The organism is Nonomuraea sp. NPDC052265, from assembly GCF_044547985.1.
Classification (GTDB): domain Bacteria; phylum Actinomycetota; class Actinomycetes; order Streptosporangiales; family Streptosporangiaceae; genus Nonomuraea.
The window spans coordinates 110741-335459 of sequence record NZ_JBIUBJ010000007.1 but is presented as its reverse complement, the minus strand read 5'-3'; the positions used below and the strand labels follow the sequence as shown (position 1 = coordinate 335459).

Here is a 224719-nt window from a genome sequence, read left to right as displayed (position 1 = left end):
TCCACGACCTTCCTGACCGTGGCCAGGTCCACGCCCAGGTCGCGCAGGGTGCGGACGAGGTCGAGGCGGGCCGCGGCGGCGGCGTCGTAGAGGCGGTAGCCGGCCGGGCTGCGTTCCACCGGCGGCACGATCCCGCGGTCGGAGTAGAACCTGATGGTCTTGACCGGGAGCCCGGTCCGCCGGGCCAGGTCGCCGATCGTGTAGAGGGTGCCGCCGTCCATGCCTCCACCTTCGCGTCTCCCCCTGGTGGAGGCTCAAGCGCCTCCCTCGTTGCGCGGCTCCGGCCGATGACCGTAGTGTCAAGCCTCGGATCGTGACTGGCGTGATCGTAAGGTGGGACTCACCACCGGGGAGCGGTCCTGCACATCGCCGCGCGCCTGGGTGCCCTCACTTCGACGACTCGGGAGAAGTCATGGCTGAAGAGCACCCCCATTCCTACGGCGACCACGACGCGGCCACCGTGTCGGCCGCCTACCGCAACGCGCTCGACGTGATCGCCGCCGTGGAGCCGGGCGTGGCCGGGGCGATCCGCGCCGAGCTGGCCGACCAGCGCGCGTCCCTGAAGCTCATCGCGAGCGAGAACTACGCCTCCCCGGCCGTCCTGCTCACGATGGGCACGTGGCTGTCCGACAAGTACGCGGAAGGCACGATCGGCCACCGCTTCTACGCCGGCTGCCAGAACATCGACACCGTCGAGCGGCTCGCGGCCGACCACGCCAAGGCCCTGTTCGGCGCCGAGCACGCCTACGTCCAGCCCCACTCGGGCATCGACGCCAACCTGGTGGCCTTCTGGGGCATCCTGGCCCACCGGGTGGAGGCCCCGGCATTGGCCGCCGCCGGCGCCCGGCACGTCAACGACCTGTCGGAGGACGACTGGGAGACGCTGCGCAAGGCCCTGGGCGACCAGCGGGCCCTCGGCATGTCGCTGGACGCGGGCGGTCACCTGACCCACGGCTTCCGTCCCAACATCTCGGGCAAGATGTTCCACCAGCGCTCCTACGGCACCGACCCGGAGAGCGGCCTGCTCGACTACGACGCGCTGCGCGAGACCGCCCGCGAGTTCCGGCCGCTGGTGCTGATCGCCGGGTACTCGGCCTACCCGCGGCGCATCGACTTCGCCCGCATGCGGGAGATCGCCGACGAGGTGGGCGCCGTCCTGATGGTGGACATGGCGCACTTCGCCGGGCTGGTCGCGGGCAAGGTGTTCACCGGCGTGCACAACCCGGTGCCGTACGCGCACGTCACGACGACCACCACGCACAAGTCGCTGCGCGGCCCGCGCGGCGGTCTGGTGCTGTGCCAGCGGGAGTACGCCGACTCGATCGACCGGGGCTGCCCGATGGTCCTGGGCGGCCCGCTCGGCAACGTGATGGCGGCCAAGGCCGTCGCCCTGGCCGAGGCCCGGCAGAGCGCGTTCGCCGACTACGCGCGGGCGGTGGCCGCCAACGCGGTCGCCCTGGCCGAGGGCCTGGTGCGCCGGGGCGTACGCCTGGTCACCGGCGGCACCGACAACCATCTGGTCCTGCTCGACGTGTCCACGTACGGGCTGACCGGCCGGCAGGCCGAGTCGGCGCTGCTCGACGCCGGGATCGTCACCAACCGCAACGCGATCCCGCGCGACCCCAACGGCGCCTGGTACACCTCGGGCATCCGCGTCGGCACCCCGGCGCTCACCTCGCGCGGGTTCGGGACGCAGGAGTTCGACCAGGTCGCCGAGCTGATCGTCGGCGTGCTGACCGACACCACGCCGTCGGCCACCTCCAAGGCCAGGTACGACCTGCCGCAGAGCACCGCCGAGAAGACCCGCGCCGCGGCGGCCGAACTGCTCGCCGCCCACCCGCTCTACCCGGGCCTCGACCTGAGCTGAGCCCTCCGGCCGCCTGCCCGCTCCGGCCTCGGCCGGAGTGGAGACGTCACCGCGGTCGGCGACGGGCCTGCCGCGCGAAGTAGGCGGCCGCCATCCGCGTGTGGGCAGGGAACGCCAGCTCGGCGGGCCCGTCGATGACCAGCCACTCGCTCGTCTCGTCCGTGGCCTCCATCGGCGGCAGCCCGGACGCCGTGACGCGCGGGCCCAGACCGAAGATCAGCACGGTCCCGTCCGGGGCGCTGACCACGTCGAAGAGCGTGACGTCGACGGCCTCGGCCACCACGCCGGTCTCCTCGCGCAGCTCGCGCACCGCCGCCTGCTGCCAGGACTCCCCCACGTCGATGAACCCGCCGGGCAGGGCGAGCTCGCCGCGACGCGGCTCGACGTCCCGGCGTACCACGAGCAGGCCGTCGTCGACGGGCAGCAGCGTCACGGCGACCGGCAGGGGGTTGAGGTAGCTCGTGTTCCCGCAGGTCGCGCAGGTGCGGGGCCAGGGCTGGGCGGGGGCGAAGGCGGCGCCGCAGAAGGAGCAGTACGCGTTCCTGATCACGCCGCGATCCTAGAGGCAGGCCGGAACCCCACGCAGGCCCCGCCCGGCCGCCTGTCCCCGCACCACCCGGGCCGGCCTTGCTGTGGGGGTCAGCCTGTTACCGCGTGGTCGGCGCGGCTGACCAGCGGGTTGCCGCGGTGTGGTTGCCAGGCGGCGCGCAGGCCGCGCAGCTCCTCCCGTACCCGGGCCGAGGAGATCCGCCGGAGGTCGTCGCTCAGGTCGAGGACGGTGGCCGCGGCCTGGTCCACCTCGCCCGCGCGCAGGAAGGAGTGAGCCGCCCGCAACCCGATCAGGGCACGGGTGCGCAGCTCGACCGGCCGCCTGGCCCGCATGGACGCGGAGAAGTGGCGGGCGGCGGTGGCGTGGTCGCCGAGCTGGGTGAGGGTCAGGCCGATCTGGTGTTCCAGGGACTCGCGCCGGTAGTTGCCCGTCCACTCCGACTCGGGCGCGGAGTCGGCGCGTTCGAGCTGGACCTCGGTACGGCTGAGCAGCCGGAGCGCGTCCCAGCGGGTCCCGGCGGCGGCGTGGGTCTCGGCGCGCATGCCGGTGATCCACGCCTGGGTGCGGGCGGGTCCGTGCCCGGCCAGCGCGGACGCGGCGGCCTCGGCCAGGGCCAGCGCGTCGCCGTCGTGGCCCAGCTCGGCCGCCTGGACGGCCATGCTGCGCAGGGCGGTGGCCCGCAGCAGCAGGTCGGCGGCCTCGTCGGCGAGGCGTACGCTGCTGATGTAGTAGCGCTGGGCCAGGGCGTGGGCGCCGTCGTCCATGGCCATGTAGGCGGCCAGGTAGCTCAGCTCGGCGGCGGCGCCGAACAGGTCGGGCCTGCGGCGGCCGGTCGTACCGTGCAGCAGGGGCGTGACCTCGCGGGACAGGTAGGCGGCGACCGCGGCGCGGCCGTGGCCGCCGCCGTAGAGGTCGTCCAGGTCGGCGAAGGCGCGGGTGGTGGCGCGGATCCGTTCGACGTCGCCCGCGCCGGCCCGGCGGGCACCCGCGCGGCCTGCCGGGCGATGCGCGGACAGGACGGATAATCCGGATAAGCCGGATAAGGCGGCCAGGGTGAACGTGCGCCGGTTGAGCAGGTCGTCCTCGCCCAGCACGGCCAGCCGGGCGACGGGGTCGCCGCGCCAGGGGTCGTCGGCCGACGGCGGCCCGTCCGGCTCCGGCCACCCCAGATGCGCCGGGCGCAGGTCGGGCCTGCCCAGGCGGCGGCGGAACGCCTCGACCGCCGCGCGCACCGCCTCGGGCCGCGGGATCGTGCCGGTCAGCCAGTGGCCGACCGCCGAGCGGTCGTAGTGCACGCGCTCGCCACTCTCGGCGGCGACGGCGTTGACGTGCCGCGCGGTGGCCGCGTGCGTCCAGCCCGCCTGCTCGATCAACACCGCCAGCGTCCGGTTGACGACGGGGAGGGTACGCCGGGGCGGCATCTCGTCTTCACATCGCTTCACATCGCGGTGGCCTCGACGGTCCGCCGGACATGGCTCATCGTCAAGGGTGCGGACCGTGGCCCCCGGGTGACGGTCCTGAGCCGGGTGCGACGAGGGAGGGCTGATGGACGGGCTGCACGGCGAGGGGCGGCGCGAGGCCGGGCTGGAAGAGGCGGCGCACGAGGAGCTGACGGCCGCGCTGGCGGGCCGCCCGCTGGTCTGCGTCGAACGGTTCAGCACCGCGCTGCGCACCGGCTACACAGGCCCGGCCCCGATCGGGGCCCTGCGCCCGGCTCTGAGCATCGGCTGCTACTCGGCATGGGACCCGGCGCTGCCCGGCATGGTCGTCGCCGCCGAGGACCGCACCAGGACCCGCTCGGTCGCCGAGCGGCGTGCCTGGTTGCCCCGCGTCCGGCACGAGGCCGCCCGGCACCTGCTCAAGCTGGACCGCCCGCCGGTCGTCTTCACCTGGTACGACAACGCCCGGCTGCGCGAGCTGGCCGGCCCCGGCGGGGTCGTCGCGGCCATCGACGCCGACGTGCGGGCCGCGATCGAGGCCAAGCACCTGCTGGACGACCTGCTGCGGGCGGCCGGCGTGCCGGCGGTGGCCCGCGTCCCCTGCGTGCACGTGGAGCGGCTGCCCGGACTGGCCGAGCTGCGGCGCGCGGTCGGCACCGAGCGGGTCGTGGTGCAGGCGGGGCGGAGGGCGGACCGGCACGGCACCGTCGTCGTCTCCGGCGAGAAGGACATGCCACGGGCGGCCCGGCTGCTGGGGCCGTACCGGGTGGCGGCGTACGTGCCGGGCTGGCCGTGCACGATCGCGGTGCTCAGCGTCCCCGACAGCGAGGGCGGCGTCCGGGTGTACGCCGACCGTCCCGCCCACACCTCGGCCGGGATCGCCGAGCTGGGCGCGGGGCCGATGCGCAGCACGGGCGACGACTGGTCGCGCCCGTGGCCGACGCCCGCCGCCGCGCTGCTCATCGAGTGCGCCGAGCGCATCGCGTTCTGGGCCTGGCGCAGGTACGGCGCGGCCGGTTTGTTCAGCGTGGAGGCCATCCTCACGCCGGGCGAACGGGTCCACCTGTCGGCGATCAAGTGGCGGCACCAGGAGGGCACCGAGGTGTCGTCGGTCAACCAGCAGGCCGCCGGGCTGCCCCCGTTCGTACTGGCCCACCTGTCGGTGATGCTCGGCGGGCGGGTGACCTGGCTGGGGGACCCGCAGGAGTTCAACCAGCGCACGCTGCTGCGCGCGGCCCGGCCGGGCGGCCCCTTCCACGTCAGGGTCCGCCTGGACGGCGACGCCCCCGTACGCGTGGCCGCCGCCCAGGGCCCCGGCGTCTACCGCCTGGACCGGTCGGGTCACCTGCGGTGGGTGCGGCGGGGGGCGCACCCGTCCGACGCGCGGGCGAGCCAGGGCGAGTTCCTGCTGGCCAACCTGCCCGAGCCGGACGTCGTCTGCCATCCGGGGGCCGACCTGGCCACCGTCGAGGGGGTCGCCGAGGGCGCGGCGCACCCGTTCGACGGCCCGGACGCCGTCTCCCCGGCCACCCGGCGGATCGTCGCGGCCGTCGAGAACCTGTTCGACGAGGTCAAGGAGCCCTGATCGGCGCATTCCGACGGGGAGCCCGCGGACCGATGAGTTCGCGCGTCCGCGGGAGTCCAACCCGGTGTCACCCCGATTCCGAGGAAGGACCCACACCGATGAGCACCACGCACACTCTCGCCGTACCGGGCGGCCGCCTGCGCTACCAGGTCCGCGGCAGCGGCCCACTGCTGCTGCTCGTGGGCGCGCCGATGGACGCCGAACCCTTCGCCCCGCTGGCCGAGGAGCTGGCCGGCGAGCACACCGTCGTCACCCACGACCCGCGCGGCGTGTCCGGCAGCACGCTCGACGACCCCGACCAGGACTCCACCCCTGACCTGCGGGCCGACGACGCGGTCGCGATCCTCGACGCGCTCGGCGCGGAGTCCGCCGACGTGCTCGGCAGCAGCGGCGGCGCGGTGACCGGCCTGGCCCTCGTCACCCGCCACCCCAGCCGCGTGCGCACGCTCGTCGCGCACGAGCCGCCCGTGCTGGAGCTGCTGCCCGACGCGGCCGAGCGGCGCGCCGAGGTGGACGACATCATCGAGACGTTCCGCCGGGAGGGCCCGGGGGCGGCGTTCGGGAAGTTCATGGCCACCGCGGGCTTCCAGACCGGCGAGGACGCCCCGGCCCCGCCGCCGAGCGAGTCGCCCGACCAGGACCTGGCCGACGCCGCCCACTTCTTCCTGCACGAACTGCGCGGCACCACCCGTTACGTCCCCGACGTCGCGGCGCTGAAGGCCGGACCGGCCCGGGTCGTCGTGGGCATCGGGGCCGAGTCCGGCGGCCTCCTCACCTACCGCACCTCGCAGGCGCTGGCCGACCTGCTCGGCGTGCCGCCGGTCGTGTTCCCCGGCGAGCACGGCGGCTTCGTCGACCGTCCGAAGGAGTTCGCCGACGTGCTGCGCGAGGTGCTGGCCCGCTGACGAGGGCCGGCCCCTGGCGGCGCGCTCAGCCGCCGGGGGTCAGGTTCGCCGGGAAGCCGCCGGTCGCGATCGGCCCCCAGCGGTCGATCGTGATCCGGATCAGCGACTTGTTCTGGCGGCGCATGGCCTCCCGGTACTCCGCCCAGTCGGGGTGCTCGCCGGCGATGCACCGGTAGTAGTCCACCAGGGCGTCGAGGGCCTCGGGCATGTCCAGGACCTCGCCCCGTCCGTCCACCTGGACGTACGGGCCGTCCCAGTCGTCGGACAGCACGCACATCGAGACCCGCTCGTCGCGCCGCACGTTCCCGGCCTTGGCGCGCTCGGGGTAGGTGGAGACCACGATCCGGCCCTCGCCGTCGAGGCCGCACGAGACCGGCGAGAGCTGGGGACGCCCGTCGGCGCGGGTCGTCGAGAGCAGGCCGTGATGTCGGGGGCGGAGGAAGTCGAGAAGTACGGGCAGGTCGACGCGGCGGGCGGTCGCGATCCTCGGAGCCATCTGGGACGCCTTTCCTGTGCGGTGCCGGCTTCGATCCTGCCATCCGGCGCGGGCCCGGCTTCCCGGGCCCGGCCGGGCGGCCCTATGGTGTGGTTCGCCGACATGTCCCCGTACGTGCCCGAGGAAAGGAACGGAATGCCGGAAGTCCGTCCGCTCCGGCCGGGAGATCCCGAGAGGATCGGCGACCATCGGCTGCTCGGCGTGCTCGGCTCCGGCGGGCAGGGAGTCGTCTACAAGGGCGTCGACGACGCGGGCCGCGAGGTCGCGGTCAAGCTGCTGCACAGCCACCTGACCCAGGACGACGCCGTCACCCGGGGCCTCCTGCGCGAGGCCGAGGCGGCGCGCCGGGTCGCCGCCTTCTGCACCGCCGCCGTGCTGGACGTGGGGGTGGCAGACGGGCGGCCCTACATCGTGAGCGAGTACGTCGCGGGCGACACCCTGCAGAGGCTCGTCCGGGAGTCGGGGCCGCGTACGGGGGGCGCGCTGGACCGGCTGGCGATCTCCACGCTGACCGCGCTGGCCGCCATCCACGAGGCCGGGATCGTGCACCGCGACTTCAAGCCGGGCAACGTGCTCATGGGGCCCGAGGGGCCGATCGTGATCGACTTCGGCATCGCCAAGGCGCTGGGGGCGACGACGCAGGCCTCCGCGCCGATGGGGACGCCGGCGTACATGTCGCCTGAGCAGTTCGGGGGTGAGCGGGTCGGGCCGGCGTCCGACGTGTTCAGCTGGGCGGGGACGATGGTGTTCGCGGCCACCGGCCGGCCGCCGTACGCCGGGGAGACGGTCGCCGCCATCCTGCACAAGGTCATGAGCGGCGTGCCGGATCTCACGGGCGTACCGGCCCACCTGGTGGGGCCGATCCGGTCCTGCCTCGCCAAGGACCCCGCCGCCCGCCCCACGCCCGCCGCCCTCCTCCGCCACCTCATCAGCACCCCCGGCTCCCCCCACCCGGCCTCCCTCCATGGCTCCCCGCCACCTGTGGCCCAGCCCGGCTCGCCGCGTCCGCCCGCCACCCCGGGCCCGGCGCCCTCCCCGGCGCCAATGGGCTCGGCGTCCTCGGCCGGGGGGCCGGACGCGCGTAACGGGAGCCCGGCGACGGGGCCCGGGACGGTTCCGCCGTCGGGGGCCGGGGCGACCGGGCCGGCGTTTCGGGGGGAGACGACCAGGCCGGGCACCGATCGGCGGGTGAGCCGGCGGGCCGTGGTGGTCGGCGGTGCGGCGGCCGCGGCGGCAGCGGCGGCGTCCGCCTTCCTTCTCCTGCGCCCCGCGAACGGCCTCACCGACGATCCGTCCCCCGGCCCCACCGGCGACCCGACCGGCCCCCCGGCGACGGGCACGCCGACAGCGCCCACGACAGCGCCCACGACGGGGCCCACGACGGGGCCCACGACGGCCGCGACGAGCCCCGCACCCAGCACGTCCCCCACCGGGGATCCCACGGCCTCCCCCGCGGTCGAGCCGTTCGGCGCGCCGGTCAGGGAGCCCGTTCCGCTGCCCGCCGGCAGTGGCGAGCCGGCCGTCCTGGCCGCCGCCGGCTCCACCGTCGTCTGCGGCACGTCCAAGGGCACGGTGCTCGCCTGGGACCTGGCGGCGAGGCCCGCGACCGTCCTCAGGCTCGGCGACGGAGGCGCCGCCGCGACCGCCGTGGCCTGCGGCGACGGCAGGGCCGCCTCAGGGCACGGCGACGGCCGGATGCGGCTGTGGAACCCGGCGGGCGGCGGCCTCGGCACGTCCAGGGCGGCCGATCCCGTCATCGCCGTCACCACCGCCGGACGCGCGGTCGCGGTCACCCAGAAGTACGACAGCCTCAAGGACCTGCACAGCGTCGTACGCCTGTGGGACATCGCCACCGGCCGCCAGATCGGCCCCGCCGTCACCGACCACTTCCAGGGCGTCAGCGGCCTGGCCTTCGGCCGCCTCGGCGGCGACGACGTGCTCGTCACCGGCGACGGCGCCAACCGCGTCCGGGTACGCCGCCTGTCAGACGGAAAGGTGACGCACACGTACAAGACCGGCGAGATCGGCGGCATCGAGCTGCTGGCCTGCGGCGAGCTGGACGGCCGGCCCGTCCTGGTCTCCACCCACCTGGACGCCACCCTGCGCGTCCACGACCTGGCCACCGGCAGGCGCAGGAAGAAGTGGACGTTCAGCCGCCGCAGCCCCGACGACCGTGGGGCGTCCTGCCTGGTCGTGGGCGCGCTCGGCGGCAGGCCCGTCGCGGTCGTCGCGCACGCGCCGGGCGGCGGCGAGGCGGTCGTCCGCGTCTGGAGCCTGGCCGACGGCAAGATCCTCGGGGAGCTGGGCCCAGGGCCGGGCGCCGAGATCCGCACCCTGGCGCTGGCCGAGCTGGAAGGTCGTCCCGTCGTCGTGGGGGCCGGGGGCGACGCCCTGCTGAGCGCGTGGAGCCTCGGTCCCGCCTGACGCTCATCTGCGTTTAAGAATCGCGGCCTAGGGTTCGGGCTGTGCTGACGGACGAAGTGGTGAAGCCCGTGCGGACGCGTCCGCGCCGGGTCTGGAGGCGGCGGCTGGCGACGGCGGTCGCGGTGCTGTTCGCGGCGGGGACGGCGGTCCGGCTCGGCGGCCTGGAGTCGGGTGTCCTGCTGGTCCCGCTGGTGTCCTTCACGCCCTACTTCGGGGTGGCGGCGCTGCTGATGCTGGGGGTGGCGGCGCTGGTCCGCAGCAGGGCGGCGGTCGCGGTCATGCTGGCGGTGTGCGTGTGCCTGGCCTGGCTGGTGCTCCCCCGCGCCCTGCCCGGCGGTACGGACGCCGCGACCGGCCGCCCGTTGCGCGTGCTGACCGCCAACCTCAACGGCGGCCGCGGCGACGCCGGCACGATCGTCGACCTGGTGCGCACGCTGAACGTGGACGTGCTCAGCCTCCAGGAGCTGACCTGGTCGGAACGCGACCGGCTGGTGGCGGCCGGGCTGGAGACTCTGCTGCCGTACCAGGTCACCAAGCCGGAGACGTGGGGGCCGGTGGGCAGCGGCGTGTACGCGCGGTACCCGCTGAACGAGCGTACGGGCGTGTTCCAGCCGGTCGGGCACCACATGCCGGTCGTGGAGGCGGCGTTGCCCGGCGGTTCGGTGGAGGTGGTGGTCGTGCATCCGGTGGCGCCGGTGCCCTCGACGGTGCCGGAGTGGGAGGCGGGGGTCGGGACGCTGCCGCCCGCGCCGTCCACGGGCGCGCCGCGGATCCTGGCCGGGGACTTCAACGCCACGCTGGACCACGCCGTGTTCCGGCGGCTGCTGGGCACCGGCTACACCGACGCGGCGGCGGCCACCGGCCACGGGCTGGTGCCCACCTGGCCGATGCGCCGGCTCCCGCCGCTGGTCGCCATCGACCACGTGCTCACGGACGGGCGCGCGCGGGCGGTGGACGTGCGCATCCTCGACCTGCCCGGCTCGGACCACCGCGCCCTCTTCGCCGACCTGCGCGTCCAGAGCTGACCCGGCCGGGGAGCCCCGCGCCCGGGGGAGGCCGGGCGCGAGGCAGGCCCGGCGCCGGGGGCAGGCACCCCCAGGCGGGCCGGGGGAGGTCAGGCCAGCCAGGCCGCCGTGTCGGCGGGCAGGCGGTCGCCGTCCAGGGTGCCGCTGGCCAGCAGGACCGTGTCGTGGGCGGGCAGCGGCACCGGGTCGGCGCCCAGGTTGACCACGCAGGTCAGGCCGGAGTCCCGGGTGAAGGCGAGCACGTCGGACCCCAGGTCGAGCCAGGTGAGCGTGCCGTCGCCGAGCCGCTCGGCCCGGATGCGCAGCCCGTTCCTGTAGAGGTTGAGCATCGAGCCCAGGTCGGCGGTCTGGGCCTCGACGGTGAGCTTGTTCCAGGCGTCCGGCTGCGGCAGCCACGGCGTGGCCGTGCCGAAGCCGAACGGCGGCTCGTCGCCCGACCACGGCAGCGGCACCCGGCAGCCGTCGCGGCCCTTCACGGTGTGGTTCGAGCGCCGCCACATCGGGTCCTGGCGCAGCTCGTCGGGGATGTCGTCCACCTCCGGCAGGCCCAGCTCCTCGCCCTGGTAGATGTAGATGCCGCCGGGCAGCGCCATGGCGAGCAGCGCCGCCGCACGTGCCCGGCGGTAGCCGAGCTCCAGGTCGGAGGGGGCGCCGTCCCTGCGGTCGGCGTGGTCCCAGGAGGTGTCGGCGCGGCCGTACCGGGTGACGACGCGGGCGACGTCGTGGTTGGACAGCACCCAGGTGGGCGGGGCGCCGAGCGGGGCGTGGGTGGCGAGGGTCTGCTCGATCACCTGGCGCAGGCCGGCGGGCTCCCAGGGGCAGGCCAGGAACGGGAAGTTGAAGACGGTGTGCAGCTCGTCGGGGCGCAGGTAGCGGGCCAGGCGCTCCTGGTCGGGCAGCCACACCTCGCCGACCAGGACGCGGTCGTCGTACTCGTCGTTGATCAGGCGCCAGCTCCGGTAGACGTCGTGGACCTCGTCCAGGTCCTCGTACGAGCCGGTCAGGCCGTCGGGCTTGGTGAGCAGGGCGGCGGAGTCGATGCGGATGCCGTCCACGCCGCGGTCGTACCAGAAGCGCAGGACGTCGTGGAACTCGCGGTGGACCTCCGGGTTGGTCCAGTTGAGGTCGGGCTGGCCGGGGTCGAACAGGTGCAGGTACCACTGGCCGTCGGGCACCTGGGTCCAGGCGGGGCCGCCGAAGATCGACTGCCACTCGCCGGGCTCGTCCCGGAACCAGAAGCGGTCGCGCACGGACGGGTCGCGCAGCGCCTCCCGGAACCACTCGCTCGCGGTCGAGCCGTGGTTCGGCACCACGTCGATGATGATCCTGATGTTCAGCTCGTGCGCCTCGGCGATGAACTCCTCCGCCTCGGCCAGGGTGCCGAACACGGGATCGATGTCCCGGTAGTCGGCCACGTCGTACCCGCCGTCGGCCAGCGGCGACGGGTACCAGGGGTTGAGCCAGATCGCGTTCACCCCGAGCGCCGACAGGTACGGCAAACGTGCCCGCAGCCCCGCCAGGTCGCCCACGCCGTCACCGTTGCCGTCGGCGAAGCTGCGCAGGTAGACCTGATAGATCGCGGCTCCCCGCCACCACGTTTCGGACATGCTGAAGACAACTCCTTGCCATAGGTGGAGGCACTCAGCCCTTGAGGCTGCCGGCGGTGAGTCCCGCCATGATGTGCCGCTGGAAGATGAAGAAGACGATGACGGTCGGGATGCTGGCGATCACCAGGCCGCCCATGACCTGGTCCTGCGACACGGCCCCGGCGGTCTGGGCCAGGCCCACGCTGAGCGTCATCTTCTCGCTGTCGCTCATGACGAGCAGCGGCCAGATGAAGTCCTTGAACGAGGTGACGATCGTGAAGATCGACGTCACGCCGAGGATCGGGCGGGAGACCGGCAGGACGACCGACCACAGGATGCGGAACGGGCCGCCGCCGTCGATCTGGGCGGCTTCGAGCAGTTCGCGGGGGATGGAGTCGAAGAACCTCTTGAGCAGGAAGATGTTGAAGCCGTTGGCCGCGGCGGGCAACCACAGGCCCCACGGGTTGTTCAGCAGGTCCCAGCCGAAGATCGGCACGTCGTGGATGGCGAGATAGGTGGGGATGAGCACGACCATCGGCGGGATCATCAGGGTGGCCAGCATGGCGCCGAGGATGACGTTGCCGAGCGCCGGGCGCAGCTTGGACAGCGCGTACGCGGCGGTGACGTCGACCGCCATGGTGATCAGCCAGCCGCCGCCGGCGTACAGGACGGTGTTCCGCAGCAGCGTGCCGATGTCGAACAGCTCCCACGCCTCCAGGAACTTCCCGAAGTTCAGCTCCTTCGGGAAGAGCGTGGGCGGCACCCGGGCGAACTCCTCGGCCGACTTCAGCGCGCCGGTGATCATCCAGTACATCGGCAGGAGGAACACGACGGTGAACGTGACGACCGTCGCGACCAGGACCGTCCAGTAGACGCGCCGCCCCCACCGGCTGTTGAGCTGGTGCGGGGAGATGATCGTGCGGAACTGCACCTCGATGCGCCTGGGCTGCCGCCTCCTCGTCCCGCGGCGGGTCGAGGGCGGCGCGGCGGGGCGTCGCAGGGTGGCGTTCGACATGGTCAGCTCTTCTCCTCGCGGGTCAGCCGGAGCTGCACGGCGGCGAAGGCGAGCAGGACGACCATGAGCATCATCCCGAGCGCGCCGCCCGCGCCGTAGTTGCTGTAGGTGAACGCCTGCTGGAACATCAGGAAGGCGACGGTGGCGGTGGCGTTCTCGGGGCCGCCGCCCGTGAGCAGGTACGGCTCGATGAAGACCTGCATGGTCGCGACGATCTGCAGCATCAGCATGAGCAGCAGGATCAGCCGGGTCTGCGGGATCGTGATGTGCCGGATCCGCTTCCACACCCCGGCGCCGTCGAGCTCGGCGGCCTCGTAGAGGTCGGGCGGGATGTTCTGCAGCGCGGCCAGGTAGATCAGGGTCGCCGAGCCCATGTTCATCCAGGTCGAGACGAGCACCAGGCACAGCAGCGCGGTGTCGGTCGAGTAGATCCAGTTGAGGCCGGGCAGCGAGAAGAAGCCGAGGATCTGGTTGAACAGGCCGACGTCGGGGTCGTAGAACCAGCGGAAGAGCAGCACCGCGACGGCCGGGGGCAGCATGACCGGCAGGTACACCACGAACCGCAGGTAGGCCCGGCAGTGGCGGAGCTCGTTGAGCAGGATCGCCACCGCGAACGGCAGCCCGTAGCCGAGCACCAGCGCGAGGACGGTGAACGTGAGCGTGTTCAGCCACGCGGGCCCGAAGGCCGGGTCGGCGAAGGCGGTCCTGAAGTTCTCCAGGCCGACCCACTCGGGCTCGTTGACCAGGTCGGTCTTCTGGAAGCTGAGGATGAACTCCTGGACGATGGGATACCAGGAGAACAGTACGAAGCAGAACAGCGCCCCGACCATGAACCCGTAGGCCGTCAGGTTCCTCCGCAACGCCCGGCGCAGCGGCGAGGGCGGCCTCGGTCGTCGCACGGTTCCGGCGGTGGCAATGCTCATGGGGTGTCTCCGATCACCGACTCGACGTACCGGGGCGCCGGCGGACGCGGCGCCCCGGTCTCACGTTCCGCTCAGCCCTTGCTGGCCAGCATGGCGTTCGCCTTGGTCTCGGCGTCCGCGAGGAGCTGGTCGACGTCGGCGTCCTCGCGGCTCAGCACGGCCGACATGGCCACGTCGAGGATGGCGTAGAGCTCCTGGGCGTGCGGCGGCTCCATCTTGGGCGGGATGGTGGCCGAGGCGTCCACGTACGGCTGGTAGTTCTCCACCGGCAGGGTGGCGTTGGCCTTGCGGGCGTCCTGGAGGGCCTTGCCGGTGGGCGAGGCGCCGTAGACGTCGTTGTCGGGCACGCCGACCGGGTTGCCGAGCGACTTGCCGCGGGCGAAGTCGAAGCGGCCCTTGTCGACGGTGTTGAACCGGAAGTCCACCCAGGCCAGGCCGGCCTTGGCCTGCTCGGGCGTGGCCTTGGGGTTGACGAAGAACGCCTCGCCGCCGCTCAGCGACGCCTTGGCCTCGGGGAAGCCGGTGATGCCGTAGTCGGTGGCGGCGCCCTTGAACTTGTTGACCACGTCGGTGACGACGTCGGGGGCGCCGAGCATCATGCCGACCTTGCCCGAGCCCATGGCCTGCATGAGGGGTTCCCAGGCGTTGAAGAGCTTGGCGCCGGTGCTCTTGTCCACCCAGCGCAGGTCCTTCAGGAACTGCAGCACGGCCTTGCCCTCGGGCGAGTTGAACGCGGCGGTCTTGCCGTCGGCCGAGACCATGTCGCCGCCGCGGCCGTACAGGGCCTGGTTGAAGTGCCAGCCGCCGGTGTTGCCGCCGGAGTACTCGCCGTAGCCGATGACGCCGCCGCCGAGCGCGGCGATCTTCTTGGCGGCCTCGCGGACCTCGGCCCAGGTCTTGGGCGGGGCGCTGGGGTCGAGCCCGGCCTTGGTGAACAGCGCCCGGTTGTAGACCAGGCCGACGCTGTAGTGGACGTTGGGGACGCCGTAGACCTTGCCGTCCTTGGTGACCAGGTCGCGGACGTCCTGGCGCAGGTCGTTCCAGTTCTTGATCTCACCGGTGTACGGCGTGATGTCGAGGCCCTGGCCCTTACTGATCACGTCGCCGTAGTTGGTGACCGGCACCACGAACACGGTCTCCATCTGGCCGCCGGCCAGCTTCGGCCCGAAGGTCTTGGGATCGAAGCAGGGCTGCTGGTCGGTGCTCTTGACCGTCACGCCGGGGTGCGCCTTCTGGAACGCGGCCACGTCGTCGTCCCAGGCCTGCCGCTCCTTGGGGGCGGACTTCGCGGGCTGGCAGGCGACGGTGATGCTCACCTGCGCGGCACCCGAGGCGCTGCCCTGCGCCCCGGGCTTGGTGTCGTCGCCACTGCCGCAGGCCACGGCGCTCATGCTCAGGCCTGCCGCCAGGAGCAGCCCCACAGTCCTGCGATAGTCCGATCTCTTCATCGATCTGACCCTTCCGAAGCTTGACGTAGCCGGGGGACGGTGAGGCGCCCCGCTGTGCGCTCACAATGGCAGATCCCTCAGATGTCCGCAATGTTTCGACATGGGGTTGCAAGATAACGACTAGGTCACCGGAAGCCGCCTTCAGAGGGAGCCGCGCACCCGTCCCGTCGAGGCCCTGACCACCAGCTCCGGGTCGAACAGCAGCTCGTCGGCGGGCACCACGTGCTTGTCGATCTGCGCGATCAGCAGGTCGACGGCCGCCCGGCCCATGGCGTCGATCGGCTGGCGGACGGTGGTCAGCGGCGGGTCGGTGCAGTTCATCAGGGCCGAGTCGTCGAACCCGACCACCGAGACGTCGTCCGGCACCGACAGGCCGGCCCGGCGCACGGCCCGCACCGCGCCGAGCGCGAGCACGTCGCTGGCGCACACGATGCCGGTCACGCCCTTGGCGACCAGGCGGGCGGCGGCGGCGTGGCCGCCCTCCAGCGAGTACATGCTGTGCTCGACCAGCGCGGGATCGACCTGGTCGGCCACGGCGGCGAGCTTGCGCCGCGACGGCATGTGGTCGCGCGGCCCGAGCACCAGGCCCACCCGCTCGTGGCCGAGGCTGCGCAGGTGGCCGAGCGCGATCTCGGCGGCCACCACGTCGTCGGCCGACACCTGGGGGAACCCCAGGTGCTCGACGGCGGCGTTGACCAGGACGGTGGGCAACCCGCGCTCGGAGAGCAGCTCGTAGTGCCCGTGGGAGGCGTCGGCCTGGGCGTAGTGCCCGCCGGCGAAGACGACGCCGGAGACCTGCTGGGAGAGCAGGAGGCTCACGTAGTCGGCCTCGCTGACCCCGCCGACCGTGCGCGTGCACAGCACGGAGGTGAACCCCTGCTGGGCCAGCGCGCCGCCGACGACCTCGGCGAACGCGGGGAAGATCGGGTTCTGCAGCTCGGGGAGCACCAGGCCGACCAGCCGGGCGCGGTCGCCGCGGAGCTGGGTCGGGCGCTCGTACCCGAGGACGTCGAGCGCCGTGAGCACGGCCTCCCTGGTGGCCTCCGACACGCCGGGCTTGCCGTTGAGCACCCGGCTCACGGTCGCCTCACTCATGCCGACCTTCTTGGCCACGTCTCCGAGTCGTCGGGTCATGCGCAAACTATACGACCAAATCCGCAAACACTTGCAACAGCTTGCGCGCGACCTTGCAGCCGATGTCCACGAGATGCGCGACTCGTGCAGGACTCATGACCTGGCTCCTTCACGACAGGCGGGATACCGCGCTGTAGTCGGTTATTTGCGAAACGAAGTAGAAACATTGCGCATTTCTATGGGTCAACTTAAGGTGCGGGCAACCCTCCCAGCCCGACGAGAGGTGACACCCCCCATGAAGCGCAAGCCATCCCTCTTACGACCGCTCGCGGCGGCCGTGGCCGTCGCCCTGGCCCTGATCGGCTCGGCGGCACCGCCGGCCGCGGCCGCGGGCCCGAACCTGGCGGCCGGGAAGCCCGTCACGGTCAGCAGCACCACCGACGTGTACGGCGGCGGCAACGCCACCGACGGCGACCAGGCCACCTACTGGGAGAGCGCCAACAACGCCTTCCCCCAGTGGATCCAGGTGGACCTCGGCTCGGCCGTCAGCGTGAACCAGGTGGTCCTGAAGCTGCCCTCCACGTGGGAGTCCAGGACGCAGACGCTGACGGTGCAGGGCGGCACCGACGGCTCGCCGCTCACCACGCTGTCGGCCTCGGCCGTCCGCACGTTCGACCCGGCGGCGACGATCACGTTCACCGCGGCGACGGTCCGGTACGTCCGGGTGACCGTCACCGCCAACACCGGCTGGCCCGCGGCCCAGGTCTCGGAGTTCGAGGTGTACGGCCCCGGATCGGGCGACACCCAGGCTCCGACCGCGCCCGGCAACCTGGCCTACACCGAGCCCGCCACCGGCCAGATCAAGCTGACCTGGACCGCCGCCACCGACAACGTGGGCGTGACCGGCTACGACGTCTACGCCGACAATGCGCTGCGCGGCAGCGTCGCCGGGAACGTGCTGACCTACACCGACAACCAGCCCGGCACGCTCACCGTGTCCTACCACGTCAAGGCCAGGGACGCGGCGGGCAACCAGTCGCCGGCGAGCAACACCGTCACCCGCACCGGCAGCGGCGGCAACGGTTCCAACCTGGCCGCCGGCAAGCCGATCACCGCCTCCTCCTACGTGCACACCTACGTCGCCGCCAACGCCAACGACAACAGCGTGACGACGTACTGGGAGGGCGCGGGCGGCGGCTACCCGAACACGCTGACCGTGCAGCTCGGCGCGAACGCCGATGTGTCCTCGGTCGTGGTCAGGCTCGACCCGGCGGCCGTGTGGAGCACGCGTACCCAGACCTTCCAGGTGCTCGGCCGGGAGCAGGGCGCCTCGGGGTTCACGAGCCTGGTCTCCTCGGCGTCGTACACGTTCAACCCGGCCTCGGGGAACACGGTGACGGTCCCGGTCGGCGCGCGGGTGGCCGACGTGCGGCTGTCGTTCACGGCCAACACCGGGGCCCCGGCGGGGCAGGTGGCCGAGCTGCAGGTCGTCGGCGTGCCCGCGCCGAACCCCGACCTGACCGTGACCTCGCTGTCCTGGTCGCCGCAGGCGCCGGTGGAGACCGACGCCGTCACGCTGTCGGCCGTGGTGAAGAACGCCGGCAACGCGCCGTCGGCCGCGACCGACGTCGCCTTCTCCCTCGGCGCCGCCAAGGTCGCCACCGCGAACGTGGGCGCGCTGGCCGCCGGCGCCTCCGCGACCGTGACCGCGAACATCGGCGCCCGGGACGCCGGTAGCCACCCCGTCACCGCCAAGGCCGACGACGCCGGGACCGTCATCGAGCAGAACGAGTCCAACAACGCCCTCACCGGCCCGTCCCCGCTGGTCGTCAAGCCGGTGGACACCTCGGACCTGGTCGCCTCGCCGGTCTCCTGGACGCCGGGCAACCCGGCCGGCGGCAGCACGGTCACGTTCTCGGTCGCGATCAGGAACCAGGGCACGGTCGCCTCCGCGGCCGGCGCGCACGGCGTCACGCTGACCGTCACGAACGAGGCGGGCACGGTGGTCAAAACCCTGACCGGCTCCCACAGCGGCGCGATCGCCGCCGGCGCCACCACCGCCCCCGTCACCCTGGGCACCTGGACGGCCGCCAACGGCAGGTACACCGTGAAGACCGTCATCGCCAACGACGCCAACGAGCTGCCGGTCAAGCAGGCCAACAACACCGGCACCCAGCAGCTCTTCGTGGGCCGCGGCGCGAACATGCCGTACGACACCTACGAGGCCGAGGACGGCGTGACCGGCGGCGGCGCGCAGGTCGTCGGCCCGAGCAGGGACATCGGCACGGTGGCCGGCGAGGCGTCGGGCCGCCGCGCGGTGACGCTGAACCAGAACGGCTCCTACGTCGAGTGGACCACCAAGGCCGACACCAACACCCTGGTCACCCGCTTCTCCATCCCCGACGCCCCGGGCGGCGGCGGGACGAACGCGACCCTGAACATCTACGTCGACGGCGCCCTCCACAAGGCCATCGATCTGACCTCGAAGTACGCCTGGCTGTACGGCGCGGAGGCGTCCCCCGGCAACTCGCCCGGCGCCGGCCCGGCCCGGCACATCTACGACGAGGCCAACGTCATGCTGAACACCACCGTCCCCAAGGGCAGCAGGATCAGGCTGCAGAAGGACCCGGCCAACACCACCACCTACGCCATCGACTTCGTCAGCCTGGAGCAGGTCTCGCCGGTCGCCAACCCCGACCCCGCGCACTACGCCGTACCGGCCGGGTTCTCCCAGCAGGACGTGCAGAACGCCCTGGACAAGGCGCGCCAGGACACCAACCTGACCGGCGTCTACCTGCCCGCGGGCACGTACCAGACGACGGGCAAGTTCCAGGTGTACGGCAAGGCCGTCAAGGTGGTCGGCGCGGGCCCCTGGTACACCAGGTTCGTCTCGCCCTCCGGCCAGGACGGCACCGACGTCGGCTGGCGCACCGAGGCGTCGTCGAACGGCTCGACGTTCGCCGGGTTCGCCCACTTCGGCAACTACACCTCGCGCATCGACGGCCCCGGCAAGATCTTCGACCTGTCGAAGGTCTCGAACATGACGATCGACAACATCTGGGTCGAGCACCAGATCTGCATGTTCTGGGGCACGAACGTCGACCACGTCACGATCAGGAACTCGCGCATCAGGAACACCTTCGCCGACGGCGCGAACTTCACCAACGGCAGCACGAACAACCTGATCACCAACGTCGAGACCCGCGCCACCGGCGACGACAGCTTCGCGCTGTTCGCGGCGATCGACAACGTCAACGCCGACCAGTCGGGCAACGTCTTCGAGAACATCAGCTCGCTGCTGACCTGGCGGGCCGCGGGCGTCGCGGTGTACGGCGGCCAGAACAACATCGTCCGCAACGCCTACATCGCCGACACCCTGGTCTACTCGGGCATCACGATCAGCTCGCTCGACTTCGGCATCCCGATGCGGGACTTCGGCCCGGGGCAGACGAAGTTCGAGAACATCTCGATCGTGCGCTCCGGCGGGCACTTCTGGGGGCAGCAGACGTTCCCGGCGATGTGGATCTTCTCCTCCTCCAAGAAGTTCACCGCGATCCGGGTGACCGACGTGGACATCGTGGACCCGACCTACAGCGGGATCATGTTCCAGACCGGCTACTCCGGCCCGAGCACGCCGCTGAACCCGGTCACCGACACGGTGTTCACGAACGTGTCGATCTCGGGGGCGCACCGCAGCGGCGACGCCTTCGACGCCAAGTCCGGCTTCGGCATCTGGGTCAACGAGCTGCCCGAACCGGGGCAGGGTCCGGCGGTCGGCTCGGCCACGTTCAGCAATCTGCGGCTGAGCGGCAACGCGACCGACATCCGCAACACGACGAGCACGTTCACGCTCAACGTGAACTGAGCGCGTCCCGACGTGCCGTCCGGGTCCGCGGGGCCCGGACGGCACGTCGGCGGTATGACCCAAATGGTATGCAAGCTCCGTGGACAACTTTAAAGTTTCTTTACATAATCCGATGAACCCGCTGGTCGCGGGCCTCGCGCTCGGACGACGAAAGGGTTGTCCACCATGAAGCGAACGCGCCATCTCCTCGTCGTGCTGCTGGCCTCCGTCCTGGCGGCACTGGGCGTCCTCGTCGTCCAGACCTCCGCCCAGGCCGCCAACCTCCTCACCAATCCGGACTTCGAGACCGGGTCCCTGTCGCCGTGGTCGTGCACCGGCGGGCTGGGGTCCGTGGTCTCCACGCCGGTCCACTCCGGCACCAAGGCGCTGGCCGCGGCGGCCGGCGGGTCCGACACCGCGCAGTGCACCCAGTCGGTGTCGGTGCGGCCGAGCACGACGTACACGCTGAGCGCGTGGGTGCGCGGCAGCTACGTCTACCTCGGCGTCACCGGCGGCTCCTCCACGTGGACGTCGTCGGCGGCGGCGTACACGCAGCTCAGCGTGTCGTTCACGACGGCGGCGAACCAGAGCACCGCCGTCATCTTCCTGCACGGCTGGTACGGGCAGGGCACCTACTACGCCGACGACGTGAACTTCGACGGCCCCGGCGGCACCGCCACCCCCACGGTCACCCCGACCGTGACGCCGACGGTGACCCCGACGGTCACGCCCACGGTCACCCCCACCGTGACCCCGACGGTCACGCCCACCGTGACGCCCACGGTCACGCCCACCGACACCACCTGCCCGACCAAGCCGCGCCCGGCCGGCAAGGTGATCCAGGGCTACTGGGAGAACTGGGACGGCGCGATCAACGGCGTGCACCCGCCGCTCGGCTGGATCCCGATCACCGACCCGCGTATCAAGCAGCACGGCTACAACGTGATCAACGCCGCGTTCCCCGTCATCCGCTCCGACGGCACCGTGCTGTGGGAGGACGGCATGGACGCCACCGTCAAGGTCGCCACCCCGGCCGAGATGTGCCAGGCCAAGGCCGCGGGCGCGACGATCCTCATGTCCATCGGCGGCGCGGCGGCCGGCATCGACCTCGGCTCCAGCACCGTCGCCGACCGCTTCGTGGCGACCGTCGTGCCGATCCTGAAGAAGTACAACTTCGACGGCATCGACATCGACATCGAGACCGGCCTGACCGGCGGCGGGAGCCTCACCCAGCTCTCGGCCTCGCAGTCGAACCTCATCCGGATCATCGACGGCGTGCTCGCCCAGATGCCCGCCGGGTTCGGCCTGACCATGGCGCCGGAGACGGCGTACGTGACGGGCGGCAGCGTGACGTACGGGTCGATCTGGGGCGCGTACCTGCCGATCATCAAGAAGTACGCCGACAACGGCCGCCTGTGGTGGCTGAACATGCAGTACTACAACGGCAGCATGTACGGCTGCTCCGGCGACTCCTACTCCGCCGGCACCGTGCAGGGCTTCACCGTGCAGACCACCTGCCTGAACAACGGCCTGACCATCCAGGGCACGACGATCACCGTGCCCTACGACAAGCAGGTGCCCGGCCTGCCCGCGCAGCCGGGAGCGGGCGGCGGCTACATGGCGCCCTCGCTGGTGTCGCAGGGCTGGAACGCCTTCGGCGGTAACCTGAAGGGCCTGATGACCTGGTCGATCAACTGGGACGGCTCGAAGGGCTGGACGTTCGGCGACAACGTCAGGGGCCTGCAGGGCCGTTAGGGACGGGACGCGGCGGCCTTCCGGCGCCAGGGGCGCCGGGAGCGCCGCCGCGTCCGCCAGGTAACGCTTGGCTGTGAATCCGGCCCGCTGGTTTGCCGCGTTTGCGGGTGCATGGAACGCTCTAGGCAAAAAGCGCCGAGGACCGGGTGGGGATTCAGGTGTCAACAGTAAGCGGGGGAACGGCGTCGCGGCGTTCTGGCCGGTTGGCCGCCTGCGTGATGGGGTTCGCCGCCATGGCGGTGCTCGCGGCGGGATGCTCCCTCGGCGCCACCGCCGACCAGGAGACCACCGGCGCCCAGCCGCCGCAGGCGTCCACGCCCACCGCCACCACGAAGATCCAGAAGCCGCCGCCCGTGGACGCGGACTGGCCGCGCTGGGGGCTGACCCACACCGGCGTCAGCGCCAACAACATCACCCCGCGCCTGGAGCAGGACGTCGCCCGCGCGCTGTCCGAGACGCCGATGTTGCAGAACCAGCACATCATGGGCTTCGGCGCGCTCAACCCCGAGCCGCGGCGGGGCGACTACTTCTGGGAGGACCTCGACAGCCGGACGAACTTCATGCGGGAGTCCGGCGGCACCGGGATCATCACGCTGTGCTGCGCCCCCGACTGGATGAAGGGCGGCCCCGAGGGCCCGACCGAGGAGTCGGCCTGGAAGGAGCACCTGGAGGACGCGCCGTACCCGGAGCACTTCGACGACTTCGCCAAGCTGGCGGCGACCGTGGCCGAGCGCTACCGGGACGTGAAGTACTTCATGGTCTGGAACGAGTTCAAGGGCTTCTGGCGTGACCACAAGAAGCCCGCGGACTACAAGGGCTACACCGAGCTGTACAACAAGGTGTACGACGCGGTGAAGGCGGTCCGCCCCGACGCCAAGATCGGCGGCCCGTACCTGGGCTTCGACAGCGACAGCAAGGGCGACACCGAGCTGCGCGGCCCGTGGGGGGCGGTCAACCAGCACGCCCTCGACGCCTTCGAGTACTGGTTCAAGAACAAGAAGGGCGCCGACTTCATCGTCGTGGACGGCGCCTCGCCCACCGAGACCCACGAGCTGCTGCCGGACGCGTTCGGCGCCCTGGCCAAGTTCAGCGCGGTCACCAAGTGGCTGCGCGAGAAGACCGGCGACCTGCCGGTGTGGTGGTCGGAGTGGTACTTCGTGCCCGAGGACGGCACCGTCTGGGACGAGCCCATGCGACTGGCCGTGCAGGCCGCCTCGATGATGGAGTTCGCCAAGAGCGGCGCGAGCACGGCCCTGTACTGGAACCCGCAGGCCAAGGACGGCGCGTGCAAGGCCTGCATGTGGGAGCCGCGCACGGGCGCGCTGCTGCCGACCGGGAAGCTGGTGAGCGACTTCACCCGGTGGTTCCCGGCGGGGGCCGAGCTCGACCCGGTCACCTCCTCCGACCCGCGGGTGCGGGTGCTGGCCCAGCCCCGGCAGCTCCTCGCGGTCAACACGGCGGGCAAGCAGGTCACCACGACGGTGGACGGCAAGGAGCTGACGCTCAAGCCGTACGAGATCAAGTGGAGCGACCGCTAGCCGCGCGCTGATCACACGGGCGTGATGGCGGTCCGATATGACGGCCGCCATTGATCCGGCTGACTCGCCTTGACACGATGCGCAAGATCCCGAGTAAATCTGCTGAGCGAACTTGCGCATGTTGAAGCTCCGACCCTGTACGTCGGCACCGGCCAGAACTACACCGGCAGCGCCGGCCACTACGACTCGGTGCTGGCGCTGGACATCGACACCGGCCGGCCGCGCTGGACGCGGCGGATGACCGACGTGGACACCTGGCGGCTGGAGTGCTCGCTGCCCACCCCCGAGGACCGCGAGTACTGCCCCAACTTCCCCGACGGCACCGCGCTCGACTTCGACCTCGGGGCCGCGCCCAACGTGTTCAGGGCGGGCGCACCCTGTTCGCCCTCGACCCGGCGACCGGGCACCTGCCCTGGGAGACGCCCAACCCGGCCGACGGCTGCGCCACCGGCGGCGCGGCCCAGTACCCGGACGTCTGCCGCCTCGGCCACACCCCGGCCGTCTCCAGCACGCCCGGCCTGGTGTGGGAGGGCAGCATGGACGGCAAGATGCGGGCCTACTCGGCGCGCACCGGCGAGGTGGTGTGGGCCTACGACACCATGCGGGAGGTGGGGGGCGTCAACGGGCTGACCGGGCGCGGCGGGGCCGGGCGGCGGCGGGGCCGTGGTGTCGCACGGCATGCTGTTCGTCCAGTCCGGGTACTCCTTCACGCCGTACCCGAACCCGTACGAGTCGGTGTTCCTGGCCTTCAGCCTTCCGTAGGGGCCGCCGGGGCGGTGGAGCCGCGTACCACCAGCTCGGTCGCCAGCTCCACGTGGTGGGAGTCGATCCGCTCGCCGGCCGCCAGCCGCAGCGCGGTGCGCAGGGCCGCCCGGCCCATCTCGCGCAGCGGCTGACGCACGGTGGTCAGCTGCGGGGAGGCCATCCGCGCGATCTGGGTGTCGTCGAAGCCGACGATGCTCAGGTCCTCCGGGATGCGCAGGCCGCGCGACCTGGCGGCCTCCATGACCCCGAGCGCGATCTCGTCGCAGCCGGCGAAGATCGCGGTCGGGGGCCGCGGCAGGTCGAGCACGCTCGCGCCGTTGACCAGGCCGTCCTGGTAGTGGAAGTGGGCGGTGCGGACGTAGCCGGGCGGCTCGGGCGCTCCCGCGGCCTCCATCGCCGCGCGGTAGCCGTGCAGGCGGGCCTGGTTGCAGGCCGAGGTCGGGGGGCCGCCGATGTAGGCGATGCGGCGGTGGCCGAGGGAGAGCAGGTGCTGGGTCGCGGTCAGGCCGCCGGCGAAGTTCGTCGAGCCGACGCTGGTCACGCTCGTGGTCGGCAGGTTGAGCGGGTCGATCACGACCAGCGGCAGCCGGGCCCGCGACAGCGCCCCGAGCTGCGCGCCGGTCAGCTCGCTGGTCACCACGATGAGCGCCCGCCGCCCGGCGGCGACCAGGTCGCGCGCCCAGCCGCCGGTGCGCTGGTGGCTCTTCCTGATGCTGACGACGACCGACGTCTCCAGCTCGTCGCCCGCCTCGATCGCGCCGTGGATGATCTCGGTGGAGTAGGCGTTGAGGTCGTCGTCGAACTGCACCTCGATCGTGGCGGGGCCGCCCACCTCGCCGCGGCGCGGCGTGGCGGGCACGTAGTCGTGCTGCTGGAGCAGCGACTGCACCAGCGAACGGGTCGCCGGGGCCACGTCGCTGCGGCCGTTGAGCACCTTGGAGACGGTGGCGACGGAGACGCCGGCCGAGGCCGCGACGGTGGCCAGCGTGGCGCGCCTAGGAGCCGGCATCTGTTCCTCCTCGGATCTCCACGGGGGTGACCAGCCGCCTGCCGCCACCGGCCGGCCGCGCCGGCCCGGTCAGCCGGACCACGCCGCGGCACGGCAGGTCTGCGGCGGACGTGCCGACGAGCACCTCGACGTCTCCCGGCTCCACGACGCGCCGCAGGTCGCGCCCGGTGAAGGCGGTCCTGTCGGTGTGCACGAGGAAGGAGACCCGCCTGCTGCCGCCCGGTTCGAGGCGGACCCTGACGAAGCCGGTGAGCTGCTTCACCGGCCTGGTGACCTGGGCGAGGACGTCGTGCAGGTAGAGCTGCACGACCTCGTCGCCGGCCCGGTCGCCGGTGTTGGCGACGGTGACCGAGACGGTGAACTCGCCGTCGGCCGGGACCTCGTCGGCGCTGAGGCGCAGGTCGCCGACCTCGAAGGAGGTGTAGGAGCGGCCGTGCCCGAAGGGGAACAGCGGGGTGGGATCGAGGTTGCTGATGCCCTTGCTGTCGGCTCCGAGCGGGGGCTGCAGGTAGGTGCCCGGCTGCCCGCCAGGATGGCGGGGTATCTGCACGGGAAGCTTGCCTCCAGGCTGGACACGACCGGTCAGTATACCGGCGATCGCCCCGCCGCCCTCCTCCCCGGGCATGAACGCCTGGACCAGCCCGGCGGCTCCGGCGTGCACCTCGCCCAGCGCGTACGGGCGGCCGGAGACGACCACCACGACGACCGGCGTGCCCGTCGCGAACAGCTCGGCCAGCAGGTCGGCCTGGAGGCCGGGCAGCCGCAGGTCCTCGGCGTCGCAGCCCTCGCCCGACGTGCCCTGGCCGAACAGTCCGGCCAGGTCGCCCACGACCGCGACGCACAGGTCGGCCTGGCGGGCGGCGGCGCTCGCCGCGGCGAAGCCGGACCGGTCGCAGCCCTGCACCGCGCATCCCCGCTCGTGCGTGATCTCGGCGCCGGGCAGCTCGGCGCGCAGCGCGTCGAGCACGGTCGGGGCCTCGACGCCGAGCCCGAGACCGGGATAGCGGGGCAGGACGTGGTTGGGGAAGGCGTAGCAGCCCATGAACGTGCGCGGGTCGTCGGCGCACGGCCCGACGACGGCGATCCGGCCGAGGCCGGCGGGCAGCGGCAGCGCGGTCCCGGCGTCGAGCAGGACGATCGAGCGTTCGGCCAGCTCGCGGGCCAGGGCGCGGTTGGCGGCCGAGTCCAGCTCGACGTCCTGCGCCCCGGCGGCCGAGCCCTCGGGCGTCCAGCCGGGGTCGAGCAGGCCGAGCTGCACCTTCTGGGTGAGCAGCCGGCGCGCGGCGCGGTCGATCAGCGACTCGGGGAGCTCGCCCCGGCGCACCCGCTCGACCAGGTCGGCGCCGAAGCCGAGGGTGTCGGGCAGCTCGACGTCCACGCCCGCGGCGAGCGCCTGCGCCCCCGCGTCGCCGGGGTCGGCGGCCACCTGGTGCATGGTCGCCAGGAACGGGACCGCCCAGTAGTCGGACACGACGGTGCCGGTGAAGCCCCACTCCTCGCGCAGCAGCTCGGTCAGCAGCCAGGAGTCGACGGCGGCGGGCACGCCGTCCACGTCGGAGTAGGAGTTCATCACCGAACGGGCGCCGCCCAGGGTGACGGCCGCCTCGAACGGCGGCAGGATCATGTCCATCAGCTCGCGGCGGCCCATCGGCACCGGGCCGTGGTTGCGGGCGGCCCGCGAGGCCGAGTACCCGGCGAAGTGCTTGAGCGTGGCGATCACGCCGGCGCTCTCCAGGCCGCGCACGTACGCCGCGCCGAGCATCGAGACCAGGTACGGGTCCTCGCCCATCGTCTCCTCGACCCGGCCCCACCGGTAGTCGCGCACCACGTCGAGCACCGGGGAAAGGCCCTGGTGGACGCCCACGGCCCGCATGTCCCGCCCGATGGCCGCGGCCATGCGCTCGACCAGGTCCGGGTCGAAGGTGGCGGCCCACGCGATGGCCGCCGGGTAGACGGTGGCGCCGTAGGTGGTGAAACCGGTCAGGCATTCCTCGTGCACGAGGGCGGGGATGCCGAGCCTGGACAGGCCGACGACCTCGCGCTGGAGGCGTACCACCTCGGCGGCGCCCTCGGCCACCGTCACCGGGACGCTGCCGAACACGCGGGTCAGGTGGCCGAGCCCGTGCCGGGCGGCCTCTCCCAAGGGGACGGTGCCCGAGGCGGCGAAAACGTCCTGCATCGGGGCCACGTTGTGGGTGCCGGTGCCGTCCGGGTCGGGGGCGGGGGCCTCCTCCTCGTGCGCCATGTCGTTGCCCACCCACCGGCTGCCGAGCTGGGCGACCTTCTCCTCCAGCGTCAGCTCCTGAAGGAGGGCCTCGACCCGCTCGGCCACGGGAAGCGCCGGGTCCAGCCACGGGCCGAGGACCCGATCCGCCGGGGTGCGATCTAGAGCCGTCATGAACTGCACTCCTTCAAGAGTTACTGCCGCAAATTTTCGAAACATTTCGAGCCAGGCCCGCCACCTGCACAATGCCGCAACTGGGGCAGAATAGCCAGCTAGATGCCTGCGCGAGATTACTACACCGTCCTGGCCCCCGCCCAGGGCCGGTTCCCCGGTAAGGGTCTTGACACGGTAATGGTCGAAATCTAGATTGACGTGCCGCGCGGTCATGTCGCAAATGTTTCGACTGGTTCACTCAAGGGCGAGCGGACGAGCGGCATTGGGGGGTTTGCCGATCCGACCGCCGGCCAACGCGTCCCAAGGACAACCGAGCCGCGGCCAGGCCACGGCATTCGAGTACGGAGATCAGCGTGGAGACCAGGACAACCTCTCGCCGCACCTTCCTCAGCCTCTCCATGGGGCTGCCCCTGGGAGCCGCGCTCGCCGCCTGCGGCACGTCCGGCCCCACCCGCGCGGGTGGCGGCAGCGCGACCGGAGGTGGCGGCGGCGGCGCCAAGGCCACCTACTGGTACCTGTCGGTCGAGCCGCAGGAAGGCGTGCGCCGCCGGGCGATCGAGCGCTTCAACAAGGCGAACCCCACCACCCAGATCGAGGGCACGGCGTTCCAGAACGACGCCTACAAGACCAAGATCAAGACGGCCATCGGCGCCGGCCAGGCCCCCACGCTGATCTGGGGCTGGGGCGGCGGCACGCTGCGCAGCTACGTCCAGGCCGGCCAGGTCGAGGACCTCACGTCCTGGTTCTCCGAGAACGCCGCCGTCAAGGACCGGCTGTTCCCCTCCTCCTTCGGCGCGGCCACGGTGGACGGCAAGATCTACGCGATGCCGTGCGAGACCGTGCAGCCGATCGTCCTGTACTACAACAAGGAGGTCCTGGAGAAGGTCGGCGTGCAGCCGCCGACGACCTGGGGCGAGATCATGGACATCGTGCCCAAGATCAACGCCAAGGGCATCGCGCCGTTCGCGCTCGGCGGCCAGTCGCGCTGGACCAACATGATGTGGCTGGAGTTCCTGTTCGACCGGATCGGCGGCCCCGAGGTGTTCCAGGCGGTGTTCGACGGCCAGAAGGACGCCTGGTCCAACCCCGCCGCCCTCGACGCCCTGACCAAGATGCAGGACCTGATCAAGGCGAACGGCTTCATCAAGGGCTTCTCCTCCATCACCGCCGACTCCAACGCCGACCAGGCGCTGCTGTACACCGGCAAGGCGGCCATGATGCTGCACGGCGCGTGGACGTACGGCGGCATGAAGAACGACGGCGGCGACTTCGTCCCCGGCGGCCACCTCGGCTACATGAACTTCCCGCCCGTGGACGGCGGCAAGGGCGACCCGAGCAACACCGTCGGCAACCCCGGCCAGTACCTGTCGATCTCCGCCAAGGCCACCCCCGAGCAGAAGGAGATCGCCAAGAAGTTCTTCACCACCGGCGTGCTCGACCAGACCGAGGTCAAGGAGTGGGCGAGCACGGGCGGCGTGCCGATCGCCAAGGGCGCCGACTCCGCCTTCGCCTCCTCCCCCGACGCCGAGTTCCTGAAGTTCGTCTACGACATCGCCGGCAACGCCAAGACCTTCGCCCAGTCCTGGGACCAGGCGCTCAGCCCGACCGCGGCCGAGGTGCTGCTGGACAACATCGCCAAGCTGTTCCAGCTGTCCATCTCGCCGCAGCAGTTCCAGTCGAACATGAACGCGGTCATCGGCAAGTGAGCGTGATCCCGATCCCCGCCGGGCGGGGGGCGCCGGCCGCCGCCGGGCGAGGGGGCCGCGGCTCCCTCGCCTGGCTGGCCGTGCCGGCGCTGCTGTTCTTCGTCGGCTTCGGCGTGATCCCGCTGATCGGGGTGCTCGTCCTCAGCTTCACCTCCTGGGACGGGCTCGGCGACATCGGCTTCACCGGCCTGTCGAGCTGGCGGGCCGTGCTCTCCGACCCAGGGCTGCCGCACGCGTTGTGGGTGACGTTCCTGGTGATGGCCGCGTCCTGGGCGGTGCAGACGCCGGCCAGCATCCTGTTCGGGGTGTTCCTGGCCGGTCAGCAGCGCTACCGGGCCGTGCTGTCGGTGTTCTCCTTCATCCCGCTGCTGCTCAGCTCGGCCGCCATCGCCATCACCTACAAGGCGCTGCTGGACCCGAACTTCGGGCTCGGCGCCGGGCTCGGCCTCGACCTGCTGGCCCAGGACTGGCTGGGCGAGCCCGTCCTCGCCTTCAGCGTGGTGATCTTCGTGGTGTCGTGGCAGTTCATCCCGTTCCACTCGCTGATCTACCAGGGCGGCGTGCGGCAGATCCCGCGCTCGATGTACGAGGCCGCCCAGCTCGACGGCGCGGGCCGGGTGCGCACGTTCTTCAGCATCACGCTGCCGCAGCTCAAGTACACGATCATCACGTCCTCGACGCTGATGGTGGTCGGGTCGCTGACCTTCTTCGACCTGATCTTCGTGCTGACCGCGGGCGGCCCCGGCGACGCCACCCGGGTGCTCGCCCTGGACATGTACAAGCGGGGGTTCCAGGCCAACCTGATGGGCCCGGCCAGCGCGATCGCGGTCATCCTGGTCCTCGTGGGCCTGGCCCTGGCGCTGCTGCTGCGCCGTCTGGGCGGCCGGGACGCCTCGGCGAGCCAGCTGGAAGGGGCCTGACATGGCGACGACGCTGACGAAACCGGCGCGCCGGGCCGGCGGCGCGGCCCGGGGGACGGGCGGCCCGGCCGCCGCCCGCCGCAACTGGGTGGCCGGGGTGGCCGGGTGGGTCTGGCTGGCGATCGTGGTGGTCCCGATCTACTGGATCGTCATCACCAGCTTCAAGGCGCAGAGCTCCTACTACGCCTCCAACCCGCTCGCGCCGCCGTCGGAGCCGACGCTGGGGGCGTACAAGCTGGTGCTGGAGTCGGACTTCGCGCTGTACTTCCTCAACAGCCTCGTCGTCACCCTCGGCGCGGTGATCCCGGCCGTCGGGGTGTCGTTCATGGCGGCGTACGCGATCGTGCGGGGCGGCGACGGGCGGTTCCTGCGCGGGGTGAACTCGCTGTTCCTCATGGGGCTGGCGATCCCGCTCCAGGCCACGATCATCCCGATCTACCTGATCATCATCCGGCTGCACCTGTACGACTCGCTGCTGGGCATGATCCTGCCCTCCATCGCGTTCGCGATCCCGCTGTCGGTGCTGGTGCTGTCGAACTTCATCAGGGACGTGCCCAAGGAGCTGTTCGAGTCGATGCGGCTGGACGGCGCCACCGACTGGGGCATGCTCTGGCGGCTGACCTTCCCGCTGACCCGCCCGGCCGTGGTGACGGTGTCGATCTACAACGCGCTGACGATCTGGAACGGCTTCCTGCTGCCGCTGATCCTGACCCAGAGCCCGGACAAGCGCACGCTGCCGCTGGCGTTGTGGACGTTCCAGGGCCAGTACAGCGTGAACGTGCCCGCCGTGCTCGCCTCGGTCGTCCTGACCACGTTGCCCATCCTGATCCTCTACGTGGTGGGCCGCCGTCAGCTCCTCAGCGGGCTGACCGCGGGCTTCGGCAAGTGAGCGACGGCCCTCCCCCGCCCGGGAGGGCCGTCCATCGCGGCGCGTACCAGGGCCTCGGCGTTCCTGGCCAGGGCGGCGCGCGCCTCGGGCCGGTGGGACGACGGCTCGGCGCGCTTCCTGATGGGGGCGAGAGCGCGCAGGTCGAACTCGGTGTCGGAGTAGAGCCGGTCGGCCCGCCCCGGCGGCAGCAGCCGGTACGTGCCCACCACCCGCCGCCCCTCCCGTACCAGGAGGTGGTCGCAGTAGGCGTCGAACCTGTCCACGTCGAGGCCGGAGACCGGGCTGTCGAGCCGCGCCCCCATCTCCTCGGCGAAGACCTCGTACCGCAGCCGCTGGGCCGCCTGGAGGTCGGCGGGGCTCGTGGCCATGCCGACCGTGTACCGGCTCGTGTCAAGAGAGATCGTCATGGGCGCGGGGTCCTTCCCTGAAGCGTCTCGCGACCATGTCGTCATGCCGACATGACGGCCGGCTCTCTCATCGGGGGCACCCAGGCGTCGGAGTGGTGAACCTAGCTCGCGGCCTCCCGCTCGCGGTCGCGGCGGTTGGCGTACAGGCTGGTCAGGGTGACCGTGGTCAGGACGACGACGATCACGCCGAGCGAGGCGAGCGTCGGGATCTGCGGCATCCAGTCCCAGACGCCGTGCGCCCAGTGCAGGATGAGCTTGACCCCGATGAAGGCCAGGATGACGCTCAGCCCGTGGTTGAGGTGGCGCAGCTTGGTCAGGACGCCCTGGAGCACGAAGTACAGCGCCCGCAGGCCCATCAGCGCGAACGCGTTGGTGGCGAAGACCAGGAACGGGTCCTCGGTCACGCCGTACACGGCCGGCACGGAGTCCACGGCGAAGACGATGTCCGTGCCCAGGACGGCGAGGGCGGCCAGGGCCAGCGGCGTCAGGGCCAGCCGGCCGCCCTCGCGCACGGCCAACCGGGAGCCGCGGTAGTCGTCGGTGACCGGCACGAAGCGGCGCACCAGCCGGACGCTGCGCATGGAGGAGATGTCCACCTGCTGCTCGTGGCCGCCGAGCACGTCCTTGAGGATCTTGCCGGCGGTGACGATGAGGATCGCGCCGAACAGCAGGAACGCCCACGTGCCGCTCTGCAGCGCGGCGGCGCCGAGCCAGATGAAGATGCCGCGCAGGACGAGCGCGCCGACGATGCCGTACAGCAGGACCTGCCGGGCCAGCGCGGGCGGGACCGCGAAGGCGGCCAGCAGCAGCATGAACACGAACAGGTTGTCCACCGACAGCGACTTCTCCACCACGAAACCGGTGAAGAACTCCACGGCGACGCCGCCGCCGTGCGCCGCCCACAGGTAGAAGCCGAAGATCACCGGCAGGATCAGGTAGAAGACCGACCAGCCGGCCGCCTCACGCATGCCGACCTCGTGCGGGCGCCTGGTCAGCAGGAGATCCAGCGCCAGCAGCAGCACGAGCCCGGCGATCGCGACCAGCCAGAGGGTGGGCGTGGCGATGGTGGTCAGGGCGGGGGCAGCCAGGGATATGCCCGCGGGCATGGGTCCTCCTCGAACGCGCGTCATCGTTCGAGGTCTCCTTCGCCCGTGCGCCGATCGCGCGGGCGGCCGCCCGGGGACGTCAGGGACGTCCGTACTGACCGGGCCGGCGCTTGCGAAGTACTCCCCTCGGCGACCTCAGCCTAGGCGATGTCACGACATGTCACCACCTGTGGGCTCTCGCGATCTGCGCCGCCCCCCCACCTCGGGCCGCGCTCCCCGCTCCGGAGGAGGCGGGACGGCCAGCGGCCGTCACCGCGGCGACCACCTGACTCCAGGGCGGAAAACCGCTGACTGCGCCATTTACCGTTAGGAAACTTTCCTTTATATTTGGGAGCATCCCCCAGCATGAAGGAACGGTGACATGCGCAGAGTATGGACCTTCTTAGCCATGGCGGCGGTCTCCGTCGCCACCGTCGTCGCCCTCTCGCCCCCGGCCTCGGCGCACGGCTACATCTCCGACCCGCCGAGCCGCCAGGCCAACTGCGCGGCCGGCAAGGTCAAGAACTGCGGCCAGATCATCTGGGAGCCGCAGAGCGTCGAGGGCCCGAAGGGCCTGTACAACTGCAGCGGCGGCGACGCCCGGTGGGCCCCGCTGGACGACGACAGCAAGGCCTGGCCCGCCGCGACCGTGGGCGACACGGTCAACTTCAAGTGGCTCATCGAGGCCCGGCACGCGACCAGCACGTGGGAGTACTACGTCGGCGGCACCCGGATCGCCCTGTTCAACGACCACGGCAGGGAACCGGGCGCGACGGTGACGCACTCGGTCAGCCTGGGCGGCCGTACCGGGCGCATCAAGCTGCTGGCCATCTGGAACATCGCCGACACCGAGAACGCCTTCTACAACTGCGTCGACCTCCAGGTGGGCCCCGGCGGTCCGACGCCGACCCCCACGGCCACGCCCACCCCCACGCCCACGCCGACGCCGACGCCGACGCCCACGGTGACCCCGACCCAGGGCCCGGCCGGCAACTGGACCGCGGGGACCGCGTACAAGTCGGGTGACCAGGTGGTCTACAACAACGTCACCTACCGCTGCGTCCAGCCGCACACGGCGCTGCCGGGCTGGGAGCCGCCGAACGTGCCCGCCCTATGGCAGCGGGTGTGATCGTCTGACTCCGGTGCACGAAAGGGGTGCGGTCGGCCAGAATCGGGCCGACCGCACCTTGTCTTGTAGAAGGCACCGATGAAGCGACTTCTCCTCGTCCTCGGCGTCGTCATGGTGGCGGCGGCCGTGTGGGGCGGCGTCCTGCTGCTGTCGGCCACCTGACCGTCGGCGACGCCGGTACGACTTCGTTGACGGCGCCACCGTCCCCGGCCCGATCTGGCGGGCCTCGATTACCGAGGCGCTGCGCGACGTGCCGGGGGTGCGCTTCCCCGAGCCGGACCGGGCCCGCTTCGGCGGCTGCCGCCTGGCCTGCCCGCGGTAGGGCCTCAGCGGGCTTTCAGCAGCTCGGCGAGGCGGTCCATGGAGTGGACGCCGCCCTTGGGTCCGTCGGCGCGGACGATGGCGTCGCGCGCCTCGACTGACGGGTGCACCGACTGGGCCACGTACCGGGTGCGGCCGCCGGTCTCCTCCAGCCGGACGGTCTCCAGGGCCACCTCGCCCGGCGTGCCCTCGAACTCCCACGTGCGCACGTACCGCTCCGGCGGCACGACCGCGTGGTAGACGCCGCCGAAGGCGTACTCTCTGCCGCGGGCGTCGGTGTTGACGAAGCGCCACCGGCCGCCCGGCGCGACCTCCATGGCGTCCACCCGGGTGTCCAGCCAGTGGGGGCCCCACCAGCGCGGGATCAGCGCCGGGTCGGTCACGGCCCGGAACACCACGCCCCTGGGGGCGTCGAAGGCCCGGATCATGATGATGTCCTGGCGGCCGGGTTCGATGACGAATTCGGTCTCACCCATGGTCACGTCCTTCCTCGCTGCGCCGGAGCTTCGCGATCTCCTGGTCGAGCCGGTCGAAGCTGCCGGTCCAGCGTTCGCGGTAGCGGTCGATCCACGCGGAGGCGCCCTCCAGCGGCGCCGTCTCCAGGCGGCACGGCCGCCACTGCGCGTCGCGTCCGCGGCTGATCAGCCCGGCCCGTTCCAGCACCTTCAGATGCTTGGACACGGCCTGAAGGCTCATGTCGAAGGGCTCGGCCAGCTCGTTGACCGTCGCCTCGCCGTCGGCTAGCCGGGCGAGGATGGCCCGCCGGGTGGGGTCGGCCAGGGCGGCGAAGGTGAGGCTGAGCTGGTCGTCGGGCATCGGTGCGTACGTTCCTTCCTGGGCGGTGCTGACCCTAATGGTCCACGATCGCGCCGCAGGAGACGTTCACGGTCGCCGACGTCATGGTCCGGGCCCGGTCGGAGGCGACGAACGCCGCCACGTCGCCCACGTCGGCGAGGGTGGCGAGCCGTCCGAGCAGGGTGGGCTCGCGGAGCTCCGCCTCCAGCGCGGCCTTGCCCGGGAACGAGCCGGGGATGCTCTCCGGCACGCCGCCGGTGATCAGGGTGACCACGCGCACGCCCTGCCGCCCGGCCTCGCACGCCCACTGGCGGCGGATTCCCTCCATGGTGTCCAGCGACACCTTGAACCCGCCCAGCCCCGGCTGCGTCTGCGGTCCGCCGCCGCCGAACAGCAGGACGACCCCCGAACCGGCCATGTGCCGCACGGCCGCCCTGATGGTGAGGAACTGGGTGCGCGCGGCGACCTGGATCGGCCGCAGGAAGTCCTCGACGGAGATCTCGGCCAGCGGACGCTGCACGTCCTGGACGGAGATGGCGTTGAAGGAGACGTCGATGCGGCCCTCGCGGGCGGCCACCGAGCCGGTGAACGCGTCCACGGCCCGCTCGTCCAGCGCGTCCACGAGCGCGGTCTCCGCCGTGCCGCCGGCCGCGCGGACGTCGTCGGCGACCTTGTCGAGCGGGGCCCGGGTGCGGCCGGCCAGGAAGACGCGGGCGCCCTCGCGGGCGAAGGCGCGGGCCACCGCGCCGCCGATCGAGCCGCCGCCGCCGTAGACCACCGCGACCTTTTCTCGGAGAAGCATCTCTTCCTCCTTGTTCAACCTATTGGTTTATCAACCTACAGGTTGAGTAAGCGCCGGTGTCAAGAACTGGACAGTTCTGGAGGCTTTACCCGATCTTGTCAGGACTCCGGGGCGGTGTTACCTCTTGCGGGACGGGCGTCAATCGCGCGTCTTCTGTACCCAGGAGGAACTGAGTCCACTAGACCCTGGTTACGCAGCGCCGGCGGACGCGTTCGACGCCACGCTGCCCCGGCCGCGCGGCGCGGACCTGCTGGTGCGCTCCTTCCGGGTGCCGCCGACCAGCGCCACCCACCTGATGCTGCGGGTGGTCAGCAGCCAGTGCACCGGCAACCCGCGCTACGCGGGCGAGCAGGACGCCGACCCCAACTCCGCGACCGACTGCGCCACGGCGAGCCCGGCGCGGGAGCAGGTGCGGGCCGCGGAGTTCCAGGCGTACGCGCACTGACCGTTGCGGCGGGCCGGCCGAACGACCGGCCCGCCGCTCGCGGGAACAGGACGGTCGGTCAGAACGGGTAGTGGGCCTGTTCGGTCGCCAGGGTGATCCAGCGGGTGTTGCTGAACGCCTCCAGGCCCCACCGGCCGCCGAACCGGCCGTACCCGGAGGAGCCGGCTCCGCCGAACGGCGCCTGCGGCTCGTCGCCCACGGACTGGTCGTTGACGTGCACGATGCCGGTCCGCAGGCGGCGGGCCACGCGCAGGCCGTGAGTGCCGTTCTCGGTGATGATCCCGGCGGTCAGGCCGTGCTCGGTGTCGTTGGCCAGGGCCACGGCCTCGTCGTCGGTGGCGAAGGTGTCGACCACGCACACCGGGCCGAACGCCTCGCCGTAGTACAGCCTGGCGTGCCTGGGCACGCCGGTCAGCACCGTGGCCGGGTGCACCGCGCCCTCGGGCTCGCCGCCCCCGGCCAGCACCGTCGCGCCCTTGGCGACCGCGTCGGCGACCAGGTCGGCCACCCGCCGCGCGGCGTCCGCGCTGACCAGGGGCCCGATCACGGTCTCCGGCCGGGACGGGTCGCCGGCGGGCAGCGCGCGCACCTTGTCCGCGAACCTGCGGCCGAACTCCCCGGCCAGCGACTCGTGCACCAGCACGCGGTCGCCCGACATGCAGATCTGGCCCGCGTTCATGTAGACGCCGAAGGCGGCGGCGTCCACGGCGTGGCCGAGGTCGGCGTCGTCCAGGACGATGATGGCGTTCTTGCCGCCCAGTTCCAGCAGGGCGGGCTTGAGGTGGCGGGCGGCGTGGGTGCCGATGATCCGGCCGACCTCGGTGGAGCCGGTGAAGTTGACCGCCCGTACGCGTGGGTCGGCGATGAGCGCCTCGGCGATCACGGCGGCGTCGGCCGGGTCGTTGGTGACCACGTTGAGCACGCCCGCGGGCAGCCCGGCCTCGTGCAGCAGGTCGGCGACGAACAGGCCGCACGCGATCGGCGCGTCCTCGCTGGGCTTCATGACGACGGTGTTGCCCGCGGCCAGGGCGGCGGCCACCGAGCGCACGCCGAGGATGACCGGCGCGTTCCACGGCGAGAAGGCGGCGACCACGCCGAGCGGCTCGCGTACGGCCAGGCCGAGCACGCCCTCCTCCTGCGCGGTGAGCACCTCGCCGCGCGGCGCGGTGATCGCGGCCGCGGCCTCGCGCAGCATGTTCGCGGCCAGCCCGACGTTGAACAGGGCCCACGGGCGCGTGCCGCCGACCTCGGCGGCCATCAGCGCCACGGCCTGCTCGCCGCGCTCCTGGAGCAGGTCGGCGGCCCTGAGGAAGATCGCCCGGCGGGCGAACGGGCTGGTGGCGGCCCAGCCGTCGAAGGCGGCCTGCGCCGCGTCCACCGCCGACGTGACGTCCTCGACGCCCGCGGCGGCCACGGTCGCGTACACCTCGCCGGTGTACGGGGCCAGGTCGGGCGTCGTACGGCCGCCCTGCGCGGGGACGTTCTTGCCGCCGATCAGCAGGTCACGGGTGATGGTCATGCGGTCTCCCCTGATATCTCGGTAAGGACGCGCTGGGCCACGGCGAACGCCGCGTTGGCGGCGGGCACTCCGCAGTAGATCGCGCTCTGCAGCAGCACCTCGCCGATCTCGTCGGCCGTCAGGCCGTTGCGCACGGCGGCGCGGACGTGCATGGCCAGCTCGTCGAGGTGCCCGTGCGCGACCAGCGCGGTGAGGGTGACGCAGCTTCTGGTGCGCCGGTCGAGGCCGGGCCTGGTCCAGATCTCTCCCCAGGCGTAACGGGTGATGAGGTCCTGGAAGTCCCTGGTGAAGCCGGTGGTACGGGCGACGGCCCGGTCGACGTGGGCGTCCCCGAGCACTTCCCGGCGCACCCGCATGCCGGGGGTGGCGGGCAGGTGGGCGAGCAGCGCCGCGGTGACCCGTTCCGGCTGGTCGACGCCGGCCAGGTGGGCCGCGCCCGGGACCTCCACGAGCGTCGCGCCGGGGATGCCGTCGGCCAGCTCCCTGGCGTGCGCGGGCGGCGTGGCGGGGTCGTCCCGGCCGCCCAGCACCAGCGTGGGGACGGCGATGCCGGGCAGCTCGGCGCGCAGGTCGTAACCGGCCAGCGCGTCGCAGCAGGCGGCGTAGCCGGCGGGGTCGGCGGCGGCGAGGTCGTCCAGGAGCGCCTGGTCGGCGGGCCCGGCGAACCAGCGCTCGGCCGTGGCCTCCAGCAGCGGCGCGGTGCCCCGCTCGCGCACCAGCGCCGCCCGCTCGCGCCAGCCGCCGGGCTCGCCGAAGCGGGCCGAGGAGCAGATCATCGCCAGGGACAGCAGGCGTCCCGGGTGGCGCAGGGCGAGGGTGGCGCCGATCGCGCCGCCGATGGAGACGCCGGCGTAGTGGAAGGCGTCCAGGCCCAGGTCGTCGGCCAGTTCCAGGACGAGCCCGGCCAGGCCGTCGATCGTGGACACGCCGAGGGACGGCGAGCCGCCGTGTCCCGGCAGGTCGAAGCGGACCACGCGGAACCGGCGGGCCAGCGCGGCGACCTGCGGCTCCCACACCCGGGCCGAGGTGCCGACCGACGGGCCGAGGATGATCGGCTCTCCGTGTTCCGGGCCGTCCACCCGGTGCTGCAACAACGTCACTTCTCCTCCAGCGCCCGCTCGACCAGGGCGGCGGCGGCGCCGGGCGGTCCGGCGACGGTCAGGGCGGCGCGCATGCGCCCGGGATGCACCCGCAGGTCGGCGACCAGTTCCGCGGCGTCGCGGGCCGAGCCGGCGACCAGGCGCAGCGCCTCGCGCAGCGGCTGCCATTCGGCGTGCCAGGCGCCGGGCGGGCGCTCGTCCTCGGCGGCCAGGCAGGCGTACAGGACGGCGGCCTGGGCGGGCACCTGGCGGGCCGCCGCGGCGATCATCGTGGCCCGTACGGGGTTGTGCTTGTGCGGCATCGACGACGAGCCGCCGCCGACGCCCTCGGACACCTCGCCGATCTCGGTACGCGACAACACCAGCACGTCGGCGGCCAGCTTGCCCAGCGCCCCCGCCGTGAACGCCAGCGCCCCGGCCAGGTCGGCGACGGGGGTGCGCAGCACGTGCCAGGGCAGCGTGGGCGCGGCCAACCCCAGCTCGACGGCGAACCGCCGCACCACCTCCAACGCCTCACCCCCTCCGTCACCACCGGCGACGCCGGGAGCGGTGTCGGGGGCCGTGTCGGGAGCGGTGTCGGGAGCGGTGTCGGGGGCGGTGTCGGGGGCCGTGAAGCGGTCGAGGGTGCCGGCGGGGCCGCCGAGCTGGGCCGGGAGGGCTTCGCGGGCGGCGCGCAGGCGGTCGCGGGCGTCGATGGCCAGCTTCCGCCAGCCCGCCGCCTTGAGCCCGAACGTGGTGGGCACGGCCTGCTGGGTGAGCGTACGCGCGGCCATGAGGGTGTCGCGGTGGGCCCGCGCCAGCGTGGCGAGCCCGGCGATCACCCGGTCGAGGTCGGCCAGGACCGGCCCGAGCGTCCGGTACGCGAGCAGCATGAGCGCGGTGTCGAGAACGTCCTGGCTGGTCGCGCCCGCGTGCACGTGCTCCCCGTACGGCCCGGCGGCGGCGCGCAGGTCGGCCACCAGCGGGATGACCGGGTTGCCGCCCGAACGGGCCCGTGCGGCCAGCCCGGCCGGGTCGTACAGCTCGGCGCGGGCCGCGGCGGTCACGGCGTCGGCCGCCTCCCGGGGCGCGCGCCCGAGCCCGGCCAGGACCCGGGTCAGCGCGGCCTCGGCGTCCAGCATGGCCTGGAGGACCGCCACGTCACCGGTCGCCTCCACCCCGCCACGCATGGGCGCGAGCAACCCGAAGTCCCCGGAACCGGCCACGGACGGCGCGCCCGCGTTCCCCCGGACGGCGTCGGCGGAGGGCGCGTCCGGGTTCCTTCCGGCGTGGTCAGCCGAAGTCAAGGAAGACCGTCTCCTTCTCGCCCTGCAGGTGGATGTCGAAGCGGTGGACGCCCTCCCGCTCCTCCACCGCGACCAGCGTGCGCGCCCGCTCGGGCGGCAGCGAGTCGAGGAAGGCGTCGGGCCGCAGGTAGATGCGGGTGAACAGGTGGTGGAGCAGGCCGCGGGCGAACACGCACACGCTGATGTACCCGTTGCCCGGCTCGACCGTGCGCAGGGTCCAGTGGCCGTCGGCGTCGGTGGGGACGCGGCCGAACCCGGTGAAGTCGACGCCGTGCCGGCCGATGACCGCGCCGTTGACCGGGTCGCGGCGCAGCGAGCCCGGCGCGCCGGACAGGTCGCCGGTGGGGTCGGCCTGCCAGAACTCCAGCAGCGCGTCGGGGATCGGGGCGCCGGCGCCATCATAGACGCGGCCGTGCACGGTGATGCCGCCGGTGGCGAGGTCGCCGCCGCCGGGGAAGGGCAGCGCGTAGCCGTAGAACGGGCCGACCGTCTGCGAGGGGGTGGGGTTCATCGGCCTTCCTCCATCCAGGTCGCGGCGGGCCCGTCGAGCACGATGTCCCACCGGTAGCCGAGCGACCACTCGGGCTTGGACAGGTCGTGCGCGTAGGTGGAGACCAGCCGCTGCCGGGCGCCGTCGTCGGTGACCGACTGCAGGATCGGGTCGTAGGGGAACAGCGGGTCGCCGGGGAAGTACATCTGGGTCACCAGCCGCTGGGCGAAGGCCGTGCCGAACAGCGAGAAGTGGATGTGCGCGGGCCGCCAGGCGTTGACGTGGTTGCGCCAGGGGTAGGGGCCCGGCTTGATCGTGGTGAAGTGGTAGCCGCCGTCGTCGTCGGTCAGGCAGCGGCCCACGCCGGAGAAGTTGGGGTCGAGCGGCGCCGGGTGGTCGTCACGCTGGTGCAGGTAGCGGCCCGCGGAGTTGGCCTGCCAGATCTCCACGAGCTGGCCGCGTACGGGACGGCCCTGGCGGTCGAGCACGCGGCCGGTCACGGTGATCCGCTCGCCCAGCGGCTCGCCGAGGTGCTGCCGGGTCAGGTCGGAGTCGAGCGCGGTCACGTCCGTGACGCCGAACACCGGGCCGGACAGCTCGCTCGCCTCCGGGTCCTTCAGCGCGACCAGCGGCTGCTTGGGGTGGCGCAGCAGGGTGCTGCGGTAGGGGGCGTAGTCGCGCGCCGGGTGGTCGGCCGGACGGTCGCCGCGGGCCTCGCTCAGCGCGGCGATCTCGCGGTCGATGTCGGCCTGCGTGAGAGGTTCGGACATGAACGCTACCTTTCGAGTACGACGGCCAGCCCCTGGCCGACGCCGATGCAGAGGGAGGCGAGCCCGACGCCCGAGCCGGCCGCGGCCAGCCGGTGGGCCACGGCGCCGGTGACGCGGGCCCCGGAGGCGCCGAGCGGGTGGCCGATCGCGATCGCGCCGCCGTCGGGGTTGACGAGGGCGGGGTCGAGCTCGGGCAGCTCGGCCAGGCAGCCGAGCACCTGCGCGGCGAACGCCTCGTTCAGCTCCACGGTCGACAGGTCGCCGAAGCCCTTGCCCGCCTTGGCCAGCGCCTTGCGCACGGCCTCGACCGGGCCGAGCCCGAAGTAGCGCGGCTCCAGCGCGCTCGCGGCGCTGGCGGTGACGCGGGCCAGCGGCTCGCGTCCGCGCAGCCCCTCCTCGTCGGTCAGCAGCAGCGCCGCCGCGCCGTCGTTGAGCGGCGAGGAGTTGCCGGCGGTGACCGTGCCGCCGTCCTTCCTGAACACCGGCCGCAGCCGGGCCAGGGCCTCGGCCGAGGTGTCGTCGCGGATGCCCTCGTCCCTGGTCAGTCCGGCGATCGGGACGATCTCGCGGTCGAGGGCCGCCTTGGCCGCCTTGCGGTGGCTGCCCAGCGCGTACGCGTCCTGCTCCTCGCGGGTGATGCCGTGCTTGTCGGCGATCAGCTCCGCGCCCTCACCGAGCGCGACCGTGTGCTCGGCGGGCATCCTCGGGTTGACCAGCCGCCAGCCGAGCGTCGTGGAGACCAGCTCCTGGCCGCCCGCTGGGAAGGCGCGGTCGGGCTTGGGCAGCACCCACGGCGCGCGGGTCATCGACTCCACGCCGCCCGCGATCACCGCCGAGGCGTCGCCGACCGCGATGGCCCGGTACGCCTGGATGACGGCCTCCATGCCCGAGCCGCACAGCCGGTTGACGGTCGCGCCCGGCGTGGTGACCGGCAGCCCGGCCAGCAGCGCGGCCATGCGCGCGACGTTGCGGTTCTCCTCGCCCGCGCCGTTGGCGTTGCCGAGGATCACCTCGTCGGCGCTCTCCTGGCCGGTGCGCTCGACCAGCGCCGCGACGACGTGCGCTGCCAGGTCGTCGGGGCGCACCCCGGCCAGCGCGCCGCCGTGGCGGCCGAACGGCGTGCGCACGGCGTCGAGGATGTAGACGTCCTTCATGCGATGACCTCCGCGTCGGTACGGTTGCGCAGCTCGTCCAGGCTGACCCCTGGCGCGCTCTCGACCAGGGCCAGCCCCTGCCCGGTGACGTCGAGGACGCCGAGGTCGGTGATGATCCGGTGCACGCACTCCTTGCCGGTCAGCGGCAGCGAGCACTCCTGGACGATCTTCGGTGAGCCGTCCTTGGCGTTGTGCTCCATGATCACGATGACCCTGCGCGCGCCGTGCACCAGGTCCATGGCCCCGCCCATGCCCTTGACCAGCTTGCCGGGGACCATCCAGTTGGCCAGGTCGCCGCGGGCCGAGACCTGCATCGCGCCGAGCACGGCCACGTCGATGTGACCCCCTCGGATCATGCCGAACGACAACGAGGAGTCGAAGAACGACGCGCCGGGGAGCACGGTGACCGTCTCCTTGCCCGCGTTGATCAGGTCGGGGTCGACGTCGGCGGGCGCGGGGTAGGGGCCGACGCCGAGGACGCCGTTCTCGGAGTGGAGGACCACGTCGACGCCCGGGGGCAGGAACGAGGGGATGCGGGTGGGCAGGCCGATGCCGAGGTTGACGTAGTCGCCGTCGCGCAGCTCGGCCGCCGCCCGCGCGACCATCTGGTCACGGGTCCAGCTCATTCGGTGACCGTCCCTCCTGCCGGGGGCGGGGTAGTCGTACGCCTCTCGATGCCCTTGTCGGCGGCCTGCTGCGGGGTGAGCGGGAGCACGCGCTGCACGAACACGCCCGGCAGGTGGACCTCGTCGGGGTCGATGTGCTCGGCCAGCTCCTCGACCTCGGCGACGGTGACCCGCCCGGCCATGGCGGCCAGCGGGTTGAAGTTCCTGGCGGCGCGGTGGAAGACCAGGTTGCCGGACCGGTCGCCCCTGGCCGCCCGGACCAGCGCGAAGTCGGTGCGGATGCCGTGCTCCAGGACGTACTCCCGGCCGTCGAACTCGCGCACCTCCTTCGGCGGCGAGGCGACGGCGACCGTGCCGTCGGGGTGGTGGCGCAGCGGCAGGCCGCCGTCGGCGACGGGGGTGCCGACCCCGGCCGGGGTGTAGAAGGCGGGGATGCCGCTGCCGCCGGCCCGCAGCCGCTCGGCCAGGCTGCCCTGCGGGGTCAGCTCGACCTCGATGTCGCCGCCCAGGTACTGCCGGGCGAACTCCTTGTTGTCGCCGATGTAGGAGGCGGTCACGCGGGTGATGCGCCCGGCGGCCAGCAGGATGCCGAGACCGCCGCCGTCGACGCCGCAGTTGTTGGACACGACGCCGAGGCCGGTCACGCCGGTGTCGTAGAGGGCCTGGATCAGGACGTTGGGGATGCCGCTGAGCCCGAAGCCGCCGACCGCGAACGACGCGCCGTCCCGCACGCCGGCCAGCGCCTCCGCGGCCGTCGCGACCACCTTGTCTCTCCGCACGACGCTCCGTTCAGCCGAGGAAGTCCGCCCGAGGTGTTCGCTCTGCGAACTTTAGTTCACTATTATGTGTTCGAGTATCTGTAACGGGAGCGTTCCTGTCAAAGCCCCCACCTGGACGAGGAGCCGCCGATGGAACCGGCCGGGACCCTGGAGCGCGGCCTCGCCGTGCTGCGCGTGCTGGCCGCCGACCCCGGGCGGCGCATGCGCGCGACCGACCTCGTACGCGCCACCGGGCTGGCCAGGTCCACGGTCGACCGCGTGCTGGCCACGCTCGTGCACCTGGGTCACCTGCGGGCCGAGGGCCGCGACGTACTGCTCGCGCCGCCGCTGATGGAGCTGGGCGCGGCCTACCTGGCCTGCGACGGCCTCCAGGAGAGCCTGTCGCCCCTGGCCGAGCGGCTGGCCGCCGAGCTGGAGGAGTCCGTCTCGCTGGCCGTGCGCGACGGCGACGGCGTGCGCTTCGTCGGCCAGTTCACCCGGCGGCGCACGATGTCGGTGGCCTTCCGGGTGGGCGACCTGCTGCCCGCCGGGCGGTGCGCGGCGGGGCTGGCCCTGCTCGACCCCGGCGCGCCCTGGGCCGAGGACGACCAGCTCATCGAGCCGGGGCTGATCGCGGTCGCGCTGCCCGTACGCGGCCCAGGCGGCAAGGCGGTCTGCGCGGTCAGCGTGGTCAGCCACACCAGCAGGCACACGGTGGCGGGGCTGCGCGAGCACGCCCTGCCCCGGCTGCGGGCCACGGTGGCGGACATGGAGGCCGCCCTGGCCGTCCAGGCCCGCGAGCCGGACCGCGCGCCCGCCGGCTTCGACGGTTCGCGGGCCGTCAAGGAGGAGCTGGGCATGGGATACCTCCAGTCGCTCGCCCGCGGCCTGGCCGTGCTGGTCTCGCTCGGGTCGGCGCGCGGCGGCAGCACCCTGGCCCGGTCCGCCAGGGTGACCGGCCTGCCCCGGGCCACGGTCCGGCGCGCGGTGCAGGCCCTGGAGGGCCTCGGCTACGCGGCCGCCGAGGGCGACCGCCACGTGCTGCTGCCCAAGGTGCTCGAACTGGGCTACGCCCACCTGTCCGGGCGTACGTTCGGCGAGGTGGTCCAGCCGCACCTGGCCGACCTAGTGGCCCGCGTACGGGAGTCGGCGTCGGTCGCGGTGCTCTCCGGCGACGACGTACTCTACGTGGCCCGGGTGCCCACGGTCAGCATCATGAGCGTGGACATCACGGTCGGCACCCGCTTCCCCGCGTACGCCACCTCCATGGGCCGGGTGCTGCTGGCCGGGCTGCCCGCCGGACGGGTGGCCGCCATCGAGCCGAAGCCGCTGTCCCGGCACACGATCACCTCGCCCGAAGGGCTGGCCGCGGCCGTGCGGCAGGCCGCCGCGGACGGATACGCGCTGGTCGACCAGGAGCTGGAGGAGGGCGTGCGGTCGATCGCCGTCCCCGTGCGCGGGCCGGACGGCCGCGTGGTGGCGGCGGTCAACGTGGCCACGCACGCCGGCAGGGCCAGCCGCGACCACCTGCTGCGCGACGTGCTGCCCGAGCTCAGGGCGACGGCCGCGCGCATGGAGGCCGACCTCGCCCACACCGGCCGGCTCCCCTAGAGCCTGTACGGAGTTCGGATCTCTGGGCTGGCCGGAGGCTTCGGATCCATAGGACCGCCCCGCGTAGGTACAGGCCGGCCAGATAGCTGTCGGGTGTCTTGTCGAACCGGAAAGCCAGCCCACGCCATTGTTTGATCCGGTTGATGCAGCGTTCGGCCGGGTGCGCGGACGGCCGATCGGTAGTCGGATCTTGATGCGCTCCAGAACGGCGTGAAACTGCGGGCTGTCTCCGGCCTGGCCGGCGGTCAGGACGAAGGACAGCGGACGGCGTCGACCATCGGCCGCCAGATGCACCTTGCTGGTCAACCCGCCCAGGGAGCGGCCCGGCTTGGCGGCCTTCAGCCGGAACCGGTATCGGCGTCGCAGCCGTCGCCGTTCGTTCCTCTCGTCGTCCCCGTCGTCGTTGTCCCTGCTCTCTTCGTCGCCGGGGTTGCCGTCGGGGGCGTTTTGCCCCTTTGGCGTAGCCCCCTTTCCTGCTCGCCGGCTTCTTCCAGGGCTGCGCTCAGCTCACCGTCCAAGACCATCCCGGCGGCATGGTGGTGGGCGCGGGCGGTGGTGGAGTCGACGCCGACCAGGTCGAGGTCGGCCTGTCCCCGGGCTGCGGCCTCGCTGATCACGGCTTGCATCAGCTGCTCGAACACGCCGTCCCGCGCCCAGGAGCGGAACCGGTCGTAGGCGGTGGACCATGGCCCGTACTCCTCCGGCAGGTCACGCCAGGGGCTGCCGGTACGAAACCGCCACATCACCGCGTTGAACGGCCGTCGCAGATCCGGGATCGGGCCCCGCTCGCCCAGCGGGAAGTGATGCTCGATCAAGGACCGTTCTTCGTCGGTGAGATCTCCACGCGCCATGTTCGATGGCCTACCAGGGCCACCGGCCGTACCGCAGGCAATCCCTCTGATCTCAACTCAGTACAGGCTCTAGGTCAGGAGCCGTCGCGCCTCTCGACGTACAGATAGCGATGGAGCGAGGTCTTGTGGATACCTGCCGGAGATCGTGTACGACAACACCTCGTGCGGGTGGTGGTGCCGGTTGACCAGCCCCGCCTCCTTGGCCCGCAGGATGTCGGCCCAGCTGTTGTCCTTGACGTTGATCCACAGCGGCCGGGAGCCGACGGTCTCGGTGAACGGCACGTAGTACCGGTCGTCGTCGGTGGCCACCTCGGACAGGTGCACCTCGGGCAGCGCGTCCGGGCGGAAGGAGTTCTCGATCGGCCGCAGGTCCTTCCAGAACTCGCCGGTGGGGTTGTCGGGCATGTGAACGGCCCCTTTCGTGTCCGTGTTCCCCGGAAGTGAGTCCCGGCCGGACCGGCGCCGTCTTCCGCCTGGTGGACATGGCGGTTTGCAGATTCAGGACATGCCGCCGCGACTGCGGCGGGCCGGGCTCAGGCGCCCAGGTCGCGCACCACGTTGTCGAGCCGTACGGCGAGGTCGTCGAGGGCCTGCTCGCTCGTCGCCGCGCCGTCGGGGAGCTGGGACACGACGTCCTCGCGGCTGGCGATCACGAGCCCCTTGTGGGCGTCGTCGATCTCCGCGGCCCGCAGCACGACGCAGTCGCCCCGGACGAACACGAGCGTCGCGTCGGCGTGCTCGGACTCCAGCAGCTTGCGCACACAATCACGATCGATGAGAGACATCACGGCTCCTCTTCCCCTCAGCGGGCGTGTACCCCCAGATACGACCCGAAACCCCGGGCCGTCGCCTCGGCCGCAGGCCGGTGGGCCGCCGTCGTCGCGCTAGCCGAAGGTGGGCGGGCCGCCGTCGTCGCGGACGCGGCGCCGCGCGAACACCACCAGGTAGACGGCGGCGGCCACGGCCAGGATCGCGGGCGGCAGTGCCAGCGGCAGCCGTCCGGCCAGCACCGCGAGCACCGCCAGCACGACCCCGGCCAGCAGCAGCAGGGCGGCGGCCAGCAGGCGCACGCCGAGCGCGCTCGACGGCGGCGGGTGCTGGGACCAGCGTCCCTCGCCGCCGCCGTGCACGCCGGGCACGCCGGTGTCGCTCACCACGCCGGACGGGCTGATCTCGTCCGGGGGCGGCGGCTCGCGCAGCACGGGAGCGAAGAACTCGTCCTCGGGATCGTCGTTCTGCCGGTTCATGAGGGTGACCCCTACCCAGGATTCCGGCCGCTGCCACGAGTGAACGGCGGGGCACCGGGAAGGGCTGTTGCTGGCGGTAACGAGCCGCCTACCTGCGTGAACAAGGACTGAGGACATGACGACGACGCCGAATCCAGCTTCCGGGGACGAGCAGCGGGAGCACGACCTGCGCGATGCCGTTCGGACGGACATCGAACGCGTCGAGGAGCCCGCGCGCCTGCTCCGCGTGAGCGCGATGGCCCGCAGCCTGCTGGAGGAGGCCAAGGGGGTGCACCTGGAGGAGCGCGCCCGGGAGCGCATGCACCGCATCTACGAGCAGGCCATCAAGGAGGTCGCGGGGGCGGTCGCGCCGGAGCTGCGCGACGAGCTGGAGCGCCTGCGGCCCACGCCGAACGGCGGGACGCCGACGGAGATGGAGATCCGGGTCATGCAGGGGCAGCTCGTGGGCTGGCTGGAGGGCGTGTTCCAGGGCATCCAGGCCGGGCTCCAGCTCCAGCAGGCCGCCGCCCGCCAGCAGCAGCTCGGTTTGCACGCGGGCCGCGCCCTGCCCCACCCAGACGGCGTCCGCGCCCAGGGCGAGGGCAACTACCTCTAGCCACCGCCGCGACCGCCGCGGAGACCGGGGCCGGGGACCGGGGCGGTCAGCGGCAGCCGACCGGCGCGGGGGCCGGGGCCGGGGCGGTCAGCGGGAGGGGCTCCATTCGGGGCGCCAGCCCGGGCGCAGGCGGTAGCCGTAGGCGAGGTGACGCAGCGTCTGGCAGGCGGATCCGGCGGCCTCGCCGCACAGCGGGCAGGCGGCCTCCCCCGTGTCCCCTGTGGACAGGGGCCGGGTGTGCTCGTTCAGCAGCGCCAGCTCCGCGCCGCAGCGGGCGATCGCGTCGGCCGGGTCGTGCAGGGCGATGTGGATCGCCTCGACCGGGTGCAGCAGGTCGTCGTCGTGGAAGCCGACGTGGGTGACCGCCCGCCCTCCGCCGAACTCCAGCCGCCGCGCGCCGCCCGCGCCCTGGCGTACGGGGGCGGCGGCGGAGCCGGAGGCGGTGAGGTAGCGCCAGGGCCCGGCGCCGGCCGCCTCGGCGGTGGCCTTGTCGGCCTCGATCTGCGTGCGCAGCCACTGGACCAGCGTGGCGCCGTCGGTGTCCAGGACGCCCTCGGCGCCGTCCAGCTCGCGCAGGAACGGGGTGACCGCCGCGTTCAGCTCGGCCACGAACGCCTCCAGCGACGCCTGGGCGTCGTCCAGGTTGGGCAGGCCCTCGGCGCGCGGCCGGGTGGGCGTCGGCAGCCGGTCGCCGGTCAGCGGGATGCGCAGTTCCAGCGTGCTCAGCACGGTCGGCGTGCCCTCCGCGCCGGCCGCGTACGGCTGCTCGCCCATGTGCCGCCAGCTCGACCAGCCGTCCGGCAGCGGGACGGGCGGCGGCGCGGCGAGCTCGACCACGGCCAGCGGGTCGCGGCCGTCCTCGGCGCGGTGGACGGTCGCGTCCAGGACGCGGGGATGGGTGCGCACGTACGGGAGGTCGGCGACCGGCCGCGTGGCGACCTCCCAGGCGGCCAGCGCGAAGTGCAGCGGGTCCCGCGTGACGCCGCTCGCGCCCCGCTCACCGCCCGTGGCCGCGAACGCGTGCCGCCACCTGCGTAGCTGCTCGCCGTAGTGCTCCTGCGTCCCGCCGTGCCCCGCGTCGATCCAGAACGCCTGCGTCGCGGTGCGAACCGTGCTTTTCATGGCAAAACTCCCTTAAATCCCCGCTTATACCCTTCTGCCCGCTATCGGGGGCGACCAACGCCTTCTCAGGGCCGCTCGTTAGCGCTGTGACCTGCGGGGTAGGCCACGGCCAGCGGGAAGTGCGAGCGAGGGGGATTGTGGTCATGCGCACGACTGCTTTTCGGGGCATCAGCTCCTTCAACGGGGAATCGCGGCCATCGGCTCCGCGGCGCATTCAGATCGTCCACACGGAGTCGCGAAGGCGGTCCCGTCCGGTCGTCGCGGCCGTGCTCGGCGCGTGCGCCGGGGCCGCGGTGACGTACCTGCTGGATCCGGACCGCGGCCGGACGCGCCGCGCCCGCGTACGGGACAAGGGCTCGCACGCCACGCACGAGATGCGCGACGGCCTGGGCGTGCTCGGCCGCGACCTGTCCAACCGGGGACGCGGCTCGGCCGCGGCGGCCAGGTACCGCCTGACCGGCGGCTCCGCCGACGACCGCGTCCTGCACGAGCGCGTACGCGCCGAACTGGGCCGCCACATCAGCCACCCGCACGCCGTGGAGGTCGACGTGCGCGAGCGCGTCGTGACGCTCTCCGGCGACGTGCTCGCGGGCGAGGACGAGCGCGCCCGCCAGAAGGTGCGCCGCATCCCGGGCGTCAAGCACGTGGAGACCAACTGGCACGTGCACAGGGACGGCACCGACGCGCCCCGGCTGCAGGGCCAGGGCCGGCGGCGCAAGGCGGTGCCCGAGCTGATGCAGCAGCACTGGTCGCCCACGGCCAGGCTGGTCGCGGGCGGGGCCGCGGCGTCGATCTGGGCGATGACCGGGAAGCTGCCGAGGCCGCTGTCCTGGCTGACCCGCTGCGCCGCGTCCGCGCTGGCCGTCCGGGCGGCGACGAACCTGCCGCTGAGCCGCCTCACCGGCGTCAACGCCGGCCGCGAGGCGATCGACGTCAACGCGGCCGTCTCGATCGCGGCGCCGCTGGAGGCCGTGTGGCCGCTGGTGAGCGACTACTCGCTGTTCCCGCGCTTCATGCCGGACGTGGAGGAGGTGCGGCTGTCGGCCGACGAGCTGCGCTCCCACTGGGTGATCAGGGGCCCGGCCGGGACGCGCATCCGCTTCACGGCCACCGAGACCAAGCGCGAGGAGGGCGCGGAGATCGCCTGGAAGTCCACCGAGGGCGAACTCATCGCCCACACCGGCGTGCTGCGCGTGGACGCCCAGTCCGACGGCAGGACACGCGTCCAGGTCCACCTGTGCTACAACCCCATCGCCGGGGCGGCCGGGCACGCCATCGCGGGCCTGCTCGGCGCGAACCCCGCGCGCAAGCTGCGGCAGGATCTGATGCGGCTGAAGGAACACGTCGAGAGCCAGGTGCAGCCGGTTGCGCCGACGCTGATCTGAGTGACGGGCGGCCACGCGCGCCGGGGGCTCGCGCGTGGCCCGTACGCTGCCGCGATATCGACTCCGATATCACCGGAAGGTTGATATCGGTCTTGGACATCGGCCTTCGTCCTGTGCTGTCATGTCCGGGCTCACCCACGTTTCCGCCCGGAGGTGCCCCCGCATGCCCACTCGCCTGTCGAACGTCGCCCGGCTCACGGTCGCGGCGGTGTCGGCCGGGCTGCTGACGGCGGCGATCACGCTGCCCGCCGTCGGCGGCACCGGCACGCTGTTCGTCTCCGCCACCGAGGAGCTGAACCTCAAGCCGGTGGCGCTCGCGGAGCCGCCCCTCTCCCAGACCTCCACCGTGTACGACGCCCGCGGCAACGTGATCGCCCGCTTCTACGACCAGAACCGCGAGATCGTCCGGCTGGACCAGATCGCCGAGGTGATGCGCACGGCGGTCGTCGCCATCGAGGACGACCGGTTCTACGAGCACGGCGCGATCGACGTGGAGGGCACGCTGCGCGCCCTGGTCAAGAACCTCAGCTCCGACCGGCTCAGCCAGGGCGGTTCGAGCATCACCCAGCAGTACGTCAAGCAGGTGCTGCTCAACGCGGCCGACACCGAGCAGGACAAGGACAAGGCCCTGGAGGCCAGCTACGCCCGCAAGCTCAAGGAGCTGCGCTACGCGATGGGCGTCGAGCAGAAGTACGGCAAGGACGAGATCCTGCGCCGCTACCTCAACATCGCCTACTTCGGCGCGGGGGCCAACGGCGTGCAGGCGGCGGCCAGGCGCTTCTTCGGCGTCCCGGCCGCCCGGCTGGACCTGGCCCAGGCCGCCACGCTGGCGGGAGCGGTGCAGGACCCGAACAGGACCGACCCGAGCCGCGGCAAGCAGGCCCGCGAGGCGCTGCTCGCCCGGCGGAACGTGGTGCTCGACCGGATGGCCGAGCTCGGCAGGATCACGCCGGAGCAGGCGTCCGCGGCCAAGGCGAAGAAGCTGGGGTTCAAGGACGTCCGGCTGCCCAACGGCTGCGGCGACAGCGACCATCCGTACTTCTGCGAGTACGTCCGGCACGAGCTGCTGGCCAACCCGGCCTTCGGCGGCACGCGGCGGGCCAGGGAGCGCGCCTTCGCGCAGGGCGGGCTGAAGATCTACACGACGCTGGACCCCAAGGCCCAGGCCGCCGCCGACCGGGGGATCAGGAAGCACGTCAACGCCACCGACAACGCCCTGGCCGCCCAGGCGCTGGTCGAGCCCGGCACCGGCGCGATCAGGGCCATGGCCGCCAGCCGCGGCTACGGCTCCTCGGCCGGGAAGAAGCAGATCTCCTACAACGCGGTGGCCGACGCGCGGCACGGCGGGCTGATCGGCTTCCAGGCGGGCTCGACGTTCAAGACGTTCACCCTGATCGCGGCGCTCCAGCAGGGCATGAAGGTGGACGACGGCATCACCGTGGGCAACGGCTACAACGCCCCCTCCAGCGCGTCCTTCAAGAACTGCGACGGCGCCGGCGTCGGCGACCCGTCCTGGACGGTCACCAACGACGAGGGCTCACCCGGTTTCAAGACGCTCCGCACCGGCACGTGGGGGTCGGTGAACACGTTCTTCATGGCGCTGGAGCAGCGGGTGGGGCTGTGCCGGACGGTGGAGACGGCCAAGTCGCTCGGTGCCGTCCGGGCCGACGGGCGCAGGCTCCAGGAGTTCGAGACGTTCACGCTCGGCATCAACGAGATGGACCCGGTGACGGTGGCCAACGCGTACGCCGCCATCGCCGCCCGGGGCAGGTACTGCGCGCCGATGGCGATCACCAAGATCACCGACGCCGCCACCGGCCGTCCGGTCTCGTACCGGCCGTCGTGCCGGCAGGCGCTCGATCCGGGGGTCGCCGACGCGACCGCGCACGTCCTGTCGGGCGTGTTCACCAAGGGCACGATGCGCGGCGTCGGCGGCATCGGCCGTCCGGCGGCGGGCAAGACCGGCACGACCGACGGGTACGCCTCGGCCTGGTTCGCCGGGTTCACCCCGGATCTGGCGGGCGCGGTCAGCATCGGCGACCCGCGCGGCTCGCAGCGCCACAAGCTGGTGAACACCACGATCGGCGGCCGGTACTTCGCCCTGGTGGCGGGGGCCTCGCTGCCGGGGCCGATCTGGAAGGACACGATGACGGCGGCGCTGAAGGGCGTGCCCGCCACGGGGTTCACACCGATCGACACCGGGCGGTTCGGCGGTTGCGACGCCGCCTGCGCCCCCGCCCGTCCCAGCGGGGACGGGGACCGTCCCGACGCGGGAGAGCCAGACCTCGGCGAGCCCGGCACGGAGGAGATTGGGTGACCTGCTGCCCCCGCACCCTGAGCCGAGCGCCGGCGGCCTCGTGATCGCCGCCCCTGCCCCATAACTCCGACCGGCGACTCAAGAGCTATACGACAGGCGGCGCGGCCCGCCCATACCCTCGATGAGTCCGCACATCTCCGCCTCACGAGGGACGGTTCCGCCATGCCCAAGGCACGGACGTTCAGCCGGACACATCTGGCGCTCTGCCTCGCGCTCGCCGCCGGGGTCGCCGCGATCGGCGCGGGAGCGGTGGCCGACGCCACCGCCTCGCGGCCGGGCGACCCGCGGCCCGTGGTCATCCGCGACACGCGCGGCGTCGCGGTCGGCAGGCTCGGCATCCTGCGCGAGGGGTTCGGGACGGCGCGCGTCTCGGTCTCGGTCAAGGGGCTGACGCCCGGCTTCCACGGCTTCCACATCCACACGACGGGCCTGTGCGACCCGCAGGCCGTCGATCCGGCGACCGGCCAGGTCTCCCCCTTCTTCACCGCCGGTGGCCACCTCGACCTGGCCGGCGGCGGCCACGCCGGGCACGCGGGCGACCTGCCGCCGCTGCTGGTCGGCAAGGACGGGTCGGGCACCGCGTCGGTCGTCACCGACCGGTTCGGGCTGCGCGAGCTGACCGACGCCGACGGCAGCGCGATCGTCGTGCACGCGCTCCCCGACAACCTGGCCAACATCCCCGCCCGCTACGCCCCGACCGGCCCCGACGAGGCCACCCTCAGGACGGGCGACGCGGGCGGCCGTACGGCCTGCGGCGTGATCAGGTGACGCGGCGCGCGTGACGCCCGTCGCGGCCGGGCGGCGGTCTGCGGCTAGTCTCGTGCCGTAACGCCGCCGACCTCGGGAGTTCCCGTCATGATCTTCATCACCGCCAAGTTCCGCGTCCTGCCGCAGCACGCCGCCCGCTGGCCGGAGATCTCGGCCGAGTTCACCGAGGCCACCCGCGCCGAACCGGGCTGCCTGTGGTTCGACTGGTCGCGCAGCCTCGACGACCCGGCCGAGTACGTCCTCGTCGAGGCCTTCCGCGACGACGCGGCCGGGACGGCGCACGTGACGTCGGCGCACTTCAAGCAGGCCCAGCAGGTGCTGCCCGGCTACCTGGCCGAGACGCCGCGCATCGTCAACGCGAACATCCCGCAGGACGACTGGTCGCCGCTCGGCGAGATGGCCGTCCCCGAGCGGGGCTGACCGCCGTCCGGTCCCGGGCGGCCGGTCAGCCGTGCGGGTGGAAGGCGGCGGCGTGGTCGGCGGCCCAGGTGGCGAAGGTGCGGGGCGGGCGGCCGAGCGCCGCGGCCGTGTCCCCGGTGACCGGGTGCTGCGGGCGCGTCGCGTACCGGGCGTACCGGGCCAGCAGGGCGTGGACGAACGGCTCGGGCAGGCCCCCGGCGACCAGGTGCCGTTCGGCGGCCTCCGGCGGGATCTCCTCCAAGCGCAGCGGCCGGCCGATCGCCTCGCCGATCACCGCCACCATCGCGGCGTGGGTCAGCGACTCGGGCCCGGTCAGTTCCAGCCGGCCCCCGGTGTGCCCGCCGAGCAGCGCCTTGGCCGCCACCTCGACCAGGTCGCGTTCGTCGATCGGCACCTCCTGGAAGCCGGCGTGCACGTACCGGACGACGTCCCCGGCGCGGATCTGCGGGGCCCACGCCTGGAGGGCGTTCCCGGCGAAGGAGGCGGCGCGCAGGCTGGTCCACTCCAGGCCGCTGTCCACGGCGGCCTGCTCGGCCTCCTTGTTCCGGTCGCCGCGGAAGCGGGAGGGCTGCTCGTCGAGGGGGTCGTCGGCGTTCATCGCGGACAGGGCCACCACCCGCCGCGCGCCGCGTTCGGCGGCGCGGGCGAGCAGGCCGGGGGCGCCGTCGCCGATGGCGCGCGGGTGCAGGAAGACGGCGGTGACGCCGTCCAGGTGACCGGCGAGGGTCTCGGGGCGGGCCGGGTCGCCCTCGACGACCTCGGTGCCGGCGGGCAGGAGCGCCGGGTCCGCCGACCGGGTGACGGCGCGTACCTTGGCCCCTTGGGCGGTGAGCAGTTCGACCAGCGGACGTCCGAGCGCCCCGGTGGCGCCGGTGACGAGGATCATGTCGTTCATGCCCCCTGAGAGGACTCCGGGGCGGGAAGTGTGACATCGGGGCTTCGGCCGTCCCGATGGAGACCCGCCGACAAGGGGTGCTTTATCCGGATCGGAGCGATGGGCGGCTACTCTGCGGCCCATGCACACCCAGTCACTCGCACCCGCTCCGGCCCTCGGCCCCAGGCTCATCAGAGCCGAGATCCTCGTCGTGCTGTCGGTCTCGCTCGGCGCCAGCGCGGTGCTGGCGCTGGTCCGGCTGATCGGCGCGCTGACCGCGCCCAAGGAGCTGAAGGGGCAGCACGCCGTGCTCGTCGGCTCGCTGGCTCCCGGACGTCCGTGGCTGGACCTGACGTTGCAGCTCGTGGACATCGCGATCTCGGTGGCGCCGGTCGCGCTGGTGGCGTACCTGCTGGTCAGGTCGGGCGAGTCGCTGCGGACGATCGGGGTGGACCTGCGCGAGCCCGGCCGCGACACGCTGCGCGGCGCGCTGCTCGCCGCCGCGATCGGCGGCACGGGGCTGGCCTTCTACCTGGTGGTCTACGCGCTGGGCGTCAACCTGACGGTGGTGCCGGGGCAGTTGCCGGAGGTGTGGTGGCGGGTGCCGGTGCTGCTGCTGGCCGCCGCGCAGAACGGGGTGCTGGAGGAGGTGCTGGTGAGCGGCTACCTGTTGCACCGGCTGGGCCAGGCGGGCTGGGGGCCGTGGCGGGCGGTGGCCGTGTCGTCGGTGTTGCGGGGCTCGTACCACCTGTATCAGGGATTCGGGGGGTTCGTCGGGAACGTGGTGATGGGGCTGGTGTTCGGGCGGCTGTACCAGCGGTGGGGGCGCGCGATGCCGCTGGTGATCGCGCACATGCTGATCGACGTGGTGGCCTTCGTCGGGTACGCGGCGCTGCACGGCCGGGTGAGCTGGCTCCCCTGACGGCCGCTTGCAAGCCATTTGCGTAAGTGCCGCAAGAAATCGATAGTCATTCGGAGCTCATCAACAGTGTTACGAAACTCCTTCGCAGAAGCCTTGTGTCCCGGGGTCGTGGGGTCCTACTGTCACCTCACCCCCCGAGAGAATCGAGCTTCGGATGTCACCCACGAGCACATCCCGGAGAGTCGTGGCGGTGCTGGCCGCGGCTCTCGGCCTCCCCCTCGCCTGGCTCGCCGTCCCCGCGCAGGCCGCCGCCACGGCACAGCGGCCCGTGGTGACGCGGGCCGCCCTCGACCCGGCGCTGGTCGCCGGCCGGGGCGCGCGCGTCGGCTTCGCCGAGCAGGAGGCCGAGAACGCCGCGACGGACGGCACGGTCATCGGCCCCGACCGCGACGCGTACACGCTGCCCGCCGAGGCGTCCGGACGGCGGGCCGTCAGGCTGACCCCCGGACGGCACGTCGAGTTCACCCTCCCGGCCGCGGCCAACGCGATCACGGTGCGCTACAGCATCCCCGACGCGCCCTCGGGCGGCGGCATCACCGCGCCGCTGGACGTGGCGGTCAACGGCCGCCACCGGGCCACCATGACGCTGACCTCGCAGTACTCGTGGCTGTACAACCAGTACCCCTTCAGCGACGACCCCGGCGCCGACCTGCTGCACCCGGACTGGTGGATCACCGAGTGCTCCTGCGTGCCCAGCGCCACCGCCCCGGCCCCGGCGATCGCCAAGCCGTTCCGGCCCAGCCACTTCTACGACGAGCAGCGCCTGCCGCTCGGGCGCACGTACCGGGCCGGCGACCGGATCCGGCTGACGGCGGGCGCCGGCGCCGCCTGGACGGTCATCGACCTGCTGGACTCCGAACTCGTCGCCCCGCCGCGGATCGAGCCGGTCGCGGCCAACGTGCTGGCCTTCGGCGCGGACCCGTCCGGCCGCCGCGAGTCCTCGGCCGCCTTCGACCGGGCCGTCGCCTTCGCCAGGCGCACCCACCTGAAGGTATACGTCCCGCCCGGCACGTACCAGGTGAACCGGCACATCGTCGTGGACGACGTGACGATCACCGGCGCGGGAAGCTGGTACACGATCATCAAGGGCCGCCAGGTCGCCCTGGACGCCCCGGCGCCCGACGGGTCCGTCCACACCGGCGTCGGCTTCTACGGCAAGGACGCCGAGGACGGCGGCAGCCGGAACGTGCGCCTGTCCGGGTTCGCCATCGAGGGCGACGTCCGCGAGCGGATCGACACCGACCAGGTCAACGGCGTCGGCGGCGCCATGAGCGACTCCACGATCGAGGGCCTGTACATCCACCACACCAAGGTCGGCCTCTGGTTCGACGGGCCCATGAGCGGCGTCCGCGTCACCGGCAACGTGATCGCCGACCAGATCGCCGACGGGCTCAACCTGCACACCGGCGTCACCGGCTCGGTCGTGTCGGACAACTTCGTCCGCAACTCCGGCGACGACGGCCTGGCGATGTGGTCGGAGAAGACGGCGAACGCGCGCAACACGTTCGACCACAACACCGTCCAGACGCCGGTGCTGGCCAACGGCATCGCGATCTACGGCGGCACGGACAACACGGTCTCGGCCAACCTGGTCGCCGACCCCGTCCGCGAGGGCAGCGCGCTGCAGGTCGGCTCCCGCTTCGGCGCCGAGCCGTTCACCGGCCGCCTGGACATCACCGGCAACACCACCGTGCGGGCGGGCACGTACGAGCTGAACTGGAACATCGGCCTCGGCGCCATCTGGTTCTACGCCCTGGAGCGGAACATCGAGGCCGACGTCCGGGTGACCGGCGACCACTACCTGGACAACACCTACAACGCCCTCATGCTGGTCGCCGACTGGCCCGTCAAGGACCTCTACTCCATCACGAACCTGCACTTCAAGGACGTCCGGGTGGACGGCACCGGCACCTCGGTGCTCAGCGCCCGCGCCGCCGGCTCGGCCACCTTCGAGAACGTGGACGCCCGCAACGTGGGCGCGGTCCCCGTCAACAACTGCGGCACCTTCCACTTCACCCCGGCCGGCTCGGAGTTCTCGCTGGCGGACGGGGGCGGCAACGACGGCTGGCTCGCCCCCTGGCTCCTCCCCAACACCCTCACCTGCGCCGACCGCCCCCCGGTAACCCCACCCCCGGCCCCCTCCCCCTGGTAAAGCGGGCGCGTCAGGGGGCGGGGGTGGGGCAGGGGGACGGCATGACCGACAGCTACGACCGGGTCGCCGTCGTCACGGGCGCCGACTCCGGCATCGGCAAGGCAACCGCCGTGCTGCTCGCCGAGCACGGGTTCGACGTGGGGATCACCTACCACGAGGACGAGGAGGGCGCGCGGGAGACCGCCGCGCTGGTACGGGACGCGGGCAAGGCGGCCGCCGTACGCCGCCACGACCTGACCGACCCGGTACGGGCCGCGCACGCCGTCGACGAACTGGCCGGGGATCTGGGCGGGCTCGGCGTGCTGGTCAACAACGCCGGCACCGGGTCCTCGGAGCCGTTGCTGGACATGGACTACGAGCGCTGGCGTTCGGTGTTGTCGGTGGACCTGGACGGGCCGTTCCTGTGCGCGCAGCGGGCGGCCCGGCGGATGGTGGCCGAGGGGCGCGGCGGCCGGATCGTGAACGTCACCAGCGTGCACGAGGAGTACCCGAGGGTGGGGGCCGGGCCGTACTGCGCGGCCAAGGGCGGGCTGAAGCTGCTCAGCCGGGTGCTGGCGCTGGAGCTGGCCGCGCACGGCATCACGGTCAACACCGTCGCGCCCGGCGAGATCGCCACCCCGATGACCGGGCAGGAGGACCAGGTGCCGCGGGCCGGGAGCCGTCCGGGCTACCCGATCCCGCGGCCGGGCGACGCCCGCGAGGTCGCCGCGGTCATCGCCTTCCTCGCCTCGCCGGCCGCCTCGTACATGACCGGCTCGTCGGTGTTCGTGGACGGCGGGCTGGTGACGATGGGACCGCAGGCGGCGGGGGCGCTCCAGTCCGGCGACTGGCGTTGACCCCGCGCCCCCGCCCGCTCTCAGGAAGGCCCGCTCTGAGGAAGGCCCGCTCCCGGGGAGGCCCGCTCCCAGGACGAGCCGCCCGCTCTCAGGCGGTGGCCGGGTGGCCGACCGCGAGGGCCGCGGCCACCTGCGGCGCGACGCGGTCCGCCCAGCGGCTCAGGATGTCCTCCAGCGCGGGCAGCTGGGACTCCGGCACGGCGAGCCCCGGCGTCGGCACGGTCGCGCCCAGCTCCACCAGCAGGGGCCGCAGGTGCACCTCGACGGCCAGCGCGTGCTTCGGGTCGCCCATGACCAGCAGCGGCAGCGCCACCACCCCGGCCAGCGCCTCCGGCCGCAACCGGTCGAGGAACGCCTTCAGCAGCCCGGTGTACGTCCCCTTGTAGGTGGGACTGGCCACCACCAGCACCCTCGCCTCGGCCACCAGCTCCAGCGCCACCTCGACGCCGGGCGTCGGCCCGGGGGCGAGCAGGTGCGGCCCGAGCGCCGACAGGTCGACCACGTCGTGCGCGCCCGGGAGGCCGAGCCGCCGCGCGACGGCCTCGGCCGCCCCGGCGGCCACGGTCCTCGTCCTGGAGCCCTCGCGGGGGTTGCCGACCAGCGTCACGACGCTCATCCGGCCACCGCCGTCGCCAGCCTGGCGGCGTACCGGGAGGCGGGCCGGGTCAGGCCGTAGTTGTCGCGGAGGGTACGGCCCTCGTACTCGTACCGGAACAGGCCCCTGATCTGCAGCTCCGGCACGACGTGGTCCACGAAGTCGGACAGGCCCGACGGGAGCAGCGGCGGCATGATGTTGAAGCCGTCGGCGGCCCCGGTGAAGAACCATTCCTGGAGCTGGTCGGCGATCTGCTCGGGCGTCCCGGCGACCACGCGGTGGCCACGGCCCCCGGCCAGCCGGTTGAGCAGTTGCCTGACCGTCAGGCTCTCCCGCCTGGCCAGGTCGATGACGAGCTTGCGCCGGCTCTGCGCGCCCTCGGTCTCGACGGGCACGTCCGGCAGCGGCAGGTCGAGGTCGTCCTCTGTGAGCTCGATGCCGGTCAGGTGGGAGAGCTGGGCCAGGCCGTAGGCGGGGATGATCAGGTCTTCGAGCTCCTTCTCCAGGTGCAGCGCCTCCCGTTCGGTCGAGCCGATGATCGGCGAGATGCCGGGCAGGACCAGCAGGTCATCGGGCTGTCTGCCGTGGGCGGCCGCCCGCCGCTTGATGTCGGTGGAGAACTCCTGGCCCTCCTCCAGGGTCTGCTGGGCGGTGAAGACGGCCTCGGCGTGCCGGGCGGCGAACTCCTTGCCGTCCTCCGACGACCCGGCCTGCACCAGCAGCGGGCGGCCCTGCGGCGAGCGCGAGGTGTTCAGCGGTCCCCGGACGGCGAAGTGGCGGCCGATGTGCTCGATGGGATGGATCTTGCCGGTGTCGGCGTAGAGGCCGCCGGCGCGGTCGCCCAGGATGGCGTCGTCCTCCCAACTGTCCCAGAGCTTGCCGACGACCTCCAGGAACTCGTCCGCCCTGGCGTAACGGGCGGAGTGCGCGGGGCGTTCGACGCCGAAGTTGAGCGCCTCGGCCTCGCCGGCGGAGGTGACGATGTTCCAGCCGGCCCGGCCGCCGCTGATGTGGTCGAGGGAGGCGAACTTGCGCGCCACGTGGAAGGGCTCGTTGTACGTCGTGGAGACGGTCGCGATCAGGCCGATGTGGTCGGTCACCGAGGCGAGGGCGGCCAGCAACGTGAGCGGTTCCAGCCCGCCGAGCGCGTTGTGCCGGACGTCGCCCTGCAGCGCCACGCCGTCGGCGAGGAAGAGCGAGTCGAGCTTGCCGCGCTCGGCGATCCTGGCCAGCTCCTGGTAGTGGCGGACGTCGGTCAGGCGGCTGGGCTCGGTCCGCGGGTGCCGCCAGGCCGCCTCGTGGTGGCCGACGCCCATGAGGAAGGCGTTCAGGTGGAGCTTTCTCGTCACGTGGTCCTCCAGGTGGAGAAGCGGCGCTCGACGCCGATCAGGAGCAGGTTGAACAGCAGGCCGACCACGGAGATCGTGATGATGCCGGCGTACATGTCGGGGATGCGGAAGCTGGACTGGGCGTCGAGGATGAGGTAACCGAGCCCGGCCTTGGCTCCGACCATCTCGGCGAACAGCAGGACGAGGATCGAGTACGCGCCCGCCAGGCGTACGCCCGTGAAGATGGTGGGGACGGCGGCCGGCAGGATCACCTTCTGGAACAGCCGCACCGGGCCGAGCCCCATCGACCGGGCCGACTTGATCAGCAGGGGCTCGACGGTCTTCACGCCGCTGATGGTGTTGAGCAGGATGGGCCAGGAGCAGGCGTACAGGACGAACGCCACCTTCGTCGTCTCGCCGATGCCGAGGATGAGCGTGAAGACCGGCAGCAGCGCGACCGCCGAGGTGTTGCGGAACACCTCCAGCAGCGGGGTCAGGAGGTCGGCGACGGGCTTGTACCAGCCGATCAGCAGCCCGAGCGGGATGGCCAGCACGATCGCCAGCCCGAACCCGGACAACGAGCGGGCCAGCGACGCCTCCAGGTGCTCGGGTAGCCGGCCCGTCAGCAGCAGGTCCGCGCCGGCGGCAACGCTCTCGGAGAGCGGGGGCACGAACACGGGGTCCACCACGCCGAGGCGGGGCAGCACCTCCCAGGCGGCCAGGAGCAGCAGGATCGCGGCCGAGTTCCGCCCGGCCCGCCGCGCCAGCCCGCCCGCCCGCCTCCTCGCCCCCGAGAGGGACGCCGCCTTCCGGTTCTCCCCCGCCAGGGTCGGGTTCCGGCTCTCCCCCTCGGCGGGCCGGACCGGGTTGGCGGGCTCCTTCCCGGTGGCGGGAACGGCCTCGGCGGCGGGAACGGGGTCGGTGGCGGGAACGGGGTCGGTGGCGGGAACGGGGTCGGTGGCGGGAACGGGGTCGGTGGCGGGAACGGGATCGTCGTCGGGGAGGTCGTACCAGTGGACGTCGCCCCCGGGGCGCGTCCGCTCGTCGGCGCGCGCGTCAGTCATGCCGGATCGCCGCCTTCCGCTCCTGCACCTGCGCCGCGGCGACCTCGTCGCGCAGCAGCCCCCACACGTGGTGCCGGTACTCGCCGAAGCGCGGGTCGGCCCGCAGGTCGCCCTCGCGCGAGTCGAACTCCACCTCGGTGATCTCCTTGATCCGGCCGGGCCTGGAGGTCATCACGGCGACCCGTTGCCCCAGGTAGACGGCCTCGTCGATGCCGTGCGTGATGAAGATGACGGTCTTGCGGGTGTGCTGCCAGATGCGCAGCAGCTCCTCCTGCAGCGACTCGCGGGTCTGCGCGTCGAGCGCGGCGAACGGCTCGTCCATCAGCAGGACGTCGGGGTCGAAGGCCAGGCTGCGGGCGATGGCGACGCGCTGGCGCATGCCGCCGGACAGCTCGTGCGGGTAGCGGTCCTCGAAGCCGGACAGGCCGACCAGTTCGAGGTGCCGCCGCGCCCGTTCCGTACGTTCGGCCCTTGGCACGCCCTTGGCCTCCAGCCCGAACGCGACGTTGGCCAGCGCGGTCCGCCACGGGAACAGCGCGTACTGCTGGAAGACGATCCCCCGGTCGAGGCCGGGGCCGGTGACCGGCGCGCCGTTGACCACGATCTCGCCCGACGTCGGCTCGGTCAGCCCGGCGACCAGGTCGAGGAGCGTGGACTTGCCGCAGCCGCTCGGCCCGACGAGCGTGAGGAACTCCCCTTCGCGGACGTCGAGGTCGATCCCGGACAGGGCGGTGAACGGCTCGCCCGCGTCCCTGACCGTGAACTCCTTGCCGACATTCCGGATGCCGATCTTCGTACGGACGCCGGTCTCGCTGATCGTGGCGGTCATGAGCCGCTCCCGTTCGCGTAGGGGTTGAACTCGTTGGTGTAGAGGTCGGCGGCCTTGACCTGGCCCGGACGGATCTCGCCCTCGCGCTGGAGCCAGTCGATCCACCGCTGGAACTCCGCGCTGTCGATCACGCCGCCCTCGCCCGCGATGCCGGTGCTCTTCCAGAGCTTGACGACGTCGGTGCTCTCGTTGCGCCCGCGCTTGGCGATGATCTGCTCGAACCTGGCGACGACCTCCTCGCGCGGCCGGGTCTGCGCCCAGGCGACGGCCTTGGCGAATCCGGCGACGAAGGTCTTGACGGTGCCGGGGTTCCTGGCGATGAAGTCCTCGCGCAGCACGACGGACCCGGCCGTGAACGGGCCGAACAGCTCGACGTCGGTGAACAGCGGACGCAGCCCGCCGCGTTCGAGCGCCTTGTCCTTGAGCACGCCGCCGAGCGTGCCGACGTCGAGCTGCCCCTGCCGCAGCGCCTGCTCGGTGTTGACCGGCGGGATCACCACGAGCTGGACCTGCTCGATCTCGGCCGGGGTCAGCCCCTGGCGCTTGAGGTACTCCTTGATGACGGCCTCGTGGTGGGCGCCGAGGGTGTTGACGCCGATCTTCTTGCCGATGAGGTCGCGGGCGGTCCTGACGGGGCTGTCGTCCTTGACGTAGTAGCCGTTGAACGACTTCTCGTCCGAGCCGTAGTAGCCGATCACCGCCTTGATCGGGGCCTTGGCCGCCTTGAGCTTGATGACGGCGCCGTCGAAGGCGCCGCCGAAGTCGGTCTGGCCGGTGGCCGCGGACTGGATGTCCTGCGGTCCGGAGGTGGTGTTGCCCACCCATGTGAGCTTGACGTCGCCGAGGTAGCCGAGCTCCGCGGCCAGTTCGGGGAAGGTGACGTTGCCCGCGCTGCCCTGGTAGCGGAGCTCCTTCACCTCCGGTTCGCCGGGTTTCGCCGAGCCCTCGGCCGCGCCGCAGCCGACCGTCACGGTCGCGAGCAGCACGGCGAGGAGTGCACGTCTGATGTTGATCACGATGAGTTCCTCTGGGGAGAACTGCGCAGGGGGCGGGGAGATCTGCCGGAGGTGCGTGATCAGCGACACTGCGCGCTGGCGACGTGGCCGTGGTCCACGTGCGGGCGCCGGGTCAGGTAGGGGCCCTGGCTCATGCGTACGAAGCTACGGAACCCGGGAAGCTAAGTCAACATTTCCTACTGGATTTACATGAAAAGCATCGCGTCCAGGCCCTTGACCACCGTGCTGGTCAGCGTTCCGAGACCGTGTAACCGGCGATCTCGCCGGCCGCGTTGAGCACCAGGCCCAGCTCGGGCTCGGGCACGTCGATCCCCGAGTCGGCGCGTACCGCGATCCGGCCGCCGTCCCCGGAGACCTTCCAGGCCACGGACTTGAAGAACAGCTCGGGGCGTTCGGCGTCGTAGACGAGCTCGTACACGTCGGCCGCCCGCTCGCTCTCGGTCACCCGGGCCTCCCGCGACCGCCTGTACGTGACCCCGGCGGCCCACACCTCCATCCGCCCGTCCACGGGGGCCAGCGGGCGCACGTCCGCCGACGGGTGCCGGGGACCGCCGGGCGCGGCACACCGTTCCCGCAGCTCGGCGACGGGCAACCGCAACAGCTCCCCCACCCCGCCCACACCGTCGAGCTCCGCCACCTGCTCGCCGTCGTCCACGCCGACCACGTCCAGATGGGTCACCGGGCTGCTGAACCGCACGATACGCATGATCCGCTCCTGCTCTCGTCCGTCGGGACACGATCACCCTACGAGAGCCGCGATCACCGGATCGGCGGCCGGTGATCACGGCACCGGTCCGCCCGTAGGGGGCGGCGGTTCCCGGTCACGCTGACCGGGAACGCACCACGCGAACGCCGCCCCCGGCCCTTCTCCGCCGTCCGGGGTCAGGCGCACGGGGGTCAGGCGAAGCGTTCGATGGTCACGGGGATCAGGCCCTGGCCGCGGATCGCCTGCCGGTGGTGGTGGAGCAGGGCGCCGATGGCGGCGAGCGGGCCGGCGCTCAGGCGTACGGTGACGTCCAGGCACCAGGCGATGCCGGGGCCGATGCGCCGCAGCTCCCAGGTGAAGGTGTGTCCCGCGGCGGTCGCCGTGGCGGTGCCCGCGATCCTGGCCCTCGGGTTCGCCTCCGGCGGCTCCAGGCGCAGGACGGTGCGCACGTTCGCCAGCCCGCGCTCGCCGAGCTCGCCCGCGAACAGGATGCGGTAGCGCCGGGTCTGCGCCGAGCGGGAGCCGCCCAGGTCGAGCGGGGCCGCGGCGGGAAGCGCCTGCCGGTACTGGAAGAAGGCCCGCAGCTCGGCCTCCTCCGGCAGCGCGCCCCCGCCGAGCATCGAGTAGGTGTCGCGGGCGTCGCGCCGGGTCACGGGCAACACCCGCTCGCGCAGCGCGGGATCGGCGCGGATGGCCCGGCTGGATCCGGGCGACTCGCGCCACTCGCCGCACTCGGAGGCCCATTCCGCGCAGTCGATGCCCGCGGCGGTGTAGTCGTCGCAGAGCACGAACTCCTCGACCAGGATGCCCAGGGGAAGTGTTCCGCGGCCGCGGTCTTCGGGGGCGGCGTAGATCAGGTAGTAGTCCAGGGGTACGTCGGCGTCCATTGGCGACATGATCGTGGGACGGGCCCGCGCGGGCAAGGCGACATTCTGATGTTCTCGCAGGTCTCGCCGTTAGATGCGGGTCTAGCCGGTAACGGGCTTGCCGGTTGCGCCGCCGGCGAGCCATTCGTCCCAGGACTTCGCCCAGGGCGTGGGGCCGTTCCCGAACCGCAACTTGCGCGAGGTGCCCTTGACCTGGATGACGTCGCCGCGCTGGGTGAAGTCGTAGAACCAGCGCGCGTCGGCGGGACTGGCGTTGACGCAGCCGTGGCTGACGTTGGAGTTGCCCTGCGCGCCGGTGGACCAGGGCGCGGCGTGGAAGAAGGTGCCGCTGTAGGTCATCCGGACGTTCCACTTGGTCTTGATCCGGTACTCGCCCGGTTCGCCGATGGTGGCCGAGTCCATGACGGTCTCCGCGGCCTTCTCCTGGGCGATCATGGTGCCGGAGTAACTGTCGTCGCCGGGTTTGCCCAGGCTGACGGGGATCGTCCGGACGACCTTGCCGTCCGCGGTGACGACGGCCCGGTGGCGGTCGGCGTCCACCTTGGTGACGTGCCTGGGGCCGACGGTGAAGGACAGGCTGCGGTCCTTGGTCCCCCACAGGCCCTCGCCCGCGCGCAGCCCGGCCAGGTGGGCGACGACCTTGACCTTCTCGCCGACCGGCCAGTACTCGCGCGGCCTGAACTGCACCTCGCGGTCGCTCACCCAGCTCCACGCACCCTCGACCGGCTCGGACATCTCCACGACCAGCGAACGCTCGACCGCCGCCCTGGCCTGTCTGGAGGTGACCGGGTGGGACAACAGGAGCTGGACCGGCATCCCGACGCCGACCTTCTCGCCGTCCAGCGGCGACATGCCGCTCTGCAGGGCCCGCACGGGCTTGAGCGTGGTGAAGGACGACTGCCCGGTGACGGCCTTTCCGTCGGTGCCCGTGGCCCGCGCGCTCACCGTGTACGACGTCGCGGGCCGCAGCGGCCACCGTGGCCGCCAGGTGCCGTCGGCCGCCGTCGAGCCGGTCACCTGGCGTCCCTTGGCGTCGGCGACGGTCACCTTGGTGACCTTGCCGCCGGTGACCTTGACGCTGATCCCGGTGTCGGGGGCGACCTTCTTCGTGCCGTCGGCGGGGGTGATCGCGAGCCTGGCCACCGGGCCCTGGGGCTGTCCGGGGCCGCCCGGCGGCTGCGCGCCGCCTCCGCCGGAGGTGCATCCGGCGATCAGGAGCGCCGCGAGGGCGAGCGTCGTGCTGGTCCGGCCGTTCCGCATCTCCGATGCCTCCCGTGCCTGACAAGGCGTCGATTTCACTTTAAGCGGTCGGTGCTGTCACTTCTGCCCGTAGGGAATGGGAGAAACCTTCATCCGTAGATGGGCGCTCTTGCGAACCTTGCGGGCGGATCTGGTGTCCAACTCTCTGGAACGGTCCTTGTGGGCCGATCTCAGTGGATGACGCACCGGGGGCGGTGCATGAGGGGGAACGTCATGAACAGCGCCATGAGGCCGGGCCTGTCCGGAATCGGGATGGCCGCGGCGATGCTGGCCGTCACGACCGCGCTCACGGGAGCCACCCCGGCCCACCCCACGCCCTCCCCCACCCATCCGGCTCCCACCCATCCGGCCCCGTCGCCCTCCCCCGAGCCGAAGCCCGAACACAAGCCCGACCACAAGCCGGACCACAAGCCTGATCACGAGCCCGACCAGACCGGGCCGACCCCCGACCCGGCGGAGAAGGCCGACTGCCTCAAGGTCAAGTGCGTGGCGCTCACCTTCGACGACGGCCCCGGGCCCTACACCGGGACGCTGCTGCGGCACCTGGCGAAGTACCAGGCCCGCGCCACGTTCTTCGTCGTCGGCCGGAACGTCGCCGCCAACCCCGACGTGGTCCGGCGCACGGTCGAGGCCGGGCACGAGCTCGGCAACCACACCTGGTCGCACCCCGACCTGACCAGGCTGTCCCCGGCCGCGATCAAGTCCCAGCTCGCCCGCACCGACCGGGCCGTGGAGTCCGCCGCGGGCGTCGTGCCCGGCCTGGTACGCCCCCCGTACGGCGCGATGGACCGGGACGTGCGGCGGCTGGCGCACCGGCCGCTGGTGTTGTGGAGCGTGGACACCCTCGACTGGCGCTACCGCGACAGCGCCAGGGTGGCCCGCGTCTCGCTCAAGCGGGTCCGCCCCGGCAGCGTCATCCTGTTCCACGACATCCACCCGACCACGGTCAAGGCCCTCCCGCGGGTGCTGAAGGGCCTGTCCGCCCGCGGCTACCGCTTCGTCACGGTCGGCGAGCTGTTCGGCGGCCGGCCGCCGAAGGTCGTTCACAACGCCCGGCGGCTCTCCGGCGGTGCCAAGTAGCTGGGCAGGCGCCCGCCGGTGTCCACCACGAGCCGCTGCAGGACGACGGTCGGGTCCACCATCCAGAACTTCAGCACGTGCGTGCCGGAAGCCGTGACGGTGTGCACGGTCGTGGTCTCGTTGACGTTCGGACGACGAGCAGGACGCCTTCGACCTGGCCCTGGCCCGCCACGCGCTGGCCGCCGGGCTGCCCACGCTGGCGGTCTGCCGCGGCCTCCAGGTCGTCAACGTGGCCCTCGGCGGCACCCTGGAGCAGGACATGGACGGCCACCGGCACGTCGTGCACCCGGTGTCGCTGCGTCCGGGCAGCCTGCTGGAACGCGCGGCCGGGACGCGGAAGGTGGAGGCGTCCTGCTTCCACCACCAGCGCGTCGAACGCCTCGGCGACGGCCTGTCCCCCGCCGCCCACGCCGCCGACGGCACGGTGGAGGCCCTTGAGCACGAGGGCCTGCCCGGCTGGTTCACCGCCGTGCAGTGGCATCCCGAGGACACCGCCCATCGCGACCCGGCCCAGCAGGCCCTGTTCGACGCACTCGTCCGCGAGTCGGGGCATGATGGCTGACGTCAGCCACCTGTTCGCCTACTACGGCAGGCGCGGCTTCCGCGACGAGGGCCGCCGCCTCCTCAGCCACCCCCTGTGAGCCTCACGGGCGGCGCGGCGGGCGCACGCCCCTGAACTCCCAGTCGCCGCCGAGCGCGGTCGAGCGCACCTCCTCCGACTCCGTCGGCTGCGCGCCGACGTCGGACCGGATCGGCACCGGCCCGGCCACGACGTGGTTGGTCAGCCGGCCGAGCCCTTCGGCCTCGACCTCGACCACGTCCCCCGGCTCGACGGGGCGCGAGCCCGCCGGGGTGCCCGACAGCAGCACGTCGCCGGGGAAGAGGGTGATCGTCCGGGCGATGTCGGCGACCAGGTAGTGCATGTCCCACGTCATCTCGTCGGTGTTGCCGTCCTGGACGACCTCGCCGTTGACGTACGTCCGCAGCCGCTTGCCGCGGAAGTCCCAGCCGGTCACCAGGCCCGGACCGAGCGGGCACAGCGTGTCGGAGCCCTTGACGCGCAACATCGAGCCGGCGTCGGTGTCGCGGAAGTCGTGCAGCCCGAAGTCGTTGGCCACGGTGTAGCCCGCGATGTGCTCACCGGCCTCGGAGGGGGCGATGTTGCGGCAGGTCCGGCCGATGACGATGGCGATCTCGCCCTCGTAGTTGAGCCACCTGCAGCCTTCGGGCCGCACGACCGCGCCCCGGTGGGAGTTGAGCGAGGAGGTGGGCTTGTGGAAGTAGGTCGGCGCGTCCGGCAGCCGGGTCCGGAACTCCTCGACCCGGCTGCGGTGGTTGAGGTGCACCGCGATGATCTTCGTGGGGACGATCGGCGGCAGGTGCGCGGCCTCCTCGGCCCTGATCCGGCGGCCGTCCCCGGCGACGAGGTCGTCCCCGTCGCGGACGGTCTCGGTGACGGCGCCGTCGAGCAGGACGCGGCGGTACTCAGGCATGGGCGTTCTCCTGTCGGGGTGCGGTCCAGCCGCCGGACGGGCGGTCGAACCAGAGCAGGGCCTGGCCGGTGCCGACGGAGTTCTCGTACTCACCGTACTGGCGGGCGGGGGCCGTGCAGCGCTCCTCGCCGAGAGCGCCGGCCAGCATGGCGTAGTGGTGGAAGCGGGCCTCCGGCTTGTACGTCCAGAACTCCGGCATCGTGCGCAGGACCTCGTCGTGGCGGCCGTTCCTGAACCATTCGATGCGCCGCAGGTCGGCGGCGCGGGCCTCGGGGGTGAAGATGTGGCGCGGGTCGCTGGCCTCGTGGTCGCGCAGCTCGCGCAGCGGCCAGAACGTGTGCGACAGCGCGCCGGAGGCGATCACCAGCACCCGCCGGTCGGTGGCCGCGACGCCGTCGGCCAGTGCGCGGCCGAGCCGCAGGTGGTCCTCCATGTCGCCGGTCTGGCACACGCCGATGCTCACCCAGCGCTTGCCGGGCAGGCCCTCGCCGAGGTACTTCCACAGGTTGGTGGTGGCGTAGTAGATCGGCAGGTACTCGTCGTCGATGGGGGTGATCCAGGTGCCGTGCCGGTCGGCGAAGGAGGCCACGTTGCGGGCCAGCTCGGGGTCGCCGGGGAAGTCGTACGGCATCCGGCACATGCCGCGCGGCAGCTCCTCGGAGGTGAACAGCCCGGCGCGGCGCGGCTGGGCGGTGACCACGAACTCGACCGTGGTGGCCCAGTGGGAGTCCAGCACGACGACGGTGTCGTAGTCGTCGCGCTCGAAGACGTCCCGGCGCAGCTCGCGCAGGCCGGTGACCAGGGTGATCTCCTTGCCGCCGTTCAGCTCCAGCCGGACCCGCTCGGGCAGCACGATGGTGGGGACGTGCGCGAGCAGCCCCGCCCCGACGATCTCACCCATGGTCGTTCCAGCCCTTCGGCGCGGTGACGGTGTTCTTCAGGTCGCAGTAGAAGTCGAAGCTCCAGGTGCCGCCCTCGCGGCCGACGCCGGACTCGCGGGAGCCGCCGAAGGGCGCGCGCAGGTCGCGCACGAAGAAGCAGTTGACCCAGACCGTGCCCGCGACCAGCCGCTCGGTGACCCGGCGGGCGCGCTCCCGGTCGCCGGTCGCGACGGTGGCGGCCAGGCCGAAGCGGGTGTCGTTGGCCAGCCGGACGGCCTCCTCCTCGGTGTCGAACGTCTGCAGCGTGAGCACCGGGCCGAAGACCTCCTCCTGGACGATCTCGCTGTCCTGGGCCACGTCGGCGAGCAGGGTGGGCCGGTAGTACAGGCCGTCCCCGCGCTCGCCGCCGATGACGGCGCGCGCCCCGGCCGAAAGGGCCCGCCGGACGAACGCGTCGATCTTCTCCACCTGACGCGGGTGGATGTTGGGGCCGATGTCGGTGGCCTCGTCGCGCGGGTCGCCCTGGACCAGGGCCGCGGCCCGCTCGGTGAAGCGCCGGGTGAACTCCTCGGCGATCGGCGACTCGACCAGCAGGCGGGTGGCGGCCAGGCACACCTGCCCGGCGTTGTCGTACTGCTCGACGGCCAGGTCCACGGCGAGGTCGAGGTCGGCGTCGGCGAAGACCAGCAGCGGCGACTTGCCGCCCAGCTCCAGGCTGAGCGGGGTGAGGTTGGCGGCGGCCGAGCGGGCGATGCGCCGCGCGGTCGGCACCGAGCCGGTGAAGCTGACCCGGCGGACGCCGTGGTGCTCGACCAGGGCCTGCCCGGCCTCCTCGCCGAACCCCTGGACGACGTTGAACACGCCGTCCGGCAGCCCGGCCGCGGCGGCGACGTCGGCCAGCAGGGAGGCGGTGAGCGGCGACCACTCGGCGGGCTTGAGCACCACCGTGTTCCCGGCGGCGAGCGCCGGGGCGATCTTCCAGGTGGCCAGCATGAGGGGCGCGTTCCACGGCGTGATCAGGGCGCAGGGGCCGGCCGGGTCCCAGGAGACGTGGTTGGCGTGGTCGCGGGTGTCGAAGTCGTCGTGGCCGAGGCCCTCCAGCCAGTCGGCGAAGAAGCGGAAGTTGTGCGCCACGCGGGGCATGACGCCGCGGCGGTGGGAGCGCAGCAGGGCGCCGTTGTCGCGGGTCTCGACGGCGGCCAGTTCCTCCAGCCGCTTCTCGACGCCGCCGGCGATCGCCCGCAGCACGGCGGCCCGGCCGGCGCGCGGGGTGGCGGCCCAGCCGGGGAAGGCGTCCTGGGCCGCGGTGACGGCGGCGTGCACCTCGGCCGGGCCGCCGCGGGCGATCTCCCCGAGCGCGGTCCCGTCGATGGGCGAGAGGTCCGTGAACGTGCGCTCGGAGGCGACGCGCCGGCCGCCGATCCAGTGGCGGGTGTCGACGGTGACCCCGGCGACGGTGATCTGTTCGGACATGTCGGGTGCTCCCATTCTCAAGGGGCTAGTGCGCGCCGGACGTGCCGGATTCCAGGAGCGTGCCGCCGTCCCACACCACGCCGACCTGGCGGAAGTAGGCGCCGATGGGCTCGCGGACCGCCAGCCGGGACAGCTCCTCGGTCGGGGCGTCGAACAACTCCAGCTCGGCGTCGCCCGCCCACGCCTGGCCGGCCTCGAAGGCGGCGGCGCCGGACTCGACCAGCTCGTCGAGCGCCAGCCCGCCGCCCTTGCCGATGGCGGGCAGCCAGCGGTGGTGGGCCATGGGGTGGCCGTTGACGAACCCGTTGGACGGCGACGGCTCGCGCAGCGTCACGACGGCCTGGGCCAGGCGGCGGTCGGCGGCGGCCAGCGTCGCGCCGAACCGGGCGCCCGCCCCGATCCGGGGCGCGGGCCCGTACGGGTGCGGCCTGGTCTGGTGGATCGACCCCAGCTTCTTCGGATAGCCCTGGTGCAGCCCCCTGGCGACGGCGAAGTCCTTGTCCACCCAGATGTAGACGCACCTGGAGTAGGTCCGCCCCCGGTAGGAGCAGCGGACGACGGCGAACGCCTCCTTGTACTGCGAGCGCACCGGGTCCAGCAGCTCCTCGCGGGAGCCGGAGCAGGACTGCCAGTCGGCCCAGATGAGCGCGACCGCGCCCGGGTCCTCCTCGGCGAGCTCCAGCGGTTCGGGCAGCAGCTCGCGCACCCGGTCAGGGTCGGTGCGGTACTCGATGGTGAGCAGGTCGCCGGAGTAGTGCCACGGCGGCTCCGGGACGAGGGACGAGCGGCCCGTGGCCGTCTTGGGGTGGAAGTAGCCGCGGACGCCGGCCAAGATGCTCCTCCTGAACTCGTTTGGTTCCAAATAAAATAGGAACATCAAGGCCGATCGGTCAACAGGTCTTGCGAGCTCCAATACGCGCCCGTTACGTTTGGCTTCAAACGACCCAAGGAGAGACCGGTGCAGCAGCACATCGACCGCCTGACCGAGCGGGGCGTCGACGTGGTCCGCGTGACCTACCCCGACCTGACCGGGACCGACCGCGCCCGCGACGTCCTGCTGGAGTCGCTGCCCGACGCCGTCGGTCACGGCCTCGCCTTCTGCCGGGCGGTCTACCACTCCACCCCGCGCGGCGGCACCGCCGACATCAGCGGCGGCCTGGACGCGGGGCTGCCCGACATCGCCGTCGTACCCGATCTGGCCACGCTCGCCCCGCTGCCGTGGGAGCCCGGCGTGGCCTGGTGCCACGGCGACGTCGTCGATCCCGCCACCGGCGCCCCGGCCCCCGAGTCGCCCCGCGACCTGCTGCGCGCCGTGCTTGCCCGGTGCGCCGAGCAGGGCCTGCGCCCGGTCGTCGGGCCCGAGCTGGAGTACTTCCTGTGCGACCCGGCCCCCGCGGGCGGCTGGCAACGCTACGCCGAGGCCACCGGCAACGTCTACACCGCCGGCCGCCGCGGCGACCCCGACGGCCACCTCACCCGCACGCTGCGGCACCTGCGCGACCTCGGGCTCGGCGTGACGGCGGGCAACCACGAGTTCAGCAGCGGCCAGTTCGAGATCAACCTGCGGCACTCCGAGGCGCTGGACGCGGCCGACCGGGCCTTCTGGTTCAAGGCGGCGGTCAAGGAGCTGGCGCGGGTGGAGGGCAGGCTGGCGACGTTCATGGCCAAGCCGTTCAACGACGAGGGCGGGTCGGGGTTCCACCTGCACCTGTCGTGCCTGGGCGAGGACGGCGGCAACGCCTTCGACGACCCGGCCGCGCCGTACGGGCTGTCGGCGACCGCGCGGCACGCCGTCGCGGGCGTGCTGGCCCACGCCCCCGCGCTGGCGGCGCTGGCCAACCCGACGGTCAACTCCTACAAGCGGTTCGGCCCCGACACGCTGGCCCCCTGGCTCGTCGACTGGGGGCTCGACAACCGCAGCGCGATGCTCCGCATCCCGCCGGAGCGCGGCGCGGGCGCCCGGTTCGAGCTGCGGCTCGGGGACGCCAGCGCCAACCCGTACCTGCTGGTCGCCGGGGCCGCGGCCGCCGCTCTGCTGGGCGTGCGGGCGGCCGGGGAGCCGCCCGCGCCGCTCGTCGGGTACGGCTACGACGCCTCCAAGGCCCCGGTGCTGCCGATGACCCTGCCCGAGGCCCTGGACGCCCTGGAGGCCGACGGCGAGCTCACCGAGCTGCTCGGCAAGGACTTCACCGCCGCCTTCCTGGCCTACAAGCGCGACGAGGTCGCCCGCTTCCAGCGGCACGTCACCGACTGGGAGTTCGGCGAGTACGCCTACCACCTGTGACCCGTCATTCGATCGCGCGCTGCGCCAGGTCCTCGGCCAGCGCGATGATCTCCGGGTTGTAGGGCGCCTGATGGTGTTGTCGTACTCGCCGATGCGCTTCAGGTGCTCGACCAGCCGGCCGAGGCTCTGGTCCACGGCGTCCACGGCGGCGGCGTAGACCTCCATGTGGCGGGCGTACAGCTCGGTGTTCTCCTCCCACGGCGGCAGGTCCGCATCCGACGGCCTGGTGCCCTCGGGGAAGAGGCCGTCGCGGAGCTGGCGGGTGAAGTGGAGGAAGAACGGCTTGTCCGCGTCGTTGGCGCGCAGCCCGTTGATCATGCCGATGGCGCGGTCGGTGAGGGCGTCGGTCAGGTAGAAGTCGTCCGGGAAGCCCTCGTCGGGGACCGGGCCGTTGTCGCTGATCAGGCGGTGCGGGTGGAACAGGGACGTGAAGCCGTCCATGGAGCCGTAGTAGCGGTCGAAGCCGCGCTGGAGCGGCCAGGAGCTCTTGTCGGCGCCGTCGTGCAGCTTGGACTCGATGGTCAGGTGCCACTTGCCGACCATGAACGTCGCGTACCCGGCCCGGAACGACTCGGCCAGCGTGGGCACCTGCGGCGGGATCTCCATCCGGTAGCCGGGATAGCCGGGGTCCACGTGGGCCACCATCGCGAACCCGGCCCGGTGCGGGTTGAGCCCGGTCATCAGGGCGGCCCTGGAGGGCGAGCAGAGCGGCGTGCTGTGGTAGTTGGTGAACCGGTAGCCCGACTCGGCCAGCGCCTGCGCGTGCGGCGTGTCGATCTCCGAGCCGAACGGCGACAGGTCGCTGAACCCGAGGTCGTCCACCAGCACGACCACCCCGTTGGGCGCCCCGCGACGTGCCCGCCGCTGCCGCGGCCACCAGGGCGTGGACTGCGAGGCCAGCTCGCGGGCCGTGCCGCCGAAGCCCTCGTACCCCTGCTCGGCGGCGCGCTCACGGGCCCTCCGGATCGACGGCGTCCTTGTCGGCCCACAGCGGCGCCAGGCGGGCCCGCAACTCCTCGGCGCCGACCCGCTCGACCAGCTCCACGGCCGCCAGGTTGTCGCGCAACTGGTCCAGGCCGGTCGCGCCGAACAGCGTGGTGGTGTTGGCCGGGTGGGTGAGCGTGAAGGCCACGCACACCTGCGCCGGGGTGGCGTCCAGCTCGGCGGCGAGGCGGGCCAGCTCGGCCGCCGAGCCCGCGATGCGCTCCCTGATGCCGCCGGGATCGCGGCCGACCTGCCGGTCCACGCCCTTGCCCAGCAGCACGCCGCCCTCCAGCACGTCGGAGGACTGCAACGTGACGCCCTGGGCGAAGATGCGGGCGAACGGCGCGCCGTCGGGGATCGACCGGCGCGAGACGCTGTACTTGAGCTGCGCGATGGCCGGGCCCTCGACGCCCTCGCCGGCGGCGGCGTCGATGAGCGTCTGCACGTTCGTCGCCGACCAGTTGTTGACGCCCCAGCTCCGGATCAGCCCGTCCTTGGCCAGGCCGTCCAGGTCGAGGACGAGCCGGTGCAGGTCCACGCCGTCGTGCCGCAGGTCGCCCAGCACCACGAGGTCGGCGTGGTCGGCGCCGGCGCGGAACAGGGCGTTGTGGAGCTGGTCGCGCAGGCTGTGCTCGGGGTAGCCCTCCAGCCACAGCTTGGAGGAGAGCAGGTAGTCCTCGCGGCGCAGGCCGGCCGCGCGCACCAGGGCCGAGAAGATCACGTCGGTGAACACGGGCGGCATGCCGGGGAAGCCGTACACGCCGACGTCGAAGAGGTCGATGCCGCGCTCCACGGCCTCGCGGATCATGGTGACCGCGTCGTGGAAGTCCATGCGGTCGTAGGTGTGCCAGGAGCCGAGCGCGAGCACGCCCGTCTCCGGTCCGTTGCGCCCGATGCGGCGGCGGGGGATGGTCTGCACGGTACGGCTCCTAGGGCAGGCGGGGGTCGATGACGGCCTTGATCTGGCCGAGCGTGGACATCGACTCGACGCAGGCGGTCGCCTCCGCCAGGCCGACGGGCTCGCTGAACAGCTCGTCCCACGGCATGCGGCCGGCGAACGTCTGGAAGAACTCGATCGAGCGGTGGTAGTCGGCGATGTCGCCGTTGAGCGAGCCGACCACGGTCAGCTCCTTGCCCATGACCGCGCCGAGCGGCACGGGCGCGAGCTCGAACCCGGTGGAGCCGACGATCACCACGGTGCCGCGCCGGGCGGCCACCGCGACCGCCTCCTCGGCCACGGTCGGCGCTCCGGCCAGGTCGAACACGTAGTCCGCGCCGCGCTCCCCGGCCAGCTCCCCGATCCGGGCGACGCGCTCGTCCTTGCTCAGATCGGTCGAGACGGTCGCGTCCGCGCCGAAGCGGCGGGCGGCGGCCAGCCGGTCGTCCGGGCCGCCCACGGTGATGACGGTGCCCGCGCCGGCGATCCTGGCGACGGCCGTGGCGAAGATGCCCAGCGCGCCCGCGCCCTGCACCACCACGGTCGAGCCGGTCCTGATGCCGACGGCCCGGTCCACGGCGCGCAGCACGGTCTTGGCCGCGCAGCCCGACATCGAGGCCCAGGTGTCCTTGACGTCGGCGGGCAGCAGCAGCTTGGCCGCGCCCGGGGTCACGTAGCAGTACTCGACCAGGCCGCCCGTGGCGTACGGGGGGCGGTCGGCGCGCTGGGTGAAGCCGTACCCGCGGTTGGCGCAGGCGACCGGCTGGCGCAGCACGGCGCAGCCGTAGCAGTGGCCGCAGGTGGACTCCGACCAGCCGATGCGGTCGCCCGCGCCGATCGGGCGGCCGAGGGCGTCGATGGTGCCCGGCCCGGCCTGCACGACCTCGCCGACCATCTCGTGGCCGAGGATCATCGGGAGCATCCCGGGGAACGTCATCTGCCCGGCCCACAGGTGCACGTCGGTGCCGCACAGGGTGGTGCACGTGATGCGGACCAGGGCGGCGCCGGGTTCGACGGCGTCGGGCAGCGGTACGTCCTGAAGGCTGAGGGGCTTGCCGTGCTCGGTGAGGACGGCGGCGGCGGTTCTCGTAGGCATGGTCACCTTCGTGGCTTTCGACCGTTAAGTGTGGTTAATCTACACTCGTTGACAAATAATTACAGCCCCTCAGGAGGAACCCGGTGTCAGCGGACGAGTACGCGGACCTCGTGGCGGTCGGCGGCAACGTGCTCACCTTCGACGTCCACGACGGGCGGGCGAGCGGCCTGGCGGTACGCGCCGGACGCCTGGTGGCGGTCGGGACGGACGAGGAGGCCCTGGCGCACGCCGGGCCGAGCACCCGGGTGCTCTCCCTGGCCGGCCGCACGGTCCTGCCCGGCATCAACGACTCGCACCTGCACGCCGCCTGGCTCGGGGCGGTCTGGCCGGACACGCTGATCAGCGAGAACGGCCTGCCCGCCCACCAGGGCCCGCTGCTGGCCGACGAGGAGTCCAGGCGGGCGGCCATCCTGCGCGCCGGGCGGATCTGCGCCTCGCTCGGCATCACCAGCTACACCGAGCCCGGCCTCGGCCCCGGCGAGGACGACGGCGAGACCGGCTGCTTCTCCCAGGCCGTCCTGGACACCTACGCGACGCTGGCGAAGGAGGGCGAGCTGCGGGCACGGGTGACCGCGTTGCGGCTGTTCGGCACCCTCGACGGCCCCAGCACCCTGGAGGACGTGGCCGCCGGCCTGGACGCGCCCCTCCCCCTGTCCGACCCCGCCTGGCTGAACGTGGCCGGGCTCAAGATCTTCGCCGACGGCATCCCGCCCATGGGGTCGGCCTGGACCCGCCACCCCTACACCGCGGGCGGCCACGGATCCCTGCTGGTGGCGGGCGCGGACGACGCCGGCCGCGAGCACAACCTCCGCACGATGATCCGGCTGGCGCACCGGGCGGGCCTCCAGGTGGGCGTGCACGCCACCGGCGACCGGTCCATCGACGCGTTCGTGGACACGGTGGCCGAGCTGGAGCACGGGCCCGCGGGGCGGCACTACGTCATCCACGGCGACCTGGTGAACCCCGCCCAGATCGCCCGCATGGGCCTGCTCGGCATGGGCCTCACCACGCAGCCGATGATCGCGACCGCCACGGCGGACTGGATGGCGGGCGCGCTCGGCCCGGAGGTCGCGGGCGCGGCCTGGCCGCTGCAGGAGCTGCTGGCGAGCGGGGTGACGTTCACCCTGAGCAGCGACGGTCCGGTGACCACACCGGACTGGCGGGCGCAGGTGGCGGCGGCGTGCGCGCTGCTGGGCGAACGGGCCCCCCGCCCCCGGCTGATGGCCCGCCTGCTGCGCTGCTACACCACCGCGCCCGCCGTCCAGGACGGCGCGGAGTCGTGGAAGGGGTCGCTGGAGGCGGGCAAGGCCGCCGACTTCTGCGTCCTGGACCGCGACCCGCTGGAGGCCGCTCCGGCGGACCTGCCGGAGGTGGCGGTCGACGCCACGGTGACCGCGGGGCGGATCGTCCACCTGCGGGAAGGGGTGTCCCTGGACTGATCGGCGGGGCCGGGTGGCGGCCCGGCCCCACCGGCGGCGGGTCAGGCCAGGAGCTGGCCGCCGTCCACCTGGAGGCTGACGCCCGTGATGTGGCGGGCGCCGTCGGAGGCCAGGAAGAGCACGGCGGGCACGATGTCGGCCACCTGGGCGATCGAGCCCAGCGGGATCCGGGCCTCCCACGCCTTCCTGGCCGTGTCGTCCGTGGCGAACATGGCCGTCATCGGGGTCAGCACCGGGCCGGGGGCGACGCCGTTCACGCGGATGCCGTGCGGGGCCAGCTCGATGCCGGCCGAGCGGGTCAGGGCGTCGATGGCGGCCTTGGTGGCCTCGTAGTGGCCGAGGCCGGGCGTGGGCTGGCGGGCGCCGATGGAGGAGATGTTGACCATACAGCCGCGTACGCCCCGCTCCACCATGTGCGCGCCGACGGCCCGGGTCATCAGGAACGTGCCGCGGAAGTTCACCCGGGCGCAGGCGTCGAAGACGTCCACGTCGAGCCCGATGAGGGGGCCGCCGCCCGCGGTGTGCCCGGCGTTGTTCACCAGCACGTCGATGGCGCCGTGCGCGGCGACGACGGCCGCGACGGCGGCTTCGACGGAGGCGGCGTCCCCGACGTCCACCTGGACGTGGTGGGCGCCGATCTCGTCGGCGACGGTCCGCGCCCGCGCCTCGTCGAGGTCGGCGACGACGACCCGGTCCCCCGCCGCGGCGAAGGCCTCGGCGACACCGCGGCCGATGCCGCTCGCGCCGCCGGTGACGAGGACGGTCCTGGGAACGACAGGTTCGCTCATGTGGGGGTTCCTGTTCGGTGAGGGCCCTTCACAGACGGGGCTGCGGGGGCGTCCGGGGTTTATTATTATACAAGCGTAGACAAAAAGACCTCGTCCGGCAGGGAGTGGATCGACGTGAGCGACACAAAGCGGGTTCCGGTACGGCGCCTCGGACCGGGCGGCACCACGACGTCCCTGTTCGGGCTGGGATCCTGGAACACCTGGGACCGCATGGAGTTCGGCGACGCGGTGGCCCTGATCAGGGCGGCGCTGGACGCCGGCGTGACCCTCTTCGACGTCGCCCACTACAACATGGGCCCGCACGCCGAGCAGGCCCGTACGGACCTCATCTTCGGCCGGGCGGTGCGCGAGGCGGGCGCGGGCCGGGACGACTGGCAGCTCTGCGGCAAGCTGTGGCTGTGGGAGTACCCGCGCACGGGCTTCCGCGAGCAGCTCGACGTCAGCTTCGAGCGCGTCGGCGTCGAGAGCGCCGAGACCGTCGTGGTCGGCGACTACATGCACCGGCCCGACATCCGGCAGGTCGTGACCGACGTCGCCGAGCAGATCGCGGCGGGCCGGTTCACGAGCTGGGGCGTCAACAACTGGATCGCCGAGGACGTCGACCTCGCGCTGCGCTTCGCCGCCGAGGAGGGGCTGACGCCGCCGAGCTTCGCGCAGCTCAAGTACAGCATCGCGCGGCGGTCGATGGCCGAGGGGGACTTCTACGGCGAGCACTTCGCGTCCGGGGCGCTGGCGCTGCAGGCCAGCGACATCTTCGAGGGCGGCATTCTGGTGGGCAGGAGGTTCCCCGAGCGGAAGATCGGCGCGGACCCCGGCGGCATCCGGGAGGCGATCAGGCAGGCCGCGGACGTGGTCGCGCGGGTGGCGGGCGAGTTCGGCGCGACGCCCGGCCAGGTCGCGATCGTGTTCTGCCTGGAGCATCCGGCCGTGGCCAACGTGCTGTTCGGGGTGAGCAGGATGGCCCAGCTGGAGGACAACCTGGGCGCGTTGCGGCTCTGGCGCGAGCACGGGCCGCAGGTGCGCGCGGCACTGGCCGACCTGTGGCTGGACCGCGAGGTCAGCCCCGACGGCGCCTGGACCCCCTGACCCGCGGGCTGCGGGTCGGGAGCTTGTGACGCGGGCGTGGGGACGCCCGGCGGTGATCGCCGGGCGTCCCCTCGCGCGCCCGCCGTCACCGCGCCGGACGGCGGGTGCGCAGCTTCTGCAGCTCGCTCATCGACCGGGCGCGCGCGTCCACGACGTCGCGCATGCTGGACCCGATGAGGTTCAGCAGCAGCACGCAGAGCATGATCGCCGCACCCGGCAGCACGATCAGCCACGGCGCCTGCGTCAGGTACGACCGCCCCTCGGCGATCATGTTGCCCCACGTCGGCGTGGGCGGCGCGATGCCCAGCCCGAGGAAGCTCATCGCCCCGTCGACCAGCATCGCCGAGGCCGACAGGACTGGCCGTCTCGGGGGAGGTCGCGGCGTTGTAGTCCTCGATGAGCTTGGCCAGCTCGGGCGAGCCCGAGCCGTTGAACGCCCCGAGGGTCAGCGCGGGCATCTGCGAGGGCGAGGTGAGCGCGGCGTTGAAGAACAGGGTGGTGACGTCCCAGCCGCCGGGGTCCTTGGTGATCGTGCCGAGCATCGTCGGGAAGTCGTACGTGTCGATCTTCGTCTTGATGCCGATCTTGGAGAGCTGGTCCTGCAGCAGCACCGCCCACTGGCTGAACTGCGGGTAGCCGCTGGAGGTCAGGACGCGCACGGTGTCACCGGCGTTGACGCCGGCCTGCGCGAACAGCTCCTTGGCCCTGGCCGGGTCGTGCTGCTTGTAGAAGTCGTCGCCGGCGGTGGAGTGCAGGCCCTTGTTGTCCTGCGAGACCAGCGCGCCCACCTCGACGGTGAGGTCGGGGCCGCCGCCGGTGGCGGCGTTCAGCGCGGGCTTGTCCATCAGCAGGTTGAGCGCCTGCCGGGCGCGTACGTCGGAGAACTTGGAGCCCTTGTTGAAGTTGGGGATCAGCACGTTCTGGTTGGCCCCGGCCAGGTTCGACACGACCACGGCGGGATTGTTCTTGAGCGGGGTGTACTGGTCGTCGCCCGGCATGGCGTGCGCCCACTGGCCGGTCTGGAGGCCGTTGACCACGGCGTCCTGGTCGGCGACGACCTTGTAGGTGATCGTGTCGAGGTAGGCGTGCTTGGCGCCGGCCTGGCCGCCCCAGTCCTCCTCGGCGCGCGACTTGTAGCCGTCGTAGCGGTCCGGCACGACCTGCTGCCCGATGTCCCAGCTCTTCAGCTTGTACGGCCCGGTGCCGACCGCGCCCTCCTTGGCGAAGCCGGTGGCCGGCACGTCCTTGAGGTTCTTCGCCTCGTAGATCTCCGCGCCGGGGCTGGCCAGCTCGTCGATCAGCGGGTAACGCGGCTTCTTCAGCTCCAGCGTGACCGTGCCGTCGTCGGTGGCCTTGAGGCTCTTGACGTCGGCGGCGACCTGCTGGCCGGTGACGTGGCTCTTCAGCCAGCGCTCCAGGCTGGCCACCACGTCGGCGGCGGTCAGCAGGGCGCCGTCTTGGAACGTGACACCGGCACGCAGCTTGAAGGTGTAAGTGAGCCGGTCGTCGCTCTGCTTGTGGGTGTCGACCAGCATCGGCCTGGCCGTGAAGGTCTTGTCGACCTCGAAGAGCTTCTCGTACAGCATGTTGCCGATGTGCGCGGTGACCTGGCCCGGGTTGGCGACCATGTCCAGCGACTGCGGATCGGTCGGGACCGCGACGACCAGGCCGCCGCCCCGTACGGGGGTGCCGGCGTCGGCGGAGGAGGACGAGGAGGACGACGTCGCGCCGCCCGCGCAGCCGGAGAGCAGCAGGGCGCTCGCCGCGGCGGCGGAGACGAGCCCGGCCCTCAGGCTCTTGAGCACGTTCATGGTGGGTTCTCGCTCTTGCTCTAAAAGGGGGGACAGAAGAGAAGGTCGGCCCGGGGCTATCCCACGTATGCCGACAAGTCGGGGTTCGCGGCGAGGAGCCGGCGCGTGTACTCGTGGGTGGAGGAGGAGGCGATGGTTTCCGGGGTGCCGACCTCGATGAGGTCGCCCTTGTACATCACGCCGACGCGGTCGGCCACCGACAGCACCAGGCCGAGGTTGTGCGTGATGAACAGGAAGCTGATGCCGTGCGAGCGGCGCAGCTGCAGGAGGAGGTTCATGACCTGGCCCTGGACGGAGACGTCGAGGGCCGAGGTGGGCTCGTCGGCGACGATGAGCTTCGGCTCGGCGGCGACCGCGCGCGCGATGGACACGCGCTGGCGCATGCCGCCGGACAGTTGCGAGGGCAGCTTGCGCGCGCAGTCGGCGGGCAGGCCGACCTCGTCGATCAGCTCGGCCACCCGCCGGTCGAGGTCCGCGCCCCGCAGCGGGGTCAGCTCGCGCAGCGGCTCGGCGATGATGCGGGCCACGGTGTGCCGCGGGTCGAGCGAGCTCTGCGGGTCCTGGAAGATCAGCTGGGTGGCGCGGCGGAAGGCGCGCTCGTCGCCGCGCAGTCCCGACTCGGTGATGCGGTGCCCGCCGAAGGCGATGCTGCCCGAGGTGGGCCGCTCCAGCGCGCTGACCATGCGGCCGAGCGTCGTCTTGCCCGAGCCGGACTCGCCGACCAGGCCGAAGAACTCGCCGGGCGCGATCTCCAGCGAGACCTCGTCGACCGCGCGCACGCTCGCCCGGCGGCCGGTCCGGTAGACCTTGGTGACCTTCTCGACGACCAGGGGCGGGGTTCCGGTCACCGGCGCCGGCTCGTCGCCGAGCGCCGGCGTCTCGGTCACGGTCCCGCCGGCGCCCCCGACGTCGGCCCCGGCGGCCCGCAGCTTGGCCTCCGAGATCGTCGGGAATCCCGTACGGCGGCTGACGCCGAGCTGCGGCACGCATTCCAGCAGCGCCTTGGTGTACGGATGCGTAGGCTTGAGGAGGACGTCCATCTTGTCGCCGATCTCCACCAGCCTGCCCCGGTACATGACGGCGATCCGGTCGGCGATCTCGGCGGCGACGCCCATGTCATGGGTGATGAACACGCAGGCGGTCCGATGCTCACGCTGCACGCGGCGGAACAGCGCCAGGATCTCGGCCTGCGTCGTCACGTCGAGCGCGGTGGTCGGCTCGTCGGCGATGAGGATGTCGGGGTCTGACATCAGCGCCATGGCGATCATCACGCGCTGCTGCATGCCGCCGGACATCTGGTGCGGATAGAGCGCCATGACCCGGTCGGTGTCGGCCAGCCCGACCTCGGTGAGCAGGCTCCTGGCCTTGGCCTCGGCCTCGCGGCGCAGCCGGCTCCCCCGGCGCAGCGCCTGCCGGGGCAGCGCGCCCTCGGGCCGGTAGCCCTCGATGAGCTGCGCGCCGACGCGCTGGGCGGGGTTGAGCGAGTCCAGGGCCTCCTGGAAGATCATGCCGATCCGGGCGCCCCGGTAGGCGCGCATCCGCTCGGCGGTCAGGCGCGTGACGTCCACGCCGCCGACCTCGATCGTCCCCTCGGTGTAGGCCGGTGCCACGAACTCCAGCAGGCGGATGATCGACAGTGCCGTCACGGTCTTGCCGCTGCCCGACTCCCCCACCACGCAGAGCGTCTGCCCGGAGGCGACGTCAAGGGTGAGCCGGTGGACGAGCTCCTGGGGCTCGGCGTCCTCCCGGGTGACGCCGATGGTGAGATCCGTCAGGTTGAGCAGCGACATGCGCGAGAGCTCCATTCCAGGCACCGGTCCCGTGCTCGAAGCGGGGCACGCAAACCCACACTGAGCTGCCGAAAAGCCATGTTCGAGCCAGATAGTTCTACAAAGGTTGACAGAGGGTCCCTCTACTGTCAACGGTTATTCCACGTTCGTAGACAGAGGGTCTATGGTGAACGCCTACATACGTAGACAATACAGAAGGGCAGGGCCTTGACCATGTCCACGCCTTCCCCCACGCCGGATCCGATCGTCGCCATCGCCACCGGTTACATGGGCGCCAAGCAGCTCTTCGCGGCCAGCCGCATCGGGCTCTTCGCGGCGCTCGCGGACGGCGAGCGCAGCGCCGGGGAGATCGCGACGGCCACCGGCGTCACCCCCCGCATGGCCCGCATCCTGGCCGACAGCATGGCCGGGCTCGGCCTGCTGACCAGGACCGACGGCCGGTACGTCCTCGGCGCCGACGCGGCCGGCTACCTGGCCGGGCAGAAGTCGTCCGAGCTCGACCTCGGCCCGTTCCTCACCTTCCTCAACGAGGTCAGCTACGGGCACTGGCTGCAGTTCGACAGGACCGTGGACACCACCGAGCCGGGCGTCCTGGACACCTCGGGCGAGCGGTGGGGCACGTTCATGGCCGGGGTGATGACGTACACCAGCCTGCACGCCAGGATGCTGGGCGGCGCGTTCGACTTCTCCGGCTTCCGCAACCTGCTGGACCTGGGCGGCCTGTCCAGCGCCTTCGCCTTCGAGGCGCTGCGCGCCAACCCGGGGCTGCGGGCGGCCTTCGTCTACGACCCGACCTTCGCAGACTCGATCGCCGAGCAGGTGGCGCAGGCCGGGTTCGCCGACCGGGCGGAGGTGACCGGCACGCCGACCGACACGGCCACGCCGTCCGGCCCGTACGACCTGGTCATGGTCAACCACGTCATCCACCGGTTCGGCGTCGAGCAGAACCGGTCCATCCTGCGCAACGCCCGCGCGGCGGCGGCGCCCGGGGCCCGGCTGCTGCTGCTCGACTTCTTCCTCGACGACGACGCCGAGCAGCGGGCCATCGACGCGCTGCACGCCGGGGAGTACCTGGTGATCGACGGGACCGTCGTCTACGAGGAGTCGGAGGTGCGCGCCTGGCTCGACGAGGCCGCCTGGAAGCCGGTGGGCAAGCTGGCCCTGCCCGGCAGCCCGCGGGTCCTCGTGGCCGAGGCCGTCTGAGCACGTTCCGGCCCGCGCCGCGCACGCGCGACGCGGGCCGGAACGGTCGGGATCAGGGCTGGGCGATGCGGTCGAAGAACGACTCCAGGTGCCGCTTCTGCAGCTCGACCGTGGAGAACTGCGGGCCGACCAGGCTCATCACGTTGGCCCCGGCGTTGAGCAGCACGAGCTCGTCCACGAGCTGCTCGTCGGGGATCGAGGTGCGGATGTCGCCGTCGGCGCGCCCCTCCTCGATCAGCCGGTGCAGCATGCCGCGCCAGGCGCGCAGGTGCTCCAGGTACTTGCCGTACAGCTTGGGGTTGGTCAGCGAGGTCTGCCAGAAGATCAGCAGCACCCGGCCGGCCGTGATGCGCTCCTCGTCGATCGGCATCGCCGCCTCGCACATCTCGCGCAGCGCGCCCAGCCCGCGGCGGCCGTCGAGCTTGACGTAGCTGGTCACGATGGCCAGGGCGCGCTCGTACGTGGCCTCGATGATGTCTTCCTTGCCGGGGAAGTAGTGCTTGAGCGCGCCGTTGGCGAAGCCGGCCGCGTTCGCGATCTCGCGCATGGTGGCCGCCTCGATGCCCCCCTTCGTGATCAGCTCCCACGTGACGTCGATGATGTCGCTGCGACGCTGGTCGTGGTCAATGATCTTGGGCATGCGGCACCCCTCCGTACGGCGTTTCGTCTACCAGTGTAGGACAAAATGCCGGGAGGGTATGACCCGATCGTCAGCCTCGGGTGACCCGGACGTCATAGAGGGCGCCGGCGGTGTTCGTCTTGTGCGCGCAGGCGAGCCGTTCGATCTGCGCGGGGTCGGCTCCCCCGGCGATGAGGTCGAGCAGGTGCTCGTGCTCCTCGACCGAACGGCGGGCCCGTCCCGGCAGGTAGCCGAACACCGAGCGCCGCATGTGGTCCAGCCTGGTCCATTCGGCCTCCAGCAGGAAGTTCAGGTGCTCGTCGTCGCAGTGCTCGTAGACCGAGAAGTAGAAGGCGCGGTTGAGCACCTCCAGCGTGTGGCGCACCTGCGCCGCGTCGAAGACCGCGACGCGGGCGCCGAGGTTGCGCACGACCTCCACCAGCCCGTCGGACTGCAGGCGGCGCAGCGCCTCGCGCAGGGGGATCGTGCTCACGCCGATCTCCCGCGCGAGGCGGTCCATGACGAGCTGGTAGCCGGGGCCGTAGGTGCCGTCCAGGATGCGCGAACGCAGGATCTCGTAGCTGAGCTCCGCCTTCGACGCGACTCCGCCGGTGCTCGTCACGTCCCGAGCACCGGACCGGAAGCCGTACCGGGCGCTGCGCCGAGGGCTGTGGCGACCGCGGCGCGGAACTCGGGGCCGGCCAGCGCGGCGCGGTGGTCGCCGGGGACGGTGACCAGCCGGGCGCCGGGGACCACCGCGACGACGTTCTCGATGCCCGAGGTCATCATGTCCGCCGCGCCCGCCACGAACACCGGCGGCGTGCGCCCGGCCCAGCCCTTGGGCTCGAACGGCGTGCCGCGCAGGCCCTCGACCAGCCGCACCAGCCCGGCGGCGCGCTCGAGGTCGCCGCCGGAGGCGCCCGCGATCATCGCCGCGATCATGCCGGTCAACGGGTCGCCCGGCTCGCCGCCCGCGACGGCCGAGCGCAGCGCCGCCACGTCCAGCGCGGCGAACGGCTCGAACGGGCTCAGCCCGCCCAGCACGACCGCGCGCACCCGGCCGGGCGCCAGCTCCGGCAGCTCCCAGGCGAGCCGGGCGCCGAGCGAGTACCCCACCACGTCGAGCGGCCCGTCGCCGGTCAGGGCGAGCAGCGCCGCCGCGACCTCGGGCGCGCCCAGCGGCTCGGCCGGAACCGGGCTCTCGCCGTGACCGGGCAGGTCGGGCACGACGACCACGCGCCCGGCCGCGGCCAGTTCCGCCGCGATCCCGGTCTCCACCCAGTCCTGCCGCCCGCTGGAGGCGAACCCGTGCAGCAGCAGCACGGGCGGCGCCCCGGCCGGCCGCTCGGGGGTGAAGGTCTGTACTGCCGTCATCCGCTTCGGTTCCTTCATGTCGTGTGGTGGGCGGGCACGGGGAAGTCGACGACCACCTGGCCGGTGCCGCTGCTGCCGAAGTACGGGCAGAGCTGCTCGCCCCGCCCGGTGTACTCGCGCCAGCCCAGCAGCCCGAACAGCATGGCGGTGTCGGCCATCGCCCCTTCGCCGGTGCAGCGCTCGTTGTAGTCGGGCAGCATGTCGAGGAACTCCGGGATGCGCCCTTCGCCCCACATCTCCAGCACTGCGTGGTCGACGTTGCGGTTCAGCTCGCTGCTCACGTCGTCGAGCAGCGACTCGGCGATCTCGTTGGGCGGGAAGGCGTGCGAGAGCGAACCGCTGGCCAGGAAGGCGACCTTCCTGTCGCTGCGGCGTACGGCACGCAGCAGGGCCTCGCCGATCCGCCGGTTCTCCTCGACGGTCGAGTAGATGTTGCAGCCGATGGGCAGGACCCGGATGTCGGAGACCTGGTTCATGAAGTACATCGGCACCAGCGTGGCGTACTCCAGGCCCAGGTCCTGGTAGGTGTGCACGCGGGCCTTCCGGCCGCCCGCGACGATCTCCTCGCGGATCAGCTCGGCCAGCTCGGGGTCGCCCGCGTAGTCGTAGGCGAGGTCGTGGATGAAGTGCGGCAACTCATGGCTGACGTACGTGGCCCGGTGGCGCGCCTTGCCGTTGAGGTGGAAGCCGATGCTGTTCATCCAGTGGGTGTCGGCGATCAGGAACGTGTCCGCGCCGCGCTCGCGGGCCCGCCTGCCGACCTCGGTGAGCGCGAGCTCGGCGGGCCGGCGGATGCCGAAGTGTTTGCCGGGCTGGATCGACAGCCAGATCGACGGCACGTGCGTGATCTTCGCGGCCAGCACGATCTCGCCCATCACGCCACTCCCCGGCCTGCTTGGGCGGTCTGAACCATCATCCGCACTCTCCTCTCCACTGATGACGTGATGCGCATCATGTAGGCGTCTGATGGGGTTTGTCGATATTGTTCCACATGCCATAACATAAATGATGTCGTATATGATTTGGAAGGAGACGAGGTGGGACACCCTCTTGGCCTGTCACCGGGGAAGATCATCGCGGTCCACTTGAACTACCGCGGCCGGGCCGCCGAGCGCGGTCGCGTCCCTGCCGTCCCCTCCTATTTCCTCAAGCCGCCGACGTCCCTGTCCTGGTCCGGCCGGCCCGTGGTGCGCCCGGACGGGTGCGAGCTGCTGGCGTTCGAGGGCGAGATCGGCATCCTCATCGGCAGCCGCGCCCACCGCGTCTCCCCCGAGCGCGCGCTGGAGCACGTGGCCGGGTACGTGGCCGCGAACGACTTCGGCGTCTACGACTTCAAGCACGCCGACCTCGGCTCCAACCTGCGGGCCAAGGGCCAGGACGGTTTCACCCCCGTCGGCTCCGAACTGCTCACCGGCGCCGATCCGGGACGGTTGTGGCTGCGCACGTACGTCAACGGGGAGCTCGCCCAGGAGGCGTGCACCGACGAGCTGCTGTTCGGCTTCGACCTGCTCGTCGCCGACCTGTCCCGGTACATGACGCTGGAGCCCGGCGACCTGATCCTGGCCGGCACCCCGGCGGGCTCGACCGTCGTACGGCCCGGGGACGTGGTGGAGGTCGAGCTGGAGGGGACGGCCCGGCTGCGCAACGAGGTCGTCGCCGGCCAGGAGCCGGCGGCGGCGTACGGCGTCCAGCCCAAGGTCACCGACGAGACCAGAGCCGCCGCGTACGGCGCCGCGCATTCCGCGACCGGGCCGCTCAGCCCGGAGATCGTCGCCGCGCTGCGGTCGGTCTCGACCGCGACGCTCTCCTCCCAGCTCCGTTCGCGCGGCATCGACCACCACTTCATCGAGGGCGTCCGCCCGGCCCGCCCCGACCTGCGCATGGTCGGCGTCGCGCGCACCCTGCGCTACCTGCCGCTGCGCGAGGACGTCTTCGCCGAGCGCGGCGGCGGCATGAACGCCCAGAAGCGCACCGTCGAGCAGCTCCAGCCCGGCGAGGTGCTGGTCATCTCCGCCCGGGGCGAGCACGGCGCGGGCACGCTGGGCGACATCCTGGCCATGCGCGCCCTGCGCCGCGGCGCGGCCGGCGTCGTCACCGACGGCGGGCTGCGCGACAGCCCCTCCTTCGCCTCGCTCGACCTGCCCTCCTACTACGGCGCCGCGCACGCCGCCGTGCTCGGCCGCCGCCACGTCCCGATGGACTCCCAGGTGCCGGTGGACTGCGGCGGCGTGCTGGTGTGCCCCGGCGACGTGCTGGTGGGCGACGCCGAGGGCGTCGTCGTCATCCCGCCCGCGCTGGTCGCCGAGGTCGCCGGGGACGCCGCCCGGCAGGAGGACGAGGAGCGCTTCATCCTCGATCGCGTCTCCGAGGGAGCCTCGATCGACGGCCTCTACCCGCTGAAGGGCGCCTGGCGCGAGGCGTACGAGCAGCAGCGCTGACCCCCCAAGAAGGAGAACCCCATGAAGTTCCGCTCGGATCCGTCGGCCATCCGCGGATCCATCGCCCCCGTGGTGACGCCGTTCGCCGCCGACGGGTCGCTGGACCTGGACTCGCTGCGCTCGCTGGTGCGCTGGCAGCTCGACCAGGGCTCGCACGGCATCTCGACCGGCGGGTCCACCGGCGAGCCCGGCGCCCAGTCCGTCGAGGAGCGCGTCGCGGCGATGGCCGTGGTGGCCGAGGAGACCGCCGACCGGGTGCCGTTCCTGCCCGGCACCGGCTCGGCCAAGCTCGAGGAGACCCTGCGGCTGACCGCCGAGGCCGAGCGCCTGGGCGCCGACGCCGCCCTGGTCATCACGCCCTACTACGCCCGTCCCACCCAGGAAGCCCTCTACCGCTGGTACGCCACGGTCGCCGCCGAGTTCCCCGCGCTGCCGATCGTCATCTACAACGTGCCCTCCCGCACCGCCGTCGACATCGCCCCCGCCACCGTGGCCAGGCTGCGCCGCGACCACGACAACATCGTCGGCATCAAGGAGACCACCAAGGACTTCGAGCACTTCTCGCACGTGCTCAACCTGTGCGGGCGCGACTTCCTCATGTGGTCCGGCATCGAGCTGCTCTGCCTGCCGCTGCTGGCCATCGGCGGCGTCGGCTTCGTCAGCGCGGCGGCCAACCTCGCGCCGAAGACCGTGGCCCGCATGTACGAGGCGTACACGGCCGGCGACCACGCGACCGCGCTTGAGCTGCACTACTCGCTGCACCCGCTGGTCGAGCTGCTGTTCGTGGAGACGAACCCGGCCCCCGCCAAGTGGGTGCTGGAGCGGCGCGGCCTGATCGCCTCCGGTCACGTACGGGCGCCCCTGATCACCCCCACCGAACCCGGCATCGCCCGGATCAACGAACTGCTGGCACAGAGCGAGGGAGTCGCCTGATGAAACTTGAGCACTACATCGGCGGCCGGCACGTCCCGAGCCAGTCCGGTGCGACCTTCACCGCGCTCGACCCGACCACGAACGAGCCGTACCTGGAGGTGGCCGCGGGCGGCGCGGCCGACGTGGACGCGGCCGTCGCCGCCGCCCAGAAGGCGTTCACCGACGGGCCCTGGAGCACGATGCCCGCCGACCAGCGGGCCGGGACGCTGCGCGCGGTCGCGGCGGCCATCGAGTCCAGGGACGACGAGATCGCCGCGCTGGAGTGCCGCGACACCGGCCTGCCGATCACCCAGGCCCGCGGCCAGGCCCGCCGCGCCGCGCACAACTTCCGCTTCTTCGCCGACGTGATCACCACGATGGGCGAGGACGTCTACCGCGTCGGTTCCGCGCAGCTCAACTACGTCCTGCGCAAGCCGGTCGGCGTGGCCGGGCTGATCACGCCGTGGAACACGCCGTTCATGCTGGAGACCTGGAAGCTGGCCCCCGCGCTGGCCGCCGGGTGCCCGGTGGTGCTCAAGCCCGCCGAGTGGTCCCCCGCGTCGGCGAGCCTGCTGCCGCAGATCATGGAGGAGGCCGGGCTGCCCGAGGGCGTGTTCAACCTCGTCCATGGCATCGGCGAGGACGCGGGCGCGGCGCTGGTCGCCCACCCCGACGTCCCGGTGATCTCCTTCACCGGCGAGAGCGGCACCGGGCAGACCATCATGCGCAACGCCGCGTCGACGCTGAAGACGTTGTCGATGGAGCTGGGCGGCAAGTCGCCGCTGCTCGTCTTCGAGGACGCCGACCTGGAGCGGGCGCTCGACGCGGCCGTCTTCGGCGTGTTCTCGCTGAACGGCGAGCGCTGCACGGCCAGCTCGCGGGTGCTCGTCCAGGACAGCGTGTACGAGGAGTTCGTGGCACGGCTGGCCGAGCGGGCCGCGCGGGTGCGCGTGGGCGCGCCCGGCGACCCGGCCACCGAGCTGGGCGCGCTCATCCACCCCGAGCACTACGAGCGGGTCATGGAGTACGTCGAGCTCGGCTCGCGCGAGGGCGCCCGCCTGGTGGCCGGCGGTTCCCGGCCCGAGCACCTGACGTCGGGCAACTTCCTGTCCGCGACGGTGTTCGCCGACGTGGCCCCGCACATGCGGATCTTCCAGGAGGAGATCTTCGGACCGGTCGTCTGCGTGACGCCCTTCTCCACCGAGACGGAGGCGGTGGAGCTGGCCAACGCGACCCGGTACGGCCTGGCGGCGTACCTGTGGACCAACGACCTGCGCCGGACGCACCGGCTGGCCCAGTCGATCGAGGCGGGCATGGTCTGGGTGAACTCCCAGAACGTGCGCGACCTGCGTACGCCGTTCGGCGGGGTGAAGGCCAGCGGCGTGGGCCGTGAGGGCGGCAGGCACAGCATCGACGTCTACACCGAGTCGCACATCGTGCACCTGGCCACCGAGGACCTGCCGATCCCCCGGTTCGGAGCCGCCTGACCCGGCACGTCCCCGCCGGGCCGATCCCCGGCCCGGCGGGGACGTAGACGCTGAGAAGTGTGCGGAGTTACGCTCCGGTGGCCGAAACGGCAGTGATGGCCATCTTTGGGGGGAACCCAATGAGCTACACACTTTTACGCGGCAGTTTCGTGATCCGATACCCGGATCTTCCCCGGCAGGGCCCCGAGCCCGACGGTGACACGGTCAAGTTCAGGCCGGACACGCCCGCGCTGGTCGAGGCGCTGGCCCGGCCGTCCGGACGGCCCCCGGGCCTCAGCGCGCGCGGCATCTCCGTCCGCCTGGAGGCGATAGACGCCCTGGAGACCCACTTCCAGGACAGCCACCAGGAGCTGACCGGCGCGAACGCCGCCCGCGACGAGCTGCTGCGCCTGCTCGGGTTCACGAACGTGCGCTTCTTCGACGACCTGCCCAACAAGGTCCGGTCCGCCGACCAGGACGAGCTGCGCGGGCACGTCCTCAGCAACGGCATCGACGCCAACGGGCGGCTGATCGGCTTCGCGTTCACCGGCGAGCACCCCGGGCCCGACGGACTGGCCGTGTTCCTCGACGAGTCGCTGGTGGACACGTCCGCGAACGCCAGGCTGCTGGCCGCCGGGCTGACGTACCCGGCCTTCTACGCCACGCTGCCCGCGACGCTGCGCGCGCACCTGGCCGGGGTGTCGCGTACGGCCAGGACGCAGCCGGCGCCCACCGGCATCTGGCCGCGCTCGGCCGCCGACCCCGACGGGCCCGCCGAGGTCGGCTCACTGGACGCGCTCACCGGGCTCGTCCTGTGGCCGAAGCTGTTCCGCAGGCTGGTGCCCTATCTCGCGACCGGGGCGGCGAACCTCGACGGCTTCGACGCCTGGCTGCGGGCCGACCCCGTCAACCGGGACGACGCGGTGTTCCTGCTGGACCGGCTCGAACACGGCAACCTGCACGACGTGATCCGGGCCTCGGGGACCCAGATCCAGCTCACGGCCTGGCCCGAGGACTTCGTCATCAGCCCCGACCCGGCGCCGCCCGGCGCGCCCGTCGCCCCGCACCCGCCGTCCACCGGGGACGTGCGCATCGTGGCCGCGCTGCCCGACCCGGTGGGCGCCGACCGCGGCCACGAGGTCGTCACCCTCCTCAACGTCACCAGCCGGGCCGTCGACCTGGCCGGATGGACGCTGGCGGACTCGGGGGGCGGGCGCGAGGAGCTGACGGGGACGCTCGCGGGCGGGGGCGTGCTGCAGGTCGTGCTCGGCGGACGCGTACGACTCCGCAACCAGGGCGACACGATCCTCCTCGTGGACCCAAGGGGCCTCACCATCCACCAGGCCACCTACAAACCCAACACCGCACCCCCCGGCCACACCATCCCCTTCACCCCCTGACCCGCAAGCTGAAGAACTCCCCCGCTACGCGCGCCGTCCCGCGAACCTCCGCCCCCTCTTGGAACACCCGCCCTCAGCCACGAACGGTGCCCCCAACACCCGCCCCGAACGCCCGCCCCGAATGCCCGCACCCGCCAGGGCGGGACCTCGCCCTGAGCGGGTGCGTGCGGGTTCGCTCAGGGCGAGGGGGCTTGCTCAGGACAGCAGCGTGGCCAAGGCGGTGACCGTGGCAGGGTGGTCGGTGAGCAGGGTCTCGACCTCTCGGTGCTGAGGGGCGGAGGCGGTCGGCTGCCAGCCGCCGTCGCAGCCCAGCAGCCCGGCCACCGCGTCGCAGGCCGCCGGGTGCCCCGCCAGCAGCTCGGCGACCGGCCCGGACGCGACCGCCGGGGCCGCCGCCGGCGCGGGCGCCGCCGTACGGGCCCATGGCGGCGTCCAGGCGTCCACCGCCGTCAGGCTGCCCGGGAACGTACGCCCGGCCTCCCGTACGAGGACCGGCATCAGCTCCCCCGCCTGGTCCCGCAGCGTCGTGATCAGCTTCGGCAGCCACGGCAGCAGCACCTGGTCGGGCAGCCGTCCGAACGCCTTGGAGATCACCTCCACCACGAACCCGGCCAGCGCGGGAGCCGGCTCCATCGCCTGGACGAACCCGGTGATGTACTGCGGGAACGACGGGATAACCAGCGGGTTGCCCAGCAGCTCGTCGCACCGCGACCGCAGCTCGGCCAGCGGCAGCAGCCCCAGCAGGTGCTGGGCGGCCCACAGCAGCGCCACCTTGGCCGGCGCCTCCGGATGCGACTGCCGCACCGCGATCTCCAGCTGCGCCCGGTCGCATCCCAGCGCCAGCGCCAGCCCCTCCATCGTGAACAGGAACCCGAGCATCGCCGACACCTGCCGCACCCCGGTGTCGTCGTCGACGAACGCGGTCGGGAGCAGGGTGCAGTAGTGCGCGTACCCCTCGGTCACGAACGCCTCGCACCACGCCGGCAGCGTGGGTTCGGCGGTGCGGTAGTAGGCCAGCAGGCGGCGGATGCGGCGCAGCACGTCGGGTGCGTCGTCGACGCCGCGCTCGGCGGCGAGCAGCTCGACCGCCCGCGCGCCCAGCTCGTCGGCGATGCGCCCGCCGCCCAGGTAGAGGATGGCGTCCTCGACGGCGGCCAGCGCCACGGCGGCGGTGGCCTCCGGTTCCCAGACCATGCGCCGCAGCCGCTGTTCGACCACCTGCTCGATGGTGACGCCCTCGTAGCCGAGCTCGATGATGGCCCGCTGGTTGCGCCCGAGCGCGAGGTCCCAGCTCTCCTGGATCGCCCGCTCGCCGAGCCGCCGCTCGCCCATGATCGGCCGGGCCGCGTCGCCGGGCAGCAGGAACCGCAGCATCCACAGCAGGTCGGAGCAGGGCCGCAGCTCCGGATCGGAGTGCAGGTCGAGCAGCGCCCGCTGGATCGTGCGCTTGTCGAAGTCGACGCCGAGCGGCCGCAGCCGGTCGTAGACGTTCTGGGCCAGCGGCGGCAGCGCGTCGTAGCCGACCGAGCCGATGCGGTCGCCGCCGAGCAGGATCTCGCACAGGCGCCGCACGTCGCGCCGGCCCGGCACGACGTCCTTCTCGATGCACGTGACCGCCGCGTCCTGGAAGTCGTACGGCGTGGGCCTGGCCCGGTTGCGCATGCCGGCGAGCAGGATCGACGTCTCGAACACCGCGATGGCGTCGGCGGTGCTGGCGAGGTAGCCGTTGCGCCGGGCCAGCCGGACGATGTCCACGCTCCAGCCCAGCAGCTCGGCCTCGTCGAGCGCGTCGAGCGTGGGCGGCCTGGACAGGAACCCGGTCAGCCGGTCGGTGACCTGCGCCGGCGCGGCGGGAGCGGGCAGCTTGACCGGCCGTTTCCTGGCCCCCTTCTGCCCGCTGAGCTGGAACGGGGTCAGCTTGCTCCGCGTCACCGCCTTGGCCCAGGTCGCGGCGGCGATCGACACCGACCCCGGGGCCAGCCCGAACTGCGCCTCGATGGCCGAGTGGCTGGAGGGGATCAGCCCGTACAGCCAGCGGGTCGCGGTACGCGGGCCGATCTCGTACGGGGCCGTGGCGGCCAGGCCGAACTGCTCGACGCGGCTGGCGGCGTGGAAGGCGCCGCAGACGTACAGGCAGTCGGCCGGGTCGGCGCCCGAGGCGGACAGGTGCTCGCGCATCCTGGTCCACATGTAGCGCTCGCGCTCCTCGTCACCGGCCAGCCGGTCGTCGTCGGGGCGCAACCGGCGGAACAGGCTGCCGATGAGGACCATGACCTGGCGGTAGGTGTCGTAGTCGGCGCCGGAGAGCGGCTGCTCGACGTACTGGTCCCACCACTCCGACCAGTGGCGCACCTTGCCGTGGTGGAGCAGGTGCTCCTCCAGCTCGGCGAAGCGGGGGCGCAGGTCGCCGATCTCCACGCCGACGGCGTCGCCGTGCAGGCCGGCCTCCTCCCCCGGTCTGGCCGGCTCCTCCCGCTCCTGCGGCAGCCATTGGAAGACGTGGTCCGACGAGCGGTCGACCAGCACCAGCTCGACGCCCGGGGTCTCCAGCGCGTACGAGATGGCCTGGTACTCGGCCGACGCCTCGGTGATCGGGGCCACCACGCTCAGCGGCCCCGACCCCTTGGGGAAGCCGTCGAGCTCGGTCGCGAACGCCTGGAGCGCCACCGGCAGCCGGCAGTTGCGCAGCTCGGTCAGCAGCGGCGTCAGGTCTTCGCACAGCTCCAGGTAGATGACCTTCGGCTGCTTCTCCCGCAGGCGGCGCACCATGGCCAACGCCGAGGCCGGCGAATGGTGACAGACCGGGAAGATCTCCATCTCCTCGCGCAGCGCCCGGTCGACGTCCTCGACCATGCCGGTGAGGATGGACGACAACGCGCCGTCGCCCGCGAAGGCCGAGACCGCCTCGCTGAGCTGCTCCTTCAGCGGTTGGAAGAGGCTCATGACAGGGTGGAGATGGCCTGGCGGCCGCCCTCGAGGAAGTCCTGCCACGGGCCGCCGTCCTTCTTGCTGCGCGGCTCGACGACGCCGTGCCAGTACTTGTTGAGGATGGCCAGGTCTTCAGGGCTGCGCCGGGCCAGCGAGCCGACCAGCGAGCCGGCGAGCGTGCCGGGGCGCAGCGTGCGGTCGCCGAAGAAGTGGCTGTGCAGGATCGCGTCCTCCAGAACGCCGATCTGCTCGGCCGTGGACAGCGCGGACTCCAGCTTCTCGTCGTCGCTGGTCGCCGAGGCGGCCGCGGCCCGCAGGTCGGCGAAGCTCTGCAGCAGGATGTCCAGCAGCGTGGGCGGCAGGTCCAGCTCGATCTGGTGCCTGCGCAGCAGCTCCTCGGTACGGAAGCGGACGATCTCCGCCTCGCTCTTCTTGTTCGTCACCACCGGGATACGGACGAAGTTGAAGCGGCGCTTGAGCGCGGAGGACAGGTCGTTGACGCCCCGGTCGCGGCTGTTGGCGGTGGCGATGATCGAGAAGCCGGGCTGCGCGAAGACGATGTTGTCGTCGTCGAGCTCGGGGATGGAGACGTACTTCTCCGACAGGATCGAGATCAGCGCGTCCTGGACGTCGCTGGTCGAGCGGGTCAGCTCCTCGAAGCGGCCGATCACGCCCTGCTCCATGGCGTTCATGATCGGCGAGGGGATCATCGACGCGCGCGACTGGCCCTTGGCGATGACCATCGAGACGTTCCACGAGTATTTGATGTGGTCTTCGGTGGTGCCCGCGGTGCCCTGCACGACCAGCGTGGAGTTGCGGCAGATCGCCGCGGCCAGCAACTCGGCCAGCCAGCTCTTGCCCGTGCCCGGGTCGCCGATCAGCAGCAGGCCGCGGTCGGAGGCCAGGGTCACGATGCTGCGTTCGACGAAGCTGCGGTCGCCGAACCACTTCTGCGGGATCTCGCGGTCGAGCCCGTCGGAGCGCTCGGAGCCGAGGATGAAGATGCGGATCATGCGCGGGCTGAGCCGCCACGAGAACGGCTTGGGACCGTCGTCGACCGACTCCAGCCAGTCGAGCTCTTCGGCGTACTTGACCTCTGCGGGGGCGCGCAGCATGTCACTCATGGTCGGGGGTTCTCCTAGGTGAGGAAGTTCTTGAGCTCGAAGACGAGCTTGCGGACATGGCCGGAGAGCACGGGGGTGCCCAGGTCCTTGAGTTTCTGGCGGTACCACGGATCGACGCTCTGGTGGCCGGAGCTGTTGACCGAGCCGACGGGGATGAACTTGACCCCCGACCGGTGGATCGACCCGAAGTCGTTGATCAGCGAGCGGTTGTCGTAGAAGTCGGAGATCCACACCATCACGGTGTTGCGCGGATCGGCGATCTTCGGCCTGGCCAGGGCCATCGCGGCCGTGCCGTCGGTGCCGCCGCCGAGCGTCGTGCGCAGCAGCACCTCGAACGGGTCGTGCACCCACGGCGTCAGGTCGAGCGCCCGGGTGTCGTACGCGACGAGGTGCACGTCGACCTTGGGCAGGCCGGCGAAGATCGAGGCCAGGATGGTGCAGTTGACCATCGCGTCGACCATCGAGCCCGACTGGTCGACGACCACGATCAGCCGGGCCGGGGTGGTGCGGCGGGCCGTCTGCCGGTAGTAGAGCCGGTCGACGTAGAGCCGCTGGTCCTCGGGGCTCCAGTTGGTGAGGTTCTTCCAGATCGTGCGCTCGATGTCGAGGTTGCGGAAGACCCGCTTCGGCGGCACCGACCGGTCGATGACGCCCACGCTCGTCTTCTCCACCTGCGTGCGCAGCACCTCGGCGACCTCGTCCACGAACCTGCGGATGAGCGCCTTGGCGTTGGCCAGCGCGACGCCCGACAGGTTGGACTTGTCGCGCAGCAGCTGCTCGATGAGCGACATGCTGGGTGTGAGCTGCCTTGCCAGGGCCGGGTCCGCCAGCACCTCGCGCAGGCGCATGCGCTTGACGAGGTCGCCCTCGATCATGGCGAGCACGGCGGCCAGCTCTTCGTTGCCCGGCCCGTTCCTGAGGCCGCCGGTCTCGCAGCCCATGCCCTTCTCGAACCAGCCGGCGTCCTGCTTCCAGCGGGCCAGGTCGCCCGCCGTGACGTCGCCCGTGCCGGTGGAGAACACGTTGAGCAGCAGCTTGGAGACCAGTGCGGCGCGGCGCACCTCGCCGCCCTCCTCGTGCTCCTTGTCGGCCATCAGGTCCTGGAGCTCGGCGCCCAGCTCGGGGAAGCGCTGGACGAGCGTGTCCACCGACACGCCGGGGTCGAGCAGCGCGGGCGGCAGCTCCAGGTCGCCGACGATGCCCATGCCGGCCGTCTCCAGCGCGGGCTGCTCGTCGGCCGAGAACAGCCGCGACATGAGCCGCCAGTACAACACTTGGCGCCGGGTCTCGTCGGCGCTCGTGGTCGAGTCGGTCATTTCCGCAGCAGCCGTCCTGCCCGTTCGCGCAGCACGGCGACCACGTCACCGGCCTTGGCCTCGGCCTTGACGACCTTGGGGTCGGTCGGGCCCGTCGCCCAGTCGCCGTTGTGCACGGTGACCGGCTTCTTCTTGACCGTGGCCTGGACGGCGAGCGGCTGCAGCAGCCACCTGCCGCCGTCGCGGCGCACCAGCCCGATGCACGCCGAGGACGCGGCCACCAGCTCCGGCGTGAGCGGACAGCTCGTCGGGAGCCGGTCGAGGTCGAGGGTGAGCTTGTTGCCGCCCAGGTCGAGGGCCTGCCCGTCGACCGTGTACCCCTCGACCAGCACCGGCTCGGCGATGCGCACGGGATGGCGGTCGAGCGGCGGCGTGGCCGGGGCCGACGCGCCCGCGAGCTGCACCCGCGCGGTGGTGAACGGGTCGGCCTCGGCCCCCGTACGGGCGCGGTCGTCGTGCCACAGCAGGTCGCCGCCGGGCAGCAGCGGCATGCCGTCGATCTCCACGGACCGGTGCTCGGCCAGCGCGCCCATGAGCACGGGCCGGCCGCCGAACAGCCGCCACACCGACGGCCCCACGATGGTGTCGACCTTGGCCGCCGCGACGCTCGTACGCACCAGCCGCGTCTGCCCGCCGGCCTCCTCCAGGACGCCGTGCACCTGCACGCGGACGACCGTGGCGTGCTCGTGCACGTCGGCGCCGAGGATCAGCAGCCGCCCCGACACCGGCTCGGGCTCGCCGTGCCACGGGCCGGACTGGGCGAGCAGCAGCCCGCGCGTCCACAGATCGGCCCACCGCCTGACCGGCACCCTCTCCATGGTCGCCACCGGGGACGAGGCCCGCAGCTCGGCCGCCAGCCCGTCGAGCAGGACGGCGAGCCCGCGCAGCTCCGGCACCGCGAGCAGCGCCTCGATCACCTGGTCGCCGCCGGAGACGAGATCGTCGTCGACGCCCCGCCAACCGGTGATCGCCAGCTCCCGCAACCAGACCCGGCACCCGGCCAGCAAATTCTCCGGCACACCACTTCCGGACACCGCCCCTGTGCCGGCGTCCGTGGCGGTGGCCGGGGGCCAGGAGGCGCGGCTGCGGCCCAGAGCCTGGTCGAGGCGGGCGAGCAGGGCGTCGTGCGCCGCGCCGAACAGCGCGGCACGCCCTCCGGCCAGCGCCGCCAGATGCTCGTCGGCGACCGACCCCGCGGTCACCTTCTCGGCCGCCTCACCCAGCCGGTCGCCGAGCGGGGAGCCCGCGAGCGCGCCCGCCAGCGCCGCCAGCGCCGCCGCCGGCTCCTCGGCGACCCTCGCGAACCCGTGCCCGAGCGCGCCGTCGAACCCCGCGGCGAGCGCGAGCGCCTCCTCCACCCCGGCCGGCCCGTCGGCGACCAGCTCCCCGAGCTGTACGTCGAGCATCACCGCACCTCCCCCATCGCCGGGAACCAGTGCAACTCGGCCAGCGGCTCGGTGCTGTCCGGCACCTCCAGGTAGGCCAGGTGGCGCAGGAACCGGCTGAACACCACGGCCGCCGGGGTGCGCTGGGGGCTCCCGTTCAGCGCGCTCATCAGATGGGTGCCCTCGGGCACCTCCACGCGCAGGTAGCGGGCCACCCGGTCGAGGCCGTACTGCAGCACGGCCTCGTCGGCCAGCATGCGGATGTGCTTGCACGCGTAGCCGTGCAGCGCGCCGCACGGGCGGTTGTTGTTGGTGCTGCAACTCAGGTCGTGGGTGCCGGCGGCGATCGACGAGACGTAGACCCGCTCGATGTCGGACCCGCTCGACACGACCCCCTGCAACCTGCCGTCAGCCAGCTCGACGAAGGGCACCTTCGCCAGCTTGCGCGGCTGGACCGGCGGCACCACCCGCACGACGCTGCGCTGCTCCCACGCGGTTTCGTCCGCGTCCAAGATCTCGACCTCCAGTCCGACGGCATGCTCACGCCGACAGCCACTTCCGAATGGGCTTGATCAACAGTCCCGGAAATCTATCGGAGGCCACCGACAGACCGGGCGATAACGATCAACACGACCGGCCGCCCCTGCGCCTGCCCGATCGCCGGCCACAAGGAGTGGACCAACCGCGCGAGGCCGCCGTGCCCCCTGGGTCCCGGCCCGACGATCGGCGCGACCGGGCGGTGGCGCGGGATCGTGACGGGTCGCGGTGTCGTTGCCGGGGCAGGAGCTGATCGTCGCCCGCGACCCGAGCGGGCCGACCACACTCTCGGGCGCTTTCGCGGCGGTCGGCCGGCCACACCCTGCGCGCCGGCCTTCGGGCTCACGACGTGACAGCCGCCCAGGTGGGGTGGGTGCCGGGGGCGAGTTCCACGAAGCCGGGAAGTTCGCGGAGTGCCAGCTCGGCCCCGCCCGGCATGTACGTCGCGATGATCCGCAGTGGCCGCCACCCGGTGTTGAACGTGGAGTGCAGCGTGCCCTTCGGGATGTAGATCGCCTCACCGGCCCTGACCGGGAACTCCGGGTCGTCGCCGACGGTCTGCCGTCCCTCGCCCTCGACGACGTAGAGGACCTCGTCGGAGTCAGGGTGGAGGTGGCGTTCGTGGCCCTTGTTCGGGTTGATGATGACCTCGCCGAACGTGGAGGAGGCGCCCGGCACGGCGTCGGGCGTCACGTGCCATTTGATGGACCCCCAGTCGAAGACCATCGTGGGAAGGGCGTCCGGTGGTCGGTGCATGGCGGGTTCCTCCCGGTCATAGCTGCTTGAAGTCGCGGACCTGCTCGGCGATGGCCCGCTCGGCGGGCAGGCGTTCCATCGAGGACGCGCCGAAGAACCCGGCGATGCCGACCGTCCTGTCCAGGATGTGGCGTACGTCGTCGGGCTCGGCGATGGGGCCGCCGTGGCACAGGACGATGATGTCGGGGTTCACGGCGACGGCGGCGTCGCGCATCTCCTGGATCCGTACGGCCGCCTCGTCGAGGCTGATCGCGGTGACGGCGCCGATGCTGCCCTTGGTGGTCAGGCCCATGTGCGGGACGAGGACGTCGGCGCCCGCCCGCGCCATGGCCGTGGCCTGCTCGGGGGTGAACACGTAGGGGGCGGTGAGCAGGTCGCGCTCGGCGGCGAGCTTGATCATCTCGACTTCCAGGTCGAAGCCCATGCCGGTCTCCTCCAGGTTCGCCCGGAAGACGCCGTCGATCAGGCCGACCGTCGGGAAGTTCTGGACGCCGGTGAACCCCACGCGCTTCAGCTCGTCGAGGAAGTGCGGCATCAGCCGGAACGGGTCGGTCCCGCACACCCCGGCCAGCACCGGCGTGTCCCTGACGACCGGCAGGACCTCGCCCGCCATCTCCACGACGATCGCGTTGGCGTCGCCGTACGGCATCAGGCCGGCGAGCGAGCCGCGGCCGGCCATCCGGAACCGCCCGGAGTTGTAGATGATGAGCAGATCGACCCCGCCCGCCTCGGCGGCCTTGGCGGACAACCCGGTGCCGGCGCCGCCGCCGATGATCAGCCGGCCCGCCTCCCGCTGGGCGCGCAGCCTCCGTAGTGCCTCGTCGCGACGCATCAGGCCCCCTTCTCGATCAGTTGGTGCAGCCGGTCGGCGGCCGCCACGGCGAACTCCGCGCTGTTGATGTCCTGGTCGCTCTGCACGACCTCGACGGGGCTGCCCGCGACGGCCGCGAGCACGGCGTCGAAGCAGGCCGCGTCGGCCTGCGGGTCGTGGAACGGGCCGCCCTCGACGTCGACGGCCGAGACGCCGCCGCGCGGCACGAACAGCGTGACCGGCCCGGAGGCGCGGGCCAGCCGCTCGCCGATCGCCCGGCCGATCTCGGCGTTCTCGGCGGTGGTGGTGCGCATGAGCGTCACGGTCGGGTTGTGGACCAGGAGCTGCCGTGACCTGAAGCGTTCCGGCACGGTCTCCATCGGGCCGAAGTTGACCATGTCCACCGCGCCCAGGCTGACGACCTGCGGGACGCCGGCGTTCCCCGCCGCGGTCAGGCGGTCGGGGCCGGCCGACAGGACGCCGCCGACGAGTTCGTCGGCCAGCTCGGTGGTGGTCAGGTCGAGCACCCCGGCGAAGTGGCCGCCCGCCGCCAGCGCCTCCATGGCGCGTCCGCCCGAGCCGGTGGCGTGGAAGACCAGCACCTCGTAGCCCAGGGACTCCAGCCGGGCCCGCGCGGCGTTCACGGCGGGCGTGGTGACGCCGAACATCGTGGCCGCGACCAGCGGTTTGTCCTGGCCGGACGGCTCGGCGCCGGCGTCGTACGAGGCGGCCATCGCGCTGATCGCGGCGGCGGCGTTGGCCAGGATGCGGCGGGAGATGGAGTTGACGCCCGCGACGTCGACGACGCTGTACATGAGCGTCACGTCGGTCTCCCCGACATAGGCGGACACGTCGCCGCTGACCATGGTCGACACCAGCAGTTTGGGCAGGCCGACGGGCAGCGCCCGCATGACCGCGGCGGCGATGGACGAGCCGCCGCTGCCGCCGAGCGCGAGCACGCCGCTCAGGCCGCCGCGGGCGTGCAGGTCCTTGGCGAGGGCCGTGGCTCCGGCCGCCATCGCCGCGAGCGCGGCGCCGCGGTCGCCCGCGCTCCTGAGCCGGTCGAGGTCGGTGCCCGCGGCCCGCGCGACGGCCTCGGCCGGGACGTCGGCGGCCAGCGCGGCGGCGCCCATCACCCCGGTGTCCATGAGGACGACGTCCTGCCCGGCCCGGATGATCAGGTCGCGGACGAGGGCGTACTCCTCCCCCTTGGTGTCGAGGGTGCCCAGCAGCAGAACCGCCATGTCAGACCTCCTACGATCGGCCCCTCGACCTTACCCCGGTGATCTCCGCGCGGGTGTCACCTGCCGGGGGCGGCGCCAGGTGGTACCAGCCGTCGCGGGACATGGCGGCCGGGGTGTGCCCACAGGCCAGGGCGAGGGCCATGACCTCGCGGACCGCGCCGCGCCATCGGGCGGCCGGGGCCGGGGTCCGCGCGGCGGACGGTCAGGGATCCGGCACCACAGCGAGCCGCCGGAACGTGCCGCGTAGGGCCGTCCGCCGGTGCCTTCGGCGGGTTCGACCGGTCACCGGCCATTCGACGGTCAGGTGGTCGGTCTCGTCGCCGCCGTGGACCGGGGCCGTGGGTCACCGGACGCCGAGGACGTCCACGCCGTGCTCGGACAGCGGGCGGGAGCCGAGGACGCGACGCTCGTCCTCCCTGATGGGGACGTCGTTGATGCTGGCCTCCCGCCTGCGCATCAGGCCGGACCCGTCGAACTCCCACTGCTCGTTGCCGTAGCTGCGCCACCACTGGCCGGCGGCGTCGCGGGACTCGTACTGGAAGCGGACGGCGATGCGGTCGCCGGTGAACGCCCAGAGCTCCTTGCGCAGGGCGTAGTCCAGCTCGCGGGCCCACTTGCGGCGCAGGAACGCGGCGATCTCGGCGCGGCCGGTGACGAACTCGCCGCGGTTGCGCCACACGGAGTCCTCGGTGTACGCGAGCGCGACGCGGTCGGGGTCGCGGGTGTTCCAGGCGTCCTCGGCGGCCTGGACCTTGATCCGGGCGGTCTCCTCGGTGAACGGCGGAACAGGCGGGCGTGTCATGCGATGTCCTCTCATACCGAGAGAACGGGCGTTCTCCCGAAGGTGTGCGCTAGCCTAGAGAACGAGCGTTCTCCGCCGCAAGCACCTGGAGGGGTGTCATGGATCACGAGCAGCGGCTGCTGGACGCCGCGGGCGACCTGTTCTACCGCCGCGGCGTGCAGGCGGTCGGCATGGACGAGATCCGGGCCGCGTCCGGGGTCTCGCTGAAGCGGCTCTACCAGTGCTTCCCGTCGAAGGAGGCGCTGGTCGTGGCCTATCTGCGGCGGCGCGACGAGCGCTGGACGTCCTCGCTCACCACGTACGTGGCCGACGCCGGCGACCGCATCCCGGCGGTCTTCGAGTGGCTGGAACGCTGGTTCGCCGAGGACGACTTCCGCGGCTGCGGATTCGCCAACGCCTTCGCCGAACTGGGCGCCGGTTCGGCCGCCGTCCGTACGGCGGTGCGCGAGCACAAGGAGCGCCTGCGCGCCTACCTGCGCTCGCTCGCCGAGAAGGCGGGCGCCGGGGATCCCGGCCTGCTCGCCGAGCAGTTGCTCACCCTGATCGACGGCGCCACCGTGACCGCGATGATCTCCGAGGACACGGGCGCGGCCCGCTCGGCCGCCCACGCCGCCGCCACCCTGGTCGACCGGCACACACACGAAAGAGCGCACCCCCCGCAGGGAGTGCGCTCTTCGCGAGAGGGAGATCAGGCGGCGTACGACGGGTAGCCGTAGCCGACGACCTGGGAGGTCGGGCGGACGCGCTCCTCGACCTTGCCGTTGCCGGTGTTGCCCTCGATCGTGGAGATCGTGCCGTCGCCGTTGTCCTTGACGACGAACCCGACGTGCTGGATGCCGCTCAGGCTCTTGCTGCCGCTCCAGGAGAAGAACACCACGGCTCCGGGCTTGGCCTCGGCGCCCCAGCGGCCGTTGGCGGCGAACCACTTGGCGTGGGAGACGGTGTAGGCGTCCCAGCCGACCTGCGGGCGGGCGCCGGTCTGCTCACCGACCCAGGAGACGAACATCGAGCACCAGGGGGCGTTCAGGTACATGGCCCGGTTGCCGCCGTCACGCGCGGCGGTCTCGGCGGCGCGCTGCGAGTCGGCGTACCACTTCTGGAACTTGGTGCCGCCGCCGTTGGCGTCCTCGGAGGTGCCGACCTGGGCGCGGGCGGCGGCCAGGACCTGGGCGGCGGTGACGTTCACCTTGCCCTTGGCGCTCTCGCCGGCGGCGTTCTTGTAGCCGACGGTGGCGACCTGCGGCTGGGCGACGTCCGACCGAGCGACGTTCGGCTGGGCGACGGCCACACCGGCGACCTTGGCGGTCTGGGCGGCGGTGTGGGCGGTGGCGTGGGTGGCGTCGGCGTTCACTGCCGCGTGCGTGCCGAGCACGCCGACGACGGCGGTCGCGCCGATGGCGATCTTGGCGAGGTCGAGCTTGCAGGCACGGTGAAGACGGTGCTTGGCCATGAGGGATTACTCCTTGTGCTTCCGTGCCGCTTGCCGGGTTAGCTGACGGGTTCGGGCGGGAAGCTGCCCTACGGCACCGTGGTGCCGATTCACCCCAATGGACGCATGGGTCCCCGGTTCCGCGCACAGGCGGATTCAGCGGTCTATGGTCAGGCAAAGGGCTGACGCATCGTCTTCCCGGGCCCAGGAAAGGGCCTGAAGGTATATGTGCGACGCCCGGACGCGGTGTATCCGCATCGACTCTGTACAACACGGGTCCCGCCAGGGTAATTCCCTGGCAATGACATCCCTACCTGGGACGACTCCCCGTTCGGCTGTGTACAACCAAGCTACCCGGTGAGTAATTCCCAGGCAAATGGAAGCCATTGTTTCGACGGTGCGTAGGAGAAACGCTACGCACCGCGAAGAAACGTTTCAGGCCACGTGCGCCTTTATCGCCACGCTCGTGAGGGCCAGCAACAATTCCAGATCGGGCTCGGCGTCGACCTGCACGGCGACCCAGGCGCGGTCGCGGCAGGCGTGGACCTGGTCGCACGCCCGCAGATGGGGCTCCAGGCGGCCGATGGCGGGGGCGGTGAGCCGTACGTGGATCTCGTCCCGGCCCGCCAGGCGCAGGATCTCGGTTCCGTGTACGGCGAAGGCGATCTGTCGCCCGGTGCCGCTGACGTTCAGCGACGGCCAGGACCGTAACTCCGCGACCGCGCGGACCACGTACGGCCCGCGTCGCGTGGGCGTCCGCCGCCAGGCGGAGATTCCTGCCACGCTCCAATGCTGGGCCACGACTCAGCCCGCCGTCAGCCCCCGTTCCTGAACCGTTATCCCCTCGTGAACGGGCGCGCCCCGGGTCTGACCGGCACGATTACGGACGCCTGACCGATACGTATTGACGCTCCACCAGGCAGCGGTTACCGTCGATTCATAACTTAAAGGAAACTTTCCTAATAGTTTCTCCAGAAGTCTCCCATCCCACTCCCCACACACCCCCCAAACGGATGTCGGAGCGACATGAAACACACCATCCTGAGCAAGGTCCTGGCAGGAGTGGCGGCACTGGCCCTGCCCCTGACCGCGGCCGTGGCCGCCCCACCGATCGCCTCCGCCGGCACGGTGGCCTTCGCGGCGGCCTGGGCCCCGTGGACCGCCTACACGGCGGGCACGGTCGTCACCTACAACGGCGTTGACTACGTCTGCGTCCAGGCGCACACCTCCCAGCCCGGCTGGGAGCCGCCGAACGTGGCGGCGCTGTGGAAGGTCTCCGGCGGCGGCGGCGACACCACCGCGCCGTCGGTGCCGGGCAACCTGCGCTCGACCGGCGTCACGAACACGAGCGTGGCCCTGGCCTGGGACGCCTCCACCGACAACGTGGCCGTCACCGGCTACGAGGTCTACCGCGGCGGCACCCTCGTCACCACCGTCACGGGCACCACGTACAACGACACGGGCCTGACCGCCGGCACGGCCTACAGCTACACCGTGCGCGCGCGTGACGCGGCCGGCAACCGCTCGGCCAACAGCAACCAGATCAGCGCGACCACCACGGGCGGCGGTGGCGGCGACGACAAGACCCCGCCCTCGGTGCCCGGCAACCTGCGCTCGACCGGCGTCAGCAACAACAGCGTCTCGCTGGCCTGGAACGCCTCCACCGACAACGTGGCCGTCACCGGCTACGAGGTCTACCGCGGCGGCACCCTCGTCACCACCGTCACGGGCACCTCGCACACCGACACCGGCCTCAGCGCCAACACCGCCTACAGCTACACCGTGCGCGCGCGTGACGCCGCCGGCAACCGCTCGTCCGACAGCAACCAGATCACCGCGACCACCACGGGCGGCGGCGGTGGCGGCGGCAACAAGGTGCTGGGCTACTTCGTCCAGTGGGGCGTCTACCAGCGCGGCTACCACGTCAAGAACATCGACACCAGCGGCTCGGCGGCCAAGCTGACCCACATCAACTACGCGTTCGGCAACGTGCAGAACGGGCAGTGCACGATCGGCGACAGCTACGCCGACTACGACCGCTTCTACCAGGCGGGCGAGAGCGTGGACGGCGTCGCCGACACCTGGGACAACGGCGCGCTGCGCGGCAGCTTCAACCAGTTGCGCAAGCTCAAGAAGAAGTACCCCAACCTGAAGGTGCTCTTCTCCTTCGGCGGCTGGACCTGGTCCGGCGGCTTCGGCCAGGCGGCGCAGAACCCGACGGCCTTCGCCGACTCCTGCTACAAGCTGGTGGAGGACCCCCGCTGGGCCGACGTCTTCGACGGCATCGACATCGACTGGGAGTACCCGAACGCCTGCGGCCTGACCTGTGACACCAGCGGCGCGGCGGCGTTCAAGAACGTCATGTCGGCGCTGCGCTCGCGCTTCGGCGCGAACAACCTGGTCACCGCGGCCATCACCGCCGACGGCAACGACGGCGGCAAGATCGACGCGGCCGACTACGGCGGCGCCGCCCAGTACGTCGACTGGTACAACGTCATGACGTACGACTTCTTCGGCGGCTGGGACGCGCAGGGCCCGACCGCCCCGCACTCGCCGCTCACCACCTGGGACAAGATCCCGATCCCCGGCTTCTACACCGACAACGCCATCCAGAAGCTCAAGAGCAAGGGCGTCCCGGCGAGCAAGCTGCTGCTCGGCATCGGCTTCTACGGCCGCGGCTGGACCGGCGTGACCCAGGCCGCGCCCGGCGGCACGGCGACGGGCCCGGCGCCCGGCACGTACGAGCAGGGCATCGAGGACTACAAGGTCATCAAGACCCGCTGCCCGTCCACCGGCACGGTCGCGGGCACGGCCTACGCCTACTGCGGCAACCAGTGGTGGAGCTACGACACGCCGAGCACGATCGGCGGCAAGATGAGCTACTCGAAGAACCAGGGCCTCGGCGGCGCGTTCTTCTGGGAGCTCAGCGGTGACACCACCAACGCCGAACTCCTCACGGCCATGAAGAACGGCCTGGGATAAGTTCGCACGTCAGGGCCGGTCCCGGGTTTCGGGGCCGGCCCTTCGCCGTGTCCGGCGCGCCGCAGGACCGAACGTGGACGCCTTGGGAGAAGCTGGTCACCGGGGGTGAACGACGATTCTCTGGGGTGGCGGGCTCAGGCGGCCCTTCTTCACGACGCCGGTGTTCGTGGTCGGCCTGATCGGGATCACGGTGCTGGTGGTCGGGCTGGACCGGTTCACCGGCGGGGGCGCGGAGCTCGTGCCGGTGCTGATCTTCCTGCCGGCGATCGTCTCGGGGCTCGGCACGGTGTGGCAGACGGCGATCGCGTCGTTGTGGGTGCTGCTGGTGGTGTCGGGCTCGGTCGCCTATCTGGGGGGCAACGTGCGGACGAACCTGGAGGTCTCCGGCTTCACCGCGGCGTTCGGGCTGATGAGCGTGGTCGGGGCGAGCTACCGGATCCAGCGCGAGGAGGAGGTGCGCCGGCTGCGCTCGGCGGCCGCGGCGTTGCAGCGGCAGCTCGTCAGGCCGCTGCCGCTGCGCTCGCTCGACGTCGTCGTGGACGGCCTCTACCAGCCCATCGAGGAGGACACGATGGTGGGCGGCGACATGTACGAGGTGGCGCCGTCGCCGTACGGGACCCGGGTCATGATCGCCGACGTGCAGGGCAAGGGGCTGCCCGCGATCGGCGCCGCGCTGGCCGTGCTGGGCGCCTTCCGGGAGGCGGCCTACCGCGAGATCAGCCTCATGGGCGTGGCCGACGCCCTGGAGGACGCGGTGATCAGGCACAACAGGTTCGCCGTGCACACCGGCGAGCCCGAGCGCTTCGTCACCGCGCTCCTGCTGGACATCGGCCCGGAGCTGGAGGTGGACGCGGTCAACTGCGGGCACATCGCGCCGTACCTGATCCACGGCGGGAACGCCGGGCAGCTCTGGCTCGGCGAGCCCGAGGTGCCGCTCGGCCTGGCGGCGCTGGCGGGCGAGCCCCGCCACGGCGCGCGTTTCGCCTTCCCGCGGGGGGCCTCGCTGCTGCTGTGCACCGACGGCGTCACCGAGGCCCGCGACCGCGACGGCTCCTTCTACCCGCTGGAGCAGCGGCTGCGTTCCTGGGCCCGCGACCCGCCGGCCAGGACCGTCGAGGCCCTGGCCGCCGACCTGAACGCCTTCACCCACGGCGCCCCGCGCGACGACATCGCCCTGCTCATCCTGCGCAGGACCGGGTCATGACCGCCGCTGGTGCCCGAACCTGACCGGCTCGGCCTCCCCCGCCCCGGCGATCCGGCGCAGCAGCCGTTCGCGCAGGCGCCTGACCTGGCCCAGGTAGCCGCCCAGGTGGCGGACCGAGGTGCCGCGCCGAACGCGTCCATGAGGAACGGCGACGGCCTCCCGGTGAACTATTAAGAAAGTTTCCTGGCAGTCGCTCGCCCCCGGGGCGTCGGTGACCCTCGACTACGTGTACTACCTGCCCGTCCCCGGCCAGGCGAACTACACGCTGACCTTCGGCGGCAGGACGTACGGGCTGGTCCAGGACCTGGCGCGCGGCGGCGTCACGCCCAGCCCGAGCCCAACGCCGACCGTCAGCCCGACCGTCACCCCGACCGGCGGCGCCTGCACCGCGCCCGCCTGGAGCGCGACGGCCGTCTACACCGGCGGCCAGCGCGTCTCGCACAAGGCCCACACGTGGGAGGCCAAGTGGTGGACGCAGGGCCAGGAGCCCGGCACCACCGGCGAGTGGGGAGTCTGGAAGGACGTCGGCGCCTGCTGAGGCGGCGCCACCGACCGGGCGGACGGGCCCTCGGCGAGGTCAGGTACGCAAGCACCTGGAGCAGACCCTTGCGACGTGACCATGGGCTACGGAAGGATCGCCAGATCGAGCCCCACCGGTATCCGTAACCCCATGCGTATACCGAGGCCCGTCACTCCCCCGCGTGCGCGCATGACGACATGGAGAGGCTGTCGTGCAACCTCAGGAGAACGTCGAGCAGTTCGGCTACCGTCAGGAATTACGCCGCGGGGTCGGGCTGACCGACCTCGTGTTCTACGGCCTGATCTTCATGGTGCCGATCGCGCCGTTCGCGATCTTCGGCCCGGTGTTCAAGGTGTCGGGCGGCATGCCCGTCCTGGCGTACCTGGTGGGCATGGTGGCGATGTTGTTCACCGCGGCCTCCTACACGCAGATGGTCAAGGCGTTCCCGCTGTCGGGGTCGGTCTACAACTACGCGGGGCGCGGCATCGCCCCGCCGGTCGGCTTCATGACCGGCTGGGCGATCCTGCTCGACTACCTCCTGGTGCCGAGCCTGCTCTACCTCGTCGCCTCGATCGCCATGCACACCAGCGTGCCGGGGGTGCCGGTCTGGGGCTGGCTGATCATCTTCGTGGCCGTCAACACCGTGATCAACCTGCGCGGCATCCGGATGACGATCAAGCTGACCAAGGTGCTGATCACCTGTGAGCTGATCGTGCTCGGCCTGTTCGTGCTGATCGGGATCTGGGCCCTGCTCCAGGGCGAGGGCCGCGGGTTCAGCCTCTCTCCGCTGTTCAACCCGGACACCTTCTCCTGGCCGGTGATCTTCGCCGCGGTCTCCGTCGCGGTGCTGTCCTTCCTCGGCTTCGACGGCATCAGCATGCTCGTCGAGGAGTCCACCGGCGGTTCCGCCCAGGTGGGCCGGGCCATGCGGCTCGCGCTGGTCCTGGCCGGCCTGCTGTTCGTCGCCCAGGTCTGGGTGGCGGCCCTGCTGGTGCCCGACCCGGCGGGCCTGCTGAAGAGCGGCTCGGAGACCGCCTTCTACGACGCCGCCGCCTCCGCGGGCGGCGAGTGGCTGCGGCACGTCACCTCGACCGCCACCGCGATCTCCTGGGGCTTCGCCGACACGCTGGTGGCCCAGGTCGCCGTCTCCCGCCTGCTGTACGCCATGGCCCGCGACCGGCAACTGCCCTCCTTCCTCGCCAAGGTGTCGATCAAGCACTCGGTGCCGGCCAACGCCATCCTGCTCGTCTCGGGCCTGTCCGTCGGCATCGGCGTGTGGGCGGCGCAGCTCAAGGACGGCGCCGGCGTCACCCTGCTGAGCAGCCTGGTCAACATGGGCGGCCTGATCGCGTTCGTCGTGCTGCACCTGTCGGTGATCGTCCACTACCGGGTGCGCGGGCGCTCGTCCGACTTCTGGTCGCACCTGGTGATGCCGCTGATCGGCATGGCGATCCTGATCTTCGTGATCGTCAACGCCAACATCCTGGCCCAGCGGGTGGGGCTGATCTGGCTCGCCGTCGGCGCCGTCGTCCTCGGCGTCCTGTACGTCCGGGGCCGCCGTCCGACGCTGGACGACGACGAGAAGGCCGGCCTGACCGGCATCCGGTCACCGTGAAGCGGCCACCGCTCCACCAGGAGCTGTTCCTCATCGGCCACGACCAGTCCGGCAAGCCCCTGGTGCACCAGCACTCGATGGCGCTCGGGCTGGCCGGGGCGGTGCTGCTCGACCTGGCGCTGAGCGAGCGCGTCACGGTCGGGCAGGGCCGGATCACCGTCACCGACCCCACCCCGGTCGGCGACGCCGTCGTGGACTCTCTCGTCCCGATGCTGGCCCGTGACCGGGCCGAGCGTGACGCCAGGTTCTGGATCAAGAAGCTGGCCGAGGACGCCTACGACCGCACCCGGCAGAGCCTGGTCGCCTCGGGCGTGCTCGTCATCGTGACCAGGCGGCGCATGGGCATGCTGCCGTACACGCGGTACCAGCTCGCCGACATCGCCTCGGTGGTGCGCGCCTCGGCCGGGGTGCGCTCGGCCGTGGAGGGCTGGAAGCAGCCCGACGGGCGCGGCGCCGCGCTGTGCGGGCTGGTGGGGGCGCTGCGGCTGGAGGCCGAGCTCTACCTCGACCAGCCGTCGGCCCGGCTCATCGAACGGCTGCGGGAGATCGCGCGCGAGCACTCCTCCGTCGTCGGGGAGGTCGTGGAGCTGATCGACGACATGCTCGGCGAGGCCGCGGTCGCGGTCTTCCGCTGACCACGGGCCCCGCCGCCGGGGTCTCCCATTAGGCGAAGAGCTCGCGGATCTGGCCGACGACCTCCACGATCACCGACACCTCGGCCGCGCGGGCCGACAGCCGCTTGAGCGCGTCCATGACGCGGGAGCGGTCGGGGTCGGCCTGCTCGATCTCCTGCCGCACGTCGGCCACGTCCCGGCGGGCCCGCGCGGGCTCGGTGACGTCCGCCTCGTGCTCGGCGAGCAGCCGTTCCAGCCGGTCGAGGAGCCGGGCGGCCTCGACCGGGGGCGTGCCGCCCAGGTTGTTGACCGTCGCGCGGGAGTGCGGGCCCACCGCGATCGGGCCGCTGACCTCGCCGCCGCTGATGTGCACGCCGTACGAGCCGTGCATGGGGGTCTCCTCGTTCGTCACGCGCCCTGCCCTCCCAGGTTGTTGACCGTCGCCGCGGCCTGGTGCCCGAAGGCGACCGGGCCGTTGACCGTGGCGCCGCCGCTGACCGACAGCGTGTTCATGGTCACGCTCGCCGCCTGCAGCCGGTAGGCGCCGGTCTCCACGCCACGGTCCTCCAGGAAGTCGAGGACGGCCTCGGTGAGCCGCTGCTCGATCATCCGCACGTACTTGGAGACGTCGAGCACCTGGATGTGGGTCTGCAGGTCGTCGCTCGCCCCCAGCTCGCGGACGCTGAAGCGGGCGCCGTAGGGGTAGACGATGTGCTTGCGCGGGTCGGGCGCGAGCATGTTCTGCCGTACGGCCTGCGTGCCCGTACGAACCAGCCGCGCGGGGGCGGCCAGCACATCGCGCAGCAGCCGCAGCTTCAGCGACCTGACCGCCTCCCAGGCGATGCGCCCGCCGGTCATCGTGGGCAGCCGGTCGACCACGTGGTACGGACCGTGGGCGGGCGGGAGCACGGTGACCACGAACTGGGTGTAGAGCATCCGGCCCTCGACGGCCAGGTAGATGAACGCGGAGGTCAGCGCCTCCTGGTCCTCGGCGGGCGCGACGAGCCGGCCGTTGCGGTCGCGGATCTCCTGCCCGGCGTTGTTGATCGTGACGCGCTGGTAGTAGCGCACACCGCCCTGCGGATGGCGGACGACGGCCTCGATCTCCTCGGGCGTGGCGTGGGACCTGGGCAGGCCGTTCTTGCCGATCAGCGGATGGGACACCTGGGCGCCGCCCTGGTGCCAGTCGGCCACGGTGAAGATCCCCCGGGTGACGACGTGGTCGCCGATGTCGAGGCGCTGGATGCCCTCGTTCGGGCGCAGGACGCGGTCGCGCATGTCCTTGAGCCGCTCGCGGACGAAGGCGTGCAGCTCGACGGGGTCGAGGTCGACCGGGTCGTCCTGGCGGCGCGGCGGGCCCTCGCGGCCTCGTACGCGGTCGAGCTCGACGGCGATCGACCAGCTCCGGGCGATGGACCCGGCGCCCATGAAGGCGTCCTCGTTGGCGTACATGGTGACGTTGCCCCACTGGGCGCTGCGCACGTAGTCGATGCGATGGGCGGCACGGGGGCCGGCCGCGCCGGTGACCGGCTCGGGCGCGCCCGGCCGCAGCGTGCCGGCCAGGGTCATGTACGTCGCGATCCGGTAGACCAGCGCCACCCCGAGCGTGGTGAAGGGCACGGCCATCGCCAGCGCCAGCGTCCCCGCGTTGTGGCCCAGGACGTCGGCGAGGTCGTAGGAGGGGCCCTCGTCGTAGAACGAGGACCCGGAGAGCCCCTGCAGCAGCAGCGGGTACAGGCTGCTGAAGAACACCGCGAACAGCAGGAAGAAGGCCATGTTCGCGGCCCAGAACCACAACATGGCCCGCAGCACCACCGAGCCGCGCCGGACCCGCCCCGAGGTGAGCAGCACCAGCGGGACGAGCGTCGCCACCCACGCGATCACGTTCAGCGGCGAGATCAGGAACCCGACGACGAAGAACACGGTGATGAGCGCGTCGCGGACGACGAGCATCGAGCGCGAGCGACGGCAGTGGTGGATCACCGGGATGAGGTCGAAGCCGCCGTAGGACGGGGGGACCGCGCGGTAGGGGTCGAACATCAGCTCCCCCAGGACCCGGTCGCGGAACCCGCTGTCCAGGTAGGCGGCGGCGCTGAGGTAGCGGGTGACGTTGCTCATGCGGGGCACGCCCGGGTGGGCCGCCGTGTCCCGCGTCGAGCCGGTGGCACCGGAGCTGCCGACGGCCATGACCCTCCTTCGTCGGTGGACCCGGCCGAGCTTATGAGGGGTGAGCGCTTTGGGGGGCTCGTTGTTATCAAATAGTCTCGTTCATCGGAAGTGAAGCTCAGGACAAGGGCCCGATAAATCGAAATTCATCCCTTTACGGAGCATTACGGGAGGGTGTATTGGTTCACCATTCAGGCGCGGGAGGGCGGTGCGGGCGATGCGGCAGCGACACCGGCACCCTGACCCAGTGCCCCCGCTGCGGCGCCCTCCTCCCCGTCCCCCCACCCACCCCCTCCGATCCCACCGCCGCTGCCCCCTTCCCCTCCGCCCCCACCACCCCCTCGTGCGCCAGCCCCGCGCCCCCCGCCCCTTCAAGCGCCGCCCCCTCCAACACGGGCAGCGCGGGCGCGGGTCCCTCCTATGGCGGCTTCCCGCCGACCGGCCGAGCGGGCGCCGGCTTCCCGCCCACCGATCCCATGACAGGGGGCGCCCTGCCCTCCGCACACTCCGGCACAGGCACATCGTCTGTCGGGCCCGCGGGAGCCAGTGGGGCCGTGCCGGGTGGGCGATCGTCTCAGGGTGGGGCGTTCGGCGGAGCTGTGCAGGGGGCGCTCGGGGACGAGCATCCGCCGCCGCCCTCGCGGCTGCGTGCGCCCGGGTGGCGGCGGCCGGTGGTGCTGGTCAGCGTGGCGGCGGCGTGCGCGACGACGGCGTTGGTGTGGTGGTTGGCCGGGAGCCGCCCGTCCTCACCGGCCGAGGCGGGCCGGGGCCCGGACGGCGGGTCCTCCACCGCGCAGTCGCAGACGTCGGCCCAGACGACCGAGGGCCCGACGGCCGGGGACCCCGCGACCGGGGACGCCACCGCCACCGGAGATCCGGCCGCGAGCGGGGACCCGACGGCGAGCGGGGACCCGACTGCGGACGGGGCCGGAACGGCGGCCGGGCAGGCCGGACAGGTGGACGAGCTCCTGTCCAGCAGCAGCTCCACCCGTTCCAGCCTGTCGGCGGCGATCGCCGACGCGACCGGTTGCCGCCGGGCCGCCGTGACCACGATCGAGGAGATCACCGCGAGCCGCCGCGACCAGCTCGCCGCCGCCCGGACGCTGGAGGTGACGGCCCTGCCCGAGGGCGCGGCGCTGAAGCAGACGCTCATCACCGCGCTCGACGCCTCCTACGACGCCGACAACGCCTTCCTGTCCTGGGCCCGGCGCCATCTGGCGGGCGGCTGCACCGGCCCGGTCTCCGGCGACCGGGATTACCGGCGAGGTCTCAGCAGATCGGAGGACGCGCAGACGGCGAAGGCGCAATTCGCGCAGGCATGGCGACCGATAGCGGAGACATATGACCTGACGATATGGAAAGCCGACCAGATCTAGCCATATTGGTTCATAATTCAGGCATATAGCGCCGAAATTCCGGGCGTCGATCAGCGAGAAGTCCCTCCGGCAACACGTTCTGTCAGCGACACGAAGGAGTGCTGCGATGTTCCTGCCACGCCGTCTGTTCCGGCTGGCCGCGGGTGCGGCGGCCGGGTACCTGCTCGCCGTACGCCCCTGGCACCTGCGCTGGGGCGCCACCGACAGCGAGGTGCACGAGGACCTGCCGGGTGACGACATCGTGCCGCTCCCCCAGCTCCAGGCCACCCGCGCCGTCACCGTGGACGCGCCGCCCGCCGTGGTCTGGGCCTGGGTGGTCCGACTCGGCGGCTACCCGCGTCCGGGCACGCGTGCCGGAGCCGCCGGCGAACCCGGCGGGCCGCTCCAGGACCTCAAGCCGGGCGACGTCATGGACGGCGGCGGCTTCGTCGTCGAGCGGGCCGAACCCCCGCACAGCCTGGTACTGGCCGACCGCGGCGCGGACGCCACCACGACCTGCTCCATCGCGCTCCGCGACACCGGCGGCGGCACCCGGCTGATCTACCGGCTCCGGACGCGCGGCGAGCCCACCGTACGCGGCGCCGCCCACGTCGCGATGACGGACGTCGGGGACTTCGTCACGATGCGCAGGCAACTCCTCGCCGTCAAGGCCGGGGCCGAGTCGGTGAGCTGACCCGGTTCACCTCCTCCGCCGCTGCCATAGGGTTCAAGCTGTGGATCAACGGGTTGCGAGCGCGACGGCCGAACGCGCATCCGCCGACGAGCGTCCGGCACCCCGGCGGCGCAGACGCTGGTTCGCCTGGACGGTGGTCGCGCTGCTGGCGGCCTGGGCGGCGCTGCGGGTCGGCGGCCTGGAGACCGGCTCCTTCCTGACCCAGCTCATGACGGTGACGCCGATCGGCGCGGGGCTGGCCGCCCTGACCGCGCTGCTGTCGGTGCTCAGGCGCAACCGTCCGGCGGGGCTCTGCGCGGCGCTCGTGGGCGTGGTGCTGGTGGCGTGCCTGATCCCGAGGACGTCCGGGGTGGAGGCGGGCAAGGTGACCGACGGCGTCCCGCTGCGGGTGCTGTCGGTCAACCTGTTCGGCCGGGCCGACGCCGAGACCGTGGTCCGCCTGGTGCGCACGTACGAGATCGAGGTGTTCAGCGCGCTGGAGCTGACGCCGGAAGCGGTCCGGCGGCTCGACCAGGCGGGGCTGCGCAAGCTGCTCCCGTACCGGGTGCTCCAGGCCGCGGACGGCGCGATCGGCAGCGGCCTGTTCGCCAAGCACCCGCTCAGGCCGCTGAGGGGGCTGTTCACCCCGATCGGCCACAACATGCCGGCCGCCACGCTGTCCCTGCCCGCGGGCGGCAAGGTCGAGGTCGTGGCCGTGCACCCCAACCCGCCGCTCGGCCCGATGGTGGACCAGTGGAACGCCTCGCTCAAGGCGCTGCCGTCCCCGTCGCCGTCGGTGATCAGGGTGCTGGCCGGTGACTTCAACGCCAGCCTCGACCACCGCGCCTTCCGCGACCTGCTGGCCCGCGGTTACGTCGACGCGGCCGACCAGGTGGGCAAGGGGCTCGTCCCGACCTGGCCCAACGGCCGGGCGATGCCGCCGATCATCACGATCGACCACGTCCTGGCCGACCGGCGGGTGGGCGTGGCCCGTACGGAGATCCTCGACGTGCCCGGCACCGACCATCGCGGCGTCTTCGCCGACCTGCGCCTGCCCGCGATCGGCTGATCCCGCCCGGGTCAGCTCCGCGGCTCCCCGTACAGGCTTCTGAGGGACGCCTTGAGCAGCTTGCCGGCGCCGTTCCTCGGCAGCTCGGGGACGAACTCCAGATATTTCGGGATCTTGAAGCGGGCCAGGCGGCCGTCCAGGTGGGCGAGCAGTTCCTCGGACTCCGCGCTCGCGCCCGACCGCAGCACGACCAGCGCCTTGCCGGTCTCCCCCCACTTCTCGTCCGGTACGCCGATCACCGCGCACTCGGCCACCGCCGGATGGGCGTACAGCAGGTTCTCGATCTCGGCCGGGTAGACGTTCTCACCCCCGGAGATGTACATGTCGCTGATCCGGTCGGAGATGCGGACGTACCCGTCCTGGTCGGCCACGCCGATGTCGCCCGACCTGAACCAGCCGTCGGCGGACAGCACCTTCGCGGTCTCCTTCGGACGCCGCCAGTAGCCGGGCATGACGTTGGGACCCTGCACGTACACCTCGCCGGGCTCGCCGGGGGCGGCGGGCGAGCCGTCGGGGGCCACCAGCCGCACGTCGGAGAAGAAGCACGACACCCCGGCCGAGCCGAGCTTGGCGTCCGGGTGCCCCGCCCCGAGGAAGAGCGCGCCGGGCGAGGTCTCCGTCATGCCGTACCCCTGAAGGAACGTCAGCCCGCGCGCCCGGTACGTCCTGATCAGCGGCTCGGGCACCGGCGCTCCCCCGCACAGCAGGTGCCGCAGGCTGGACAGGTCGGCGCTCGCCCAGCGCGGCGACCGCGCGAGGGCCGTGAACATCGACGGCACCCCGAACATCACCGTCACCCGTTCGGACTCGATCAGGTCGAACGTCCTGTCCACCTCGAACGACGGCTCCAGCAGCGCCCTGCCGCCCTTGAGCACGGTCGGCACGAGCGTCTGGGCCAGGGCCGCGATGTGGAACAGCGGCGCGCTGACCAGCGTCACCTCGTCGTGCGCGAGCGGCACGTCGACCAGCAGGTTCACGGTGTTCCAGATGAGGTTGCCGTGGGTGAGCATCGCGCCTTTGGGGCGGCCCGTGGTGCCCGAGGTGTACATGATCAGGCAGAGGTCGTCCTGGCTCACCGGCTCGTCCACGGGTTCGGCGGGCGCGGCGGCGATCAGCTCCTCGACGGCGTCCTGGCTCAGGTGGCGGCCGGGCAGCCCGCCGCCGTCGTGGCCGCCGCCGTCATGGCCGCCGCCGAGGACGACGACCCGGGCGCCGGAGTCGTCCAGGACGAACCGCAGCTCGGGCGGGGCGAGCCGGGCGTTGAGCGGGACGAACACCGCGCCGAGCAGGCCCGCGGCGAGGAACGTCTCCACCAGGGACGGGTGGTTGGGCCCGAGGTAGGCGATCCGGTCGCCGCGGCCCACGTCCAGGCCCGCGAGCGCGTGAGCGAGCCGGGTGACCCGGTCGTACAGATCGCCGTAGGTGCGGTCGATTCCCGGGTAACCGATCGCGGGCCGGGCGGGCGTCATCCGCGCCCTGCGTGCCGGCCAAGACCCAAGCCCCTGATTCCGCATCGGCACTCCTTGACGGTCAGGACTCAAGGTAGGTCACCAAGCGCTTGCTGTCACCGAAATGCCGCACTTTCTCCCGTCCCGCCCGCTCATCTTCCCCTCGGCCGGAGCCTTCGGCCGGTCGGGCGATGCGTACGGATCCCGCTGGGGTGGCCGGGGCATCGGTGAAACCACCGGTCCGTGGTTTCCGTCGGCGACACCCTCTTTCAGCGACGCCACCCGCGCGTGACACTGGACGGCGTGTCCCCAGTCACGCGCGTTCCCGTGTTACGCGGCCGCGACGCGGAGGAGAACGTCCTGCTGCGGCTGCTCGACGACGCCCGGACCGGCTCCGGAGGGGCGCTGCTGCTGACCGGGGCGGCGGGCATGGGCAGGACGGCGCTGCTCGACCTGGCCGCCGCGCGGGCTCAGGGGTTCCGGGTGCTGCGGGTGGCGGGGGTGGAGTCGGAGTCGCGGCTGCCGTACGCGGGGCTGCACGGCCTGCTCAGGCCGGTGTCCTCGGCCGTCGCCGCGCTGCCGGCCGCCCAGGCCCGCGCCCTGACCGAGGCTCTGGAGTCCGGGACGTGCGGGGCGGGGCTCGCCCTGCCTGCCGCCGTACTCGGACTGCTGGCGGCGGTCGCGGCCGAGCGTCCCGTGCTGGCCTGCGTGGACGACGCCGACCGGCTGGACGCGGCGAGCCTGGACCTGCTCTCGTTCACGGCCCGCCGCCTGGCCTCCGAACCGATCGCCATGCTCTTCACCGCCCGACGCCCCACCGCGCGGGAGTCGCGAGGGCTTGTGGGGGTGCCCGAGTGGGGGGTCCGGGGGCTTGAGGGGGCGGCGGTGCGGGAGTTGGCCGGGGATCTGGCGCCCGGTGGGCTGGCCGAGGATCTGCTGGCCGCGCTCGACCAGATCGCCTGCGGAAACCCCCTGGCGCTGAGCGAGCTGATCGGCGCGCTCACCCCCGACCAGCGGGCCGGGCTCGCGGCGCCGCCCGCCGCACTGCCTCCTGGTGGGCGGTTGTGGCGGGGGCACACGGGCGTGCTCGCCCGGCTGCCCGCGCGGACGCGGTGGTTGCTGCTGCTGATCGCCGCCGATCCCGCCCTGGACGTGGCGACCCTGGCCAGGGCGGCCAGTCCGGCGTGCGCGCTGTCCGCGCTCGAACCGGCCGAGCGGGCGGGGATCCTGCGGGCCGGCGGGGACGCGTTCGCGTTCCGGGAGGCAGCGATGCGGGCGGTGACGTACCACGCGGCGTCGCTGGCCGAGCGCCGCCGCGCCCACCGCCTCCTCGCCGGCCTTCTCACCCCGCCCACGGACGCGCCCCACGGCCCCAGCGTGGACGGCTCCCATACGTACGGCCGTCTCGCAACCGTCCCAGGGGCAGGCGGCTCCGATGCGGGGGCGGACGGCTCAGTGGCGACGCATACCCCGGGGGCGGGCGGCTCGGGGGCCGGTGGGTGGGGGAGGTTGCGGTGGGCGTGGCATCGGGGTTGGGGGGTGGACGCCGACGGCGAGGAGGTGGGCGACGAGTTGGCTCGGGCGGCGCTGGCCGTGCGCGGAATCGCCAGACCCCCCGAGCCGCACCTGACGACGGAACACACCACCGGACGTCCCGAGCCGGACCTCCCGCTGGAACACGCCGCCATGCATCCCGAGCCGTACCCCGTGATGGAACACGCCGCCAAGCATGCCGAGCCGTACCCCGGAGTGGAATCCGGTGGCGGGTTTCCGGAGCCGTATCTGGCGTTGGAGCGGGCCGCTGAGCTCACCGCACATCCCCAGGTCAAGGCTGAGCGGCTGGCCGCCGCCGCCAGGCAGGCGTGGGTTTCCGGACGTCCGCAGGCCGCCCGGTCGCTGCTGGCCCGGCTCAGGTCGCTGGCCGCGCCCGAGGAGCTGCGCGGCCACGTCCAGCTCCTGCACGGCAGCCTGGAGCTGTTGGGCGGCGAGACCGGCAGCGCCCGCGAGGAACTGCTGGCGGCGGCCCGCCGGCTGCTGGAGAGCCACCGCGTGCTCGGCGTGCGGGCGCTGGTCCGTGCGGCGGACGCGAGTTACCGGGCGGGCGACAACCGGGCGTTCATCGCGATCGCCCGGCAGGCCGCCGCGCTGCGGCGGCCCGACGAGCCGGCGCCGGCGCAGCTCATGTTCGAGTACCTGGCGGGCATGGCCCACACCTTCAGCGGCCTGCACCAGGAGGCGGCCGGGCCGTTGCGGCGGGTGATGGAGCTGGCCGAGTCGGTACGCGACCCGGCCGTGCTGGCCTGGGCCTGCGTGGCGGGCATGCTGCTGGGCGAGGAGGCCGTGGCCCACCGGCTGTCGGCGCGGGCCGTGGAGGAGGCCCGGCTGCGCGGGGCCGCGTCGGCGGTGCCGCAGCTCCTGGAGTTCACGATCTACCCCGACGTCTGGATGGGCCGGTACGCCTCCGTCGCCGCGCCCGCCGCGAAGGGCCTGCGGCTGGCCCAGGAGACCGGCCAGCTCAACACCGCCGCCCAGCACCTGGCCTGGCTGGCGATCAGCGCCGCCGTGGAGGGCGACCAGGAGACGTGCAAGATCCGCGCGGACGCCGCCATCGAGCTGGCCGACGCCCACGAGCTGGGCCTGGCCGGCGCGGTCGGGAACTGGGCGCTGGCCTGCCTCGACCTGGCCGCGGGCCGCGTGGCCGACGCCGCGGGCAGGCTGCGGGCCGAGCGGCGCAACGACCACGTCGTCATCAGGGTCATGTCCACCCCGCACTACATCGAGGCGGCGGCCCGCACCGGCGACCGGGAGCGGGCCGCGTCCGCCCTGCGGGTGCTCGAACGCTGGGTCGGCAGCACCCGCAGCCCCGACCTGCGGGCGCTGGTCTCGCGGTGCCGCGCGCTGCTGTCCGTACGTCCGGGGGAGGCCGAGGAGCTGTTCCGGGACGCGCTGCGCCTGCACAGCCAGGGCGTCTGCGCGTTCGAGGCGGCCCGTACGCACCTGCTGCTGGGCAGCGCGCTGCGGCGCGACCGGCGTCCGGGCGCGGCCAGGAACCATCTGCACACGGCGCTGGAGACGTTCGAACGGCACGGCGCCCGTTTGTGGACCGAGCAGGCCAGGGCCGAGCTGCGGGCCTCCGGCGAGCCGGTCCGCCCGGCCGCGGACGCGACGGTGTCGCAGCTCACCGCCCAGCAGGCGCAGATCGCCCGCATGGTGGCCGAGGGCGCCACCAACAAGGAGGTCGCCGAGCACCTCTTCCTCAGCAGGCGTACGGTCGAGCACCATCTCAGGAACATCTTCAGCAAGCTCGGCATCCGCTCACGGGTGGAGCTGGTCAGGTTCATGTCCTGAGCGACGCCGCCGGAAGGACCACGGTGAACGTACGGTGGCCGCGTGCCCTGCTCGTCATGGCCCCCGCCGGCTTCGCCGGGCCGTCCGCCGCGTGCTCCCGTGAGGGGCGGCGACCCCGGTGTGAGCGCCTGAGCCGCCCGGCGCCCGGCACGAGACCGGTGATTTCACCGATGCACGGCTGACCGCGCGTCCCAACAATGGCGACAGACAGCAGTCACCCCCCGATGAGCAGGGAGTACGACGACGTGCAGCTCTCCACCCCCCACTTCGGCGCGCGAACGTTCACCAAGCTCGCCCTGGCCGTCACGCTGCTCGCCGGCGGCGTCGCGGCGGCTCCCCCCGCCCACGCGGCCGGCCCGTACGAGCGCGGCCCCGACCCGACCGCCGCCGTCCTGGAGGCCGCCCGCGGCCCGTTCGCGACCGCGGAGCTCAGCGTCTCGCGGCTGAGCGTCACCGGCTTCGGCGGCGGGACGGTCTACTACCCGACCGACACCAGCCAGGGCACCTTCGGGGCGATCGCCATCTCGCCCGGCTACACGGCGACCTGGTCCAGCCTCGCCTGGCTGGGCCCGCGGATCGCCTCGCACGGGTTCGTCGTGATCGGCATCGAGACCAACACGATCTACGACCAGCCCGCCGGCCGCGGCCGCCAGCTCCTGGCCGCCCTGGACTACCTGACCTCGGCCAGCCCGTCGGCCGTGCGCGGCAGGATCGATGCGTCCAGGCTCGCGGTGGCCGGTCACTCCATGGGCGGCGGCGGCACGCTGGAGGCCGCCGACGCGCGCCCGTCGCTCCAGGCGGCGGTGCCGCTCGCGCCGTGGAACCTCACCAAGAGCTGGTCGGGCCTGCGCGTGCCGACGATGATCATCGGCGGCGAGGCCGACACGATCGCGCCGGTGGCGACCCACTCCGAGCCGTTCTACCAGTCCATCCCGTCGTCGGTGGAGAAGGCGTACCTGGAGCTGAACGGCGCCTCGCACTTCTTCCCGCAGGTCACGAACACCACGATGGCCAAGTCGATGGTGGCCTGGCTCAAGCGGTTCGTGGACGACGACACCCGCTACGACCAGTTCCTGTGCCCCGCCCCGAGCGGCACCGCGATCGAGGAGTACCGCGACACCTGCCCGATCACCTGACGGGCCCGGCCCCACGGAGCCGGTGACGACCGCCGTCACCGGCTCTCCGGCGTCCCGGGAGTCCCACGGCCACCCACGCGAGCGCGGCCCGAAGACCTCGGCCCACCAGTCGGCGGCCCGCGCCGCGCGCGCGGCCGTCACTGAAAGGCGGCGGCGTTGCGCCGGGCCCAGCCCGCGAACGTGCCGGGGGCCCGGCCGAGGATCTTCTCGACGTCGGTACTGACGGTCCGCTCGCGGACGGTCGGGGTGCCGAGGATGTCGAGGGTGGTGTCGGCGACGGGGGCGGGCATGAACGTGAGCATCTGGGCGTGGGCCTCCTCGCGGGACTGCTCGGTGAAGGTGACGGGCTCGCCGATGGCCTCGGCGATGGCGGCGGCCCGCTCGCGCGGGGTGGTGAGGGCGGGACCGGTCAGTTCGTACGTCGCGGCGGCGTGGCCCGGCTCGGTGAGGACGGCGGCTGCCACGGCCGAGATGTCCTCCGGGTCGACGATCGGCAGGCCGACGTCGCCGAAGGGCGCGGCCACCGCACGACCGGACCGGACGGACGGGGCCCAGGCGTAGGCGTTGGAGGCCAGGCCGCCCGAGCGCAGGATCGTCCACGCGGCGCCGGAGTCCATGACGGCCTGCTCGAAGGCGGCGAAGGACTTGCCGTGCGAGGCGGAGTCCGGGCGCGTGGCCACGCCCTGGGAGGAGAGCAGGACGATCCTGCCGGCCTCGGCGAACGGGGCCACCACCCGGGCCGGGTCCCCGGACATCATGAGGTCGCCGCCGATGAGCAGGAAGACCGCGTCCGCCGTGGTCGGCAGGTCGGCGGAGGGCCGGGACAGGTCGGCGGCGACCGTGCGCACGCCGGACGGCACGTCGGACGGGGTGATGCGGCGCGACACGGCGGTCACCTCGTGGCCCTGCTCGGCGAGCAGGTGGACCAGCGTGCGGCCGACGTTCCCGGTGGCGCCCGTGACAACGAACATGGGTGTTCTCCTCAGTCGTAAGTTAGTTGCCTGACTGAGAAGAACCGTAGCACAGAAACTGAGTCAGGCAACTAACTTTTGGCGGGGTCGCCAGGTGTGAAACCCGCGTAGGCCGGGGACATCTGGGCGAATGGGGACGGTTCTCGCTGCCACGGCGCTGGCCGGGCAAGGATGGACCCAGCTGGGAGAACTGGGCCTGGCCCTGCTGCTGTCGGCCGCCATCGGGCTCGAACGCGAGATCCGCCAGAAGAGCGCCGGCCTGCGCACCCACACTCTGGTCGGCTTCGCCGCGGCCCTGATCATGCTGGTGTCCAAGTACGGCTTCGCCGACGTCCTGGGCGAGCACGTCACCCTCGACCCGTCCCGGGTGGCCGCGCAGATCGTGTCGGGCATCGGGTTCATCGGCGGCGGCCTGATCTTCGTCCGGCGGGACGCGGTGCGCGGGCTGACCACCGCCGCGGTGGTCTGGCTGACCTGCGCGGTCGGCATGGCCGCCGGGGCCGGACTGTGGCTGCTGGCGATCGCCGTCACCGCCGGTCACTTCCTGGTCCTGTTCGCCTTCACCCCGCTCTCCGCCCGGCTGCCGCGCTCGAAGTACGCCCAGTCGCGCCTGCACCTGACCTATCTCGACCGCCACGGCGCGCTCCGGCGGGTCCTCTCCCTGTGCAGCGACAGGGGCTTCGTCATCGCCGAGCTCACCATGGAACGCGACCAGGAGGGCAAGGACCGGCGGTCGGTCTCGATCTGGCTCGTCGTCCAGGGCTCGGGGCCGGTCAGGGATCTGGTCGCCGAGCTGCTGGACATCGACGGCGTGCTCGGCGTCTCCAGCGAGGACCTCGACGTCACCCCGCCCTGACGGCGGCGGGGCCGCACAACCGTTCAAGACCGGGGCCCGTCCTCCCGGCTACAACGGTCGGCGGCGGGAGGCGTGCAGCGGGAGGTCGGACGCATGGGCGAGGCGGGATTCATCGGGCTGGGGATCATGGGCCGGCCCATGGCGCTGAACCTGGTGCGGGCGGGCACGCCGGTCGTGGTCTGGAACCGTACGGCGGCCGGGTGCGAGCCGCTGCGGGCGGCCGGCGCGCGGGTCGCGACGAGCCCGGCCGAGGTGTTCGAGGCGGCCCGGGTCGTGCTGCTCATGCTGGCCGACGAGGCCGCCGTGGACGCAGTGCTCGGGCGCGGCACGCCGCGGTTCGCGTCCATGGTCGCGGGGCGGGTCGTGGTGCACATGGGCACGACGTCCCCGGCGTACTCGGCGGACCTGGGCGCGGCGGTGCGGGCGGCGGGCGGCGACTACGTCGAGGCGCCCGTGTCGGGCTCGCGCGGCCCGGCCGAGGCCGGGCGGCTGGTGGCGATGCCGGCCGGCGAGCCCGCGGCGGTCGAGGAGGTGGGCCCCCTGCTCGCCCCGATGTGCGCCGAGGTGATCCCGTGCGGCCCGGTCCCCGGGGGGCTGCTGATGAAGCTGGCGGTGAACCTCTTCCTGATCACCATGGTCAGCGGGCTGGCCGAGGCCACGCACTTCGCCGCCCGGCACGGCCTGGACCTGGAGACGTTCGCCCGGGTGCTGGCCTCGGGCCCGATGGCCAGCGACGTGTCCCGGGCGAAGGCCCGCAAGCTGCTGGACGGCGACTTCACCGCCCAGGCCGCCGTCGCCGACGTGCTGAAGAACAACCGGCTCATCGCCGAGGCGGCGCGGGCGTCGGGTGTGGCCTCGCCGCTGCTCGACGTCTGCCACGCGCTGTTCGCCGAGACCCTGGCGCTCGGGCACGGCACGCTCGACATGGCGGCCGTGGTGCGCGCGATCGAGGCCAGGACCGGCGGGCCTCAGGCGAGCGCGGCGGTCCACGCGCCGGGCGTGAGCCCGTAGGCGCGCTTGAACATGCGGGTCAGGTGGCTCTGGTCGGCGAAGCCCGCCCGCAGCGCGGCCTCGGGCAGCGGCAGGCCGTCGAGCATCGCCCGCCGGGCCAGGTCCAGTTGGCGCATCGTCCTGAACCGGGTCGGGCTGGTGCCGAAGGCGGCGCGGAACTGGCGGGCGATGGTCCAGCGGTCGAGCCCCGAGACGCGTTCGAAGGCGGCCACCGGGTGCCGGGTCGCGGGGTCGGCGGCGATGAGCTCGCGCACCCGTGCCAGGGCCTCGAACGCGAGGGGGCCGCGCCGCCGCCGGGCGGGGGCGTCGGCGTGGCGCTCCAGCGCCGCCGCGACCAGCAGCGCGACCTCCAGCCGGGCCAGGTCCTCCAGGGGCTCGTCGAGGTGCCGCAGCCAGGCGAGCAGCGCCGGCGACATCCCCTCCGGCCGCACGACGGGGTCGGCGACGAACGGCAGCGGCCGGCCGCCCAGCGCCTCCTGGACCAGGTAGGGGTCGACGTAGAAGATGCGGTAGCCGAAGCCCGCGTCGGTGCCCGCGGCGCCGTCGTGCACCTCGTCGGGATGCAGCACGTGCCACTCCCCCGGCAGGCATCGCCGCAGCTCGCCGCGGTAGCGGAAGGTCTGCACGCCGGCGAGCGTGACGCCGATCGCGTACGTGTCGTGGCGGTGGGGCGCGAACGCCTCGCCGACGAGCGAGGCGGCCAGCCGCTCGATGCCCTCGGCGGCCGGGCCGAAACGCAGCCGGTGCCCCGGCCGCGCCGCCCGGCCCCGGACAGGTCGTGTCTCCACCACCCCAGTGTCGGCCATCGCGGCCGGGTTCACCCCTCCGGTACGGGCAGCGCCCGCGCGTCGTTGCCGACGATCGGGTTGCGCACGCGGCCGAGGCGTTCGGCCTCGACCTCGACGACGTCGCCGGGCCGCAGCAGCCACGGCGGGGTGCGCGCGTAACCGACCCCGGCGGGCGTGCCGGTGGCCAGCAGGTCGCCGGGCCGCAGCGTGAACGTGCGCGAGATCAGCGCCAGGGTGTCGCCGACGCCGTAGACCATCTCGTCGGTACGCCCGTCCTGGACGACCTCGCCGTTCACCCGGGTCCGCACCCGCAGCCCGTCACGCAGGTCGCCGACCTCGGACGCGGGCACCAGCGGGCCGAGCGGGCCGGAGCGGTCGGCGTTCTTGCCGAGGATCCACTGGCTGGTGAGCTTCTGCGCCCGGCGCGCGGTGAGGTCGTTGAAGACCGAGTAACCGGCGACCGCGGCCAGCGCCTCCTGCGGGTCCGCGTCCACCAGCGGCGAGCCGACGTAGGCGACCACCTCGCCCTCCCAGTCCAGGCCATCCTCGCCGGAGGGCACCGGCACCGGGACGCCGCCCACGGTCAGCGACCGCGTCCAGCGGGCGAACAGCGTGGGGTACGGCGGCACGCCCTCCCCGGCGTACGAGCCCTCGGCGACGTGCCTGAGGTAGTTCAGCCCGACGCAGATCACCCGGGCCTCCGGCAGCACCGGCGGCACGAAGGTGACCGACGCGGCCGGGACCCGCTCGCCGGCCGGCTCTCGGGACAGGAAGCCGGCCGCGTCGGCCCAGAACCGCTCCAGCGGGGCCAGCACGGTGACCTCGGCGCCGTCGTCCGACAACGCGGCCACCTCGACGCCGTCGGCCGACGGTCCGGCCACCCCGACGCCCGAGGCGCCGGGTCGCGGCGCGGCCCTCTCCGCGGCGTTCCTGCGGATCCCGACGATCCTCATCGCTCATCTCCTCAAGGCCGCGAAAACCTTCCAAAGGTTCGCAGGTTTTGTGGTTGGATCCGGACTATGCCCTACCTCTCCTCGTCCGGACAACCGGCGTCCACCCCCGTGCAGGTCGCGCTCACCCGGGCCGAGCGGCTGGCCGCCGCGCTCGACGACCGGATCAGGTCGCGCGGGCTGACGCCCGGGGAGCCGGTCGGCACGCTGGAGTCGCTGCGCGCCGAGACGGGCCTCGGCTACGCCACGGTCAGCGAGGCCGTCCGGCTGCTGCGCGACCGGGGCGTGCTGGAGATCCGGCCGGGGCGCGGGGGCGGGCTGTTCGTCGCCGACCCGGGTCCGGTGGTGCGGCTGCGGCACACCCTGCTGAGCGTCACGGAGGAGCCGGGCACGGTCGCCGACGCCATCGAGCTGCGCGACCACCTGGAGGAGCTGATCGACGTCGGCGCCGCCCGCCACCGCACCCGCCGGGACGTCGCCGACCTGCGCCGCCTGCTGCGACGGCTGCGCGCCGCGCCCGGCTGGGACACGTTCGTGCGCGCCAACTGGGCCCTGCACGAGCGCATCGCCGCGATCAGCCCGAACGCCATGGCCCGCGCCGTCTACACCGGCACCCTCGGCCACCTGGGCGCCGCGTCCCCGCGCCCCGACGACGCGGCCGGCGCCGCCTACCGCGAGCAGCGCTACCAGGTCCACGCCGACCTGGTCGAGGCGATCGCCGCGGGCGACGAGAGCGCGGTACGGGCCGCCGTCGCCCGGCACAACACCACCACCTGAGACAGACCGAAGGGGCCCTCATGCCCGGCGAGTACCGCCAGTACCTGTTCCCGCACGACCACCCGCGGCTGGCCGGCGTACGCGGCCTCGACCCCTACGCCTACCGCGAGCTGGCCAGGAGGCCGGGGACGTTCACCGGCGGCCTGATCGAGGGCTGGACCCCGCTGTACGGGAACGACTTCCGCGGCGTCACCGAGGACGGCACGCTCCGGGACGGCCTGCATCCGCTGACGCCGCCCGAGCCCGGCGAGGAGGCGCCGGTCGCCGCGATGGTGTCGGCCGCCCGCGACCTGCTGGCCTGCCTGGACGACGAGGGCCGCGAACGCCTCTCGTACGAGGTCGACGCCGTGGAGTGGCAGACCTGGGCCAATCCGGAGTTCATGCAGTTCGACACCGGCCTGCGGCTGGACCTGCAACCGCCGGACGTCAGGGAGAAGGCGCTGGCCCTGGTGCGCGCCTCGCTCTCGCCCGAGGGCCACCGGCTCGTCCGCGCGGTGATGCGGGTCAACGGATTCCTGGGCGAGGTCGTCGGCCTGGAGACCGTCCTCAACGAGTTCAGCTACAACCTCGCCCTCTACGGCACGCCCGGCCCGCGGGCGCCCTGGGGCTGGCAGCTCTACGGCCACCACTGCGCCCTGAACTGCCTGGTCGTCGAGGGCCGCATGGCGCTGTCGCCGGTGTTCCTCGGCGCCGAGCCCGACGAGATCGACGCCGGTCCGCACGCCGGTCTGCGCGACCTGTTCGCCGGCCGGGTCGCCCTCGGCCTCCGGCTGATGACCGCCCTGCCCGAGGAGCAACGCCGGCAGGCCGTCGTGTACGAGCGGATGGTCGATCCGGCGATGCCCGAGGGACGGGTGCATCCCGGGGACGAACGTCACCTGGCCGGGGCGTTCCAGGACAACCGCGTGATCCCGTTCGAGGGGCTGCGGGTCGCCGCCATGCCCGCGGCGGCGCGGGAGCACGCGCTGGCCGTCGCCGGGTCGTTCGTCGGCCTGCTCCCGCCCGGCCCGCGCGCCGCCCGGCTGCGGGAGATCGCCGCGCACCTGGACGAGACCTGGTTCTGCTGGATCGGCGGCCACGAGCCCGGCGACGTCTTCTACTACCGGCTGCAGTCACCGGTGATCGTCGCCGAGCTCGACCACCACTGCGGCGTCTTCCTCGACTACGACACGCCCAAGCCGTTCCACGTCCACACCGTGCTTCGCACGCCGCACGGCAACGACTACGGCCGCGCGTGGGTCCGGCGGTGGGCGGCGGCGGGTCAGGACTCGGGCTGGAGGTAGACGACCGTGGACATCGGCACGCGTTCGCGGATGCGCCGCTCGGTCTCGGCCAGCGCCTCGGCCACCGCGTCCTCCCGCTCGGCGATGGTGACGCGGGCGGCCACCAGCAGCTCCTCCGGGCCCAGGTGCAGGGTGCGCAGGCGGGTGAAGGAGGCGACGGCGTCGTGCTCGCGCAGGGCCTCCTCGATGGCCCGCTGGACCTCCGGGGACGCCGACTCGCCGATGATCATGCTCTTCGTCTCGGTGGCCAGTGTGATGGCCACGACGATCAGCAGCACGCCGATGGCGATCGAGCCGATGCCGTCGTAGACCGGGTCGCCGGTGACCAGCGCGAGCGTGACCCCGATGAGGGCGAAGGCCAGCCCGGTCAGGGCGGCGGTGTCCTCCAGCAGGACCACGGGCAGCTCGGGGGCCTTGGCCTCGCGGATGTAACGCGTCCACGACCGGCCGCGGCGGGCCTGGTCGGCGTTGCGCACCGCCGTACGCAGGGACAGCCCTTCCATGACGATCGCGCCCACCAGCACCCCGATCGCCCACGGCCAGCCGGCCAGGGGCCTGGGGTGGCTGATCTTCTCGTAGCCCTCGTACAGGGCGAACAGGCCGCCGCCGAAGAACAGCACCACCGACACCAGGAAGGCGTAGAAGTACCGCTCGCGCCCGTAGCCGAAGGGGTGGGCCGGGGTGGGCCCGCGCTTGGCACGGGACTGGCCGAGCAGCAGCAACCCCTGGTTGCCGGAGTCGGCGAAGGAGTGGATGCCCTCGGCGAGCATCGAGGACGAGCCGGTGAAGAAGAACGCCACGAACTTGGTGACGGCGATCCCCAGGTTGGCGGCCAGCGCCGCGTAGGTGGCCTCCTGCGAACCCTCGCCGCTCACGCCGTCCCCGCGACCAGTGCTCGTGCGGGCTGTCGGGTCATCATTTTCCTCCCGTGCCGTGGACTCTGCCGGATCCGTCCTGCCGGATCTGTCCTGCCGGATCCGTGCTGTTGGATGCGTGCTGTTGGATGCGTGCTGTTGGATCCGTGCCTTTGCCCCGTGTGCCCGCGCCCACACCTTGATCCCGGCCCCCGATAGACGTGCACGATGCGCATTGATGCGCGTCGTGCATCTTTGTACGGTGGAACGGCCGCCCCCGAGAGAACAGGACGTGCCGATGAGCGACAGCAGCCTGACCGACGACTCCCCCGGCGCCGGTCCCACGGCGATGCGCCGGATTCTGCCCGCCGACCTGGTCGAGCGCGGACGCTGCCCGTTCGACCCGCCGCCGGGCCTGCGGGAGCGACGCGGCCAGGCCCCGGTCCAGCCGGTGCGGCTGCTCAACGGCGCCCAGGCGTGGCTGGTCACCGGCTTCGACGAGGCCCGCACCGTCCTGTCGGACGCCCGCTTCAGCGCCGACCGGGTCCGCCACCGCGAGGCCACGTCGCTCCAGCCGCATGAGGTGGCCGAGCAGGCGGCCGGCACCCTCCGTCCGGGCCCGGCGGTCGAGACCCGCGAGGACGGCTTCTTCGTGTTCATGGACCCGCCCGAGCACACCCGCATCCGCCGGCTGCTGACCGGCCAGTTCACCGTACGGCGCATGCGGGAGCTGGAGTCGCGGGTCACCGAGATCGCGGTCGAGCACATCGAGGCGATGCGCGCGGCCGGCACCGAGGCCGACCTCGTACCGGCGTTCGCGCTGCCGCTGCCCTCGCTGGTCATCTGCGAGCTGCTCGGCGTCGACTACGCCGACCGCGCCGAGTTCCAGCAACGCACCTCCGTCGGGCTGAACGCCAACTCCACCGCCGAGGAGCGGGCCGTCGCGGGCGCCGAGCTGTACGCGTTCATGCGGCGGCTGGTGGCCGCCAAGCGCGCCGAGCCGGCCGACGACCTGCTGTCGGGGCTCGTCCACGAGGCCGACCCGCCGCTGACCGACGCCCAGCTCGTGGACGTCGCCCTCGTCCTGCTCGGCGCGGGCCACGAGACCACCGCCAACATGCTGGGCCTGGGCGCGTTCGCGCTGCTGGAGCACCCCGGCCAGCTCGCCGCCCTGCGGGAGGACCCTTCCCTCGTCGACAACGCGGTCGAGGAGCTGCTGCGCTTCCTGAGCATCATCCAGCTCGGCGTCACCCGGGTCACGACCGGGCCCGTCACGCTGGGCGGCGCCGACCTCCCGGCCGGTTCGACGGTCGTGATCGCCACGCCCGAGGTCAACCGCGACCCCCGCCACTGGCCCGACGCCGACCGGTTCGACGTCAACCGCGCCCGCGTCCCGCACCTGGCCTTCGGGCACGGCGTGCACCAGTGCCTGGGCCAGCAGCTCGCCCGGGTCGAGATGCGCGGCGGGCTCAAGGAGCTGATCACGCGCCTGCCGGGGCTGCGGCTGGCGGTGCCGGCCGAGCGGGTGCCGGTGCGCGACGAGATGCTCGTCTTCGGCGTGCACTCCCTGCCGGTCACCTGGTCCTGACCGGGCCGGGGCGGGCCGGGGCGGGCCTCGCCGGAGCCCATAATGAGGACCGTGGCAGAGGAGGCCGGGGTGGTTCAGCTCGCATCGGGCGGCGGGGAGCCCGCGTCGCCGCCCGTCGGCCGCCGCGAACGCAAGAAGCAGGCCACCCGCGCCGCCCTCCGCGAGGCCGCGCTCCGGCTCTCCCTGCGCCACGGCGTCGAGAACGTGACCGTCGAGCAGATCGCCGGTGAGGCCGACATCGCGCTGCGCACCTTCTTCAACTACTTCTCCAGCAAGGAGGAGGCGGTCGTGGCCTCGCTGGCCGCCGCCGCCCAGGAGCTCATCGCCCGGTTCAGGGCCCGGCCGCGGACCGAGCCGGTCCTGCGGGCGTTCCGCGAGGCCGTGATGGCCGTCATGAACGAGAGCGACGCCGCCGGCCGCGATCACGTCCGGGCTCTGCAGCTCGTACGGTCGGCGCCCACGCTGGTGCCCCGGCAACTGGCCGTGCTGGCGGCGCAGGAGCAGGCTCTGGCCGAGGCGATCGCCGAGCGCATCGGCCGTCCAGCCCCCGGACGGCCCGGCGACAGCGGCTATCCGCTCCTGTGCGCGTCCGCCGCCCTGACGGCGCTGCGCGTCGTCCTGGATCAGTGGCTCCGGCAGACCGCGGCCTCCGCGGGGCCGCCGGACACGGCGCTGCTGGCACGGCAGATCGACAGGGCCATCGACCAGCTCGCATCCGGCCTCGACCACCCAGGCCACAACGTGCCTTAGCACCCGCCCCCAGGCGGCGGCCGTGGCTCGACCGCAGGGAACCACGCACCCCCCGCTCCTCGTCTCGGGCCTGCCCGCCCGGCCCGACGGGTAGCCGGGGCGTTCTGTCCGGATGGTGCGGGGGTGTCGGGCGAGGGGGGTCCGGCGCTAGTCTCGGCAGTCCATCGATGATGATCGACTCGGGAGGGCGTCGTGCGGCGCGTCATGATCCTGCTGGCCCCGATCGCGGCCCTGGCCGCCGGGCTGGCCGTCGCCCGGCGGCGCTTCGTCGTCGTCCGGATCAGCGGGGCCAGCATGCTGCCGACCTACCGCACGGGTGACCGGGTGCTCGTCCGCAGGACCACCGGGGCGAGGGTCGGGCGGGGTCAGGTCGTGGTGCTGCAGACGGTGCCGCCCGGGGGCGAGTGGCGTACCGGGCCGCTGCCGCGGCCGGGGGCGGCCATGTGGTTCATCAAGCGGGCGGTGGCGGTGCCGGGTGACCCGGTTCCCGCCGAGGTCGCGGCCCGGGTGGGGGCGTCGCCGGGCGACGCGGTCCCGGCGGGCCGGCTGGTCGTCCTGGGGGACGGGCCGGTCAGCGAGGACTCGCGGCGGTGGGGTTACGTGCCCTTCGACCGGGTGCTCGGGGTCGTCGTGCGGGCGCTGCTCCCGTCCCGGGAAGCGGGAAAGGACTCCGGGGGGTCCGGCGGGCTCTGAGGGGTTGTCGACTCGTAGCCCTGGGCCTGGAGGGTGAAGAGGGTCGCGTACTGCCCTCCGAGGGCCATCAGCTCCGCGTGCGAGCCGTTCTCGGCGATCCGCCCCTCGGCGAGCACGACGATCACGTCCGCCTCACGTACCGTGCCCAGCCGGTGGGAGATCAGCAGGCTGGTGTGTCCCTCGCGGTGGCGGCGCAGGCTCCGGTGGATGGCGTGCTCGGCCTGCGCGTCCAGGCCGGAGCTCGGCTCGTCCAGGACGAGCAGGTCCCGTCCCTGTCGCATCAGGGCGCGGGCCAGCGCGAGACGCTGCCACTGCCCGCCGGACAGCACCACCCCGGCCTCGGGGTCGTCCCGGTCGCCGAAGAAGATCCGGCTGAGCAGCGTGTCGTAGCCCCGAGGCAGCCCGGCGACCGTCTCGTGGACGCCGGCCAGCCGGGCGGCGGCCTCGACCCGCTCCCGGTCGTCGAGCGCCTCGACGTCGCCGAGCCCGATGTTCTCGGCCGCGGTCAGGTCGTAGGACATGTAGTCCTGGAACACCGCGCCGATGCGGCGGCGCAGCTCGGCGGGGTCGGTCTCGCGCAGGTCGACGCCGTCCCAGAGGATGGATCCGCGTACCGGGTCGTAGAGCCTGCAGATCAGCTTGACCAGGGTGCTCTTGCCCGCGCCGTTCAACCCGACCAGGGCGAGGGAGCCGCCGCGGGGGACGAAGAGATCGACCCCGCGCAGCACCCACGGATGGGCGTCGTCGTACCGGAACCAGACGCCGCGCACCTCGATGCCCTCGCGCAACTCCGGGACGGGGCGCGGCCGCCGCGGTACCGGCAGGTCGGGCGGGTCGGCCACGACGTCGAGGTAGTGCCCGAACATCAGCAGCGCGTTGTGCGCGTCGGCCCACTGACCGACGACGGACGTCAACGCGGACTGCACCCCGGCGACGGCCGCGACGAACACGGCGACGTCGCCGACGCTCAGCGCACCGGACGCGGCGGCGACGATCGCCCAGAGCAGGCCGAACGCGGCGACGGCCGCCCCCATCAGCGACAACGCCCCCTGGGTACGCAGCGTCCTGCGCGCCAGTCCCTGCTCGGCGGCGTTGACCGCGCGCAGCTCGCCCAGCATCCGGCCGCGCAGCAGGTCACCGAGGCCGAACAGCCGGATCTCCTTGGCCGCGTCGGGGCTGGTGAGCAGGCCGGCGAAGAAGATCTGCCGCCGCGTCCTGGAGCTGACCCCCCACATCATCCCGGCGCGACGCCGGGACAGGTCGAGCTGGGCGCGCACCGAGGGGATCGCGGAGAGCACCACGACGACGATCATCCCCGGAGCGAGCACGGCCAGCGCCGCGGTGAACCCGGCGAGGGTGACGGCCCCCTGGGCGATCCCCAGGGTCGAGCGGACGATCCGCTGCGGCGCGTTCTGGCCGGCCTCCTGCGCCAGCCGTACGCGGTCGTGGAAGGCCGGGTTCTCGAACCGGCTCAGCCCCGGATGGGCGTTGACGGCCTGGAACAGCCGATCCTGGATCAGCACCTGGAGCGCGCGGCGCAGCTGCTCCTGGGCGTACTCGGCGACCGTGGGCAGGGCCGCGCCGACCAGGCCGGTCACGCCGAGAGCCACGCCCCACGGGAGCAGTCCGGCGGGGCCCGCCCCGGCGGACAGTCCGTCGAGGACGAGCTTGGTCAGCCACGCGGCGGCCACCGGGACCAGGCCCATGAGCAGCACCGCGCCCCCGGAGCCCAGGACGGCGGCCGGGTGCGCCCGCCAGGCGAGCGCCACGGCCGCGCGCAGCCGCCAGGCGGCGCCGCCGTGCCCGGCGGGAGCGGTCATCGGCGGGTGACCGCCGGCAGCACGCCCGGGGTGGCGCCGGCCGCCACGACCACCCCGTCACCGTCGACCAGGAAGAAGCTGGGGAACTGCGAGACCTGCAACGCCCTGCTCACCGGACCGCCCATAGGCTCCACGACGACGGTGGCCGAGGTCAGCTCGCCGGTGAACCGCCGGGCCTCGTCGGGGTCGCCCGTGATCACGGCCAGCACGCGTTCTGGACGCGTGTCGGCGAGGTAGGACGTGAACTCCGGCAGCAGCTCGTGGCAGGACGCGCACTCGGTGGAGAACACCGCCACCACGGAGACCCCCGAGAAGAACGCGCGCGACACGGTCCCGCCGTCGACGGCGGTCGCGCTGAACTCGCCGATCGTCATGCCCGGCTGCACCGTCGGGGGACGCGTGGGCCCCAGCTCCGCCAGCCTCAGCGTGTGCGCGCGCAGGCGGCGGATCACCGCCAGGGTCAGCACCAGGTTCACCAGGCCCAACAGCCCGACGATGACGACGGCGGCGACGAGATACGGCATACGGACTCCTCAGAGGTGACGCGGCTGTGCGGAGAACAGGTCGGCGAGGTCGTCGAAGAAGATCACGATGACGGCGAGAACGCTGCACGGCGTCGCGGAGCCCGAGCGCATCGCCGTGACGATGCCGGCGCAGAACCCTACGAGGACGGTGCGGGCCGGCATGATGCCGGCCCGCACCGTCCCGGGGGTCGCCAGCGGTACGACCACGCACCCTTCGGCCAGGACGACGGCGCCGCTCGACGCCGTGGCGGCCCGCGTCCCCAGGGGGAACAGGCCGCGCACGGACCCGCGGAACCCGGCGAATGCGGACCCGCCGCACGCCTTGCCGAGCACCGCGACCAGGAGGACGACGCCCAGGGCCACCCGGCAGGCGAGCGCGACGTACCGCATGGCTGTCACTGGGGATCGGACGGTCTCGTCAGCAGTAGTCGAAGCTGCCGCAGCTGACCGTGCCCGTGGAGTCGTGGTAGCAGCACGTCCGGCAGAACTTGCCCTGGCAGCACCAGTCGGTCCAGCACGCGGCCGAGGCCTCGGCCGAGGGGAGGAGCTTGTCGAGGAGTCGGTCTCCCAGCTTTTCGAGTGCGCGGATCATGGCGAGCTCCTTGCGTGGGGATCTTTACGCGATCACCGTCACCCGGCAAGGGGCCGGTGTTAACGGAGAGATCGGCCGAGACCGGAGTTGCCTTTGAGCACCTAGTGATCTTGACATCCCGAATTCAATCGCAATGCGCACGTCTCAGCACCCAACGAGGAATCCCACTTCCCAGACCGAAAAAGGCTGAATGGCCACCGTGCTTGCCGTTGGAAGAAACGCGTCGTCGGAACGAGCCGGCATGATGCCGGTCCAGCCTCCGGCCTCGCCCACCCAGAGCGATCCGTCGTCGGTGTGGTGATCGAAGAACCCCGCCTCCCAGCACCGGGGAGCGGGGTCTCCACAGGGGGCTACCTGGCCAGGTGGCGGCTGATCACCAATCGCTGGATCTGGTTCGTGCCCTCGAAGATCTGCATGATCTTGGCCTCGCGCATGTACCGCTCCACCCGGAACTCCCTGGTGTACCCGTAGCCGCCGAACACCTGGACCGCGTCCGTCGTGACCTTCATGGCGGTGTCCGTGGCGACCAGTTTGGCCACGCTGGCCTGCCTGCTGTAGTCGAGGCCGGCGTCCCGGCGGCGGGCCGCGTCCAGGTACGTGGCCCGGGCGCTGTCCACCCCCGCCGCCATGTCGGCGAGCAGGAAGCCGAGGCCCTGGTGGTCGATGATGCGCTTGCCGAACGTCTGCCGCTCCTTGGCGTAGGCGACGGCCTCGTCGAGGGCGGCCTGGGCGAGGCCGACGGCGCAGGCGGCGATGCCGAGGCGGCCGGAGTCGAGGGCGCTGAAGGCGATCTGCAGGCCCTGGCCCTCCTCGCCGATCAGGCGGTCGCCGTCGATGACGGCGCCGTCCCAGTGGGCGCTGGTGGTGGGCACGGCGTGCAGGCCCATCTTCTCCTCGGGACGGCCGAACGTCAGCCCCTCGGCCGCGCCGGGCGCGACGAAGCAGGAGATGCGCTCGCCGGTACGGGCGAACAGGGCGTAGAAGTCGGCGATGCCGCCATGGGTGATCCACGCCTTGTTGCCGGTGATGCGGTAGTCGCCGCTCTCGGTGCGCTCGGCCCGGCAGGTGAGGGCGCCGGCGTCCGAGCCCGCCTGCGGCTCCGACAGGCTGTAGCCGCCGACGATCCGCCCGGCCAGCATGTCGGGCAGCCAGCGTTCGCGCTGCTCGGCGGTGCCGTACGCGGCCACGGGGAAGCAGGCCAGCGTGTGCACGCTCGTCGCCACCGCGACCGCCGCCCAGCGTGCCGCCAGTTCCTCGATCACCTGGAGGTACACCTCGTACGGCTGGCCGCCCCCGCCGAACTCCTCGGGGTAGGGCAGGCCGAGCAGCCCGGCCGCGCCGAGCGTGGCGAACAGCCCCTCCGGGTACGTCTCCGCGCGCTCGTGCTCGTCGACCCGGCGCGCGAGCTCCTTGTCGGCGATGTCGCGGGTCAGCTCGATCAGGTCCTTGGCGTCCTGGTCGGGGAGCAGGCGGTCAACGGTCACGACGACTCCTTGGGTGCGGCTTCGGCGAGGCGGGCCAGGGCGGTCGCCGCCCGCTCACGGAACTCGGCGACGCGGGCGAGCTTGATGTCCTCGTACCCGCGGATCGACTCGGGAAGGCCGGCGATCTCGGCGACGGCGTCGATCGTGCCGGGGGTCAGCCGGGCGAGGGCGGCGCGCATGAGATCACGATATTCGATGATCAGTTCCCTTTCGACCCGCCGGACCTCGGCCTGGCCGAACACGTCGAGGGCGGTCCCGCGCAACACGCGTGCGGCACGCAGGCCGCGGAACAGCACGGGCGCGCTGCGGCGCAGCCGGATCTTGCGCTTCATGCCCATCGCGCGCAGCAGCGGCGGGTGCAGCAGTACGGACACGGTCGCGTCGGCGCCGTACTCGCGCTCGCGTCTGGCCTGCTCGGCGGGATCGAGGTGCAGCCGGGCGACCTCGTACTCGTCCTTGTAGGCCATGAGCTTGTGCAGGGAGCGGGCGTAGGCGAGCCCGACGCGCGCGCCGGCCTCCTCCCCCGCGCGCCCGGCCGCCTCGGCGACCACGCGCCTGACGGCTGTCTCGTACGTACGGGCGTAGGTCTCGTTCTGGTAGCCGGTCAGGTCCGCCACCCGCAGGGCCAGCGTCTCCTCCAGGCCGGGCGCGGGCCGCTCGGCGGGTTCGGCGAGCACGGCCCGGCGTACCGCCTCCCGGTCGGCGACGGCGGCCCGGCCCCAGCGGAAGGCCGCGAGGTTCTGCTCGACGGCGGCCTTGTTGAGCCTGATCGCCGCCTCGACCGAGGCGGCCGAGACAGGCAGGCAGCCGTGCTGGTACGCCGCCCCGACCAGCAGCATGTTGGCCGGCATGTGATCGCCGAACAGCGCCTCGGCCAGCTCGTGGGCGTCGAGGTACAGGTTGTCCCCACCCCCCGTGGCCGACTCCGTGGCCGACTCCAGCCTGACCACGGCGTCGGCCGGGGAGCCCGGCACGGCGACCCGTCCGGTGACCATGGCGGCGGTGGGCACGACCGAGGTGTTCACCACGGCGATCGTACGGCCGGGCGCGGCGACGGCGAGGTTGGCGTCGGCGGCGGCCCCGAGCAGGTCGAACCCGAGCAGCACGTCGGCCGTGCCGCGCGAGGCGCGCACCGAGCCGTCCACCGGCCGCTTGGCGATGCGCACGTCGCTGACGACCGGCCCGCCCTTCTGCGCGAGCCCGGTCTGCTCGATGCCGGCGGCGTGCAGTCCTTGCAGGTGGGCGGCCATCTGGAGGATCTGCGAGACCGTGACGACCCCGGTGCCGCCGATGCCGGGCATCCGGATCAGCGTCTCGGCGTCGCCGTCGAGCCTGACGACCGGCTCGGGCAGCCGCACGGGCAGCGGCGGCAGCTCGCGCGGCGCTCTGGTACCCGGCTCGACCAGCAGGAACGACGGGCAGTCGCCCTTGAGGCAGCTCAGGTCGGAGTTGCACGACGGCTGGTGGATGCGGGTCTTGCGGCCGTACTCGGTCTCGACGGGCTGGACGGACAGGCACGTCGAGACGTCGCCGCAGTCGCCGCAGCCCTCGCAGACGCGCTCGTTGACCACGACCTTCGCCGTCGGGGTGGGCAGCTTGCCGCGCTTGCGCAGCCGCCGTTCCTCGGCCGCGCACTTGTCGTCGTGCAGCAGGACGGTCACACCGTCGAGCGCGGCCAGCTCCCGCTCGACGTCGGCGAGGTCGTCGCGGTGCCGCACGGAGGCGATCGGCGTGAGCCTGACCCCGCGGTACGTCTCCGGCTCGGGCGTGGTGATCACGATCCTGCGCACGCCCTCCTCGGCCAGCGACCGCGTGAGCGCGGGCACGTCGAGCCGCCCTTCGGCGCGCTGGCCGCCGGTCATGGCGACGGCGTCGTTGTAGAGCAGCTTGTACGTCATCGTCACCCCGGCCGCCACCGCGGCCCGCACCGCCAGGGAACCGGAGTGGTGGAAGGTGCCGTCGCCGAGGTTCTGCACGAAGTGCCGGTCCCGGGTGAACGGCGCGAGCCCGATCCACTGGGCGCCCTCGCCGCCCATCTGGGTGATGCCGATCTGGGTGCCGCGGCCGTGCCCGTCCAGGGCGATCATGGCGTGGCAGCCGATGCCGACGCCGACCAGCGTGTCGTCGGAGGTGCGGGTGGAGGAGTTGTGCGGGCAGCCGGAGCAGAAGTACGGCGTGCGCGCGGCGACCACCGGCAGCAGGCGGCGCGCGACGGACGGGGGCGGAGCCAGGCGCACGGTCCCGCGCGGGAGCCGGTCGGGGCCGAGGCAGGTGACGAGCGCCTTGGCGACGTCCTCGGCGCCCAGGGTGCCGCGGGCGGTCAGCAGGTCCCTGCCCGACACGACCGGCGCGCGCTCGCCGCCGTACAGGGCCTGCTTGAGGTGCCCTTCGAGGAACGGCACCTTGTCCTCGACCACCAGCACCCGGTCGAGGTCGGAGGTCATGGCGGCCAGGTCGGCCGCGGCCAGCGGGAACGGCATCCCGAGCCGGATCAGGCGCAGCCCGAGGTCCTCGGTGGCGCTCTCGTCCAGGCCGAGGTCGGCCAGGGCGCGCAGGACCACGGCGTACGTGGTGCCGGAGGCCAGGATGCCCAGCGTGGCGCGGGGCGCGTCGCGCATGACGCGGTTGAGCCCGTTCACGCGGGCGTAGTCGCGGGCCAGTTCCAGCCTGCGGGTGAGCAGGTCGTACTCGGCGTCCAGGGCGGACGGGCCGACCAGGATCGGCGACTTTCCGCGGTCGGCGTGGTCGGGGAAGGGGATGCCGTCGCGCAACGCGCCCAGGTCGACGGTGGCCGAGGCGTCGGCGATGTCGGCGACGATCTTCAGGCCCGTCCACAGGCCGGTGGCGCGAGACAGGGCGACCGCGTGCAGGCCGAACTCGATGATCTCGCCGACCGAGCCGGGCGCGAGCAGCGGCATCGACAGGCTCTGGCACATCGGCTCGCACGAGCTGGGCACCGTGGAGGACTTGCAGCCGGGGTCGTCGCCGATCCAGGCCACCGCGCCGCCGAGCGCGGCGGTGCCGGCCATGTTGCCGTGCCTGATGGCGTCGGCGGCGCGGTCGAGGCCGGGGTTCTTGCCGTACCAGAAGGCGGTGACGCCGTCGTGGCTGCGGCCGGGGACCTGGCCGAGGAGCTGCGTGCCGGCCACGGCCGTCGCGGCCAGCTCCTCGTTGAGTCCGGGGCGGAAGACGACGCCGGCCTCGTCCAGGAAGCGGGCCGCGCGGCCCATCTCCAGGTCGACGCCGCCCAGCGGGGAGCCCTGGTAGCCGGAGACGAAGGCCCTGGTGTCCAGGCCGCGTTCGCGGTCCAGGCGCCGCTGTTCGAGGGTCAACCGGACGAGGGCCTGGATGCCGGAGATCAGCACCCGGCCGTCGGGCGCGGCGTACTTGTCGTCGAGCGACACGGTCGCGCTGTTCACGCTCACGCGAACCTCCTGGCGGGCAATGCGTATGTGGGGTTCCCCAGCACAGCAACGGAGAGCTACTGTGCGCAAGTATCAGACGCGAAACCACGATGAAGACGCAAATAATGCGAGCTGGGCGATTCTGGCACAGAAGATCTTTGCGTCACCAAGGAGGATTCTCACATGTCGGACATCGACGACATTGACCATCATCTGCTCCGGCTGCTGCGCGAGGACGGCCGGCGGACCTTCTCCGAGATGGCCGACCAGGTCGGGCTGTCGGTGGCGGCGGTCAAGCGGCGGGTCGACCGGCTCAGGGAGATCGGCGTGATCACGGGGTTCACCGTCCAGATCGACTACGCCAAGCTCGGATGGGGGATCGAGGCGTTCACCGAGCTGCGGTACCCGGGGACCACGCCGGTGGGCGAGATCGTCCGTACGGCGACCGACGTGCCGGAGGTTCAGGCCGTCTTCACCATCGCCGGCGACCCCGACGCCCTCATCCACGTACGGGTGCGCGACCTCGGCCATCTCCAGCAGGTCATCGACCGGCTGCGCAGAGCCGGGAACGTCACCGGCACCAAGTCCCTGCTGGTCCTGGGCTCCTGGACCCGCGACGCCCTCACCTGACCCTCGCGGGCGCGCGTCGCCGGCCGGTCAGTTCACCCGCCAGGCGTACTCGAACTCGGGCAGTTCGAACCCCTGCCGGAAACGGCACATCCGCTCGTCCGTACGGCGTGCGCCGTGTCGTTCGTAGAAGGCGATGGCACGCGTGTTCGCGCTCAGCACCTCCAGGTAGACCTCCCTGCCGGGGTGCTCGTCCGCCACCCAGGCCAGGCCGCGCCGCAGCAACGACGACCCGGCGCCCGAGCCCGTGCTCCCCGGCCGCACGTGCAGGTTGTCGAGCAGGATGCGGCCGTTCGGGGCCGGAAGCAGGTAGGCGAAGCCGAGCAGCTCCCCGTCGTCGTCATGGCCGACGAACAACCCCGACCCCGGCACGGGCGAATCCAGCCGTTCCCGCCACAGCGCCAGCCGGTCGTCGTCCAGGGGGCCCTTCAGGAAGGCATCGGGCATGACGCCCGCATAGGCCGTCCGCCAGCTCTCCACGTGCAACGCCACGATCGGGGAAATGTCGTCAATTGTCCCGTTCCTTATCAGCATGGCGGAGAGCATGCCATACCGGGACCGGCCTCACCCCACCCGGCAGGAGACCGCGGGCCAGGTCCAGTTGCCGTTGTGCTGGACGGTGAACCCGAAGGTGTTCCCGCTGCCGTTCGGCCGCATCGTCATGACGTTGCCCGTGCCGTCCCAGGTCGGGGTGCCGTTCCAGGTGGCGATGATCTTCTGCGGGCTGCGCACGGTCACGGTGACGGTCCAGGAGTTCGTGCCGGAGACCGTGACCGACAGGTTGAAGCGGTCGCTCCACTGCTGGCCCTGCGAGACGGTCGCCGCGCAGGTGCCGCCGCCGGGCGGCGGGGACGAGGGCGGCGGGGACGAGGGCGGCGTGGTCGGGCCGCTCCCGTCGGGCGCGACGGCCCGGCCGGTCACCGGCGAGATCATGCCCGCGCACATGTTGCGGCCGCGCAGGTTCGCGGCGATCTGCGGGACCGCGGCGATCGTCGTCGCGTAGTTGTCGTGCATGAGGATGACCTGGCCGTTCTGCAACCGGCCCGCCGCCTGGACGATCTGGGCGGTGCTCGCGCCGTTCCAGTCCTGGGAGTCGACGTCCCAGATGACCTCGGTGAGGCCGAGTTGCTGCTCGACCGACCGCAGGGTGGCGTCGGTCTCCCCGTACGGCGGCCTGAACAACCTCGGCGCGGCGCCCGTGGCCTGCTGGATCGCCTGCTGGGTGCGTTGCAGCTCGGACTGGATCTGGGAGGCGCTCATCTGGGTCAGGTGCGGGTGGGTCCAGCTGTGGTTGCCGATCCACATGCCGGCGCTCTGCTGGGCCTGGACCAGGGCCTGGTTGTTCTGGGCGTTCTGGCCGACGTTGAACATCGTGGCCCGCAGGCCGTTGGAGGTCAGCGCGTTGAGCAGGCTGGAGGTGGTGGCGGGGTTGGGGCCGTCGTCGTAGGTGAGGCCGACGTAGCCGCCGCTGCAGTCGGCGGCGTTCGAGGGGGTGGTGGCCCAGGTCAGCGCGAGGCCCGCGGCGAGCGTGCACGCGGCGCCCAGGATGAGCAACTTCCGGATCATGGTCTGCCTCCAAAGCGGGCGGGCGGAGGTGTTCGTTGGCGAGTGTGCGGACTGGCCCGAAACATATCAATCCATCACAGAAACTTTCGCCAACTCATCCCGAGCACCACGGGCACGACCAGCGGAAACCAGAAAGGAAAGTTTCGCTCCAGAGAAAGCTTCATGGCCCATACGTAGATTTCCCGATGCTTTGCCCCTCCGATGTGCCTACTGTCGGCCCCATCCGAAGCCTTCCGAGCAAGGTGGGTTCATGCGCGTGCTGACCGTCTTCCTGTCCGGACTCCTGCTGGCCACCACCCTCCAACCCCCCGCCGCCGTCGCGGAGAAGAAGCCCGGTCCCGTCGTCGCCGGCGTCGTCTACCAGCGGGCCGACTTCGCCGCCGGCGCCGGCGAGGGCACGTCCGCCGGTGACGGCCTGTCGTTCGCCTCGGCCGCCGGCACCACCTCCTACACCGACGCCCTGGGCACCAAGACCTGGGAGTACGCCCGCTGGACCGGCCCCGAGCGCGCGGTCGGCTTCCCCGCCACCGAGCTGATCGCCTCCTGGACCGCCGACGTGCCCCAGGGAAGCTGGGTGCAGGTCGAGGCCAGGGCCAGGAACACCGCCGGCCTGACCAAGTGGTACGTCCTGGGCCGCTGGTCCTACGCCGAGGGCGACATCCTGCGCACCTCCGTGGCCGGCCAGGGCGACGCGGACGCGTCCGTCGCCGTGGACACGCTGGTGGCGGCGGCCGGGCGGCAGCTTTCGGCGTACCAGCTCCGGCTGACCCTCTACCGGACGCCGGGCTCGGCCGTGACGCCCCGGGTGCGCACGCTCGGCGCGATGGCCTCGAACGTGCCCGACCGCAAGACCGTCCCGGTCAGCCCGGGCGGCGGCGCGTGGGGCGTCGAGCTGAACGTCCCGCGCCGCTCCCAGAACGTGCACGCCGGCCACTACCCCGAGTGGGACGGCGGCGGCGAGGCGTGGTGCAGCCCGACCTCGACCACGATGGTCCTCGGCTACTGGGACAGGTGGCCGAGCGCGCAGGACACCTCCTGGGTGGACCCGTCCGACCCGGCCCCCGAGGTGGACCACGCGGCCCGCTACACCTACGACCACGCCTACCAGGGCGCGGGCAACTGGCCGTTCAACACCGCCTACGCCGGCCGGTACGGCCTGGACGGCTTCATCACCCGCCTGCGCACCCTGACCGAGCTGGAGCAGCTGATCAAGGCGGGCATCCCCGTGATCACCTCGCAGTCGTTCAAGAAGGGCGAGCTGCCCGGCGCCGGGTACGGCACCGACGGCCACCTCATGGTGGTCGTCGGCTTCACCGCGACGGGCGACGTGATCGCCAACGACCCGGCCTCGTCCGGCGACGACGCCGTCCGCCACGTCTATCCCCGCGCCGACTTCGAGAACGTGTGGCTGCGCAGTTCGAGCAGCGGCGGCGTCGCCTACGTCATCCGGCCGCCCGGCCGCGCCCTGCCCGCCACGACGCCGGGGTTGCCCGCCAACTGGTGATCAGTCCAGGACCGGGTAGTTGGCGCGGAACACGCCGTGCGGGTCGCGCGAGCGCTTGATCTCGCGCAGCCGGGCGAGCGCGGGCTCGGGGAACGCCTGCGCCGCCCGCTCGCCCGGCGACAGGAACGTGTACGGCTTGCGCCCGCCGACCCGGTCCCCCAGGGCCGTGACGATCGCGTCCTGCTTGGCCCGTACGGCCTGGGTGAGCTGGGGGGTGACGCCGGGCCCGAGCAGGTGGAGCAGGTACGGCTCGGCCAGCGCTCCCCCGGCGCCGCCCCCCGGCCGGGTCAGCGCGCCGCCCAGGTGCCTGACCTGCATGGCGATCAGCGGCTCGACCGGCCCGGCCAGCAGGATCTCCACGGCGGCGTCGTCCAGCCCGGTCAGCAGCTCGGTACGGGCCACCGCGGGCGCCGGGTCGGTCGGCTCGGCGGTGATCGCGCCGAGGTCGGCCGTGGCCATGGCGGCCCGCGTGTCGGCCAGCACGCCGTCGATCTTGGTCAGGCGGCTCAGCAGGTCCTCGGCCTCGGCCGCCTCACCCAGGTAGGCCAGGTCCACGGTCACCATCGGGGGCGCCTTGGGGTGCTGCACCCGGTTCAGCCACAACGACAGCTCGGGCGGCGCGTCGGCGGTCAGCTCCCGGAAGGCCGCGAACACCTCGGCCGCCTTCTGGCCGGGCCACATGAGGCGGCCGCCGTACAGGGCGCGCTCGGCGTACAGGTCGAACTCGACGGCGGTCACCAGCGCGAAGTCGCCGCCGCCGCCGCGCAGCGCCCAGAACAGGTCGGGGTCGCTCTCCTCGGTCACCCGCGCGGGCCGGCCCTCGGCGTCCACGACGTCGAAGGCGCGCACGGCGTCGGCCGCCCAGCCGTACCTGCGGCCGAACCAGCTCAGGCCGCCGCCGAGGGTGTAGCCGGTGACCGTCACGGTGGGGCTGCTGCCGGCGAGCCCGGTCAGGCCGTGCCTGCCCGCCTCGGCCTGCACCGCGCCCCAGTTCACGCCGGCGCCGGCGCGGGCGCGCCGCTCGCCGGGGTGGATCTCCAGCTCGTCCAGCCGGTTGGTGCGCAGCAGGATCACGCCGTCGCAGGCGCCGCTCGCGCCGTGCCCGCGCGGCTGGGCGGAGACGGTCAGCCCCTCCTGGCGGGCATGGCGGACCAGGGCGGCCACGTCGCCGGCGTCCGCCGCCTCGACCACGGCGGCCACCGGCTGGGCCACCGTCAGGTTCCACGCCCTGGCGGCCTCCTCGAAACCCTCGTCGCCGGGCAGCCACACACGCCCCTCGACCGCGGTGCGCAGGTTGTCGTACGTCATCGGTCACTCCTTCGTGAAGACTCACCACCCTGACGACGGGGGCCCGGGAAAGGTGACCGCCGATCAGAAGGAGCACGATCACCCCCGGGACATGCCTGCGGGCCCCGGCGCGCACGCGCACCGGAGCCCTTCACCACCCCCGGACGGGCCTTAGGATGCCGCCATGGTCGCCCCCCGTCGTCGCTCAGCCGCCTGTATGACGACCCGGCGCGACGAAAGGTGACCGATGAACGCGCAAGCCCACCTGGCCGAGCACTTCGACCTGACCAGGAGCCATCTGCGGGCGGTGGCCTACCGCATGCTCGGCTCGGCCGACGAGGCCGACGACGCCGTCCAGGAGACCTGGCTGCGTGCCGCCCGCGCCGGCGCGGACGAGGTCGCGAACGTGCCCGGCTGGCTGACCACGATCGTCGGCCGGGTCTGCCTCGACATGTTGCGCGTCCGCGGGCGCAGGGGCGAGCACCTCGTCGAGGCGGAGCGGTTCGACCAGGTGAGCGTCCATGACGGCGATCCGGCCGACGCGGCGGTGCTGGCCGACTCGGTCGGGCTCGCCCTGCTCGTGGTCCTCGACACGCTGAGCCCGGCCGAGCGGGTCGCGTTCGTGCTGCACGACCTGTTCGCGGTGCCGTTCGGGGAGATCGCGGAGATCGTCGCGCGCTCCCCCGCCACGGCCAAGAAGCTGGCCAGCCGGGCGCGGCAGCGGGTGCACGGCACGCCCGTCCTGCCCGCCCCCGACCACGCCAGGCAGCACAGGCTCGTGGCCGCCTTCCTGGCCGCGGCCCGCGCCGGCGACCTGCACGCGCTGCTCGCGGTGCTCGATCCCGACGTCCTGCACCGGTCGGACCTGCCGGGGTCGGGCGGCGAGCGGCGCGGGGCCCGTCCGGTGGCGCAGGGCACGCTCACCGGCGCGGGCGGCGCGCGGTTCGCCGGCCTCGTGCTCGTCGACGGCGTGCCGGGCATCGGCGTCCTGCGCGGCGGCAGGCTGTTCCTGGTGCTGCGGGTCACGACGGACGGCGAGCGCATCACCGAGATCGACATCGTCTCCGACCCCGCCCGCCTGGCCGCCCTGGACCTCGCCCTCGACCTCGACGGCGGCGTGCCGGCGCCCTGATCCGTCAGGCCACGGCCCGGCCGAGAAGACGAAAGCGGCCGGGCCGGGCGGCGTCCACGGACTATCGCCCCTCGGCCCGGCCACCCTGTTCCGGATCACGGAAAGCCGGTTTGGCAGGCAGAATCAGCGCAGCAGTACGGGCAACGCCAGCGGCCCCTCGGTGATGATCGACGACGTGTAGGCGATCTCGCCCGGCTCGACCGCCAGGCGCAGCCCGGGGAACCTGGCGAACAGCGACGACAACGCGATCCTGGCCTCCAGCCGGGCCAGCGGCGCCCCCAGGCAGAAGTGCGGGCCCCGGCCGAAGCCCAGATGCCCGTCCTTGGCCTTGCCCAGGTCGAAGTGGCCGGCGTCCGGGCCGTAGCGGGCCGGGTCGGTGCCCGCGCCGGTGAGCCCGACGACGATGGGCTGGCCTGCCCGGATGGTCGTCCCGGCGACCGTGACGTCCTTGAGGGCGTAGCGGAACACCAGGCCGACGACCGAGTTGCGGCTGCGCAGCGCCTCCTCGACCACCTGCTCCCACGCGTCCTCCGTACGGGCGCGTTCGAGCTGGGCGGGGTCGGCGCACAGGGCCAAGACCGCCTTGGCGATCAGGTGCACGGTCGTCTCGTGACCGGCGACGAGCACGACCCACAGGATCCACAGCAGCTCGTTGTCGGACAGGCGGTCGCCGTCGTCCTCGTTGGCGCGGATGAGGCCGGTGGTCAGGTCGTCGCCCGGCTCGCCGCGGCGGCGCGCGATGAAGGCCGCCAGGTAGCCGAGCAACGCCCCGGCCGCCGCGTTCACCTCGTCGGGGGTGGCGGCGTGCGACAACATCACCCCGGTCCACTCGCGGATCTGCGCCCGCTCCTCCCCGGGGACGCCGAACAGCTCGCAGATCACGGCGACGGGCAGCGGCTCGCTGAAGGCGTGCACGAGATCGACCTCGCCGTCGCGCTCGGCCAGGCGGTCGAGCAGCTCGTCGGTCATCTCCTGGACGCGCGGCGCGAGCGCGGCCACCCGGGCCGGGGTGAAGGCCCGGTTGACGAGGCTGCGCAGCCGCCGGTGGTCGGCGCCGTCCTTGGTCAGCAGGTGGTCGCCCTGGATGACCTGGCGCAGCGGCCAGTCGGCGGGGACCGTGCCGTCATGCAGGCCCGTGAAGTTCCTGGCGTCCTTGCTGTAGAGCGTGTCGTCGTTGGCCAGCACCTCGTCCGTCGCCTCGTAGGAGGTCACCAGCCAGCCGTTCACCCCCCCGGGGAGCAGGACGGGCAGGACGGGGCCGTGCTCGTCCCGCAGCCGGCGGATCGTCTCGGACGTCCGCTCGCCGGGAACCGGGAACGAAAGTGGACGGGTGTCCAATGCAGCCTCCCATGTACGGATGTCTCCCTACTCTCCGTGGTAACGCCGATGGATCCAAGAGGTGAGGCTGTCACCGTCAGGCAGGCGACATCTGCCTCCTCCGCCACGTCGGAGTCCCAGGATCGGCCGTCTCACACGTTCGGCAGCCCCTCCCCCTCGGGTTCGAGCGCGTAAGCGATGCCCGCCTCGACCTCGCCGTCGTACCCGGCGCGGAACGCCGACCCGTACGCGTCGTCCCCCAGGGCCTCGCGCGCCTGCCGCTCGCACTCCTGCCGGGCCGCCACCCAGGCCGGGACGCTGGCCTGCGCCTGCCCATGGGTGCTCCAGATCCGCTGCGCCAGCCCCAGCAGCCGGGCCGCCCGCTCCGCCCGGCCCGCCGCGCCCGCGCCGAGCGCCAGCAGGTCGACGGTCAGGCCGATGCCGAAGTCGTCGTGCATCCGGCGCTTGGTGCGCAGCGCCGCCTGCCCGTAGGCGACGGCCGCCCCCACCCGCCCGCGGGCCAGCTCGGCCTGGCCGCGCAGCAGGTCGCCGTGGGAGCGCATGGCCTGCTCGCCACGCTGGTCGCACAGGGCGCGCAGGTCCTCCAGCACCGAGATCGCCTCCTCGATCCGGCCGCCGACGGTGTGCGCGACCGCCCGGCACATCAACGCCAGCAGCCCCGCGATCGTCAGGTCGTCGTCGCTCCAGCGCATGGCGTACGCCGGCTCCGACTCCGTCATGGCCTGCTCCAGGTCGCCGCGGATCACGCCGGCCGACGAGCGCAGCGCCTTGACGCACAGCGCGGCGAAGGCGTCGTCGTCGTCCGCGGCGGCCTCGCACTCCTCGGCCCGCGCCTCGGCGGCGGCGGCGTCCCCCTGGGTGGCGGCGAGCAGGCCGTCGGCCCACAGGGCGCGGGCGCGGATCTTGCCGGGGGTCTGCTCGGAGGCCAGGTCGAGGGCCTGGCGGAGGTAGTGGCGGCCCTCCTTGGCGTAGCCGCAGCCGTACCAGAAGAAGGCCAGCGTGCCGGCCAGGTCCAGGGCGGCGGCGCCGTCCCGCTCGCCGAGCGCGGTCTCCAGCGCGGCGCGCAGGTTGTCGTGCTCGCCGACCATCCGGTCGTACCAGGTGGGCTGGCCGGAGCCGAGCCAGCCGGCCGCGCCGCGTACGGCCAGGTCCTGGTAGTGGGCGCGGTGCCGGCGGCGCAGCTCCTCCTCCTCGCCGAGGCCGCGCAGCCAGCCGGCGCCGTACTCGCGCAGCGTGTCGAGCATGCGGTAGCGCTCCCCCGACCCGGTCGGCAGCCAGGTCAGGATCGACTCGTCGGCCAGGGCGTCGAGCAGCAGCCCGATGTCGGCCTCGGGCAGCCGTTCGTCGGCGCACACCCGGCGGGCCGCCTCGGCGTCGAAGTCGCCGGAGAACACCGACACCCGCGCCCACAGCAGGCGCTCGGCGGGCTCGCACAGCTCGTGGCTCCACCCGACCGCGGTACGCAGCGCCTGGTGCCAGGGCGGGTCGGCCTCCTGGACGAGCGCGAGGTCGTCCTCCAGCGTGGCGAAGCGGTCCTCCAGCCGGTCGGCCAGATGGCCCAGGGGCAGGTCGCGCAGCCGGGCGGCGGCCAGCTCGATCGCCAGCGGGATGCCTTCGAGCCTGCGGCACAGCCGGACGACGTCGTCCCGGTTGGTGTCGGTGACCTCGAAGGTCGGCATCGTCTCCGCGGCGCGCTCGACGAGCAGGGTCACCGCGTCCTGGTCGAGCAGCGCGGTGGCGCCCGCGGCCGGCACCGGCAGCGGCTCGACCACGATCACCAGCTCGGGGTCCACCTCCAGCGGACGGCGGCTGGTGGCCAGGACGTGCAGCCCCGGCACCGCGGCGAGCAGCGCCTCGACGGTCGCCGCGCAGGCGCCGACCAGGTGCTCGCAGGTGTCGAGCACGAGCAGCAGCTCCCGGCCGAACAGGTGCTCGGCCAGCACCTCGGCCATGGGCCTGGTGGTCTGGTCGGTGAGCCGGAGCGCCTCGGCGATGGCGTGCGGCAGCAGGGTCCCGTCGTCCAGCGGCGACAGCTCGACCAGCCAGGAGCCGCCGGCGTAGGCGGGCCGCAGGTCGGCGGCGGCCCGCAGGGCCAGGCGGGTCTTGCCCACACCGCCCACCCCGGTCAGGGTCACCAGCCGCGACCGCCGGCACGCCCTCCGCACCTGCTCCAGCTCGTTGCCGCGGCCGATCAGGCTCGTGAGTTCCGCTGGAAGGTTGCCCGCCTGCCACTTACCTGCCATCGTGATCGCCACCAATCGGATGAAGTTATGAAAGCAGCTTGCCGGAACCTGATGCACTGCGTGACTAAAAGTGAGAAAGTAGCTACTCACCCTGTTCGCCGCATCCGGAAAGAAGAAGCCGATAACCGGAGACATACCATGCGTTCACAGCGAGGCTGGTTCCTGCTGTTCCTGCTGGTCGAAGTGGTTGTCGCGCTGTTCGTCACCTTCCGGGGCGGCGGTTTCGACCCTCTGACGGGCCTGCTCGTCCTCGCCGCCGCGGCCGGCTGGATGGTCGTGAGCCTCCGGATCCAGCGCGGCCAGGAGCGTGAGCTCGCCCGGGTGCGCCAGATCGCCGAGCTCGCCCAGCAGGCGATCGTCCGGCCGATGCCGCCCCGGCTCGGCGGCATGAGCCTGGCCGTCCACACCCGTTCGGCGACCGACCAGGCGCTCATCGGCGGCGACCTGCACGACGCGCTGGTCGCGCCCACGGGGGTGCGGCTGATCGTCGGTGACGTCAAGGGCAAGGGCATGGAGGCCGTCCGCCTGAGCGCCGTCGTGCTGGCCTCCTTCCGCCGGCACGCGCCCGCCGAGCCCGACCTGGTGGCGCTGGCCGCGACGCTCGACGCCGACCTCGCGCCGCACCTGGGCGAGGAGGACTTCGTGACCGTCCTGCTGGCCGAGTTCGTGCCCGGCGAGGTGCGGCTGGTCAACTGCGGCCACCCGGCGCCCCTGCGCATCGGCCACCGCCTGGAGCCGCTGGAGCCGCCCGAGCCCTCGCCGCCGCTGGGCCTGGGCCCCACGCCGCGGATGCGGCGCGCCGGTCTCGGCCTCTCCCAGCGGCTGCTGCTCTACACCGACGGCCTGAGCGAGGCCAGGGACGCCGACGGCGTGGAGTTCCCGCTCGACCAGCAGGTCCGGTACGCCCTGGCCGCGCCGGGCCTCGACCACGCGCTGCCCAACCTGCTCGATCTGCTCGACGAGCACGCCGGCGACCTGCGCGACGACCTGACGCTGGTGCTGGCGCAGCCGGTGCCCGCACCGAACCCGGTCGAGCCCGTCCCTGGACCCGTACCGGCCGCTCCGGGCGTCGCCGTCTTCCCGGCGGACTCCCGTAACGACGGCTCCTAGCTGGCCGCCAGCTCCCCATCCGTCGAGTTCTCGGGCTTCTTGCGCGCCACTGCGGCGTCCAGTGTGCTGCCGGTGGCGGCCTTCGTGGTGGCCGAGGTCGCCTCGACCACGGCCTTGACCACGGGCCGGCGTTCGGCCTCGTAGCTGTCCAGGAGAGACTCCTCGGCGCGCCCGGTGACGACGAGCGCGAGTTTCCAGCCCAGGTTGTAGGCGTCCTGCATGCCGGTGTTCATGCCCTGGCCGCCCACCGGGCTGTGGCTGTGCGCGGCGTCGCCGGCCAGGAGGATCCGGCCCTGGCGAAGCCGGTCGGCCAGGCTCTCGCGGGCCACGAACGACGAACTCCACTGCAGATCGCGTACGCGAGAGTCCAGGGGTGTGCGTTCGGCGACGTAGGCGGCGAAGTCGTCCAGCCCTGGGGTCTGCGGCGGCCGGTCGTCGGCGTGCTGGCCAGGATTCGCCAGTATCCCCCGATCATGGGGAAGACGGCCACGAGGCCGGACTTGCCGAAGTAGACATGGAAGCGGTCCCGCGTGAGCGGCCAGTCCACGGCGACGTCACCCAGGATGAACCCCCGCTTCAGGTCGGCTCTCTGCCGGGTGATGCCCGCCGTCTCACGCACGGTGCTGTGGGCGCCGTAGGCGCCGATCAGCCAGCGGGTTTCGCGCCGTTCGCCGCGACCGTCTTCGTGGCCGAGTTCCACGCCGACGCTGTGCTCGCCGGCTTGCTGCCCGAACACCCGGATCGGTCATCGGCGCGACCAGCAGCGCGGTGAACCGAGACAGCGATGACGGGTGGAGTCCTGTCCAAGCCCGCGTCCGGTGAACGTTCTTCGATCCCCGAAACCTTGGCTCACGAAAGGTCGAAGGTGAGACCGGACGTGGCGATGCCGATCTCACCGTCGTAGCCGGCCCCGGCGGCGGCTCGCGCGGCCGGGGCGTCCGTGCCTGGCTGCAGGTGCGTCAGCACCAGGCGCCGGACATCGGCCTCCAGGGCTTGCCGGCCTGCCTGACGAGCGCTCGTCAGGTGACGTCGGGAATCCTCCGGGACCTGGTTCACAAAGGTGGCCTCGGCCAGGAGCAGGTCAGCGTCACGCGCCAGTTCCACCCTGTCGGGACTCGGGCCGCTGTCGCCCGTGTACGCGAGCACCCGTCCGCCCGCTGTCAGCCGTATGCCGGCATTGGGCACCGAGTGCGGCAGCAGGCGAGTCCGTGCGCGAAACGGGCCGATGTCGAATCCGCTGCCGGCGGTGAACTCGTGCAGGACGTAGGCGTCGGTCAGCACTCCTGGGCGGTCCAGCGCGAGCACCGCGTCCAGGGCGCCGGGCAGCGAGTACACCGGCAACGGCGCCGGCGGGTCATCACGCATGGTGCGCGCCCGCAACAGCGGGTTCAGGTCGGCGCAGTGGTCGGGATGTCCGTGGCTGATGAACACCGCATCGATCTGATCGGCGTCGACCCGTTCCAGCAGCCGCGGCACCGTCGCGTGTCCAAGGTCGACGAGCAGCCTGAACCCGTCGTGCTCCACGAGGTAACCACTGCAGGCCTGGCCCGCCGCCGGCCACGCACCGCATCCGCCAAGGATCGTCAGCAGCATCCGTGAACCCTAACGGATGTCGCTCGTGCTCAGTGATCGACACGAAGTCCCGGTCCGCCGTGAGGCGCTGGAGGCCGAAGGAGGTGCAAGGCCTTCTCGTCGGGCCGTCGCAGGTGTGGAACGCGATCGAACAGGTCGTACCGCGTGAGCTGCTCGCTGCGGCGGTGGAAGGTCGAGGACCTCCAGCAGCGGCTCGATGAAGTCTGCGCCGTTCGTTACCGCTTGGGCGATTCGGCCCGCCACGCCGCGGCCCCGCCTCATCCTCGCTCTCCGGGATGAACGCCGCGATCGTCCGGCACTGCCGTCCAGCCCTGAGGGCGCGTCGCAGAGCCACCTCTTTCCCAAGAGCTGTTGGATAAATTATAATCCCAAGGTGTCTTTGGAAAATCAGGATGACCTGGTTCCCCTGCGCGCCCTGGCCAACCCGCTGCGCATCCGCATCGTGTCGCTGCTCACCGGCGCGACGATGTCGGCCACCGAGGTCGCCGACGAACTCGGCATCGCGCACGCCTCAGCCAGCTACCACCTGCGCCAGTTGGCCAAAGCGGGCTTCCTCCAGCAGACGGACGAGCGTCCGCGGGCAGGCAAGGGCCGTCCGCAACTGCGGTACCGGTACGATCCGTCCAGCGGCGAGCGCCTCGACCGGTCCGAGGGACGGCAACTCGTCCACCGGGCGATGAGCACTGACCTGGCCAGGCGCCTGGCTGAGACTGATCGCCAGCGCACGTCGATGGACGCCGAGGTATGGCTGGCCAGGCCCGTCTGGGAGGAGATCGTCGGCCTGATCGACCAGGCCGTGGCGCTCCTGCACGACAAGGCCGGCCCGCCGCACGACGGCGTCAAGGTCAGCATGACCGCGCTCCTGCTCGAACTGCGTGACGAACGGTGATCGGCCGCCTGCCAGAACTGCGTGACGAGCGGTGATCGGCCGTCTGCTCGTCTGCGCGGCTGGCGCGTTCCTGTCGATCGGACTGCTCATCCCGGCGGTTCCGCGATACGTCACCGGCCCGCTGGGGCAGCAGGCGGGCATGGTGGGCGTCTCGCTGGCCGTCACCGCGGTGGCCGGGGTGCTCGCACGCCCGCTGGCCGGACGGGTGGCCGACAGGGCCGGACGCCGCACGGCCCTGTGCGCGGGCGCGCTGCTGCTGTCCGGCACGTCCCTCGCGCTGCTCGCCGTCGGGCAGTTACCGCTCTTCCTCGTCCTGCGCGGCGTCGCCGGCGTCGGTGAGGCGCTCGCCTACGTCGGCCTCGCAACTCTGGCCAGCGACCACCGGCGGCCCGGCGCGGCGATCAACCACTTCTCCGTCGCCGTCAACGCCGGCCTGCTCACGGGGCCCGTCATCGCCGAGACGCTGTACGCCGCGTCCGGGTTCGCCGCAGTCTGGGTCACGGCCGCGGCCGTGGCGCTGGGGTCGGCGGCGCTCGGCCTCGCCCTGCCGAAGACGATGAGCCCGGACACGGAGAGCGCGAGCCCGGATCCGGGAACCCGGCGGGCCCGGCTGTACCACACGTCCGCTCTACGACCCGGCTTCGGCTACCTGGCCTCCGTGTGGGGCTACACCGCCATCAGCGCCTTCCTGCCGCTGCACCTCGCCGCGCTCGGCGGTTCCGGCGGCCTCCATTTCCTGGTCTACGGCGGCGTCCTCGTCGCCATCCGACTGGCCGGACATCGCCTGCTCGCCACGGCCGCCCCGACGCGCCTGGCCGTCACCTCCCTCCTGCTGACCGGGACGGGATCGATCCTGCTCGCCGCCTGGCCCTCTCCGGCCGGGACCTGGTGCGCGATCGCGCTGATCGGCGCCGGGCAGGGCCTCGGGCTGCCCGCCTTCCTCAGGATGGCGGTGCACGGCCTGCCCGCCCGCGAACGCGGATCCGCCGTCGCCACCACGACGGCCTTCTTCGACATCGGATTCCTCACCGCCGCCCTGGCCCTCGGCGCCCTCGCCGACCGGTTCGGCCTGGCCGGCGGCTTCGCCCTCGCGGGCGTCGTGTCCGCCGCCGGAGCGCTGCTGTTCCTGCCCGTACGTCACCACGAACACGAAGGAGCCCCCCTTGACCGTTCCCCCCGCTGACCTGTCCGGCTATGCCGACGTCGTGTTCGACGTGGCCGTGCCCCTGCTGGCGGACGACCGGGTGCTGATCAACGCCGAGATCGAGCATGCCCCGCTCGCCCGCGCCCTGGCCGAGGCTGCGTACGCCAGAGGCGCCCGCTACGCCGACATCTGGTACTTCGATCCGCACGCCAAACGATCCCGACTCCGGCACGCCGACACCGCGAGCCTGGCCGAGGTGCCCTCGTGGCTCGACGCCCGCAACGACGAACTGGGGCGGAACGGCGGCATCATCGTCAACGTCCGCGGCGCCGCCGCCCCCGACCTCCTGGCCGGGCTGGACCCGGTGCGCGTCGGGCTGGACCGCATGCCGGCCCTGACCTCACGGCAGCGGCTCCAGCTCGACAACCTGGTCCGCTGGACGATCGTCCCCTGCCCGACACCCGAGTGGGCCCGTGCCGTCTTCGGCGAACCCGACCAGGCCAGGCTGTGGCGGCACCTGCGCCGCATCCTCCGTCTCGACGAGCCCGATCCGCGCGCGGCGTGGCGGCAGCGCATCGCCGAACTGCTCGATCGCGCTCGACGGCTCACCGAGATGCGCCTGGACGCCGTGCGGTTCGAGGGCCCCGGCACCGACCTGAGCATCGGCCTGCTCCCGGACGCCCACTGGACCGCCGCCCGCCTGGAGGACGTCCAGGGCCGCCCGTTCCAGGCCAACCTGCCGACCGAGGAGGTGTTCACGACTCCCGACTACCGGCGCGTCGACGGCACGGTCCGCGCCACCCGGCCGCTGTCCCTCGACGGCACGGTCATCCGCGATCTGGAACTGACCTTCGCCGACGGCGTCGTGACCGGTGTCAGGGCGAGCGCCGGAGCCGACGTCGTCCGCGCGCACCAGGCCACCGACGCGGGAGCGGCCCGGCTGGGCGAGCTCGCTCTGGTCGACAGCTCCTCGCGGGTGGGCGAGAGCGGCCTCACCTTCATGGAGACCCTTCTGGACGAGAACGCCACCTGCCACCTGGCCTGGGGCGCCGGGCTGCCTCCGGGCGTGCCCGCCCACCTGCGTACCGACGATCCCGCACGGCTCGACGCGGCGGGTGTGAACACCTCGCGCGTGCACGTCGACTTCATGGTCGGCGGCCCGGACGTCACGGTCACCGGGCTGGGGCCCGGCGGGAAGGTGGTGCTCCTGCGCGACGACGCCTGGGAGTTCTGACGCCCTGCCACAGTCGGGAGTATCAACTTGACGGCCGATCTCAGTCGCGAATGATCTCGTTGAAGGGAGAGTTTGTTGTGCGTGGCACCGCCCTGACCGTGTCCGTCGCTGTCATGGTCGTACTCGGGGGGTGTTCCGCGCCGGCGCCCTCGCCGGGTGAGGTGCGGCAGACGCCCGGTGAGCAGAAGGAGACAACACGGCAGACGCCGTCGCCGCAGCTGGTCCCCTCGACCGCCGCGCAAGGCAAGGGGTTCGCCCGCCGAGGCGTGGTCAGCGCGGGCGCGCCGGTGGATCTGGAGATCAAGGCCGTCGAACGGCATCGCGACCTCACCGCTCTGAAGATGGAGCTCTCCGTCAACACCGCCGACTTCCACGGAGCCGACTTCGGCCTCGGCCCGCTCACCACCGACTTCGCCCAGTTCTGGCTGCTGGACCCGGTCGGCAGGAAGCTGTACTTCACGCTGCGCGAGCAGGACGGGAAGAAGGCGTTCGGCACCAGGAAGAACTCCACCGTGGACTCCTTCAGGAAGGGCACCCGCTACCCGGTGGAGGTCTATTTCCCACCGCTGCCCGCGGGGGTGAAGCAGGTGACGGTGCTCGCCATGGCAGGGCTGGGCGAGCTGACCGGCATCCCCGTGACCGACGGCGCGCCACCGCCCGTCGCCAAGCCCGGAGAGGAGGGCCAGGCCGAGCCGGGAGGCGTGTTCCAGTGGCCGGTGACGCCGCCGACCGCCGACGCCTGGTCCTATGTGGCCGACGTGCAGGAGTACGTGGAGACGCCCGAGAGGTCGGTCACGCAGCAGGGTGAGGACGAGACCCTCGCCCTGCGCACTGACGTGCTGTTCGCCTTCGACCAGGCCACTCTCTCGCCGAAGGCGGCGTCCATCCTGCGGGAGGTGGCCCAGGAGACGCGGGAGCGCGCCGATCCCGCCAGGCCGCCCGTCGAGATCGAGGGACACACCGACAGCAAGGGCGAGGACGCCTACAATCAGCGGCTGTCGGAACGGCGGGCGAAGGCCGTCCGGGACTACCTGGCACGCATGCTGGGGGTCGACTACACGTACCGGGCCACGGGCAAGGGCGAGCACGAGCCGATCGCCAAGAACGAAAGACCGGACGGCGGCGACAACCCCGAGGGCAGGGCGCGCAACCGCCGGGTGGAGATCTCCTACAAGGTGAAGAACCGCACCCCGGACATGACGGTCACCCTGTCGCCCTCGGCGACGACGGGTGCGACGGTGGCCGCCGAGCCAGCGCCGTTCAGGGGGGATGACCTGGGGCCCGTGGTCGGGTCGCTGACCCGGGGAGAGCTGCGGCTGGATGTGCATCCCCTCTACCGGGACGGGGCGCTCCTGGTCGCGCCCTTCGAGATCGAGAACACGAACAAGGAGACGTTCGTCGTGCCCGTGCCCCAGCCGTTCAGCGCGGTGTTCGCGCACGAGTACGTGGCGATGTCGCCGTTCAGTGCGATCACGCTCGTGGACGAGGCCACCAAGGCGCGGTACTTCGGCACGCGGACGAGCGAGTCGCACTTCCTGCAGAACGGGGTCACGACGATTCCCGCCGGCTCCACGCAGCGCGGTTACATCTACTTCCCCGCGCCGCCGGAGGGCACCACGTCGATGACCTTCGACGTGAAGGATCTCGGGACGGTCAGAAACGTGCCCATCTCGCGCTAGTAGTGCTTTGTTAGGTCTGTTGATGGCTGTCGCGGCGTGACGGTTTCAGCCTTCGATGACAGGTAGGGCATGCGCCGGTCCAGGTCGCGAGCAGCAGTTGTAACTCGCGGATGACCTTGTAGAGGGTCAGGCCGGCGCCGCCCGCGCTCGGTCTCGGGAGTGAGGGCGGCTTCACCCGGCGGAGTGAGGTCCCGGCCGGGCAGCGCGCGGTAGCGTGCGGTGATTTCTGGTTCTGGGGGCGGTGTGCGAGACAGGATCCGCAGGGTCTTCGAGGTTCCGCCGGTCGACGCGGTGCTGGCCGGCGTCGTGAGCGTCGCCATGGTCGGGCCGACGCTGGTGCCGTACGTGCAGCCCTGGTGGGGCGTGTCGCTCGCGGTCCTGGCCTCGGTCCCGGTCCTGTGGCGGCGGGCCGCGCTGCTGACCTCGGGGCTGGTCGTCGGCACCGCCACGACGCTGCTGACGATCAGCTATCCGGCACTGCCGCACTCGATCGTGCTGCTGTTCCTCCCCCTCGGCGCGCTGGTGTGGACCTACACGTTCGCGGCGGCGGCGATCCCACCGCCGCTGCGCGTCACGATCATCGTCGTCCAGGGCACGGCGGTGATGCTGTCGCTCGTCCTGCCCGGCGAGAACCTGGACACCTTTCGCTACGTCGTCACGGCCTTCGTCGCCGCGTACGCGGCCGGCGTCGGCACCCGCGCCCGCGACGCGCAACGCGCGGCGGAGCGGGAGCGGGCCTGGCGGCTGGAGGAGGAACGGGCCGCCGCGATCACGCACGAGCGCACCAGGATCGCCCGCGACATGCACGACATCGTCACCCATTCCGTCGGGCTCATCGTGGTGCAGGCCGAGGCCGGCGCGTCGGTCGTGCAGCGCGACCCGGTCAGGGCCGGGGCCGTGTTCGAGACCATCGCCGCCACGGGTCGTGACGCCGTCACCCAGCTCAGGCTCATCCTGGGCACGCTGCGCGGGCCGGTCACCCGTGAGCCACAGCCGGGACTCGACGCCGTACCCGCCCTGGTCACGCAGGCCAGGCAGGCCGGCCTGGACGTGGCACTGGAGGAACACGGCACCGCACGGGCGCTGACGTCCGCCGCAGAGGTGGCGGCCTACCGGATCGTCCAGGAGTCGCTGACCAACGCGCTCAGGCACTCGCGCGGCGGCGTGCGCGTGCTGCTGGAGTGGGCCGACGACACGCTGACCGTGCAGATCGCCGGCGGCGGCGGCGCGAGCACGCGGCGCGTCCGTGAGGGGCACGGCATCCTGGGCATGCGCGAGCGCGCCGCGGCCTGCGGCGGAAGCCTGCGCATCGACCCGGGCGGCTTCACCGTCACCGCCACCCTGCCGACCGGATGACGATGCTGCGGGTCCTCGTGGCCGATGACCAGGAGCTGTTCCGCAGCGGTTTCGCGATGATCCTCGACTCCTGCGACGACATGGTCGTCGTCGGCGAGGCGTCCGACGGCGCGGAGGCCGTTCGCAAGGCCGTCGAGCTGGCGCCCGACGTGGTCTTGATGGACATCAGGATGCCGCGCATGGACGGCGTCGAGGCCACCGCCGAGATCTGCCGCCGCACCTCGGCGAAGGTGCTCGTCCTGACCATGTACGACCTGGACGAACACGTCTACGACTCCCTGCGCGCAGGAGCGAGCGGCTTCCTGCTCAAGGACGCCCGCAGGGACGACCTGTTGCATGCCGTGCGCGTGGTGCACGAGGGCGAGTCGCTGCTCGCGCCCTCGGTCACCCGGCGGCTGGTGGCGGACCTGCTGAAGCGGGGCACCGCCAGGCCGCGGCTCGAAAGGCGGCTCGGTGAGCTGACCGAGCGCGAGACCGACACGCTGCGACAGGTCGCGCGCGGACTGTCGAACGCCGAGATCGCCGCCACTCTGGTCGTCAGCGAACACACGGTCAAGACCCACGTGAGCAACGTGCTGGCCAAGCTGGGCCTGCGTGACCGCGCCCAGGCCGTGGTCTTCGCGTACGAGTCCGGCCTGATCGTGGCGGGCACCGGAGAGTGAGGGGCGGTTCACCCGCCAGGGCGATCCGGAGCGGCGCGGACCGGCGGCAACCTTGGCCACATGGTCACATTCGCTCGCTCACTGGCCCTGCCCGCGGCCTTCCTGCTCGCCATGACGTCCTGCGCGACGGCCAGGCCCGCCACCGCCGCCACCTGCACCGCGCCTCAGACAGAGGGGACCGCTGAGCACGGCCTCTGCGTGTTCAAGGGCATCCCCTACGCCGCGCCACCGGTCGGTGACCTGCGCTTCCGCCCTCCGCAGCCGGTCGCACGCCGGACGGGCACGCTGAAGGCCGACGACGGGAGCCGTGTCTGCCCGCAGTTCCGCGACGACAGTTCCGAGGAGTACCCCGACAAGCGCGAGGTGTACACCGACGAGGATTGCCTGACACTCAACATCTGGGCCCCCCGGAAGGACGGGCACCAGCGGCCGGTGATCGTCTTCATCCACGGCGGCGCCGCCAGGTTCGGCACCGCGAACGAGCCCAGGTACGCCGGTGACCGGCTCGCGAGCAAGGGCGACGCGGTCGTGGTCACCGTCAACTACCGGCTGGGCGTGTTCGGCTGGACCGAGCTGGGCGGCATGGACAAGGCGTACGCCGGCTCGGGCAACAACGGGCTGCGCGATCAGATGATGGCGCTCACCTGGGTCCGCGAGCACATCGCCGGGTTCGGCGGCGACCCGCGCAACGTCACCGCCGTCGGCGAGTCCGAGGGCGCCTTCTCGATCAGCGCGATGCTCGCGACCGACCGTCCCGAGCGACTGTTCCGCAGGGTGATCCTGCAGAGCGGCAGCGGGTCGCTCGTCCAGCAGGCGTCGTACAAGCGCGGGATCAGCGAGCGCTTTCCGGTCCAGGATGTCGCCGGACTCAGGTCGATGTCCACGACCGAGCTGCTCGGGCTCCAGGAGAAGACCATCCGGTCCCAGGCTCCCGGTGTGCACGGCGCCGTCTACTTCGGCCCGTACGTGGACGGTGAGCTGGTCAAGGGCCCGGTGGCCGACCAGGTGCGCAAGGGGAACGCCCGCAAGGTGGACATCATGGTCGGCACGACCCGCGACGAGGTCAACTTCTTCGGGCAGTTCGGGCCGGGAGGGACGGCGGACGTGGCCGGCCAGTACTGGAAGAGCTTCTTCCCCGCCCCGCTCAAGCCCGTGCGCGAGCACATGGTCGCGACCTACCGCAAGGGCAGGACGAAGCAGGAGGCCACCCTGGCCATGTTCACCGACCAGGCGCTGCGCGTCCCCGCGACCAGGCTGGCCGGGGAGCAGAGCCGATGGCGGCCCTCCTACGTCTTCGAGTTCGGCTGGCGCCCGCCCGAGGGGATCGGCGCGATCCACACGATCGAGTTGCCCTTCATGTTCGGCTCGCTCAGCTTCACCGGCATCCCCGGCGGGGCCGAGGCGCTGCGGGCCGACCGCGAGCGGCTGACCACGCTGTCGGACCAGATGATCGACGCGTGGACGTCGTTCGCCGCGTCCGGCGACCCGGACGCCCGCCGCACCGTGGCCAGACCGGCCTGGCCCGCCTACCGGGCCTCGCGGGCCACGATGATCTGGGACCTGCCCCCCAAGGTCGTCAACGACCTCCGGGGGCGCGAGCGGGAGCTGTGGGACCGGGTGCCCCTTGAGCCGTTCGGCCGGTGATCGTCCGGCCCAGGCTCTGGAGCGACTTCCCCTCGGGGGGAGGGCCGCGGCGGCCGACCCCCTAGTGTGGGGACGTTCGTTGGCGGCGTCCCCTGAGAGGAATTTCCGGTGAGCGGTACCGGTGAGCTTGCCGTGCCCGAGTCGGTCGAGAGCGCGGGCCGTACCGGGCCGCCTTCCGGTGGTCTGGCGCGGTGGTTGCTGCGGCATCAGGTCCAGCCCGTCGGGCCGGAGTCCGCCGAGGGCCACGGTGAGCCGCAGCCCTGGTGGAAGGTCATGTGCCTGACCGGCGTCGACTACTTCTCCACCCTCGCCTACCTGCCCGGCATCGCCGCGCTGGCGGCCGGGGCGCTGTCGCCCCTGGCCACGCTGCTCATCGTGGGGCTGACGCTGCTGGGCATGCTGCCGATGTACCGGCGGGTGGCCAAGGAGAGCCCGCACGGCCAGGGGTCGGTCGCCATGCTCGAACGTCTGCTGCCGTTCTGGCGGGGCAAGCTGTTCGTGCTGGTCCTGCTGGGGTTCGTGGCCACGTCGTGGATCATCACGATCACGCTGTCGGCCGCCGACGCCTCGGTGCACATCCTGGAGAACCCGTACTTCCCGAGCTTCCTGCACGGGCACGCGGTGATCATCACCGTGGTGCTGCTGCTGGTGCTCGGCGGGGTGTTCCTGATGGGCTTCACCGAGGCGGTCGGCGTCGCGATCCCGCTGGTGGCGCTGTTCCTGCTGCTCAACGCGGTCGTCGTGGCCGTCGGGTTCGCCGACGTGGCGGCCGAGCCCGAGGCGCTGTCACGCTGGACGGACGCGCTGCTGAACGGGCGCGGCGGCTTCACCGGGCTGGTCGGCCCGGCGGTGCTGGCCTTCCCGCTGCTGGTGCTGGGCCTGTCCGGGTTCGAGACGGGCGTCAGCATGATGCCCCTCGTGGCCGCCCAGGGCGACGATCCCGAGCAGCGGCTGCGCTCGCGCATCGGCAACACCCGCAAGCTGCTGACCGTGGCCGCGCTCATCATGAGCGTCTACCTGATCGCCACCAGCTTCGTCACCACCGTCCTCATCCCGGCCGACCAGTTCGCGCCCGGCGGGCAGGCCAACGGCAGGGCGCTGGCGTACCTGGCGCACGAACGCCTCGGCGAGGGCTTCGGCACGGTCTACGACGTCAGCACCATCCTCATCCTCTGGTTCGCCGGCGCCTCGGCCATGGCGGGCCTGATCAACATCGTGCCGCGTTACCTGCCCTCGTACGGCATGGCACCCGAGTGGGGCAAGGCCGTCCGGCCCGTCGTGCTGGTCTACACGGCGATCTGCGTCCTGCTCACCCTGGCCTTCGACGCCGACGTCGACGCCCAGGCCGGCGCGTACGCCACCGGCATCCTGGCCATGATGGTCTCCGGCGCGGTCGCGGTGACCATCTCGGCCGTCCGGCACCGCCAGACCCCGGCCGTCATCGGGTTCACCGTGCTGACCCTGGTGCTGGTCTACGCGCTGGTGGAGAACATCAGGGAGAAGCCGGACGGCATCACCATCTCGGCGTTCTTCATCCTCGGCATCGTCGCGATCTCGCTGATCTCGCGGGTGTCGCGCACGACCGAGCTGCGGGCCGACCGGATCGAGTTCGACGAGGCGGCGCGCCGGTTCGTCACCGACTCGCTCAACCACGACGGCGCGCTCAACATCATCGCCAACCGGCGCGGCCCCGGCGACGCGGCCGAGTACCTGGCCAAGGAGAGCGAGCAGCGTTCGATGAACCCGGTGCCGGGCCGGGCCGACGTGCTGTTCCTGGAGATCGACGTCATCGACCCGTCCAGCTTCAGCGACGTGCTGCGGTTGCGCGGCGTCGAGGTCGGCGGCCACCGGGTGCTGCGGGCGGAGAGCCCGGCCGCGCCCAACGCCATCGCGGCCGTCCTGCTCGCGCTGCGCGACGCCACCGGGGTGCGCCCCCACTGCTACTTCGAGTGGGCCGAGGGCTCGCCGATGGTCCACCTGCTGCGCTACCTCATCCTGGGACGCGGCGACACCGCCCCGGTCGTCCGCGAGATCATCCGCAAGATCGAGCCCGATCCGCAGCGGCGGCCCGGCATCCACGTCGGCGGCTGACCGGCGGCGGTCGGTTCAGGGCCAGCGGGTGCGCGGCCAGGCGAGGGTGGCGCGGCGGGAGCGTTCGCACCGGTCGCGCAGCGGCGGCGGCGCGTCCAGGGCGGCCGAGCGCGTCCAGTAGCCGAGCAGGGCGACGAGGAGCGCGTCCACCTGGCCGGCGGGCGCCCGGCCGCCAAGCGGGTGCGTGGTGAGCACGCCGCGCACGCCGCCGGTGAAGCCGCCGTGCCGCTCGTGGAAATCCGCCGCCGCCCGGCCGAGCCGCCGCTCGACCTCCCGGACGAGAGCGCCGGGCAGGTCGTGCCATCCGTACGGCTGGTCAGGCGGTGTCATCCGGTTGCCGGGGCTCCTTCTGGAGGTCGGGCTGCGGGCCGTCGCGGTCGAGGCCCAGCAGGGCCAGGCGGAAGCGGGCGCAGCGTGCTTCGAGCTCGCGCTCGTCGTCGAGGATCCACTGTTCGATCATGGTCATCCAGAGACCACACCGGCCGCCGGGGGACGGCCGACTTGGCGCAGACTTTTCACTGGAGCAACTCGACCGTGCCGCGCTCGCCGTCCACGCGGACGCGGTCGCCGTCGCGCAGCCGCATGGTGGCGTTGCCGGTGCCGACCACGGCCGGGATGCCCAGCTCGCGGGCCACGATCGAGGCGTGCGACAGCGGCGCGCCCATGTCGGTCACGACGGCGGCGGCGCGCGGGAACATGGGGGTCCAGCCGACGTTCGTCAGGGTCGTCACCAGGATCTCGCCGGGCCGCAGCCGGTCGCCGTCCTCCGGGCCGGCGATGACCCTGGCCACGCCCTCGACCACGCCGGGCGCGCCGGGGAACCCGGTCACGGTGTCGCTGACCGGGACGTCGAAGCCGCGGGCGTCGTACACGTCGGCCCGGCGGCCTGGATCGGCGGCCCACCGGACGGGGTCGAACCGGCCGACGATCACCGTCGGGTACGGCGGCAGCGCGGCGTACAGGTCGTGGGTCGCCCGCCGTACCGGCACCAGGTCGAGGGCCGAGGCGTCGCCGCGCAGCACGTCGAGGATCTCCTCCAGATAGAGGTGGAACAGGTCGTCGCCGTGCCCGGTCAGCTCCCCGGCGCGCACCACGAACGCCCGCAGCACCCAGAAGGCCCGCATGTTCTCCGAGCGGGCGGTCTCCCGGTCGCGGACGACCGCGTTCCACCGCCGTACCCGGGCGCGCATCCTGGCCTCCTTGCGGGGGTGGCGGGCGGCGAACCTGGCCCACGCCTCCTGCCTGGCCTTCTCCTGGCGGGCGAGCAGCGCCTCGGTGCCGGCCCGCAGGTCGCGCAGGCCGGCGAGCTGAGCGTCGATCCAGGCCGGGTCCTCGCCGGGCCGGGGCCTGGAGACCTCGAACTCGTGGGGGCCGCGATGCCCGTAGGCCAGCGCGAACTCCTCCCTGTCGATCTCGCCCCTGGCCAGCCTGCCCAGGCCCAGGACGGGTCCGAGGCTGGCCAGTTCGCCGTCGGCGTTCACGCCGGTGAGCATGGCCTCGGCGTCCACCTCGCCCATCAGCCGGCGCAGCCGGTCGCGGGTCCAGACGAGCGTGGCGCCGCCCTGGCGTCCCGCGGCCTCCAGCATGCGGCTGGAGGTGACCACGTGGGGCTCGATCTCGGCCGTCCACAGGTCGGCCAGCTCGGGGCCGGAGGAGGTGGCGGCGACGCGTTCGCGCAGCTCCTCGCAGCGCCGCCGGGAGGCGGCGAGGAAGGCCGGCATCTCCTTGAGGTGCCGGCGCACCCGCCGCTGGAGGTGCACGGCCATCGGCAGGACGCGCCTGATGATCTCCCAGCGGGACAGGCCCACCGGGGGCACCTCCAGGCCGGGCGGCAGCTTGCCGAAGACCTGCTCGACCGCGCCCAGCCTGCCCTGCATGCCCAGGGCGGCGGCGATGGAGTGGACGACGCTGAGGTTCATGTAGAAGCGGCCGCCGATGTTGCCCACCAGGTCGAAGCCGGGCAGCGCCGAGGCCGACATGGCCTCGTGGATGAACAGCCGGACGAACGACCAGGTCGCCGGGGTCATCACGTCGGGGATGGCCTCGCCCAGGTTGCCCGCGGTCCACAGGTAGTCGCCCTTGAGGCTGTCGTTCCACTCCTCGACCTGCGGCTTCAGGTTGGTGATCGGGCGGGCCTGGAGGATCGCGAACGTGCCGTCGCGCCTGGCCCACTCGACGTCCATGGGCATGCCGTACAGGGCCTGAACGCGTTCGCCGAGCGCGGCCAGCTCCACCGCCTGCGGCGGGTCGAGCACGGGACGGCGGCGCAGTTCCTCGGGCACGGGCTCCTCACGGGTGCCGCTCGCGGTGCGCACGGTCATGACGGTCTTGTCGGCCACCCGCGACCCGGTGACCCGGCCGCCCGACAGGGTGATCGTGTCCGGCGTGACCTGCCCGCCGACGACGGCCTCGCCGAGCCCCCAGGAGGCGTTGACCACGATCTCGTCGCGCGCGCCGGTGACCGGGTCGGCGGTGAACATGATCCCGGCCGCGTCGGCGTCCACCAGCTCCTGGACGACCACGGCCAGGGCCACGTCGTCGTGCGGGACGCCGTTGCGCTCGCGGTAGGCGACGGCGCGCGGGTTCCACAGCGAGGCCCAGCAGCGGCGCACCGCCTCCAGCAGGCCGTCGGCCCGGATGTTGAGAAAGGTGTCCTGCTGCCCGGCGAACGACAGCTCGGGCAGGTCCTCGGCGGTGGCCGACGAGCGCACGGCCACCGCGACGTCGTCGCCGAGCGCGGCGTGCGCGGCCTTGATCAGCGTGGCCAGGCCGGCCGGGATCTCGTGCGCGGCGAACAGCGCGCCGGGATCGCCGGAGGCGGCGACCTCGTCGCCGAACGCCGACACGAACGACCGGTACGCCTCGGTCGTGACGACGAACCCGCCGGGCACCGGCAGCCCCGCCCTGGCCAGCCGGGCCAGCGAGGCGCCCTTGCCGCCCGCGGTGCCGAGGTCTGCGGCGGCTTCGTCGTCGAGGGGGATGACTGCCTTCACTGCGTGCGCTCCTTAGCAGGGCTCATGGATGTCGCCAGTTTGCGCCGGGCGACGTCGGCGAGGGCGTCGAGGAGGTCGAGGGTGGCCCGCGCGACGGCCGCGGTGTCGGCGGGCGGCAGCGCGCGTCCGGTGCCCACCGCGCGCTCGACGGTCTCGGCCAGCAGCTCGGCGATGCGGTCGTCGGGCAGCCGCTCGGACTCCGGACGCGCGCCGGGCAGGAACATGAAGCCGTAGAAGATCGAACCGATCACCATGACCTGCTCGGCCGGCTCCTCGCGCACGGCGCCCAGCTTGACCAGCTCGCGCAGGTAGGCGTCGAAGGGGCCGCCGAGTTCGAGGCCGCCGGTCGCCGGGCCCTGCCGCTTGAGCCGGGTGAGCTTGCCGAGCACCTCGGAGTCGTCCAGCAGGACCGCGTGGAGCAGCGGCCGGTGCAGCAGCGCCGAGGCCAGGCTCCGGAACAGCTCGCCGAGGGTGGCGGGCGCGCCCTCGCGCACCCGGTCCAGCATGAGCACCCGCTCGCGTCGCAGCAGCGCGGCGAACAGCTCGTCGCGCGTCTTCCAGTGCAGGTAGATCGTGCCCTTGGCGACTTCCGCGCGCCTGGCCACGTCATCCACGGTGGTCTTGTCGTAGCCCCAGCGCAGGATCAGCTCGGCGGCGGCGTCGAGGATCCGGTGGGCGCGCTCGGCCTGCCGCGCGGGGTCCTGCGGCGGCCTGCCCGCTCTGGCCATGCATCGTCCTTCCATTGTTTGACCAGATGAGCTTAAACGGTCACCAAATTAACGGCAAGCCCCAGATCTCCCGTACACCGCCGGATCGGCGCCGCCGGGCCGTAGCGTAGGGGGCATGGGCAAGGCGTTCTGGATCGACCAGGAGTTCGACAGGGACCGTGACGGGCGCTACGCCGTGCACGTGCGCAAGAACCTCGACGAGTTCGAGTGGGGTGACATCGCGCCGGTCAGGTTCGCCTGCGCGGCCTGGCGGCTGGCCGTCTCGCCCTCGCTCACCCCCGGCTACGTGCGCTGGGACCGCCGCGTCCTGGAGGCCACGTGCCACCGCAACACCTGGGACGGCACCCTCTACGCCCGCGTCCGGATCGTCTCGCCGCTCCCCGAGGAGCTGACCAGGTCGCGGGCCTGGTGGCGCGACCGCGGCTGGCTGGGCTGGCAGGAGACCTTCGGCCAGTACGTCGAGCCGAGCCAGCAGGACCTGGCGCGCATCCCGTTCCTGCGCGCCACGCTGCTCGTCGAGGCGCCCGTGCCGCTCGACGACCTCCCGCCGGAGCCCGAGGGGCCGCACGACGAGGTCGAGCAGCGCGCCCACCGGGCCGTGGTCGTGCTGGCCCGCGAGCTCAACTCTCTGGTCACCCCGGTGCTCGACCAGCTCGGCTAGCCGGCGCGCCGGGCGGAATGCCCGATGCCCTCGCGGGTAGCGGGTGGCTCATGAGATTCCCGTTCGTCGTGCCGGCGCTCCTCCTGGCGGCCGTCGGCTGCGCCGTGGACACGACGTCCCCCGCGCACGCCGCCGAACGCTTCCACGCGGCCGTGCAGGCTCACCAGGAGGACGCCGCGTGCGGGCTGCTGGCCCGCACCACCGCCGACAAGCTCCCCGACCCCGGCCAGACCTGCGCGCAGGCGCTGAGCGACGTCAAGCTGGGCCCCGGCGGCCGGGTCACCGAGGTGAACGTGTGGGGGGACGAGGCCCAGGTGCGGCTGGCCGGCGACACGATGTTCCTCCACCGCTTCGCCGACGGCTGGCGGGTGAAGGCCGCGGGCTGCCGGCCCGTGCACGACCTGCCCTACGAATGCGAGGTGGAGGACTGATGCGGGTGATGTTCACGCTGACCCTGCTCGTCATCGCGGCGGGGCTGGCCTGGTTCTTCGCCATCGGGTGGGCGCGGTTGTGAGGTGGCTGAAGGAGAACTCCCTGTCGCTGGCCTTCCTGGTCATGTTCCTGCTGGCGCTCGGCGGGCAGGCGGTGGCCGGCATGCTGCAGTTCAACGACCTGCAGATGGTCCAGGGCGCCGACCCGGTGTCGTTCGCCGAGTACGTGACCTCCTCCGACTTCGCCGTGGACGTGGCCGAGAACTGGCAGTCGGAGTACCTGCAGTTCTTCCTGTACATCACGCTGACCGTCTGGCTCGTGCAGAAGGGCTCCCCGGAGTCGAAGAAGGTGGAGGACGCCGGGGCCGAGTCGGACGAGCAGCAGCAGATCGGCCCGTACGCCACCACGTACTCCCCCGCCTGGGCCAAGGTGCGCGGGGCCCGGCTGTGGCTGTTCAGCAACTCGCTCGGGCTGGTGATGGGCGTCATCTTCGTGCTGTCGTGGCTGGCCCAGTCGGTGGCGGGCCAGGCCGCCTACAACGCCGGACGGCTCGGCGACCTGCGCGACCCCGTCTCGTGGGGCCAGTACGTGACCTCCGCCGAGTTCTGGAACCGCAGCCTGCAGAACTGGCAGTCGGAGCTGCTGGCCGTGTTGTCGATGGTGGTGCTGTCGGTCTACCTGCGTCAGCGCGGCTCGCCCGAGTCGAAGCCGGTCGGCGCCCCGCACGCGGCCACGGACGTCGAGGGCTGACCGGTCAGCACGGCGACGACGCGGGTGCCCGGCGCGAAGGCCCCCCGCCGGGCCAGGTCGAGGACGCCGTAGAGCATCTTGGCCACGTAGACGCCCTCGACCCGGTGCTCGGCGGCGAACCGGTCGAGGGCGGGGGTCGAACGGGCGTAGCCGCCGAAGTGGTAGTCGAGGTTGACCGACCAGTTCGTCCAGGTCCGGCCGTACGCCTCGCGCTGGAGCCGGGCGACCTCGTCCGTAAGGAAGGCGGCTCCCTTGAGCACCGCGAAGCCCAGCGCCCGCCTGCCCTCGGGCAGCCCGGCCGCGATGCCGGCGAGGGTACCGCCGGTGCCCACCGGGCAGCAGACCACGTCGTAGTCGACGCCGATCTCCGGCGGGAGCTCGGCGCAGCCGCGCACGGCCGCCGCGTTGCTGCCGCCCTCCGGCAGGATCGCGACGTCCCCCCACCGCTCCCTCAGTCGTGCCTGCACCTCGGGCGTGTGCTTGAGCCGGTAGGAGGCGCGGTCGAGGTAGGTCAGGGTCATCCCGCAGGAGGCGGCGAAGGCGAGCGTCGGGTTGAGCGGCAGGTTCTCCTCGCCCCTGATCACCCCGATCGTCTCGATGCCGTGCAGCCTCCCCGCCCGGGCCACGGCTCTGATGTGATGGGAGTACGCCCCGCCGAACGTGAGCAGCCGCCGGTGGCCCAGGTTGTACTTGAGCTTGCGCCGCTTGTTGTCGTCGTGCATCAGGAACACCCGGACCTCGCCGAGCGCTGGATCCAGGAGCTCCTCCATGGCGCTAGTCTACGGTCGGGCCTTTGTTGAGGAGTGTTGGATTATGCGCGTTGCTGAAGCTTTTCGTGCCGCCTTCGGTGCCGATCCCCGCACGGTCTGGCGCGCGCCCGGCAGGGTCAACCTGATCGGCGAGCACACCGACTACAACGACGGTTTCGTCCTGCCCTTCGCGGTGCCGTGGGGCGTGAGCGCCGCCGTCACCCCGCGTGCCGACCAGACCATCCGCCTGCTGTCCCTCCAGTCCTCCGGCGGCCCGATCGAGCTGTCGGCCAGGGAGGAGGCGACCGGCTGGGCCCGCTACGCCGTGGGCGTGCCGGCCATGCTCGGCGACCGGGTCGCGGGCGCCGACATCGCGATCGACGGCGACGTGCCCCAGGGCGCCGGGCTCAGCTCCAGCGCCGCGCTGGAGGTGGCCGTCGCCTCCGCGCTGAACGACGTCCACGGGCTGGGCCTGACGCCGATGGAGATCGCCCTGCTCAGCCAGCGGGCCGAGAACGACTTCGTCGGCATGCCGTGCGGCATCATGGACCAGGCCGCCTCGGCGCTGTGCCAGGAGGGCCACGCGCTGTTCCTCGACTGCCGCTCGCTCGGCTCCAGGAACATCCCCCTCGACCTGGCCGCCGAGGGCCTGAGCATCCTCATCATCGACACCCAGGTCCACCACGAGCACGCCGGCGGCGAGTACGCCAAGCGCCGCGCCGAGTGCGAGTCCGCCGCCCGCAAGCTGGGCGTGGCGTCCCTGCGCGACGTCACCGACCTGGCCGCGGCCCTCGACCTGCTCCAGGGGGCCGAGCGCAGGCGCGTCATGCACGTCGTCACCGAGAACCACCGCGTCGAGGCCCTGATCGGCCTGCTGCGCGCGGGCAAGGTCACCGAGATCGGCGCCCTGCTCAACGCCTCCCACCTGTCGCTGCGCGACCAGTACGAGGTCTCCTCGCCCGAGCTCGACGTGGCCGTCGAGGCCGCCTTCCGCGGCGGGGCCCGCGGCGCCAGGATGACGGGCGGCGGCTTCGGCGGCTCGGCCATCGCCCTGGTCCCCGACGACCGCCTGGACGACGTGCGCGAGTCGGTCTCGGCCGCCTACGCCGAGCGCGGCTTCCAGGCGCCGCGCTTCCTGTCGGCCACCGCGGCCAAGGGCGCCCACCGCCTCGCCTGAGCCGGTCAGGGCGTGCGGGCCGCTCCCGCCCGTGCCAGGTTGACCCCGCTGGCGATCACCCCGATGTGGCTGAACGCCTGCGGGAAGTTGCCCGCGAACGCGCCCGTGGCCGGGTCGATCTGCTCCGGGAGCAGGCCGAGCGGGCTGGCGCGGGCGCACAGGGAGGCGTACAGCTCCTCGGCGCGGGCCCGGTGGCCCTGGAGGACGAGGTTGTCCACCAGCCAGAAGCTGCACAGCAGGAAGGCGCCCTCGTCGCCGGGCAGGCCGTCCGGCGACCGCTCGTGCAGGTACCGGTGGAGCAGGCCGTCGCCGGCGGACAGGCGTTCGGCGACGGCCGCGGTGGTCGCCGCCATCCGCGGATCGTTGGCCGGCACGACCTTGCGCAGCGGCAGCGCGAGCAGGCTGGCGTCCAGGCCGCCGCCGCCGTCGAGGTGCTCGCCCAGGCACTGCGCCTCCTCGTTCCACGCCTGCTCCAGGATGAGCCGGCGCAGCTCCTCGGCGGTGGACCGCCACCCGGCGATCGGACCGGCCAGGCCCAGCCGCTCGCCGATGGCCGCGGCCCGGTCGAGCGCCACCTGGCACATGCCGGCCGAGTAGGTGAAGACCCGGCCCTGGCTGCGTACCTCCCAGATGCCCTGGTCGGGCTGCCGCCAGGTGCGCGCGGCGGCCTCGGCCAGCTCCGACAGCCCCGACCACAGCGCGGGCTGGAGGTCGCGGCCGGGCAGCAGCCACTGGTCGGCGCAGTCCAGCACCTCGCCGTAGACGTCGTGCTGGCGCTGGTCGGCCGCGCCGTTGCCCCACCGCACCGGCGCCGAGCGCCGGTAGCCCTCCAGGCCGGCGTCCACGACCTCCTCCGGTACGGGTTCGCCGCGCAACGTGTACATGATCCGTGGATCGCCGCTCTGCTCGAAGGCGTCGAGGACCCAGCCGAGGAACCCGTCGGCCTCCTCCTCGAAGCCGACGCGGCGCAGCGCGAAGACGGCGTAGGCGGCGTCGCGGATCCACGTGTAGCGGTAGTCCCAGTTGCGCACCCCGCCGACGGGCGCGGGCAGCGAGGACGTCGGCGCCGCCACCAGCGAGCCGTTGACCCAGTCGTCGCACAGCTTCAACGTGATCACCGAACGCCGGACCAGCGCCTCCTGCGGGCCCCGGTAACTGCACGCGCCCATCCAGCGCCGCCAGGCGTCGGCGGTCTGCCGCAACATCGCCTCGGGGTCGAACCGGTGGTGGCGGTGGATGCGTCCCCACGACAGCACCAGGTCGAGGCGGTCGCCCTCGTGCAGGTCGTGCACGGCGCGCAGCCCGGTCAGCGGCCGGTCGGACCGCAGATGCAGCCGCAGGTCGGGCCGCCGGGACGCGCGCACCTCCAGGCCGCTGCCGAGCACCCGGACCTGCCCGCCGCCGCGCGGCTCCAGCTCCGCCCGCAGGCGCACGTCCCCCGCCAGGACGACGGCGGACCGGACCAGCTCGCCCCTGCCGCCGCCCGCGTCGTCGCTGAGGTCGGCGCCGGCGCGCAGGACCAGCGCGTCGGTGATCCGGACCACACCGGACGGCCCGCGCAGCTCGGTGACCAGCACGGCGGTGTCCGGCTCGTAGAACTGCCTGGCCTCGCGCAGGTCGTCGGCCGTCAGCGTGAAGTGGCCGCCGCGCTCGTGGTCCAGCAGGCCGCACAGCAGGGGATCGCTGTCGAAGTCGGGCAGGCACAACCATGGGATCGAGCCGTCGAGGCCGACCAGCGCCGCCGTCGTGCCGTCGCCGATGAGCCCCAGGTCCTCCAGCGCCAGGTAGCCCTCCCGGCGGCGCACCGGGCGGAAGGGTGGATCGAGATCGAGCATGGCTGGCGTTCTCCTCCGTGCCGACGCGCGCCTTGCGGAGAGGGGGACGCTCCTGGCCGGCGAACGTCGCCGCTTGCCGTCACTGGAAGGTGATCATCACCTTCACCACGTCGTCGAGCTTCTTGTCCGAGACCTCGAAGGCGCGTTCCATCTCCTCGAAACCGAACGTGTGCGTGGTCAGGGGCGTGGGATCGAGCCGGTCGCCCTCCAGGACGCGCAGCAGGCGTTCCATGCGCAGCCGCCCGCCCGGGCACAGGCCGGTCGTGATCTTCTTCTCGGCCATGCCGACGCCCCACTCGACGCGCGGGATGCGGACGAACTCGCCCTGGCCGTAGTAGCCGGTGTTGGACACCGTCCCGCCCGGCTTGGTGATCTTGATCGCGGTCTGGAAGGTGGCGTCCGCGCCGAGCGCCTCGATGGCGGTGTCCACGCCCTGCCCCCCGGTCAGGCCGAGGACGCGCTCGACGACGTCCTCGGTGGTGAAGTCGACGATCTCGTCGGCGCCGTAGTCGCGGGCGAGCCGCTTGCGGCGGGGCACCGATTCGACCCCGATGACCAGGCCGGCGCCGCGCAGCCGGGCACCGGCGGTGGCCATGAGGCCGACCGGGCCCTGGGCCAGCACGGCGACCGTCCCGCCCATGGGGATGTCGCCGTTCTCGGCGCCCATGAACCCGGTCGAGAGCATGTCGGCGCAGTAGACGGCCCTGTCGTCAGGCACGCCGTCCGGGATCTTCGCCATGTTGGCGTCGGCCTCGTTGACGTGGAAGAACTCGGCGAAGACGCCGTCCTTGGAGTTGGCGAACTTGAAGCCGCCGAGCGGGCCGCCGGACTGCGACGGATGGCCGTTCTGGCAGGACAGATCGCCCCAGTCGGGCGTGATGGCCCCCACCAGGACGCGGTCGCCCGGCCGGAACTCCCGCACCTCGCCGCCCACCTCGTGCACCACGCCGACGGCCTCGTGCCCGAGCGTGAGGTCCGTACGCGGCCCGATGCCGCCCTGGACGGTGTGGGAGTCGGAGGTGCAGATGAGGGCGGTGGTGGTGCGGACGACGGCGTCGCGCGGGCCCGGTCGCGGCACGGGTTTGTCCATGAAGCCGACCCGGCCGATCTCCTTCATGACGAAAGCCTGCATCGCGCCCCCCGAACCTGCCCCCACGCTCCGGCGTGACCGTGAACACGTCGCCGACGTGCCCCCTGTGTCCCCGTGCCCCTGTCTCACCGTGCCCCGGCGCCCCCGCGTCCCGGACACGCCTTGCCCTACCCTGCCGGGCTCGCCGTCTAACCTCGGCGCGTTCCGGCCGGAGGCCCTCCGGCCTGCGGTTTCACAGCGCCGGGAAGTTCGGCGCGCGCCGCTCCAGGAAGCTGGCGACGCCCTCGGCGAAGTCGGGCCGCCCGAAGGAGGCCACCATCTCGTGGACGGCCTTCCTGGCCGACTCCTCCAGGGTGGTGTCCCAGTCGTGCCACACCTGCCGCTTGATCACCGCCATGGACGCCGGCGAGCTGTGCACGGCCAGCTCCCTGGCGTACTCCTGGGCCTGCTCCAGCAGCGACTCCCCCGGCACCGCCCGGTTGGCCAGGCCCAGCTCGTACGCCTCCCGCCCGCTGAACACCCGGCCCGACAGCAGGACGTCCATGGCCCGCTGCTGGCCCATGACCCGCGGCAGCACCCAGGACAGGCCGTACTCGGCGACCAGGCCGCGGCGCGGGAACGCCGTCGTCCACTTGGCCTCCTCGGCCGTGAAGACCAGGTCGCAGACGAGCGCGTGCACCATGCCGAGCCCGGCGCAGGCCCCGTTGACCGCGGCGATGATCGGCTTGCCGATGGTCGTGGGGAAGGTGTTGGGCCGCGGGTCGGGGGTCTCGTCGTACGAGCCGGTCTGGATGGCGGCGAGCGTCTTGAAGTCGGCCCCGGCGCAGAAGCCCTTGCCCGCGCCGGTCACCACGACGGCCCGGACGTCGGGGTCCTTCTCGGCCTCGGCCAGCAGGTCGAAGTAGCGCCGGCCCATGGCGTCCGTCCAGGCGTTGAGCGTGTCGGGACGGTTGAAGGTCAGCGTGAGCACGCCCCGGTCCGACGATGAGAGCACGAGTTCCGCCATGCGCTAACCGAACCATGTTCTGGCCCGGACTGGCAAGCGCATCAGCGGGCAGGGTGGCGGTGCACGTACGCGGGGGTCAGCTCGCAGGTGTCGTAGTACCGGTGGAAGACCGGGGTCGCGCCGCCCGACAGCGGCGGCACGATCCACGACCAGTCGGCCGGGCAGCGGCGTCCGGCGCGTTCCTCGCGTTCCAGGTGGGTCAGGAAGCGCCGGGACTCGGTGTGGTGGTCGGTGATCGTCACCCCCGCCCGTTCGAACGAGTGCAGCACCGCCACGTTGAGCTCCACCAGCGCGTGGTCGCGCCACAGCGAGCGCTCGGTGGAGGTGTCCAGCCCGAGGTGCTTGGCCACTTCGGGGAGCAGGTCGTACCGGTCGGCGTCGGCCAGGTTGCGCGCCCCGATCTCGGTCCCCATGTACCAGCCGTTGAACGGCGCGCACGGGTAGCAGACGCCCCCGATCTCCAGGCACATGTCCGAGATGACCGGCACGGCGTGCCAGCGCAGGCCCAGCTCCGCGAACCACGCGTACTCGGGATGCAGCAGCGGCACCTCCAGCACGGCGTCGCCCGGCAGGTTGCACAGCAGCGGGTCGCCGAGCCCGGCCCGCACGATCAGCGGCAGCACGTCGAACCGGCCCGGCCCGCCGCGCCACCCGAGCTCCTTGGCCGCGTCGGTGAGCTCGGCGTTGCGCGGGTCGCCGAGGACGCCGCCGCCGTCCAGGCGGTGCCCGGCGTAGCGGACGAGCTGGTCGTTGAGCACCCGCGGGCCGGGCATGGCCGGGGTGTCCGGGGCGAAGACGGTGATGGTGGGCCTGATGCGCCCCTCCCCCGTCGCCTCCCGCAGGTGCGCCACGCACTCCACCGCCACGCCCTCCGCGGTCGCCACCTCCCGCCGGTCGCGCACCTTCAGCGAGCGCCAGTACAGGCGTCCGATGCACCGGCCGCTGTTGCGCCAGGCGACCCGGGCGCCGAACTCCAGCTCCTCGAAGGTGTGGGCGTACGTGCCGTGGCGGGCGACGTCTCTGGCGACGTCACGCAGCCGGGCGGCCAGGCCGCCGGCGGAGGGGTTCTCGGCGTGGAAGAGCCTGATGAAGCGCTCCGCCTCGCGGACGTCCGTGGTGCGCTCGAACAGCGCGTGCACGGCATGGACATCGAAGGGACGCAGGGACCTGATCCAGGTACGCACGCGGCAACCAACACATTTCGCTCACCGGAGCGCCCCACCGATTCCGGGTCGGCGGCACGTCCTGCCCGGCGGCGCCCTCTTCCCGCCACCGTCACGACTACCCGCGGCTGCCGGCCACACCCGGCCGACTCCCCCATCTTCCGCCCCAACCCCCCTCTTGTCCCCCAAACCCAAAACCCCACAACCCCCAACCACCCGCCCGTAACCCCCCTGAAGCCCCTTCCCGCCCCCCATGGCCATGGCGCGTGGGGCTCCATCCGGCCCCGCCGTCGCCGGCCAGGACCGCCCCCGCCATGCCCGCCCATGCCCGCCATGCCCGAGCAGCGCGGCCGTGCCGACGACGGCGGTACGTCGCTCAGTGACCCTCAGGAATGCCCGGCCCCAGGACACGAAAAAGCCCCTCCCGGTTACCCGGAAGGGGCTCTTCTGCTGGCTCCCGCGATAGGACTCGAACCTATAACCTGCCGGTTAACAGCCGGCTGCTCTGCCGTTGAGCTACGCGGGATCGAACGTTCGCCCTGCTGGTCGGGCTTGTTGGGCCCTTCCGTCGTGCGCAGGAATAGATTAGCGCACTCCGGGAGTGCGTGTCGCATCGCAACTGGGGTAGGCCGGGAGACAGCGGAGGTGCAACATGCGTTATCGGATGACATTTGCGGTCGGTTTGGCAGTCGGCTACGTGCTCGGCAGCCGGGCCGGCCGCGAGCGGTACGAACAGATCAAGCGGGCGGCCCAGCGCGTGGCCGACAGCCCGAGGGTCCAGGAGGCCGCGGGTGTGGTCGGCGCGCAGGCGTCGAAGCTGGCCGGAGCGGCCAGGGAGAAGGTGGGCGGGACGCTTCAGGAGAAGATCCCGTTCCTCGGCTCCGACGGCCATCACAAGTCCGGCAGCGGCTGGCCCGAGGAGGAGGATCTCGCGGAACGGAAGTCCCGCGAGACCGGCATTCCCTACTGAGGCCACCCCGAGATCCGGCGCGGCATGGACGTGTGACCCCTCACACGCCCATGCTGCGCCGGACGCCTTCCAGAGCCTGTTCGGCCTGCGCGCGCAGCCCCGGGTCCGCCGGATCGAGCCCCTCGTCGAAGACCAGGGTCCAGCCCAGCACCTCGCCGCCCGGTGGCCGCCTGGCCACCAGCCGTACGCCGCCGCGCCCCGGCAGGCTGACGCGCTTGTTGACCACGATGGTGGAGTTCACCCGCTCGCGCACGGTCTCCGGCACCATCCGCGGCTCGGCGACCCGCTCGAAGTGCCGTTCGCCGCCGGTGGTGACGACCCGCAGGCCCTCGTCGTCCCACGACGCCTTGTCGACCTCCTCGTACGGCACCCGCGTCCCGTCCGACAGGAACAGGGCCAGGTTGGTGGCCACCAGGTGACCGTCGCCCGTCTCGGTGAACGTCAGCACCCGCTCCCCCGGCCGGATGTCCAGCGATCGGCGCACGTCGGCGGGCAGGCGGCGAAAAATGCTCATACCTCCACGGTATCGGCGAGCAGGTCGAGGGTGAGCGCCGCGCTCCACGAGAAGTCCCTGCACCCGCGCCCGCTGCCGTCGAAGGGATCGAAGCACTCGCGGAACCCGGCCTGCCGGACGAGCCGCAGGGTGCCGTTGGTGAGCTGCCGGCCGAGCTGGTCGAGCGAGTGGACGGCGGCGGCCCGGCGTAACAACCAGTTGGTGTTCACCCAGGACGGCCCGCGCCAGTAGCGGGTGCGGTCGAACTGGGCGGCCCGGATCTCGCAGCTCGGCACCGGGTAGCCGGTAGCGCCCATGAACCGGGCCGACTCCAGCATCTCGACGCAGGCGTGCAGGTGGGCGCTGGGCAGGCCGGGATCGAGCAGCGGCCCGAACGCGCCCACCGTGCAGACCTTGATCAGCCGGCCGGAGCGCAGGTCGCGGGGGTAGAAGCAGCCGTCCCAGAGCCGGTCGAGCATGGCCTGCCTGATGCGTTCGGCCTGTTCTGCGTGGGGTGCGGGATCGGCGCCGGCCACCGGCGCGAGCTCGGCCAGCGCCTGGCAGGAGGCGAGCCAGATGCCGTTGAACATCGGGTCCTCGACCGCGAACGGATGCTCGTCGCGCAGGTACTCGGCGCGGTAGCCGGCGTCACGGTAGCGCATGGCCAGCCAGACGTAGCGGTCGTGGTCGCTGTCGGGGTGGCGGTCCGCCAGCTCCACGGTGCGGTACCCGTAACCGATGGCGGGCAGCGCGGCGAGCGGCTGGTCCCAGGCCGGGCTGTCGTCCATGCCCGACTCCCAGGGGTGGACGATCGCCGCCAGCCCCGCGCCCCCGAGGTCGCGGGCCGAGGCGAGGTAGCCGTGCTGGGCGACGAGCAGCGGGAAGGTCCGCCTGACGAACTCCACGTCGCCGGTGTACCGGTAGAGCCACCGCAGCGCCAGCGCCTGCAGCGGCGGGGAGGTGAGCCCGGAGGTGCAGACCCGGGGCGCGGACTCGTGCTCCTGCGAGCGCCAGACGGACGGCCCGGGGAAGTACGCCTCGCGCGTGTGGAAGACGATGTGGGGCACCATGCCGGTCGCCCACTGGCCGCTCAGCAGGCTGAGCAGCTCCTCCCGGGCGCGCTCCGGGCGGTGCCTGGCCAGGCCGATGACGACGAAGGCGGAGTCCCAGCTCCACTGGTGCGGGTACAGGCCGGGCGCGGGCACGGTGCCGCTGCCCGTCCAGTTCGCCTCGAGCACGGCCAGCGCCTCGCGCCCGAGCGCGGCATCGTCAACCGCCGGCCGCGCCTCCATTCACTCACTATGCCTTGGGAAGCGGGCGGAAGCTACGGCCTCTGGGCCCACTTCGAGACGAACGTGACACCGAGGACGACGGCGCCGATGATGAGAGCCCACTTGAGAAGCGTGAAGACGAAGCCCACGAGCGGGCCGACGAGAAGCAGTGCGACGATGATCGCGGCGATGATCAGAAGGATGCGTGCCATGTCTCCACGGTAGGAGATCCTTTAAGCCGTTTGCAGGTGACCGAGGGTTGAATCAGGGACAAGTCAGGGTCACCCCTACCCTTAGGAACCAACCGGTCAAGCTTCCCGTTGAGCCGGTAGAACCACGGGGCATCGGGGGCCCTCTTCACGGGGAGCGTGATGAGTCTGGGACCACCCATGAGCAGGGAGGGCGCCGAGTACGCGCTGCGCGCTCGGGCCGACGAACGCGACCGGATCTCCGGCGACCTGCTCGATCTCGAATCCCACACCACCTACCAGCTGCTCAAGGGCGCGGCACTGGACGGGATGACGCGGCAGCGCTGGTCCGCCGTACAGGCCGCGCTGGCCCGGCTGTGGCTGCTGAACGACGCCTACCGGGCCGTGCTGCGCGACGCCGAGCAGGTCAGAGCGGCGCGGGCGAAGCCGGGCGCGGAGCAGCTCGACGAGCTCACCCGGCTGCTGTCGGGCCCGTCCGTGGTGCTGCGGGCCGCGGCCAAGCCCGTCGAGCAGCGCTCGCTGCTGCCCGAGGCCGACGAGCGGCTGACCCTCGACGAGACCGTGGCCCGCATGGACGGCGCCTTCCGCGAGGTCACCTCGGCGCTCAACGACATCGACGCCGTCTGGAACGCCGTCCTGCCCCGGATCGACGACGCCGACCGCGCCCTGCGCGAGATCCGCGACCTGGAACGCGAGCTGGGCGAGCGCGTCGACCTGGACGCGCAGGAGTCTGAGCTGCGGCGGATGCGCGCGGCCCTGCTCGCCGACCCGCTCGGCGCCGGCGTCGGCCCCGACCTGGGCGGGGTCGCCCGCGCGCTGGCCGAGGCCCGCGCGGAGGTCGACCAGGCGATCGTGGTCAAGCGCGAGTACGCCAGGCGCCGCGAGGACCTGGTCGCGGCCCTCGACCGGGTACGCGCGGCCGAGAGCGAGGCCAGGCTGGCCCACGGCGCGGTCGTGGTCAAGATCGCCCTGCCGCCGCAGGCCCGGCCGCGCAGCCGGGTCGAGGAGCTGACCGGCGAACTGGACGCGCTCGACGCCTCCGCCGACACCTGGGTGGTACGCGCCAGGCGGCTGGCGAACGTGGAGAGCGAGGCGGCCAAGGCGGCCGACCGGGCCCAGGCCACCGCCAAGGCCCTGTACGGGCTGGTCGGCAGGCGTGACGAGTTACGCGGCCGGCTCGGCGCCTGCCAGGCCATGGCGGTGCGCAAGGGCATGGCCGAGGATCCCGGCGCCACCGCGTGCTTCGAGCGGGCACGATCCCTGTTGTGGACCGCTCCCTGCGACCTGACCGAGGCCGCCACCGCGGTCGACACCTACCAGCGCGCGATACACGGAGGTAAGCCATGACCCGCTGCGCGCAGCCGGGCTGCACCGGCACCATCGAGGACGGCTACTGCGACCTGTGCGGCAACGCGGCGAGCGCGCCGCCCCCGGCGCCGGTGTCCGTCCCCCAGCAGATGTCGGGGCCGGCCTCGGGACCGCTCTCCGGACCGGTGAACACCCAGCCGGTGAGCCGGTCGCTGACCTCGCCGGTGAGCAGCAGCGGCAGGTCGCGGGCCGGGGTGCTGGGCGGCATCGCGGACCTGCCGTCCGTGCCGTACCGGGATCCGGCGACGGCCGTGATGGCCGATCCGCAGGTGCCGGAGGAGAAGCGGTTCTGCGCCAACCCGGCCTGCGGGGAGCCGGTGGGCCGGTCCCGGCAGGGCCGTCCGGGGCTGACGGAGGGGTTCTGCCCGCACTGCCGCATGTCGTACTCGTTCACCCCGAAGCTGGGCAAGGGCGACATGGTGGCCGGGCAGTACCGGGTGCTCGGCTGCCTGGCCCACGGCGGGCTCGGCTGGATCTACCTGGCCGCCGACGAGAACCTGGACGGCCGCTGGGTCGTCCTCAAGGGCCTGCTCAACACCAACGACGCCGAGGCGCTGGCGGCGGCCGAGGCCGAGCGCAAGTTCCTCACCACGGTCGACCACCCGAACATCGTCAAGATCCTCAACTTCCAGCTCTCCGGCGGCCTCGGCTACATCGTCATGGAGTACGTCGGCGGCCAGTCCCTGCACGAGCTGCGCCGCCAGGGCCCGCTGCCGCTGCGCGAGGCCCTGATCTACGGCCGGGAGATCCTGCACGCGTTCGGCTACCTGCACGAGAACGGCCTGGTCTACTGCGACCTCAAGCCGGCCAACGTGATCAGGGTCGGCAGGCGGCTCAGGCTGATCGACCTGGGCGCCGTCCAGCCGATCGGCTCCCCGCCCGGCACGTCCTGGGCGACGGTCGGTTACCACGCGCCCGAGCTGGACACCCAGCCCTCCTCGGTGTCCTCCGACCTCTACACCGTGGCCAGGACGCTGGCGGTGCTGACGATCCCGTCCTGGAGCCCGGCCAAGGGCGGCGTGGCCAGTCCGCTGCCGCAGGACTGCGGGCACGAGTCGTTCGCCCGGCTGCTGCGCAAGGCCACCGCGCCCAACCCCGCCGACAGGTTCCAGAGCGCCTGGGAGATGGAGGAGCAGCTCGTCGGGGTGCTGCGGGAGATCAGCGCGGCCGAGGAGGGCGTGCCCTTCCCCGCGCCCTCGACCCTGTTCGGGCCCGAGCGCTCGGCCGTGTGGACGGCGCTGTCGGAGTCGCGCGACGAGGTGTTCGGCCCGCTCGACCCGGCCGTGGTCGCGGTCGAGCTGCCGGTGCCGCACGTCGATCCGCTCGACCCGGCGGCGGGCGCGCTGGCGGGCCTGCTCGGCTTCGACGGCAAGGAGCTGTTCGACCAGCTCTCGGCGATGCCGCCGACGCCCGAGACCCGGCTCATGCGGACCAGGCTGCTGGCCGAGGCGGGCGCGGCCGAGACGCCGGCGGCGCTGTCCGAGCTGGAACGGCAGCTCCCCGGCGACTGGCGGACGACCTGGTACCGCGGGGTGCTCGCGCTGGCCACGCGCCAGGCGGACACCGCGGTGACGATGTTCGACGCGTGCGTGTCGGCGCTGCCCGGCGAGCTCGCGCCCAAGCTGGCGCTGGCGTTCGCGCTGGAGTGCGCGGGCCGGCAGGCGACCCACTGGTACAACGCCGTCTGGCGGACCGACCACTCCTACGTCAGCGCCGCGTTCGGGCTGGCCAGGACGGGCCGCATCGACGTGCTGGACGAGGTGCCGCCCACCTCCAGCTACCGGATCGCGGCGCAGGTGGCGCTGGCCGCCTCGGTGTTCCGCCGGACCGACCTGACCACGCTGTCCGCGCCCGACCTGGTCGGCGCCGCCGGACGGCTGGCCAACCTGGTCGACCTCGACCCGCGCCGCCGCGACCTGCTCACCGCCGAGCTGCTGCGCTGCGCGCTGGCCTGGCTGGAGAACAACCCCGCACCACCCGGGACGAAGCTGGCCGAGGCCGACTTCACCCGACCGGGGCTGCGCAGGCGGCTGGAGTCGATCTTCAGGAAGCTCGCGGTGGCGGCCGGCTCCCGCCATGAACGCCACGCGCTCATCGACGAGGCGAACGCCGTACGACCGAGGACGTGGCTGTGATGGAACCCGTACCGAGCGCCCAGAGCTGCCCGATGTGCGCCTCCCCCGTCCTCCAGGGGGACGTCTACTGCGAGCGGTGCGGGCACGCCCTCGGCGCGCCGGTCTGCACCTCCTGCGGCGCGGCCGCGGTGGACCAGGAGGGCTACTGCGAACGTTGCGGCGCCCGCCAGCCCACCGGCCGGGACCACGCCGAGACCGTGCTCGACGGCGGGGCCGCCGCCGTGACCGACAGGGGGCTGCGACGCGCCCGCAACGAGGACGCCGTGGCGCTGCTGACGACCGGCGACGCCGTGGTGACGGTCGTGTGCGACGGCGTCGGCAGCTCGCCGCGGGCCGACCAGGCCTCGGCCGCGGCGGTGGAGACCGCGGGCGCCGCCCTGGTCAGGGGCATGTCCGCGCAGGAGGCGTTCGAGCTGGCCGGCAAGGCCGTGACCGCGCTGGCGACCTCCGTGGACGACGCCCCCGCCTGCACGTACGTCGCCGCGGTCGCCGGCCCCGGCGGGATCACGCTGAGCTGGGCCGGCGACACGCGGGCGTACTGGCTGCCCGGCGAGGACCCCGGGCAGGGCGTGCTGCTGACCGAGGACGACGTGGTCCCGACCGGCGAGATCACCGCGTGGCTCGGCGCGGATTCCGGCGAGGTGTCGCTGCATGTGCGCACGCTCGCCCCGGGGGCGCCCGGCCTGCTGCTGGTGTGCAGCGACGGCCTGTGGCGCTACCTGGACGGCTACCGGTTCCCGCGGACGGGAACCCCTCTCGACATGGCCCGCGAGATGCTGCGCCACGCACTGGCCTCCGGCGGCCAGGACAACGTGACGATCGTTCTCATCCCCCTAGGAGAAACGCATGGGTGACCAGCCCACGTTCACGCTGAACATCGACCAGAACAAGTACCTGTCCACCGACGCCCGCGAGGTGCACGCGGTCCTCACCGTGGCCTCCTCCGGCGGCGGCTTCGCCCAGGCCGCGCCCACCGAGGCGGCCGAGGTCATCATCGTCGACACCTCCGGCTCGATGAGCGGCGGCAAGATCCGCGAGGCCCGTCAGGCCGCGGCGGCGGCCGTGCACGCGCTGCGCGACGGCGTGTACTTCGCGGTGATCGCCGGGACCGAGAAGGCCAAGGTCGTCTACCCCGGCGGCAACGCCAACCTGGTCAGGGCCACGCCGGCCACCCGCGCCGAGGCCGAGCGGGCGATCAGCCGGCTGCTCGCGCACGGCGGCACGGCCATCGGCGAGTGGCTGAAGCTGGCCGGGCACCTGCTGAGCGCGTACCCGAACGCGATCAGGCACGCGCTGCTGATGACCGACGGGCAGAACAACGAGCGTCCCGAGGTGTTCGGGGCCGTGCTGCAGGGCTGGAGCGGCAAGTTCGTCTGCGACAGCCTGGGCGTGGGCGACGACTGGGTGCCCGCCGAGCTGCGGAAGGTCGCCGAGGCGATGCTCGGCTCGTTCGAGTTCGTACGGAACCAGAGTGATCTGGCCGAGTTCTTCCGCCGGGTGACGCAGACGTCGATGAGCAAGACCGTGGCGGACCTGTCGCTGCGGGTGTGGGTGCCGCAGACGGCCAAGCTGAAGTTCGTCAAGCAGGTCTCCCCCACGCTGCTCGACCTGACCGGCAAGCGCACCGACGTCAACCCGCTGACCGGCGACTACCCGACCGGCTCGTGGGGCCAGGAGGAACGCGAGTACCACCTGTGCGTGGAGGTGCCGCCGGGCCAGATCGGCCAGGAGATCAGGGCGGGCTGGGTCAAGCTGGTACGCCCCGACACCCAGGACGTCGTGGCCAGCGGCAACGTGCTGGCCCAGTGGACCGACGATCTGGCGCAGTCCACGCAGATCAACCGGAAGGTCGCCCACTACACCGGCCAGGCCGAACTGCACGAACTCATCCAGGACGGCCTGAGCGCCCGCGCCGCCGGGGACGTGCACACCGCGACCGCGCGCCTGGCCAAGGCCAGGGAGCTGGCCACGGAGTCGGGCCGCGAGGACACCGCCCGGCTGCTGGAGAAGGTCGTGGAGGTCGATCCCGCCACCGGCACGGCACGGCTGCGCAGGAACGTGGACAAGGCCGACGAGATCGAGCTGGACACCGGTTCCGTCCGCACCAGCCGGCTGCGTAAGGACGAAGGCTGATGGCGACCTGTCCCCAGGGGCACGCCTCCGGCTCCGACGACTACTGCGACGTCTGCGGCGCGCAGATGGGCGGGCCCGCCGCCGCGTCCCGGCCCCAGCCGGCGGCGGACGCCGGCGGCGGAGGTGACGACGCCTGCCCGATCTGCCAGACGCCGCGCGCCGGGCAGTTCTGCGAGGTGTGCGGCCACGACTTCACCGGCGGCGGGGGCGGCGTCCCGATCCCCGTGCGGGGGGCGCGGTGGGAGGCCGTCACGGCCGCCGACCGCGGCTACTACGAGAAGGTGATCGCCGAGGGCGGGCCCGACGCGGCGCGCATGGCCTTCCCGCCGTACTGTCCCGAGCGCTCGTTCGGGCTGGTCGGCGAGCAGGTGCGCATCGGACGGCGCAGCAAGGCCAAGAACCTGGCCCCGGAGATCGACCTGACCGGCCCGCCCGAGGACCCTGGCGTGTCGCACCTGCACGCCGTGCTGCTGGCCCAGCCCGACGGCACGTGGACGCTGGTGGATCCGGGCTCGGCCAACGGCACCCAGGTCAACGGCAGGACGGTCGAGATCAACACGCCCGTCAGGGTCGGTCCTGGCGACCGGATCCACCTGGGCGCCTGGACCGTCATCACCATCAGGGAGGGGACGCCGTGACCCTGGTGCAGAACCACGGCCCCCTCGTGCAGACGGGGGCCGCTCCCCCGCCCCGCCACAGCGTGCCCGGCCGGATCCGCGTCATCTCCGGCGTGACCGTGGCGGCGCTGGCGCTGCTGTTCGCGGCGCTCGGGGTCGGCAGCCTGACCGCTGGCGACGGACTGCGGGTCATCGGCCGCGACGCCGGACCGCAGGTCGTCGCCACCGCCGGGCTCTACCTGGCGCTCAGCGACATGGACGCCCAGGTCGCCAACGCGCTGGTCATGGGCGACCAGTACGGCCGGCAGCGCCGCGACGCCGTCGACCGGTACGAGCGGCGGCGTTCGGAGGCCAACCAGGCGCTGCTGAAGGCGTTCGAGCTGGCCGGCGACAACGCGGCCGAGCGGCGGACCGTGCAGTCGGTGCTCGACGGTCTCGGCCGCTACGAACGGCTCGCCGGGCAGGCGCTCCTGCTGAACGAGCAGGCCGGGCACGCGCCCGGCGCGCCGCCGGACAACGTGGTGGGCACCTACCGGCAGGCCACCGACCTGATGCGGCTGGTGCTGCTGCCGCAGGCCTACAACCTGACCCTGGAGAGCGGCACGATCGTCCGCCGCACCTACGACGAGAAGAACGCCCTGGTCCCGCTGCTGCGGACCGCGGTGCTGCTGGCCGGACTGCTCGCGCTGGGCTGCCTGATCTGGCTCCAGATCTTCCTGGCCCGGCGCTTCCGCCGGGTGTTCGGCCCGGCGCTGCTGGCCGCCACGCTGGCCACGGCGGTCTCGCTGATCCTCGGCGCGAACGTGCTCGGCCAGGACCAGGACGACCTGCGCACCGCCAAGGCACAGGGCTTCGACTCGGTGCTGACGCTGGCCAAGGCCCGCGCGATCAGCAACAGCATGCAGGGCGACCAGAGCCGTTACCTGCTGGACAAGGACCGCGCCGACACCTACGAGCACACGTTCCTGGACAAGTCGCAGTCGGTCGTCTACTTCGAGTCGGGCAACCTGACCCAGTACCACGCGAAGGTGGCCGGCGACTCCAAGGGCGCCCTGGGCATGCTGGGGCCCGAGCTCACCGGTGTGGAGGGCGGGCGCGTGCTGGACGCCTACCGGGCCTTCCAGCAGGCCGACACCTCCTTCCGGGAGCTGGCGCTGGCCGGCAGGACGGCCGAGGCCGTGACCGCCAAGCTCGGGCCGGTCACCGCCGCGTTCGACGCCTACGACCGGTCCCTGGTGGCGCTGGCCGACCGGCACGAGCGCACCTTCGACCGGGCCATCGACGCCGGCGAGAACGCGCTGGACAACCTGTGGCGGCTCCTGCCGTTCGCGATCGCCGGGATCGGGCTGCTGATGATCGCCGGGGTGTGGCCGAGACTCAAGGAGTACCGTTGAAGCGGGCACTGGTAGCGGCGCTGGCCCTGACCGCGGTGGCCACCGCGGCCTGCGGTACCGGCGGCCGGGAGTCGATCCTCGACAAGGACTCCCTCGTCATCGCGGTCCGTCCCGACCTGCCGTCGGTGGGCTTCCGCAAGCCGGACGGCAGCTTCGAGGGCTTCGACGTCGACGTCGCCCGCTATGTGGCCAAGCGGCTGGGCAAGGACTTCAAGCTGATCCCCGTGCTGGCGGGCGACCGCGAGAAGGTGCTGCTCCAGGGGCGGGCCGACATGGTGCTGGCGACGTACACGATCAGCATGGACCGTAAGGCGAAGGTGCTGTTCGCGGGGCCGTACCACATCTCCTACCAGGACATCCTGACGCGGCCGGACGACACGGTCCGCAACGTGCGGGAGCTGAAGGGCCGCCGGATCTGCGCGGTGGAGGGCTCGAACGCGGCCGAGCGGGTCGTGGAGGAACGCAGCGTGGCGGCCAAGCTGGTGCCGTTCAAGGACTACGCGACGTGCCTGAACGCTTTGAAGAGCAGGCAGGTGGACGCGGTGACCACCAACGACGTGATCCTGGCCGGCCTGGCCAACCAGGACGGCTCGGGGCTGCGGCTGGCCAACGCGCAGTTCAACGAGCAGCGCACCGGGGTGGGCCTGCACAAGGACGACGTGCCGGGCTGCGAGGCGGTGAACCGGGCGATCACCGACATGTACCAGGACGGGACCGCGAGCAAGCTGCTGCACAAGTGGTTCGGCAAGGCGGGCCTGAACCTGGCCAACATCGCCGTACCGCAGTTCGAGGGCTGCTCCTGAGACCGGCGCCCGGCATGCGGACGGGCCCGGCACGCTCGCCGGGCCCGTCGCGGGGTCGAAGGGTCAGTCCAGGTAGTCCTTGAGCATCTGCGCGCGCGTCGGGTGGCGGAGCTTGGCCAGGGTCTTCGACTCGATCTGCCGGATGCGCTCCCGCGTCACGCCGAACTCCCTGCCCACCTCCTCCAGCGTGCGCGGATGCCCGTCGGCCAGGCCGAAGCGGAGCTGGATGATGCGCTGCTCGCGGTCGGACAGCGTGGCCAGGATGTCGTCGAGCTGGTCCTGCAGCATGATGAAGGCGGCGGCCTCCATGGGCACGACGGCGTCGGCGTCCTCGATGAAGTCACCGAGGTCGGAGTCCTCCTCGCCGATCGGCGACTGCAGGGACACCGGCTCCTGGGCGATGCGCTGGATCTCCACCACGCGGTCGACCGGGAGGTCCATCTCCTTGGCGATCTCCTCGGGGATGGGCTCGCGGCCGAGATCCTGGTGGAGCTGACGCTGCACTCTGACGAGCTTGTTGATGGTCTCCACCATGTGCACCGGAATGCGGATGGTGCGCGCCTGGTCGGCGATCGCCCGGGTGATCGCCTGTCTGATCCACCAGGTGGCGTAGGTGGAGAACTTGTACCCCTTCGTGTAGTCGAATTTCTCGACCGCCCGGATGAGCCCGAGGTTGCCTTCCTGGATCAGGTCGAGGAAGAGCATGCCGCGGCCCACGTAGCGCTTGGCGATCGACACCACGAGCCTGAGGTTGGCCTCGATGAGCCGCTGTTTGGCCCTGGTGCCCTGCCAGACGAGCTCCCTGAACTCGGGGAAGGCCAGACGCGAGACCCCGTTGGCCAGCTTGTCCTCGGCGAACAGGCCGGCTTCGATCGACTTGGCGAGCTCCACCTCCTCCTCGGCGGTCAGCAGGGGGACGCGGCCGATCTCCCGCAGATAGATACGGACGAGATCGCTGGTCGGCGCCCGCTTGCCTACGTCCTCCTCATCGGCGCGGGTGGACTCCTCGTCGCCCTGGGGCTCAAGGACCTCCACGCCGTTCTCTGCGAGCATCCGCACGACGCGTTCCAGCGCGTCGGACGGCAGCTCGGATCGGTCAAGCGCGGCGGCGACGTCATCGACGGTTACGCTTCCGCGCTCCCTTCCCTTCGCGACGAGGTCCGCCACCTGATCTACCGATGGCGGCCCGCTTGGCAGCACCGATGCACCCACGGGAGACAGTCTGCAGTATTGGTTCCATCAAATGGCAGACCCATTTTTGTTGCGGAAGGTAAGACGATCAGCATTACCGAATTGAGATCGAGTAAAGGTTTGGCCCGAGTTTGATCAGGAAAGAAAAGTCAATTACGCGGTCCGGAATCCCACGTCCGGCGACGCCCGCCGGCCGGACGTATCTTTTTTGCTGCCCGCAGATGTCCCGGATACCCCATCACGGCAGCGCGGACCGGCCGCCATTCCCCCATGAACCACCCTGGTTCACCGCCGGCCCCCGCTGCCGAACTGTTATCAAAAGCCCCGGCGCTCAGCTTCCCGCGGCGCGGTCGCGCAGCACCCGGCGCTGCTGCTCCAGCGCCACCAGCTCGCCGAACAGCTTGTTGTACTCCTGCTGCTCCTCCACCGGGTTGAGGCGCTGCATGCGGGACTTGACCTGGGCGATGGCCCGGTCGACCGCGATCGCCTCGATGGCCGCCAGCATGGCCCCCGCGTAACGCTCCTCGGCGTGCGCGTCGGCCTGGATGGGCTCCACCGCGAACCTCGTCACGAGCCCCCTGGAGCCCTCGTCGTGGGCGTTCTCCAGCAGCCGGTCGACCCACTCACGGCCGCCGTGACCGGCCGAGCCGGCGCCTCCGGCGGCCTCGATGACCTTGTGCAGCGTGACGTGGTCGGGCGCGGTGAACGCCTGCGGGTCGAGGGCGTCGAAGCGCGGCCCGAGCAGCGCGGGCCGCTGGACGGCCAGCTTGAGCAGCTCGCCCTCCACCCGCACGCCCGGATCGACGGGGGCCGCCTTGGGGGCGCGCCGGGGGCGGCCCTGCTGGGTGTTGGCGACCTCGCCGATGCGCTGCATGACGAAGCGCTCGTCCATGAACCCGAGCCAGCGGTCGAGGTCGATGGCGTAGCGCTTGCGCAGGCCGACGTCCTTGATCCCGGCCACGATGGGCGCCGCCGCGTCGAGGGCGGCGATCTTGCCCTCGTTGCTGCGCAGGTCGTAGCGGGAGATGGTGCTCCTGATGGCGAACTGGAACAGCGGCTCGCGGCTCGCGATCAGGTCGCGCACCGCCGCGTCGCCCTGCTTGATCCGCAGGTCGCACGGGTCGAGCCCGTCGCTCTGCACCGCGACGTAGGTCTGCGTGACGAACTTCTGCTCGTCGGCGAAGGCCCGCAGCGCCGCCTTCTGGCCGGCCGCGTCGCCGTCGAAGGTGAAGATGACCTCGCCGCGGAACTCGGCCTGGTCGAGCAGGAACCGGCGCAGGATCTTGATGTGCTCCTCGCCGAACGACGTGCCGCAGGTGGCCACCGCGGTCGGCACTCCGGCCAGATGGCAGGCCATCACGTCGGTGTATCCCTCGACGATCACCGCCTGGGCGCGCTTGCTGATCTCTCGTTTGGCGAGATCAATGCCATAAAGGACCTGGCTCTTCTTGTAAAGCGGCGAGTCAGGCGTATTCAGATATTTCGGACCATCGTCGGAATCGAGCAACTTGCGGGCGCCGAAACCGATCACGTCACCCGTGGCGTCCCTGATCGGCCAGATCAGCCGCCCCCTGAACCGGTCGATCGGCCCGCGCCTGCCCTCCTTGGCCAGGCCGCCCTTGACCAGCTCGTCGGCGGAGAACCCACGCCCCATCAGATGGCGCGCCAGCGCCTCCCACTCGGCCGGCGCGTAGCCGACGCCGAACGTCTCGGCGTCGGCGCGCTCGAACCCGCGCTCGGACAGGAACCGGCGCCCCGGGGCCGCGTCGGGCCCGAACAACTTCTCGGCGTAGAACTCGGCGGCCACCCGGTGGGCCTCGATCAGCCGGGCCCGCTCACCGTGGTCGCGCTTGGGGACGTAGCCGCCCTGCTCGTACTGGAGCTGGATGCCGGCCCGCTGGGCCAGCCGCTCGACCGCCTCACCGAACGGCAGGTGCTCGATCTTCTCGACGAACGTGATCACGTCGCCGCCTTCCCCGCAACCGAAACAGAAGTACATTCCGCGCTCGGGGGTGACGTTGAAGGACGGGCTCTTCTCGTCGTGGAAGGGGCACAGGCCCTTGAGGTTGCCCCCTCCGGCGTTGCGCAACTGGATGTGCTCGCCGATCACGTCGGCGATGGGTGAACGCTCACGTACGAGCGCGATGTCGACATCACGGATCCGGCCAGCCACGCCGGTGAGTCTATTCCGCCCGACCGACGGTTCCGCCCCTCACCGGGTGTGCCGCGGCGGGTGAACGGCGAGGCACGGGCGGTGGACGGCCGGGGAAGACGCGCGTCACCTCTGGGTTGCTAAAGAGGGAAACTGGTGATGCGGAGTCCCGTGGTCGGCTACAAAGGTGAGGGTTGTCGGTGGAAACGGTGACACGGGTGAGGAAGACTATGCATTCCGGGCATATCGCACGGTGGGTGGCCGTCGCCGCCGTGCTGCTCACCGGCGCCTGCGCCCAGGCGACCGGGGTGGCGGGCGTCAGCGCCCAGTCGCCCTCCACGGCCCCGGCCACGAGCGCGTCCACCCCCACCCCCGAGGTCACCGCCACCATCCCCTCGCCCGGCCCGTCCGACCAGGACGCCGAGCAGCCCCCAAAGGGGGACGACCCGGTCAGAGTGCCGCCGCCCAAGCTGTCGAAGTTCACCTACACGTTCCCGGTCAAGGGCTGCGGCAGCACCTACCAGCGGGCCCTGCTCGTGCTGCCCAAGACGACGATCTGGGCCGCGCAGGGCTGCTCGTTCGTCGCGCCCGTGGGCGGCGTCGTGGACGAGGTCAACATCAAGAACCGGTGGGCGCCCTCCACCGACAAGGGCGCCGACCGCGAGGGCAGGTTCGTCACGATCGTCGGCGACGACGGCGTGCGCTACCTCGGCGGCCACCTCGACTCCGTCGCCAACGGCATCCGGCCGGGCGTACGCGTCAAGGCCGGGCAGCTCCTGGGCCGGGTGGGCAGGTCGGGGAACGCCCGCGACGCCGGCTCGAACCTCTACTTCGCGATCTCCTGGAAGACCGGCCCGGCCTACTGGTGGGTACGCCGGGGCATGGTCGAGCCGTGGGACTACCTGGACGCCTGGCGGTCCGGCAACCGCACGCTCTCCCCCCGCCAGGAGACGCTGGCGCTGCGCGGCAGGCTCGGCGAGACGCCGCGCTGCGCGGTCCAGTGCAAGTCCAAGAAGGTGCCCCAGGCCAGCAAGAAGCCCAGGCAGCCGCGGAACGACGACACCAAGGACGAGAACCCGATCACGGCGGACCCGTCGTCAACTCCTTTCGGTCAGTGACGACGCCCGACCTGATCAGCTCCTGGATCTCCGGCACGACGTCCCCGGTGTTGACGTTCATGCCGGCGATCACCCGGCCCTCGCGCCGCCAGAAGGCGACGAACCGCAGGTCCTCCACCGACCCCCGGCAGACGACCTCGTCGTAGCCGCCGACGTCGCCGGAGAACTCCATGCTCAGGTCGTACTGGTCGGTGCGGAAGTACGGGATCTCGTCGTGGACGACCTCCTGGCCGAGCATGGCGCGGGCGGCGGCCGGGCCGCCCTTGAGCGCGCCGGACCGGTGCTCTACGCGGACGTGCTTGCCGTACAGGGGGTGGAAGGGCTCGGCGGCGTCGCCGGCGGCGTACACGTCGGGGTGCGAGGTGCGCAGGGAGGCGTCGGTGCGGATGCCGTGCCGGACCTCCAGTCCCGCGTCGCGGGCCAGCTCCACCTCGGGCGCGACGCCGATGCCGGCCACCACGAGGTCGGCCGTCAGCCGCTCCCCCGAGCTGAGCCGCACGCCGGTCCCGGTGACCTCGGCGACCGCGATGCCGAAGCGCAGGTCCACGCCGTGGCGGGCGTGCAGGCGGGCGAACACCTCGCCCAGTTCGGGGCCGAGCGCCCGGTTGAGCGCGGTGGGCTCGGGCTCGACGACGGTGACCCGGCAGCCCGCCGCGCGGGCCGCCGCCGTGCTCTCCAGCCCGATCCAGGACGCCCCGACCACGATCACGCTGCCGCCCTCGGCGAAGCGCCGCCTGAGCGCCTCGCAGTCCTCGACGGTACGCAGGTAGTAGGCCGGGCCCGGCAGGCGTCTCGGCGTCGCGCCGGTCGCGATCAGCAGCTTGTCGTAGGCCCGCCGGGACCCGTTGGCGAACCTGACGACGTGGTTGCGGGGCTCGATGCGGGTGACGGGCAGGCCGAGCCGCAGCTCCACGTCGTTGTCGGCGTACCAGTCCGGGGCGTGGACGTAGATCTTCTCCCGCGCGCTCCCGCCCCGCAGGTACTCCTTGGACAGGGGCGGCCGTTCGTACGGGCGTTCGGTCTCCGCGCCGGCGAGCACGACCTCGCCGTCGAAGCCCTCCTCGCGCAACGTCTGCGCGGCCTTGGCGCCCGCAAGGCCCGCGCCGACGATGACATATGTAGCCATGCGCGCAGTATCCGCCGACGGGGCAGGTCCGCAAAGCCGCTCGTGGGAGCGGTTTCACCCGCGTCGGCGGAGTGTCGTCACTTCGACAGGCGGCGGTGCCAGGCCACGGCCGAGGTGTCGGTGAGCGAGGCGATCTGGTCGATCACGACGCGCACCCGGGCCGCGTCGTCGGGGGCCTCCAGGAAGGCGGGCCGGAAGGCGGGTTCGAGCGTGCCGGGGGCGCCGAGCGTGATCAGCGAGGCGAGCTCGGTGATCAGCTCGCGCTGCCTGGCCTGGTTGGCGTGGTGGCCCTCGGTGGTCATCACGTAATGGGCGGTGACGCCCTTGAGCAGGGCGCACTCCAGCAGCGTGGCGCGCGGCACGACGAGGTCGGCGCGGTGGCGGGCGCCGTGGACCTCCTTGGTGGCGGTCTGGGCCGAGCGGCAGAACCGGCCGATCAGGCCGCTGGTGAGCGCCTTGAGACCGGCCAGGTCGGCGAGCGTGGCCTCGAAGCGGCGCGGCCACAGCGGGTCGGCGATCAGCTCGGCGAAGACCTCCTCCAGCTCGTTGAGGTCGGCGCCGGGCGCGTACCAGGTGCGGGTGATGCGGGCCACCGCGCCGCGCTCCACGGACGACTGGAGCGCCTCTGGCGTGACGTGGCCGGAGTGGAGGGCGTCCTCCAGGTCGTGGACGGAGTAGGCCACGTCGTCGGCCCAGTCCATGATCTGGGCCTCGAAGCTCACGCGGCCTTGCGGGGCGCCGTCCCTGATCCACTCGAAGACCGGCAGGTCGTCGTGGTAGACGCCGAACTTCGGGGACTTCTCGCACGTCCAGGGGTATTTGACGGAGGCGTCGAGCGCGGCCCTGGTGAGGTTGAGGCCGGCGCTGCGGCCGTCCTCGGTGAGGACCTTGGCCTCCAGCCTGGTGAGCAGGCGCAGGCTCTGGGCGTTGCCCTCGAAGCCGCCGCAGGAGGTGGCCAGCGCGTTGAGCGCGACCTCCCCGTTGTGCCCGAACGGCGGGTGGCCGAGGTCGTGGGCCAGGCAGGCGGTCTCGACCAGGTCGGGGTCGACGCCGAGCGTGGCGCCCATCTCCCTGCCGACCTGGGCGCATTCGAGCGAGTGCGTCAGCCGGGTGCGCGGGATGTGCTGGCCGCCGCCGAGCGTCTCGCCGGGGCCCACGACCTGCGTCTTGGCCGCCAGCCTGCGCAGCGCGGCGCTGTGCAGGACGCGGGCGCGGTCGCGTTCGAACGCGGCGCGTCCGGGGTTGCCGGGTGGTTCCGGGACCCATCGTTCCTGGTCGTGCTCGTCGTAGTACGACATTGGTGCAGTGATTTTATCCGGTTTCCCGTCTCCGCTAGTGTCAAGCCTCGCGAGAACCCCTTCCCCGGGAGCCCTCCCCCATGACGACAGCGTTCCGAGCTGTGCTGGCCTTCAGCCTGCTCGCCGGTTTCTACGTGCTGGTCGGCGTCATCCTGGTGGCCGCCGTGCTCTTCGACGTCCTGCTGCTGGCCGACTTCCACCCCAGGGGTCTGACGGCCGCGATCGCGCTCACGCTGGCGGCGGGCGCGGTGGTGCGGGCGCTGTTCATGGTCGGCCGCCGCCAGGCAGGCGAGCAGCCGGGCGTGCCGGTGGGGCGCGAGCACGAGCCCGCGCTCTGGCAGGTGGTGGAGGACCTGGCCCGGCGGGTGCGCACCGCGCCGCCCGACGAGATCCGGCTCGTCCCCGAGGTGAACGCGGCGGTCTCGGAGGACACCCGGTTCCTGGGGTTGCGCGCGACGCGGCGGCGGATGTTCGTCGGGCTGCCGCTGCTGCAGACCCTCACCGTCGACGAGATGCGCGCGGTGCTGGGGCACGAGCTGGGCCACTACAGCGGGGCCCACACGCGGCTGGGCGCGCCCGTCTACCGGGGGCGGGTCTCGCTGATCGCGACCGTGCGGGAGCTCGGCGACCATCCGCTCATCCAGCGGCTCTTCGCCGGGTACGCCAAGCTCTACCTGCGGGTCTCCCAGGCCGTGTCGCGCCGGCAGGAGCACGAGGCCGACGAGTTCGCGGTGGCGATCGGCGGGCGCCAGGCCATGTCGGGCGCGCTCCGCAAGATCCACGACACCGCCCTGGCCTGGGACCTGTACACGAGGGACTACCTGTCGCTGACCGGCGTGGGCGGCACCCGGCCCGCCTCGGTGTTCGGCGGCTTCCACGCGCTGCTGAACGACCCGGGCCGGCAGGCCGAGGTCGCCCGGCTGGGCGAGCGGCCCGAGGACGTCTCGCCGTACGACTCCCATCCCGGTCTGGCCGACCGCCTGGCCGCCATCGCGACGCTGCCCGAGCCGGAGCACGTCCCCGATCCGCGCCCGGCGCTGACGCTGCTGCGCGACCCCGACGTCGCGGCCGCGGCGGTGGAGCGGTCGATGTGGACGCCGGAGGCGCTGGCCGGGCTCCGTCCGGTGCCGTGGGACGAGCTGGTGGCCCAGGGCATGTACGCCGGGCGCAACGCCGACGCGCTGCGCGACCTGGCGGTGGCGGGGCAGCGGGTGATGGGGGCCACGCGCCCCTACCTCGACGCGGCCTTCGAGGCGATCGCCAGGGGGCGGCAGGCCGAGCTGGCCGGGCAGCTGCGCGAGCTGGGCTGGACGCCGTCGGAGACGCTGCTCGCCGGGGTGCTGGGCCAGGCGCTGGAGGCGGTGCTGATCCAGCTCGGCGAGGCCCGGTGGACGCTGTCCTGGTCGGGCCCCGCCCGGCTGCTGTACGACGACGGCGAGGAGGTGGCCCTGGCCGAGTACGCGGCCCGGGTCGCCGGCGATCCGGGGGCGGTGGCCGGGCTGCGGCAGTGGCTGGGCGACCACGGGATGCGGCACGACTACGTGCCGGCGGAGGAGGCTCTGCCCCGCTAGCCGGGCGCGGGAAGGCTCCGGGGGGCCGGCGGGCGGACCATGAGGACGTCCACCTGGTCCTCGCCCTCGACGGTGAAGCCGTGCCGCTCGTAGAGCCGCTGGGCGGCGCTGCCCCGCAGCACGACCAGGCGTACGGCCGCGTCCTCGGCGTCCGCGCGGTCCAGCAGCGTCCGCAGGACGGCCGAGCCGAGCCCGCGTCCCTGGAGGGCGGGGTCGAGGTAGAAGTGCTCCAGCCGGCGTCCGTCCTCGGCGGGGCGCAGGGTGACGCAGCCCGCGAAGGCGCCGCCGGCCAGGATGACGGAGGTGTGGCCGGGAGAGAAGGAGTCACGGAACCGCTGCCGTACCCGGTGCTCGTCGAAGCGGCCCAGCCGCTCCAGGTCAGGGCGCATCACCCTCGCCCGCAGCTCCGCGATCGCCTCCACCTCGTCCGGCCCGGCGGGGCGCAGCTCCCAATCCACGAGATTTTCCATGGCGGAAAGTATCGCAATGACCGGTTTTGAGGGGATCTCCGGGGCTGTACACAAGAAGTCAACAGATCTTCAACCGGCCGATCCTAGGATCCGTCCCCAAGGAGCGCTCCTCCAGGGGGCGCCGACAGAGGAGGGAACCCGTCGTGAACCTAGGCGTCCCGGAGATCATCATCGGATTCGTGCTCTTCTTCCTCCTGATCGGGATCGTGGTGTTCACCGCCGTGGTGCTGGCCAACCGGCGGCGCGGGTAGCGCACAGGAGGCGGCCGGGGGGTGACCCCGGCCGCCGGGCGGTCAGCGGGTGTCGGAGTCGGTGCCGGTCAGGGCGGCGCGACCGGCCTCCAGCCGGGCCACCGGGATGCGGAACGGGGAGCAGGAGACGTAGTCGAGGCCGACCTCGTGGCAGAAGTGCACCGAGTCGGGGTCGCCGCCGTGCTCGCCGCAGATGCCCACGTGCAGGTCGGGACGGGCGGCGCGGCCCTCCTCGACGGCGATCCTGACCAGCCGGCCGACGCCGTCGCGGTCGAGGGTCTCGAACGGGCTGACGCCGAAGATGCCGAGCTCCAGGTAGCGCGAGAAGAAGGCGGCCTCCACGTCGTCGCGGCTGAAGCCCCAGGTCATCTGGGTCAGGTCGTTCGTGCCGAAGGAGAAGAACTCGGCGGCCTCGGCGATCTGGGCCGCCGTCAGCGCCGCCCTCGGCACCTCGATCATGGTGCCGATCAGCGCCTCGACGCCGGTCTCCGCGAGGATCCTGGACGCCTCCTCGCGTACGGACTCCAGCTCCTGGACGGCCGCCACCAGCGGGATCATGATCTCCGGACGCGCGCCCGGGACCTCGGCCGCGGCCTGGGCGATCGCCCGCACCTGCATGGCGAACAGCCCGGGGATCACCAGGCCGAGGCGGACGCCGCGCAGGCCCAGCATGGGGTTCTGCTCGTGCAGCCTCTTGACGGCGGCCAGCAGCCTGCGGTCCTTGTCCGTCACGTCGGGCGAGGTGGCGACCTTGACCGACAGGTCCACGAGGTCGGGCAGGAATTCGTGCAAGGGCGGGTCGATGAGCCGGATGGTGACGGGGTCGCCGCCCATGGCCTTGAAGATGCCGATGAAGTCGGCCTTCTGGAGGGGTTCGAGGGCGTCGAGCGCGGTCTGCCGCTCCTCCTCGCCGTCGGCCAGGACGAGGTCCTCCACGAGCTGGCGGCGCTCGCCGAGGAACATGTGCTCGGTGCGGCACAGGCCGATGCCCTGGGCGCCGAAGCGGCGGGCCCGCGCGGCGTCCTCGGGGGTGTCGGCGTTGGCGCGCACCCGCAGCCGGCGCACGGAGTCGGCGTGGCCCATGATCCGGTCCACGGCCCTGACCAGGTCGTCGTCCGGCCGCGCGCCTTCGAAGTACTCGACCACGGCCGAGTCCACGACCGGGACCTCGCCGAGGTAGACCTCGCCGGTGGTGCCGTCGATGGAGATGACCTCCCCCTCGGAGACGACCTCGCCGCCGGGCGCGGTGAACCGGCGCTCGCCGGTGGAGACCTCCAGCTCCTCGGCGCCGCACACGCACGTCTTGCCCATGCCGCGGGCGACCACGGCCGCGTGCGAGGTCTTGCCGCCGCGGCTGGTCAGGATGCCCTTGGCGGCGATCATGCCGGCCAGGTCGTCGGGGTTGGTCTCGCGGCGGACGAGGATGACGTCCTCACCCCGTCCGGCCAGCTCGACGGCGCGCTCGGAGGAGAAGACGACCTTGCCGACGGCCGCGCCCGGCGAGGCGTTCATGCCCTTGGCGATCTTCTTCTTCTCGGCGCCGCCGTCGAAGCGGGGGAACATGAGCTGGGCGAGCTGGTCGCCCGTGACGCGGGTGACGGCCTCGTCGAGGGTGATCAGGCCCTGGTCGACGAGCTGGGTGGCGATGCAGAAGGCGGCCGCGGCGGTGCGCTTGCCGACGCGGGTCTGGAGCATCCACAACTTGCCGCGCTCGATCGTGAACTCGATGTCGCACAGGTCCTTGTAGTGGTTCTCCAGCGTCTCCATGATCTGCAGCAGCTCGTCGTAGGAGCGCTTGTCGAGGCGTTCGAGCTCCTGGAGGGGGATGGTGTTGCGGATGCCGGCGACGACGTCCTCGCCCTGGGCGTTCTGCAGGTAGTCGCCGTAGATGCCCTGCTGGCCGGAGCCGGGGTCGCGGGTGAAGGCGACGCCGGTGCCGGAGTCGTTGCCGACGTTGCCGAAGACCATGGCCACGATGTTGACGGCGGTGCCGAGGTCGGCGGGGATGCGCTCCTGGCGGCGGTAGAGGACGGCGCGCGGGGCGTTCCAGGAGTCGAAGACCGCCATGACGGCCAGCCGCATCTGTTCGCGGGGGTCGGCGGGGAAGTCCTTGCCGGTCTGCTCCCGGACGATGTCCTTGTAGGTCTCCACGAGACCCTGGAGCTCGCCCGCGTCGAGATCGGTGTCCTGGCGGCGGCCCTTCAGCTCGTCGAGCGCGTGCTCGAACAGGTCGCCGTCGAGGCCGAGCACGGTCTTGCCGAACATCTGGATCAGCCGCCGGTAGGAGTCCCAGGCGAAGCGGTCGTTGCCGCCCGCCTGCTTGGCCAGGCCGTGGACCGACTCGTCGTTGAGCCCGATGTTGAGGACCGTCTCCATCATGCCCGGCATGGAGAACTTCGCGCCCGACCGTACGCTGACCAGGAGGGGGTCGTCGGCCTGCCCGAGGCGGCGGCCCATCTGGGCCTCCAGGGCGTCCAGGTGCTCGGCGACCTCGCGCTCCAGGCCGTCGGGAAGAGCGCCTTCCGTCAGGTAGTGACGGCAGGCTTCAGTGGTGATCGTGAATCCGGGGGGGACGGGCAGCCCGAGATTCGTCATCTCGGCGAGATTCGCGCCCTTTCCACCGAGAAGATCCTTGAGATTCCTGTTGCCCTCGGTGAAGTCGTAAACGTACTTGGCCACCACAGCTCCAATCCAACGCTTCTGCCCCGGACTCTACCGGCGAAATTCATGATGAAACTGCACTCCTCGGTTAAGTCATCGTTTTTGCTGGTCAACGGCCTGCGAGAGGTCTAATCCAATTATAGGACCGCTGACCGATAAATTGGTTTATACCAATTGGTTTACACCAATTCTTGGGAAAGAGGAGCGCAGCCGCAGAATCGCATCGAACCTGCGCCAGGGGGCGGCCATGGCCGGCCCCCGCCAAACCCAAGCGTCGTGCACGCTTCGTCGCGCAACCCGCCGACATGGTGATCTACCTGGACGGCCGGCCGACGCTCAGCCCGCGTCGCCGCCGGGTTCAGGGCCCGGGGGCACGATCGCTCAACGTGACCCAGCTCGGCTCGTTCCGCGATATGGACGTGATCGGGACATGACACTCTGCTCGCATGCCCCGCACGACGCCACGAGGCCTGATGGCCGCCTGCCTGGTCCTGGCGCTGTCCGCGTGCGGCTCGGGAACCCCCGAGCCGGCCGCAGGGTCGCTGGTGCCTGGGGCGGAGCAGCGACACGCGACCCAGCTCAGGCCCGGTGACTGCCTCGTGTCGATCCCCGGCGACCTGATCGCGACGCTCGTGCCGTGCGGCAACCCGCACGCGGCCGAGTTCGGCATGATCTACGTCGTGCCGGAGGGCCCGTGGCCGGGCACCGAGCGGGCCACGCGGGAGGCCAAGAGCTTCTGCGCGCCGCGGCTGCGGGTCAAGGCGGACAGGCGCCACGAGATCGAGGTGAGCGCGCTGCCGCCGATCGAGGAGGAGTGGCCGCGTCACCGCACGGCGTACTGCGTGGCGGTGGCCCGGCAGGGGCAGCTCGTCGGGCGCGTCCTGGAGTAGGGGCGGGCGCGGCCCGGGTCACCTGGTGATCGGGTTGCTCTCGGGCGCCGGGCCGGGCACGCCGTCGCGCGGCGGCAGCCACAACACGAACGTGGCTCCCTGCCCGAGCGTGGAGAACACCGCCACCCGCCCCGCGTGCGACTCCACGATCTGCCGGACGATGGCCAGGCCGAGCCCCGTGTGCCGGTCGCGCCGGCTGGCCTCGCCGCGCCAGAACCGGTCGAACACCCGCTCCTGCTCCGCCGCGCCGAGCCCGGGGCCGTCGTCCCTGACCGCGACCCACAACCAGCCCTCCGACCGGCCGGCCTCGACCCGGACGCGGCCACCGGGCGGGGTCAGGCGCACCGCGTTGGACAGCAGGTTGGCCACGGCGCGGCGCAGCGCGTCCTGGTCGCCGGTCATCTCCAGGTTCCGGTCCAGGCCGCGGGTGATCGTCAGGCCGCGGGCGGCGGCCGGCGCCGCGTACTCCTCGCACGCCTCCCGCGCCACCCTGCTCAGGTCGAGGTCGGTGTCGGCGAACGCGGTCGCCTGCCGGCGGGCGCTGGCCAGCAGGTCCTCCACGAGCCTGGTCATGCGGGTGGTCGCCCGGTCCACGATCTGCACGGCCCTGGCCCGCTCCTCGTCGCTGGCCTCGGGCGAGGCGAGCACGGCGTCCACGTTGGCCCGGATGATCGTCAGGGGGCTGCGCAGCTCGTGGGAGGCGTCGTCGATGAGCCGGCGCTGCGCGCTGAACGCCTCCTCCAGCCGGTCGAGCATGGTGTCGATGGTGTCGGCCAGGTCCTTGAGCTCGTCGCGCGAGCCGCCCAGCCTGATCCGCCGGGTCAGGTCGGTCGCCTGGATCTCCTCCGTCGTACGCGTGATCGACCGCACCGGACGCAGCACCCGCCCCGACAACACCCATCCGATGCCCAGGGACGCCAGGTAGAGCCCGGCCAGGGTGGCCAGCGAGTAGTCGCGCAGCGTGGCCAGCGTCCTGATGTTGACCTCGTTCTCGACCTCCTCGATGAAGACGACCTCCTGCTTGCCCACGTACTGGTTGCCGCGGTACGCCTTGGCGTACTCGGTCGAGTACGGGCGTTCCTCGGTGGTCTTGGAGACGGCCAGGTAGATGCCGCCCAGCACCAGCGCGGCCAGCACGAACAGCAGCCCCGAGTAGAGCACGGTGAGCCGGAAGCGGATGGTGTGGATCACACCGGCTCCCTGAGCCGGTAGCCGCGGCTGATCACCGTCTCGATGAGGCCGTCCTCCTGGAGCTTGCGGCGCAGGTTGCCGACGGTGACCCGGACGGTGTTGGTGAACGGGTCGGCGTGCTCGTCCCAGACGTGTTCGAGCAGTTCCTCGGTGGAGACGACGTGGCCGGGACGGGTCATCAGGTAGTGCAGCACGCCGTACTCCTTGGGGGTCAGGGCCAGGGAGCGGCCGTCGAGGGAGACCTCCATGCGGGCGGTGTCGATGCGCAGGCCGCCCACCTGGAGCACGGCGGTGCCGCCGGTGTCCCTGCGCAGCAGTGCCCGCACCCTGGCCAGCAGCTCGGGGAAGGCGAACGGCTTGACCAGGTAGTCGTCGGCGCCCTCGTCGAGGCCGCGTACCCGGTCGTCGAGGCGGTCGCGGGCGGTCACCATGATGATCCGCACGCCGCGGCCGGCGGCACGTACCGAGCGGCAGAGCTGGAACCCGTCGCCGCCGGGCAGGTTCAGGTCGAGCAGGACCAGGTCGTAGGTGTTGACCTCCAGCTTCTCGTGCGCCGACGGCGCGTCGTAGGCCACGTCCACCGCGTAGCCCGCCCGGACCAGACCCACCCGTAACGCGTCGACCAGGTCTTCCTCGTCCTCGACCACCAGCAGTCGCATGATCTTGACCCTAGTTCCGGATGACGTGTCACACCATGGGTCCGGAGCGGCCTTCCCGGCCCAGCCCACTGCACCAAACACCCGCGAAAAACCACATAACTATCGCCTTTACACGATTTTTCGGTGGTGACCGTTAAATCTTTCGACCATGACGCCCTTCCAGCGATATTTGGCAGAAGAAGTGGCACTCGATCACGTAGAGGGCCTGATCTCACGGCGCGAGGCCCTGCGCCGCCTGGGCCTTCTCGGGCTCGCCCTCCCCGCCGCCACTGCTCTCCTCGCCGCCTGCGGCGCCACCCCGGAAACCGACCCGGCGAGCACTCAGGGGCCGCAGGCGGCCTCGCCGCCCGGCGCGGCCTCCCCCGCGGGCCCGCCGCCGCTCCCCACGCAGGCGATCACGTTCCCCGGCCCGGACGGGACCACCTTGCGGGCCGCCTGGGCCCCCGCCGCCGCCCCCAGGGGCGCGGTGCTGGTCATGCACGAGAACCGCGGCCTGACCGACCACATCCGCTCGGTCGCCGGCCGCCTGGCCGCGAGCGGCTACTCGGCCCTCGCGCCCGACCTGCTCTCCCGCGAGGGCGGCACGGCCGCGTTCGCCGACACCGCGCGAGTCACGGCCAGGCTGGGCGAGATCCCCCAGGAACGGTTCGTGGCCGACATGAAGGCGGCCGTCGGCGAGCTGCGGAACCGGGCCGAGGGCGCCCGGCTGGGCATGATCGGGTTCTGCTTCGGCGGCGGCATGACGTGGCTGCTGCTGTCGTCCGGGGAAGACCGGCTGGACGCCGCCGCGCCCTTCTACGGCCCCCTCCCCGACGACGCCGACCTGACCGGCGCCCGGGCGTCCGTCCTGGCGATCTACGCCGAGCAGGACGACCGCGTCAACGCCACCCGGGACGCGGCCGAGGAGGCGCTGACGAAGGCCGGGCTCACCCACGAGCTGGTGACCGTCCCGGGCGTCGGCCACGCCTTCTTCAACGACACCGGCGCCCGGTACGACGCGCGGGCCGCCGCGCAGGCCTACGACTACGCGCTGACCTGGTTCGGCCGCCACCTGTCCTGACCGGCCGGGCCGGAAAAGGCGAACGCCGCCCGCGGCGGAGGCCGGGGCGGCGCTGGCCAGGTGGTGCCGGGGTCAGTCGTTGAGGCGCTGGCGCAGGTAGGAGTCGACCTGGTCGATCGCGATGCGCTCCTGGGCCATGCTGTCACGCTCGCGGATCGTCACCGCGTGGTCTTCGAGGGTGTCGAAGTCGACGGTGATGCAGAACGGGGTGCCGATCTCGTCCTGGCGGCGGTAACGGCGGCCGATCGCGCCCGCGTCGTCGAACTCGACGTTCCACCGCCTGCGCAGCTGCGCGGCCAGGTCGCGGGCCTTCGGCGACAGGTCGGCGTTGCGCGACAGCGGCAGCACCGCGGCCTTGACCGGCGCGAGCCGGTGGTCGAGCCGCAGCACCGTGCGCTTCTCCAGGACGCCCTTGGCGTTGGGCGCCTCGTCCTCGGTGTAGGCGTCGAGCAGGAAGGTCAGCGTGGCCCGGTCGACGCCGGCGGCCGGCTCGATGACGTAGGGGACGTAACGCTCACCGGTGTCCTGCTCGAAGAAGCTCAGGTCGACGCCCGACGCCTTGGAGTGGGCGGTGAGGTCGAAGTCGGTGCGGTTGGCGATGCCCTCCAGCTCGCCCCACTCCGAGCCCTGGAAGTTGAAGCGGTACTCGACGTCGACGGTCCGCTTGGCGTAGTGGGACAGCTTCTCCTGCGGGTGCTCGTAGAGGCGCAGGTTGTCCTTGTTGATGCCCAGGTCGGAGTACCAGCGGAAACGCTCGTCGATCCAGTACTGGTGCCACTCCTCGTCGGTGCCGGGCTTGACGAAGAACTCCATCTCCATCTGCTCGAACTCGCGGGTGCGGAAGATGAAGTTGCCCGGCGTGATCTCGTTGCGGAAGGACTTGCCGACCTGGCCGATGCCGAACGGGATCTTCTTGCGCGCCGACTGCTGCACGTTGAGGTAGTTGATGAAGATGCCCTGCGCGGTCTCCGGACGGAGGTAGGCCAGGCCCGACTCGTCCTCGACCGGGCCGAGGAAGGTCTTGAGCAGGCCGCTGAACTGCCGGGGCTCGGTGAAGGTGCCCTTGTTGCCGCAGTTGGGGCAGGTGATGTCGGCCAGGCCGTTCTCGGGCTCCTTGCCGTTCTTCTCCTCGTACGCCTCGACGAGGTGGTCGGCGCGGAAGCGCTTGTGGCACGACTGGCACTCGGTCAGCGGGTCGGTGAAGGTCTCGACGTGGCCGCTGGCCCGCCAGACCTCGGGGGCCAGGATGACGCAGGAGTCGAGGCCCACCACGTCGTCGCGCGACTGGACCATCGACAGCCACCACTGCCGCTTGACGTTGTTCTTCAGCTCGACACCCAGAGGACCGTAGTCCCACGACGCGCGAAGTCCGCCGTAGATCTCGCTCGACGGGTAAACGAGCCCGCGGCGCTTGGCGAGGCTGACGATGGTGTCCATGACGTCGATGCGTCGTGCCATTTTGGTTGCGTCTCTTTCCGGCTGGAGGTCGGCGAGTGAATTCGGTGAGATCCCAGCTTAGGGGACGCTCACCCGGTCTCGCGCGCGAGTAACGCTACGCACCCTCTTGCGTGTACACGTCCTCGTACGCGCTGGGTTCGTTGACCATGAGGATCATCAACGGGTACATGACCATCCTGGAGGCCGACAGCGCCCTTCGGTAGAACCCCGCGCCCTCCCATTCGCTGACCAGCGCCCACAGGTTGGGCTCGTCGACCGAACGGGCCAGCCGCCCGCGGTGGTAACCCGGCTGGGCGGCGAAGGTGTCGAGGATGGCGTGGCCCTGCTTGAGGAAGTCCTGAGACTGGGACTCTGGCACGGTGTATCGGATCACGGCGAGCACCAGCCCAGCCTAGAGGTGCGCACCCTGCTGTCACGCGAACTCCCATAGGCTCTCGACGTGGCCTCCAAAAACAAGCGCCCGCTGCCCCAGGGCGAGCAGTTCTTCACGCCGGGCGCGAGCGGCGCCCGCAAGGCCGTCGAGCGGCGCAGCGCGCTCCCGATGACGTTCCTGTTCACGCAGGTGCCCAGGTGGGCGACCCCCGCCGTGCTGGTGATCCTGCTGCTGGCCGCCTTCGCGGTGGCCAACTGGCTGGGCGGCGTGGCGGCGCTGGTGGTGGCGGCGTTCGTCGGCTGGCTGGCGTACCTGTCGTGGCCGTCGCTGGGGATCGGCGGGCGGCTGCTGCGGGTGGCGGTGCTGGTCTTCCTGGCGATCCTGGCGGCTGACCGGTTTGGGGCGTTCTAGTCCGGCCCGTCGGAGATTTTGACAATCATTTTCATTTTCTCCATACTTGAGGGCGTGATGTCCCGTACGCCCCCAATGCGCGCCGTAACCTTCCTCGCCGGAGCAGCCCTGCTGGCCACGTCCGCCTGTGGCGCCGGGTCCGCGGAGACCGCCGCGGGCGGCAGGCCCGAGGTGATCGCCGCCTTCTACCCGCTCCAGTGGCTCACGGAGCAGGTGGCCGGGCCCGACGCGAACGTGACCGTCCTGACCGCGCCCGGCGTCGAGCCGCACGACCTGGAGCTGGGCATCCAGCAGATGACCAAGCTCCAGGACGCCGCGCTCACGGTCTACGTCAAGGGCGTGCAGCCTGCCGTCGACGACGCCGTCTCCGGCGACACGGCCTTCGACGCCGCCTCCGTCGTCACGACGATCCCGGCCGGCGGGCACGCCGGCGAGGAGGAGCACGCGGAGGAACACGGCGTCTCCTACGACCCGCACATCTGGCTCGACCCCTCCCGCCTGGCCACGGTCGCCGGCAAGCTGGGCGAGCGCCTGGCCGCCGCCGATCCCGCGCACGCCCAGGCGTACAAGGACCGCGCCGCCAAGGCGGCGGGCGTGCTGGGCGGCCTCGACCAGGAGTTCGCCAAGGGCCTGGCCGCCTGCGCCGGCAAGACCCTGATCACCGCGCACGAGGCGTTCGGCTACCTGGCCGACCGCTACAAGCTCAAGCAGGTGGGCATCACGCTCGACCCCGAGACCGAGCCGTCGCCGAAGCGCCTGTCGGAGGTGGCCGCGCTGGCCAGGTCCGAGGGCGCGACCACGATCTTCACCGAGTCCCTGGTGAGCCCCAAGGTGGCCGAGGTGCTGGCCGGCGAGGTCGGCGCGAAGACGGCCGTGCTCGACCCGCTGGAGAGCAAGCCCGCCGGCGACTACCTGACGGCCATGCGCGACAACCTCAAGACCCTCCGGACAGCACTGGGGTGTACGGCATGAGCGAGACGGCCTTCGCGATGACCGGCGGCCGGGTCAGCTTCGACGGCCGGCAGATCCTGCGCGGCGTCGACCTGACCGTGCGCCCCGGCGAGGTCGTGGCCCTCCTGGGCGCCAACGGCTCGGGCAAGTCCACCCTGGTCCGCGCGCTGCTCGGCCTCACCCCGCTGTCCGGCGGCCAGACCCTCCTGTACGGGTCCCCGCCCGCCAGGTTCCGCGACTGGTGGCGCATCGGCTACGTGCCCCAGCGCCTCCAGGTCGGCGGCGGCGTGCCCGCCACGGTCCGCGAGGTCGTGGCCTCGGGCCGCGTCGCCAGGCAGAGCCGGCTGCGCAGGACCAGCGCGGCCGACCGGGCGGCGGTCGCGCACGCCCTGGACGCGGTCGACCTGACCGGCCGGGCCGGCGACCCCGTGCAGTCGCTCTCGGGCGGCCAGCAGCAGCGCGTGCTCATCGCCCGCGCCCTGGCCGGGGAGCCCGACACGTACGTGATGGACGAGCCCACCGCGGGCGTGGACGCCGAGACCCAGCGGCTCCTGGCCGACACGCTGGGCGACCTGGTCCGCGACGGCAAGACGATCGTCCTGGTCGCCCACGAGCTGGGCCCGCTGGAGCCGCTGATCACGCGCGGCGTCGTGGTCCGCGAGGGCCGCGTCGCGCACGACGGCGAGCCGCCGCGGCCCGAGGGCGAGTGCGCCAGGCCGGGACACGAGCACCAGCATCCGCACGCCGCGGAGCCGGCCGCCGGCCCGCTGACCGGCTGGCAGGGAGAACCACGATGATCGAGCTTCTGCAGGAGAACCTCTTCCAGCTCGCGCTGATCGCCGCGCTGCTGGTGGGGCTGTGCGCGCCCGCGGTGGGCACGTTCATCGTGCAGCGCAGGCTGTCGCTGCTCGGCGACGGCATCGGGCACGTCGCGCTGACCGGCGTGGCGCTGGGCTTCCTGACCGGCACGGCGCCGGTGCTGACGGCCGTGATCGTCTCCGTGCTGGGCGCGGTGGCGATCGAGCTGGTCAGGGCCCGGGGCCGGACCAGCGGGGACGTCGCGCTCGCCCTGCTGTTCTACGGCGGCATCGCGGGCGGCGTCATGCTCATGGGCATCGCCCCCGGAGGCAGCAACGCCAAGCTGAACTCCTACCTGTTCGGCGCCATCGCCAGCGTCACACAACAGGACATCTGGATCATCGGTGCGCTGGCCGTGGCGGTGATCGGCGTGGTCGTCGTCTTCGGCAGGGAGCTGTTCGTGCTCTGCCAGGACGAGGAGATGGCCAGGGCCAGCGGCCTGCCGGTGCGCTTCCTCAGCCTGCTGATCGCGGTCACCGCCGCGCTCACCGTGGTCATCGCCATGCGCGTGGTCGGCCTGCTGCTGGTCAGCGCCCTGATGGTGATCCCGGTGGCCACGAGCCAGCAGCTCACCAGGGGGTTCCGGGCCACGATAGGGCTGGCGATGCTGTTCGGCGTGCTCGCCTCGGTGGGCGGGCTGCTGGCCTCGACGATGTCGTCGCGGGTGCCTCCGGGCGCGGCGATCGTGCTTCTGGCCCTCGCCGGCTTCGTCCTGGCCCTCGCTGTCGGTAAATTCGTACGGCGAGGCCGTATCCAGGAGTCCCCAGTGAGCCGGCGACCACATGTCCGTGTCGAGGAGGTCGCATGACGACGAGGCGCGATGCCGTGCACGACACCCTTCGCCGCAGCGAGGGGTTCCGCAGCGCCCAGGACGTCTATGCCGAGATGCGCCTGCACGGCGCCAAGATCGGGTTGACCACGGTCTACCGGGCGCTGCAGGCGCTGGCCGACTGCGGCCAGGTCGACGTGCTGCGCACCGACGAGGGCGAGTCGGTCTACCGCGCGTGCGCCAGCGACGACCATCACCACCACCTGGTGTGCCGTCGCTGCGGCCACACGGTCGAGGTGGCCGGGCCCGCCGTCGAGCGCTGGGCCGAGGCGGTCGGCAGCGACCACGGCTTCACCGAGATCACTCACACGGTCGAGGTCTTCGGCACCTGCTCGTCCTGCTCGGCGCCGGCCCGGGTGGGCTGAGGGCCGCGGGAGCCGTACAGGACGCCGAGCACGACCGCGGCGCACCCGGCGAGTTGCAGCGCCGAGGGCCGCTCCCCCAGCGTGAGGGTGGAGATGGCGACGGTGGTCATCGGCTGCACGAGCAGCAGCAGCGCGGTGAGCGCCGCGGGCTGCCTGGGCAGCGAGTACGTGATCAGCAACCACCCGGCCACCTGCGGCCCCAGGGCGAGCAGCAGCAGCCACCCGTGCGCCGGCCATTCCGGCGCCAGGTCGGCCCCGCCGAACAGCGGGCTGAGCGCCGCGATCAGCACGGTGGCCACGACGGTCGCCTGCGCCAGCGGCCCCGCCGTCCGTCCCTGCCCGGCCTTCATGATCAGCAGGTACGCCGCGTACACGACCGAGGTCGCCATCCCGGTGAGCGCGCCCATGGCGGGGTCGAGCCCGTACGCGGCGCCGTCGAACACCCCGGAGATCAGCACGACCCCGCCGAAGACGATCGGCGTGCTCGCCACGAGCCGGTTGGAGGGGCGCTCGCGGAAGATGCCCCAGGCGGCGAAGGCCACGATGAACACCTGCAGATTGCCGAGCACGGTCGCCAGGCCCGCGCCGACCAGCTTGATCGACTGGTGCCAGAACAGCAGGTCGAGCGAGAACAGCGCGCCCGCCGCCCAGGCCGGCAGCGCGCTCCTCCAGGGCAGGGGCCCCAGCTTTCGCCGTTCGAGCCAGGCGAGCAGGAGCATGGGCGGCACCGCGTACGCGCAGCGGAACAACGCCGACGTCGCGGGCGAGGCCCCGGACAGGCGCACCAGGGGCGCGGAGGTGGAGATGATGAGTGCTCCGGCGATCGCGATCAGCACGATACGCCGATATGCACTCACGGAAACCCCCGGAGTCCCATGGGAGAGATACGCTGCGACCACGCTAGAACCGGCCCCGACAGGAGTCAACATGCCGTTTGGCCATGACATGGTGCATTCTTTGGCGACCGTTGTCGACCTGGTCAACACCTCGCCGTCCACCGGCGGCGACGACGGTCTGGCCAGCCTGGCCGAGCTGCAGGCCTTCGTGGAGTCCCGGCAGGTCAGCGGCATCGGCGCACTGACGGCCCGCGACCTCGGCCAGGTCCGCATGGTGCGCGAGGCGTTCCACCGGGTGTTCACGGCCTCCGACGTGGCGAGCGCCGTGCGCACGCTCAACGCGCTGCTCGCCGAGACGCGCATAACGCCCAGGCTGACCGAGCACGACGGCCATCCGCTGCACGTCCACTACTTCGCCACCGACGCCTCGCTGGCCGAGCACGTGGCCGCCGACTGCGGCGTGGCGCTGGCGCACCTGCTGGTGGAGGGCGAGATGGAACGCCTGCGCACCTGCTCGGCCCCCGACTGCGACCGCGTGTTCGTGGACGAGTCCCGCAACCGCTCCCGGGTCTACTGCGACAGCCGCACCTGCGGCAACCGCATGCACGTCGCCGCCTACCGCGCCCGCCGCCGCGCCTGACCGTTCCCGGTCACACGAACCGCCCGCCCCCGCGATGACCGGGGGACGGGCGGCAGGTGCGCGAGATTCAGGGTGCTTCGCTGGACGTCTGCCACCACGGCGGCTTGGCGGTGGCGAAGACGTCGGAACAGTTGCACGAGCCGCAACCTGGGATCATCGGCCCTCCTTCATCGTGGGGGAACGGGTTGTACCCGCCTTCACCCGCTCTCAGCCTGACCCTCGTGCCAGAATTCCGGATCCCGCCGCGAGGCCAGGTTCCTCAGCCGACGTCGCGCCGCCGCAGGGCGAGCAGCCCGCCGGCCGTGAGCACGGCCGTCAGGGCGAGCAGCGTCAGCTCCGGCACCGTGCCGAACGCCCGGCCCGCCATGATGTTCGGCAGGTAGTGGAACGGCTCGAACGGCGTGCCGCCCCACACCCCGTAGAAGGGGGCGACGACCTGTCCGAGCAGGGCGGTCAGGATCCAGGCCGCCCAGCACAGCGGCACGCTCGCCCTGGGCAGCAGCCCGTAGACCGCCAGGCAGACCGCGCCGACGCACCACGCCGCCGGAGCCTGGCTCAGCGCGGCGGCCAGGAAGCGCGGCGCGGTGCCGGCGAAGTCGCCGAGGAGGGCGGCGTACACGGCGCCGAAGACGAGGGCGGCCAGCGCCAGCAGCGCGACCGTGCCGAGCGCGGCCACCGCCAGGTGCCCGGCCGCCCAGCGGACCCGGGTCAGCGGCGTGGCCTGCACCTGGTCGGCGCGGCCCGAGGTCTCCTCCGAGCGCAGCCGCATGATCATGAGCGCCGGGTAGAGCGCGATGCCGTAGGCCAGGATCAGCAGGTAGTACCACATGTACCCGTCGAGGGCGTCGGCCGCCGGGACGCCGAGCAGGGTCGTGATGTCGGTGACCACGATGCTCGGGCGGGCCAGGACGTCCTTGGCCAGCGGGCCCATCGCGCCGCCCACCGCCGCGCACGCCGCCGTCCCTGCCGCCCACTTCAGCAGCAGGCCGCGGTGCAGCCGCCAGGCCAGGGCGACCGGGCCGCGCAACCCGGGGGCCTCCTCCTTGCCCGGACGTTCCGGCAGCAGGCCCGAGCCGAGGTCGCGGCGGCCGAGCAGCGCGTACGCCACCGCGCACAGCGCCCCGGCGGCCGACACGGACACGCCGAGCAGCCACCACCGTTCGTCCCGGTAGGCGTCCACCAGGTGGCTCCAGCCGAGCGGTGACAGGGCCTTGAGCCAGGGCAGGTCGCTCGCGTCGGCGGCGTAGCGCAGGACGTAGGCCAGGCCGAGGGCGTACAGGCCGATGACCGTGGCGGTGCGGGCGTCGCGCGCCAGTTGCGCGGCGACGGCGGCGACGCCCGCGAACACCCAGCCCGCCACCACGACGGCGGCACCGTAGGCGAGCGTGCCGACGGGTTCGAGGCCGGCGGCCAGCAGGGCGGCGGCGGTCAGCGCCCCGCCGGTCAGGCTGGTCGCCCCGGCGACCAGCAGGGCCGCGCCGAGCGGCGCGCGGCGGCCCACCACGCCCGCGCGCAGCAGCTCGGTCCGGCCCGCGTCCTCCTCCCTGCGGGTGTGCCTGACGACGGTCATCAGGGCGGCGAACGCGTTGATCACGTAGAGGAAGCCGCCGCTGCGCCAGGTCGCCAGCACGTCCAGGCGCGGCTCGACGACCCCGCCGCCGAGCGCCCGGAAGAAGGCGTAGCGGCGGACGACCTCGGTGTAGGCGAGCTTCAGCTCGTAGGTGCCCATGTTCCGGTTGATGTAGCCGACCATCGCCAGGCTCATGGCCACGAGCAGCAGGAACCACCAGGGGGCGACGGCACGCTCGCGGCGCAGCGCCAGACGGACGAGCGCGCCTGTGCCGGGGCTCATCGCACGGCCTCCGCCCGCCGGACGCCCGCGCCCTCGTAGTGGCGCAGGAACAGCTCCTCCAGCGTGGGCGGCCGGCTGTCCAGGGTGCGCACGCCCGCCGCGGTCAGGCTGCGCAGGGCCGGGCCGAGCGCGTCCGCATCCACGTCGAACCGCACCCGGCCGCCCTCCTCGCGCAGGTCGTGCACGCCGGGCAGCCCGGCCAGCCCTTCGGCGGGCCGGTCGAGCTCGGCGTGGACGGTGGTGCGGGTCAGGTGGCGCAGGCCGGCCAGGGTGCCGCTCTCCACCGCGCGCCCGTCGCGGACGATCGTGACGCGGTCGCACAGGGCCTCGACCTCGGACAGGACGTGGCTGGACAGCAGCACGGTACGGTCGCCGCGCCGCCGCTCCTGCCTGACGACCTCCCGGAACGTCTCCTCCATGAGCGGGTCGAGCCCGGAGGTCGGCTCGTCGAGCAGCAGCAGCTCGGCGTCGGAGGCGAGCGCCGCGACCAGCGCGACCTTCTGCCTGTTGCCCTTGGAGTAGGCCCGGCCCTTCTTGCGCGGGTCGAGGCCGAAGCGGTCGAGCAGGTCCTTCCTGCGCCCGCGGTCGAGGCCGCCGCGCAGCCGGCCCAGCAGGTCGATCACCTCGCCGCCGGACAGGTCGGGCCACAACGTGACGTCGCCCGGCACGTACGCCAGGCGGCGGTGGAGCTCGGCGGCCTCGCGCCAGGGGTCGCCGCCGAGCAGGCGGGCACTGCCCGCGTCGGCCCGCGCGAGACCGAGCAGGATCCGGATCGTCGTGCTCTTGCCCGCGCCGTTGGGGCCCAGGAAACCGTGCACCTCGCCGGTGCGCACGCTCAGGTCGAGCCCGTCGAGGGCCCTGGTCCGGCCGTACGCCTTGACGAGTCCGGCCACCGAGATGGCGTCGCTCATGATGATCTGCCTCGTGACTGTTCGCTCGTACAGTTGACTACCCGAACGAGTAGGACGCTATATCAGCGTATAGTCGCCGTCCAGCACGGCAGGTCGGCAGGGGTGAACCCGGGATCAGCTAGGCGCCGGTGACCTGGTTGGGGATCGCGCCGCCGTAGCGGCGGTCGCGCTTGGCGTAGATCTCGCACGCCTCCCACAGGTCGCGGCGGTCGAAGTCGGGCCAGAGCCGGTCGAGGAAGACCATCTCGGCGTAGGCCGACTGCCACAGCAGGAAGTTGGAGAAACGCTGCTCCCCGGAGGAGCGCAGGAACAGGTCGACGGACGGGATCTCCGGCTCGTCGAGGTAGCGGGCGAACACCTTCTCGCTCACCTTGGACGGCTTGACCCGCCCGGCCGCGATGTCGGCCGCCAGCTTGACCGCCGCGTCGACGATCTCCGCCTGGCCGCCGTAGTTGACGCAGAACTGCAACGTCAGCTTGCTGTTGCCCTCGGTCATCTGCTCGGCGCTCTGCAGCTCGGAGATCACGCTCTTCCACAGCCGCCCGGGACGGCCCGCCCAGCGCACCCGGACGCCCATGGCGTTGAGCTCGTCGCGCCGCCGCCTGATGACGTCGCGGTTGAAGCCCATGAGGAAGCGCACCTCGTCGGGCGAGCGCTTCCAGTTCTCCGTGGAGAAGGCGTAGGCGCTCAGGTACGGGACGCCCAGCTCAAGAGCCCCCTCGATGACGTCGAACAGCGAGGCCTCGCCCGCCTTGTGCCCTTCGGTGCGCGGCAGGCCGCGCGCCTTGGCCCAGCGGCCGTTGCCGTCCATCACCACGGCGACGTGCCGGGGCACGAGGTCACGCGGGATCGGCGGCGGGGTCGCGCCTGACGGATGAGGGGTCGGAGGCCGGACGTTCACGCATGCTCCCTTTCGACGTGTCGCAGAGAGCGTATTCCGTGTTCGAGATGCCATTGCAGATACGCGGCGACCAGACCGCTGCACTCGCTGCGGTGACGCGACTCCGAGGCGTCGGCGGTGGCCCAGTCGCCGCGCAGCAGCGCCGTCATGAGCCCGATCGTCTCCCCCGCCGGCACCGCCGAGCCCGCCGGGCGGCACGCCCCGCACACCACGCCGCCCGCGACGATGGCGAAGGCCCTGACCGCCGGGGCCTGGCACTTGGCGCACGCCTCCAGCGCGGGCGCGTAGCCCGCCACCGCCAAGGAGCGCAGGAAGTACGCGTCGAGGACCAGCCTGGCCTCGTGGACGCGCTCCGACAGCGTGCGCAGGCCGCCGACCAGCAGCAGGAACTGCCGCAGCGCCGGCTCCTTCTCGCCGTGGGTCAGCCGGTCGGCCGTCTCCAGCATGGCGCTGCCCGCGGTGTAGCGGGGATAGTCGACGGCCAGCGCCTCGCCGTAGGGCCTGATGGTCTCCGCCTGCGTGATCACGTCGAGCGTGCGGCCGGTGTGGAGCTGGAGGTCGACGTGCGTGAACGGCTCCAGCCGCGCGCCGAAGCGCGACTTGGTGCGGCGCACGCCCCTGGCCACCGCCCGGATCTTGCCGGTGCGCTTGGCCAGAACGGTGACGATGCGATCGGCCTCACCGAGTTTCTGCGTCCGCAGGACGACGCCTTCGTCGCGGTAGAGACTCACTTGCCCATCTTACGGCCGCACGCGAGGCATGTTCCGGGCATGCTGGGGTGACGCGACTTTGCCCTGCCGTCACTAGACTTTGACGTCTGTCCCCGCATCACCCGTTGTTCAACCCCCCGCTACTGCCTCGAAAGGGAGTCATGACCCGCGTGGTCCTGCTGGGCTCTTCGCCCGGCCCCGACACCTCTCCGACCGGCCTGAGGCTGGCCGCGCTGCCCGGCAATCCCACCGTGGCCGAGCGGCTGCGAAGCCAGCTCGCTTCCTATGACCCGCGGCCCGCCACGATCGAGACCGGTGACGTGGCCGCCGCCCTGCGTGCCCTGGCCGACGTCGCAGATTCGGCAACGGAGAGCCTCTTCATCATCCCCCAGAACTCGGTCGTCCACGACGAGCTGATCTACCAGATCACCAAGGCGAAGCGCGGCGCGCTGGCGCTCGTGGCCAAGGAACCGCGTCTGGAGGTGACCGAGGAGGCGCAGGAGGACACCGTACCGATCGACGAGGCCGACCCGGAGATCGGCTACGGCCGCCTGGAAGGGCTGCCGGTGCGCGCCCGCGTCGGCAAGTCGCGCGTCGTGTCGGTCGGCACCGCCAACCACGCGGTGACCAGGCCCAACGCGGTGGTGCTCGGCCCGCTGCACCTCAGCGCCCGCAACGCCCCCGTGCTCGCGCAGACCTGCCGCGAGCTGGCCCTCATGGCCGACCGCTTCGGCCAGGACGACGACCTCGTCCAGCTCCTGGTGTTCGGCCTGGTGCGCAACGGCGTGTCGGTCGGCGTGCGTGGTCGCCGCGACCTGTTCTACCGCCGGGTGAGCACGCAGGAGGAGGTCAACGAGGCCGGCTCCGAGATGGCCGGCATGAACGAGGACCGCGCCCGGCTCAACAACGCGGTCAAGGGCGCCGACGGCTTCTTCACCACGTACTTCGTCTCCACCTACTCGCGCTTCATCGCCCGCTGGGCGGCGCGGCGCGGGTTGACGCCCAACCAGGTGACGCTGATCTCGATCGCGCTCGGCGTGGCCGCCGCGGCGTGCTTCGCCACCGGCGACCGGCCGTGGATGATCGCCGGCGGCCTGCTGATCTACTTCGCCTTCGTCTTCGACTGCGTCGACGGTCAGGTGGCCCGGTACGCCCGCAAGTTCGGCGTTCTGGGGGCCTGGCTCGACGCCACCTTCGACCGCTTCAAGGAATACGTCGTCTTCGCCGGCCTGGCCGTCGGCTGGGTCGTCTCGGGCAACGGCGACGACATCTGGATCCTGGCGCTGGCCGCGATCGGGCTCCAGTCCGTACGCCACCTGCTCGACTTCTCCTTCGGCATCTCCAACCGGCGCAAGCCGCCCGCGCAGCTCCCCACCCTCCCGCTCGACGCCCCCGACGACCGCGACCTGCGCAGGGCGCTGGAGCGGCGCAAGGCCGAGCGCAGCCAGGGCGTGCGCGGTGTGCTCAAGATGTGGACCAGGGCGGGCAAGTTCCGCGCGGTCCACTGGGCGCGGAAGATGATCGTGTTCCCCATCGGCGAGCGGTTCGCGGCCATCGCGATCACCGCCGCCCTCTTCGACGCCCGGATCACTTTCCTCACCCTCGTGATCTGGGGCTCCGTCGCCGCCGCCTACACCCTCACCGGACGCCTCATGAGGTCGCTCGTATGATCACTCAACCGCAGGCCATGGCCACCCCCACGCCGGATCCCGACGAGGAACGCCGCCGCATCCAGACCGCCCGCCTGCTCGCCTACCGCGACGACGGCCCGCTCGTGCACGCCTTCTCCGGCAAGCTGGGCAAGGGGCTGCCGCCCGTGCCAGCCACGCTCGTGGCGCTGCTCGCCGTCATCGCCGTCACCGTCATCGGCCTGCCCGACAAGGGGCCGCTGCTGCTCGTGCCGGTGGCCATCACCCTGCTGCTCGTGCTGCCGACCGCGCCGCGCGACCACCTGGGCCGCTTCGACTGGCTCACCCCGCCGCTGCTGCGCGGCACCGAGTTCCTCGCCATGATCGCGATCGGCCTGGCCGCCGGCGCGCCGAAGTGGCTGCTGTTCGTGCTGGTCTACGTGGTGGGCTACCACACCTACGACACCGTCTACCGCACCCGGCAGAGCATCTGGCCGCCCGCGTGGGTGTTCCACGCGGGGCTCGGCTGGGAGCTGCGCCTGCTGATCATCGGTGTCGGCGCGGCGCTGGGCTGGCTGACGCCGGTGCTCGCGGTGCTGACGGCGTACCTGTTCGTGCTGTTCGCGGTGGAGAGCGTGACGAGCTGGGTGCGCCTGGACAAGGCCTCTGCGCAGGCCGGTGCCGACGCCGAGCAGGACCTTGAGGCCTCGCCCGAGGACGCGCTCGAACAGGCCACCGGCGAGGCGGAGAAGGGCTGAGCGGCCACCTCCCCCTCCGGACACGACGGCGGTCACGGGCTCCCGACCAGGGCGCCGGTGGCCGCCGTTTCGCGTCCGGGCCCGGCGCGGCCGCCCGCGCCCAGAAGATCGGGCACGTCGTCCGTCGATCTGTTCTAGAGCGCTCTCCCATATTGACAGGCGGTCAAGGGCGTGTTTTCGTCGCCTCAAGAGAGCGCTCTCTCGCTCGACTCCACACCCCCCATGGAGCAGGGATGACAACAGAGATCCGGCGCAGGCGCCGCCTGGTGGCCGTGGCGGTGGTGCTCGTGGCACTCACCGGTCTGCTCGTCAAAGTGGCCGTCAGCGCCTCGGCGTCCGTGCCGTCCACGCCGTCCGGCTGGTCGCTGGTCTGGTCGGACGACTTCAACGGCTCGGCGGGCACGCCGCCCTCGTCCGCCGAGTGGATCGTCGACACCGGGCACGGCTACCCCGGCGGGCCGGGCAACTGGGGCACCGGCGAGATCCAGAACTACACCTCCAGCACGTCCAACGTCAGCCTCGACGGCTCCGGCAACCTGCGCATCACGCCCCTGCGCAGCGGCTCGGGCGAGTGGACCTCGGCCCGGATCGAGACCAGGCGGGCCGACTTCAAGCCGGCCGCCGGGCGCGTCCTGCGGATCGAGGGCAGGATCCAGATGCCGAACGTGACCGGTCAGGCGGCGCTCGGCTACTGGCCGGCGTTCTGGGCGCTCGGGGCGCCGTACCGGGGGAACTACTGGAACTGGCCGGGCATCGGCGAGTTCGACATCATGGAGAACGTCAACGGCATCAACTCCGTGTGGGGTGTGCTCCACTGCGGCGTCAGCCCCGGCGGGCCGTGCAACGAGACGACCGGCCTGGGCGCGAGCCGGGCCTGCCCCGGCTCGTCCTGCCAGTCGGCCTTCCACACCTACCGCTTCGAGTGGGACCGCGCCGCCAGCCCCAACCAGCTCCGCTGGTACGTCGACGGCCAGCAGTTCCACAGCGTGAGCCAGAACCAGCTCGACGCCACCACCTGGAACAACATGACCGGGCACGGCGGCTACTTCCTGCTGCTCAACCTGGCGATGGGCGGCGCGTTCCCCAACGCCCTGGCCGGCACGGGCACGCCCACGGCGGCGACCGTCCCGGGGCACCCGCTGCTGGTGGACTACGTGGCCGTCTGGCAGAGCGGCACGGTCTCCACCCCGACGGCGACCCCGACCGTCCCCGGCGGCGTGGACGCGCGCTCCACCATCCAGGCCGAGCGCTACCAGGCCCAGTCGGGCACCATCGTCGAAGCCACCACCGACACCGGCGGCGGCCAGAACGTCGGCGCGATCGCCAACGGCGACTGGCTGCGGTACGACGGGGTGAACTTCGGCTCCACGCCCGCCCTCCAGTTCAAGGCCAGGGTGGCGTCGGGGGCGGCGGCCGGTGTGAGCGGGCTGGTGCAGGTGCGGCTGGACAGCCCGTCCGCCGCGCCGATCGGCGACTTCGCGCTGGCCGGTACGGGCGGCTGGCAGAGCTGGCGCACGGTCCCCGCCAACATCAGCGGGGTGACCGGCACGCACACCGTCTACCTGACCTTCAGCAGCGGCCAGCCCGCCGACTTCGTCAACGTCAACTGGTTCACCTTCTCGACGACCTGACCCCTCTCAGGGGTCTCCTCGGGGGCGGTGAGCGTGCCCAGAGCCCGGCTCGCCGCCCCCGGGTACGCCGTGGCCGGGCTGGGGAACAATGAGACGGTGCGCGAACTGCCGGTGATCGACATCTCCCCACTGCTCAGCGACACCCCGAACGGCGACAGGCAGGCCGTCGGCGCGGCGATCGGCGCGGCCTGCCGGGACAGCGGCTTCTTCTACGTCCGCGGGCACGGCGTGCCGCAGGAGCTCCTCGACCGGCTCGACGCCGCCGCCAGGCGCTTCTTCGCGCTGCCCGAGGAGGTCAAGGACGAGATCTCGATGGACCGCGGCGGCCCGGCCTGGCGCGGCTTCTTCCCGGTGGGCGGCGAGCTGACCTCGGGGCGGCCGGACCTGAAGGAGGGCGTCTACTTCGGCGCCGAGCAGCCGCCCGGCCCACTGCCGCTGCACGGCCCCAACCAGTTCCCCGTCCAGGTGCCCGAGCTGCGGGCGGCCGTGCTCGCCTATCTGGACACGATGACGGGGGTCGCGCAGGCGGTCATGTCCGGGGTGGCGCTCAGCCTCGGCCTGGACGAGGGCTACTTCCGCACCGGCTACACCGCCGACCCGACCGTGCTGTTCCGGATCTTCCACTACCCGCCCGCGCCCCCGGACGACGACGAGACCTGGGGCGTGGGCGAGCACACCGACTACGGCCTGCTCACCCTCCTCCTCCAGGACGCCAACGGCGGCCTCCAGGTCCGGACGGCGGACGGCTGGATCGAGGCGCCGCCGCTGCCGGGCACGTTCGTCTGCAACATCGGCGACATGCTCGACAAGCTCACGGGCGGCCGCTACCGCTCGACGCCGCACCGCGTGCGCAACCGCAGCGGCAACGAGCGCCTGAGCTACCCGTTCTTCTTCGACCCCGGATGGGACAGCGTGGTGCCGCCCCTCCCCTACGCCGCCGGCGAGCGGTGGGACGGCCAGGTCGACTTCACCGGCACCTACGGCGAGTACCTGCTGTCGAAGGTGTCCAAGGTCTTCCCACGCCTGTTCGAACGCCGGATCTAGGAGAGCCGCACCCGCGGCTCCTTGTCCTCGCCGGTCTCCTCGCCCTCGGGATGCTCCACGACCAGGTCGTAGGTGGTGGGAAAGAGCTGCCGGAAGGCGGTGTCCACGCCGCCGCCCCCCTCCAGCACGACCTTGCCGCCGCGGGTCACGTCTCTGATCCGCTCGACGGTGTGCTCATGGGCATCGTGCGAAGAGGCGCGCCCGAACTCAGGCACCTGTCCGGTTTTCGGCCCTTCGGACACTTTCCCGCTCCATCTGCCGTATGTGGCTCTTGCCGCCGATCCTCCCCCATCAAGCCGCACGCCGCCAGGATCCGGCTCACCAGCGCAGCGCGGAGAAGTCGATCGGCCGGGGCCCGAGTTCCGCGGTACGCCCGGCCAGGTCGCGCATCCTGCGGGCGAACTCCTCGGCGGGCAGCCGCCTGCGGTCGCCGTGGCCGGGCAGCAGCCATTCGAAGCGGATCCGCGCCGCCGTACGGGCCAGCGACGCGGCCAGCACGGTGATGGAGTACCAGGTGACCGACTCGGCAACGGCGAGGTCCCCGGCGGACCTGGACCAGTAGAAGCTGTCGCCGCTGAAGCAGTACCTCTCGTCGGCGACGTACAGCACGCTGCCCTCGGTGTGCCCGGGCAGCGGGTGGGCCGTCACGCCGTCGGCGATCTCGACCGGCTCTTCTCCCCGGAGAACGCGGTCGGCGTCCGGGACGGCGGTCAGGTCCCCCTCGTGGATCCACAGGCGGGCGCCGAACCGGTCGGCGTACTGGCGGCCGTGCGCGGCGTGGTCGCGGTGGGTGAGCAGCACGTCGGTGATCGGGCCGTCCGCGGCGTACCGCGCGGCCAGGGAGTCGTTCCAGCGCGGCGTGTCGATCATCATAAGGTTTCCGGCGGGCCGGCGCAGCAGATAGGCGTTTGCGCCGGCGGTGTGCGGCGAATTGTGGCCGCACAGGTACACGTGCTCCGTGAGCGGCAGCGGAAAGGGATCGAGCGCGGGGTCCGGTCCGCGCGTGCCGCGCCGGATCGATCGGGTGTGGCAGGCGAACGCCGCGGCGTGCATCGCCCGCTCCTCCGTCTCGGTGCGCGGCTGGCGGACGACCGTGGAGCGGCCGGCGACCTCGGCGATGAGCTCCGGGGCCAGTTGCCGGGCGGTGTCGCAGTTGGTGCAGCGACGGTCGACGCTCCAGACGACGTCGGCCGATGGCTCGTTCATGGCGTGGTCCTTCCCGGAATGGCGAGGATTGACGCCCGATTTACTATCACGCCCGCCGGAGACGGGACAAACGAAAAGCGCCGTTGACTTTTCCAGAATTTCCCGATCTCAAAATACGCCGATGAGGGGACAACCATTTTGGAAATTGTCAAGCGAATCCGAGAAAGCGACCGTTTCGCGAAGCGCGGTTTCCGTCTAGGCCGACTCCCGCACCACCAGCCGGGTGGGCAGGACGACCGGCGTGGTGCTCCTGCCCTCCAGCCGCGACAGCAGCAGCCGGGCGAGCGCCAGCGCCTGCTCGGTGACCGGCACCCGGACGGTGGTGAGGGCGGGGGTGGTGGCCGAGGCGGCGTCGATGTCGTCGAAGCCCACGATCGCCAGGTCGTCGGGCACCCGCCGGCCCGCGGCGCGGGCGGCCAGCAGGGCGCCGATCGCCATCCGGTCGTCGGCCGCGAAGATCGCGTCCAGGTCGGGGGCGTCGCCGAGGAGCTGCCCGGCCGCCGCCGTGCCGGAGGCGCGGGTCAGGTCGCCGATGGCGAGCCTGGGCCGCAGTCCGGCGCGTTCGAGGACCGCGCGGTGGCCGGCGAGCCGGTCCTGGGTGGCGACCAGGTCCATCGGGCCGCAGATCATGCCGATGCGGCGGCGGCCGGTGGCCAGCAGGTGCTCGGTGGCCGCCGCCGCGCCCGCGGCGTTGTCGGCGTCCACGTACGGCACCAGCGAGCTGACCGGCGGCCGGCCCAGCAGCACGAGGGGCACGCCGGTGCGCGAGAGGCGTTCGGCCAGGGTGTCGCCCCGCTCGGGCGGCAGCAGGACGACGCCGTCCACCAGCCGCGCCTCGGCGTGCCGGACGATGCGGCGGTGGCTCTCGGCGGTGTCGGCGAGCATGAGGGTGATCTGCTTGCCCGCGCCCTCCAGCAGGCTCGTCACGTACTGGACGACGGCCGGGACCATCGGGTCGGCGGCGTGCCTGGGGACCGAGAGCACGAGCGCGACGGAGTCGGTGCGCCGGGTCACCAGGCTGCGGGCGGCGGCGTTGGGCACGTAGCCGAGCTCCTTGACGGCCTGGAGGACCGTGGAGCGCACCTCAGGGCTGACCGACGCCTCGCCGTTGACGACGCGGGAGACCGTCGCCCGGGAGACGCGGGCGCGGGCGGCCACGGTCTCCAGCGTGGGCCGTCTGGGCGGGGCCTCGGTCAGGCCGTTGCGCCTGATCACGTCGCGGTACCACAGCGCGCTGTCCTTGGGCCGCCTGTTCTGGGTGTCGAAGTCGACGTGCACGAGGCCGAACTTGCGCCGGTAGCCGTCGGCCCATTCGAGATTGTCGAGCAGCGTCCAGACGAGATATCCGCGGACGTTCGCGCCCTCCTCGACCGAGCCGCGCAGAGCCCTCAGGTGTTCCTCGACGAAATGCACGCGGTCCACGTCGTGAATGCCTTCGGGGGTGACCGTGTCGACGAAGTCGGCGCCGTTCTCGGTGACCATGAGTTCGAGGCCGGGATATTCCCGGGTGAGCCGTCGCAGTAACAGGGAGAGGGCGTTCGGGACGATCGGCCAGCCCATCGCGGTGACCGCCGTGGGAATGGTGCTGAACAGCACGCCCGCGCTTCCCGGATAGGCCGGGTCGGCCGGTTCGCCGGGCTGCGCCTGGACGACGGCGGGCGCGTAGTAGTTGACGCCGAGCAGGTCGAGCGGCTGGGCGATGTCGGCCAGGTCGCCGTCGTGGACGTGCCCGAGCCCGGCGTGCTCCTCGATGACCGGCAGCAGGTCGGCGGGGTAGGCGCCGCGCAGCATCGGGTCGAGGAACTGCCGGTGGACGAGGGCGTCGATCCTGGCCACGGCCTCGGCGTCCTCCTCCGACAGCGGCCGGTCGAAGTCGCCGACCTGGGCGGGCGTCAGGACGGGCGAGAAGTTGAGCACGGCCCCCACCTCGGCGGCCCCGGCGGCGCGCAGGGCCTGGGCGCCCAGGCCGTGGGCCAGCAGCAGGTGGTGGGCGGCCCGGAACGCGTCGGCGGCCGACCGGCGGCCCGGCGCGTGCACCCCCGAGCCGTGGCCGACGAAGGCCGCCACCCACGGCTCGTTCACGGTGAACCAGGTGCCGACCCGGTCGCCGAGCCGCTCGGCGACGATCGCCGCGTAGTCCGCGAAGCAGCGGGCGGTGTCGCGGGACGGCCATCCGCCGCGCTCCTCCAACGCCTGCGGCAGATCCCAGTGATAAAGGGTGGCGTACGGCGTTATGCCCGCCTCCAGCAGCGCGTCGACCAGCCGCTGGTAAAAGTCGAGACCGGCCGCGTTCACCTTTCCGGTGCCCTCGGGGAGAATGCGCGGCCAGCTCACCGAGAAACGGTAGGCGGCCATTCCCAGGTCTTTCATGAGCCGTACGTCGTCGCGATATCGGTGGTAATGGTCGCAGGCGTCGGCCGGGCCGCCGGCGAAGGCGTCCCAAATGGACGGCCCGCGGCCGTCGGCGGCCGTGCCGCCCTCTATCTGGAAGGCCGACGTCGAGACCCCCCAGACGAAACCCTCGGGAAAACGTGCGACAGTCATGTGGCGTCAATCCTCCGGCAGTGGACCGAGCGCCCAGTCTCCCGCGCGGCGCTCGTCGCGCGCCAGCCTGGCCAGGCGGTATACAGAGCGCGTGGAACTGGACCG

General features: G+C 72.4%; 201 protein-coding genes, 1 tRNA gene, 5 pseudogenes and 2 riboswitches (2 of these 209 cut by a window edge). Of the genes and pseudogenes, 90 read left to right on the top strand and 117 right to left on the bottom strand.

The window, feature by feature from the left end:
- Window positions 1-221, bottom strand: partial view of a MerR family transcriptional regulator gene (locus tag ACIHAD_RS23425; protein ID WP_397356704.1) — the beginning only. 790 nt of this gene lie to the left of the window's left edge; the window shows 221 of its 1011 coding nt (coding positions 1-221); it begins with the start codon at window positions 219-221; its stop codon lies off the left edge, out of view.
- 82 nt (window positions 222-303) lie between these two features.
- A riboswitch (ZMP/ZTP riboswitch) is annotated at window positions 304-390 on the top strand.
- A 22-nt stretch (window positions 391-412) separates the two neighbouring features.
- On the opposite strand from ACIHAD_RS23425, the gene ACIHAD_RS23420 reads away from it, so the two are divergent.
- A complete protein-coding gene (locus tag ACIHAD_RS23420; RefSeq protein WP_397356703.1) occupies window positions 413-1867 on the top strand; it encodes a glycine hydroxymethyltransferase in 1455 nt (484 codons plus the stop codon).
- A 46-nt stretch (window positions 1868-1913) separates the two neighbouring features.
- On the opposite strand, the gene ACIHAD_RS23415 is transcribed toward ACIHAD_RS23420, so the two are convergent.
- Window positions 1914-2417 (bottom strand): NUDIX domain-containing protein, encoded by a 504-nt coding sequence (locus ACIHAD_RS23415; RefSeq protein WP_397356702.1) that lies wholly within the window; start codon window positions 2415-2417, stop codon window positions 1914-1916.
- A gap of 89 nt (window positions 2418-2506) precedes the next feature.
- Entirely contained in the window at window positions 2507-3838 is a 1332-nt protein-coding gene (locus ACIHAD_RS23410; RefSeq protein ID WP_397356701.1) for a hypothetical protein, read from the bottom strand.
- 124 nt (window positions 3839-3962) lie between these two features.
- On the opposite strand from ACIHAD_RS23410, the gene ACIHAD_RS23405 reads away from it, so the two are divergent.
- Together ACIHAD_RS23405 and ACIHAD_RS23400 are read left to right on the top strand one after the other, a co-directional pair.
- Window positions 3963-5441, top strand: coding sequence for a hypothetical protein (locus ACIHAD_RS23405; protein ID WP_397356700.1), 1479 nt, complete (start codon window positions 3963-3965; stop codon window positions 5439-5441).
- 98 nt (window positions 5442-5539) lie between these two features.
- Window positions 5540-6346, top strand: a complete 807-nt coding sequence (locus tag ACIHAD_RS23400) for an alpha/beta fold hydrolase (RefSeq protein ID WP_397356698.1) — start codon at window positions 5540-5542, stop codon at window positions 6344-6346.
- Between the two features lie 25 nt (window positions 6347-6371).
- On the opposite strand, the gene ACIHAD_RS23395 is transcribed toward ACIHAD_RS23400, so the two are convergent.
- Window positions 6372-6842, bottom strand: a complete 471-nt coding sequence (locus tag ACIHAD_RS23395; RefSeq protein WP_397356697.1) for a PPOX class F420-dependent oxidoreductase — start codon at window positions 6840-6842, stop codon at window positions 6372-6374.
- Between the two features lie 135 nt (window positions 6843-6977).
- Here ACIHAD_RS23395 and ACIHAD_RS23390 point away from each other — a divergent pair, with 135 nt between their 5' ends.
- A complete protein-coding gene (locus ACIHAD_RS23390) occupies window positions 6978-9266 on the top strand; it encodes a protein kinase (RefSeq protein ID WP_397356696.1) in 2289 nt (762 codons plus the stop codon).
- A gap of 41 nt (window positions 9267-9307) precedes the next feature.
- Window positions 9308-10291: an endonuclease/exonuclease/phosphatase family protein gene (locus ACIHAD_RS23385; protein WP_397356695.1), complete on the top strand. Its 984-nt coding sequence runs from the start codon at window positions 9308-9310 to the stop codon at window positions 10289-10291.
- 89 nt (window positions 10292-10380) lie between these two features.
- Here ACIHAD_RS23385 and ACIHAD_RS23380 read toward each other — a convergent pair whose 3' ends face one another.
- From ACIHAD_RS23380 to ACIHAD_RS23360, 5 genes are all read right to left on the bottom strand, one after another.
- Entirely contained in the window at window positions 10381-11898 is a 1518-nt protein-coding gene (locus ACIHAD_RS23380; RefSeq protein ID WP_397356694.1) for a glycoside hydrolase family 13 protein, read from the bottom strand.
- A 34-nt stretch (window positions 11899-11932) separates the two neighbouring features.
- Window positions 11933-12892 (bottom strand): carbohydrate ABC transporter permease, encoded by a 960-nt coding sequence (locus ACIHAD_RS23375; protein ID WP_397356693.1) that lies wholly within the window; start codon window positions 12890-12892, stop codon window positions 11933-11935.
- Window positions 12893-12894: 2 nt separating this feature from the next.
- Window positions 12895-13815 (bottom strand): carbohydrate ABC transporter permease, encoded by a 921-nt coding sequence (locus ACIHAD_RS23370; RefSeq protein WP_397356692.1) that lies wholly within the window; start codon window positions 13813-13815, stop codon window positions 12895-12897.
- A gap of 71 nt (window positions 13816-13886) precedes the next feature.
- The gene (locus tag ACIHAD_RS23365) at window positions 13887-15263 is read right to left on the bottom strand and encodes an extracellular solute-binding protein (protein WP_397356691.1); all 1377 of its coding nucleotides are present in this window, start codon (window positions 15261-15263) and stop codon (window positions 13887-13889) included.
- 141 nt (window positions 15264-15404) lie between these two features.
- Window positions 15405-16397, bottom strand: a complete 993-nt coding sequence (locus tag ACIHAD_RS23360) for a LacI family DNA-binding transcriptional regulator (protein ID WP_397356690.1) — start codon at window positions 16395-16397, stop codon at window positions 15405-15407.
- Window positions 16398-16632: 235 nt separating this feature from the next.
- Between ACIHAD_RS23360 and ACIHAD_RS23355 the strand changes: the two genes are divergently transcribed.
- The 3 genes from ACIHAD_RS23355 to ACIHAD_RS23345 all read left to right on the top strand — a co-directional run bounded on the left by ACIHAD_RS23355 (window position 16633) and on the right by ACIHAD_RS23345 (window position 23474).
- Window positions 16633-20202 carry a discoidin domain-containing protein gene (locus ACIHAD_RS23355; RefSeq protein ID WP_397356689.1) on the top strand — a complete coding sequence of 1190 codons (3570 nt, stop codon included), beginning with the start codon at window positions 16633-16635 and terminating at the stop codon, window positions 20200-20202.
- A gap of 165 nt (window positions 20203-20367) precedes the next feature.
- Window positions 20368-21936: a carbohydrate binding domain-containing protein gene (locus ACIHAD_RS23350; protein WP_397356688.1), complete on the top strand. Its 1569-nt coding sequence runs from the start codon at window positions 20368-20370 to the stop codon at window positions 21934-21936.
- Window positions 21937-22139: 203 nt separating this feature from the next.
- Entirely contained in the window at window positions 22140-23474 is a 1335-nt protein-coding gene (locus tag ACIHAD_RS23345) for a xylan 1,4-beta-xylosidase (protein ID WP_397356687.1), read from the top strand.
- A 179-nt stretch (window positions 23475-23653) separates the two neighbouring features.
- Here the strand turns inward: ACIHAD_RS23345 and ACIHAD_RS23340 are convergent, their stop codons facing one another.
- The 4 genes from ACIHAD_RS23340 to ACIHAD_RS23325 form a co-directional block, all read right to left on the bottom strand.
- Window positions 23654-23782 carry a hypothetical protein gene (locus tag ACIHAD_RS23340; protein ID WP_397356779.1) on the bottom strand — a complete coding sequence of 43 codons (129 nt, stop codon included), beginning with the start codon at window positions 23780-23782 and terminating at the stop codon, window positions 23654-23656.
- Between the two features lie 53 nt (window positions 23783-23835).
- Window positions 23836-24012 carry a hypothetical protein gene (locus ACIHAD_RS23335; protein WP_397356778.1) on the bottom strand — a complete coding sequence of 59 codons (177 nt, stop codon included), beginning with the start codon at window positions 24010-24012 and terminating at the stop codon, window positions 23836-23838.
- A 210-nt stretch (window positions 24013-24222) separates the two neighbouring features.
- Window positions 24223-25248 carry a LacI family DNA-binding transcriptional regulator gene (locus ACIHAD_RS23330; RefSeq protein ID WP_397356686.1) on the bottom strand — a complete coding sequence of 342 codons (1026 nt, stop codon included), beginning with the start codon at window positions 25246-25248 and terminating at the stop codon, window positions 24223-24225.
- Window positions 25235-27646 carry a glycoside hydrolase family 3 N-terminal domain-containing protein gene (locus ACIHAD_RS23325; RefSeq protein ID WP_397356685.1) on the bottom strand — a complete coding sequence of 804 codons (2412 nt, stop codon included), beginning with the start codon at window positions 27644-27646 and terminating at the stop codon, window positions 25235-25237. Before ACIHAD_RS23325 ends, ACIHAD_RS23330 begins: the two co-directional genes overlap by 14 nt.
- A 353-nt stretch (window positions 27647-27999) precedes the next feature.
- Between ACIHAD_RS23325 and ACIHAD_RS23320 the strand changes: the two genes are divergently transcribed.
- From ACIHAD_RS23320 to ACIHAD_RS23310, 3 genes are read left to right on the top strand one after another with little or no spacing between them, the layout of a single operon-like run.
- A complete protein-coding gene (locus tag ACIHAD_RS23320) occupies window positions 28000-29352 on the top strand; it encodes an extracellular solute-binding protein (RefSeq protein ID WP_397356683.1) in 1353 nt (450 codons plus the stop codon).
- Entirely contained in the window at window positions 29349-30272 is a 924-nt protein-coding gene (locus ACIHAD_RS23315; protein WP_397356682.1) for a carbohydrate ABC transporter permease, read from the top strand. The genes ACIHAD_RS23320 and ACIHAD_RS23315 overlap by 4 nt, the downstream gene beginning before the upstream one ends.
- 1 nt (window position 30273) lies before the next feature.
- The gene (locus tag ACIHAD_RS23310; protein ID WP_397356681.1) at window positions 30274-31161 is read left to right on the top strand and encodes a carbohydrate ABC transporter permease; all 888 of its coding nucleotides are present in this window, start codon (window positions 30274-30276) and stop codon (window positions 31159-31161) included.
- On the opposite strand, the gene ACIHAD_RS23305 is transcribed toward ACIHAD_RS23310, so the two are convergent.
- Both ACIHAD_RS23305 and ACIHAD_RS23300 read right to left on the bottom strand, forming a co-directional pair.
- Window positions 31122-31568, bottom strand: coding sequence for a GNAT family N-acetyltransferase (locus tag ACIHAD_RS23305; protein ID WP_397356680.1), 447 nt, complete (start codon window positions 31566-31568; stop codon window positions 31122-31124). The genes ACIHAD_RS23310 and ACIHAD_RS23305 overlap by 40 nt on opposite strands.
- 101 nt (window positions 31569-31669) lie before the next feature.
- Window positions 31670-32674 (bottom strand): TerC/Alx family metal homeostasis membrane protein, encoded by a 1005-nt coding sequence (locus tag ACIHAD_RS23300; RefSeq protein WP_397356679.1) that lies wholly within the window; start codon window positions 32672-32674, stop codon window positions 31670-31672.
- A gap of 361 nt (window positions 32675-33035) precedes the next feature.
- Here ACIHAD_RS23300 and ACIHAD_RS23295 point away from each other — a divergent pair, with 361 nt between their 5' ends.
- Window positions 33036-33782, top strand: a complete 747-nt coding sequence (locus tag ACIHAD_RS23295; RefSeq protein WP_397356678.1) for a lytic polysaccharide monooxygenase — start codon at window positions 33036-33038, stop codon at window positions 33780-33782.
- A gap of 326 nt (window positions 33783-34108) precedes the next feature.
- Here the strand turns inward: ACIHAD_RS23295 and ACIHAD_RS23290 are convergent, their stop codons facing one another.
- Genes ACIHAD_RS23290 through ACIHAD_RS23280 form a run of 3 tightly spaced genes read right to left on the bottom strand, consistent with a single transcriptional unit; the run spans window position 34109 to window position 35700 of the window.
- Window positions 34109-34579: an SRPBCC domain-containing protein gene (locus ACIHAD_RS23290; RefSeq protein ID WP_397356677.1), complete on the bottom strand. Its 471-nt coding sequence runs from the start codon at window positions 34577-34579 to the stop codon at window positions 34109-34111.
- The gene (locus ACIHAD_RS23285; RefSeq protein ID WP_397356676.1) at window positions 34572-34919 is read right to left on the bottom strand and encodes an ArsR/SmtB family transcription factor; all 348 of its coding nucleotides are present in this window, start codon (window positions 34917-34919) and stop codon (window positions 34572-34574) included. The genes ACIHAD_RS23290 and ACIHAD_RS23285 overlap by 8 nt, the downstream gene beginning before the upstream one ends.
- 34 nt (window positions 34920-34953) lie before the next feature.
- Window positions 34954-35700, bottom strand: coding sequence for an SDR family NAD(P)-dependent oxidoreductase (locus ACIHAD_RS23280; protein WP_397356675.1), 747 nt, complete (start codon window positions 35698-35700; stop codon window positions 34954-34956).
- A gap of 253 nt (window positions 35701-35953) precedes the next feature.
- Between ACIHAD_RS23280 and ACIHAD_RS23275 the strand changes: the two genes are divergently transcribed.
- Window positions 35954-36145 carry a hypothetical protein gene (locus tag ACIHAD_RS23275; protein ID WP_397356674.1) on the top strand — a complete coding sequence of 64 codons (192 nt, stop codon included), beginning with the start codon at window positions 35954-35956 and terminating at the stop codon, window positions 36143-36145.
- A gap of 58 nt (window positions 36146-36203) precedes the next feature.
- Here the strand turns inward: ACIHAD_RS23275 and ACIHAD_RS23270 are convergent, their stop codons facing one another.
- Genes ACIHAD_RS23270 through ACIHAD_RS23235 form a run of 8 tightly spaced genes read right to left on the bottom strand, consistent with a single transcriptional unit; the run spans window position 36204 to window position 43869 of the window.
- Window positions 36204-37664, bottom strand: a complete 1461-nt coding sequence (locus ACIHAD_RS23270; RefSeq protein WP_397356673.1) for an aldehyde dehydrogenase family protein — start codon at window positions 37662-37664, stop codon at window positions 36204-36206.
- Window positions 37661-38758: a 4-carboxymuconolactone decarboxylase gene (gene pcaC / locus ACIHAD_RS23265; protein ID WP_397356776.1), complete on the bottom strand. Its 1098-nt coding sequence runs from the start codon at window positions 38756-38758 to the stop codon at window positions 37661-37663. Before pcaC ends, ACIHAD_RS23270 begins: the two co-directional genes overlap by 4 nt.
- 2 nt (window positions 38759-38760) lie before the next feature.
- Window positions 38761-40050 carry a lyase family protein gene (locus tag ACIHAD_RS23260; RefSeq protein ID WP_397356671.1) on the bottom strand — a complete coding sequence of 430 codons (1290 nt, stop codon included), beginning with the start codon at window positions 40048-40050 and terminating at the stop codon, window positions 38761-38763.
- Window positions 40037-40561: a protocatechuate 3,4-dioxygenase subunit alpha gene (pcaG, locus tag ACIHAD_RS23255; protein ID WP_397356669.1), complete on the bottom strand. Its 525-nt coding sequence runs from the start codon at window positions 40559-40561 to the stop codon at window positions 40037-40039. Before pcaG ends, ACIHAD_RS23260 begins: the two co-directional genes overlap by 14 nt.
- Entirely contained in the window at window positions 40558-41310 is a 753-nt protein-coding gene (pcaH, locus tag ACIHAD_RS23250) for a protocatechuate 3,4-dioxygenase subunit beta (protein WP_397356668.1), read from the bottom strand. The genes pcaG and pcaH overlap by 4 nt, the downstream gene beginning before the upstream one ends.
- Before the next feature lie 5 nt (window positions 41311-41315).
- A complete protein-coding gene (locus ACIHAD_RS23245) occupies window positions 41316-42464 on the bottom strand; it encodes a thiolase family protein (protein WP_397356666.1) in 1149 nt (382 codons plus the stop codon).
- Complete coding sequence (locus ACIHAD_RS23240) at window positions 42461-43090, bottom strand: CoA transferase subunit B (protein WP_397356665.1); 630 nt, start codon at window positions 43088-43090, stop codon at window positions 42461-42463. Before ACIHAD_RS23240 ends, ACIHAD_RS23245 begins: the two co-directional genes overlap by 4 nt.
- The gene (locus tag ACIHAD_RS23235) at window positions 43087-43869 is read right to left on the bottom strand and encodes a CoA transferase subunit A (RefSeq protein WP_397356664.1); all 783 of its coding nucleotides are present in this window, start codon (window positions 43867-43869) and stop codon (window positions 43087-43089) included. Before ACIHAD_RS23235 ends, ACIHAD_RS23240 begins: the two co-directional genes overlap by 4 nt.
- 129 nt (window positions 43870-43998) lie before the next feature.
- Here ACIHAD_RS23235 and ACIHAD_RS23230 point away from each other — a divergent pair, with 129 nt between their 5' ends.
- Window positions 43999-45459 carry an IclR family transcriptional regulator C-terminal domain-containing protein gene (locus ACIHAD_RS23230; RefSeq protein WP_397356663.1) on the top strand — a complete coding sequence of 487 codons (1461 nt, stop codon included), beginning with the start codon at window positions 43999-44001 and terminating at the stop codon, window positions 45457-45459.
- A 34-nt stretch (window positions 45460-45493) separates the two neighbouring features.
- Here the strand turns inward: ACIHAD_RS23230 and ACIHAD_RS23225 are convergent.
- From ACIHAD_RS23225 to ACIHAD_RS23210, 4 genes and pseudogenes are all read right to left on the bottom strand, one after another.
- Window positions 45494-46310, bottom strand: a pseudogene (locus ACIHAD_RS23225) (transposase); the annotation flags it as partial.
- A gap of 69 nt (window positions 46311-46379) precedes the next feature.
- The gene (locus ACIHAD_RS23220) at window positions 46380-46715 is read right to left on the bottom strand and encodes a hypothetical protein (RefSeq protein ID WP_397356662.1); all 336 of its coding nucleotides are present in this window, start codon (window positions 46713-46715) and stop codon (window positions 46380-46382) included.
- Between the two features lie 128 nt (window positions 46716-46843).
- A complete protein-coding gene (locus ACIHAD_RS23215) occupies window positions 46844-47095 on the bottom strand; it encodes a hypothetical protein (protein ID WP_397356661.1) in 252 nt (83 codons plus the stop codon).
- Between the two features lie 99 nt (window positions 47096-47194).
- On the bottom strand, window positions 47195-47557 hold the full coding sequence (locus ACIHAD_RS23210; RefSeq protein WP_397356660.1) for a hypothetical protein: 363 nt from the start codon (window positions 47555-47557) through the stop codon (window positions 47195-47197).
- Between the two features lie 115 nt (window positions 47558-47672).
- Here ACIHAD_RS23210 and ACIHAD_RS23205 point away from each other — a divergent pair, with 115 nt between their 5' ends.
- Window positions 47673-48152: a proteasome activator gene (locus ACIHAD_RS23205; RefSeq protein WP_397356659.1), complete on the top strand. Its 480-nt coding sequence runs from the start codon at window positions 47673-47675 to the stop codon at window positions 48150-48152.
- Between the two features lie 87 nt (window positions 48153-48239).
- On the opposite strand, the gene ACIHAD_RS23200 is transcribed toward ACIHAD_RS23205, so the two are convergent.
- Window positions 48240-49274, bottom strand: a complete 1035-nt coding sequence (locus tag ACIHAD_RS23200; protein ID WP_397356658.1) for a DUF6221 family protein — start codon at window positions 49272-49274, stop codon at window positions 48240-48242.
- 266 nt (window positions 49275-49540) lie between these two features.
- Between ACIHAD_RS23200 and ACIHAD_RS23195 the strand changes: the two genes are divergently transcribed.
- The 4 genes from ACIHAD_RS23195 (at window position 49541) to ACIHAD_RS23180 (ending at window position 54164) form a co-directional block, all read left to right on the top strand.
- Window positions 49541-50659 carry an SRPBCC family protein gene (locus tag ACIHAD_RS23195; RefSeq protein WP_397356657.1) on the top strand — a complete coding sequence of 373 codons (1119 nt, stop codon included), beginning with the start codon at window positions 49541-49543 and terminating at the stop codon, window positions 50657-50659.
- Window positions 50660-50822: 163 nt separating this feature from the next.
- A complete protein-coding gene (locus tag ACIHAD_RS23190; RefSeq protein ID WP_397356656.1) occupies window positions 50823-52976 on the top strand; it encodes a transglycosylase domain-containing protein in 2154 nt (717 codons plus the stop codon).
- 162 nt (window positions 52977-53138) lie between these two features.
- Window positions 53139-53744, top strand: a complete 606-nt coding sequence (locus tag ACIHAD_RS23185) for a superoxide dismutase family protein (protein WP_397356654.1) — start codon at window positions 53139-53141, stop codon at window positions 53742-53744.
- A gap of 87 nt (window positions 53745-53831) precedes the next feature.
- Window positions 53832-54164 (top strand): putative quinol monooxygenase, encoded by a 333-nt coding sequence (locus tag ACIHAD_RS23180; protein WP_397356653.1) that lies wholly within the window; start codon window positions 53832-53834, stop codon window positions 54162-54164.
- 25 nt (window positions 54165-54189) lie between these two features.
- Here ACIHAD_RS23180 and ACIHAD_RS23175 read toward each other — a convergent pair whose 3' ends face one another.
- Entirely contained in the window at window positions 54190-55059 is an 870-nt protein-coding gene (locus ACIHAD_RS23175) for an NAD(P)H-binding protein (protein ID WP_397356651.1), read from the bottom strand.
- Between the two features lie 121 nt (window positions 55060-55180).
- Between ACIHAD_RS23175 and ACIHAD_RS23170 the strand changes: the two genes are divergently transcribed.
- The 3 genes from ACIHAD_RS23170 to ACIHAD_RS23160 all read left to right on the top strand — a co-directional run bounded on the left by ACIHAD_RS23170 (window position 55181) and on the right by ACIHAD_RS23160 (window position 58948).
- Window positions 55181-55960 carry a CPBP family intramembrane glutamic endopeptidase gene (locus ACIHAD_RS23170; RefSeq protein WP_397356650.1) on the top strand — a complete coding sequence of 260 codons (780 nt, stop codon included), beginning with the start codon at window positions 55181-55183 and terminating at the stop codon, window positions 55958-55960.
- Window positions 55961-56150: 190 nt separating this feature from the next.
- Window positions 56151-58112 carry a glycosyl hydrolase family 28-related protein gene (locus ACIHAD_RS23165; RefSeq protein WP_397356648.1) on the top strand — a complete coding sequence of 654 codons (1962 nt, stop codon included), beginning with the start codon at window positions 56151-56153 and terminating at the stop codon, window positions 58110-58112.
- Window positions 58113-58153: 41 nt separating this feature from the next.
- Window positions 58154-58948, top strand: coding sequence for an SDR family oxidoreductase (locus tag ACIHAD_RS23160; RefSeq protein WP_397356646.1), 795 nt, complete (start codon window positions 58154-58156; stop codon window positions 58946-58948).
- Window positions 58949-59036: 88 nt separating this feature from the next.
- On the opposite strand, the gene ACIHAD_RS23155 is transcribed toward ACIHAD_RS23160, so the two are convergent.
- The 8 genes from ACIHAD_RS23155 to ACIHAD_RS23120 all read right to left on the bottom strand — a co-directional run bounded on the left by ACIHAD_RS23155 (window position 59037) and on the right by ACIHAD_RS23120 (window position 66633).
- A complete protein-coding gene (locus ACIHAD_RS23155; protein ID WP_397356645.1) occupies window positions 59037-59564 on the bottom strand; it encodes an NADPH-dependent FMN reductase in 528 nt (175 codons plus the stop codon).
- On the bottom strand, window positions 59561-60892 hold the full coding sequence (locus ACIHAD_RS23150; protein WP_397356644.1) for an LLM class flavin-dependent oxidoreductase: 1332 nt from the start codon (window positions 60890-60892) through the stop codon (window positions 59561-59563). Before ACIHAD_RS23150 ends, ACIHAD_RS23155 begins: the two co-directional genes overlap by 4 nt.
- Entirely contained in the window at window positions 60889-61935 is a 1047-nt protein-coding gene (locus tag ACIHAD_RS23145; RefSeq protein ID WP_397356643.1) for an ABC transporter permease subunit, read from the bottom strand. The genes ACIHAD_RS23150 and ACIHAD_RS23145 overlap by 4 nt, the downstream gene beginning before the upstream one ends.
- Window positions 61928-62764 carry an ABC transporter ATP-binding protein gene (locus ACIHAD_RS23140; protein ID WP_397356642.1) on the bottom strand — a complete coding sequence of 279 codons (837 nt, stop codon included), beginning with the start codon at window positions 62762-62764 and terminating at the stop codon, window positions 61928-61930. The genes ACIHAD_RS23145 and ACIHAD_RS23140 overlap by 8 nt, the downstream gene beginning before the upstream one ends.
- Window positions 62761-63780 carry an ABC transporter substrate-binding protein gene (locus tag ACIHAD_RS23135; protein WP_397356641.1) on the bottom strand — a complete coding sequence of 340 codons (1020 nt, stop codon included), beginning with the start codon at window positions 63778-63780 and terminating at the stop codon, window positions 62761-62763. Before ACIHAD_RS23135 ends, ACIHAD_RS23140 begins: the two co-directional genes overlap by 4 nt.
- Window positions 63781-64009: 229 nt before the next feature.
- Window positions 64010-64486: a hypothetical protein gene (locus ACIHAD_RS23130; RefSeq protein ID WP_397356640.1), complete on the bottom strand. Its 477-nt coding sequence runs from the start codon at window positions 64484-64486 to the stop codon at window positions 64010-64012.
- 191 nt (window positions 64487-64677) lie between these two features.
- Window positions 64678-65373, bottom strand: coding sequence for a hypothetical protein (locus ACIHAD_RS23125; RefSeq protein WP_397356639.1), 696 nt, complete (start codon window positions 65371-65373; stop codon window positions 64678-64680).
- A gap of 81 nt (window positions 65374-65454) precedes the next feature.
- Window positions 65455-66633 carry an Ig-like domain-containing protein gene (locus tag ACIHAD_RS23120; RefSeq protein ID WP_397356638.1) on the bottom strand — a complete coding sequence of 393 codons (1179 nt, stop codon included), beginning with the start codon at window positions 66631-66633 and terminating at the stop codon, window positions 65455-65457.
- Between the two features lie 213 nt (window positions 66634-66846).
- On the opposite strand from ACIHAD_RS23120, the gene ACIHAD_RS23115 reads away from it, so the two are divergent.
- Window positions 66847-67713: a polysaccharide deacetylase family protein gene (locus ACIHAD_RS23115; protein ID WP_397356637.1), complete on the top strand. Its 867-nt coding sequence runs from the start codon at window positions 66847-66849 to the stop codon at window positions 67711-67713.
- On the opposite strand, the gene ACIHAD_RS23110 is transcribed toward ACIHAD_RS23115, so the two are convergent.
- Window positions 67677-67820, bottom strand: a complete 144-nt coding sequence (locus tag ACIHAD_RS23110; protein ID WP_397356636.1) for a hypothetical protein — start codon at window positions 67818-67820, stop codon at window positions 67677-67679. The genes ACIHAD_RS23115 and ACIHAD_RS23110 overlap by 37 nt on opposite strands.
- A 35-nt stretch (window positions 67821-67855) precedes the next feature.
- Here ACIHAD_RS23110 and ACIHAD_RS23105 point away from each other — a divergent pair.
- Window positions 67856-68275 (top strand): annotated as a pseudogene (locus tag ACIHAD_RS23105) (gamma-glutamyl-gamma-aminobutyrate hydrolase family protein); the annotation flags it as partial.
- An 82-nt stretch (window positions 68276-68357) separates the two neighbouring features.
- Here the strand turns inward: ACIHAD_RS23105 and ACIHAD_RS23100 are convergent.
- From ACIHAD_RS23100 to ACIHAD_RS23085, 4 genes are read right to left on the bottom strand one after another with little or no spacing between them, the layout of a single operon-like run.
- Window positions 68358-69206 (bottom strand): fumarylacetoacetate hydrolase family protein, encoded by an 849-nt coding sequence (locus ACIHAD_RS23100; protein WP_397356634.1) that lies wholly within the window; start codon window positions 69204-69206, stop codon window positions 68358-68360.
- On the bottom strand, window positions 69199-70107 hold the full coding sequence (locus ACIHAD_RS23095; RefSeq protein ID WP_397356633.1) for a 3,4-dihydroxyphenylacetate 2,3-dioxygenase: 909 nt from the start codon (window positions 70105-70107) through the stop codon (window positions 69199-69201). Before ACIHAD_RS23095 ends, ACIHAD_RS23100 begins: the two co-directional genes overlap by 8 nt.
- The gene (locus ACIHAD_RS23090) at window positions 70100-71560 is read right to left on the bottom strand and encodes an aldehyde dehydrogenase (RefSeq protein ID WP_397356632.1); all 1461 of its coding nucleotides are present in this window, start codon (window positions 71558-71560) and stop codon (window positions 70100-70102) included. The genes ACIHAD_RS23095 and ACIHAD_RS23090 overlap by 8 nt, the downstream gene beginning before the upstream one ends.
- A gap of 25 nt (window positions 71561-71585) precedes the next feature.
- A complete protein-coding gene (locus tag ACIHAD_RS23085) occupies window positions 71586-72392 on the bottom strand; it encodes an acetoacetate decarboxylase family protein (RefSeq protein WP_397356775.1) in 807 nt (268 codons plus the stop codon).
- Between the two features lie 126 nt (window positions 72393-72518).
- Here ACIHAD_RS23085 and ACIHAD_RS23080 point away from each other — a divergent pair, with 126 nt between their 5' ends.
- Window positions 72519-73844, top strand: a complete 1326-nt coding sequence (locus ACIHAD_RS23080; RefSeq protein ID WP_397356631.1) for a glutamine synthetase family protein — start codon at window positions 72519-72521, stop codon at window positions 73842-73844.
- 81 nt (window positions 73845-73925) lie between these two features.
- Here the strand turns inward: ACIHAD_RS23080 and ACIHAD_RS23075 are convergent.
- From ACIHAD_RS23075 to ACIHAD_RS23065, 3 genes and pseudogenes are all read right to left on the bottom strand, one after another.
- A pseudogene (locus ACIHAD_RS23075) lies at window positions 73926-74678 on the bottom strand (sulfatase-like hydrolase/transferase); the annotation flags it as partial.
- Window positions 74679-74793: 115 nt separating this feature from the next.
- A complete protein-coding gene (locus tag ACIHAD_RS23070) occupies window positions 74794-75747 on the bottom strand; it encodes an aldo/keto reductase (protein ID WP_397356630.1) in 954 nt (317 codons plus the stop codon).
- A 10-nt stretch (window positions 75748-75757) separates the two neighbouring features.
- Window positions 75758-76861, bottom strand: a complete 1104-nt coding sequence (locus tag ACIHAD_RS23065) for a zinc-binding dehydrogenase (protein ID WP_397356629.1) — start codon at window positions 76859-76861, stop codon at window positions 75758-75760.
- 83 nt (window positions 76862-76944) lie between these two features.
- Between ACIHAD_RS23065 and ACIHAD_RS23060 the strand changes: the two genes are divergently transcribed.
- Window positions 76945-78300 carry an amidohydrolase gene (locus tag ACIHAD_RS23060; protein WP_397356628.1) on the top strand — a complete coding sequence of 452 codons (1356 nt, stop codon included), beginning with the start codon at window positions 76945-76947 and terminating at the stop codon, window positions 78298-78300.
- A 41-nt stretch (window positions 78301-78341) separates the two neighbouring features.
- On the opposite strand, the gene ACIHAD_RS23055 is transcribed toward ACIHAD_RS23060, so the two are convergent.
- Entirely contained in the window at window positions 78342-79088 is a 747-nt protein-coding gene (locus ACIHAD_RS23055; RefSeq protein WP_397356627.1) for an SDR family NAD(P)-dependent oxidoreductase, read from the bottom strand.
- Window positions 79089-79202: 114 nt separating this feature from the next.
- Between ACIHAD_RS23055 and ACIHAD_RS23050 the strand changes: the two genes are divergently transcribed.
- Window positions 79203-80174 carry an aldo/keto reductase gene (locus ACIHAD_RS23050; protein WP_397356626.1) on the top strand — a complete coding sequence of 324 codons (972 nt, stop codon included), beginning with the start codon at window positions 79203-79205 and terminating at the stop codon, window positions 80172-80174.
- Window positions 80175-80629: 455 nt separating this feature from the next.
- Here the strand turns inward: ACIHAD_RS23050 and ACIHAD_RS23045 are convergent.
- Together ACIHAD_RS23045 and ACIHAD_RS23040 are read right to left on the bottom strand one after the other, a co-directional pair.
- Window positions 80630-81709 (bottom strand): annotated as a pseudogene (locus tag ACIHAD_RS23045) (ABC transporter substrate-binding protein); the annotation flags it as partial.
- 332 nt (window positions 81710-82041) lie between these two features.
- The gene (locus ACIHAD_RS23040) at window positions 82042-83775 is read right to left on the bottom strand and encodes a dipeptide ABC transporter ATP-binding protein (RefSeq protein WP_397356625.1); all 1734 of its coding nucleotides are present in this window, start codon (window positions 83773-83775) and stop codon (window positions 82042-82044) included.
- Between the two features lie 213 nt (window positions 83776-83988).
- Between ACIHAD_RS23040 and ACIHAD_RS23035 the strand changes: the two genes are divergently transcribed.
- On the top strand, window positions 83989-84978 hold the full coding sequence (locus ACIHAD_RS23035) for a methyltransferase (RefSeq protein WP_397356624.1): 990 nt from the start codon (window positions 83989-83991) through the stop codon (window positions 84976-84978).
- Window positions 84979-85030: 52 nt separating this feature from the next.
- Here ACIHAD_RS23035 and ACIHAD_RS23030 read toward each other — a convergent pair whose 3' ends face one another.
- The 4 genes from ACIHAD_RS23030 to hpaD form a co-directional block, all read right to left on the bottom strand.
- Window positions 85031-85618: a TetR/AcrR family transcriptional regulator gene (locus ACIHAD_RS23030; RefSeq protein WP_397356623.1), complete on the bottom strand. Its 588-nt coding sequence runs from the start codon at window positions 85616-85618 to the stop codon at window positions 85031-85033.
- A 70-nt stretch (window positions 85619-85688) separates the two neighbouring features.
- Window positions 85689-86219: a GntR family transcriptional regulator gene (locus tag ACIHAD_RS23025; RefSeq protein WP_397356622.1), complete on the bottom strand. Its 531-nt coding sequence runs from the start codon at window positions 86217-86219 to the stop codon at window positions 85689-85691.
- Window positions 86216-86971, bottom strand: coding sequence for an alpha/beta fold hydrolase (locus ACIHAD_RS23020; protein ID WP_397356621.1), 756 nt, complete (start codon window positions 86969-86971; stop codon window positions 86216-86218). The genes ACIHAD_RS23025 and ACIHAD_RS23020 overlap by 4 nt, the downstream gene beginning before the upstream one ends.
- A 14-nt stretch (window positions 86972-86985) precedes the next feature.
- The gene (hpaD, locus tag ACIHAD_RS23015) at window positions 86986-87846 is read right to left on the bottom strand and encodes a 3,4-dihydroxyphenylacetate 2,3-dioxygenase (RefSeq protein ID WP_397356620.1); all 861 of its coding nucleotides are present in this window, start codon (window positions 87844-87846) and stop codon (window positions 86986-86988) included.
- Between the two features lie 162 nt (window positions 87847-88008).
- Between hpaD and ACIHAD_RS23010 the strand changes: the two genes are divergently transcribed.
- From ACIHAD_RS23010 to ACIHAD_RS22995, 4 genes are all read left to right on the top strand, one after another.
- A complete protein-coding gene (locus ACIHAD_RS23010; RefSeq protein WP_397356619.1) occupies window positions 88009-89409 on the top strand; it encodes a fumarylacetoacetate hydrolase family protein in 1401 nt (466 codons plus the stop codon).
- A gap of 21 nt (window positions 89410-89430) precedes the next feature.
- A complete protein-coding gene (dapA, locus tag ACIHAD_RS23005; protein ID WP_397356618.1) occupies window positions 89431-90342 on the top strand; it encodes a 4-hydroxy-tetrahydrodipicolinate synthase in 912 nt (303 codons plus the stop codon).
- Window positions 90342-91808 (top strand): 5-carboxymethyl-2-hydroxymuconate semialdehyde dehydrogenase, encoded by a 1467-nt coding sequence (gene hpaE, locus ACIHAD_RS23000; RefSeq protein ID WP_397356617.1) that lies wholly within the window; start codon window positions 90342-90344, stop codon window positions 91806-91808. Before dapA ends, hpaE begins: the two co-directional genes overlap by 1 nt.
- Before the next feature lie 149 nt (window positions 91809-91957).
- Window positions 91958-93187 carry a lamin tail domain-containing protein gene (locus ACIHAD_RS22995; RefSeq protein WP_397356615.1) on the top strand — a complete coding sequence of 410 codons (1230 nt, stop codon included), beginning with the start codon at window positions 91958-91960 and terminating at the stop codon, window positions 93185-93187.
- Between the two features lie 195 nt (window positions 93188-93382).
- On the opposite strand, the gene ACIHAD_RS22990 is transcribed toward ACIHAD_RS22995, so the two are convergent.
- The 9 genes from ACIHAD_RS22990 to ACIHAD_RS22950 all read right to left on the bottom strand — a co-directional run bounded on the left by ACIHAD_RS22990 (window position 93383) and on the right by ACIHAD_RS22950 (window position 104090).
- Window positions 93383-96130 carry a DUF5682 family protein gene (locus ACIHAD_RS22990; protein WP_397356614.1) on the bottom strand — a complete coding sequence of 916 codons (2748 nt, stop codon included), beginning with the start codon at window positions 96128-96130 and terminating at the stop codon, window positions 93383-93385.
- Window positions 96127-97239: an AAA family ATPase gene (locus tag ACIHAD_RS22985; RefSeq protein ID WP_397356613.1), complete on the bottom strand. Its 1113-nt coding sequence runs from the start codon at window positions 97237-97239 to the stop codon at window positions 96127-96129. The genes ACIHAD_RS22990 and ACIHAD_RS22985 overlap by 4 nt, the downstream gene beginning before the upstream one ends.
- 14 nt (window positions 97240-97253) lie before the next feature.
- Window positions 97254-98555, bottom strand: a complete 1302-nt coding sequence (locus ACIHAD_RS22980; RefSeq protein WP_397356612.1) for a VWA domain-containing protein — start codon at window positions 98553-98555, stop codon at window positions 97254-97256.
- A complete protein-coding gene (locus ACIHAD_RS22975; protein ID WP_397356611.1) occupies window positions 98552-99961 on the bottom strand; it encodes a hypothetical protein in 1410 nt (469 codons plus the stop codon). The genes ACIHAD_RS22980 and ACIHAD_RS22975 overlap by 4 nt, the downstream gene beginning before the upstream one ends.
- Window positions 99961-100452: a hypothetical protein gene (locus ACIHAD_RS22970; protein ID WP_397356610.1), complete on the bottom strand. Its 492-nt coding sequence runs from the start codon at window positions 100450-100452 to the stop codon at window positions 99961-99963. Before ACIHAD_RS22970 ends, ACIHAD_RS22975 begins: the two co-directional genes overlap by 1 nt.
- Before the next feature lie 367 nt (window positions 100453-100819).
- Window positions 100820-101233 carry a cupin domain-containing protein gene (locus ACIHAD_RS22965; protein WP_397356609.1) on the bottom strand — a complete coding sequence of 138 codons (414 nt, stop codon included), beginning with the start codon at window positions 101231-101233 and terminating at the stop codon, window positions 100820-100822.
- A 16-nt stretch (window positions 101234-101249) separates the two neighbouring features.
- Window positions 101250-102065: a phosphoenolpyruvate hydrolase family protein gene (locus ACIHAD_RS22960; protein ID WP_397356608.1), complete on the bottom strand. Its 816-nt coding sequence runs from the start codon at window positions 102063-102065 to the stop codon at window positions 101250-101252.
- Entirely contained in the window at window positions 102065-103288 is a 1224-nt protein-coding gene (locus ACIHAD_RS22955; protein ID WP_397356607.1) for a Tm-1-like ATP-binding domain-containing protein, read from the bottom strand. Before ACIHAD_RS22955 ends, ACIHAD_RS22960 begins: the two co-directional genes overlap by 1 nt.
- A 343-nt stretch (window positions 103289-103631) precedes the next feature.
- Window positions 103632-104090, bottom strand: a complete 459-nt coding sequence (locus tag ACIHAD_RS22950) for a DUF1348 family protein (protein WP_397356606.1) — start codon at window positions 104088-104090, stop codon at window positions 103632-103634.
- Window positions 104091-104188: 98 nt separating this feature from the next.
- On the opposite strand from ACIHAD_RS22950, the gene ACIHAD_RS22945 reads away from it, so the two are divergent.
- On the top strand, window positions 104189-104800 hold the full coding sequence (locus tag ACIHAD_RS22945) for a TetR/AcrR family transcriptional regulator (RefSeq protein ID WP_397356605.1): 612 nt from the start codon (window positions 104189-104191) through the stop codon (window positions 104798-104800).
- Here the strand turns inward: ACIHAD_RS22945 and ACIHAD_RS22940 are convergent.
- Both ACIHAD_RS22940 and ACIHAD_RS22935 read right to left on the bottom strand, forming a co-directional pair.
- A complete protein-coding gene (locus ACIHAD_RS22940) occupies window positions 104779-105540 on the bottom strand; it encodes a CHAP domain-containing protein (RefSeq protein ID WP_397356604.1) in 762 nt (253 codons plus the stop codon). The two genes, ACIHAD_RS22945 and ACIHAD_RS22940, sit on opposite strands and share 22 nt — an antisense overlap.
- Before the next feature lie 13 nt (window positions 105541-105553).
- Window positions 105554-105691, bottom strand: a riboswitch (cyclic di-AMP (ydaO/yuaA leader).
- 263 nt (window positions 105692-105954) lie between these two features.
- A complete protein-coding gene (locus tag ACIHAD_RS22935; RefSeq protein WP_397356602.1) occupies window positions 105955-106302 on the bottom strand; it encodes a luciferase family protein in 348 nt (115 codons plus the stop codon).
- Window positions 106303-106545: 243 nt separating this feature from the next.
- Here ACIHAD_RS22935 and ACIHAD_RS22930 point away from each other — a divergent pair, with 243 nt between their 5' ends.
- From ACIHAD_RS22930 to ACIHAD_RS22910, 5 genes are all read left to right on the top strand, one after another.
- Window positions 106546-108501 carry a glycosyl hydrolase family 18 protein gene (locus tag ACIHAD_RS22930; RefSeq protein ID WP_397356601.1) on the top strand — a complete coding sequence of 652 codons (1956 nt, stop codon included), beginning with the start codon at window positions 106546-106548 and terminating at the stop codon, window positions 108499-108501.
- A 160-nt stretch (window positions 108502-108661) separates the two neighbouring features.
- Window positions 108662-109705: a PP2C family protein-serine/threonine phosphatase gene (locus ACIHAD_RS22925; protein WP_397356600.1), complete on the top strand. Its 1044-nt coding sequence runs from the start codon at window positions 108662-108664 to the stop codon at window positions 109703-109705.
- Between the two features lie 169 nt (window positions 109706-109874).
- Complete coding sequence (locus ACIHAD_RS22920) at window positions 109875-110243, top strand: chitinase C-terminal domain-containing protein (protein ID WP_397356773.1); 369 nt, start codon at window positions 109875-109877, stop codon at window positions 110241-110243.
- A gap of 193 nt (window positions 110244-110436) precedes the next feature.
- The gene (locus ACIHAD_RS22915) at window positions 110437-111840 is read left to right on the top strand and encodes an APC family permease (RefSeq protein ID WP_397356599.1); all 1404 of its coding nucleotides are present in this window, start codon (window positions 110437-110439) and stop codon (window positions 111838-111840) included.
- Window positions 111837-112475 carry a GPP34 family phosphoprotein gene (locus ACIHAD_RS22910; RefSeq protein WP_397356598.1) on the top strand — a complete coding sequence of 213 codons (639 nt, stop codon included), beginning with the start codon at window positions 111837-111839 and terminating at the stop codon, window positions 112473-112475. Before ACIHAD_RS22915 ends, ACIHAD_RS22910 begins: the two co-directional genes overlap by 4 nt.
- 28 nt (window positions 112476-112503) lie before the next feature.
- Here the strand turns inward: ACIHAD_RS22910 and ACIHAD_RS22905 are convergent, their stop codons facing one another.
- Both ACIHAD_RS22905 and ACIHAD_RS22900 read right to left on the bottom strand, forming a co-directional pair.
- Entirely contained in the window at window positions 112504-112866 is a 363-nt protein-coding gene (locus tag ACIHAD_RS22905; protein WP_397356596.1) for a hypothetical protein, read from the bottom strand.
- The gene (locus ACIHAD_RS22900) at window positions 112863-114641 is read right to left on the bottom strand and encodes a hypothetical protein (protein ID WP_397356595.1); all 1779 of its coding nucleotides are present in this window, start codon (window positions 114639-114641) and stop codon (window positions 112863-112865) included. Before ACIHAD_RS22900 ends, ACIHAD_RS22905 begins: the two co-directional genes overlap by 4 nt.
- A gap of 578 nt (window positions 114642-115219) precedes the next feature.
- Between ACIHAD_RS22900 and ACIHAD_RS22895 the strand changes: the two genes are divergently transcribed.
- From ACIHAD_RS22895 to ACIHAD_RS22885, 3 genes are all read left to right on the top strand, one after another.
- On the top strand, window positions 115220-115996 hold the full coding sequence (locus ACIHAD_RS22895) for a hypothetical protein (protein ID WP_397356594.1): 777 nt from the start codon (window positions 115220-115222) through the stop codon (window positions 115994-115996).
- A 106-nt stretch (window positions 115997-116102) separates the two neighbouring features.
- Window positions 116103-116669: a hypothetical protein gene (locus ACIHAD_RS22890; RefSeq protein WP_397356592.1), complete on the top strand. Its 567-nt coding sequence runs from the start codon at window positions 116103-116105 to the stop codon at window positions 116667-116669.
- A gap of 40 nt (window positions 116670-116709) precedes the next feature.
- Window positions 116710-117717, top strand: a complete 1008-nt coding sequence (locus ACIHAD_RS22885; RefSeq protein ID WP_397356591.1) for an endonuclease/exonuclease/phosphatase family protein — start codon at window positions 116710-116712, stop codon at window positions 117715-117717.
- A gap of 11 nt (window positions 117718-117728) precedes the next feature.
- Here ACIHAD_RS22885 and ACIHAD_RS22880 read toward each other — a convergent pair whose 3' ends face one another.
- Complete coding sequence (locus ACIHAD_RS22880) at window positions 117729-119186, bottom strand: long-chain fatty acid--CoA ligase (protein ID WP_397356590.1); 1458 nt, start codon at window positions 119184-119186, stop codon at window positions 117729-117731.
- A 282-nt stretch (window positions 119187-119468) separates the two neighbouring features.
- On the opposite strand from ACIHAD_RS22880, the gene ACIHAD_RS22875 reads away from it, so the two are divergent.
- Window positions 119469-122513, top strand: coding sequence for a LuxR C-terminal-related transcriptional regulator (locus tag ACIHAD_RS22875; RefSeq protein ID WP_397356589.1), 3045 nt, complete (start codon window positions 119469-119471; stop codon window positions 122511-122513).
- 224 nt (window positions 122514-122737) lie between these two features.
- A complete protein-coding gene (locus ACIHAD_RS22870; protein ID WP_397356588.1) occupies window positions 122738-123649 on the top strand; it encodes an alpha/beta hydrolase family protein in 912 nt (303 codons plus the stop codon).
- Window positions 123650-123786: 137 nt separating this feature from the next.
- Here ACIHAD_RS22870 and ACIHAD_RS22865 read toward each other — a convergent pair whose 3' ends face one another.
- The gene (locus tag ACIHAD_RS22865; protein WP_397356587.1) at window positions 123787-124620 is read right to left on the bottom strand and encodes an SDR family oxidoreductase; all 834 of its coding nucleotides are present in this window, start codon (window positions 124618-124620) and stop codon (window positions 123787-123789) included.
- Window positions 124621-124750: 130 nt separating this feature from the next.
- Between ACIHAD_RS22865 and ACIHAD_RS22860 the strand changes: the two genes are divergently transcribed.
- Together ACIHAD_RS22860 and ACIHAD_RS22855 are read left to right on the top strand one after the other, a co-directional pair.
- Window positions 124751-125476 carry an MgtC/SapB family protein gene (locus ACIHAD_RS22860; protein ID WP_397356585.1) on the top strand — a complete coding sequence of 242 codons (726 nt, stop codon included), beginning with the start codon at window positions 124751-124753 and terminating at the stop codon, window positions 125474-125476.
- Window positions 125477-125548: 72 nt separating this feature from the next.
- Window positions 125549-126487, top strand: a complete 939-nt coding sequence (locus ACIHAD_RS22855) for an NAD(P)-dependent oxidoreductase (protein WP_397356584.1) — start codon at window positions 125549-125551, stop codon at window positions 126485-126487.
- Here the strand turns inward: ACIHAD_RS22855 and ACIHAD_RS22850 are convergent.
- Both ACIHAD_RS22850 and ACIHAD_RS22845 read right to left on the bottom strand, forming a co-directional pair.
- Complete coding sequence (locus ACIHAD_RS22850) at window positions 126445-127275, bottom strand: AraC family transcriptional regulator (RefSeq protein ID WP_397356583.1); 831 nt, start codon at window positions 127273-127275, stop codon at window positions 126445-126447. The genes ACIHAD_RS22855 and ACIHAD_RS22850 overlap by 43 nt on opposite strands.
- A gap of 29 nt (window positions 127276-127304) precedes the next feature.
- A complete protein-coding gene (locus ACIHAD_RS22845) occupies window positions 127305-128228 on the bottom strand; it encodes a fumarylacetoacetate hydrolase family protein (protein WP_397356582.1) in 924 nt (307 codons plus the stop codon).
- A 66-nt stretch (window positions 128229-128294) separates the two neighbouring features.
- On the opposite strand from ACIHAD_RS22845, the gene ACIHAD_RS22840 reads away from it, so the two are divergent.
- Together ACIHAD_RS22840 and ACIHAD_RS22835 are read left to right on the top strand one after the other, a co-directional pair.
- Window positions 128295-129002 (top strand): FadR/GntR family transcriptional regulator, encoded by a 708-nt coding sequence (locus ACIHAD_RS22840; RefSeq protein ID WP_397356581.1) that lies wholly within the window; start codon window positions 128295-128297, stop codon window positions 129000-129002.
- 20 nt (window positions 129003-129022) lie between these two features.
- The gene (locus ACIHAD_RS22835) at window positions 129023-130285 is read left to right on the top strand and encodes a DUF3500 domain-containing protein (RefSeq protein WP_397356580.1); all 1263 of its coding nucleotides are present in this window, start codon (window positions 129023-129025) and stop codon (window positions 130283-130285) included.
- Here ACIHAD_RS22835 and ACIHAD_RS22830 read toward each other — a convergent pair.
- Window positions 130264-131160 carry a cation diffusion facilitator family transporter gene (locus tag ACIHAD_RS22830; RefSeq protein WP_397356579.1) on the bottom strand — a complete coding sequence of 299 codons (897 nt, stop codon included), beginning with the start codon at window positions 131158-131160 and terminating at the stop codon, window positions 130264-130266. The two genes, ACIHAD_RS22835 and ACIHAD_RS22830, sit on opposite strands and share 22 nt — an antisense overlap.
- Before the next feature lie 277 nt (window positions 131161-131437).
- On the opposite strand from ACIHAD_RS22830, the gene ACIHAD_RS22825 reads away from it, so the two are divergent.
- From ACIHAD_RS22825 to ACIHAD_RS22815, 3 genes are all read left to right on the top strand, one after another.
- Window positions 131438-132727, top strand: a complete 1290-nt coding sequence (locus ACIHAD_RS22825) for a cytochrome P450 (protein WP_397356578.1) — start codon at window positions 131438-131440, stop codon at window positions 132725-132727.
- A gap of 51 nt (window positions 132728-132778) precedes the next feature.
- The gene (locus ACIHAD_RS22820; protein WP_397356577.1) at window positions 132779-133477 is read left to right on the top strand and encodes a TetR/AcrR family transcriptional regulator; all 699 of its coding nucleotides are present in this window, start codon (window positions 132779-132781) and stop codon (window positions 133475-133477) included.
- Between the two features lie 192 nt (window positions 133478-133669).
- Window positions 133670-134170: a S26 family signal peptidase gene (locus ACIHAD_RS22815; protein WP_397356576.1), complete on the top strand. Its 501-nt coding sequence runs from the start codon at window positions 133670-133672 to the stop codon at window positions 134168-134170.
- On the opposite strand, the gene ACIHAD_RS22810 is transcribed toward ACIHAD_RS22815, so the two are convergent.
- From ACIHAD_RS22810 to ACIHAD_RS22785, 6 genes are all read right to left on the bottom strand, one after another.
- Window positions 134074-135990, bottom strand: a complete 1917-nt coding sequence (locus tag ACIHAD_RS22810; RefSeq protein WP_397356575.1) for an ABC transporter ATP-binding protein — start codon at window positions 135988-135990, stop codon at window positions 134074-134076. The genes ACIHAD_RS22815 and ACIHAD_RS22810 overlap by 97 nt on opposite strands.
- A complete protein-coding gene (locus ACIHAD_RS22805; RefSeq protein WP_397356574.1) occupies window positions 135987-136514 on the bottom strand; it encodes a TlpA family protein disulfide reductase in 528 nt (175 codons plus the stop codon). Before ACIHAD_RS22805 ends, ACIHAD_RS22810 begins: the two co-directional genes overlap by 4 nt.
- Window positions 136515-136523: 9 nt before the next feature.
- Entirely contained in the window at window positions 136524-136904 is a 381-nt protein-coding gene (locus ACIHAD_RS22800; protein ID WP_397356772.1) for a MauE/DoxX family redox-associated membrane protein, read from the bottom strand.
- Window positions 136905-136932: 28 nt separating this feature from the next.
- A complete protein-coding gene (locus ACIHAD_RS22795) occupies window positions 136933-137106 on the bottom strand; it encodes a hypothetical protein (RefSeq protein WP_397356573.1) in 174 nt (57 codons plus the stop codon).
- 350 nt (window positions 137107-137456) lie between these two features.
- Window positions 137457-138590 (bottom strand): acyl-CoA dehydrogenase family protein, encoded by a 1134-nt coding sequence (locus ACIHAD_RS22790; RefSeq protein WP_397356572.1) that lies wholly within the window; start codon window positions 138588-138590, stop codon window positions 137457-137459.
- The gene (locus tag ACIHAD_RS22785; protein WP_397356771.1) at window positions 138587-142036 is read right to left on the bottom strand and encodes an indolepyruvate ferredoxin oxidoreductase family protein; all 3450 of its coding nucleotides are present in this window, start codon (window positions 142034-142036) and stop codon (window positions 138587-138589) included. The genes ACIHAD_RS22790 and ACIHAD_RS22785 overlap by 4 nt, the downstream gene beginning before the upstream one ends.
- 141 nt (window positions 142037-142177) lie before the next feature.
- On the opposite strand from ACIHAD_RS22785, the gene ACIHAD_RS22780 reads away from it, so the two are divergent.
- Entirely contained in the window at window positions 142178-142624 is a 447-nt protein-coding gene (locus ACIHAD_RS22780) for an Lrp/AsnC family transcriptional regulator (protein WP_397356571.1), read from the top strand.
- Window positions 142625-142651: 27 nt separating this feature from the next.
- On the opposite strand, the gene ACIHAD_RS22775 is transcribed toward ACIHAD_RS22780, so the two are convergent.
- Window positions 142652-143113: a GNAT family N-acetyltransferase gene (locus ACIHAD_RS22775; protein WP_397356569.1), complete on the bottom strand. Its 462-nt coding sequence runs from the start codon at window positions 143111-143113 to the stop codon at window positions 142652-142654.
- A 72-nt stretch (window positions 143114-143185) separates the two neighbouring features.
- Complete coding sequence (locus ACIHAD_RS22770; RefSeq protein WP_397356568.1) at window positions 143186-144187, bottom strand: polysaccharide deacetylase family protein; 1002 nt, start codon at window positions 144185-144187, stop codon at window positions 143186-143188.
- Window positions 144188-144437: 250 nt separating this feature from the next.
- On the opposite strand from ACIHAD_RS22770, the gene ACIHAD_RS22765 reads away from it, so the two are divergent.
- Entirely contained in the window at window positions 144438-145691 is a 1254-nt protein-coding gene (locus ACIHAD_RS22765) for a C39 family peptidase (RefSeq protein ID WP_397356567.1), read from the top strand.
- Here ACIHAD_RS22765 and ACIHAD_RS22760 read toward each other — a convergent pair whose 3' ends face one another.
- Window positions 145692-146999 (bottom strand): FAD-binding oxidoreductase, encoded by a 1308-nt coding sequence (locus ACIHAD_RS22760; protein ID WP_397356566.1) that lies wholly within the window; start codon window positions 146997-146999, stop codon window positions 145692-145694.
- A 226-nt stretch (window positions 147000-147225) separates the two neighbouring features.
- Here ACIHAD_RS22760 and ACIHAD_RS22755 point away from each other — a divergent pair, with 226 nt between their 5' ends.
- Complete coding sequence (locus ACIHAD_RS22755) at window positions 147226-148110, top strand: sigma-70 family RNA polymerase sigma factor (RefSeq protein WP_397356565.1); 885 nt, start codon at window positions 147226-147228, stop codon at window positions 148108-148110.
- A 123-nt stretch (window positions 148111-148233) separates the two neighbouring features.
- On the opposite strand, the gene ACIHAD_RS22750 is transcribed toward ACIHAD_RS22755, so the two are convergent.
- Entirely contained in the window at window positions 148234-149448 is a 1215-nt protein-coding gene (locus ACIHAD_RS22750) for a cytochrome P450 (RefSeq protein ID WP_397356564.1), read from the bottom strand.
- Window positions 149449-149579: 131 nt separating this feature from the next.
- Window positions 149580-151691, bottom strand: a complete 2112-nt coding sequence (locus ACIHAD_RS22745) for an ATP-binding protein (RefSeq protein ID WP_397356563.1) — start codon at window positions 151689-151691, stop codon at window positions 149580-149582.
- A 138-nt stretch (window positions 151692-151829) separates the two neighbouring features.
- Between ACIHAD_RS22745 and ACIHAD_RS22740 the strand changes: the two genes are divergently transcribed.
- The gene (locus ACIHAD_RS22740; protein ID WP_397356561.1) at window positions 151830-152801 is read left to right on the top strand and encodes a PP2C family protein-serine/threonine phosphatase; all 972 of its coding nucleotides are present in this window, start codon (window positions 151830-151832) and stop codon (window positions 152799-152801) included.
- Here the strand turns inward: ACIHAD_RS22740 and ACIHAD_RS22735 are convergent.
- Window positions 152798-153501, bottom strand: a pseudogene (locus ACIHAD_RS22735) (FAD-dependent monooxygenase). The gene ACIHAD_RS22740 and the pseudogene ACIHAD_RS22735 overlap by 4 nt on opposite strands.
- Before the next feature lie 149 nt (window positions 153502-153650).
- Entirely contained in the window at window positions 153651-154394 is a 744-nt protein-coding gene (locus ACIHAD_RS22730; protein ID WP_397356560.1) for an MBL fold metallo-hydrolase, read from the bottom strand.
- A 373-nt stretch (window positions 154395-154767) separates the two neighbouring features.
- On the opposite strand from ACIHAD_RS22730, the gene ACIHAD_RS22725 reads away from it, so the two are divergent.
- From ACIHAD_RS22725 to ACIHAD_RS22690, 8 genes are all read left to right on the top strand, one after another.
- Entirely contained in the window at window positions 154768-155283 is a 516-nt protein-coding gene (locus tag ACIHAD_RS22725; RefSeq protein WP_397356559.1) for an ArsR/SmtB family transcription factor, read from the top strand.
- Between the two features lie 31 nt (window positions 155284-155314).
- On the top strand, window positions 155315-156466 hold the full coding sequence (locus tag ACIHAD_RS22720; RefSeq protein WP_397356558.1) for an MFS transporter: 1152 nt from the start codon (window positions 155315-155317) through the stop codon (window positions 156464-156466).
- Entirely contained in the window at window positions 156447-157661 is a 1215-nt protein-coding gene (locus ACIHAD_RS22715; protein WP_397356557.1) for an aminopeptidase, read from the top strand. The genes ACIHAD_RS22720 and ACIHAD_RS22715 overlap by 20 nt, the downstream gene beginning before the upstream one ends.
- A gap of 77 nt (window positions 157662-157738) precedes the next feature.
- Window positions 157739-159340, top strand: a complete 1602-nt coding sequence (locus ACIHAD_RS22710; RefSeq protein ID WP_397356556.1) for an OmpA family protein — start codon at window positions 157739-157741, stop codon at window positions 159338-159340.
- A 243-nt stretch (window positions 159341-159583) separates the two neighbouring features.
- Entirely contained in the window at window positions 159584-160696 is a 1113-nt protein-coding gene (locus ACIHAD_RS22705) for a sensor histidine kinase (protein WP_397356555.1), read from the top strand.
- A gap of 2 nt (window positions 160697-160698) precedes the next feature.
- A complete protein-coding gene (locus tag ACIHAD_RS22700; RefSeq protein ID WP_397356770.1) occupies window positions 160699-161358 on the top strand; it encodes a response regulator in 660 nt (219 codons plus the stop codon).
- 60 nt (window positions 161359-161418) lie between these two features.
- Window positions 161419-163002 carry a carboxylesterase/lipase family protein gene (locus ACIHAD_RS22695; protein WP_397356554.1) on the top strand — a complete coding sequence of 528 codons (1584 nt, stop codon included), beginning with the start codon at window positions 161419-161421 and terminating at the stop codon, window positions 163000-163002.
- Window positions 163003-163110: 108 nt separating this feature from the next.
- Complete coding sequence (locus ACIHAD_RS22690; RefSeq protein WP_397356553.1) at window positions 163111-165093, top strand: amino acid transporter; 1983 nt, start codon at window positions 163111-163113, stop codon at window positions 165091-165093.
- Between the two features lie 15 nt (window positions 165094-165108).
- Here the strand turns inward: ACIHAD_RS22690 and ACIHAD_RS22685 are convergent, their stop codons facing one another.
- From ACIHAD_RS22685 to ACIHAD_RS22670, 4 genes are read right to left on the bottom strand one after another with little or no spacing between them, the layout of a single operon-like run.
- Window positions 165109-165423 carry a hypothetical protein gene (locus tag ACIHAD_RS22685; protein ID WP_397356552.1) on the bottom strand — a complete coding sequence of 105 codons (315 nt, stop codon included), beginning with the start codon at window positions 165421-165423 and terminating at the stop codon, window positions 165109-165111.
- Window positions 165410-165559, bottom strand: coding sequence for a hypothetical protein (locus ACIHAD_RS22680; RefSeq protein WP_397356551.1), 150 nt, complete (start codon window positions 165557-165559; stop codon window positions 165410-165412). Before ACIHAD_RS22680 ends, ACIHAD_RS22685 begins: the two co-directional genes overlap by 14 nt.
- 49 nt (window positions 165560-165608) lie before the next feature.
- Window positions 165609-168086 (bottom strand): PEP/pyruvate-binding domain-containing protein, encoded by a 2478-nt coding sequence (locus tag ACIHAD_RS22675; RefSeq protein ID WP_397356550.1) that lies wholly within the window; start codon window positions 168084-168086, stop codon window positions 165609-165611.
- Complete coding sequence (locus ACIHAD_RS22670) at window positions 168083-168814, bottom strand: TetR/AcrR family transcriptional regulator (protein WP_397356548.1); 732 nt, start codon at window positions 168812-168814, stop codon at window positions 168083-168085. The genes ACIHAD_RS22675 and ACIHAD_RS22670 overlap by 4 nt, the downstream gene beginning before the upstream one ends.
- A gap of 115 nt (window positions 168815-168929) precedes the next feature.
- Here ACIHAD_RS22670 and ACIHAD_RS22665 point away from each other — a divergent pair, with 115 nt between their 5' ends.
- From ACIHAD_RS22665 to ACIHAD_RS22655, 3 genes are all read left to right on the top strand, one after another.
- Window positions 168930-169475 (top strand): hypothetical protein, encoded by a 546-nt coding sequence (locus tag ACIHAD_RS22665; protein WP_397356547.1) that lies wholly within the window; start codon window positions 168930-168932, stop codon window positions 169473-169475.
- Between the two features lie 50 nt (window positions 169476-169525).
- The gene (locus ACIHAD_RS22660; protein ID WP_397356546.1) at window positions 169526-169906 is read left to right on the top strand and encodes a hypothetical protein; all 381 of its coding nucleotides are present in this window, start codon (window positions 169526-169528) and stop codon (window positions 169904-169906) included.
- A gap of 79 nt (window positions 169907-169985) precedes the next feature.
- The gene (locus ACIHAD_RS22655) at window positions 169986-170657 is read left to right on the top strand and encodes a DUF6766 family protein (RefSeq protein WP_397356545.1); all 672 of its coding nucleotides are present in this window, start codon (window positions 169986-169988) and stop codon (window positions 170655-170657) included.
- On the opposite strand, the gene ACIHAD_RS22650 is transcribed toward ACIHAD_RS22655, so the two are convergent.
- Window positions 170591-171427, bottom strand: coding sequence for a 1-aminocyclopropane-1-carboxylate deaminase/D-cysteine desulfhydrase (locus ACIHAD_RS22650; RefSeq protein WP_397356544.1), 837 nt, complete (start codon window positions 171425-171427; stop codon window positions 170591-170593). The genes ACIHAD_RS22655 and ACIHAD_RS22650 overlap by 67 nt on opposite strands.
- A 43-nt stretch (window positions 171428-171470) precedes the next feature.
- Between ACIHAD_RS22650 and galK the strand changes: the two genes are divergently transcribed.
- Entirely contained in the window at window positions 171471-172583 is a 1113-nt protein-coding gene (galK, locus tag ACIHAD_RS22645) for a galactokinase (RefSeq protein ID WP_397356543.1), read from the top strand.
- A gap of 5 nt (window positions 172584-172588) precedes the next feature.
- On the opposite strand, the gene ACIHAD_RS22640 is transcribed toward galK, so the two are convergent.
- The 5 genes from ACIHAD_RS22640 to ACIHAD_RS22620 form a co-directional block, all read right to left on the bottom strand.
- Window positions 172589-174418, bottom strand: a complete 1830-nt coding sequence (locus tag ACIHAD_RS22640) for a glycoside hydrolase family 15 protein (RefSeq protein WP_397356542.1) — start codon at window positions 174416-174418, stop codon at window positions 172589-172591.
- Window positions 174419-174497: 79 nt separating this feature from the next.
- Window positions 174498-175535 carry an NAD(P)-dependent alcohol dehydrogenase gene (locus tag ACIHAD_RS22635; protein WP_397356541.1) on the bottom strand — a complete coding sequence of 346 codons (1038 nt, stop codon included), beginning with the start codon at window positions 175533-175535 and terminating at the stop codon, window positions 174498-174500.
- 205 nt (window positions 175536-175740) lie between these two features.
- The gene (locus ACIHAD_RS22630; protein ID WP_397356540.1) at window positions 175741-176514 is read right to left on the bottom strand and encodes an enoyl-CoA hydratase-related protein; all 774 of its coding nucleotides are present in this window, start codon (window positions 176512-176514) and stop codon (window positions 175741-175743) included.
- A gap of 41 nt (window positions 176515-176555) precedes the next feature.
- On the bottom strand, window positions 176556-177698 hold the full coding sequence (locus ACIHAD_RS22625) for a nitric oxide synthase oxygenase (RefSeq protein ID WP_397356539.1): 1143 nt from the start codon (window positions 177696-177698) through the stop codon (window positions 176556-176558).
- A 430-nt stretch (window positions 177699-178128) separates the two neighbouring features.
- A tRNA-Asn gene (locus ACIHAD_RS22620) sits at window positions 178129-178203 on the bottom strand.
- Between the two features lie 126 nt (window positions 178204-178329).
- Here ACIHAD_RS22620 and ACIHAD_RS22615 point away from each other — a divergent pair.
- Window positions 178330-178647, top strand: coding sequence for a YtxH domain-containing protein (locus tag ACIHAD_RS22615; RefSeq protein ID WP_397356538.1), 318 nt, complete (start codon window positions 178330-178332; stop codon window positions 178645-178647).
- Window positions 178648-178687: 40 nt separating this feature from the next.
- Here ACIHAD_RS22615 and ACIHAD_RS22610 read toward each other — a convergent pair whose 3' ends face one another.
- Genes ACIHAD_RS22610 through ACIHAD_RS22600 form a run of 3 tightly spaced genes read right to left on the bottom strand, consistent with a single transcriptional unit; the run spans window position 178688 to window position 180623 of the window.
- Window positions 178688-179161, bottom strand: coding sequence for a hypothetical protein (locus tag ACIHAD_RS22610; protein ID WP_397356537.1), 474 nt, complete (start codon window positions 179159-179161; stop codon window positions 178688-178690).
- Window positions 179158-180432 carry an amylo-alpha-1,6-glucosidase gene (locus ACIHAD_RS22605; RefSeq protein ID WP_397356536.1) on the bottom strand — a complete coding sequence of 425 codons (1275 nt, stop codon included), beginning with the start codon at window positions 180430-180432 and terminating at the stop codon, window positions 179158-179160. The genes ACIHAD_RS22610 and ACIHAD_RS22605 overlap by 4 nt, the downstream gene beginning before the upstream one ends.
- A gap of 32 nt (window positions 180433-180464) precedes the next feature.
- Entirely contained in the window at window positions 180465-180623 is a 159-nt protein-coding gene (locus tag ACIHAD_RS22600) for a hypothetical protein (RefSeq protein WP_397042675.1), read from the bottom strand.
- Between the two features lie 177 nt (window positions 180624-180800).
- On the opposite strand from ACIHAD_RS22600, the gene ACIHAD_RS22595 reads away from it, so the two are divergent.
- Genes ACIHAD_RS22595 through ACIHAD_RS22565 form a run of 7 tightly spaced genes read left to right on the top strand, consistent with a single transcriptional unit; the run spans window position 180801 to window position 189070 of the window.
- The gene (locus tag ACIHAD_RS22595) at window positions 180801-181967 is read left to right on the top strand and encodes a hypothetical protein (protein WP_397356535.1); all 1167 of its coding nucleotides are present in this window, start codon (window positions 180801-180803) and stop codon (window positions 181965-181967) included.
- Window positions 181964-184123 carry a tetratricopeptide repeat protein gene (locus tag ACIHAD_RS22590; protein ID WP_397356533.1) on the top strand — a complete coding sequence of 720 codons (2160 nt, stop codon included), beginning with the start codon at window positions 181964-181966 and terminating at the stop codon, window positions 184121-184123. The genes ACIHAD_RS22595 and ACIHAD_RS22590 overlap by 4 nt, the downstream gene beginning before the upstream one ends.
- Window positions 184123-184977, top strand: coding sequence for a PP2C family serine/threonine-protein phosphatase (locus tag ACIHAD_RS22585; protein ID WP_397356532.1), 855 nt, complete (start codon window positions 184123-184125; stop codon window positions 184975-184977). Before ACIHAD_RS22590 ends, ACIHAD_RS22585 begins: the two co-directional genes overlap by 1 nt.
- Window positions 184970-186256 carry a VWA domain-containing protein gene (locus ACIHAD_RS22580; protein WP_397356531.1) on the top strand — a complete coding sequence of 429 codons (1287 nt, stop codon included), beginning with the start codon at window positions 184970-184972 and terminating at the stop codon, window positions 186254-186256. Before ACIHAD_RS22585 ends, ACIHAD_RS22580 begins: the two co-directional genes overlap by 8 nt.
- The gene (locus tag ACIHAD_RS22575; RefSeq protein WP_397356530.1) at window positions 186256-186894 is read left to right on the top strand and encodes an FHA domain-containing protein; all 639 of its coding nucleotides are present in this window, start codon (window positions 186256-186258) and stop codon (window positions 186892-186894) included. The genes ACIHAD_RS22580 and ACIHAD_RS22575 overlap by 1 nt, the downstream gene beginning before the upstream one ends.
- Complete coding sequence (locus ACIHAD_RS22570; RefSeq protein ID WP_397356528.1) at window positions 186891-188267, top strand: hypothetical protein; 1377 nt, start codon at window positions 186891-186893, stop codon at window positions 188265-188267. The genes ACIHAD_RS22575 and ACIHAD_RS22570 overlap by 4 nt, the downstream gene beginning before the upstream one ends.
- Window positions 188264-189070, top strand: coding sequence for a transporter substrate-binding domain-containing protein (locus ACIHAD_RS22565; RefSeq protein WP_397356527.1), 807 nt, complete (start codon window positions 188264-188266; stop codon window positions 189068-189070). Before ACIHAD_RS22570 ends, ACIHAD_RS22565 begins: the two co-directional genes overlap by 4 nt.
- 63 nt (window positions 189071-189133) lie before the next feature.
- Here the strand turns inward: ACIHAD_RS22565 and rpoD are convergent, their stop codons facing one another.
- Both rpoD and dnaG read right to left on the bottom strand, forming a co-directional pair.
- The gene (gene rpoD / locus ACIHAD_RS22560; RefSeq protein ID WP_360687763.1) at window positions 189134-190237 is read right to left on the bottom strand and encodes an RNA polymerase sigma factor RpoD; all 1104 of its coding nucleotides are present in this window, start codon (window positions 190235-190237) and stop codon (window positions 189134-189136) included.
- A 355-nt stretch (window positions 190238-190592) separates the two neighbouring features.
- Window positions 190593-192434, bottom strand: coding sequence for a DNA primase (gene dnaG / locus ACIHAD_RS22555; RefSeq protein ID WP_397356526.1), 1842 nt, complete (start codon window positions 192432-192434; stop codon window positions 190593-190595).
- Between the two features lie 209 nt (window positions 192435-192643).
- Here dnaG and ACIHAD_RS22550 point away from each other — a divergent pair, with 209 nt between their 5' ends.
- Entirely contained in the window at window positions 192644-193531 is an 888-nt protein-coding gene (locus ACIHAD_RS22550; protein ID WP_397356525.1) for a M23 family metallopeptidase, read from the top strand.
- On the opposite strand, the gene ACIHAD_RS22545 is transcribed toward ACIHAD_RS22550, so the two are convergent.
- On the bottom strand, window positions 193494-194657 hold the full coding sequence (locus ACIHAD_RS22545; RefSeq protein WP_397356524.1) for an NAD(P)/FAD-dependent oxidoreductase: 1164 nt from the start codon (window positions 194655-194657) through the stop codon (window positions 193494-193496). The two genes, ACIHAD_RS22550 and ACIHAD_RS22545, sit on opposite strands and share 38 nt — an antisense overlap.
- A 77-nt stretch (window positions 194658-194734) precedes the next feature.
- On the bottom strand, window positions 194735-195955 hold the full coding sequence (locus ACIHAD_RS22540) for a deoxyguanosinetriphosphate triphosphohydrolase (RefSeq protein WP_397356523.1): 1221 nt from the start codon (window positions 195953-195955) through the stop codon (window positions 194735-194737).
- An 80-nt stretch (window positions 195956-196035) separates the two neighbouring features.
- Between ACIHAD_RS22540 and ACIHAD_RS22535 the strand changes: the two genes are divergently transcribed.
- Window positions 196036-197526, top strand: a complete 1491-nt coding sequence (locus ACIHAD_RS22535) for a M48 family metallopeptidase (protein ID WP_397356521.1) — start codon at window positions 196036-196038, stop codon at window positions 197524-197526.
- Here ACIHAD_RS22535 and ACIHAD_RS22530 read toward each other — a convergent pair.
- Entirely contained in the window at window positions 197523-197996 is a 474-nt protein-coding gene (locus ACIHAD_RS22530) for a GNAT family N-acetyltransferase (RefSeq protein WP_397356520.1), read from the bottom strand. The two genes, ACIHAD_RS22535 and ACIHAD_RS22530, sit on opposite strands and share 4 nt — an antisense overlap.
- A 293-nt stretch (window positions 197997-198289) precedes the next feature.
- Complete coding sequence (gene ppdK / locus ACIHAD_RS22525; RefSeq protein WP_397356519.1) at window positions 198290-200926, bottom strand: pyruvate, phosphate dikinase; 2637 nt, start codon at window positions 200924-200926, stop codon at window positions 198290-198292.
- A gap of 287 nt (window positions 200927-201213) precedes the next feature.
- Here ppdK and ACIHAD_RS22520 point away from each other — a divergent pair, with 287 nt between their 5' ends.
- Together ACIHAD_RS22520 and ACIHAD_RS22515 are read left to right on the top strand one after the other, a co-directional pair.
- Window positions 201214-201342 (top strand): hypothetical protein, encoded by a 129-nt coding sequence (locus ACIHAD_RS22520; protein WP_397356518.1) that lies wholly within the window; start codon window positions 201214-201216, stop codon window positions 201340-201342.
- Between the two features lie 12 nt (window positions 201343-201354).
- Window positions 201355-201798, top strand: a complete 444-nt coding sequence (locus tag ACIHAD_RS22515; RefSeq protein ID WP_397356517.1) for a hypothetical protein — start codon at window positions 201355-201357, stop codon at window positions 201796-201798.
- 18 nt (window positions 201799-201816) lie between these two features.
- On the opposite strand, the gene ACIHAD_RS22510 is transcribed toward ACIHAD_RS22515, so the two are convergent.
- Both ACIHAD_RS22510 and ACIHAD_RS22505 read right to left on the bottom strand, forming a co-directional pair.
- Window positions 201817-202989 (bottom strand): ATP-binding protein, encoded by a 1173-nt coding sequence (locus ACIHAD_RS22510; protein ID WP_397356516.1) that lies wholly within the window; start codon window positions 202987-202989, stop codon window positions 201817-201819.
- Window positions 202986-203648 carry a response regulator transcription factor gene (locus ACIHAD_RS22505; protein ID WP_397356515.1) on the bottom strand — a complete coding sequence of 221 codons (663 nt, stop codon included), beginning with the start codon at window positions 203646-203648 and terminating at the stop codon, window positions 202986-202988. Before ACIHAD_RS22505 ends, ACIHAD_RS22510 begins: the two co-directional genes overlap by 4 nt.
- A 181-nt stretch (window positions 203649-203829) precedes the next feature.
- Between ACIHAD_RS22505 and ACIHAD_RS22500 the strand changes: the two genes are divergently transcribed.
- Entirely contained in the window at window positions 203830-204708 is an 879-nt protein-coding gene (locus tag ACIHAD_RS22500) for a dienelactone hydrolase family protein (protein ID WP_397356514.1), read from the top strand.
- 72 nt (window positions 204709-204780) lie between these two features.
- Here the strand turns inward: ACIHAD_RS22500 and ACIHAD_RS22495 are convergent, their stop codons facing one another.
- Both ACIHAD_RS22495 and ACIHAD_RS22490 read right to left on the bottom strand, forming a co-directional pair.
- On the bottom strand, window positions 204781-206166 hold the full coding sequence (locus ACIHAD_RS22495) for a glycine--tRNA ligase (protein WP_397356513.1): 1386 nt from the start codon (window positions 206164-206166) through the stop codon (window positions 204781-204783).
- Between the two features lie 94 nt (window positions 206167-206260).
- Window positions 206261-206548 (bottom strand): antibiotic biosynthesis monooxygenase family protein, encoded by a 288-nt coding sequence (locus ACIHAD_RS22490; protein ID WP_397356512.1) that lies wholly within the window; start codon window positions 206546-206548, stop codon window positions 206261-206263.
- A gap of 57 nt (window positions 206549-206605) precedes the next feature.
- Between ACIHAD_RS22490 and ACIHAD_RS22485 the strand changes: the two genes are divergently transcribed.
- The 5 genes from ACIHAD_RS22485 to ACIHAD_RS22465 all read left to right on the top strand — a co-directional run bounded on the left by ACIHAD_RS22485 (window position 206606) and on the right by ACIHAD_RS22465 (window position 209953).
- A complete protein-coding gene (locus tag ACIHAD_RS22485) occupies window positions 206606-206950 on the top strand; it encodes a DUF6703 family protein (RefSeq protein ID WP_397356511.1) in 345 nt (114 codons plus the stop codon).
- Window positions 206951-207025: 75 nt separating this feature from the next.
- On the top strand, window positions 207026-207922 hold the full coding sequence (locus ACIHAD_RS22480) for a metal ABC transporter substrate-binding protein (RefSeq protein ID WP_397356510.1): 897 nt from the start codon (window positions 207026-207028) through the stop codon (window positions 207920-207922).
- Window positions 207919-208698, top strand: a complete 780-nt coding sequence (locus ACIHAD_RS22475; RefSeq protein ID WP_397356509.1) for a metal ABC transporter ATP-binding protein — start codon at window positions 207919-207921, stop codon at window positions 208696-208698. Before ACIHAD_RS22480 ends, ACIHAD_RS22475 begins: the two co-directional genes overlap by 4 nt.
- Window positions 208695-209567: a metal ABC transporter permease gene (locus tag ACIHAD_RS22470; protein ID WP_397356508.1), complete on the top strand. Its 873-nt coding sequence runs from the start codon at window positions 208695-208697 to the stop codon at window positions 209565-209567. Before ACIHAD_RS22475 ends, ACIHAD_RS22470 begins: the two co-directional genes overlap by 4 nt.
- Window positions 209564-209953: a transcriptional repressor gene (locus ACIHAD_RS22465; protein WP_352323403.1), complete on the top strand. Its 390-nt coding sequence runs from the start codon at window positions 209564-209566 to the stop codon at window positions 209951-209953. The genes ACIHAD_RS22470 and ACIHAD_RS22465 overlap by 4 nt, the downstream gene beginning before the upstream one ends.
- Here ACIHAD_RS22465 and ACIHAD_RS22460 read toward each other — a convergent pair.
- The gene (locus ACIHAD_RS22460) at window positions 209893-210789 is read right to left on the bottom strand and encodes a DMT family transporter (RefSeq protein WP_397356507.1); all 897 of its coding nucleotides are present in this window, start codon (window positions 210787-210789) and stop codon (window positions 209893-209895) included. The two genes, ACIHAD_RS22465 and ACIHAD_RS22460, sit on opposite strands and share 61 nt — an antisense overlap.
- Before the next feature lie 112 nt (window positions 210790-210901).
- Here ACIHAD_RS22460 and ACIHAD_RS22455 point away from each other — a divergent pair, with 112 nt between their 5' ends.
- On the top strand, window positions 210902-211429 hold the full coding sequence (locus ACIHAD_RS22455) for a CGNR zinc finger domain-containing protein (protein WP_397356769.1): 528 nt from the start codon (window positions 210902-210904) through the stop codon (window positions 211427-211429).
- Window positions 211430-211688: 259 nt separating this feature from the next.
- Here the strand turns inward: ACIHAD_RS22455 and ACIHAD_RS22450 are convergent, their stop codons facing one another.
- The 4 genes from ACIHAD_RS22450 to recO form a co-directional block, all read right to left on the bottom strand.
- Window positions 211689-213281 carry an ABC transporter permease gene (locus ACIHAD_RS22450; protein ID WP_397356506.1) on the bottom strand — a complete coding sequence of 531 codons (1593 nt, stop codon included), beginning with the start codon at window positions 213279-213281 and terminating at the stop codon, window positions 211689-211691.
- The gene (locus ACIHAD_RS22445; RefSeq protein ID WP_397356504.1) at window positions 213278-214192 is read right to left on the bottom strand and encodes an ATP-binding cassette domain-containing protein; all 915 of its coding nucleotides are present in this window, start codon (window positions 214190-214192) and stop codon (window positions 213278-213280) included. The genes ACIHAD_RS22450 and ACIHAD_RS22445 overlap by 4 nt, the downstream gene beginning before the upstream one ends.
- A 118-nt stretch (window positions 214193-214310) precedes the next feature.
- The gene (locus ACIHAD_RS22440) at window positions 214311-215093 is read right to left on the bottom strand and encodes an isoprenyl transferase (protein WP_397356503.1); all 783 of its coding nucleotides are present in this window, start codon (window positions 215091-215093) and stop codon (window positions 214311-214313) included.
- Window positions 215090-215824: a DNA repair protein RecO gene (recO, locus tag ACIHAD_RS22435; protein WP_357979377.1), complete on the bottom strand. Its 735-nt coding sequence runs from the start codon at window positions 215822-215824 to the stop codon at window positions 215090-215092. Before recO ends, ACIHAD_RS22440 begins: the two co-directional genes overlap by 4 nt.
- 140 nt (window positions 215825-215964) lie before the next feature.
- Between recO and ACIHAD_RS22430 the strand changes: the two genes are divergently transcribed.
- From ACIHAD_RS22430 to ACIHAD_RS22415, 4 genes are all read left to right on the top strand, one after another.
- On the top strand, window positions 215965-217473 hold the full coding sequence (locus tag ACIHAD_RS22430) for a CDP-alcohol phosphatidyltransferase family protein (protein WP_397356502.1): 1509 nt from the start codon (window positions 215965-215967) through the stop codon (window positions 217471-217473).
- Window positions 217470-218189 carry a DUF5941 domain-containing protein gene (locus tag ACIHAD_RS22425; RefSeq protein ID WP_397356501.1) on the top strand — a complete coding sequence of 240 codons (720 nt, stop codon included), beginning with the start codon at window positions 217470-217472 and terminating at the stop codon, window positions 218187-218189. Before ACIHAD_RS22430 ends, ACIHAD_RS22425 begins: the two co-directional genes overlap by 4 nt.
- Before the next feature lie 233 nt (window positions 218190-218422).
- Entirely contained in the window at window positions 218423-219820 is a 1398-nt protein-coding gene (locus ACIHAD_RS22420; protein ID WP_397356499.1) for a glycoside hydrolase family 16 protein, read from the top strand.
- A 27-nt stretch (window positions 219821-219847) separates the two neighbouring features.
- Window positions 219848-220864, top strand: coding sequence for an isopenicillin N synthase family dioxygenase (locus tag ACIHAD_RS22415; RefSeq protein WP_397356498.1), 1017 nt, complete (start codon window positions 219848-219850; stop codon window positions 220862-220864).
- Here ACIHAD_RS22415 and ACIHAD_RS22410 read toward each other — a convergent pair.
- The 3 genes from ACIHAD_RS22410 to ACIHAD_RS22400 form a co-directional block, all read right to left on the bottom strand.
- Window positions 220861-221079, bottom strand: coding sequence for a hypothetical protein (locus ACIHAD_RS22410; protein WP_397356497.1), 219 nt, complete (start codon window positions 221077-221079; stop codon window positions 220861-220863). The genes ACIHAD_RS22415 and ACIHAD_RS22410 overlap by 4 nt on opposite strands.
- 103 nt (window positions 221080-221182) lie before the next feature.
- On the bottom strand, window positions 221183-222070 hold the full coding sequence (locus ACIHAD_RS22405; RefSeq protein WP_397356496.1) for an MBL fold metallo-hydrolase: 888 nt from the start codon (window positions 222068-222070) through the stop codon (window positions 221183-221185).
- A 195-nt stretch (window positions 222071-222265) separates the two neighbouring features.
- On the bottom strand, window positions 222266-224614 hold the full coding sequence (locus ACIHAD_RS22400; RefSeq protein WP_397356495.1) for a GH1 family beta-glucosidase: 2349 nt from the start codon (window positions 224612-224614) through the stop codon (window positions 222266-222268).
- A gap of 91 nt (window positions 224615-224705) precedes the next feature.
- On the opposite strand from ACIHAD_RS22400, the gene ACIHAD_RS22395 reads away from it, so the two are divergent.
- Window positions 224706-224719 carry the start of an Lrp/AsnC family transcriptional regulator gene (locus ACIHAD_RS22395; RefSeq protein WP_397356494.1) on the top strand. 475 nt of this gene lie beyond the right edge of the window, so 14 of the gene's 489 nt are visible here — the first part of the coding sequence; its start codon is at window positions 224706-224708; its stop codon lies beyond the right edge, outside the window.

Bases quoted from the DNA above. Each gene is read 5' to 3' on its own strand.
- ACIHAD_RS23210 (WP_397356660.1), bottom strand. From the start codon at position 47,557: ATGAACCGGCAGAACGACGATCCCGAGGACGAGTTCTTCGCTCCCGTG.
- ACIHAD_RS22770 (WP_397356568.1), bottom strand. From the start codon at position 144,187: ATGATCCGGAAGTTGCTCATCCTGGGCGCCGCGTGCACGCTCGCCGCG.
- ACIHAD_RS23055 (WP_397356627.1), bottom strand. From the start codon at position 79,088: ATGAGCGAACCTGTCGTTCCCAGGACCGTCCTCGTCACCGGCGGCGCG.
- ACIHAD_RS22985 (WP_397356613.1), bottom strand. From the start codon at position 97,239: ATGAGTGACATGCTGCGCGCCCCCGCAGAGGTCAAGTACGCCGAAGAG.
- ACIHAD_RS23270 (WP_397356673.1), bottom strand. From the start codon at position 37,664: ATGACCATCACCCGTGACCTGCTGATCGGCGGCAAGAACGTCCCCGCG.
- ACIHAD_RS23240 (WP_397356665.1), bottom strand. From the start codon at position 43,090: ATGAGCTGGACCCGTGACCAGATGGTCGCGCGGGCGGCGGCCGAGCTG.
- pcaG (WP_397356669.1), bottom strand. From the start codon at position 40,561: ATGAACCCCACCCCCTCGCAGACGGTCGGCCCGTTCTACGGCTACGCG.
- ACIHAD_RS22530 (WP_397356520.1), bottom strand. From the start codon at position 197,996: ATGGAAAATCTCGTGGATTGGGAGCTGCGCCCCGCCGGGCCGGACGAG.
- ACIHAD_RS23310 (WP_397356681.1), top strand. From the start codon at position 30,274: ATGGCGACGACGCTGACGAAACCGGCGCGCCGGGCCGGCGGCGCGGCC.
- ACIHAD_RS22980 (WP_397356612.1), bottom strand. From the start codon at position 98,555: ATGACCGACTCGACCACGAGCGCCGACGAGACCCGGCGCCAAGTGTTG.
- ACIHAD_RS23205 (WP_397356659.1), top strand. From the start codon at position 47,673: ATGACGACGACGCCGAATCCAGCTTCCGGGGACGAGCAGCGGGAGCAC.
- ACIHAD_RS23125 (WP_397356639.1), bottom strand. From the start codon at position 65,373: ATGGACGCCGACGTACCCCTGGACTACTACCTGATCTACGCCGCCCCC.
- ACIHAD_RS23280 (WP_397356675.1), bottom strand. From the start codon at position 35,700: ATGCTTCTCCGAGAAAAGGTCGCGGTGGTCTACGGCGGCGGCGGCTCG.
- ACIHAD_RS23325 (WP_397356685.1), bottom strand. From the start codon at position 27,646: ATGACGGCTCTAGATCGCACCCCGGCGGATCGGGTCCTCGGCCCGTGG.
- ACIHAD_RS23200 (WP_397356658.1), bottom strand. From the start codon at position 49,274: ATGAAAAGCACGGTTCGCACCGCGACGCAGGCGTTCTGGATCGACGCG.
- ACIHAD_RS23300 (WP_397356679.1), bottom strand. From the start codon at position 32,674: ATGCCCGCGGGCATATCCCTGGCTGCCCCCGCCCTGACCACCATCGCC.
- galK (WP_397356543.1), top strand. From the start codon at position 171,471: ATGCGCGTTGCTGAAGCTTTTCGTGCCGCCTTCGGTGCCGATCCCCGC.
- ACIHAD_RS23400 (WP_397356698.1), top strand. From the start codon at position 5,540: ATGAGCACCACGCACACTCTCGCCGTACCGGGCGGCCGCCTGCGCTAC.
- ACIHAD_RS23365 (WP_397356691.1), bottom strand. From the start codon at position 15,263: ATGAAGAGATCGGACTATCGCAGGACTGTGGGGCTGCTCCTGGCGGCA.
- ACIHAD_RS23020 (WP_397356621.1), bottom strand. From the start codon at position 86,971: ATGACGGCAGTACAGACCTTCACCCCCGAGCGGCCGGCCGGGGCGCCG.
- ACIHAD_RS23095 (WP_397356633.1), bottom strand. From the start codon at position 70,107: ATGGGTGAGATCGTCGGGGCGGGGCTGCTCGCGCACGTCCCCACCATC.
- ACIHAD_RS22940 (WP_397356604.1), bottom strand. From the start codon at position 105,540: ATGGCCAAGCACCGTCTTCACCGTGCCTGCAAGCTCGACCTCGCCAAG.
- ACIHAD_RS22795 (WP_397356573.1), bottom strand. From the start codon at position 137,106: ATGATCCGCGCACTCGAAAAGCTGGGAGACCGACTCCTCGACAAGCTC.
- ACIHAD_RS22840 (WP_397356581.1), top strand. From the start codon at position 128,295: ATGCCCTACCTCTCCTCGTCCGGACAACCGGCGTCCACCCCCGTGCAG.
- ACIHAD_RS23170 (WP_397356650.1), top strand. From the start codon at position 55,181: ATGCACACCCAGTCACTCGCACCCGCTCCGGCCCTCGGCCCCAGGCTC.
- ACIHAD_RS23100 (WP_397356634.1), bottom strand. From the start codon at position 69,206: ATGCCTGAGTACCGCCGCGTCCTGCTCGACGGCGCCGTCACCGAGACC.
- hpaD (WP_397356620.1), bottom strand. From the start codon at position 87,846: ATGGGCGAGATCGTGCTGGCCGCGAAGATCACGCACGTGCCGTCGATC.
- ACIHAD_RS22610 (WP_397356537.1), bottom strand. From the start codon at position 179,161: ATGAGCATTTTTCGCCGCCTGCCCGCCGACGTGCGCCGATCGCTGGAC.
- ACIHAD_RS22945 (WP_397356605.1), top strand. From the start codon at position 104,189: ATGGATCACGAGCAGCGGCTGCTGGACGCCGCGGGCGACCTGTTCTAC.
- ACIHAD_RS22480 (WP_397356510.1), top strand. From the start codon at position 207,026: ATGCGCGCCGTAACCTTCCTCGCCGGAGCAGCCCTGCTGGCCACGTCC.
- ACIHAD_RS22825 (WP_397356578.1), top strand. From the start codon at position 131,438: ATGAGCGACAGCAGCCTGACCGACGACTCCCCCGGCGCCGGTCCCACG.
- ACIHAD_RS22660 (WP_397356546.1), top strand. From the start codon at position 169,526: ATGAGATTCCCGTTCGTCGTGCCGGCGCTCCTCCTGGCGGCCGTCGGC.
- ACIHAD_RS22730 (WP_397356560.1), bottom strand. From the start codon at position 154,394: ATGCTGCTGACGATCCTTGGCGGATGCGGTGCGTGGCCGGCGGCGGGC.
- ACIHAD_RS23185 (WP_397356654.1), top strand. From the start codon at position 53,139: ATGCCCAAGGCACGGACGTTCAGCCGGACACATCTGGCGCTCTGCCTC.
- ACIHAD_RS23330 (WP_397356686.1), bottom strand. From the start codon at position 25,248: ATGCCGGCTCCTAGGCGCGCCACGCTGGCCACCGTCGCGGCCTCGGCC.
- ACIHAD_RS22805 (WP_397356574.1), bottom strand. From the start codon at position 136,514: ATGCCGTATCTCGTCGCCGCCGTCGTCATCGTCGGGCTGTTGGGCCTG.
- ACIHAD_RS22890 (WP_397356592.1), top strand. From the start codon at position 116,103: ATGTTCCTGCCACGCCGTCTGTTCCGGCTGGCCGCGGGTGCGGCGGCC.
- ACIHAD_RS22505 (WP_397356515.1), bottom strand. From the start codon at position 203,648: ATGCGACTGCTGGTGGTCGAGGACGAGGAAGACCTGGTCGACGCGTTA.
- ACIHAD_RS22740 (WP_397356561.1), top strand. From the start codon at position 151,830: ATGCGTTCACAGCGAGGCTGGTTCCTGCTGTTCCTGCTGGTCGAAGTG.
- ACIHAD_RS22550 (WP_397356525.1), top strand. From the start codon at position 192,644: ATGCATTCCGGGCATATCGCACGGTGGGTGGCCGTCGCCGCCGTGCTG.
- ACIHAD_RS23215 (WP_397356661.1), bottom strand. From the start codon at position 47,095: ATGTCTCTCATCGATCGTGATTGTGTGCGCAAGCTGCTGGAGTCCGAG.
- ACIHAD_RS22630 (WP_397356540.1), bottom strand. From the start codon at position 176,514: ATGGCGGAACTCGTGCTCTCATCGTCGGACCGGGGCGTGCTCACGCTG.
- ACIHAD_RS22990 (WP_397356614.1), bottom strand. From the start codon at position 96,130: ATGAGCCTCTTCCAACCGCTGAAGGAGCAGCTCAGCGAGGCGGTCTCG.
- ACIHAD_RS22880 (WP_397356590.1), bottom strand. From the start codon at position 119,186: ATGACGCCCGCCCGGCCCGCGATCGGTTACCCGGGAATCGACCGCACC.
- ACIHAD_RS22590 (WP_397356533.1), top strand. From the start codon at position 181,964: ATGACCCGCTGCGCGCAGCCGGGCTGCACCGGCACCATCGAGGACGGC.
- ACIHAD_RS22650 (WP_397356544.1), bottom strand. From the start codon at position 171,427: ATGGAGGAGCTCCTGGATCCAGCGCTCGGCGAGGTCCGGGTGTTCCTG.
- ACIHAD_RS22950 (WP_397356606.1), bottom strand. From the start codon at position 104,090: ATGACACGCCCGCCTGTTCCGCCGTTCACCGAGGAGACCGCCCGGATC.
- ACIHAD_RS22865 (WP_397356587.1), bottom strand. From the start codon at position 124,620: ATGTTCGTTGTCACGGGCGCCACCGGGAACGTCGGCCGCACGCTGGTC.
- ACIHAD_RS23245 (WP_397356666.1), bottom strand. From the start codon at position 42,464: ATGAAGGACGTCTACATCCTCGACGCCGTGCGCACGCCGTTCGGCCGC.
- ACIHAD_RS22495 (WP_397356513.1), bottom strand. From the start codon at position 206,166: ATGGCACGACGCATCGACGTCATGGACACCATCGTCAGCCTCGCCAAG.
- hpaE (WP_397356617.1), top strand. From the start codon at position 90,342: ATGAAACTTGAGCACTACATCGGCGGCCGGCACGTCCCGAGCCAGTCC.
- ACIHAD_RS22470 (WP_397356508.1), top strand. From the start codon at position 208,695: ATGATCGAGCTTCTGCAGGAGAACCTCTTCCAGCTCGCGCTGATCGCC.
- ACIHAD_RS22930 (WP_397356601.1), top strand. From the start codon at position 106,546: ATGAAACACACCATCCTGAGCAAGGTCCTGGCAGGAGTGGCGGCACTG.
- ACIHAD_RS22615 (WP_397356538.1), top strand. From the start codon at position 178,330: ATGCGTTATCGGATGACATTTGCGGTCGGTTTGGCAGTCGGCTACGTG.
- ACIHAD_RS22515 (WP_397356517.1), top strand. From the start codon at position 201,355: ATGCCCCGCACGACGCCACGAGGCCTGATGGCCGCCTGCCTGGTCCTG.
- ACIHAD_RS22545 (WP_397356524.1), bottom strand. From the start codon at position 194,657: ATGGCTACATATGTCATCGTCGGCGCGGGCCTTGCGGGCGCCAAGGCC.
- ACIHAD_RS22425 (WP_397356501.1), top strand. From the start codon at position 217,470: ATGATCACTCAACCGCAGGCCATGGCCACCCCCACGCCGGATCCCGAC.
- ACIHAD_RS22955 (WP_397356607.1), bottom strand. From the start codon at position 103,288: ATGGCGGTTCTGCTGCTGGGCACCCTCGACACCAAGGGGGAGGAGTAC.
- ACIHAD_RS23410 (WP_397356701.1), bottom strand. From the start codon at position 3,838: ATGCCGCCCCGGCGTACCCTCCCCGTCGTCAACCGGACGCTGGCGGTG.
- ACIHAD_RS23040 (WP_397356625.1), bottom strand. From the start codon at position 83,775: ATGTCGCTGCTCAACCTGACGGATCTCACCATCGGCGTCACCCGGGAG.
- ACIHAD_RS23295 (WP_397356678.1), top strand. From the start codon at position 33,036: ATGCGCAGAGTATGGACCTTCTTAGCCATGGCGGCGGTCTCCGTCGCC.
- ACIHAD_RS22465 (WP_352323403.1), top strand. From the start codon at position 209,564: ATGACGACGAGGCGCGATGCCGTGCACGACACCCTTCGCCGCAGCGAG.
- ACIHAD_RS22680 (WP_397356551.1), bottom strand. From the start codon at position 165,559: ATGACCATGATCGAACAGTGGATCCTCGACGACGAGCGCGAGCTCGAA.
- ACIHAD_RS22845 (WP_397356582.1), bottom strand. From the start codon at position 128,228: ATGAGGATCGTCGGGATCCGCAGGAACGCCGCGGAGAGGGCCGCGCCG.
- ACIHAD_RS22900 (WP_397356595.1), bottom strand. From the start codon at position 114,641: ATGGCCGTCGGCAGCTCCGGTGCCACCGGCTCGACGCGGGACACGGCG.
- ACIHAD_RS22640 (WP_397356542.1), bottom strand. From the start codon at position 174,418: ATGCTCGATCTCGATCCACCCTTCCGCCCGGTGCGCCGCCGGGAGGGC.
- ACIHAD_RS23190 (WP_397356656.1), top strand. From the start codon at position 50,823: ATGCCCACTCGCCTGTCGAACGTCGCCCGGCTCACGGTCGCGGCGGTG.
- ACIHAD_RS22605 (WP_397356536.1), bottom strand. From the start codon at position 180,432: ATGGAGGCGCGGCCGGCGGTTGACGATGCCGCGCTCGGGCGCGAGGCG.
- ACIHAD_RS22635 (WP_397356541.1), bottom strand. From the start codon at position 175,535: ATGAAGGAGATCGGCCGGGTCGGCTTCATGGACAAACCCGTGCCGCGA.
- ACIHAD_RS22965 (WP_397356609.1), bottom strand. From the start codon at position 101,233: ATGCACCGACCACCGGACGCCCTTCCCACGATGGTCTTCGACTGGGGG.
- ACIHAD_RS23140 (WP_397356642.1), bottom strand. From the start codon at position 62,764: ATGACCGCCACGATCAGCGAGACCGGCGTCCGTACGAAGATCGGCATC.
- ACIHAD_RS23335 (WP_397356778.1), bottom strand. From the start codon at position 24,012: ATGCTGCCCTCCCACACCAGGCCGGGCGTGCTGGAGACGGCCGGGGTG.
- ACIHAD_RS23175 (WP_397356651.1), bottom strand. From the start codon at position 55,059: ATGAACGACATGATCCTCGTCACCGGCGCCACCGGGGCGCTCGGACGT.
- ACIHAD_RS23305 (WP_397356680.1), bottom strand. From the start codon at position 31,568: ATGACGATCTCTCTTGACACGAGCCGGTACACGGTCGGCATGGCCACG.
- ACIHAD_RS22870 (WP_397356588.1), top strand. From the start codon at position 122,738: ATGAGCAGGGAGTACGACGACGTGCAGCTCTCCACCCCCCACTTCGGC.
- ACIHAD_RS23350 (WP_397356688.1), top strand. From the start codon at position 20,368: ATGAAGCGAACGCGCCATCTCCTCGTCGTGCTGCTGGCCTCCGTCCTG.
- ACIHAD_RS22695 (WP_397356554.1), top strand. From the start codon at position 161,419: ATGGTCACATTCGCTCGCTCACTGGCCCTGCCCGCGGCCTTCCTGCTC.
- ACIHAD_RS22755 (WP_397356565.1), top strand. From the start codon at position 147,226: ATGAACGCGCAAGCCCACCTGGCCGAGCACTTCGACCTGACCAGGAGC.
- ACIHAD_RS22780 (WP_397356571.1), top strand. From the start codon at position 142,178: ATGTCGGACATCGACGACATTGACCATCATCTGCTCCGGCTGCTGCGC.
- ACIHAD_RS23220 (WP_397356662.1), bottom strand. From the start codon at position 46,715: ATGCCCGACAACCCCACCGGCGAGTTCTGGAAGGACCTGCGGCCGATC.
- ACIHAD_RS22445 (WP_397356504.1), bottom strand. From the start codon at position 214,192: ATGAGCGACGCCATCTCGGTGGCCGGACTCGTCAAGGCGTACGGCCGG.
- ACIHAD_RS23090 (WP_397356632.1), bottom strand. From the start codon at position 71,560: ATGTCCGAACAGATCACCGTCGCCGGGGTCACCGTCGACACCCGCCAC.
- ACIHAD_RS22835 (WP_397356580.1), top strand. From the start codon at position 129,023: ATGCCCGGCGAGTACCGCCAGTACCTGTTCCCGCACGACCACCCGCGG.
- ACIHAD_RS23065 (WP_397356629.1), bottom strand. From the start codon at position 76,861: ATGCCTACGAGAACCGCCGCCGCCGTCCTCACCGAGCACGGCAAGCCC.
- ACIHAD_RS22960 (WP_397356608.1), bottom strand. From the start codon at position 102,065: ATGCGTCGCGACGAGGCACTACGGAGGCTGCGCGCCCAGCGGGAGGCG.
- ACIHAD_RS23370 (WP_397356692.1), bottom strand. From the start codon at position 13,815: ATGAGCATTGCCACCGCCGGAACCGTGCGACGACCGAGGCCGCCCTCG.
- ACIHAD_RS22520 (WP_397356518.1), top strand. From the start codon at position 201,214: ATGGTGATCTACCTGGACGGCCGGCCGACGCTCAGCCCGCGTCGCCGC.
- ACIHAD_RS23155 (WP_397356645.1), bottom strand. From the start codon at position 59,564: ATGAGCGTCGTGACGCTGGTCGGCAACCCCCGCGAGGGCTCCAGGACG.
- ACIHAD_RS23360 (WP_397356690.1), bottom strand. From the start codon at position 16,397: ATGACCCGACGACTCGGAGACGTGGCCAAGAAGGTCGGCATGAGTGAG.
- ACIHAD_RS22700 (WP_397356770.1), top strand. From the start codon at position 160,699: ATGCTGCGGGTCCTCGTGGCCGATGACCAGGAGCTGTTCCGCAGCGGT.
- ACIHAD_RS23405 (WP_397356700.1), top strand. From the start codon at position 3,963: ATGGACGGGCTGCACGGCGAGGGGCGGCGCGAGGCCGGGCTGGAAGAG.
- ACIHAD_RS23180 (WP_397356653.1), top strand. From the start codon at position 53,832: ATGATCTTCATCACCGCCAAGTTCCGCGTCCTGCCGCAGCACGCCGCC.
- ACIHAD_RS22810 (WP_397356575.1), bottom strand. From the start codon at position 135,990: ATGACCGCTCCCGCCGGGCACGGCGGCGCCGCCTGGCGGCTGCGCGCG.
- ACIHAD_RS22975 (WP_397356611.1), bottom strand. From the start codon at position 99,961: ATGCTCGACGTACAGCTCGGGGAGCTGGTCGCCGACGGGCCGGCCGGG.
- ACIHAD_RS22475 (WP_397356509.1), top strand. From the start codon at position 207,919: ATGAGCGAGACGGCCTTCGCGATGACCGGCGGCCGGGTCAGCTTCGAC.
- ACIHAD_RS22585 (WP_397356532.1), top strand. From the start codon at position 184,123: ATGGAACCCGTACCGAGCGCCCAGAGCTGCCCGATGTGCGCCTCCCCC.
- ACIHAD_RS23035 (WP_397356624.1), top strand. From the start codon at position 83,989: ATGTCCACGCCTTCCCCCACGCCGGATCCGATCGTCGCCATCGCCACC.
- ACIHAD_RS23285 (WP_397356676.1), bottom strand. From the start codon at position 34,919: ATGCCCGACGACCAGCTCAGCCTCACCTTCGCCGCCCTGGCCGACCCC.
- ACIHAD_RS23420 (WP_397356703.1), top strand. From the start codon at position 413: ATGGCTGAAGAGCACCCCCATTCCTACGGCGACCACGACGCGGCCACC.
- ACIHAD_RS22765 (WP_397356567.1), top strand. From the start codon at position 144,438: ATGCGCGTGCTGACCGTCTTCCTGTCCGGACTCCTGCTGGCCACCACC.
- ACIHAD_RS23355 (WP_397356689.1), top strand. From the start codon at position 16,633: ATGAAGCGCAAGCCATCCCTCTTACGACCGCTCGCGGCGGCCGTGGCC.
- ACIHAD_RS22420 (WP_397356499.1), top strand. From the start codon at position 218,423: ATGACAACAGAGATCCGGCGCAGGCGCCGCCTGGTGGCCGTGGCGGTG.
- ACIHAD_RS22665 (WP_397356547.1), top strand. From the start codon at position 168,930: ATGGGCAAGGCGTTCTGGATCGACCAGGAGTTCGACAGGGACCGTGAC.
- ACIHAD_RS22580 (WP_397356531.1), top strand. From the start codon at position 184,970: ATGGGTGACCAGCCCACGTTCACGCTGAACATCGACCAGAACAAGTAC.
- ACIHAD_RS23160 (WP_397356646.1), top strand. From the start codon at position 58,154: ATGACCGACAGCTACGACCGGGTCGCCGTCGTCACGGGCGCCGACTCC.
- ACIHAD_RS23145 (WP_397356643.1), bottom strand. From the start codon at position 61,935: ATGACTGACGCGCGCGCCGACGAGCGGACGCGCCCCGGGGGCGACGTC.
- ACIHAD_RS22745 (WP_397356563.1), bottom strand. From the start codon at position 151,691: ATGGCAGGTAAGTGGCAGGCGGGCAACCTTCCAGCGGAACTCACGAGC.
- ACIHAD_RS23230 (WP_397356663.1), top strand. From the start codon at position 43,999: ATGGAACCGGCCGGGACCCTGGAGCGCGGCCTCGCCGTGCTGCGCGTG.
- ACIHAD_RS22540 (WP_397356523.1), bottom strand. From the start codon at position 195,955: ATGTCGTACTACGACGAGCACGACCAGGAACGATGGGTCCCGGAACCA.
- dapA (WP_397356618.1), top strand. From the start codon at position 89,431: ATGAAGTTCCGCTCGGATCCGTCGGCCATCCGCGGATCCATCGCCCCC.
- ACIHAD_RS23030 (WP_397356623.1), bottom strand. From the start codon at position 85,618: ATGCCCAAGATCATTGACCACGACCAGCGTCGCAGCGACATCATCGAC.
- ACIHAD_RS23290 (WP_397356677.1), bottom strand. From the start codon at position 34,579: ATGGGTGAGACCGAATTCGTCATCGAACCCGGCCGCCAGGACATCATC.
- ACIHAD_RS22860 (WP_397356585.1), top strand. From the start codon at position 124,751: ATGGGGACGGTTCTCGCTGCCACGGCGCTGGCCGGGCAAGGATGGACC.
- ACIHAD_RS22600 (WP_397042675.1), bottom strand. From the start codon at position 180,623: ATGGCACGCATCCTTCTGATCATCGCCGCGATCATCGTCGCACTGCTT.
- ACIHAD_RS23395 (WP_397356697.1), bottom strand. From the start codon at position 6,842: ATGGCTCCGAGGATCGCGACCGCCCGCCGCGTCGACCTGCCCGTACTT.
- ACIHAD_RS22430 (WP_397356502.1), top strand. From the start codon at position 215,965: ATGACCCGCGTGGTCCTGCTGGGCTCTTCGCCCGGCCCCGACACCTCT.
- ACIHAD_RS23390 (WP_397356696.1), top strand. From the start codon at position 6,978: ATGCCGGAAGTCCGTCCGCTCCGGCCGGGAGATCCCGAGAGGATCGGC.
- ACIHAD_RS22405 (WP_397356496.1), bottom strand. From the start codon at position 222,070: ATGAACGAGCCATCGGCCGACGTCGTCTGGAGCGTCGACCGTCGCTGC.
- ACIHAD_RS22685 (WP_397356552.1), bottom strand. From the start codon at position 165,423: ATGACACCGCCTGACCAGCCGTACGGATGGCACGACCTGCCCGGCGCT.
- ACIHAD_RS23120 (WP_397356638.1), bottom strand. From the start codon at position 66,633: ATGCGGAACGGCCGGACCAGCACGACGCTCGCCCTCGCGGCGCTCCTG.
- ACIHAD_RS22535 (WP_397356521.1), top strand. From the start codon at position 196,036: ATGACGACAGCGTTCCGAGCTGTGCTGGCCTTCAGCCTGCTCGCCGGT.
- ACIHAD_RS22800 (WP_397356772.1), bottom strand. From the start codon at position 136,904: ATGCGGTACGTCGCGCTCGCCTGCCGGGTGGCCCTGGGCGTCGTCCTC.
- ACIHAD_RS23115 (WP_397356637.1), top strand. From the start codon at position 66,847: ATGAACAGCGCCATGAGGCCGGGCCTGTCCGGAATCGGGATGGCCGCG.
- ACIHAD_RS22595 (WP_397356535.1), top strand. From the start codon at position 180,801: ATGAGCAGGGAGGGCGCCGAGTACGCGCTGCGCGCTCGGGCCGACGAA.
- ACIHAD_RS22400 (WP_397356495.1), bottom strand. From the start codon at position 224,614: ATGACTGTCGCACGTTTTCCCGAGGGTTTCGTCTGGGGGGTCTCGACG.
- pcaH (WP_397356668.1), bottom strand. From the start codon at position 41,310: ATGTCCGAACCTCTCACGCAGGCCGACATCGACCGCGAGATCGCCGCG.
- ACIHAD_RS23375 (WP_397356693.1), bottom strand. From the start codon at position 12,892: ATGTCGAACGCCACCCTGCGACGCCCCGCCGCGCCGCCCTCGACCCGC.
- ACIHAD_RS23380 (WP_397356694.1), bottom strand. From the start codon at position 11,898: ATGTCCGAAACGTGGTGGCGGGGAGCCGCGATCTATCAGGTCTACCTG.
- ACIHAD_RS22575 (WP_397356530.1), top strand. From the start codon at position 186,256: ATGGCGACCTGTCCCCAGGGGCACGCCTCCGGCTCCGACGACTACTGC.
- ACIHAD_RS22450 (WP_397356506.1), bottom strand. From the start codon at position 213,281: ATGAGCCCCGGCACAGGCGCGCTCGTCCGTCTGGCGCTGCGCCGCGAG.
- ACIHAD_RS22670 (WP_397356548.1), bottom strand. From the start codon at position 168,814: ATGGCCAGAGCGGGCAGGCCGCCGCAGGACCCCGCGCGGCAGGCCGAG.
- ACIHAD_RS23130 (WP_397356640.1), bottom strand. From the start codon at position 64,486: ATGCGTATCGTGCGGTTCAGCAGCCCGGTGACCCATCTGGACGTGGTC.
- ACIHAD_RS22760 (WP_397356566.1), bottom strand. From the start codon at position 146,999: ATGACGTACGACAACCTGCGCACCGCGGTCGAGGGGCGTGTGTGGCTG.